Genomic DNA, 230,686 nt, shown 5'->3' on the forward strand with positions numbered 1-230,686 from the left:
GGGTCAACACCCCCGGCGACGGAAACCCGGCTAACAACCAGGCTACACCCGTGACGGCAGGACCCGTAGCGCCCGCACTGGCACCGGATTTGGTGATCACCATCGGCCAGCCTTTCCCGGCCCTCACGGTTGGGGTGACCAGTACGTTGCCCATCTCCGTGAGCAACATCGGTACGGCGGTCACGACAGGGCCTATCATCGTCACGGTGAATGTGCCAGCCAACATTACCGTACCCGCCAGCTTCACCACCGGCAACTTTGGTTGTGTGGTAGCTTCGGGGACGGTGACCTGTACCAGCAATACCCCCATCACGGCGGGTAGCAGTACGACATTAGCCGTACCGCTCACCCCGACAGCGGGAGCAGTGGGCAGCACGCCAACCTTCACCGGCGGGGTGAACACCCCCGGCGACGGAAACCCGGCCAACAACCAGGCTACACCCGTGACGGCAGGACCCGTAGCGCCCGCACCAGTGTCAGCATTATCGCTGAGGGTGAAAGTTTTACTGCAAGGGGCGCTTATCAACTCATCGGCTAGTCCGCTCATGCGTGACGACTTGCGGACGGGGGGCTATTTGCCAATGACAACGCCTTACTCGGCTGCGGTTAGCCCACGCTTTGCTCAAACGGGTGGCGGTGGTGGCGAAACCACAACGGCTACCGTGCTAACGGCCAATGGAGGTACGCCCAACGCCATTGTGGATTGGGTACTGGTTGAACTACGGGATGCTGCCAATTCAGCAAACATAGTCGCCACTCGATCCGCCCTGGTTCAACGCGACGGCGATGTCGTACTGGCATCTGATGGCACATCGCCCCTTTCGTTCAGTTCACTGACCGGCAGCAGTTACTATGTGTCGATTAAACACCGAAACCATCTGGGTGTGATGACGGCAACGGCCATACCACTGAGTAGCACGACAACGCTGGTTGATTTCACCACGCTGTCGGCAGCCGCCACCTACGACAAATCGACGGCAGCTATCAATTATGATGGTCTGGAAATGGTGACGGTTGGTGGGAAGCGAGCCTTGTGGGCAGGTAATGCCAATCATGACAACAAGGTGAAATACGTAGGCGGGCTGGATGATAACACGACGATTCTCAACGACGTAATCAACGCCCAGCCAGGTAATGCCACACCTGCCTACAACTACGACCTTGCGTATGGTTATTTCTACGGCGATGTCGATATGAATGGAAAGGCCAAATACCAGGGAGGGGTTAACGACACGTCGATCATCTTCAGCAATGTGTTAGCGCTCTATTCCTTAAATGTTCAGGGAGGTCAGGTGTATAACTACGACTTATTTATTGAGCAGTTGCCGTAATCTAACGAGCCGACAGAGTGACCTACTCTGTCGGCTTTAACTAAACAAACGCTAAACATTCTTACAAATGAAATTCCTGTCTTCGCTTATTGTATTAGTCGGACTAGCTTTTACTGGCTATTCACAAGGACTGATCGACTTAACATTACGATACAACATCGGTCAGAGCCGATATGAGGTCTATGCACGGCCTACTTTCTCACAAGCTAATTTCAACTGGGGGAGTGCTCAGGTATCGGTGGCCGCTCCTGCATCAATCGCCAACTCGCCATTTGTGGTGACCAGTGTGGCCGGTGGCGGTTGGGATGATGTGTCGCAGGTATATGCCCCTGCAGTTGCCTCGACGCTGGATTTTCACGGTATTGGCTCGCAGGGCAAAAAAATAGACCTGGTGACTAACCAGGAAACGCTGCTGTTTTATTTCACGCTGCCCCAGGGAAATTGCGTACCCGGGTTACGTCTGTATGTGAACGGTAGTGATCCCAATTCGGCGGGTGCCGGTATGCAGGGGGGGGACTTCACCAACGTTGTTTACACCACCAGTACCAACCAACAGCAAACCAATTTGTATCAGGCTAACTACGCAAATACAGGAACTGTCTGTACCGTCTGCAACTTAGTGGCTCCTACGCTGAGTAAGTAATCAAATTTCGAGTGTCCAGAAAATGGGTAAAGACCCACCAAGTGCATGATCCACTTTTTGTTTTCAAATTTCAGATGGCGGTTTATTCTGATCGCGCTTCTGCTCCCGATAACGACCTGGGCAGTTCCAACAGAAGCGGTAAATAAATCCGTATCTACTGGTATGGTATGGGCCAGTGATACCGATGGAGATGGCGTACCGGATACCAGCGATTTGTGTCCGGGGACACCCGCCGGTACGAGCGTGAACGCCTATGGTTGCCCGCTAACGCTGGCCAGCTGCGACTTCACCTCATCCACCATCACCCTCAAATCCAGCGGTGGCAGTGGTAGCGGAACCACCCAGTACGTGCTGGCCGATTCGGTCGGCATCATTGTCCGGGTAAGTTCGACGGCCACTTTTTCGGGCTTGGCGGGTAGCCGTACGTACATGGCACTCTCCATCACTCATGATGGATCGGTGAGCAACCTAAGCGTAGGTCAGCCACTAAGCAGCGTGACAGCGACCTGCTTCGACTGGTCGGATGCGCTGCCCATTCGAGTTTGTGTGAGCTTACCTCCACCTCCACCTCCGCCAGCTACCTGCGACTACAGGATTGGGATGCCGATTACGCTAACCAGCGCAGGCGGTAGCCCATCAACGGGTACCTTAACGCGGTATGTACTTGTTGCCAGTAACGGTGTGATTACACAACTGAGTAGTTTGGCCTCGTTTTCTTCGGTCGGGCTTACGAGTGGACAGTATAGTGCGTATGCCCTGATTTACACAGATGATCAAAGCATTCAGAATCTACAGGTAGGTAAGGCGTTTTCTACCGTAACGGCTCAGTGTCTTGCCGTGTCATCGCCCTTGTTGCTGACACTTTGTGATGCGGTTTGTCCACCGTCTTGCATACCCATTACGGTTCGCCGAATACGCTAATAAAGAAATGACCAGATACCCTATTAACTGTTTTACCATGCGAACGATATTTCTTTTCTGGTCAGGACTTCTGGCCACTACGCTAGCCATTGCACAGCCAGTTCAAGTTACCCATAGTGTATCACAGTTTGCTGTTAACCTGACATATAACAGTGAGCAAAGTCGTTACGAAGTGTATGCCCGGCCTAACTTTAAAAGTAACCGGTTTAACTTGGGGCCTTCCCAAGTATCTATTGTCGTGCCAAAGTCGATTGCCGATCAACCCCTGGCTATCTACAGCGAGACGGCCCGCTGGTCGGATTATTCAACCGTGTTTGCGCCTGCTGCGGCTCCTGAGGAGGACTTTCATGGCATTCACAGCATGGGCAAACTGATCGACTTCGAGGAAAATACCCCTTTTCTGTTGTTTACGTTTTCGCTGCAAGGCGGCTATACGGAAGGCGTTCGACTGTTTGTAAATGGACAGGACCCTACGTCGGACAAGATGGGTATGAAGGGGGGCGATTTTGGTAATATCATTCAGGATTTTACCGGTAAAGACTACTTTATGGGCGCCTTTGATAAAGCTAGCCTGAATCAATTGGCTAGCGCCCCTACAGAACTTAAAGACCCAACAGTGCTCGTGTACCCAAACCCGATTGCTGGCGATGCCTTTACGGTTACGGCCCAGCAGTATAACCCTGGCGAACGGGTACGGCTTCGCTTACTGTCGGCTTCAGGGGTTGAATTCCGGTCAATGGAGGAGGATGTTACCAAACTTATCTCCTACCGGATGCCGGTGCCCAGCCAGGCTGGGGGACTCTTTTATTTATCCGTTGAGCGTATCAGCGAGATGAAGGATATGGCTGGCCCCAAAAAGTTGTACAAGAAACTGGTGATCAGCAAGTAACCAGTAGTCAGGATCGCGGGCGAAGTTGACAAATCAGCTTTGCCCGCGATCCTGTTTTTAGACACCAAAGCCTATTGATAATCTTATCTCTGATATAGATTTTGAGTGTTATTTCCTTTACGCCCCGTAACAACGGCCCGGCCTAAAGGGATAAATCCGCTACCCAAGAAATTAAAATAGGTAGCTAACTAATGAGAGGAACCCTAAAGACAACCACCTATAAGGCCGAACAGGCAGATATCCCGTTTAATTAGCTATAACATATAATCGGTATACTTTTTATAATACCTAGCCCAATTTTTGGTACTGTATTTGTTCCATTCATTAGATAAAAACGGGCCGATTCAATATGGAGTGTCTTTCCTCTATTATAAGAAATAACTGCCGATTGATGCGACTGCTGGTTTGCCTGTTTTCGTTCAGTATCTATACCCTAACCGGTTTTGGACAGGCAGTACCGACGAGCGTACTCGGGAAAACCGGTGATTACTCCTACATGTGGTGGACCAACAAAGCCAAGACCTCGCCACAGAAAGGTTTTGCCATCAAGAGCAACTACTACGCGCTATCGTTTGATTACACGAACCTGACCATCAGTAATTTTCTAATCAATAAAGCACCCACTACGTCAGACGTTAGCCTGCGCGAGGCCCAGAGTCAGAGCTTCCCCACAGTCGACCCGACGGCAGTTACCTATTCGATTCTCCAGAACACAAGCCGCTACAGAGCTATATCGACGTCTAACCAGATGGAGGATTGTCAAGTAGTGGAAAGCGGAAAATACGTTCAGCGCCGATTCATCGAGAAGGTTAATTTTCAACCTGGTGCTCCGGCTCAGGATGTATACAATACCGGTGTCGAGGTGGCCGCCTGGCCAGACCGCTTAACGTTGCTGATGCGCTACACACCCACAGCTGCCGTAACCGCTGGTACGCTGGAGATGACCTGGACCGCCCCCGCTGCCTATCCGACCCTGATCCAGAACGGTGCCGTTCAGGGTTTCAAAGCCGCCGATGGCAGTGGGTTTTTGTTTCTAAAAAGCAGTGCAAGCACATCGTTCTCCGTCAATGCCTCGACACGCACGGTTACGGCTCAGACAGCCGCCGGTACCTGGACGGCTGGCCAGGAAAGAAATGTAGGTATTATTATTTATCCCATTGCGGCTAACATCGACGCCAGACTCCTTGAACTGGCCGCTGTTGAAAGCCAGCCACTGGCCATCACAGCTCAGCAAACCTCACCAACCAGCACGTCCATTGACGTACAGTACGATCAGGATATGGGTGCGTATCATTTCGATCTGCGTAACGACGGAAATACGGCCTATTATTCGGCGTCGAGCAACAACCGAATCGAAAAAGTCGCGTTTTCGATACCCAACACAACCGCTACCGATCGGGTCGTTCGGCTTAATTTCGCTAAGGAGCGCAAATGGAAGAGCGGAGATGCAAAAGGGCCGTATGACGATGTGTTCGGCGTAACCGGATTATCGGCCGTATTGCGGGATAATCAGGGGAATCCGGTGGGGTTACCCGTTCAGTTAACGAAAAACTTCCACCCCGGTCCCGATGCCAACAATGTTCCAAACCACTACTACCGGGGGGTGTGGTATCATGGCTACAGCCAGTTGGTGATTCCGGCCAATACCACCCTGTCGCTCGAATATGTGAGCGTCAATGCACTCTGGGGTACGTTACCCGCAGCGTCGGAATCCCAGGTGAGCCTGGTGGGGTGCTGCTTTAACTTCCTCTGGAATCAACAGGCGATTGGCTCCTGGGGCGAAACCATTACCTATGGTGTTTCTCTGGATACGACCAGCTCGATCATCAATGATTTTCGGCCTTTATACCTGAAGTGGAAAGATGGAGGACTGTATAATCTGGGCGGTAATCACGGGGGGGCGGGCCTACTCAACTACACCCGGTCTGATGGGAAGCGCAGCATGCACACCAACGTGCGAACGCAGTATAAGCGGTACAGCCCCAACCTGACCGAAACCACCTATGCCGGGGTCAGCGACGACGATAAGCTGAATCTGGAATATAGTACAGCTATTTATCGAAGTGAAGACATGACGCGCGGACTGTATAAGGTCCGTATGAAAGTCTTACAAAACACTAAATTCAAAAATTTCTCAATTTTCGAATTAGGTACGTACTGGTATCACGCCACGAAGTCCGCTAAACTGGCCGTGGGCAATACCGATGGCCTGACCGAAGAGTGGAATGCAACCATTAACGGGACCAACGCGGTCATTGGTGCGGCCAGACCCATGACGGGCCGGGTACCCTGGGTGTCGATGCACCAATCTGAAACCAGCGAAGCCCCTTCGGCGCAGTTTTACGATGCCAACCGGGGCTTTGTGATTCGGTCGTGGAAAGCGCAGATCAACTGTCAGCCCGCCATCCCCTATCTGGTCGAGAATTCGGTGGCAGCGGCTAACTTCGCCAACGGGGGTAACAGCTCTAACCTCTACATCACCACGCCACCCGGTGTTACCGAATTTAAAGCCGGTGATTACATTGAGGCCGATATTGAGGTGTTTCTCCTCCCCAAAGTAGCGGCCAATTACTATGGCACAAATCAAAACCTGAAAAATGCACTCGCTACCAAAGCTGATACCTGGCAAATGGTTTACCGCGAAGCCACGGGCAATGACCTGACGGTAACGGCGCAAAAGGGAACGGTTCTCGCCAAGTATCCGATTCGGATTGGGACGACAGCCAATGCCGCTGTTTTTCAGGTAAAAGGAGGAATGGGTTACGTACCCGTTACCTTCAGTGGCGTGTCGGATTACCAGAAAAATACGCTCTATATTCGGCAAAACAACCAGTGGAAGGCGATCAACCAGGCCGTGTATGGCAAGGATTTCTGGCAAACGGATTTCGACCCGGCTACGCAAACCTGGGACCTTACGTTCAACATCAACCTGGACTCACCAAACGACATTCCCCAAACTCTGACCTATGCTTTTGGCGACACGCTCCAGGCTCAGTTTTGTGGTGGAGCTATTCTTTCGTCGGCCATCGACTCGCTGAACCATGCCACCTGTGGGCTGTCGAACGGCAGGGCTATGGCCATTGTGCAGGGAGGGCTGGCACCGTACACCTACGCCTGGACCACCAGCCCGGTGCAAACAACACCGTTGGCGATTGATCTGGCTCCCGGCTCGTATACCGTAACAACGACCGATGCCGCAGGATGCACAACCACCAGTCAGGTAAGCCTTACGCAAACACCAGCCGTAAGCCTTTCGATCACATCCGTTACCTGCGCTCCGGATCTAAAGACCTATTCGATCACGTTTTCGTCAGATGGTACCGTAACGACCAATGTGGGTTCACTTTCGGGAACCACAGTGAGTGCCATACCCGCCGGGCAACTGGTTAGTCTGACTGCCTGTTCGGGGAGTTGCCTGACCGTTGTATCGGCCACAAACGACTGCCCCTGTCCGGTTATAAACCCGCCGGTTAGTGGGGGAGATAAAGCCGTCTGTTTGGGTACGGCCTTGCCCCCGCTGACGGTAACGGTGGGCATTGGCGAGTCGGCCAACTGGTATGATAGCGCGGGAAACTTGATGGCATCGGCAACGACAACATATATGCCCACCACTGAGGGGAGTTATTTTGCTGAAGCCTACAGCATCCTTTCCGGCTGCAAATCGACTACCCGAACGACCGTAACCGTAACGGTTAACGCCCTGCCCACGATCACCATCGACCCGAATCAGATCCGCTGTTCGGACGACGCCCTGACGTACGAACTCGCCTATACTGCCACTGCTAACGCGGTAGTGACGACCACCATAGGCGTTCTGGATACGGCTGCAAGCAAAGTAACCGGCATACCAACCGGCCAGCCGGTACTACTGACGGCTACCCTCAACAGTTGTACGGCAACCGCTACAGCGACTCAAAGCTGTACGGCAACCACGGTATCGGTTACGGTTACGGCGGGCGATTGCCTGTCGGCTACCAATCAGTATACCATTAGCGGAGTGCTATCGGTGACGAGTGCTGTTGCAGGTTCTGCCACCGTTACAGACGGAACGGCTTCTACGACCATTCCGGTTACGGCTGGAATCAGTGCAGTACCTTACTCGCTAAGTGGACTGACCAGCGGTACAGGGCTGCATACGGTGTTGGCCAGTTATGCCAGTCAGTCGGCCATTACTACCTATACCGCCCCCCTTTCGTGTACAGTTGCCGCTCCGATGCTGACGGTGGTGGTCAGTACACCCGTCTGTAATTCGGTCATCGGCACACCGACTGCCAACCAATATACGGCCACGGTCACCGTCTCGCTGAGCAACGTGGTAGCCAGTACCCTGACCATCACCGACAATGGCACCCCCATTAGTAGCCTCAATATCGTAGCGGATCAGGCCACGGCCAGCTTTCTCGTATCCGGGATCAGCAACGCGGCCAGCCACACCGTGGTGGCGATCCTGACGGGCGGGATCTCCGCCAGCATGATCTACACCGCCCCCGTAGCCTGTACGGTTTGCTCGATGAGCATCACGACCAGCACATTACCCAACGGTCAGGTGGGGACGGCCTACAACCAGACCATCAGCACCACGGGCGGCACGGTCCCGCTGACCTTCGCGGTCACGGCAGGCACGTTGCCCCCTGGACTGAGCCTGAATACGACCACGGGTGCTATTGCCAGTACAACAACCAGTGCCACAACCAGCGGCTTCACGGTAAAAGTGACGGATGCACTGGCCTGCACGGTGGCTCAGTCCCTGTCGATTACCATCGCAGCCCCGCCCCCATGCGCACTGACGGCGACAGCGACGCCGATCTCGTGTAACACGGCGACGAGTACCTACGCCGTTACCGGCGTCATCAGTCTAACCACCGCGATAACGGGTACGGCAACCATTACCGATGGCAGCCAGACGACCACGGTAGCAATAGGTAGCGGGGATATTTCGGTTCCCTATACGCTGGCTGGACTACCTATCGATGGGACTAACCATACCCTGAGTGTGAGCCTGCCGGGTTGTGGAACCACATCGACTATCTATACCGCACCGGCGAGCTGTTTGTGTACTTCACCAACTTGTTACCCTACGGTAGTGAGTAAAAATTAGGCTGTTTGTTTATCAAAGTCTTAAAAATTCATATTCTGTAAAAGGCTACAATACTTACTAAGTACGAGCTTTTACTTGCTATCCTACAAGTCCAGAATAAGTTGAGCCTTTATCTACAACGCAATACCGTTGAGTCAGCTGTCTTTCTGTTAGCTCCCCGCGCCGAGCCAATCATTTTCAGCCAATTCCCACAGGTAAAACGTTCAATAAGCAGACTAAATCCGTTAAGTATTCCTCGGCTACCTTATGTTGGCCTGCTATTTGCTAAAGTGGCCTGGATTCTTAGAAGTAAGTAAAGTCCACAGCTATAAGAATAGCCTTCGCCGTTTGTCTACTAATATTTGTTGTTTGTCACTAAATCTTAGTCTCTTTTCGGCATCAGCATAGTATTTGCCCATTAGCTATCTGGCCATCATATGTCATCGCTTGTGCAACCGCTTCCTACGGATCAGAGCGATCAGTCAATCGTTACAACTTAGGGCAGACTATGCGATTAATGTCTAAATACCCTTTACAATTCAGATACGTTTCAGGAGCTGTTCGACCTCTGCTATCAACTTATCTGAGTTCTCCCGAGAGGGAACAGATCTATTTCAGGCACTTACCATCTAGGGATAGCAGGGACCAACACCTGTCTATCCACCAAAAGGCATTTGCATCTCAGATGGTCAGCAATCAGCGGTTGACATTATTCAATTGTTTGATCGGTCTATCTGATGCGGACTATTTACCGCATTTCTTTTTGCCAGACTCACCATGCCAAACGTACTGACCCGATTTTCATATTTCCAACGTGTGCCTTTTACGCAGAAGCCCGCGCAAAGAGCGTTTATTTCAACCATTATGAAGCTACTACTACAAGAGTGCTGGCTGCAGTTTGTCAACCACTTGAGGTGGTTTCTGGCAGCCCTGATACGTGTTATGCCGGTTATGCCGACGGTAAGCAGGCTACCCAGACCTGGTTCCTGCGAAGAGCCCGTTCAGGAGGCTTCCCGGGTTGGGAACCAGAAACGATTTGAGACCAATACGCCTGTTCGGGGACCAACCCATACTGGGTCGGCAAAAGGTCTATTGAACCGATTTGCCGCTTCGACACAGGCGCTTATCTCCTACAAATCAGTTTGTTTACTGACCATACTATTACTTTTTGCTAGTAGTGGTGCCTGGGCGCAGAATGCACCAGATGGGTGTACCAACACCATTATGCTGGTGGCTGAATACAAGCGACCTGTCAACGGAACTCCGGTTCCCGGCGAGATCATGACCATCCAGTTCAACGGGTCCAATCCACCGAACTGTAGTTTGCAAGGTGGTGGCGAAGGGATTGTGGTCGATAGCAGAAGGGGGCGGGCTTATCTGGCTGACATTGCCGCGCAAACTCTTTCCGTTTATGACTATAGACAAGGTAAAATTATTGCCACAATCGGGTTGGCCGGTAGTCCGCTGGACGTAACGATTTCTAATGATGGCAACTCCATCTATGTCAATACGGCCGACGGGACGATTAGTATAATTTCGGCTTCTTCGCTTTCGGTTGTCGGTTCGACCAACAGCCTTGGCTCGTCGGGTAGCCCCTGGGGTATTGCGGTCAACCCCGCTAATGGCGATGTCTATTACACACAAAACTTTTTTCGTAACGACGATCCGGACTTATTACCTTCTGAAACGGGCCATAGCGGCTTATCTCGGACAGATGCAAACTTAGGCGCATCGACGTTCTTGGGTGACAGTCCAACCGGTACTAACTACCGGGGTGCTGTTTTCGGACCGGACGGAAATCTGTACGTTGTGTTGGCGGGTAACCCCCGTAACGGAATTCATGACGCAGTCCTGAAAATGGACGCGAACGGTGGGATTATCAGCACCTTTAATTTACCTGATCGTACGGTGGCTACTGGTCTTGCCAGTAATGAGCCTTACGATATAGCCTTTGGACCGGATGGCAATATCTATGTGACCACGTTTTACGGCGATTGCGTCATACGGGTCGATGCCGGTTCAGGTTCGACCAGTACCTACCTTCCGAACGTACCTGACTCCTTCGGAAAAGGAATTGCCTTCGTTTGTGGCGAAATCGTTTGTCCCAACGCCTGCCCCAGTGTTAATAGTGAACAGGCTTGTGCTGGTACGAGCACCGTGTTAACCGTGCTGGATTGCGTCGGTACGGTAACCTGGAGCGATGGGCCTATTGGTAACACCCGAACCGTGAGCCCCAGTGTGACAACAACCTATACAGGTACCTGTGACCAGTTCAAGAGTGGCTGTTCGGGTAATGTCTCGGCTACAATTACAGTAGTTGGACCATCTATCACGGCGGGTACGCCAGCCTGCGACGCGAGTGGGACTACGTACTCCGTTAATTTTACACCGGGCGGCACTACAAACAGTGTGACCTCGTCGGCGGGTACCGTCAGTGGCAACAGCGTGACAGGTATTCCGGTTGGGACGGATGTAACGTTGACGGCTACCTCTCCCGATGGCTGTCCGGCAAATACGATTACCATTACCTCGCCTAATTGTACAGTACCCTGCACCAACCAACCCACCATCAGTGGGTCGGGTACCTGTGATGCCAGCGGCACCACCTATACCATCAACTTTACGACCGGCGGGGGCGTCTCGACGGTAACGGCCTCGGCGGGTACGGTTAGCGGCAACACCGTGACGGGTATTCCTGTGGGCACCAACGTAACCCTGACGGCCAACCCAAGCAGCGCAGCCTGTACAGCTGCTACGACCACCGTGAATTCCCCCAACTGTACGGTTCCCTGCACCAACCAGCCCACCATCAGTGGGTCGGGTACCTGTGACGCCAGCGGCACCACCTATACCATCAACTTTACGACCGGCGGGGGCGTTTCGACCGTAACAGCCTCGGCGGGTACGGTTAGCGGCAACACCGTGACGGGTATTCCTGTGGGCACCAACGTAACCCTGACGGCTAACCCAAGCAGCGCAGCTTGTACCGCAGCTACCACCACCGTTAGTTCACCCAACTGTAACCCCGCCTGCCTCAACCCACCCTCGATCAGTGGCACCGGGGTCTGTGATGCCAACGGCACCACCTACACCATCAACTTCACCAGTAGCGGGGGTATCTCGACCATAACCGCATCCGCTGGTACGGTTAGCGGCAACACCGTGACGGGTGTTCCGGTGGGCACCAACGTGACCCTGACGGCCAACCCCAGCGATGCAGCCTGTGTGGCGTCTACCAACATTGTCACCTCGCCCAACTGTACGGTTCCCTGCACCAACCAACCCACCATCAGTGGGTCGGGCACCTGTAATGCCAACGGCACCACCTATACCATCAACTTCACGACCGGCGGGGGCGTCTCGACGGTAACAGCCTCGGCGGGTACGGTTAGCGGCAACACCGTGACAGGTATTCCTGTGGGCACCAACGTAACCCTGACGGCCAACCCAAGTAGTGCAGCCTGTACAGCCGCTACGACCACGGTGAATTCTCCTAACTGTACAGTACCCTGCACCAACCAGCCCACCATCAGCGGGTCGGGTACCTGTAATGCCAACGGCACCACCTATACCATCAACTTCACGACCGGCGGGGGCGTCTCGACGGTAACCGCCTCGGCGGGTACGGTTAGCGGCAACACCGTGACGGGTATTCCTGTGGGCACCAACGTAACGCTGACGGCTAACCCTAGCAGCGCAGCCTGTACCGCAGCTACCACTACCATTACCTCGCCTGCCTGTACCTTACCCTGTTCGCTGAGCATTTCGGCGGCCCCTGGCCCTTGCGTTCAGGCTACTAATCTGTATACCGTAACGGGTACCCTAACGCTGACTAATGCTGTCGCCGGAACGGCCACAATTACGGACGGGAGTGTGAATACAAGTGTTATTGTTACGGCCGGAGCCACCTCAGTATCGTACACACTAACAGGATTAACCTCAGGCGTAACCCAGCATACAGTTAGTGTCAGTCTGCCGGGTTGCGGTACGGCCACGAGAACGTATATAGCACCCGACGGGTGTTTATGCCCGTCGCCAAACTGTTATCCAACCACAATCACTAAAAACTAGAATATCTAAACAGTTATACTAATAAGAGCAGCCCGGTATTCTTTCACGAGAGTACCGGGCTGCTCTTATTAGTATAACTGTTTAGATATGGCCTACAGCTATCTACACATTTGGCATCTAAATCTGTCTTATTATACTACCTACACTTTAATCCATGGGACTCCTGAAAGAATCGTCCATATACACAAACCGCTGACTGTTCCCAGAATTTATTTATAGTTTATGTCAACCTGACAGGTTGGTTTCCCTGGACGAACAACTGAGCAAGCGCTGTCACCCTCGTGAATTCAGATCAGACAATGGCTGGTCTTCAGGACATGTACGGCAACATTCTCGTCTATCCGGAGTCGATCTTTTCCGATATTGATGGCAACACGATTCATTGCTTTCTCACACTGGTAAACAAAAATTAACATCAGGGAGTAGGGTTTCCTTTATTATTCATGCCCGGTCTTTACTAGAGATCGGGCTTTTTTTATTTAATGAAACAGGCAGTGCTTATACCGCATGAGTAGATTATAACAATTTTCATTTGCAAGCTAGATACATATCAGCCAAAGTAAGCTTATAGTTTATGTTCGGTATACATCACATGTATACTGTTAATAATATTTCGAATACTAAATACATATTTATTTTACTTTATTAACGTCGTATACCATCTATCAATAACGTTGATTATCCCCTAAAGCCGTTGATTATCCCCATAATCATCTCATTTAATGGATTTAGCATAGCATTTGCTTTAGAAAGTTCACTACACACTTTCGTTAACCAAACCCTTCTAACTATCACAAGTTGCGTTTAAAACCATGCAAAACGTATTATCACAATTTCAGTTTTTGACATCGGATAGGTCTACCGATACTTCATGTATCTACAAATCAGTGGCTCATATCAACTTGCATCGACCTGGTAAACCAGGCATATATAGAGCAACTCTATCGTACCTGATGCTGGCATTTGGCATATCGCTGCTGTTAGTGCCAAACCGATTATTCGGGCAGGTAACAACTACCGGCCTAACCTGTAATTGTGACGAATACATCTATTTAAATGAACCAGGCTCTCGGCAAGTACATAAGTTTAGAGTAGAGAGTAATGGCAACCTAACTGAAATTTTAGTTGGCGGAAACCCCTGGTATCCGGGCAACTACCCATTCAGCGAGTTACCAAGCCCGCATGGCTTGGGAACGGACATCAATGGTCGGCTCTACATTGGTGAAACTGGTGGTGGTGGTACCCACGTTCGGCAATTCACCACCAATGGCATTATTTCTCCTACCAGCACCTTTAACCTGCTTGTTGACGATACAAACCAGAATACGTTCAGTATAGGCAATACATTCTATATCAATGCCGACAATGGCCCAAAGGCTTATGACCTTTGTACCGGGCAATTTATAGGGCAGGTTTGTTTGAACAGTTCGGCGGGGATTCAGGTAACTGGTCAGAACCTCTGGGGGCTGACTTACAATCCCAAAACGGAAATGGTATATGCCAGTTCCCGAAGTAGAGGTTCCGGTGTTCCAGCCGGAAGCGCGGGTAATATATGGGCCTTTAGCCGAGCCCAGCTTGAGGCCGCTCTGGCCAATGGTAGCTGTATCAACCCTATTATTAAGGAAGGGCCTTCGGAAACGATCAATGTGGGCGAGAAATTCATGCCAAACTCAGATGGAGGTGTTTTTGGCGTTGTCAGCGATAATCAAAAAAACATTTATGTAGTAAAAAGCAGCATCGACGGTGGTCCGGTAGCCAACGCCAGAGGCTCTTATATACTGAAATATGATCCCCAGGGTGGATTTATTGCCCAATCGCAACCCAGTAGTGTAACGGGGGCCGGTATTGCAGGAATTGGTATTATCTGGTCGGAGGGTACAAACAAACTGTATATGTCAAACCTGAACAGTGCAGCATCGGAGGACTGTATATCTGCCTTTGATGCCAACACGCTGGCGTATATTGGAACCGTCGTACCAAACCCACCCAACGGCACGGGTGGCTCTAAGGCATTAGCCATTATTAAGGAATGCTGTCCCAGCCCGGCGGTGGTTAACATCGACCAGACCTTCTGCGGCAAAAACCTCAACCAACAGATATTCCTCCAGGAACTCCTAAAATGCGAAGGAATCATTGGCGAAGGAAGCTGGTCGGCCGATCCAGCCAACGTTGGTCTTGCCTATGATGAGTGTTCGAAATCCATCCAACTCACCTCAGCGAACGCCTGCGGTAAGTTTGTCCTTAAAAATGTTGGCGGTACCTGTGGTAATTTCACGATCAACGTAAATGTCAGTAATGTGCTGGTTACGGCTCCGGTTATCACTGGCAATCAAACCGTATGTGCTAATCAGGGAGACCCTACGCTCATAACCATCGCTACCCCGGCTACAGCCAACGGCACAGTAACGTTACAATGGCAAAAAAGCACTACCTCCTGTACCGATGGTTTTACCGATATTACCGGAGCCACCGGTTTCAGCTACGACCCGCCTGCCATTAGCCAAACGACCTATTACCGGATCGTGGCCACCGCCAAAGGTACCTGTAGCTCGGGCACCTGTTCCGATAATAGTAACTGCGTAACGGTTACCGCGTCGATCCCGCCTTCAATTAACTGCTATCCTACCACGGTGACCAAAAATTAAATAGAATACGCGGTGTGTCTGAAATAGCCTGTTCAGCTAGCTTCAGACACACCGCGTATCTATCATCTTTCATAGTTATCCCCTGATACAGTCTGATCAAACCCGCTTAACATTTATCCGGGGCGGCATCACTTTTGTAGGCCTGTTGCGATCGAAGCCTCACAAATCCTTCAAGTTCGGTTTTATTGCTAACTGATACTTGTTTTGATCATAACCGCCGGTAGCCTCTGTGTGAATGGGCAATCAATTACCGGAAGGACAGCTTTACCCTCTCCGATCTGACCACTGGTATAACCTACCGGGTATAATTTACCTTACATAAAAGCCCCGTTAGGACGTCCTTAACGGGGCTTTTATGTTGTAGATAGCCCTTTACGTCTAGTAAAGGCTGGCTATCTGCCTTTGTTCATCGTCGACTTATTTACCAATAAACGTGATGAAGCACCAGACTTGAAAGAAGCATCCAATGGCGATTCAGGCTAGTGATAGGGTCGTTTTTAGGGCGAATATTAATAGGTATGGCCCCTACAGGCACTTGCCAGACATTTCCAAAAGCCAGCCGATTAAGTTGGTTCACTTTTTGTAAACAATATATATTAAATACAATACAGCGTATCCTACTTCTGAGTACAGAGAGTGACAATGTCGTTTATTTCCATATATCTGTTGATTGTCCCCATCCCCCCTTGCTAACTGTGATCTAGCATAGCATTTGCCGAAGAATTCACTGTCGTGTATACACGGTTTTCGGAGTCAGAAAAGACTTTGCCACTTCGCGTCCATACGTATTCATCAGATAGTAAAAATTTCTGGCAGATTATGCTCTCAAAGATTACATCCTATCATCCGTCAGGGTCGCTACAAAAAGGCTACCCCGCCCCTTTGTATTCGCCCTGGTTTCGGCTTTCTCTCAACGAGCAGGTCGGGGGTGGGATGTACTCAATTGGCTACCAAGCAACCAGATGTTCACCTCAAACCCACCAACTAGTCTCTAAGGCGGCCTGCCAGACCATGCAAAACGTCTCACCCAGATTCCCTAGTACAGCCTCGCAACGGCCTTCCCCGGCATCCGCTGCAACAACTTTTAGATCAACCACTATGAAGCAATTACTACAAACTTGCTGGCCGCCAGTATTAAACTACCTGAGGTGGTTTTTGGCGGCTTTGTGTCGCGTCGAGCCTGGTTTGCCGGTATTCCGGAGGCTACGTACTGCGGGAACCTCATCGCCCCGAAAGCAGCGGTATTGGCCTGTGCGACAAAAGTGGGATAAACACACGCAGGAAATCAGGGGACCTGCCCTATTGAATAACGCCAATACACTGAAGCGCAACGTAGTAAGTGCGCTGCTGATCCTGTTGCTGGGCGGGATATATACTGCAAACGCCCAAAATGCGAGTACAATTTGTACCACACCGATAACCTATACGCTGAATACTGGCGAAACCTACACGGCGACGGCACAGGCCGGATTGACCAATTATCAATGGTATAAAAACGGGGCAATAATAGGCGGAGCTACATCTGCCGCCTATACTGTTACCTCAATTGGTACTTATACCTGGACGGCGAAAGATGTCGCTGGCTGTTCCGCAACAGAATGCTGTCCCATCGACTTCATCCAGGCTTCCTGTACGCCACCCACGCCAACCGTTACCGTATCGCAATCGCTGATATGCGCTGGTAGCAGTGCCGTGTTAAACGTAACCGGTTGTACGACCGGGTTCATTACCTGGAGTACCGGCGAAACAAATGCGTTTATCACGGTTAGCCCGGACGCTACAAAACTTTATTCCGTAACCTGCGCCAACCCGCTTGACCCTACTTGTAAAGGGCAGGCGTACCAGTTGGTGACGGTACAGCCCCGACCAAACTTTACCGTATCGAGTGCCGCCATCTGCGCCGGGCAAACGGCCCAGCTTGTGGCATCGGGTTGCGCTGGACTGGTGTCGTGGAATAACGGACAGACGGGCAGTGTACTTCAGGTGATGCCTACTGCCACCACTACCTACCAGGCTACCTGTACAGACCCCGTTTGTACGGTTCCCCAGGCAACAGGAACCGTAACGGTCAACCCGCTACCAACCCTCGATCTGGGAGCGCCCGTATGTACGGCAGACCTGTCGTCGTTCAGTGTTCCCTTCACGAGTACGGGCACCGTAACGGCCAACCTGGGAAATATCTCGGGCGGGCAGATCGTTGGCGTACCAACGGGACAAGTTGTGACGATAACAGCTACCTCAACCGGTTGTATGGTATCGAAAGACGTTCTGAAAGATTGTACGTGTCCGCCCGTCGCGCCACCGGCCGGTCAGAACGTGGTCAAGTGTAACGATCAGTTACCGGCTACACTGGCCGTAACGGCGGCTTCAGGATTACAGGTCAACTGGTACGCGACCCAATCGGGTGGTGTACCACTGGCCAGCAATAGCCTGACATATACGACGCCGATAGCCGGTACGTATTACGCCGAAACGGTTAGTCCGGTTTCGGGCTGTAAGAGTTCTTCCCGGACCGCTATTACGCTGACGGTGGTGAACAAACCGACTGTCGCGATCAACCTGTATAATAAAGACCTACAGCCCGTTACGACACCTAACGTATGTGTAAGCAACCAGCAGCAAATTACGCTGGCCGCTACCCTGGCCGCAGGCAGTTCGGGCTCTTTTACGTATCAATGGAAGTCGACAGACGATCCAGCACTCACGTACCTGAGCTGTAAAACCTGTTCAGCACCTGTGCTGACCGTTCCGGTTACGGAAACACGCAGCAGCCTGACCTACACAGTGACCGTTACGGCCACTGATGGGACTATTCTGTGTTCGACCGATGCGTCGACGACAATCAATCTGAAGCAAACGCCTAAGCTCACCATTACGGTGCCCGTACAGGTTATTTGTGACGGAAGTTGTGCGAACCTGACCGTAACCGCCGATAAGTCTATCCAGTCGGCTTTGTGGACACCTGTTAATTTAACGGGAACCACCATCAAGGTTTGTCCGGCGGGATCACAGCAGGGGTATAAGGATTATATCTATGTCGTGAACGTGACGGATACGGATGGTTGCTCATCGACAGCCACGGCCAAAGTTACGGTAGGACCATCGCTCACGATCAGTGCCGGTAAAGACCAGACATTGTGTGAAACCGGTAAAGCTACCCTGACGGCCTCGGCTAATCTACAGTCCAATGCTGTCGACGGCACGGTAACCATTACCTGGAGCGAGTCGCCAACCAACCCAAATTCAGGGGCAAACCTGGCGAGTACTACGGGCAGTACGGTTAGTACAAACACGCTGGCACCGGGTGTTTATCGGTTTACCGCCACAGTTACCCAGCAGAGCCCCAATGGGGATGCCGCCTGCGTAAAAACCGATGAGGTGCAGGTTACGGTCATTAAAAAGCCCGTGTTCACCATCAACCCAACGGCTAACCGGATTTGTAACAACAGCACGCAAACGGTAACCCTGGCCGCCACACTCGATGCGTCTACCCCAGCAGCCGCTACATTCTCCTGGACATCTACCGATGATCCCGGCCTGGCGTTCCTGAGCTGCTCATCCTGCACCAACCCAACGCTGATGATTCCGCCTTCCTACAACAAGGCGACGATCACCTATACCGCCAAAGCAACAGTAACGGGCGATAACAATATCGAATGTACTTCGACCCAGACGGTAACCATCACCGTTAAGCAGTCGCCAGTATTGACCATCACCCCACCGAAGATTATCTGCGATGGGTCGTCGGTACAACTGACGGTGACCGCCGACAAACCCGTGGCTTCGTATGCATGGACGGGTTCTGCTCTGACGAGTCTGGTCATTTCCAATCCGATCGCGGCTCCGGCCGGTTCGTTGCAGGAAAACAAAGACTATATCTATACGGTAAAAGTGACGGATGCCGATGGTTGTTTCACCGAAGCATCGACCCGCGTTACCGTAACGCCAAGTCTGAATGTATTTGCCGGTAGCGACATCACCATTTGCGAACGCTCGACTACGCCCCTGTCGGCAACGACCAACCTGCAAAGCAACGCGACCAACGGTACGGTAACCGTAACCTGGAGCGAAGCCGCCACCAACCCGGCAACGGGCACCAACCTAGCGTCGACAACCGGCTACTCAGTCAACACCAAAGCCCTGGCACCGGGTGTTTACAAATTCACGGCTACCGCTACCCAGGTAAGCCCCAACGGCATTACGAACTGCGTTAAAACCGACGAAGTTCAGGTAACGGTTACGACGGCGCCGATCCTGGCGATCAAGCCAACCCGCACCGATATCTGTAGCGACAACACCATGACGGTGACGCTGGCCGCAACGCTCGACAATGCCACACCCGCCCCGGCCAGCATCTTCTGGTCGTCGGTGGACGATCCATCGCTGGCTTATCTGAGCTGTACCAACTGCGCCAACCCGGTACTGACCGTGCCCGTTAGCTACAACAGAGCAACGATCACTTACACGGCCACGTCTATTGTCACGACCGACAACAACCAGCAGTGTACGGCTTCGGCTCAGGTGACCATCACCATCAAGAAAGCACCGGTGCTGACCATCACCTCCCCGAAGATTATCTGCGACGGTAGCTCGGTACAGTTGAACGTTGATTCGGACAAGGCGGTTGCCGCTTACGAATGGACCGGCTCGGCCCTGTCGAGCCTGATCATCAAGAGCCCGATTGCCGCACCGGCCGGTTCGCTACAGGAAAACAAAACCAACCTGTATACCGTCAAAGTGACCGACACCGACGGTTGTTTCGCATCGGCGACAACGAGTGTGACGGTAACGCCGAGCATTCGGGTATATGCAGGCGAAGATGTCACCATCTGCCAACAGGCAACAACCCCGCTGTCGGCAACGACCAATCTGCAAACCAGTGCCCTAAACGGTACGATAACGGTTGCCTGGACGGAAGATATCAGCAATACGAACTACGGCAACAACCTGGCCGCTACGGCTGGTTATACTGTCAACACCAGAGCCCTGGCCCCCGGCGTGTACAAGTTCTGGGCAACGGTAACGCAGGTGAGTCCGAACGGGATCACCAGTTGCGTCAATACCGACTGGGTACAGATTACGGTTACTCGCAATCCGGTGCTGACGATTGTGCCCACTCAGCCTAATATCTGTCCGCTGAGTCAGGAAACAATTACCCTGGCGGCTAACCTCAGTGGTTTCACGCCCGCAGCGGCAACGATCTACTGGACATCGAAAGATGATCCAACAGCGAAGTTCCTGAGCTGTTCGGTTTGTGCGAATCCAACCCTGACCGTACCCGCTGGTTATACGGCCAACACAATCAGCTATACCGCAACGGCCATTGTTACAGCCGACAATAACATCCAGTGCCCAACTACGGCTACGGTGACGATTATCGTCAATCCCGTACTGAAAGTGGATGCGATTGCCGATGTAACAGTTTGTAACGAATACATTGCAGTTAAGCAGAGACGCTCGACAACCTTGCGCGAACTGGTAAGCGGCAACCCGGTCAGTATCGCTCAGTATAAGATTGAGCCTATGGTAGGTATCACCAACGTAGTGGTCAATGGAGCCACGTTATCGTTCGATGTGATGCCGTCCAATGAGATCGTTGAATACACTGTAACGCTCAACAGCGCGGAGACCTGCTATGCCAGTACGAAGTTTTTTGGCTACGAAAACCCGCGTCCTATTGTGGAGTTCACAATGGACAGTTATATCTGTCTGGGCAGCAAAGCGCAGGTGCTCTTCAATGGCAACGCGAAGCCAGGTGCTGTATATACCTGGGATTTTGCGGGTGCCAAAGTGATTTACTCGAATGACAGCAAGCCCTACGACGGCATTGCCGAAGGCCCTGGCCCCCATGATATTCAGTGGGACAAGTATCCTGGCTTTGGCAATACGTATGTTGTATCGCTGACGGTCAATGACGGTGGCTGTACCGACACCCGTCGGAAAGATATCCGCATTGAGCGTGGCTATGATGTCGTGTGGAAAACCACAGATGCGTCGGTTTGTAACGGAACCGATGGCAAAATCACGCTGGTATCGGCGCTGGAAAAAATCACGAATCGTGATGTCGCCAATACCCTGGTCTTTACCTGGACCGGACCAAACGGCTTTACCCTGATCGCTGCGGCTCCTCAGGGCGCGAACCTGACCAACCTGGCACCGGGCACGTATCATGTGCGTGTCGACAACAGTATCGGTGGTTGCGCGTACGAGTTTGACCTAGACATCAAGCGCCCCAAAAACCTGGGTCTGAACGCGCTGGTCGGCTACAAAGCAACCTGTGGTCAGAAAGATGGCGGTATCCACACCGAAGTGGTAGGTGGTACCGCTCCGTACACGTTCTTCTATTACGATGCTGCGGGTGCGTTACTGAGTAAACATACCGTTTCGGACACCCTCGATTATGTCTGGGACTTAGGCGAAGGTAAGTATCACGTTAAAGTAGTAGATATCAACCTGTGTAGCACAGAAGGCGATATCGTGCTGGATAACGCAGGCGGACCACGGGTTGAAATTGCCCAGATTACGCCTACCCCTTGTGGCGATAAAACAGGTAAGGTGCAGTTCACCATCTTTGGGGCAGCACCGTTCAGCTACTCGCTGGCCTCAGACAATCCGTATCCGGGCGGTACGATTACGTTGGCGGGTATTCCGGTCACGCTGGAGTTCCTGGAAGCAGGTGACTATGTCCTGACGGTACGCGATGCTAACGGATGTGTGACGGTGAAGCGGTTCACGGTCGGTGCGCTGGCTCCTAACTTCAGTATTGCAGTGACAACAACACCTGGCTCGTGCCCATACAATCCAAATGGCAGCGAGAATCCAAAAACGGGTGCATTCCAGGTAACCAGCCCACTCGGCGCTCAGTATACCTACACATGGTATGGCATTGACGGTAAAGCCTTCACGCCATCGAGCCCCACTTATCCAACCGGATTAGCGACCGGCGTCTATAAGCTGAAAGTTTCCAGCAATACCGCCGGTGGTGGTATTTGCACCGACAGCACGATGCTGATTCTGAATCCGTCCGAAGGCCCGAAACCGGAACTGGTAACGGTGAAAAACCCGACCTGTCCGGATCTCGACAATGGCAGCGTCACCTTCATTGTCAATAAAAATGTAGATACCGGTACCCCGGATAAAAACCGTTTCCCGCTAACGAATATTGGGCCGTATACTTATACGCTGCGTAATACGACCTCGCAGGATGGACTGGTTCGCAGTGGAACGGTTGTCGATAATACGAACCTGACCGTTACAGGCCTGGCAAGAGGCACCTACCTGCTTACCATCACGGACCGGACTCTGTGCGTTGGCTATCAAACCTTCCAGGTGACCGATCCTGATCATTTTGAAGTACTGGTCGACCGGGATAACCTGGTGGTGTGCGATGCCAAAGACGGCAAGGTATGCCTGACCATCAACGGGGCCACCGGTCAGCGTTATACAGTGAGCGTATCGCCAACGGTTATTAATCCGACGCCGTTTACGCGGAATATGACTAATTGCCTGTTCGGTATGGATGCCAACACGAACTATACGGTAACGATCCGCGACTCGCTGAACTGCTACGTTAACTTCCCGGTCAGCCTTACCCAGCCAGCGGTCTGCTATGACTGTGATAAATTCTGCGCGAAAGATGTCGAAGGCTATGATATGAGCTGCGACAGTACCAACACCGGTAAGGCGCGTATCCGGGTAACGGGCGGTAAAGCACCATTCAAATACACCTGGTACAACACCTTGGGTCAGGTTATTTCACAGGTAACATCGGCTGATTCGGTGAATACGCTCGACAAGTTGATTGCAGGTGTGTATTACATATCCGTAGTCGATGCCAACAGTTGTACCATCGGTGGCCCGGATGGCGGGAAGCAGAAGATATCTGTCGCTATCGGCCAGTCGGGTGGACCAACGGTGGTCATCAACAGTACAACACCATCGGCTTGTGGAGCCTCTACGGGTAGCATCCGCTTCTCCGTAACGGGTAACAAACCGTTTACCTACACGCTCACCAGAGTAGGCAGCTCGGTGGAGCTGGCTACAGGCAGCATCATCAACGTACCAAACGCCATTACACTGGGTAACCTGCTGGCAGCTTCGTACGTGTTGAAAGTAAAGGACAGCAAAGGCTGTGTAACGACAACAACGGTCGACATACGGTCAGCAACGTTCCCAATGGCTATTACGTCGACGCTGAAAAAACCAACCTGCGATGGCTCGGTACTCGGCGAAATCACGATCAGCCTGAGCCCACTTCCGGGCCAGACGGCTCCGGGAGGCACACCAACGTATGTATGGTCGGGACCGGACGGCGTGTTCTCGCCACCTATACCGGAAAAGGCAACGATGTTACCAGCGGGTATCTACTACGTAACGGTTAGCTATGGCAATGGCTGCTCCAGTACGCAGGAGATTATTCTCAACAATAGCGATGGTCCAACACTGACGGCCGTACAAACTGGTCTGGTAACGTGTATAGGTACTAATAACGGCGCGGTTACACTGAATGCCAGTGGCAACGGACAGTCGATCATCGGCTATATCGTGAAAGGGGTTGTGTCGAAGCCTTACTCGGCACCGTACCCAACCGCGATCACCAACGAGGTTATTCCGAATCTGGCCGCCGGTGATTACGAAATCGAGGTAATTGGCTTTAACGGTTGCGTATCGAAAGCAACAGTAACGGTGCAAAAACCAGAGGTGCCCATCATCGACATCCAGACAACGGCGGTCAATGATTGTGACATCAACAATGGTACGGCTACGATCAAAGTTGTTAGCGGAGGCAAGGCACCGTTCCAGGTTCGCCTGGTATCACCAACGGCTACAGCATTCAGTGCTGGCCCGGTTACCTACGGTAGTCTGGCTGGTGGTGACTATATCGCCGAAGTGAAAGATGCAAATGGCTGTCTGACGCAGTTCCCATTCACCGTTGCTGACCTGCGCAAGCAGTTATGCTACGGCAGCATTGGTGACTTCGTCTGGAAAGATAAGAATGATAATGGTCGGCAGGATGCCGCTGAACCAGGCGTACCGGGTGTAACGGTCGAACTGTGGAAAGCGGTCAATGGCGCCCCAGCAACAAAAGTTAGCTCTACAACAACCAGTGCAACGGGTAAATATCTGTTCGCAAATCTGCTCAAGGACAGCTACATCGTGAAGTTTGTGCAGGGCACCTGGCCAGACAGTTGTCTGATCAGCCCGAAATACAAACAGGCTGGTGTGCTCGATAGTCTGAACTCTGACGCTGACCCAATCTCAGGGCTTAGCCCGGTGATAAGTCTGGACCCCATCAAAGGTGGTTTGTTGAAAAACAACCCAACCATTGATATGGCCCTGTATATCCCGACCAGTACACTGGGTGATTTTGTCTGGAAAGATAAGAATGACAACGGACGGCAGGATTCGGGTGAGCCAGGGGTGAAAGGCGTGAAAGTGATTCTGTGGTCAGCAACGGCTAGCGGCACGCCCAAAGCGAAACTGGACTCAACCACCACAGATCTGACAGGTAAGTATCTGTTCACTAAACTGAACAAAGGGGATTATCTGGTGCAGTTTGTGCCAGCGAGCCTGCCCGATAGCTGCATGCTCTCCAGGAAGGACAACTGGACGGGTGTTGCCGATGATTTCGATTCGGACGCAAACCCAGTAACGGGTATCACGCAGGTGGTAAGTCTCGATCCTTACAAAACAGGTCTGCTGAAAGATAACCTGACCGTCGATGCGGCCCTGGTGTATGCCAAAGGCTCAATTGGCGACTATGTCTGGAAAGATGCCAACAATAATGGCCTTCAGGATGCGGGTGAAGCCGGTGTGAAGAATGTGGTAATTGAACTTTACAAAGTTGTCCGTGGCATACTGGTTTCACCAGCCTTTGCCACTATGTCGACGGATGTAAATGGTAAGTACCTGTTCCCGAACCTGGATACTGGCGACTATCAGGTGAAGTTTGTGACCAGCACGTTCCCATCCGAATGTAGCCTGAGTCTCAAACCAAACACCGGTAACGACGATACGATCGACAGCGATGCTGATCCAATCTCAGGGCTGAGCCCAATTATCCCGATCAACCCCTATCAGGGTCCGGGCCTATTGCGCGATAACCTGACCGTTGATGCGGGTCTGTATACGCCTAAATTAGGTTCTATTGGTGATTATGTCTGGAAGGACGCCAACGACAATGGCATACAGGATGCCGGCGAAGCGGGTGTAAAAGATGTACAGGTTGAATTGTACAAAGCAGTGAACGGTCAGCCACAGGGCGCGGCCTTGAAGATTGTCTCGACAGACATCAACGGTAAGTACCTGTTCGACCTGTTACCGAAGGGTGATTATCTGGTGAAATTTGTCAGCAGCTCATTCCCTACAGCTTGCGCGATCAGCACCCGACCAAATACGGGCACGGATGATACGAAAGATAGTGACGCCAACCCAATCACGGGTCTGTCTCCAGTAATAACGCTGGATCCTGAACAGGGTGGTCTGCTCCAGAACAACCCAACCATCGACGCGGGTCTGTACAACACGGCCACTGGCTCAATTGGTGACTACGTCTGGAAGGACACCAACGACAACGGTATCCAGGATGCATCGGAAGTTGGTGTCGCCAACGTACAGGTTGAACTCTTCGCTGCCGTCAATGGCCAGCCTCAGGGCGCGGCTCTCAAAGTGGTATCGACCGATGTAAATGGGAAGTACCTCTTCGATAAACTGCCAAAGGGAGATTACCTGGTTCGTTTCATTGGTAGCTCGTTCCCGGCCAACTGTGCCATCAGCACCCGGCCACGGTCAGGCACTGACACCAGCAAGGACAGCGATGCTGACCCAACCACGGGTCTGTCACAAGTCATCAGTCTGGACCCTGTTCAGGGCGGTATTCTGAAAGACAACCTCACCATCGACGCGGGTCTGTACCGGCTCAATTGGTGACTACGTCTGGAAGGACACCAACGACAACGGTATCCAGGATGCGTCGGAAGCGGGTGTCGCCAACGTACAGGTTGAACTCTTCGCTGCCGTCAATGGCCAGCCTCAGGGTAGTGCCTTACGAGTAGTGTCGACCGACGTGAACGGGAAGTACCTCTTCGATAAGTTGTCGAAAGGAACCTATCTGGTTCGTTTCATTGGTAGCTCGTTCCCGGCCAACTGTGCCATCAGCACCCGGCCACGGTCAGGCACTGACACCAGCAAAGACAGCGATGCTGACCCGACCACGGGTCTGTCACAAGTCATCAGTCTGGACCCTGTTCAGGGCGGTATTCTGAAAGACAACCTCACCATCGACGCGGGTCTGTATAACACGGCCACCGGCTCAATTGGTGACTATGTCTGGAAAGATATTAACAACAACGGTTTGCAGGATGCCGGTGAAATCGGCGTGAAGAATGTACTGGTTGAGTTGTATGCAGCGGTGAATGGCCAGCCTCAGGGCAGTACCATACGCACTGTGACGACCGATACGCTTGGACGCTATCTGTTCGATAAGTTGCCTAAAGGTGACTACCTCGTTAAGTTCGTAGCCAGCTCGTTCCCGGCTAACTGTGCCATAAGCACCAAGCCAAATGTGGGCACGGACAATACGAAGGATAGTGATGCCAACCCGGCTACCGGTTTCTCGCAGGTGATTACGCTGGACCCCGTAAAAGGCGGTATTCTCCAGAATAACCCGACGATTGACGCTGGTTTGTACAACCCGCAGGTGCCGCTGGGTACAATTGGGGATTATGTCTGGAAAGATGCCAATGATAACGGTATCCAGGACCTGTCCGAAGTAGGTGTGCAGGGTGTTACCGTCGAACTGTATACGGTATCCTCGACCGGTGCTCTGACGAAGACAGCGTCAACGATTACGGACGTAAATGGTCTGTATCTGTTCACGAACCTGAGCAAGAATACCTATCGGGTACGCTTTGTTCCAAGCTCGCTTCCGGCAAACTGCCTGCTATCCAGCAAGGCTAATGCGGTAGGCGACGATAGCAAAGACAGCGATGCAGACCCAATTACCGGGTATACGGGTGATGTAAATATCGATCCGATCCTCGGAGGAAACTTCCAGGATAACCGCACGGTGGATGCCGGTCTGGTAAACAAGCCAACAGGCTCGATTGGTGACTTCGTCTGGAAAGATGCCAATAACAATGGCATTCAGGATGCGACCGAAGTGGGTGTGAAAGATGTGCAGGTTGAGCTGTACGCTGCGGTAAATGGTCAGCCTTCCGGCTCGGCTATTAAAACCACCACCACGGATGTGAACGGCAATTATCTGTTCGATAAACTTCCGAAAGGAGACTATGTCGTACGTTTTATAACCAGCACCTTACCGGCCAACTGTGCCCTTAGCACCAAGCCACGTTCGGGTACGGATACAACGAAGGATAGTGATGCCAACCCAACGACCGGCTTTACGCCAGTGATTAGCATCGATCCAGATGTACCATCCAAGAAAGACAACCTAACCGTCGACGCGGGTCTGTATACGACCAACAACGGCTCACTGGGTGACTTTGTCTGGAAGGATATAAACAACAACGGCTTGCAGGATACTGGCGAGCCAGGGGTGAAAGATGTGAAAGTTGAACTGTATACGGTTTTGTCGACAGGCAGCGTTTCACTGGTGGCTTCGACAACGACCGATGCTTCGGGTAAATACCTCTTCACTAATTTGACGAACGGTAGCTACCGGGTGAAGGTTATCGCTTCCAGCCTGCCATCTGAATGTGCGATCTCGCCCAAACAGAATGTAGGTTCGGACGATAGCAAAGACAGCGACGTCGACCCAACGACTGGCTTCTCCGATGATGTAGTCATTGATCCAAATGATCCAACCCGGAAAGACATCACCACGGTTGACATCGGCTTGCTGCCTTGCACGGCAGATGCCGGTACCTTACTGGCAAATGCACCGGGTTGTTTGACCGCGGGTAGCTCGCTGACGATCTCGGCAACGATGAACACGGCCCCATCTGTTCCTGCCGGTTACAAAGTGCTGTATGTACTGACGTCCGGTTCGAACCTGGTAATCCGGTCAACGAGTACGCAACCTAAGTTTGTAGTGAATGCAACGGGTCTGTATACGATTCACACGCTGGTTTACACCGACAACGCGGCTAATCCGAATTACCTGGATCTGTCCGCAATTGTACCGGGTACCACCACGGGTGCTGACGTACTGAATCTGATTGCAACCCGCAAACTGTGTGCAGCCCTCGATGCTGCCGGTGCGCCGGTAACGGTTAGCTCCTGCCAGTTAGGGTCTATCGGAAACTACGTCTGGAAAGATGCCAACAACAATGGCTTGCAGGATGCGAGCGAAAAAGGAGTTGGTAACGTAACCGTTCAACTGTTTGCCTCGTCGGCTGGTCAGCCGGTTGGTGCAGCACTGGCAACGACGAAAACAGACTCTCTCGGCTATTACCTCTTCGGAGGCCTGTCGAAAGGTGTTTACCTTGTCAAGTTCGTGTCTAGCTCCTTCCCAGCGGGTTGCGCCTTGAGCCTGAAACCAAACACAGGTACGAACGATGAGATCGACAGTGATGCAGACTTCAACACAGGTCTGACGCAGGAGATCATCATTGATCCGGCTGCGGGTGGTATCCTGAAGGATAACCTGACTGTTGATGCGGGCTTGTACTTCAATTGTTCATCGATGGCTCCGCCAATCAGTGGCAGCAATAAAACGATCTGCCAGGGCGCGCCTATACCAGTACTGACAGTAACGGTTCTGCCGGGTATGACCGCCAACTGGTATGCTACCCCAACGGGTGGTACACTGCTGGCAACGGGAACAAGCTATCAGCCAACGCTAGCCGGAACCTACTATGCAGAAGCCGTCGATCCATCGACGGGTTGTAAGAGTGCAACACGGGCAGCCGTAACGCTGATCGTGAAGGAGCAGCCAGTACTGACGCTGAATGTTAGCAGCACGCTGGTAACCGCCGGTAGCTCTGTAACGCTGACCGCCGTGGGTTGTTCGGAAACGATTCGCTGGTCGACGGGTGCCAACACCATGTCCATCATCGTACAGCCAACCAACGCAACCAATACCTACAGTGCCACTTGTACCGTAGGAGCAAGTTGTTCGGCAACGGCTTCGGTAATTGTTACGACGCAGCCTCCGGTAAGTCTGACTGTCACCTCGGCAACGATCTGCTTAGGTACCAGCGCCACGCTGACAGCCAGTGGGTGTGTGGGTACGGTAAGCTGGAATACGGGAGAAACGGGTACCAACCTGGTGACTCCAATCCTGACTGCCAGTACTACATACACAGCCGTCTGCGCAACAACAACAGGCAGCTCGCTGTCGGCCACCGGTACAGTTACCGTGACGCCCAAACCTGTGGTTAGCCTGCAGGCAAGCAGCACGCTGGTAACGGTTGGTACACCGGTCACCTTGTCCGCTTTAGGTTGCGTAGGTAACCTGACCTGGTCGACGGGTGCCACGAGTGCCAACATCACCGTGACGCCAATGAACGTAACTAATGTCTACTCCGTAACGTGCGCATCGGCCCCAGGCTGTATCGCAACAGCTTCGGTAACCGTAATGACAGAGCAGACTCCGGTTACCATCGTTGTCACCTCTACTACGATCTGCGCCGGTAATACGGGTACGTTGTTCGCCAGTGGCTGTGTCGGTGAGATACGCTGGAACACAGGTGCAACCGGGAGCACGCTGGTAACGCCCGTACTAACTACTACGACCAGCTATACGGCAACGTGTACCACATCGACCGGTAGCACAGCTTCGGCGGTGGGCACGGTAACGGTTCTACCTGTATCGCCGGTAACCATAACGGCTTCCAGCCTGACGGTAACGGCAGCCAGCTCCGTAACGCTAACGGCTACGGGTTGTACGAATGGCAGTCTGAAGTGGTCAGAAGGTGGTCAGACATCGTCTGTGATCATGGTACAGCCTACACAGGCAACCACGCTCTACTCAGTTACCTGCACAGCCGCTTCGGGATGTACCTCGCAAGGTTCGATTACGATCTACCGCATGGATGTGCCCCAGCCTAAGCTGGTACTGGAGAAAACGGTCGACCGTTCGAGAGCGCAGATCGGTGATGTACTTACCTACAAGCTGATCATTCGGAATATCGGTACGGGTGCCGCCAACGACGTTGTCGTTCTGGATTCGCTGGATTCCGGTGTACAGTACATGGCAGGATCTGCTCAGGCATCGTCTGGTAGCTTCGCCACGACTAACTTCGGTGGTCGCTGGACAATTCCTGTGGTAACCGCTGGCAGCAGTGCAACACTGACGCTAAGTGTCCGGGTCATGACTGGTGGTGTGATCTACAACGTCGCCAGCATTCCGGGCGATATTAAGCGGGTATGCACAACCATCCCGATGGAACTGTGTGCTGGCGAACAAATCATGGCGACGGCTCCTGGTGGCCGTACGGACTTGAAATGGTATCGCAACGGCGTACTGGTTGGCAGTGGTGCTCAACTGGTGATTACGGAGCCAGGTATGTACACTGTGCAAACTATAACCGGGACTTGCCCGAACAATCAGTGCTGTCCGCTGGAAATCATTGCCAGTACAAACTGCTGTCCTGCCAAGATCTGTGTTCCATTTGTGGTTAAGCAAACCAAACGGGTCAAACGCATCGGCGACCCCCGCTAGTCTGATTACCCGGTTAGATTGATCTACGGCCCGCAATATGTACGTTGCGGGCCGTATTTTTTTAGTAATGGCCGCTGGCTTATTATTCGCCAACCTAAATAAGTCAGGACATTACCCTTGCTGTTAGAGAAGAACCGATAATGAATAGATGGCGCACAAAATTGGCATCCATAACAGGCCTTACATCTTTTCCGGAGACGAGTTTTTTGATTATCAGCGAATAAGGCGGGGCTGGGTCAACTTTTAAACAGCCGATTTTGTTACCTAACAGCGCAGATGCCATTTCATGTGCTAACTTTGCGGCTTTATTTAGAGGTGTCACGATAGAACCTATTATGTTATCCATCAGTAATTTACATGCCTCGATTGGCGAGAAAGAAATATTAAGAGGCCTCAACCTGGAAATCAACTCCGGTGAGGTTCACGCCATTATGGGTCCCAATGGTGCGGGGAAAAGCACGCTGGCGTCAGTATTAGCAGGTCGTGAGGATTATGATGTAACGAGTGGCAGCGTACTTTTCGATGGAAAAGACCTGTTGGATATGGCTCCTGAAGAACGGGCAGCCGAGGGTATTTTTCTGGCCTTTCAGTATCCAATCGAAATCCCCGGCGTTAGTACGACAAACTTCCTGAAGACAGCGCTGAACGAAATCCGTAAATATCGCGGGCAGGACCCGCTCGATGCGGTGCAGTTCCTGAAGCTGATGAAGGAGAAAATGAAACTCGTCAATATCGACCAGTCGCTACTCAGCCGGTCATTGAACGAAGGCTTCTCCGGCGGGGAGAAAAAACGAAACGAAATTTTTCAGATGGCCATGCTCGAACCGAAACTGGCCATTCTGGACGAAACCGACTCCGGCCTGGACATCGACGCCCTACGTATTGTGGCCGATGGAGTCAATAAACTTCGGTCGCCGGAGCGGGCTACGATTGTCGTAACACACTACCAGCGGTTACTGGATTACATCGTACCCGATTATGTACACGTGCTATACAAAGGCCGTATCGTGAAGTCGGGGCCGAAAGAATTGGCTCTCGAACTGGAAGAAAAAGGATACGACTGGATCAAGGCCGAAGCTGAAGCCATCTGATGTATGATATATTATATATGATGTATGGTATAGTTTATATCATACATCATACATCATACACCGTTATACATCATACCTAAAAAAATGACTCCCTCTTACGCATCATATAACGATTTTAAGGAGCAGTTGCTGGCGTCTTTTCGGGACAACGAAGAGCGCATGAACGGCGAACGAAAATCGCCGTTACACCAGCTTCGCCGGGCAGCCCTGAAACAGTTCGAGCAGTTAGGATTTCCGACAATCCGGCACGAAGAATGGAAGTACTCGAACGTGAATAGTCTGATAAAAGAAGACTTTGCTCTCGATACAACCTCATCGCTAACGGCCGACGATCTGGCTCCGCTGGAAATCCCGAACCTGGAAGGCAACATTCTGTATTTCGTCAACGGTATCTACCATCCCGAACTGTCGCGGATAGTGAGCCCGGCCGAACAAATACAAATTACCAGTTTCGCCGAAGCCATTAAGGCAGATCCTGAGTTTGTCGGAACACATTTTGCTCATTACGCCGATTATCAGGACAGTGCGTTTACGGCGCTCAATACGGCCATGGCCAGTGATGGTGTAGTGGTTCGGGTGCCAAACAATACGACCGTTGAACAGCCAATCATCCTGCGCTTCGTTACGGATGCCCGTGTCAACAACATAACCTCACAACCCCGCAACCTCATTGTTGTTGGCCGGAATGCTGAGGTGATGATGGCCGAATCATACCGTACGCTGGGCGATCGCTCCAGCTTCGTCAACGTCGTAACGGAAATTGTGCTTGACCGCGATGCCCGTATGCAGTACTACAAAGTACTCAACGAAACGGCGAAAGCGTATCATATTGGCACCACCCAGGTTCACCAGTCCGACAACAGCCATTTTTATTCCGCGTCGATTACCCTCAACGGCCATTTCGTTCGGAACAACCTGAATATTGTGCTCAACGGCCAACATGCCGAAGCCTTTATGTACGGTCTCTACATGCCAAACGGTCGCCAGCACGTGGATAACCATACGCTGGTCGACCACGCCATGCCCAACTCGTACAGCAACGAACTGTATAAGGGGATTCTGGACGATAACAGCACGGGCGTATTCAACGGCAAGATCTTTGTTCGGCCCGACGCGCAAAAAACCAATGCCTACCAGTCCTGCAAAAATGTAGTGCTATCGCCGGGCGCGTCCATGAACACCAAACCCCAGCTTGAGATTTATGCCGACGACGTGAAGTGTTCGCACGGAACGACTACCGGCCAGCTGAACGACGAAGCCCTTTTCTACATGCGGTCGCGCGGTATTCCTAAAGACGAAGCCCGGACACTGTTGCTGTACGCCTTCTCGCAGGACGTACTGAGCCAGATCAAAATCAAGCCCATCCGCGAATACCTCGAAGGGGTCGTTCGGGAGAAGCTGACGAAGTAAAAAGGTTAATGTATAATGGTTAATGTATGATGAACAATGGCTGCCCGATGGAACATTATTCATTATACATTAACCATTATACGTTTCTAATCTACACCGAATGGCTCTGCGGCTCCTCACCCTTCTAACCTATCTCCTCACCTACGCTACTACCTACGGGCAGAATGTCCGGTTCATCTTCGAGGGCGATTCGATCACGATGCCGTTCGTTCAGGATAGTTTACGGGGTATTTCGGGGCTGGAGATCATACCGACTACGGGCGAGTGGCATCTGGTGAGTGACCGGGGATGGCATTTTACGTTCACCAACATTCGCAGCATTCGCGATCTGGGCGATGCCTCTCAGTTGACCGCAGCCGAGAAAACACCCTACTGGTTTGAGAATGCCCGGTATGATGCCAAAGGAGGAATGTACTTCTGGACCGATGAGCACGAGCACGTAACCTCTATACAATATGGTAAAGCCATTCGCGATAGTGCCGCTCAGACAGTTTTGAAAATACCCCTCCCCGCCCCAAACAAAGGCCTCGAAGGATTAGCAATTATGCCATCTGGCGCACTCTGGGTGGCTCCAGAAGCGGGCTGGGAAGGTGAAACCAATCTGAATCAGGACACGATTACGTTTTTCCGGTATCAACATCCACTGGATGCCGACCCCGTTGTAGCGCGTTACAAATACCGTATCGACCGTTGTCTATTTGCGCAGGGCGAAGAACGAACGGGCGGCATCTCCGAAATACTGGCCGTCGATGACCAACGATTACTAATACTGGAACGGTGTTATGATAATGTACAGAAACGGGTAACGGCAAACCTCTATCTGGCCACACCCGACGAAACCACCCACATACTGCAGAAAGAGCTGGCGTTTGATTTTAACCGGCAGTTTCCGGGTAGCGTCTGTAATCTGGAAGCGATGGCCTGGGCCGATGAACAGCATCAGACGCTGATTCTCATGGCCGATGATAATTTCCGGGTAAACAAAACGCTGCGCAATCAGGTCATCGTTTTGAAAAGACGGTAGTCTGCGTACGAACCTAACCGCCCTTACTTTACGTTTTATCAATGACCTTTGGGTGAATAGAATGACTATTTATCCTCTTTTCGATACGAACACGACATGCAATCAGCGATAGAAACAACCCTCGATATTCAGCAAATCCGCCGGGATTTCCCCATCCTCGATCAACAGGTGAACGGTCGTCCGCTGGTGTATTTAGATAATGCCGCTACCAATCAGAAACCCACGGCGGTCATTAATGCGCTGACGGACTATTACGAAGGGTATAATGCCAATATTCACCGGGGTATTCACCACCTGGCCGAAAAAGCGACGGCGGCTTTCGAAGCGTCGCGTCGGGCATTTCAGGATTTTTTGAATGCCAAACACTGGCAGGAGATCATCTTCACCTACGGCACCACAGATGGTATCAACCTGGTAGCGCAGACCTACGGACGCCGTTTCCTTAACGAAGGCGACGAGATCATTATCTCGACTATGGAGCACCATTCCAACATTGTGCCCTGGCAGATGCTGTGTGAAGAAAAGGGCTGCATCCTGAAAGTCATTCCTGTAAATGACGAAGGCGAGCTGCTCATTGACGAGTACGAAAAACTCCTGACCGAACGCACCAAATTCGTTTCCTGTGTTCATGTGTCGAACTCGCTGGGCACCATCAATCCCGTCAAAACCATCATCGACAAAGCCCATGCCGTTGGCGCCGTGGTGCTGATCGACGGTGCACAGGCCAGCTCGCACCTTGACCTTGACGTTCAGGCGCTTGACGCTGATTTTTATGTTCTGTCGGCTCACAAGCTATACGGCCCAACGGGCATGGGTGTGCTGTACGGCAAAAAGGAGTTACTGGATTCGATGCCTCCCTACCGGGGTGGTGGCGAAATGATTAAGGAAGTAACGTTTGCTAAAACGACTTATAACGAGATACCCTATAAATTCGAAGCGGGCACGCCCAATATTGCCGATGTAGTTGCCGTCAAAACGGCGCTCGACTATATGGCGGGTCTGGGCAAAGAGAACATTGCGGCCCACGAAAACGATCTGCTTCAATACGCGACCGAGCAGTTAAGCGAGCTGAACGGACTCCGGATCATTGGCCGGGCAAAACACAAAATTGGCGTTGTTTCGTTTGTGCTCGACGGCATTCACCATCAGGATACGGGCGTTATTCTCGACCAGCAGGGCATTGCCGTCCGGACGGGTCACCATTGCACCCAGCCGCTCATGCAGCGCTTTGGCATTGCCGGAACTACGCGGGCGTCGTTTGCGGTTTATAACACCAGAGACGAAATCGACCGGCTTGTTCAGGGCCTTCGACGGGTTCAGAAAATGATGTTATAAGTAGCATGACTATTAACGAAAAGCAGGACGAGATTATCGAGGAATTTGACTTGTTTGACGACCAGCTCGACAAGACGCAATACATCATTGACTTAGGCAAAAAACTGTCCCCTATGCCCGAATCGAAGAAAACCGACGAGAACCGGATTATGGGGTGCCAGTCGAAAGTGTGGGTCGATGCCGAATTAAAAGACAACCGGCTGTATTTTTACGGAGACAGCGAGCCAACGGCCCAGATTTCGAAAGGCCTAGTCGGGCTGCTGATCCGGGTGCTCTCGGGCGAAAAACCAGAGGATATTGCCAATGCCGATTTATACTTTATTCCCCGCGTGGGCATGGGTAACTTAATTACATCCCTGCGCGCCGGTGGATTAGCTTCTATGATCGAACGGATGAAAGCCTTCGGGAAGGGATACTCAACCGGTAACTAGTAGTCAGAAATCAGGTAGGATTTTGCAGCATTTTGACAAACGCTGACCACTTTTGACCACAACATGACCTAAAAAGATGACAGACGAAGAACTTAAAGAACAAGTTGTACTGGCCCTGAAGGGTGTTTATGACCCCGAAATTCCGGTGGATGTGTATGAGCTGGGTCTCATTTACGACATTAAGATATTTCCGGTCAACAACGTGTATATCCTCATGACACTGACCTCGCCTTCGTGCCCCTCGGCCGGGTCGATTCCTGCCGAAATCGAAGAGAAAGTACGGGCCATTGAGGGCGTCAGCGACGTGAGCGTCGAACTCACCTTCGATCCCCCCTACTCCACCGAACTGATGTCGGAAGTAGCTAAACTGGAACTTGGGTTTATGTAAAAAATAGTCGGTAAATATTACCGACTCAACTTATTAACTAACTAACAATTATGTATCCTCCTCATTTGCTTATCCCGATGCGGGAAGACCTGACAAGCGTTGGGTTTGAAGAATTGACCACCGCCGACGACGTGGTGAACGCAGTAGAAAACACCGAAGGCACTATGCTGGTCGTCGTAAACTCGGTTTGCGGCTGTGCAGCCGGTGCGGCTCGCCCAGGTGTGAAAGCGGCTTTGGCGGCTAGTCCCGTTAAGCCTGACAAAATGGTATCGGTATTTGCCGGTGGCGATCTGGAAGCAACCGCTAAGATGCGGGAGTACCTGTTGCCTTATCCTCCATCGTCGCCCGCCATTGGTATTTTCAAAGATGGTGAACTCGTACATTTTATTGAGCGGCACCACATCGAAGGCCGTTCAGCGCAGATGATCGCCCAGCACCTCGAAATGGCGCTGGAAGAGTTCTGCACGCCTGCTAACGCGTAAGTGGTAGTATGTAAACGGGAATGGGTCAAATGCCATATCTTTAAGGTATGGCATTTGACCCATTCCCGTTTACATACACTACGTTACCGCAAAAACTTTTGCCAGTAGTCTGGAAAGAGGCAGCAGGCAAAAGACCAGCATAGCCAGCGGGAACGACGCGAAAGCCGCTACCCAGGCCGCGTTCATGACAATGAGCGACAGCACCCCCGCCCGAACGGCCAGGCCAATATTCCGGCCGACGGGCTCTTTCACGGCTCGCCAGAGGGGCGGGAAAATATAGTAGCCAAATAAAAGCAGAAACGGCAGAGCCGTACCCAACTGTTGCTGCCGTTGCGCCAGAGCGGCCAGGCAGCCAATCACCAGCGCATAAAGGATACCGGCAAACCGGAGTGTCGTCGGACTTCCGCCGTGCACTTCCCCCCGACTGATCATGGTGATGGCCGCAATGTAGGCAATGGGCACCAGACCAACCCACGCCCAGGGCATAACCTGATCGGGAATGATGCTGATACCAAGCAACAGATTCAGGCCCCGACAGAGACCCATGTTTACAGGACCAAGCAGGTTATGATGTTTCCCGAACTTATCATAAACCAGCGAGGCTACGGTAATGGCAATTGCCAGTAGACCCGCCATTTGGTTAACGGCAAACGACGCAGCTATACCAACCACAAACAATACCGTTCCGAGCAGTGCAGCCGTTGATTTAGGGACTACTCCGCTGGGAATGGGCCGCTCGGGCCGCTCGACAGCATCCAGCTCGGCATCGAATACATCGTTAAAAACAACGCCCCCGCCATACAACCCAACTGTTGCCAGACAAAGCCAGCCAACCGGAGCCGGAGCCGGGTCGTAAACGCCAAAATAACCCGCAATAGCCATACCGGCCAGTACATCGGCAACAGACGTAACCAGATTGGCCGGCCGGGTTAGGGAGAGAAGTGCTTTAATCTTACTCATGAAGTGGTGTCGGGCCGTGGTGTCGGGTTTAAGAACCCGATACCAATTGCTGACGCAAGCGTGTCGGGTTTGACCGGGCTGGCGCTCCAGAACCCGACACCACAAACGCTATCGTTCTATTTAATAATCGTCGATTCCTTGTCTACTCGTGGGGCCTGGCCACCGCGCAGAACGGAGCTTCCGTTGTAACGCTGGCTCTGGTCGATACCCATAGGCTGCGTGAGTTCTTCCAGACTCAGTTGGCCACTCTGGGCAAAGGCCGTTACAGCGTTGGTGAACGTCACCAGTTTGATAGCCTCGTCCGAAATACCGCGCTGTTTCATCAGGGCGGCCGTTTTAGGTACAGCCAGGGGGTCGCTGATGCCCCAGTCGGCGGCCGAGTTGATCATGATACGCTCAGGTCCGTACTGCTTTACTACCTCAACCATGCGCTCGTTGCCCATCTTAGTAAACGGATAAATGGTGAAACCTGCCCAGAAACCACGGTCCAGCACTTCGCGCACCGTTTCCTCATTATTATGGTCAACGATCACCATGCTGGGGTCGATGCCGTGCTCGATAGCGATATCCATACTCCGGCTAGTGCCCTGTTTTTTATCGCGGTGGGGCGTGTGAATCTGTACGGGTAACCCGGCTTCCCGAGCCAATTCCAGTTGTGCCCGGTAGTATTTATCCTCGGCGGGCGTCTGATCGTCGAAGCCGATTTCGCCTACCCCAACTACACCCTCTTTATAGATAAATAATGGCAGGATTTCCATAACCTGCTCCGCTAATTCTTCCTGATTTGCCTCCTTGGAGTTCAATCCAATGGTACAATAGTGCCGAATACCAAACTGCGACGCCCGAAATCGCTCCCAGCCTACCAGACTGGCGAAATAATCCCGGAATGAGTCGACGCCCGTGCGGGGCTGTCCTAGCCAGAAAGCCGGTTCGATCAGGGCCACTACGCCCGCGTCGGCCATCGCCTGATAGTCGTCTGTGGTACGGGATGTCATGTGGACGTGCATATCGAAAAACGACATGCCACGAATTGAATCCATAAAATCCATAATAGTTCTACGTTAGAGGCATTAAGTACTCGTTAATTGGGCAGCAAAGTTCTGCAAAAATTACCCCCGTTCTGCACGTTTTTTAGCAACATTTAATTCAATCGGCACAAACTTCACACTACTCTATTCGTTTTATAGATAGTCTTACAACAAATGCAACCATGAATATGAACATGCATCAACAACGTAAAGCAGGAAAGTGGAAACTGGGGGCAGTTTTACTGCTTATAGCGGGTGGCGGATTACTCTCCTGCCGGGAAAATGCCATCAAGGACCTGAGCCCGGCGGATAGCCCGGTTTATATAACGAACTATGACCGCTCGGTCAACTTTGGTCAGTATAAGACGTTCAGCCTTCCAGACTCCGTCATTATTGAGTCGAACGATTCGTACGCTACGTCTCAAACACCTCTTTCTAGCCGGTTTGTGACAAACGTAGCAAATGCCCTGACGGCAAAAGGGTTTCAGCGGGTTAACCGGGGCGACAATGCGGACTTAGGTGTGGCGATCATCCAGGTCAACAACCAGTATACCGGTGTAGCCTCCAATCCGTACTCGTATTATTCGGGCTACTGGGGTGGTTTTGGCGGTTTGGGCGGTTATGGCTATTCGCCCTATTACCCAAGTTACTATACGTATCAGGTAACCGACCAGTACTGGGAAGTTCAGATTGTGGACCTGAAAAACCGGCCAACTGCCGGAACAGGTACCAGCACCGGTCAACCTCAGCTGAACGTCATTTATGACGCTACCATCCGGGGTGCTGATGTTACAGATCAGCAAGCCGTCGACAACGCTATAACGGCCATTTTTAACCAATCGCCTTATTTAAAGGCTTCTGAATAAGATATTATGAAATCGATCATCGCATTTGCGGCCCTCATGGCGTTAACGACAACGACTTGGGCACAGTATAGAAATGACAATTCGGGTAACAACGAGTTCCCGTCGCCCTATCAGGAGTACGTGACGTTCAATATTGCCGCCCGGTACGGCGTTGCTTTCCCGATGGGTGGTACGCAGGGGTATATAGACAAAGTATCGCCGACTAACTTTGCCCTGGAAGGCGAATGGCTGTTTCCAAAGCGGTTCGCCATTGGCATAAAAACCGGTTATCAGTATAACAAGCAGCGACTCGACCGGCAAGTGTACGACTATGGCGACCAGTCTATTTCGGCTGTACAGACCCGAACGCTGTCGGTTATTCCGGCTATGGTGTCGCTTTCTTATTACTTTGCCGATAATGCAGCCGCCCTTCGACCTTATGTGCAGATGGCTGGTGGTGGCGCTTATGTCGATTATACCAATTACTTCGGCACGCTGGCCGACCAGTCGAACGGGTTCAAGGGTGCAATAGCACCCGCCATTGGCGTAAAGTATTACGGCAAACGCGAACAGGGGCTGGGGGCTGAAATTCAGGCGCAGTACCAGAATATCTTCTTCAACTACGATTTATTGAAGAATAGTGCCCCCTCGCTCATGATCTCAGCGGGTATTTCGTACCGGTTTTATTAGTAGACCAAGTATAGACCTACAAGGTTTTTGAAACCGCTTCGACGGCCCGGCTTACAGGTCTGGTTGATCACATTAACTCCTCCATGTGAGCGGGCAAACTACGCCCGGCCGCCCGGCGTTCGGCAGCAAAGTCTGTCAGCGTTTGAGCGAGCCGGGCGTTGTTGCGTTCATTCAGACCGATGATCTGCGTAACGTCTTTATCTGTAAAAAACGCCTTCATAATCAGCTGATTCCAGGCGGGTTCGTCGAAGTAGTCGGCGGGATACGGGTTGTGCAGCATAATGGCCGACTGCACATCGGCGATGTTGTTCCGAATACCTTCCGTCGCCTGAAACTTCCAGGCTTCGGGATGGGCCAATACAGGCAGAGCCGAATACAGGGCAACCAGTTCGTTCAGTTCGCCCGCTTTGAAGAGTTCGCTGATGGTTTTAACGTACGTAGTCTGGTTATCGGCGGGGAGTTGCAGCAGCCACCATACCCGCGCCAGCCGGTCGAGGGTCCAGTCCTGAACGGTGAAGCCGGGCCGTACCCGCAGCAAAGCAAACTGTATATCCGCCGGAACAGCGACGGGTTGTTTCCCCACAAAACGCGGTAAGGCGGTAAAAACCCGGTAAAAGACAGCTACCTGAGGGTTTGACGAAAAGGTATCGGCCTGCTGACGCAGGTAGGTTACGGCTTTTTCAGAATTCGGTTGCTGTTCGATAAGGTAAAACAGCGTCTGGCTCATTGAGAGGATATTCATGACGCAAAAATAGGCCTTCGCAGGATTTTATTGGTGCAAAAGTAAAGAGGAGCAGGAAGTAACTATACTGCCAGCCAGCCGAATTTCGCGCGATTTTACTAGTCCTGAAACGAAACTGCTGGTAGATATACGCTGAAGGTAGCCCCTTCGTCGGGCTGACTTTGGGCCGTAATTACGCCCCCGTGATTCGCAACTACCTTTTCGCAAATGGCCAGACCGATCCCTGTACCCTGAAACTCGCTTTTGCCATGCAGCCGCTGAAACACCTGAAAAATGCGATCCAGGTATTTCTCATTAAATCCGATTCCATTGTCCGTCACATCGATGCGGTAATACGCATCCACCGAGCGGGTGGGCCTTACAGTGGAAGGAAGTTGCGACACGTTTACCAGTTGGGCACTTACCTCAACTACCGGCGGCACGGGCACACCGGTCGAACTCTTCCGGCGGAATTTAAGGGCGTTGGATAGCAAATTCTGAAAGAGCTGAATCAGTTGCGAACGGTCGCCCAATACCGTTGGCAACGGATGGATTCGCATCTCGGCGCTGGTCTCCTGAATCATTACCTCCAGATCCAGGACTACCAGACTGAGCGCTTCGGTCAGTGAAACAATCTCGGTCACTTCCTGGCGAGTGGTGATTCGGGAGAAGCTCAGCAAGTCGCGGATGAGCGTCGACATTCGATTGGCCGCCGTCTGCATCCGTTTCAGATAGTCGATGCCTTCGCCCAGATTGTCGGCATACTGATTTTTCAGGAGATCACCGAACGACTGTATTTTGCGCAACGGTTCCTGCAAATCGTGCGACGCCACATAGGCGAACTGCTGAAGGTTGTCGTTAGACCGCTGCAAATCGTGGATCGACGCCTGTAGCTCCGCCGTGCGTTGCTGAACCTGCTCATCCAGGGCCGTTGATAGCTGTCGGTACCGGTCTTCGCTGATGGCCAGCGCCTTGTTAACCTTTACAAGCTCGGTGATTTCGGTGCATACCTCCAGTACGCCCGTAATGACATTTCCCTCATAATAAGGTGTAAGCAGTATATTGAAATAACCCGTTTCGACCCGGTTGTTCCGGTTAACGGGTATGGCAATGGACCACCCCTGATCGGGAACACCCGTCTGGTACACCGTTAGGCAGCGGTCTATAAACCCCTGACCGTTCAATTCCGGCATTGCGTCGACAAGGGGTTTGCCTAGTATATCTTTTTCCCGCTGAATAAGCTCCAGCATGGCCTGGTTAGCCAGATCGATGATTAAATTACTGCCTTTCATCAGGAGCATGGCTACCGGAGCCTGCTCTACCAGACTTCGCAGACGGATTTCGCCCTGTCGACGGGTCTGGTTCAGGTTAATCTGCGCCCTAATTTTGGTCAGGAGCTCCAAGCTCGAAAACGGTTTTACCAGGTAGTCGTCTGCTCCGGCTTCGAGCCCGTCTATTCGGGCTTCCTGACCGGCTCTGGCCGATAAAAAGATAAGCGGAATAGAAGCCGTAACCGGATTTTGCTTCACCCGGTGCAGCAGTTCTTTCCCATCCATCACCGGCATCATAATATCGCTCAGGATAAGCTGAGGCAGGTCTGTTGCCAATTGCCGAATCGCATCGGCCCCATTCACGGCAGTGCTAACGGTGAAATAAGGGGCCAGCAGCCGGGTCAGGTACGCCCGCATGTCGGCATTGTCGTCGACCACCAGAATCTTCGTTGCCTGATCGAACTCAACCGATTCCGACGACATTATGCCAACGTCTATGGGCAGCATCTCTTCCGAGAGCATCGTCCGGGCTTCCTGCAGGAACGTATCGGTCAACAGGCTCTTCTGATTCTGGTAGCTGCCTTCGATCACCTGATCTTGGGGCAGGTGATCTTTCCGCAGTGGCAGACGTACCGTGAACGTACTCCCCTCGCCTTCCTGACTTGTTACGGTAATTGTGCCGCCATGCAGACGCACCAGTTCATGCACCAGCGAGAGACCAATGCCGCTGCCCTCGTAAGTCCGGCCACCGGCATTGGCAACCCGGTGAAAACGCTCAAACATATGGGGCAACTCTGCCGCCGGAATGCCCACACCGGTGTCTGACACCCGAAGGACAGCGCCATCGGATTCTGCAGTCAGTTGAACCCCAATATGGCCTTTCAGCGTGTACTTAAAGGCATTCGACAGCAGATTGAGCACGACTTTCTCCCACATCTCGGCATCGGCATACACCACAGCGGGTAGCGGCTCACAGTCGACGGTTAATTCCAATCCGGCCCGTTCGATCAGGGAGCGAAAACTGCTGGTAAGATCGACGGTCAGCCCGACCAGATCGACAGGACGAAAGCTGGCTTTTACCCGACCGGCTTCAATACGACTGAAATCGAGCAGGTTATTGACCAGTTTCAGCAACCGCATGGCATTGCGGTGAGTGGCTTCTATGGGTTGTTTATAAGTCGATTCCTGGAGGGCAGTATCCTGCAGCAGCTCTTCCAGCGGGCCGAGCATCAGGGTAAGCGGTGTCCGAAATTCATGGCTGACGTTATTGAAGAAAGCGGTTTTGGCCTGGTCGATAGCGGCTAGTGCTTCGGCTCGTTTCTGCTCTTCCTGATACGCATGCACATTCGAGAAAGCCGTGCTAATAGTATTGGCCAGAAGCGCGTAGAAGTTAAGGTAATCCTGATCGAGTGCCCGACGTGAACTGACACCCGCGAGTAAAAATCCGGTGGGCTGCTCGCGGGTCGACAAAAGAATGGGCAGCCGGACGGCAGTATGGGGCAACTCCGGATAAGGACCGCCCACAAGGGGTCCGACACGCTCGGCCAACCGGTCAATAACCAGCGTTTCCGGCAAATTGGCGAGCCAGTCCGTTTCGGCTACGACCAACTGTTCCAAACCAAGCGGTACCGGTACATCGGCTACCAGACCAGCCGTACTGACGAGCCTGGCATGTTTTCCATCCTCCTCTAGTTCGTAAAGCAGTAAATAAGGCAGATCCAGTTCAAACCCGCTCTGCGCTTCTACTAAACTGACGTAGATATCCTGATTGGTTTTTGCCTGTCCAACGAGGGCAGCCACATCCCGTAGAACCTGGGTACGGCGTGCGCTGAGCATCTTGTCGGTTGTTTCGGTGATGGGGTGGAAAATACCGCCTACACCACCGGACTCATCCCGGATGGGCGCGAAAGAAAACGTCATGAACGCTTCTTCCAGATAGCCATACCGATCCAGAAACATACGCTGGTCTTTAATGTAGGTCCCTTCACCCTGCTGCCCCCGCGTAAAGGCATTCCCAACAACGGGCAGCGCCGTTTCCCAGCAGATACGGAAATTTTGTCCCATCGATTCTGGATGCTTGGCACCACAGATGGGTCGGTAACTGTCATTGTAAAGCTGAATGGTTTCTGGACCCCAGGCAATAAGAATAGGAAACGTTGACGAGAGGCACAAGCTAACCGATGTTCGCAAGCTCTGAGGCCAGGAAGAAATAGGACCAAGGGGTGTATTTGCCCAATCCATCGATCGGATCAAGTGGCCCATCTCTCCACCGCCGGCTAAAAACGGCTCTGACGATTCACGCTCAATCATAGTAATAAGTCAACCATATACACATACAATAAGGGTTACACAAAGTGGTCCGGCCGTCTGGCCTATCTATCAGCGCTGCCCTCTTATTGATTTCTGCCCTATGGTTACGTACGGAATCAGGAAACGGCAGAATAGTTTAGTTTATCTGTACATAATCCTAGCATAGCCCAATTAAAGACAATAAAAGTAACAAATAACGACAGTAGATCAAAAAATCACTTCTCTACCCCAGAGTTGCCGAAGCAGAGAAATCATTGTGTACTTTAGCAACAGATACGATAAGCAGCCTGAATTAAATACAAGAATGTGTAAAGGCCCATTCGCTCACAAGATGTACTTATAAACGTATAAGATCTGTCTACCAATTAGTTTAGCGAAATAAATCGTGTTCGTACAATTAAGGTATAGACGAAGAACGCACAAAACCTATAATTAGCGCAACGTATGGCTTCGGAGAACGACTCGAATACAGACGAAGATCAGACAACATTACAGAACTTTGAGAGCTGGCTGGCACTGTATCGGAGCCGAGTGTATGAAACGTACCTGTCACGAGCCCCTACGGTATCTCAGCCTGAAGACCCTCAGGCCAACAGGCAGGTTAAATCACCTAAACCAACAATTCTTGTTATTGAGGATAATGCAGATGAGTGGTTCCTGATTCGATGGGCATTACTTCAGCACTTTCCCATCACGCAGGTGATCTGGATTTCTGACTCCACCCGGGTGATGCCTTATCTAAACAAATGCGTTCAGCGTGAAATCGACTTACCCCGCTTAATTTTGGTAGACTTATACCTACCTTCTGCACAATCGGGCCTCAGTATTCTGCAAAAAATCAAGCAGCATCCGGTATACGGAGCTATTCCTACAGTTATCATTAGCCGCTCCAATAACCCCGACGATATTGAGAGTGCGCTTACTCATTCCAGCAACTCGTACATTATCAAACCCTTTACGTACGACGAATGGCGGGAGCGCTTTTCCATGCTTCGGACCTACTGGACCGAGTGACCGCTGACGTTACCGGAGGCTCTTGCTTACGCCCGGGCCAGCACAATAAGCACCAGACCTACCACGTATGTGGTACCCATTAGCCAGAGGTAGCGACTGGCCTTAGGAGGGGCATCCTTAAACTCATGCCAGACAAACAGCCCCCAAAGGACAGATACAATCGTAGCACCCTGGCTGAGTCCATACGATACGGCATCGCCCGCCTGCCCGGTGCCCAGTAGCAGCGTGATCATGCCCAGGCCCCAGATTACGCCCCCACCCAGACCAGCCAGGTGTACGTTGAATGGCGTTTGGCGGTACGAAGGCTGACCCTGTTCTTCGGTCTGCAAAAAACGCCGGACCAGATACTCTATCATTGGATTGCTCAGGTTGACGCCCACGGCAAACAGTAACAGACTCGTATAGGGCGTTAACAACCCTGACTCGGGGCTTTCCAGATCGGTAACCAGCGACTCAGCCGTGATGCGGAAGAAAAAACCCGCTACCAATCCACCAGCCAGCGCAATCCAGATGCCACGGTTATTGGCCGATGACGCGCCAGTATCTTCCTTACCCTGTTTGGTTCGGTACGCCAGCGCGCTGAATACCATGGCAACCAGAATGGCGGCTGCACCGGCCACCAGCAGTGGAATGCTTCCTTTGGGCTCAGCCAGGTAATTGATAACAAGTCCGATGGCAAGGGACAAGCCCGTACCCACGGGCATGGCAATAGAAATACCGGCCACGCTGATGCCAACTGTTAGCAGCATGTTGCCGATGTTAAACACCACACCAGCCGCCAGCGCAATCAGCAAACTACTCACTTGTGCTTGCTGTAGATCAGTGACCAGTGAGCGGCCCTGTTCGCCAAAGCTGCCCAGCGTAAACCCGATCAGCAACGATGCCAGGAGAATACCATAGACGTAGTCGCGATAAAACACATATAATGGCGACGATTGGGTAACGTATTTCTGTGCATTGGCCCAGGAACCCCAGCAAAGCATGGTAAACAGACAGAGGCCAATGGCTACCGTTGGGTGGCTGGTGATAAACATAGGCAATAGACTAAGTGACTGAGCCGTGCCTGATCGGGAGCACTCGCTTCTGCATAGACAAGGCAGGACTGCACTTTGTTTAAGCGATGGGCAACCCGACGCGTTACCTCACAGACTGTAGCCGGGCGTTTCTTACAGGCCTATTATGAGCCAAATGCCCCCGTTGATCAACTCAAGCCCCCCGTTACTCAACTGCAACTGGCTTGTGTAAGCTTACGTCTTCAATTTTGATCCATAAAACGGATAAAACAGCCATCCACTACTGTATTCCTCTTTTGGTTGCCTAATGAAAAATGTTACGTTTCTCCTTCTTCTACTTTACATGTCGGGTTGCGGCCCATCGGTATACCATGTTACAAAGCTGCAATCGGATCAGGTGAAAGTCGTCGACAACGATTTCGTCTATAAAAATGACGACCTGAAAGTTCTATATAACCTGTTGGGAGAGGGCGGCCGTATGCGATTTTTACTCTTTAACAAAACCAGTCATCTGCTCTACCTCGACTGGTCGAAATGCTTCCTTAACCGGAACGGCTATACCACCTCGTATAGTACGTGTCGCTGGAAAATGCCCCCAATGCCCTTTACAGCGTGAAGTACTATGTGAGACCAGTAAAGAAGCGAAGCAGGTTCGCTCGTAGTATGCGTTTTTTGGTTGTTCCCAATATATCCCTTTTATCCTTGTTACACTGGTCTACGAGTGCAATTCCGATAGTTTCGCATCCATTTAGTTTAATTCCGCCTAACTTTCACGAATCAATATCCCATCATGAAATTCATAAAACTACCTCTTCTTCTTATTGTCTTCCTCCTGTCTTTTCACTGCCACGCCCAGCTCACTCAAACGCTCCGGGGCCGGGTAGTCGACAACGAATCCAAATACCCGCTCGTGGGCGCAACCATTCAGATAGTTGATCAGTCGTTAGGCAATGTCAGCGACACCGCCGGTGCATACCGCATCCCTAAAGTCCCCGTTGGCCGACGAACGGTGCGCGTTTCGCTCGTGGGGTATAAAGATGTGCTGCTCAACAACATCATTATCGACGCGGGTCGCGAAACCATTCTGGATATCGAACTGGAAGAAAGCGTTCAACTGTTGAGTTCTGTAACGGTTCGGGCGCAGCGCACGGGCGAGGCCCGCAACGACATGGCCGTAGTGTCGGCGCGGCAGTTTACCGTCGATGAAGCCGACCGGTACGCCGGTAGCCGTGGCGAACCCGCCCGTATGGCGTCTAACTTCGCCGGGGTGCAGGGAGCCGACGATTCGCGCAACGACATCGTGATCCGGGGCAACTCCCCGCAGGGCGTACTCTGGCGGCTGGAGGGCGTTAGCATTCCCAACCCCAACCACTTCGCTATTGCCGGAACTTCGGGCGGGCCGGTGAGCATCATCAATAACCGGTATCTGGCCAACTCCGACTTTTTTACGGGCGCTTTCCCCGCCGAATTTGGCAACACGGTGGCCGGGGTATTTGACCTTAAACTCCGTAACGGCAACAACGAGAAACACGAAAGAACGGTACAGTTCGGCTTTTTAGGTACTGAAGCAATGGTCGAAGGCCCCGTATCCCGCAAGGCCGGTAAGGCCATGTCGGGGGCTTCGTACATGGCCTCGTTCCGGTACGCCAATCTTGGTCTTTTCAATAAAATCGGGCTGGACATCGGTACCCAGGCAGTGCCTTCGTATCAGGATGGCTTTTTCCGGCTCAATTTCCCGCTGACGACCCGCACGGGCGCCCCCGCCGGAAGCATTGCGCTTTGGGCACTGGGCGGCACCAGCACGGTCGATATTCTGGTGAGCCAGCAGAAAGCCGACGACCGCAATATTTTCGGGCAGAACGACCGCGACCAGTACTATACCTCGCGCATGGGCGTGGCTGGTTTGACCTACACCCGACCGGTCAGCAAACAGACATTCTGGAAGACGACATTAGCCGTTTCGGGTAATGTGCAGGATGCTAACCATGATTATCTCTTCTTGCGAAAAGATGGTAGCGGTAACCCAATTGTGCAGAACAGCCGGTTTGTGGTCGACTCCCTGCGCCCCATTCTGGACTACCGTTTTAAAGAAGTCCGTTATACGCTCTCGTCTTTTGTCAACCATAAAACCGGCGCTCGAAGTACGCTTAAAGTGGGTCTGAACACTGACGTCTACAATTTCTCGGCCTTCGACAGTGTGCGGACCTTCGAGCTGCCAACCTCCACGCGCTTCACGGGATGGCAAACGCGCTGGGGTGCCAACGAGACTTTTGCACTGCTGCAACCCTACGCCAGTTACCGCACCCGCCTGAGCAGCAATCTTACCCTGACGGCTGGACTAAACGCCCTGTTCCTAACCCTGAATGCCAAAAGTTCGTCGCCCGTTGAGCCCCGCCTAGGCCTGAGTTATGACCTGCCCAACCGCCAGAAACTGAGCGTTGCAGTTGGCCTGCACAGCCAGATGCAACCCACCTACACGTATTTTTACAAAACGCTAAACTTAGCTTCATCGGCCTACCCGGCCCCACTGGTGGAAGAAAACCGGGCGATAGGGCTGACCAAAAGCTGGCATTATGTGGCGAGTTACAACCGCCTGCTGGGCCAGAATATGCGGTTGTTGCTCGAAACCTATTACCAGCGGTTGTTCAATGTGCCCGTTGAGCGGTTAGCATCGTCGTTCTCCATGCTGAACACCGGCGCGGCTTTCTCTCGCATCTTCCCCGGCGCGCTGGTAAACACGGGCGTCGGACAAAACTACGGGGTAGAACTAACGCTGGAGAAGTTTTTCAGTAACAACTACTACTTTATGGTAACGGGTTCGCTGTTTGATGCCCGCTATAAAGGGTCGGACAACGTCTGGCGGAATACCGACTTTAATGGCAAATACGCATTCAACGCCCTGTTCGCCAAAGAGATACCCTTCAAGCGATCCAGCCTGAACGTGGGCGCTAAATTTACTGCTACCGGCGGACGCTGGTATGGTCCCGTCGATGAGGCCGCTTCCCGCCGGAATCAGGAGATCGTCTTTGCCAGTGCTACGCGCAACAGTCTCCAGTTTGCCCCTTACCGCCGGTTCGACATCAAGATCGACTATAAGATCAACCGACAGCGGCTTACGCATACCATCGCTGTCGATTTCGTGAATGTGCTTGGTATTAAAAATCTGCTGTCACTCAGCTATGCGCCCCAACCCGACGGTACCTTTGTGAAGCAGGAGTACCAGCTTGGTTTTCTGCCCGTATTCTATTACCGCGTAAACTTCTGATTAGCCGTTAACCCGTATGATCTTTGATGCGATTGTTGTTGGATTAGGCGCTATGGGCAGTGCAGCCCTCTACCAGCTTGCCAAACAGACCCCTAATGTACTCGGCCTCGATCAGTTTGCACCACCGCACACCCTGGGTTCTACGCACGGCGACACCCGCATTACCCGGCAGGCCATTGGCGAAGGGGCTCACTTTGTACCGCTGGCCCTTCGCTCCTATGACATCTGGCGCGAACTCGAACAGCGGACCGGCGACCAATTATTGACTATTACGGGCGGGCTATTTATTGGGCAGGAACACTCACCCGTTCAGATGCACAATAAGCCCGGCTGGCTTACCACCACCATTCGGGCCGCCGAACAATTTGGTATCACCCATCGGCTGCTGGATCATGCTGCTCTTCGGCGGGAGTTTCCGCAGTTTAGGTACTGCCCCGGCGATATTGGATATTATGAAGAAGAGGCCGGTTATCTGAAGCCGGAGCGATGCATTTCTGTTCAGTTGGAACAGGCCCAGCAGTATGGGGCATCTGTCCGGATCAACGAACGGATGGTCGCTTTTGACGCGACGAAAACGGGCATTACCGTTCGGACGGAGCAGGGCGTTTACCAAACCCGCAAGCTGATTTTAACCACCGGGTCCTGGATTAGGGAGTCGTTGCGCCATACGCCTTATCAGGAGTTGCTTACTGTATACCGGCAGGTGCTGTACTGGTTCGCTATTGAGGGCGACTATACGCAGTATACGCCGGATAAGCTACCTGTATTTATTCTGAGCGAGCGCGACCTGTACGGATTCCCGGCAGTGGGCGGTCCCGCTGGTGGCTTGAAAATTGCCACCGAAACTTACGACCACGCAACTAGTCCGCAGGTTGTAGACCGCACTGTCAGCGAAGCCGAAACACGACGTATGTACGAAGAGCACGTTGCGCCCAACTTCATAGGGGTGGGTCCGGCCTGTGTCAAGTCCGTTGTATGCCTGTATACGATGACCCCAAACGGCGATTTTATCATCGACCAGCATCCGGACCATCCCGACGTACTGCTGGCTTCGGCCTGTTCAGGGCACGGCTTCAAACACTCGGCAGCCGTTGGGCAGATTCTGGCTGAATTAGCCCTTCAGAACAGAACCAGCTTTTCGATAGAGCCTTTTCAGCTAAGCCGTTCGCGCTAGCTGAGCCTTGAATCAGGCCAGCGACAGAATAAGGTCAAGCAGAGGTTCAGGCTGGAGAGGCTTGGTCAGAACGCCGTTCAGCCCATGGGTTTGTATGTGCTGGTCGACGTCTGGATTTGTATCGGCCGTGAGCGCAATGATGGGAATGGTTTCGCCCCGTTCCCGCATGCGCCGGGCCGACTCATAGCCATCCATAACGGGCATCTGTAAGTCCATTAAAACAAGTTTATGCTTGTCGGAATTCAATAGATCCAGAGCATCCTGTCCGTTAGCGGCTACATCAACGCTGCTGCCCCAGCCTTCCAGTAGCCGCCGGGCAAAGAGTACATTAAGTGGATAATCCTCCACCAGCAGGATAAACATACCCTGCAATGGCTTTCCGTTGAGTCGGCCGGTGGCCCGTGGATCAGGCTTTAATGGCTCATTCATCCCGTTCATTTTAAAGTAAACTAACGTTTAGCATTATTGCTGTTACAACAGGTCAACTCAGATAATGTGCTCTTTCAACTTACATCAGTCAGCTACACTATCTTTTTGCAGATTCGATAAAACATGCTGCATCACCGGCAATTCGGCTTCGAGCGCTGCCACATACTGCTTCACCAGCAGATTGATCTGAACGGGGTCGTTGCCCGCAGCCAGACGGGCTTCGAGCGAGTCAATCAACTGGCTGATCTGTGTCAGACCGAAGGTCCGAATGGCTACCTTCTGGGTATGAATCAGACGTCCGATCGTGGCGTTGTCGTCATGGGCCATAGCCTGTTTAATCTGACCGAGTTCAAGGCTGGTCTGACTTAAAAACAGGCTCAATACTTCAGCCGCAAACGCCAGATCGTTATCCACCGAAAGCAATAGCGGCTCAAGTATAAAACCAGTTGCCGGGATAGATTCTGGCTTATCCTGCTCAGCCGGTACAGCCTTCAGGGCCGAGGGAAGGTATTTACGCATAATTCGCTGTAATTCATCAAGTTGAAACGGCTTTGGAATGAAGTCGTTCATACCCGCCTGCAAACACTGCTCACGCTCGCTGGCCAGGGCATGAGCGGTCATGGCAATAATAGGTACGGAACTTTGCAGGGTGGTACGAATATGACGGGTAGTTGTATATCCGTCCATAACGGGCATCTGAATATCCATCAGTATCAGATCGTACTGCGATTTCTTCAACAGGTCGAGAGCCTCCTGTCCGTTCTCTGCAATCTGGATGGAGTAGCCGAAGCGTTTGAGTACCTGCTGAGCCAGTTTCTGGTTTATAAGGTTATCTTCTACCACCAGAATCCGGACATTCTGTGTAGCTGCCAGTTGGGGCTCTACCGACAAATCTACCGTTGGCTCCTGTGGGTTAGCGGCCAGCTTGTAGGGAATTTCCAGCGTAAAACAGGACCCTTTGCCCAGCACGCTCGAAACAGTTACCCAGCCCCCCTGCATCTCCGTCAGTGATTTGACGATACTCAGGCCCAGCCCCGTACCTCCGTAATACCGGGTGGTGAAGTCGTTAGCCTGCCGGAACCGTTCAAAAATATGCGGCAATACCTCCGCTGCCATGCCGATACCCGTATCCAGTACCGAAAAACGTATACGGACCGAATCGGCGGTTTCACCTGCGTTGATAATCTGCGCCGTTACACTGCCCTGTGAAGTGAATTTAACCGCATTACTGAGCAAATTGAGCAGAATCTGGGTCAGTCGGGTAGGGTCGCCCAACACAATGGCTGGCAGCGTTGGATCCGTTTCTACCACCAGCGACAGGTTTTTATCCGTCGCTACCGGCTGAATCATGGTTCGAATCGAATCGGACAGAGCACTGATGCTGAACGGAATAGACTCCAATGGCAGCATACCGGCTTCAATTTTAGCAATATCCAGAATGTCGTTGACAATAGTGAGCAGGTTCTTGCCCGCTGTGCGAATGTAGTGCAGCGATTCTTTCTGTTCTTCATTGAGAGGAGCTGACTCCAGCATTTCCGAGAAGCCCAGAATGGCATTAAGGGGTGTACGAATCTCATGGCTCATGTTCGCCAGAAACTGTTTTTCGGTATAGCGTGCTTCGTTCAGTGCATAGGTAAACCGAAAAGCCAATACCAGCGATTGCAGGAAGAAGAAGCCTATATATCCCACAAACAGTTCTATCTGTAAGGGGGCCGCAAATCCGAAATACTGAACAAGAATCAGGGTAAAAACGGTTAGCAAGAGTCCGGTGCTCATCAGCGAAAACGTTGCCCCCGGCCGCTTCCGGCGAAAGGCCATCCAGTACACATAAATCGCATACCCGATGTAGGTGACCATCAGCCCCAGAAATGGGTCCATCAGGCGGGTAAACAGCATTGGCGGCAGAAACAGCACCGTACCAGCAAAAGCAAAACAGAGCCAGGCCATTACCCTGACGATAGGCGGGTGCGTATCACGGGGGTATAACGACTGTGTGTACTTGACAAAGAGCCCTATTGCCAGGTACAGCGACCCATATTCGAAGCGGATACTGACAAACCAGGGTATCTGTGGAAACAGGGTATGGAGCACATAGGAGTCGGTTCCTATCACCCGATAGCTGTAGGCTAGACAGAACAGGCCATAATAGAGCATGGGCCGATCCATGGAGCTAAACGCAAACAAGCCCAGAAAAAACAAGCCGCTCATCAGGACAAAGCCCGTCAGAAATACAGCCATAGCCTGATCCATTGCCAGGCCGGAGGCCAGTTGCGTCGATTCGCCAAGGGTAATGGCTTTTGTAGTTCCACCTTTGGCATGCTGATAATTGGCCAGTTGCAGAAGAAGCCTGAGGGTATCGCCAGAAGCAGCCAACGGTATTAATTGTGTTGACCAGCGGGGTATTGTTGTAGCGGCCGATGTTGTTGGGTTTCCGTCGTGAGCCAGCTCCCTACTGTTAACAAATAACCGGTAAGCGGTATTTTGATCCGGTAGTTTCAACGAAAGCGGTGCGTGGTTGGCAGGCAGCAAAACGGTGAGGCAGTAAGTAGCAAACCCCTGGCGGGGCAGCGGCTGCTGCTGCCATGTACCGGCAGACCACTGTTGGGGAAAGTCAACGTATTCAGCTGTCGATTCGGGCTGATTGGGTGAGCGAAGCTGGTGCCAGTACCACTTCCATTGCCCCTGCAACGGAATGATCTGCTTCATGAAATCCACTTTTCTTAGATCAAGCGTGCCGCGAAGGGCAACGGGCTGTTCACCGGCTTCGGCAACGAAGTCACCCAAAAACAGCAAAAAGAGGAGAAGGAATAACTGTCTGAAGTTAATTTGATCAATTGGCCATAAACTCCGGATTGTCGAGTAAGCCATTGTAGTTAATAGTTTAATAAGCCGACTGCCATGGTTCCCGGCAGTACACTCAAATTAGTGTCACTAACAGGATTGGCAGACAGCACTGTAAATAATCGATGAGTAGCTAAATAAGGCTTATAAATCGCTCGCCGGGGCAAGCTGTAAACCAAGTATAAAAGTAGCAACTAAAACAGGTCCTTTAATATATTAACGGAACTTTATTTAACCAATGCCCAATTTTATAAAAAACAAAGCAACGAATACATTAAAACAGTATACTAATATATTCTAAAAAAATAATATATACTTATTCTATAGACATTTATGTAACTCACTGAGCACTATACTGACTAACTAGGCAACTCCCATCGCTTGTCTTTATAACTGGTGCTTCGCGAAAGCATTGTCTCTTCAGAAGGGACAATATCAGTATTAAAGCAATCAATTGCAAATCAAAGGCACTCACGGATATATTCTCTTAAAAATTGCTTTTATACAGTTTTTTAACCGTTTGATCAAAGTATACAGGCAGGAGCAAGATCATGAATTATGTTCATCCTCATGATATTAACAGTTAATACGACCAACCTTTTCGTTACCGATTCTATCATAGTATAAAACGACATGATTGCCCACGCCTTAAGTATTCTCATGAATGAGTTGAACAGGCATCTGACGGCCTACGACTCACCCCAACCTTCTGATGCGAGTTCTAATCGGGCTGTGCTGGGCAATCTGGCCGAAGGATTTGCCTCAGGTAACGCAACGAACGGTGTTCCCCGCAATCGGCTTGTTCTATCAGTGGTCAATATTCAGGAGGATAAAACGCTTAAGAATGCGCCAAACTTTGTCCGTAATGATGGTAACCTAAGCGTTAGATATGAAAATCCACCCATATTCCTGAATCTCAAAATACTCATTACCGCTACCCATACCGACTATATAAATGCGATGCTGATGCTGTCGCGCGGGCTTCAGTTTTTTCAGTATCAGCAAACGTTTACGCAGGATAGTGTGGACCCGGTATCGCTGAATCCCCCGCCTGCGCTGACGAATGAACTGGATCAGTTGGTGTCCTTTAAACTGAATGTCGAGTTATACTCACCATCTATGGAAGAAGTCAACCACCTCTGGGGAACGCTGGGTGGTAAGCAATATCCGTTCGCACTTTACATTATCCGAATGCTCGATCTGAAGTTCAAATCCCGGCAACCCGAACGTGGCGTCATTACAGAGATCATTAGTAATTTTTACCACAAAAAACCGGCGGTAAACTAACATGGCAGAGGGCACAACGAGCCGGTACAAGCGCCTTTTTGAGCTGCGAATACTCCACCACTACTGGCTGGATAACGGCTCTATGTTGTTCGACATGCTGGATGATGCCGTGAAAAACCGGCGTTTGCTGACCTACGATGTCCGGCAATTCATCAGCCTTACCCCTACCGAATCCACCCAAAAGATGCTGAAAAAACTGGGCGGTGTCTATCGAACAACGACGCTCGGCTGCGTCATCGCCGTACCCGACGGCACAAAGGTGCCCGCCGATACCCGGTTTGATTTGATCCTGACCGTACAAAGTCCCGCCTTCTTTCAGTATACAGCCCTAACCCTGCCCAGACAAACAATTCGGGAGTATTACAACCGGTCTAACGACAGCTATGATCGGTATAAAACTGGCGTACCCGTTCTGTCGAACCTCACCGGTATTCCCCGGACCATCAACGGGGTCAAGTCCTTATTTCTATCGAAAGAAATCCCTACTCTGGCGGCCAGCGCAAATGCTAACGTGGAATCACTGGCGCGGTCGGGGGCAAAGTTACTGCAGCTAACGAGCAGTCAGCCGGATGCCAACACCCAGCAACTGGCGGCTCAGGCCAACACCCAGCCGGTCTATGTGCATCAGGACGATGTACCACTCATCAATGCCCCCCCGGCCCTGGATGGGTTTCCGCCAACCGGGCTACGCGGAATCCAGTTGGCCGGCGAAATTCCCGATAACGTATATACTCTCGTTAGCATCGCAGCCGAACGGCCCGGCGATGGTGATTTTAGTTGTGTCGCGAATGGAATTCCCAAAGCTATTCCGCCCGTTTTCGAGATCCGGTTCAAAAACCGGTCTACAATCTGGCAATACATCGACAAACGCACGGGCGACCTACTCTCCACGGAGCCGGACCCGCTCCCGCTGACCCTGTTCAGCCCGGACAACAACACCAAACTCAAGCCCTCACCCGATTACGTACAACTTACCGTTGACGCCAACAACCCCGAAAAAATCACGGGACTGTTTTCGAAAATTCTAAAATAACCGTCTCATTCCTAACAAGTAACACACAAACCATGGCAGCATCGTATAACACGCCGGGGGTATATGTCGAGGAAATCCCCAAGTTTCCGCCTTCAATAGCCGCTGTAGAAACCGCCATACCCGCTTTTATAGGGTACACAGAAAAGGCCGAACAGAACGGAGAATCGTTGTTCAATAAGCCAAAACGGATCGAATCCATCGCCGAATACGAAGCCATCTTTGGTACTGGACCTTCTCAGAATGTGACGGTTACGCTGGATACCAACAACCAGTTTTTGAAAGCCGAAACCAACGCAAAACTGTACTTATACGATAGCCTGCGGCTGTTTTATGCCAATGGTGGAGGAAAATGCTACATTATTTCGGCAGGGAAATACCCGGCTAACGTAGCTTCTGCCGATCTGGAAGCGGCCCTGCTGTTGCTGGAGCAGGAAGATGAGCCAACCATTATTCTGTCGCCCGATTCTGTTTCGGATGCAGCCAATGGCCCCTACAAATTCCAGACACAGGCGCTGGCTCAGTGTAATAAACTCAAGGATCGGTTTACCCTCTGCGATCTGACCCGGTCTACGGATACCGATGCCTTTGCCGTGACGGTTGAGGATTTTCGGGATAAAATCGGAATCAATTACCTCAAATACGGCGCGGCTTACGGTCCCTGGATTCAGGCCAACCTACCCCGAACGCTGCTGCGCCGTAATCTTACCCTGAAACGAGCGGTAACGAATAACCCCATAAAGTTGAGCGAGCTGACAACCGACACGGACATTTTGACGCTACTTACCAATCTAAATGATGTCGAGAAGGCAGTGGATACACTGCCTTCTAGTGAACAGGACATTACGAGTTCGGCAGATATATCCCTTGAAAGCTTTAAGACTGCTGCGCTGAATAACTATAAAGCCCTGCCCGACAATGCCAACAAAGCAGATATTGAGACTAAACTGGGAGCTATCACAACCATTACAGTCAAATTGCTTGCCAACATTCAGGATCGTTATACAGCAGCTCCCATAGCGACGGATAGCCTGTTTAAGTTGCGAACCGACATTGACAAATTCCTGGCCAAGTCGACCGCAAAGACCGATCTGACCCTAGTAGCCAAACATCACAAACACCTGAGTGCCCTTCTCCCTGCCACCGATGCGATAAACGTGCTCACCCCCGGGGTTGAGCTAGACAAAGCCGCCAAATTACTGGGTTTCGCCGATGGAGTGGCCTTACTTGCCGCTGCCGACCCCGCTGATGTTGCTGCGGCTTACGCGAGTGCTGATACGGCTAAAAAAAGGGGAACCGTAGCCTTAAATCCGGCTTTAGCAGCCGCCAATGAGGCCATTACGTTTTTCCGTTTTCTGAGCAACACCCAGAAAAACTACGAAAAAACCCTCAACGATGCGCTGATGGCTTCCTTTGGCACGTACAAAGACCTGGTAACCAAAGCCACCGAAGCCTTCAACCTGCTGCCCCCTTCGGGCGCTATTGCGGGCGTTTACGCCACCACCGACCGCGACCGGGGCGTCTGGAAAGCACCCGCCAACGTGAGCCTGAATGCGGTCGTTGGCCCCGGCGTCAAAATTTCGCAGGAACAGCAGGGCGAGTACAACGTGGATGTCAACTCGGGCAAGTCGATCAATATCATCCGCGCATTTACGGGAAAAGGAACGCTGGTTTGGGGTGCCCGCACGCTGGCCGGCAACGACAACGAGTGGCGCTACGTGCCCGTCAGGCGGTTTTTTAACTTCGTAGAGGAGTCCGTAAAAAAAGCCAGTGAGCAGTTTGTGTTCGAGCCTAACGACGCCAACACCTGGGTAAAGGTTCAGGCTATGATCGAGAACTTCCTCAACACGCTCTGGCGGCAGGGCGCTTTGCAGGGCATCAAACCCGAACACGCATTTTACGTAGCGGTGGGCCTGGGCAAAACCATGACCCCGCTCGACATTCTGGAAGGACGCATGATCATTGAGATCGGCATGGCTGCCGTTCGCCCCGCCGAATTCATCATTCTCAAGTTCTCGCACAAAATGGCCGAGTCCTGACGGGTGGCTTTCGTGTCTGCTTCTCATTCAACTTATACGTTCACCTTTTTACTGGCTAAACCAACATGGCACAGGAATATCCATTACCCCGTTTTCACTTTCAGGTCGACTGGGGTGGCGCAAAAATCAGTTTTACCGAAGTTACCGGCCTCGATATGCAGGTGGAGGTCATCGAATACCGGCACAGCGACAGCAAGGATTTCAACAAAATCAAAATGCCGGGGATGCGCAAATTTAACAACCTCACCATGAAACGCGGCAAATTCGAAGGCGACTTCGACTACAACAACTGGCTCGATGAGATCGCCAACGAGCGGGTCAATGGTCGGCGCGACGTGGTAATCCGCTTACTGAACGAAAAGCACGTTCCGGTGGCAGCCTGGTCGGCAACGCGCTGTTTCCCCGTCAAAGTAACGGCCCCGGACCTCAAATCGGATGCTAACGAGATTGCCGTGGAAACCATCGAAATCGCGCATGAAGGGCTCAAACTGATGAAGATATAACGCGCCGGGAGTATGGTCGATTACTATCCGCCCTGGGGGTTCTACTACAAAGTGGAGTTCAGTTCGGTCAAGAATAAGAATGACATCCGGTTTCAGTCCGTGTCGGGCTTATCGGTCGAATACGACATGGAGGAGTTCAAGGAAGGGGGCGAAAACCGATTCACCCACAAGCTCCCCGTCCGGACCAAGTACACCGACCTCGTGCTGAAACGCGGTATGCTCACCGATTCGGACGTGACGCAGTGGTTCACGGCGGCTTTCCGCGACCGCGAGTTCAGCCCGAAAGACATCAGCGTGATTCTGATGAACGAGAAAAGTGAACCGCTGCGTACCTGGAACATCGTTCACGCCATCCCGAAAAAATGGACCGTGTCCGATCTGAACGCCAACGACAACACCATAGTGGTCGAAACGCTCGAACTGATGTACCAGTATTTCACCGTTAAGTAGCCCGTATTTAAACCGCCCCAGCGATGCCTATTGAAATCAGAGAACTCCACATCCGGGTCACGGTCAATGCACCGGCAGGCGGGGGAAGTGCGCCATCGCCGTCGGCTCCCCCAGCGGGCGGGGGCGGCTCTGCGGATAAAGAAGCCCTTGTGGCTGAATGCGTTGAACAGGTTTTACAGATCCTTCGGGAAAAACAGGAACGCTGATGGCTACGGGAAAACTGGAGAAAATGCTCATCCTGGGCTTCAAAGATTCGAAAGAGGCCGAAAACGGCGGCAAAGCCGAAGCGAAGGCAAACGAAGCCTATTTCGAAGCACTCATCAATCCGGAAACCTACACCCTCGACTACAAGCTCAAGTTTTCGGAGTCGGGGCAGGGCCAGGGAACGAGTGGCAAACAGTTGAAATATGAGTATACCGAACCCGAAGAGATCACCTTTGAATTCCTCTTCGACAATACCGGCATTATTGACGATAAACCGCGCGAAAACATCGCCGACGACATCAAGCGGTTTAAAAAGGTCCTTATCGAATACAAGGGCGATTCGCACGAGCCGCGTCATTTTAAGCTGGTCTGGGGCGAAAACTCTATTTTCAAAGGCCGAGTCACGGAGTTGAGCATCACGTACAAGCTGTTCAATCCCGATGGTAGCCCCATCCGGGCGGTGGCCAAAGTGAAGTTCAAAAGCAGCATCGAAGAGCTGAAACGGGCGGCCAAAGAGAACAAAAGCTCACCCGACCTGACGCACATTCGGCTGGTGAAAGCCGGGGATACACTGCCGCTGATGTGCCAGCGGATTTACGGCGACGCCCGCTATTATTTACAGATAGCGGCCCTCAACGGCCTTACCAATTTCCGGCGACTGGTTCCGGGTACGGAGCTTGTGTTTCCGCCCATTGACAAAACGACTAACTGAATCGACACGTGGTCAACAACGCTTCGGCTATTCCAACCCCGGCAACTCCGGATGTGTGCACGGCAAAAGTGCTGGTCGACGGTACCGAACTGCCCGGTACGGTCAACATCAGTTCCATTGTGGTGGTGCGGGATCTGAACCGGATTCCGTGGGCCACGCTGCACATTCAGGATGGCGAGGCTTCGACGGGGAAGTTTGCGGTAGGGAATGAAGCCTATTTCGTTCCGGGGAAAAAAATCGAGATCAAACTCGGCTACCGCTCGCAGGAGTCGACGGTATTTAAAGGGATCGTTATTAAATACAGCATCAAGATTCGGAAGAGCGGCAGTTTTCTGCTGGTCGAATGTCGGCACGAAGCCGTAAAAATGACGTCCGGCCTGAAAAACCGCTATTACGAAGACAAGAAAGACAGCGACATTCTGGAGGAGATCATCGGGCGTTACGGACTCACCAAAGACGTAACGGCTACCCGGCCCACCCTGCGCGAAGTAGTGCAGTACGAAGCTACCGACTGGGATTTTGCTCTCTGCCGGGCCGAGGCCAACGGCCTGCTGGTGATGGTAGAAGACGATAAGCTGAAGATTACCAAACCCAATATGGGCCAAAGCGCCATCCTGAATCTGGCTTTTGGCTCCACTATCCTCGAACTGGACGCCGAAATTGACGCCCGGTTGCAAAGTCCCGGTATCAAAGCCCATAGCTGGAACGCTACCGACCAGGAGGTTATTGAAGCCGAAGCCGCCGAACCCACCACCACCAATACCGGCAACCTCAGCCCGGCAACCTTATCCGAAACACTGAGCGGTGGAGCGCACGAGCTTCGGCATGGCGGCAAACTCTCGACGGCAGAACTACAGGCCTGGGCCGATGGCCGACTCCTCCGCGAGCGGCTGGCCAAAGTGCGGGGCCGCGCCCGCTTTCAGGGATCGGCGGATGTGCTGCCGGGGAAAGTCATCGAACTCGGCGGAATCGGCGACCGGCTACAGGGCAAGGTGCTGGTGGCCGGGGTACGGCATCAGTTTGCAGGCGGCAACTGGGAAACCGACGTGCAGTTTGGCCTCAGCCCGGAACCCTTCGTCCAGGCCTACAACCTGCGCCCGCTGCCCGCTGCGGGGCTGATACCCGCCGTGAGTGGCCTGCAAGTTGGGGTAGTCACGAAGCTGGAAGGCGACCCCGACGGCGAAGACCGCATAAAGGTAAGATTGCCGCTCATCAGCGCGCAGGAAGAAGGCAGTTGGGCGCGCATTGCCACCCTCGATGCGGGCAAAGAACGCGGCACCTACTTCCGCCCGGAAATTGGCGATGAGGTAATCATCGGGTTTCTGCACGACGACCCCCGCCATCCGGTGGTGCTGGGCATGTGCCACAGCAGCAGCAAACCGGCACCCAAACCCCCGTCCGACAACAACCACGAAAAAGGGTACGTATCGCGGGAGAAGATGAAAATGACCTTCGATGATGAGAAGAAGATCATGGCTTTCGAAACGCCGGGCGGCAATAAGATTATCCTCTCGGAAGACGAGAAAGGCATCACCTTCAGCGATCAGAACGGCAACAAGATCATCATGAACGACAAAGGCATTTCCATTGAAAGCAGCAAAGACATGACCATGAAAGTGACCAAAGATATTACCGTCGAAGGCGTGAACATCGACATCAAAGCGCAGTCGGCCCTGAAAGCGCAAGGCACCGGCAGCGCCGAACTGTCGTCCGGAGCCAGCACCACCGTAAAAGGTGGCGGCACCACCGTCATTCAGGGGGGCGTCGTGCAGATCAATTAGTTAGTGGTTATTGAGTTAATCAAAAGGTTACCAAATAATAACCCATTAACCCCTTAGTCATTAACCATTAACCCTTAACCAAGACATGCTTCCAGCCGCACGCGTTAGCGACCTTATTGTCAGTTCTGCCACGGTTGGCGTACCCACGCCCATCATTCCGCCGGGCACCCCGAACGTGTTCATCGGGAAACTGCCGGCCGCCCGTATGGGCGACACCTGCGGAGTCGACGCGATCATCAAAGGATCGGCAACGGTGTTCATTGGCGGATTGCCAGCCGCCCGCATCAGTGATCTGACCGCAGCGGGTGGTGCCATAATGCCCCCCGGTTGCCCAACGGTACTCATTGGCGGGTAAGTAAACGTAACCATTACCAACAGCATAGGGTATGAATCTGACATTTCTTGGGCGCGGCTGGTCCTTTCCACCCACCTTCAACCTGGCAATCAACGGCGTAGAGATGCGGGAGCAGGAAGACGACATCGCGTCCAGCCTGGAAATCCTGCTGACCACCATGCCGGGTGAGCGGGTGATGCTGCCCGACTTCGGCTGCAACATGGCCGAGCTGATTTTCGAGAACCTGGATACGACGACCAAGACCCTGCTGGCCGATAAAATAGAGTCGGCCATCCTGTATTACGAGCCGCGTATCGACCTGGAAAAAGTGACTCTGAACACAGCCCGCGAACTGGAAGGGGTAGTGCTGATCGAGATCACCTACCGGGTGCGGGCCACCAACTCCCGGTTCAACTTTGTATTCCCTTTCTATAAACAGGAGGGCACCGATATCAACCTGACCACCACGCTTAACGTGTTGCCAGACAGCAACTAAGCCATAACCTGTATGGACTGTACCCAGAACATCGACCCGTTAAAACTCGTCCGCGAAGGAACCAGCCGGAAACAGCGCAACAGCCCCGCGCTCGACCCTACCTACGCGCCGGTGAACGAGCGCCCCCCCGCGCACGGAATGGTGTTCGCCCAGGCCTATGCCCAATACCTTAACTACTACAACAGCAACAACGAAATTACCGACAATTGGCAGCCGTTCTTTTCGAAAGACATTTCCGTTCAATTGGCCGTTGCTGCCGTGCAGGACGTGGAGGCTTACAAAATCCGCATTAAAGAAACGCTTGCCTTTTTGAACGACCGTGCCAATCAGGCAAACGTAGCCGGGCTGAAAAACCACCTCGGTTACCTGTTCAGCTACCTGGGTACGCTGGCGCGGCAACTGGACACTCTGGGTAAAACCCTCCCCGCCGGTACGCCACTCAAAACCACGCTGCAAAATCTGATCAAAAATCAGCTGGCACCCGGCTTCGGGCGGTTGATTGCCTATTACAAACCGAACCTGAAAGCGGGGTCGACGGAAGAGCTGGATCCAGCCAAAAACCTCATTGCCGAAGTCAAGCCCGATTTTATCCTGCTGGGAGGCCCAATGCTGGCCTTCAGCACGATCTTCAAGACCGGGCTATCGGCCGACTGGATCACGGACGGGTCTGCCGACTGGAAAACCTACCGGAATGCCATTCCGACCCAAAAATCGGTTTACGGCACGGGAGCCAGCGTCTTCGAGAAAGCTAATCATCTGGCTACCCACGCCCTCTTTACGTCCATTTTCGATCAGTTTCTGAAAGCGTACGCCAGGGTAGTGGCCGATGCCAAAACGGCTCTCGATGCGTCGCTCACCAGCCAGGACAGCCACGATCCGCATTACGCCTTGTTTTTGGCCTTTCTGCGTTTACAGGAGTACGTTAGGCATGAGACAAATACGCTCACCGCCCGCCATCTCGATTTCTACTACCGCGACATTCTCCGGCTGCGCGAACGACCTGCCGAACCTGCTCATGCTCACATTCTACTGGAGCTGGCCAGGCATGTCGATTCGTATCTGCTGAAGGAAGGTGAATTGCTCAAAGCCGGAAAGGATGCGTTAAGTAAAGACGTCTTTTTTGCCAATGACCAGGCGTTTGTGGCCAATGCCGCCCGTGTAGCCGACCTCAAAACCGTGTACCGCCATAACAAACAAGCCGTTACCGGCGAGGGTACCAATGCAGCCAAGCAGGAGGGTCGACTATATGCCGCGCCGATGGCCAACTCAAAAAATGGACTGGGGGCCAAACTTACGTCGGCGGATGGCTCGTGGCATCCGTTTTTCAACAAAACCTACGAAGACGGCAAGCTCATCAGCATTGACATGCCCAAAGCCGAGGTGGGGTTTGCGGTGGCATCTCATTACCTGTATCTGACGGAAGGGTACCGACGCATCACCCTGACCGTTCAGCTAACCCAACCCATTACCACCGATTCGACCGTTATAGTCTATCTGACTACGGAAAAAGGCTGGCACTCCATTAAAACGAAGTTTACCACATCGAATTCAGCGACAGCCAGCCTGTTGATCGCGCTGGAAGCAGACGCACCCGCCATTTTGCCGTATGTCGCCAACCTACACGGGGGCGATTTCCAGACCGGGCACCCTGTCCTGAAAGTGGTGCTCGACCACGCTGCTAATCAGTTATATGAATACAAAAAGCTGGAAGCAGCACAGGTTGAGAGTTGCACGATCTCGGTCTCTGTCGGGCTCGATGGCAACGGCAACATGGACCCGCTTATACCGGGCCTGAAATCACCGGCGGTCAGCACCGATTTTGGCCCGGTCGACATCTCCAAGCCGTTTCAGCCGTTTGGACCAAACCCGAAGGCAGGCTCGGCATTTAGCATCGGCAGCAAAGAGATCTTCCAGAAAGCCAATGCCATTGTCAAACTTAGTTTTACCTGGCGGGGAACGTTTAAGGCCACCCCTTTTTTATCGGCGGCTTACCTCAGTAAAGCCGTCTGGAGCACCTTAACCAGTTCGATCTACGTCAACAGCAGCGCGAATACCCTGACGATTCCACCCGCCGACGCGGCCCCGGTCGACTATGGCCCGAACGATTTTCTGACAACCTCGTCGGTATCGGGTTTCCTGAAAATTTCGGCTAACGGCGATTTTGGCCACGCAACCTGGCAAACGGAGCTGGTTGATTACTTGAATAAACTTATCGCAAAAACGCCGGTTCCTTTACCCACCGTGCCGGAGATCCCCGAAATTACGGCTATCAATCTGGGGTACTCGGCCACATCGCCACCCATTCCGCTGAATTCGACCAGTTCGAAAGACGCGGCCGGTGCTAAATTCTACCACCTGTCGCCTTTCGGTATGGCCGAGCGGCACCCGCAACTAAAGGGTAGCGGGGTTACGACCCTACTACCTCAATTCAGCCATGCCGAAGGGGGCGTTAGCCAGCCGCACGAAGCCGAGTTCTACATCGGCATCAGCGGTCTGCTACCACCCCGGAGCCTGTCGATGCTGATTCAGGTGGCCGACGGTACGGCGGACCCAAACTCGGTAAAAACCAAACTCCACTGGAGTTACCTGCACGATAACAACTGGGTAGACGTCACGAACGAATCCCTCAGCGATTCCACCAACGACTTTACCCGCTCGGGCATCGTCACGCTGTCCATCCCCGCCAACGCGACCGCCACCCATACCATTATGCCCACCGGCCTGCACTGGATTCGGGTAGCGGTGGTCGCTGCCAGTGAGGGAGCCTGTCGCCTGCTGGCGGTGGCAGCTCAGGCCGCACGCGTTACATTTGTCGACCGCGCGAACGACCCGGCGTTTCCGGCCACGGTGCTCCCCGCCGGTACGATCAACAAACTCGACCAGCCCGATTCGGCCGTCAAAAAAGTCGAACAGCCTTTTGAAACGTTTGGCGGGCGCGGGAAAGAAACGTCCGAATCCTTTTATAACCGCATCAGCGAACGGCTGCGGCACAAAGATCGGGGCATCGCGCTCTGGGATTACGAGCGGCTGGTGCTGGAAGCCTTCCCGCAGATTTACAAAGTAAAGTGCCTGAACCACACGCATTATGAGCCGGGCATTTACAAAGAGCTGGCTCCCGGTCACGTTACCCTCGTCGCCATTCCAAATCAGCAATTTCAGAACCAGCGCGACCCGCTCAAGCCGTACACCAGCCTGGGGCTGCTGACCGAGATCGACGCTTTTTTAAAAAACCGGCTTTCGTGTTTTGTTAAGCTGCACGTCAAAAACCCACAGTTCGAAGGCGTCCGGGTCAAGTTTCGGGTACGGTTCTTTGACGGCTACGACGAAACATTCTACATCGGCCGCTTACAGGAAACCATCACCCGCTTTCTGTCGCCCTGGGCGTTTGCCGGGGGCGAAGGGCCTTCGTTCGGTGGCAAAATCTACAAATCGGTACTGATCAATTTCGTGGAAGAACAGCCCTATGTCGATTATGTTACTGATTTTCAACTTTTCCACGACATAAACGGCGTACCGGGAACGGAAGATAAGCAGGAGGTAGAAGGGTCGATAGCTATCTCCATTCTGGTCTCTGTAGCGGCCAAACTCCATACCATTTCTGCCATCAAACCGACGGAGGAAGCGACTTCCGCTGAACAATGTCCCTGCGAAGCATGATTCAGAAACTCGCTCCCATCCCTAAACAGCCCGTGCTGAAAGCCGCCGAAGACTTCTACCGTCTCCGCCGGGAAGGGATTGGCTTTATCGAGCAGATGGGAAGCCACCTCTGGACGGATTACAACATCCACGATCCCGGTATCACCATTCTCGAAGCCCTTTGCTACGCTTTCACCGACCTGGCCTACCGCATTGGCTGGGACATAAAAGACCTGCTGGCGCCTGCTCCCCCGGCGCTGAAACCCCCGAAGCCCCTACTGCCCTACCGGGATCAGGCTTTCTTTACGGCGCGTGATATTCTGACCGTCAACCCCGTTACACCCGACGATTTCCGCCGTCTGCTGATCGACCTCGACCGGGTTCGGAATGCGTGGATTTTCGGCAAAGAGTGCGCCTGCGAACTGCATTATTACGCCTGGTGCGAGGCCGGTCAGCTGATGCTTTCGTACAAAAAACCAACCAATCCGCTGCTGAAACCCATAAAAGTGGACCCCAGGGGATTGTACGAAGTGCTGCTCGAACTGGAAGCCGACCCCGAACTGGGCGACCTCAACGACCGCAAACTTGAAACCACGCAGGTGGTGTTCGATGCCGATAATAAACCGGTTTCTCTCAAACTCGAACTACGTTTTCCGGAACTGGCACTAGCCGACCAATCGGACTATGCCCGCTTTACGGCGTTCAACAGCCAGACGAACGAGTTTGTCAGGAAGATCACCAAGGTCAGGGTGCTCAAAATTTCGCGCACCAAACCCGAAACCGCCTTTATCACAACGGCCCTGCTTCAGCGGTACTGGCGCGATGTCTTTTACGTCTCGTTCGAAATTACGTTCGATACCGGTTCCCCGCTCGTTATTACCAATGCGGCCCTTCGGCCTTACGGCGGCACGGACACTAAAGGTCGGACCATTGTAAAAAAAGAGCCGGGTGACCCCGATGTGGCCGATCAATTTGAGGTAACCAAAATTCTTGAGGAAGCTTCCGTTTTAGGAACCATCCAGCGGTATCGGCAGAAACTGCGAAAAGCTGCCGATACCGTAACAGCCGCCAAAGCAACTCTCCACAACTACCGTAATCTGGATGAAGATTACTGCCGGATCAAGGTAGTCGATGTGGAAGATGTAGCCGTTTGCGCCGACGTAGAAGTGACCCCCGATGCCGATATTGAGCGTATCCAGGCCCAAATCTGGTTCGAGATTGACCGCTATTTCAACCCACCAATTCCCTTTTACAGCTTACAGGAACTCCTCGACGCCGGGCAGCCGGTAGAGACTATTTTCAACGGACCCGCCCTGCAAAATGGGTTTATCAAGGCCGATGAGTTACAGGCGGCTAGTCTGAAAACCGTGCTCCGTACGTCGGATATCATTAACCGGCTGATGGACATTGAGGGCGTTATTGCCGTCAATGAACTCCTGCTATCCAAGTACGATGCCGAAGGAACTATCATAAAAGGAGCTGCGGACCCTGTTCAAACCAATGCAGGCCTGGTCTTTGATCCCAACCAGTTCAGCGCCAAATGGCAGCTCTGGGTGAGTCCCCTGCATCAGCCCCGACTGTATTATAACCAGTCACAGTTTCTGTTCTATAAAAACGGACTGCCCTTCCGGCCCCGCATGGACGAAGCGCTGGACACACTTACCGAGCTTCGGGGAGAGGCCGAACGCCCGAAAATCAACCCCACGCTGGCTACGACTAGTAATGATCTAACTGCCCCGGTGGGCAAATTCCGCAATCCGGAAGACTACCTTCCGGTTCAGTACAGCTTCCCGCTGACGTACGGCATTGGTGCGGAAGGGCTGCCCTCGACGGCCTCGCCCCAGCGCCGGGCGCAGGCTAAACAATTGAAAGCCTACCTGATGGTTTTTGAACAACTGCTGGGCAATACGCTGTCACAGGTGGCCCATGCCGGGGAGTTGTTTTCGCTTCGATCAACCATCGACAAAACATATTTTAGCCGGCTGTTCGAGAAGACAGCTATTGAGGGGTACAAAGACATCGTCAGCGCGGATTTGACAGCCGATGTGTTACAGAAATTGGTCGAGTCGGAGCCCGAATTTGAAGAGCGTCGCAACCGGTTTCTGGATCACCTGCTGGCTCGGTTTGGCGAGCAGTTCAGTGAGTACGCACTTATGCTCACCACGCTGGAAGGGCAACACGTAGCCCAGAAGCGCCTGATCGACGATAAAATCTCGTTCCTGAAAGCCTACCCGACCATCAGCCACGACCGCGGGAAGGCGTTCAATTACCAGAAAATCCAGAATGACCCGGCCAACGCGTCGGGGTTGAAACGCCGGATCAGCCTGTTCCTTGGCTACCCTAACTTAACGTTCTCGATCAACCTCAGCACGTTGGCTCCCTACACGGTTACCAGCTATACACTGGCGGATACACCTTACAAAACGGACGCGACGGACGAAGCCGCAACGGTCTGGCTCAGCGGAAAATTGACTGTCGGCGTGAGCGAGGCCGACGAAGAAACCGCCCGCTTCAAGGCATTTGAGGAGATTGGGGAGATCCTGGAGCAGATGATCCAGCCCGATTCCTACGAGATTGTAGCCGAGCAGGGGAAATTCCGACTCAACGTCAGGGCTGATAATGGCGATCTGCTCGGTACGCACCCTACCTTGTTTAATACCGAAGTCGACGCGCAGGGCATTGTCAACGAATTTCTGAGCTGGAGCAGCAACGAACGGGCACTGGTCGTTGAGCATTTACTGCTGCGGCCCAAGTTTCCGGGCGATGCGCTATACCCCGCCTGCGCCGATGGCGACTGCGGCACCTGTGGCGACGAAGACCCCTACTCCTTCCGATTGACCTACGTGATGCCCGGCTGGACGGCGCCCTTCAGCGAAAACCTCGACATGCGCCGGTTCGCCAACCGCACCATTCAGCAGGAAATTCCCGCTCACCTGCTCGGTAAAATATGCTGGGTGAGCAACGATGGGTTTATCGAAAACCCCTGCGACCCGGTGGTTACCCAACTGGCGGAGTTATTTGAAGAAAAAGGCAAAACCAATGCCGATGTGCGCCCAAATCCGGACGAAGCCTGTGCCTGCGCGCTGGCGGTTTACACCAAATTCAGTCTGGCGTTCAAGAATTGGTACGCTGACAAAATCCTGACGTATTTCCACCCCGACGCCCTGCAAACGGCACTGGACGCGGAGTTTTCGGCCCGGCTAAAGCCCGCCGATATTTCCTGTACCACCGTGTTTGACGCTACCCTGTGGGCTAGTGTGCAGTCCATTATGGTGAGCCATTTTGTGCAAATTGCCTTGTCGGGTTTACAGTTCGAACGCTTCGAAGACGCCTGGCAAGCGTGGCTACTGGCCAATGCCGCCATCGACTGGACGGAGCAGCAGTTGCAGGAACGGGTGGAAGGTATCCTAAGCACGAACATCGAAAAAATCCTGGTTCCGCTGGCTGATCAAAAAGCGAAACTGTGCCAGTGCGCCACGGCCATTCTGACCACCTACGGCATGAATTTCTACAGCTGGATGGAAACCAACGTCAAAGCGGGCGTCGATGTCAAAGCTCTTGATTTTAGCAAGTTCGACCCCGACAAACCCGATCCGCTGACGCCCTGCCCCGGTTTTATCTTTTCAGCCGATACGCTGAAAACAGTAAAAACCTTCCTGTCCGAACGTTACGCGACCTATGTGAATGTCTCGTATCGGCTCCGGGTGGTGGTGAACCTGCTCAGCAAACTCAGGAATACATATCCGGGGGCTACCCTCCACGACTGCGACGATGGCAGTGACCAGAACCCCGTTCGGCTGGGGAGCACCGCCCTCGGCAATTACCCCACCAAAAAGCAATAACCTGTTTCTCTAAATGGCTATAACCGCTATTTGCTATGCAAGCGACTCAAGAAAAATATCCGGTATTTGAAGCGAATCAGGTACTTACCAACGAACACCTGAATCAGCTCTTTATCTATTTAGACGAGCAGGAACGACTCACGCGGGCTAACCTGATTGGCATTGGTATCGTGTGCGGGTTCGACCTTAGCTACGATGAGGTGTCGAAAACCATCCGTCTGTCGAAGGGCTGCGGCATTACCTCGGAGGGGTACCTGATGGTGCAGCAGCAGGATACAGAGCTTGTCTCGTACCGCAAAGTAACCGAGGATCTGGCCTATCCGCTGTTCAAAAACACCAACCCCGTCGACCTCGACCCGGCCCTCAACACCCAGTACGATCTGTGGGAGCTGTTCCCGAAAGACGAGCCCAATGTAGAACCGCTGGAATCGCCCGCCAATTTCCTGAAAGACAAGGCGCTGGTGCTTTTCCTGGAGCTAAAAAACACCAAACTGCGCAATTGCGGCCCAATTAACTGCGACGACAAGGGAGCCGAAGTCAACATCAGCGTACGGCCAATGCTCATTCAGCAGAAGTATCTGATCAAGCTTATTGCAAAGGAGAATCAGCTGAACACCACCGTAACGGCTACCGAGCTGGAAACGGCGTTGCTCGCCCGCCTGAATCTGCCCGACCTGCGGTTGCCCCGGTACGATGTGCCCAACACTAGTCCGGCTACATCACAGGATGTACTGACTGCGTTTCAGGCCATTTTCAAAACGGATAAAGTTGTCACTACTTTCAGCAAGGCACTCGCTGCCGCCTATACGGCCTTCAAGCCGGTGTTGCAGACTATTCCGGACCCATCCGTGGGTTTCAACGCTAAATTCAGCTTTTTAGAGCAGGTACCGGCCAACACGGGGCAAGTGCGCTTCCTGCAATACTATTACGACTTCTTCGACGACCTGATTCGCGGGTACGATGAATTCTGCCTGAAAGGGCTGGAACTCATGTGTGCCTGCTGCCCACCGGAGGGCCTGTTTCCCCGGCATCTGATGGTCGGGCTGTTCTATCCGGCGGCCAATGCGGGCGTTTATCGGCATGGGTTCAAACCCTCGTCGGCGGTGAGCGGCTGCGAAGAACGGGAGGAGGAATTGCGGCTGCTGTTCCGGCGGCTGGCGACCATGATCGAGCGGTTCACCCCTACCCCGCCTTTGCCGGTCCTATCCACCAGTTCGGCTACTGATACCCAGATTCGAATTACCCCCAGCAAACTGTCGGATGCCCCGCTGTCGGAGAAAGCCATTCCGTATTATTACCAGCAAACGGGCACTACGCCCCTGTTCCAGCTCTGGAACCCGGAAAAAACCCGCCGAAACCGGGCCAATCAGAACCTGAGCTACCGCGCTTCGGAATACGTGCCGGTGGCCCCGTCCTTTGTGACCAACCCGCTACGGTACGATCTGGAACCCTATAATTTCCTGCGGATCGAAGGGCATCTGGGCAAAAGTTACCAGTCTGTGCTAACCACGTTGCTGGCCTTGAAAGCGCAATACCGGCTTCCCATCGACGTGATTGCCCTGCGGACGGGGGCTTTCGACGAGACCATGCCCGTTGATCTGACCAAAGAAAAAGCCCGTTTTCAGGATCTGGAAGCCGTTTATGATGCCTTCCGGGAGGAGCTGCTGTCATCACTGGCCGAAGGTGCCCGTACCTTTTACGAGCAGCCGATAAACGGCAAAGATCCCGGCGGAAAGCCCCAGTTACCCCTGCTCAAAAAATACGCGCCTAATTACAGTTGCAAAACAGGTTCGCTGGGGGCGTGGTACGAGAAATACCTGGCGCAGCTGCAAGCCATCCCCTATATTGATGTCGATCAGAACAACATCAATGCCGGTACCATCCTGACGGTGTATTGCGGCCTTTTTATCGGTACGTCTGCCCTGGAAGCTCAATACCAGCCACGCGTTGTATCGATCTATTACCTGTCTAAACTGGCCGAGATTCTGCCCGCGAGTTTAGACCAGCTTAAGTTTGCCGACTTTCAGAACAAATACCAGGACTTGATCGAGCTGGCCCGTTACTTCCGTAACCTGGAAGTCAGCGATGTTCCCAAAAATCTGGAGCAGTTCCTGCCCAAAGAAGACCTGATCGACCAGTTCGACCAGATTCTGTTCACCTGCAAACTCGAACCCATCCGCTCGCTCATCGACGAGTACAAACAGCGGCTGAAAGAGCTGAAACAAAAACAGTTTTTAAGTAATTTTTTACAGAACAACCCCGGCATTCAGCACAAAGCCGGGGTACCGCTGGGCGGAACGTTCATCCTCGTCTACCACGACGACCCCGAACCCGTGATCAGTACGGCTCCGGTAGTGATGGAAGTTTTCCCGCCTGTGTTTACCAATACGTTTCTCAATGTTCAGGAAACGCCCACCTTCGGCGTTCAGGGAACGGCGACATTTAGCCAGGAAGCGAATGAACCGCTGGCCCAGGCGTACAAACGCATCAGTAAGAACCAGGCCTTGACGGATAATGAAGATGTCCGCTTTCTGATGGGTATGCTGTTCGGCATCATCCCGCCCCAATCCACCGGTATTGTGGTAGGTCAGGAAGATCCGGATAAAAAGATTATCGACCAGGCCGTTAACGAACTGGTCGATGGAACGGTTATTGCCGATTTCTACCTGCCTTACCTTTTCAGCGGGGGGGGCACACCGGTGCAGTTTGTGCTTCCCAAAGTAAAGCCTTCGTTTACCTACACCGTAGGTTGTACCAAAGCCAATGACCGGGCGGAGGTTTTGCTGAAACCACAGGGTGGCGTGCCTCCTTATAGCGTCAAGGTTGATGATGAAGGCTACAAACCGCTCGACGGGGTCCTGTTGCTGTCAGTTGGTTCGCGGAAAATCAGCATTCAGGATGCCGAAACGACCGAATCGGAACCGCAGACGATCAAAATCGAAAAGCAGCTCGTTCTCGACGAGCCGACCTATACCTGCCTTGCCGGCGGCAATACCTATACGGCTACGCTGACCATAAAAGGCGGAAAAGCACCGTACAAAGCCGTAAAAGGCACAATCACCAACACCAACCAGTACACCAGCGAGGTGCTGCCCGGCGATGTGGAGACGACGATCAAAATCACGGACAGCCAGGGTTGCGAGGCTACAAGAGTGCTTCTGAAATCCTGCCTGCCGCCAGTCGCCTTTACGGTTGACATTGGCTGTACGACGCTCACCACGACGCCCACCAATAACGTAGCCGTAGCTGTAGCCCCCGTGACGATTAATCCAACGGGGGGCAAAAAGCCGTATCGGGTGCAAATCGACCAGGGGGCTGCCGTGGACGTCAAGAATCCGACCTTGCTGCCCCCTGGCCCACACACGTTGCTCGTTACCGATTCGGTTGGCGAAGCGGCTCCCCCGCAAACGATCAACGTCCCGGCCTTGCTGACCCTGTCTGTGAGCGAAACCGACTACCGTTGCGAGGATGGGAAATACCGGGCCTTTGTGCGTGTTGCCGGTGGCACACCACCTTACTTTTACAAACGAGCTACCGACGAGCTGAAATTTAACGAAACCGTATTCTTTACTGATCCGATCCCAAGTGGTCAGGAAGCCACCGTCGTGGTCAGGGATTCCAACAAATGTGCCTCGGCCAAGCTGATTATAAACCACACGTGCTGTGATTTGCCATGCGATGGGCAATCCCGTCGCGGAACGTACCGGCTGTGGATACAACCGCCCGGCGATTCCACCAGGTATAACGCCTACAATCAGGAAACCCCGATCAAGCTCCGGTTCAACGGCAAGGATTTCGCCTTACCTAAAACGCTGGACCTGCTGAATCTATCGGCCGATGCGCTGAATTCCAAATTTCAGGAAACCCTGGGGGAGGTCATCAAAAACCTGAACACGATTATCGATGATACACTCACAAAAGAGCTTGGCCAATCGGGAAGCAAACGGCTCATGCTAACGTATATGCCAACAGCCGACGATCCGTTCGGAGTACTGATGATCGAGTATTTCGTGTGCGATCGGTTTACGCTTGATTTTAGCTACTCAACCGACATTTCTGAACAGAGATATAGCCTGAACGTTCGCTATACCAACGAAGTAGATCTGGCAAGTGCCCCCTTCGAAGGGGTGATTCTGTTCAATCAGAAAACTCAGAAAAGCGCGCAGATACCCGCTTTCAACTACGTACAACGCAACCAATGCCTTAGAACCAACTTTACCCCCGAATGCAGCGGTCCCAAACCCGTTCTTGAATCCCAAACGGTTGGAAGGCTCACGACAATTCCTCCTGTTATCCTGACTATTAATGTTCCCTCGTTTAATGCCACGTTTGAAGGCAAAGTTGCCAATATGGATCGTAGTGAGATTTTAGGCTGGATTTGGGATTTACCCCTGGCAGAGGAACCCGTCTACGTAGGCCAGAAAGTCATGGACATACCACTGAGAAGCAACAAGTTACCCGTTCGCCTGACCGCCATAACGACCAAAGGCTGTTTCAACATTCTCGATAGCCGAATCAAATAATCATGACCCACATCATCCGGCAACAGTACCTGTACGTCGACCTCAACGGCACCGAATCCGATGGCATGGCCCTCCAGCGCCAGCTCTCGGATGTCTGTCAAAACTGGTTGATTCCCGCCATTGAGCGAGTGCTGGACCGCTGTGCGCCGTCGGATGGGCACCTGATTATTGACCGGCTGGATATTGATGCTGGTGTGCTGAACCTCGACCGGCTGGAACAGGACATAACCCTGCTGGTCGAACAGGCGCTGGAGCAGGCACTTCGGCAACAAACTCCGACGTCCGAACAGGCACCAGCGAAGCCGGTGGGCGCTGTGACCCGAAAAACGAACCAGCAAACGGTTTTTGACGCGTTTATTCATTTTCTAAAAACCGGCACCCTACCCTGGTCCTTCCGGCTCCCGACCGATAAAACGCTGGAACAGGCCCTGCTGGATGCCTGGGAAACCGAACTGGAATCGGCCATGGAGCAGCGTCGGCAAAATCAGGCTCTCCGGTCGATTTTGAGCGCAGTCCCCGTTCGCCAGCGGCTTACCCGGCAGTTTTCGACTGCTTTCCGAACCCGGCTGCTGAGCCGTATAAATCCAGTGGCCGAAGCAACGGTAACGACGCTCTTAAGCGTACTGAATTACGTATATCCCCGGCCCGAATCTGTGGCCCTTTTTGAGCGTGGGCTCTGGGAAACGGCCTTTGCCCATACCGCAACCAATACCGCCATTTCCGGGCGGCAACTCGTTCGGGAAGCCTGGCAGGCCCTGCCCAATCCAATGCCATCATCGGACGAACTGGCGCATGGACTGGAGCAATACTGGCCGGGCGTAACGCAGACCATTCCGGCAGAAAACAAATCGGCGGAACAGGAAACGACCGGACAACCAACCGACCATCCGGCCACTAATCAGGAAACAGACTTACCACAGAGATTGACAGATAACACCAGACTGTCACAGCCGTTCGACACGAACGAGGGCCTCTATATCGACAATGCCGGCCTGATCTTGCTGCATCCTTTTCTGGCGCAGTTTTTCGGGGCACTGGGCGTTGCCGCCGATGGGCAGTTGACGCAACCCGAACGGGCTTTATGCCTCCTGCATTTTCTGGCCACCGGCCAAGCCGTTGCGCCGGAGCATGAACTGCTGTTCCCGAAACTGTTGTGCAACGTACCGTTCGAAACACCCGTTGAGGCCGACGTGACCCTAACACCCAACGAACTGGAGGAAGCCGATGGACTTCTCGAAGCCGTTGTCCATCATTGGGAAGCCTTACGAAATACGTCGCCCGATGCCCTGAGGGGCACTTTTCTGATCCGCCCCGGCAAGCTCACTCTCCGCCCGGATGGCGACTGGTTACTACAGGTCGAGTCGCAGCCGTACGATATTTTACTGGATCAGTTGCCCTGGGGAATAGCGATGGTAAAACTGCCCTGGATGGACCGGCTGCTTCGGGTAGAGTGGCGTTGACTTATCGGCTAAACGTATGATGTACTCATGAAAGCGAGTTCAGACAAATCGACCACCACCACGCCATCGCCTGCTACGCAGACGAGCAGCCAGCCTTTTTTTGCCAAAGCAGGTGGTGGCGATTTTTCTGAGCCCACCCGGCAAACGCCAGCGCCCGCCGTTCAGATGAAACTGACGGTGAATAAACCCGGCGACTCGTTTGAACAGGAAGCCGACAAAACAGCCGATAAAGTAATGCGGATGCCCGCACCCATGTCAGCACCCGCCATCACCGGGAAGGACGAGAAACTTCAACGACAAACCGACGACAAACTACAGAAAAAAGAAGACGATAAGCTTCAGAAAGCCGCCCTTCCCGAAGAGAAAATACAAAAGGCCGAACTGAAGGACGATAAAATCCAGAAGGCACCGGCTCAGGAAGAAAAACTTCAGAAGAAAGAGAGCACACAGGCAGGGAAGACAACCGGCGACGGTACGCCAGCCGTTACCAGCGACACCCAGTCGGCCATTCAGAGCCAAACCTCCGGTGGGCAACCCCTGTCCAACGATGTACGAACGTTTATGGAGCCTCGTTTTGGTGCCGATTTCAGCAACGTCCGTATCCATACCAATGCCGAATCGGCGGGGCTGAGCAACCACCTTAGTGCGCGGGCCTTTACCTACCAGAATCACATTTTTTTCTCCCGCGACCAGTACCAGCCCGGCACCAGCGAGGGCAAACAGTTGCTGGCCCACGAGCTAACCCATACCGTACAACAGGGCCATGCCGTGCAGCGCAGTCCGCAGGTAGCCACAACCGCTACGCCCCCACCCGTACAGCGGCTGGGCATGCAGGATGCGCTGGATTACTTCGCCGATAAAGCGTATAACATTCCCGGATTCAGGATGCTGACTATTGTGCTGGGTTTCAACCCCATCAACAGGCAGTCTACCGACCGGAGCGCAGCCAATATTCTGCGGGCACTGATTGAACTGGTACCGGGTGGTCACCTTATTACACAGGCCCTCGACAACCACGGCGTATTTGCCAAAGCGGGGGCCTGGATCGAGCAGAAGCTGGCTACCCTGGGCGACATCGGCAGTGAGATCATCTCCGGGCTAAGGAGTTTCATCAACTCGCTGAGCTGGTCGGACATTTTTGATCTTGGCGGGGTTTGGGAGCGGGCCAAACGCATCTTCACCGACCCCATCGGGCGGCTCATTTCTTTTGCGGGCAGTGTGGTTTCCGAAATCCTCAAAATGGTTAAAGACGCCATTTTGAAACCGCTGGCGGCTTTGGCGGAGGGAACGCGCGGCTACGACCTGCTCAAAGCCCTGCTCGGCGTAGACCCTATCACGGGCGAAGCTGTTCCGCGCACGGCCGACACCCTCATTGGCGGGTTCATGAAACTGATCGGGCAGGAGGAAATCTGGGAAAACATCAAGAAGGGCAATGCCGTGGCCCGCGCCTGGGCGTGGTTCCAGGGCGCACTGGGCGGCTTGCTGAATTTTGCCCGGACCATTCCCCGCCGAATTATCGACACACTCACGTCCCTTACCTTTCAGGACATCCTTTCCGTGGCCGGGGCATTCACCAAAATTGTCGGCTCGTTTGCCAGCATTGCGGGTGAGTTTTTCAGCTGGGCGCTCAATCAGGTCATCAGTCTGCTGGAAATCCTTTTCTCGGTAGTGGCACCCGGCGTAATGCCTTATATCGCCAAGGCGCGGGCAGCCTTTCAGACGATTCTGAAAAACCCCATTGGCTTCGTCAACAACCTGGTGCGGGCGGGCAAAATGGGCTTCCAACTTTTTGCGAGTAACATTGGCAAGCACCTTAAAACGGCCCTCATCAAATGGATTACCGGGCCACTGGGCGAAGCGGGCGTTTACATTCCCCAATCGTTCAACTTGATCGAGATCGTTAAACTGGTGCTGTCGGTGCTGGGACTGACCTGGCAGAACATCCGGAGCAAGCTGGTCAAGATTATTCCCGAACCCGTGCTGGTGGTGCTCGAAAAAACGGCGGGTGTACTGGTCACCCTCGTAAAAGATGGCCCGGCAGCGGCCTGGGAGCAGATCAAGACCGAGCTGACGGAACTGAAAGACCAGATGATTTCGCAGGTTACGCAGATGATCACCACAGAGGTCGTGAAAGCCGCCGTGGCAAAACTGGTGAGCATGATCAACCCGGCGGGGGCCGTCATTCAGGCGATTCTGGCGATTTACAACACCGTTACGTTCTTCATCCAGAAGATAAACCAGATTGCTGCCGTGGTGGCATCGTTCATCGACTCCATTTCGGCCATAGCGTCCGGTCAGGTAGAGGGGGCGGCCAAGAAAGTAGAAGACACCATGGCCAGCACGCTCACCGTCATCATCGCCTTTCTGGCCAAGTTCGCCGGCCTGGGGAATATTCCGGAGAAGCTGGTTGGGATTGTGAAGAAGATCCGGCAGCCAATCGACAAAGGGCTGGATAAGATCGTGGCCTGGCTGGGCAATATGCTGAAAAAGCTGGGGGGAGCTTTGTCCTCTTTCTTTTCACCGCAATCCTTTAAAGTAGAAGACGAAGATCACAAGCTCTACCCTGATAATTCTGGTGAACCAATGGTTGCCAGCTCAAATCCAAAACGACTTGAGGCAGCCTTAAAAGAGTTGGGAGCCGATCCGGGATTAGCCAAAGATTTAGGAAAAGCCAACAAAAAACTGAAAGACGCTACCAATCCGACTCAGAAAGCCGCGGCAGAGAAAGAAGTGAATGGTTTAGTATCCAAAGCGGTGGCTTTGCTTGTCCAGCTCAAGTATGGAAAGGGGACAAAGGAGACAATGGAGAAAACAAGCGTAAGTTTTACGCCACCGGCTAAAAGCAATCCCACTTCCATTGCCGAGTTTAAGCGGCAAATTGGCATGCAGCACCAGGAGCTGAACAAGACAGAAGTAGGAAAATGGCAACAGAACCGAGCTCGGTTTATAGGGTTTGGTAGAGACAAAAAATCAGACACGAAAGAAACCCGGTCAGAGTCAGTCATAGACCTACTGAAGGTAGAAGGAGATAAAGCTATTGCCGAACTGCAAAACCTGAAGATTATTTCAGCCAGGGATGCCCAACGCTTAAAAACGGCGATCACGGTAAAGAATGAGAAGCAGATGAAAAACATCGTCAGTAGAATCATGGGACTTTACAGCAGTAATAAATTGGCCGTACTTCATACAGTAGACCAGGTAGCGGGCGGAAGCGCCGACATTTACGGCGACGAGAAAAGCATTTTTGGCCAAAGCGATATCAACTCTTCGATAGGCTCACAATGGGCGCAAAAAATTGACGTAGTAGATAAGGCAGCGAAGAATGTTAAACCAACTGCGTTAGTCAATGTTGACTTAACTCCAAGATAACTGAACGCTGATAACGACTAGTTTTTACACAATATATGGTCAACTACGACGAATTTTTAGAAGAGCACATTCCCAAAAGGCAATTTGGTTACTTTTCCGATTCGGAACTTCAGGGAATGACAGAGAAGCTACCGGATGAAATCGTTCAATTTCTGACCAGCGAAGGTATATGCTCTTACAGTAATAATTTTTTGTGGACAACCAGCCCTGGTCATTTTAATGGCGTACTGGCACAGTGGGGCCTCAACGAATCAACGTGTATTCCATTTTTGCGAACTGCTTTTGGCGCCTTTATCTACTATAATCGTCGCAATAAAAAAATCTATCTACTCGACCCTCTATTAGGGCGAATGATGGATTTAGCGGAAGACCTTGACGATTTACTGAATATGATGTTAATGCTCGATACAATTTTGGAAAACGGCTTTTTCATCAACCAGTTTAAACATCTTAGCGTTGATGTGCAGACGTTACAACCGGATGAAATCGTGGCCTTGTTTCCTGCTCTACCACTGGGAGGAAGCTTCGAAACGTCAAAAGAGGAGGTAGTAAAAATGAAGGAGCATCTGATTTTACTCGCTCAACTTTCTGGTGGCAAAGCCCGGCGAGTGTAGGCTCTCGCCCATTTTTATGACAGATATGACCAACGCCGATAACCTCACTACTGCTCTGGCTTACCTTCGGGCCGTAATCGTAAGCCGACTGAAGGTGCATTCGGGCCAGGTCGAGACCGAGGACGTTAGCGGTACGGCTTATTATAAGGACGACTCGCCCTTTTCGGCGTTTATCGACCAGCACCAGCCGGGCTTCGACGAATACATTCTGCTGCTGCTGGCACTGGCTCCGCATGTTCATCCCCATTTTTTCAATCACATCATTGCCGAACACTACCCCGAAGGTGGCGACCTGCCCGAGTTTGGGGGCGTAAAGGGCCAGAATCACCGGGGAATTTTACCTACCGGCGAAACGGCCCAGTTTATTCTGGCGGGTAGCGACCTTGCCAAACGGCTTGCCATCCAGCGGCTGCTGAGCAACGATCCCAACTTTGTCTGGAAACAGCTGCTTCGGGTCGACAGCGTACCGGCAGGCGAACCGTTTATGAGTGGCCAACTGCTCCTCGACGCTGATGTTGTTGAACTGCTGACCACCGGCATCAGCAGTCGGCCGCAGTTCAGTATGGAGTTTCCGGCCGAGTACATCGAAACCGATATGGACTGGAACGACCTGGTGCTGCACCCAACCACGCTGCGGCAGATTCAGGAAATTGGACACTGGATTACTCATACCGATACCGTACAACATACGTGGGGTATGAAAAAGAAAATCAAGCCCGGCTACCGCGCCCTGTTCTATGGCCCGCCCGGCACCGGCAAAACCCTGACGGTTACACTGCTTGGAAAGCAAACGGGTAAGGAGGTCTTTCGGATCGACCTGTCGCGGGTGGTGTCCAAGTACATTGGCGAGACCGAGAAAAACCTGTCGCGGCTGTTTGATAAGGCGGAGCACAAAAACTGGATTCTATTCTTCGACGAGGCCGATGCCCTGTTTGGCAAACGAACCGACATCCGCGATGCCCACGACAAATACGCCAATCAGGAGGTGGCTTACCTACTCCAGCGTATCGAAAGTTATAACGGCCTGGTTATTTTGGCCACCAACCAGCGGGGCAACATCGACGATGCCTTTATCCGGCGTTTTCAAACCATTGTCTACTTCCCCATTCCCCGCACCGAAGAGCGGCAGGCCATCTGGGAGCGAACGTTCCCGGCTCAGATGCCGATTGCCGATGATATCGACTGGCACCAGGTAGCCAGCCGGTACGAACTCACCGGGGCCAGTATCATAAACGTGGCCCACTACTGCGCCATTGAATTGTTGGCCGATCAATCTCCCAAGCTTAGCCGAAAGCAACTGGAACACGCCATCATGCGGGAGTACGCCAAAGAAGGCAAAGTCATATAGCCTCACATCAACGTGCACAACCGCTGCACGAAAAAATTTTGTTTATTTTTTATTGAACCGATTTCTTTTATCGAACGGCCCAAAAGGTACCGTTCAACTCGGTTATTGTATTTATTGAAGGAATAATTAAACAAGCTGGCTCTTACACAGCCATTACATCATCGTTTTTGCTTCGGTAAATTATTCAATATCAATACGTTAATACGCAAGGAGGGACAGCAGCCCAAATAACATATTTTTTTCATATGTAATTTATCAAATATATATCAAAACTCTAGACTTAGGCTTCTATAGCGTCATACAATAAGAATAACGCGAACATGATGTTAATCATCCGTTTAATAAATTTTAGTCTTAGTTTATAAAATGTAAAATTCATTTATTTAACCCGAGTTTACTATCTAATATGATCTAATATGAAATTTTTACCTTTCCAAAATTGTGTACCTACACTAGCGTCATGCGCACTTTCCACCTTATTACTTACCGGATGTGCTACAAATTCTGAGTCAATAAGACCCGAACCAGTATCTATCGGCTCGTCAGCTAATGCTCGTAAAGCGGCTGTAGCCACTGTCGATAATACAGTCTCTGTAACGAGTATATGCGGGTACGATTACACAGCCGCTACTGAATCAAGTCTGACAGCTGCCGGCTGGAGAAAAACCTTCGAAGACAACTTTAATGTAAGCCCCACTAATCCGGCGAATACAAACTGGAATGTATGGGTTGGAGGGTCTTTCAATACGGAGTTACAGATGTACACAGCTAGCCCCACCAACCTGACTGTTACCCAGGACCCCGATAATGCAGCCAACAGCATGTTACTTATTAAAGCGGTAAAGGAACAGGTAACAGGTCCTAAATACCGTCAGGATGTCGATGCAACCCCTAAAAACTTCGACTTTACATCGGCCCGCATTGAGTCGAAACCCATGTTTACGCCTAATGGCCCGAATGGTCAGGTACGGATGGTAGCGCGCATAAAGCTGCCGAGTGGCTATGGTATGTGGCCTGCTTTCTGGTCCTATGGCGACAACTGGCCGACTAACGGGGAGATCGACATTCTCGAAGCACGCGGCAATGAGCCTAACAAATACCAGACAAACTATTTGTACGGCACTCAAAGTGACCAGAATCTGGCCGGAAACGTGGGCACCTTCCTGACGACGTCAACCAGCCTGACAGACTGCTGGCACGTTTATGAACTTATCTGGACCAGAAAGGCACTTACATTCATGCTCGATGGCCAGGTGATTGACACCAAAACCGGAGGTTACGTGTCTAATCTTGTTGGAAAGCTCGAAAAACTTACGTTAAATCAGGCTGTAGGTGGCGACTTCTTTTATGCGCCAACAGCCAGCCAGATTCCCCTCAACGCTGGTGAAGGCATTATGCAAGTGGATTGGGTAAGAGTATACGTTAAGTAAGCCATCTAAGAACTGATGCTGGCAGGTAAATCCATATCTGGTATCTGTTTTATGCGATAAACTGCCTGTCAATCCTAATACTTCATATGGTGCTTATTTGTTGGGAGCCCTACGTTCATCTACACTACGGCTCCCAACAAATAAGCACTATATGAAGTCAATATTTTTTCATATTTTATACTATACCATCTAATAAATACAGCTTAATTTATATTCATTCTTTACTAGACATAAACAATTTATTTTAGCGTTAGCTAATCTTTTTATATTAATTTTGCAGAACGTACAAAACGCTACACATAGCTTTTCGTATAAGCTAATACCTGACCTATTTTAGTAACCGGAATACAGATATTTCCTTTAGCCAATCTATATAAATAGCATAACAACGTCAACGTTAACTGGTTTGTTGCCTGAGCTAAAAGGCAGCATTCGACTTGAAAAATAGAACAGCGGTCCATTACCTGGCTCTCGCAGTTTTCCTCTTTTCTTCTCTGTCTAATTTTAGCTGGTATTCCAGCATTTTATTAATTTATTTTATTTACTGCGCCGTAACGAACAGTTAAACTAGTATGGAACGAAATAACCAGATCGATTTTTTTAGAGGGTTTTTATTGATATTAATAACGATTAACCACTTCGTATCAGAAACTAATATTATTATTCGTCTCACCAGAGAATCAATTGGTTGGGTAGAGGGCGCATCCGGATTTGTGTATCTGTCCGGGTTTACGGTTGGGCTGGTGTATACGAACAAATTTATTAAAAAAGGAGGAAACGAAATCCGCAGCGCGGCCATAAAGCGGTCGTGGCTTATTTACAAATTTCACATCGGTGTTTTTTTTGTTACTCTACTAGCTGTACTGACACTGGGTTTTGTGCGTGCTCACTGGGCGCCCTATTACGGTACCATGCTGGCAAACCCCATTGCAGCGTCTATACTAGCACTATTTTTTCTCTACCAGCCACAAAACATGGATATCTTACCCATGTATGCTGTGTTTTTACTGTTTGTGCCCTGGATTATTGTTCATCTGCAAAAGCATCCTAAAGGTTATTTTGTCGTACTGCTGATATCATCGATTGTTTACCTAATCGGAACGTTTGAACTGCTCTTAATTAACCATTACCGATATAGCTGGAGCAGATGGGTTGATCCGGGCTATTTTAACATGCTTTCCTGGCAGATTATATTTGTTGTAGGGATTATTTTAGGAAACCTGGCGTACAAGAAAAAACTGGGTGATCTACTCGATAAACCCTACATTGTATGGGCTGCGCTAGTTGTTGCAGTTTCCCTTTTTCTGATTAAAAATTTAGTGGCGCTTCACCTGATCGAAATTACAGATTATGATATAAACTTCTGGAGCGCAAAAAAATATCTCCGTCCACTGCGGTTAATTAACGTTGCCGCTGTCTTTATTTTGATTCGCTGGCTGATGGTAAAAAAACCTACCTGGTTTCAATATAAGCCCGTCGCTTATCTTGGCAAAAACTCGCTGGAAGTTTTTGCCTTCCATATTATTCTGGTTTTACTTTTTTCGTCGTTCAACGCTCATCTTACCAGTCTCAGCGCGTACCGTGTGTTTGGTAGTTATTATTTTTATCCGTTGGAAACTTTATTGACCTGTACCGTAGTGGCTGCGCTTTATCTGGCACCTACTTTATGGAATATCACGACACGTTACTATCAGGCAGTAAAAACAATGGCTTCTAAACAAATGAATAAGCTAATCCAGCCTAGGCATACGGAAGTGTAATGGTAAACGTAGTACCTGCTCCTTCTTTACTCGTTACACCGATCTGACCTTGCATCAGGCTTATGTACTCCTGACAAATGGCCAGTCCAAGACCGCTCCCCTGGTAATTAGCAGCATTGCTAGCCCTGAAAAATTTATCAAATAAGTGAGGCAGGTCTTTTTTGGGTATACCAATGCCCTGATCGCTCACGGCAATTTTCACATCCGTCTGCTCATAAGTAATCGTCAGGCTTACGCTTTTCGTGGAGAACTTGATGGCATTCATCAGTAAATTGGTCAGGATATGGTTCATCAACTTTTTATCCACCAGTAGTGCTACGTCCTTTCCGATGACCTGAAAATCGATCTGCCGCTTATCTTTGGAATCGGCAGAGGTAGAAACAACCAGAAATTTACAGAGTGCCGCCAGATCGGTGCTGGCTAACTGAACGTCTATTTTTCCCTGTTCTATTTTGCTCAGCGTCAGTGTATCGCCAATCAACTCATTCAGCGAAGCTACTTTTGTAAGAATGGCCGTGAGGTGTTTGTTAATGATTGGCAATACCGGCCTTATATCTTCCCGGGCCATGTAATGCTTTACCAGTTCGGTGCTGGAACTGATGGCCATCAGGGGCGTCCTGAACTCATGAGAGGCCGTTGTAATAAACTGCGATTTAAGCGTATTTAAGGTTCGTTCGTTTTGCAGTGAAGTTTTCAGAATTTGTTCTTTTTCAATGGCTGTCGTAATATCAGTGGCAACACCAATACGACGGATAAGCACACCGGCCTCGTTGGTAACCCCAAACACCCTGGCGTTTAACCAGCGAAGGCTGCCATCCCGGTGTCGCGCCCGGAAGGTCAGTTCGCTACCTGAAACAGAGTCCTGGAATATCGTTTGAATAAGACTTCGATCTTCTTCGACAATGCGTGGTAGAAATAACGAAGACTTCCGATAAATTTCCGGAGAGGACACACCGGTAAACTTCTCAAAAGCTGGATTTACATACAGAAACCGGGGCTTCTTACTGTCGAGTATACAAAAGACTTCATCGACGTTTTCGGCAATCTCACGAAAACGCTGTTCGCTTTCCTGAATCGCTTCTTCAGCCATTTTTCGCTCCGTGATATCCGTCAATGTTCCGCTTATGCCCATCCGCATATGAACGTCATTCAGTAATACCTGGGCATTTACGTCGACCCAGCGATAGCCGCCCCCTTTACGGATGTAGCGAATGGTATGCCTAACGCCCATTCGCTGGCCGGCCTTGATCTCTTCATACATCTGCCGGGTTTCGGCATAGTCTTCGGGTAGAATCGAATCCAGGAAATACCCTCCCAGCGATTCTTCGACCGAAAAGCCAGTAACGACCTCCCAGGCGGGGTTCAGGTAAACCCATTTTCCTTCGGCATCGGTTTGAAAGACAACTGTATCCAGGTGATCCACGAGCGAACGATACCGTTGTTCACTGGCCCGGAGGTTTTCTTCGTCCAGCTTCCGGCGCGTCACGTCCCAGGCGACACCAATGAGCCTGATCGCCTTCCCTGAAGAATCGCGGACAATACGTCCATTGGTTTCCAGATACCGCACCGCACCGTTTGGGCAAACGATCCGGTATACATTAGTAACCGTGTCTTCTTTCCCAACGTGTTCCGCCTGAGCTTTTGCCATCAGAGCAGGCAAATCGTCGGGATGAACGAACGATAAAAAGTCGGCAAAGGTTAATGGACGCACGGGCAACGATAACCCGTGCAACTCCCAAAGACGCTCATCCCAAATTACTTGTCCGTTGATCAAGTCATTTTCCCAGATACCCTGCCCGGCCGCCTTAGTGGCTAACTGAAGCCGTTCGTGGAGCTGGTAGAGCTGATCTTCGGCAGCCTGCCGGTCTGTAATATCCCGAGCCGAGCCATACACCAATCCATCAACCCCAAGGGCACTCCACTCAACAATCCGATACGTGCCGTCTTTACAACGCCACTTGTTAATACGATTACGAACCGGCTGCTGCTGACTCTTTTTCAGTACTTCTGTGGACACCTTTGCCTGTTCGGTGGGATGAATCAGCTGCAGAAAGGGAATCGTTCTCAACTCACCGGCCGAATAGCCCATCACGTCCTGAAACGCGCGGTTAACCTCCAGCAGAAAACCCTTACGGTCGGCAATACAGTGCATATCCAGCGCACCGGCAAAAAACGTATCCAGTATCTGATTTTTCTGGCGCAACTTGGCTTCGGCCAGTTTCAGGGCCGAGATATCTGTAGCGATACCCATGTATCCCAGAACCGAGCCGTCCTCGTTCTTCAACTGGCTAACCGTCAGCAGAACCGGTGCCAGACGACCGTTTCGGGTTGCCAGCAAACATTCCTGCTGTACATAGCCGCATTCTTCCTCTGTCGGCTGGGCAAAAAAGTTGTACACTTCCTCAGAATCATACGGGCAAAATGTAATCACTGGCAACGAACTGTGGGTACTTTCAGACTTCAGGCGGGCAACCTTACCAATAAGCTCACTGGCCGAAAGACCCAGTAGCGTTTCTGTGGCCTGATTGACCGTTTGCACAATACCATCGGAATTGGTCGAAATAATGGCCTGCCCTGCATGCTTGAGAATGGCATTTTGCAGTGTAGACAGCTGCCGGACCTGTTTGGTGCGCTCGGCCATACCTATTTCAAGCTGGCTGTTCTTTTTACTCAGCAGGGCTTTAGCCTCCATCAGGGGCGAAATATCCATGACGGTAAACAGTACGTTTTCACCTACCCGAATGATCGCAAACTCACCCCATAAAGAAAGACCATCGTGCTGCACCTGCTTTTGGTAGTGCAATGACTGGCCGGTTTGCGCTACATTGGCCAATCGATCGAATAGGCCGGCGCTGGTAGCTGAAGGGTGTAACGCTTTAAATCGCTGACCGGCCAGCTGAATGGTGCTATAGCCGATAAGAGCCGCATGGGCTGGATTAGTCCATAAGTAGCTAAAATCTGTTAGGCATCCGCTTTGCCAGATAGGCCGTAGAAGGGCCAGTCCAACGGGTGTATTCGAGACAATGGCTTCTAATAACTGGTTGGTAGCATCCAGCGAAGAGTCCTGTTTCGATAAACTGCAAGAACCGGCCTGGGCAAAATAATCGGTACGCTGCTCAGTGGTCTGCCCAGCGGACACAAGCTCGGATTCAGCACCAACCGACATAGCATCGGCCGGGAGATCAGCCAGCAGTTCAACCAGGTATCCGCCATCCATCGGCGTAATGAGCAGTTGACCCACTTTATCGGTTGCCGGTTGATAAGTAAGTCGACAAACGGTACCCTGTTCCAGCAACGACCACAGCCGATCGAGCACAGCCCCGGCCGAGGGGGCGATCCAGTCGGATAAGCAGGTTCCTGCCAGGTAATCGGATGGTGTTGCCGGTGCGGCCATCCGACGCTGTAAATCAACCAGTTTGCCATGTTCATTGTATACGGGCGCAAAGAAGAACAAGTTACGCGGAGCAGACGTGGGGGCAAGGCCGGTTATGTGTACAGTCTGAAAAGGAAGGTTCATAAAAAAGTAAAGTCAGCTCAACCAGCCGTTAACACTGTTTTTCACTCATTTATCCCAGTGCCAACCGAAACTGCTTAGTACTTAGCCGCCATCAGGATTTTAAGTAGGCTATACCACGTCAGCTAAAAAAAGGCCGCTCGCCCGTAGCGAATCAACGCTGGCAGTAGACATTACTGGCTTGATTGATCGGGATGTAAATGCAGGAAATCAGCAGCCGGTTGTTTATTGCTGAGCTCTGGAAACAAACCGCTTTGCTTTCTCCGGGACCCTATGAATCGAATATACCTGAGTATTATATATTACATTAATTTCGAGAACTTCCGACCCGATTAGTTAAGTAAAATCAATATTATTAAATCTGTAGTTAAATAAATTAAACCAAATATAATTCAAAGTAAATTTATACGTTTACCAAACCGGACTTTTTTTAAGCGTTGCGCTGTCTTTTTCGTAGTGTTACGTAGCGTAGCGGGCGTCCTGGAATCAGGGACGCTTTTTCCGATCAGTTTCCAGTAGGCCACGAACATACTCAACCTCTGTTTCGATATCCGTACACAGTTCTGCCAGTTCACCCGAGTCGGTACGCCAGGTATGTTCCAGTTCTCCGGCCAGTTCTGCCAGACGAAGCAGGTTAACAGTCAGGGCAGTTCCTTTCAGTTGGTGGGCCAATGCTTTCAGCTTTGATAGAACACCCTCCTGGCGAGTAGCCTTGAAGCGGGCCGGGAAAGCGCTCAGATATTCCAGAGTTCCCTCAATCAGGATGTCGACCAGCAACTGGTCCTGTTTCATTCGGGCTAGCAACCCTACCTGATCGAAATGCCCTTGTACGGGCAGGTCAGCCTCTTCTTTGGGCCTAGATACATCGCCCTGCTGGCCCAGCCACTTATCGATAATGGTGTTCAGGGCATCGGGAATAATGGGTTTACTCAGGTAGTCGTCCAGCCCAGCCATCAAACATTTTTCCCTTTCTCCGCGCACAGTGCCCGCCGTCAGCGCAATAACTGGGGTTCGTTTTCCGCTTTCAAGCCGCCGGATAGCCCGTGTGGCTTCGTAGCCATTTACAATAGGCATCTGAATGTCCATCAGAACCAGATCAGGGTTTACTGCCTGAAACTCGTCGATGGCCTGCTGCCCGTCTATAACTTCCACAATCCGAACGTTTGGCAACCGTTGCTTAAGCAAGGTCTTTGCCAGAAGCATATTAACCTGATTATCCTCAACCAGCAAAATGGTTACGGACTCCAGCTCCACGGCAGGCGAAAGCCTTAACGGCGTCGACGTACCTGCGGGTTGTGCGTCGGGCCGGTGTTTGAGGTGCGACAAGGCTTCGAACAGCTGGTCGGCGGTGACGGGTTTAACCAATCGCCGGTCTACCGCTAACTCCCGGGAAACATTCATTACTTTTTCGTCTTCCGACGAACTGTGCAGGAGAATGATCGGCAACTCGCTGGCCGTTAGGTTCAGGTCGTGCCGAATCAGCCGGATGGTGGCCAGCCCATCGATAAGCGGCATATGGTAATCCATAATCACGGCATCATATTTCTCGCCCCCCTTCAGCCGCTCCAGTGCCTCCAGACCACTGGCAGCCTGCTCCACCTGAATACCCACCAAGTCGAGCATGGCCAGCAGGATCTGCCGGTTGGTGGTGTTATCATCTACGATGAGTACGCGCTGGATCAAGTTCAGCCTTGTCCACTGGCTCACTTCGCCGGGAAGTGACTTAAACTCAATGTTGAAGAAAAATGTACTGCCTTTGCCTAATTCACTCGTTAGCTGAAGCCGACTGCCCATAAGTCCCAGCAATTTATTGGATATGGCCAGCCCCAGTCCGGTTCCGCCAAACCGCCGGGTAGTTGAGGAGTCTTCCTGAGAAAAGGCTTCGAAAATCTTCTCCTGATTCCGTTCGGCAATGCCGATACCGGTATCCCGCACAGCAAACCGAAGGCTGGTCAAGCCATCTGCGGATTGGTCATGAATACGCTCTATTCTCAACTCAATTTCACCCTGCTGCGTAAATTTCACGGCATTACTCAGCAGGTTGACCAAAATTTGGCGGAGTCGAATCTGATCGGCCCAGACAAACCGCGCTACGGAAGGGTCGATATTGAGCAACATCTCCAGCTTCTTCTGATGAGCGGGTAATTTTATCATATCGGCTACCTGACGGCCAATGGCCAGCAGATCGGTTTGCTCAATAACGAGTTCCAGCTTACCGGCTTCAATTTTGGAGAAGTCGAGAATATCGTTGATAATATCGAGCAAACTGGTAGCCGACTGATTAACCAGCGATAGGTAATGATGTTGCGTTTCGTCCGTTTTCGTTTTCAGGAGCAGGTCGGTAAACCCGATAACACCGTTGAGGGGCGTTCGAATTTCGTGACTCATAGTCGACAGAAAATCGGACTTGGCCACTGTAGCCTGTTCGGCCAGTTCTTTGGCCTGCCGAAGCTCATTTTCAATCATTTTCCGGCGTTCGATCTGCCGTTTTAGAAACTCGACCAACTCAAGCAGGTTATCAGGATTAAAATCCGCCATTCCTTCTTCGTTGGGCATGTCCAGGGTACGGATTGCATCGATCAGTTTCTCAATCGATTGTTTACGCTGCCCTATTTCGGCTTTCAGTTGAGAGGTAAGTTCGGCATAAGCCTTTTCATTCATAAATGATGAATGCTCAAACAATTCCTTATCCCGCTCAAAATTGTAATACGACTCGTTTACCGCCCGTACAAACAGGTCGAGCTGTGTATTCGATAAGCTGTTTTCGGGTAAATATTTTTTAATCTGCCTGGCCAGTATTTTGTGCAGCGGTTTCTCATTCATCACTTATTGCTCCGAAAAGGCGGTAATGGTCATTGTTTGGTTATGGAGTTCGCACCGGGCACCGGGTGCAGTAGGGGCAATTTCGCCGTACGAATAAAATCCGCTGAGCACGGTGGCCTCGCCAAATACATCCCGAACGGCCTCCACTTCTTCATCGGTGCGCTGCCCCAGCACCAGCTTTCGCCCCACGCAACTCACCAGAATGACCAGTTCGGGTGTTGGTGCAAGTGCTGACATAGCCGTATGGGCAGCCGTAGCAGCCGCTTCAATGATGCGGTCGAGGTTAGCCGTCATAAAGCGCACCAGGCTTTTTTCGGGCATGTCCCCGGCGAAGGTCATGCTACGGGCGGCTTCATCAATAGACAGGATTGTGCGCACCAGTGGCGGTGAGTCGGCCGTGGTGCGCATAGATAGCGGGAAGAATAAAGCTGCCGAAGGTAAGCCCTCAGCGTATTTACCCAGATAATCCTGATACAGATCGAGTGCCAGGGTGTCGCCAATCTGAAACAGTACATTGTATTCTGAACGCGTCACCTCCCGTTCGGGTCCGTAGACATCCCACCCACCCATAGAACTGGTACCCACGCAAAGACTATCGCCGTAAAAGCCAATGCCCACAATTTTACCGGTTGCTGGCGGCTCATTAAGCCCGACAAGCGTAGATGCGAACCGTGTTGCATCGCCTGCCAGCCCGCCAGTAATCGGAACAACGCGGTGTAGGGAGTCATTCAGCGCATCGATCAGCTTACTGCCATTTACCCAGCTACCATCCGATACAATAAACAACGCGGCCAGCGCTGGATCGTCCAGTGCCTCAGCGATTTTCTGACCGGCCCGGTAACTTTCCTGGTAATTCTCGATGTCGATCTGTACCGTCCGGACCGTGGTTTTATCGAAAGTAATGGCTGTAGCGACAATGGTATTATCGGCCACATGATCGCTGAAGATTTCGCCAGCTGTAGAGTTAATCACAATAGCGGCAGCTGGGTATCGGTCCCGAAGCTGCCCATAAACGTCGGTATTGCTGAGTAGGATACGCTCCCCAAAAGCCAAGACCAGCTGTGACGCAGACGCCTTAAAGCCGTCAGCTTCTGAGAGTGTTTTCCAACTCGTACCTGTGAATAGTTCTTGTTTTATTTTCATACCAGGAGAAGAATACCAATATAGTAGGACGGGCTATTTATTGACCTCTTCCCACTGACGCCAAAAAGTTAGTAAAATAAGCAAAACAAGTATATAAAAAAACTAGTATTGGAAATTAATTGTGCCTAATTAATCCACATTAGGTACTTATTAGTTTCATAACACGCTTAGTGTTTATGAATTGGTAGGGTAATCGTGAAGGTTGTTCCTACTCCTTCGGTACTGACAATGTCAATGCTACCTCTCTGTAAAGTAATGTATTCCAGGCAGATAGACAGACCTAAACCAGTCCCTTTGATATGAGATGCATTGCTCGCTCTAAAAAATTTACCGAAAAGATGTGGTACATCTTTGCGTGGAATGCCAATGCCCTGATCGATCACCGAAATAAGAAAAGACTCCTGCTCAAACCGGATTTGTACTTTTGGGCTGGTGGCAGAAAATTTAAAGGCATTGGATAATAAATTCGATAATACATGGGCCATCAGTTTCTTATTGACGCTCACCGGAACCGGAGAGCCAGTTACGTCCAGCCCCACTTGTCGCTTATCCTCCCGATTGCTGAAGTTAAATGCAATCAACTCCTCCGTGAGGGCTACAACATCAGTCGGCTCTATCTGAATCAGTGTTTTCCCTTCTTCCAGCTTACTCAGGGTCAACGTATCCGCTATCAAGTCCGTCAGGGCCATGACCTGCTTCGAAATCGAGTGGACGTGCCTGTTAATCAATGTGTTTTCTGCGAGCTGGTCTTCCAGACCGGCATAATACTTTATTAACTCGACGCTTGAGATAATGGAGGCTAAAGGGGTGCGAAACTCGTGAGAAGCTGTTGTAATAAATTGTGTTTTAAGCGCATTCAAAGCCCGTTCTTTAGCCAGCGACTCCTCCAGAATCTGCTCTTTTTCAATGGCGGTTGTCACATCTGTGGCTACCCCCAGCCGACGCACGGGCACCCCATCCTCATCGGTCAGTAAAAATATTCGTGCATTGATCCAGCGAAGGCTACCATCGGGATGAATAATCCTGAACAGAAAAGTAGATTTTGGTTCATTACTCATAAAAGCCGCCACTACTGCCGCGCGGTCTTCTTCTATAATACTCTTGGCAAAAATCAGCGGATCTTCGTACAGGGCCTCTACGGTAAGGCCGCTATATAGTTCAAATACCGGGTTCATGTAGAGGAATACCGGCGAGTTTATATCCCGAATCCAGAACATCTCGTCGACATTTTCGGCGATTTCGCGGAACCTCCGTTCACTTTCAATCAGGGCTTCCTCGGCCTGCTTGCGATCGGTGATATCAGTTAATGTACCCGTAACACCCGTTATTTCCAGTTGCTGATTACGGCTTATCTGGCCAAAGACCTCCATCCATCGATAGCCCCCATCTTTGTGAATGTAACGAATTACCTGTTTGACCACCTCCCTATTACTTTCTACAATGTGATCAAACTGGGAAGTGATTTTGGGCTGATCGTCAGCAACAATAAAGTCAAGAAAAAAGCGACCGAGCGACTCCTCAATGGAGAAACCGGTTATGACCTCCCAGGCTGGATTAAGATACGTCCACAACCCGGCGGCATCGGCTTGGAAGACAACTGCACTCAGATGGTCGACCAGCGACCGGTAGCGTTGTTCACTAACCCGGAGGGCATGGTCAGCCTTCCGTTTAGCGGTACGATCCCGGAGTACGCCAATCATTCGATCACTTAGCCCACTTTCGTTCTGGAGGACCAGCCCGTCAGCCTTCATGTAGCGTATAGACCCATCAATTGGGGAGATGATCCGAAACTCGATCTCGAAAGGCTGCTGTTTCTGAATAATGGCTTGTACCTTATCCATAAAAAACGCCAGATCGCCGGGGTGCACCAGCGGCTCCACATCGCTCATTCGGGCCAGGGCTGTACGCTTGGGAATACCCACCAGCGTATAAAAATTCTCGTCAAGAATCAGCTCATTGGTTAGCAGATTCCATTCCCATATGCCCAGTTTACCGGCTTTTGTGGCTAGCTGGCTGCGTTGGCTGGCCTGCATCAGAGCCTCTTCAACGGTTTTCCGGTAAGATATATCCGTATTGATGTCTACGTAGCCCACCAATTCGCTTTGCTCATCGTAAAGCCCGGTCACCGTCGACAGAACCGGAATAACACGTCCATCTTTTGTCAGGAAGGTATTTTCAAGGCGTAAAAAATTATGTCTGGCTACATAATTGGCTACTACCTCTTCGCCCTGCTCGGTAGCGTCACCCAATTCAAGCTTTAGCTGGTCAAGCTGTTGCTGGTGCAGCACCGGCTCCCGTAGCGAACCGGTCGTGCGCTGGCCTACCAACTCATCCGCCCGGTAGCCGGTCATGGCTTCCAATGCCGGGTTTACCAGTTGAATAATACCTTTGGTATCTGTGGCAGCCACTCCTAAGCCAACGTATTTCAGGATAGCCCCCTGTAACGCCGACAGTTGCCGGACTTCGGCCGTGCGCTGGGCTACCCGTTGCTCCAGTTCCAGATTGGCAGTCCGTAGTTCTTCTTCAACCTGTTTTATCCGGGTAATATCATTGACGCTGAACAGGATATCATCACCAACCCGAACCAGCGAAAAATCTCCCCAGAATGCCCCCAGGACCAATTCATCCATCATCTGAAAACGTTGAGCCTCGCCAGTAAGCACCACGTCGACCATTTTGGCAAATATGCCATTCAGCAAAAATTGAGGAAACAGCGTGAGCAGCGACCCGGTCAGCAGCGTATCTAAATCTAACCCGGTTATACTAACGCTCTGTGGGTTACTGATAAGGGCGCGAAAGTCAACAATAACTCCCTCCTGCCAAACGGGCTGCAACAGGCATAAACTGGTCGGGCTGGTATCGATGATCGTCTGCAATAACTGGTTGTTTTCAGCTAGTGTGACAGACTGTTTGTTCGTGTCCTGCCAGAGAAACAGGCGGGCGAGTGGGTGGACCGGGGGCTGGTCTGCTGGCTTATGGTATTCGTTCACATCCAGAAAACTCATCACGACCTGATCGGCAAGCCGGGTCAGGCTGACCTGTAACCAGCGTTTCTTCTCAGGGTAGTAGTAGTGGCCCTTCCGGGGCTCTCCGGTTTGCAAAACGGTTAACTGCTTATTCAGTAAATCAGCCTGCGGTATCCAGGGAACGAACGGATCAATGACTTCCCCGATCAGTTCATCAGGGGAGTTACCCAGCAGTTGAGCCAGTGTTTTGTTAACCCGCTGGCAATGAAACGTTGTGATTTGATCCAACTCCTGGTAAATGGGCTTCAGGAAAGCGACTCCCTGCTCAGACGTCTCAAACCAAAGCTCTAAAAAACTTTCCATGTATACGTACATCCTGACCTTATTGGCCACGCCGTGCATTAATAAAATACCTCCTTGCGAACGTTAACTTAGTTAAGCGCCTAACAACCAATCTGTCGGGCTCCTTTACGCATGAGGTGAGTACGGAGACGATGAGTTTAGTTTGTCGTTCTGCGGTGTTGAGTAAGGACCAATGGCCACGGACGAACTGATGCAAACTTGACCAGGCCAATGCTGAAAAGCGCCTTCTGGCAGTAAGTTCATAGCCCGAAAATGATAAAGCTGATAAAACTACTAAAATGAATTATCATTCATGTAACAATTCTACCAAAAAGTATATTATTTGTATTATAATTAATTTTAAGTAAACTAATAGTTATTTTTATATTATTTACAGTAGCATAGACATACTAAAATAACAGTTTACAGAAACTTATTTGAATCTTTATTCTTTCATCAACCGAAAAGCAGTTTAGGGGCGATTTAGCAACAGTAGTCAGTAGAAGTTAACGGCCAGCATTGCGGTAGGTGATGGCGGGCATAACGGGTGTAAGCGACTGTCCGTCAGCAACGACCAGTGGGTAAATAAAGTAGTTCAACGGCTGGACCTGCCCAGGGTACAGGATCAGATCACGACCCAGACTAAATTCAATTCGGTTTTCATCATGAGCCCCGAAGAAATAGGCACGCCGAGCGGGATTCTTGGCTGCTTCCGACGCATCGATGGGTACCCAGCCCAGGTCTTTACTATAAAATTCAGCCCAGCAGTGGTAACCGCTCACCTGACCGGCGGGACGGTCGGTGGGTAAGGAAAACCCGATGGCGAAGCGGGCAGGTATACCCAACGCCCGGCAGTAGCCGATAAAGATGGCGTGAAAATCGGTGCAGTTTCCCCGGCGGGTATCGCAGGCGTAATAAATATCTCCCCGCCCCCAGCCCGTACCGGTTTTATCGTATTTGACAGTGGCAATAACGTGATTGTATACGGCTCTTGCGCGCTGGAGGTCCGTTTTTGCCCCCGCCGAATCGACAACAGCCCTGGCCCACCGTTTAATCGATCCATCGATGGGTACCAGCCGGTCGGGCTGTAGCCAGCGTTTCATATATGGATCAATGGGACGTTTTGCTTCGGCATTACCCGTTGGCTGCTGCGGCTGAATGTGCTCTCTTCGGGTAGCCGTAAACTGCATCTCTACCGCAAACTCTTTTCCCGGCGGCTTTTGCAAATGCAAATGCATCATCCGGTTGCCGTACTGAGCCGTGTCGAACTGATAGGGATATGGCGAGGCAACAGTCAAGTCCGAAATTTGCTGAAATGCGCTGCTGTGGGGAACAGGTATCCAGATGTCGACTTGCCGGGTTCCGGCGGGTAGCTCGCCGATCACCGCCTTGTAGCTGAAGTGAACCGTGCGCGTACGTGGGGGTGCCGTGCTGGCAGCCATCAAAGCCAGAACCAGCAGCCCGCCCATTGCCTGCCAGAGAAGGGACAAAGGCCGCTGCCAGCCTCGTCGTATAAGATCAGTCGTGCTACGCATTCACAGAGTATAAACCATCACACTCCACGCTGGTTCCCGTAGTCTCCCATTTGTCGGCTTTTACTGTAGATCAAATCAATAATAATATCAGAACCAACCACTACTTTATCGATGCAGTAGGGCTATCTATCAAACGCGCTGCGGGGACATGCCCCGTTTAATGTCATGCCCCCGCAGCACCCTAACCCGCCTGAACGTTATTGTTTTATCAATTTACGGCTCACTACACCCGTTTTGGAACGGATGGTAAGGATATAAATACCCGGCAGGAAGTCATGTAGATTGACCATTACGGCCTCCAGACTCTCTTTGCGCTCGTGCAGCAGCGACCGGCCCATTATATCCATAATATCAACGGTGAAGGGGAGCGTATGGTTGGGCTCCAGTTCAATCCGAATCACACCCGACGACGGGTTCGGAAAGAAACGCCATCCCCGCCCCTGTTCCGTTAACGGCAGGCTCTCCGCGGCCACTTTCGCCCCGGCCGTGTTCGTTACCGTGAACGTAATCCGTAACGGGTTACCGGCGGTTCCAGCCCCATTAGGACCGGTATAAGGGGTTCCGTTCAACGTATAGTTGCCTACGGCGGGTGTCCACGGGTTAAAATCGCCGTTATTATCGCCAAATAAGGCATAGGGCGCTGTCGTTTCCCAAGCGGCCTGATTCTGGGTTCCGCTCAGGGCCATCAGTACGCTGCCTACCGTTGTGGGACTAGTGTTGGAAGCTGGGCAGATTGATCACATCATTATTTGCCAGTACGCGTATAACCTGATCATTATCGGCATTTATAAGCGAAAAACTAGTTACTGCCTGCTGACTACCGCTTACTCCTGAACCCGATAACGGCACCGAAAGGGTTCCTACAGCCCCGGAATGGGCAATGACCAAACTGCCATTTTTACTGCCGGTAGACGACGGCTTGAAGTCGACCTTCACATCCACACTTTGACCAACCGGAAGAATGAACGGCAGCGTGATGGGTGACTGGAAGGTAAAGTTGGTACTGCCCGACAAGCTGATTCCCGTTACCAGTATCGCCTGATTACCACCCGAATTGGTCAGTTTGATCAACGAACTTTGGGTTGAGCTAACGGCCACCTGCCCGAAGGCACCGGACGTAGGCGATACGAGCTGGCTCTGGGCCAGTTGAGTACCGGTGGGGGTTGTTGGCGCCGACTTATAGTAGACCTCCTGAGAGCTAAGTTCATAATTCCCCCCCTGCGAACCGGAACCAACTACAATATAGATTGCCTGGTTATTGAGAATTGCCTGTGTACCGTGCCTGCCCTGCTGTAAGTTGGCCAGCCGAAGCCAGCTTTTCGTCATTGGCGAAAAAGCCTCCGTTTCATTATGGGCGGTTGCCTGACTGCTTTCGCCCCCAATAACCACCACATTACCGTCCAGTGCAACCGTTGTCGTACCGGCCCGCTGCGTCGGAATGGGGTTTGTTGACGTAGACCACTGGCCCGTTGCAAAGTCGTAAATGTCCACTTCGGGCACCGTCAGCATGAACGTCTGACCTGTATTTTGCGAACTCCGCCGACCACCGGCCGCGTAAAGTTTATTACCAATGACAACCGCCTGAAAGTGATCCCGGGCGTGCGGAGCATTGAAGAAAGGTCCCAGCATTCGGGTTCTGACCGTAAACGGACCTGTGCTGCGACTTACGTTCACGCCAAACTGAAATGCATTTTCCTGATTGTTCAGAGCATTGTACGGATCGCCCTACGAAACACTCACGACTGATAAGGCACCTACGGCTCCGCCTGCTACCAGATTCTGCTCATCAAACAGATCCTGGTAATTAAACCCGTTCTGTTTGAGCAGCATCAGCCCTTTAAAGCCCAGCCCAAACAGCCCTCGGCCAGGATCATTATTAAATAGTTCATAGGTGATTGGCAGGTTGGTCGTCTTTCCATTGGCCGCATCCAGCGGAAAATGATCGTTGGTATCCGCAATGCCGTCATTATCATCATCGGCATCATTGAAGTCAGACTGTCCATCGCCGTCCGAATCCTTAGGCTTGCTTGCCTGCGAACAGGGATTACTACCATTGTCGATTTCATCGGCATTACTAAAGCCATCGCCATCGTTATCCACGGTAGCACTGTAGACCGCATCACAAGTCGTGCCCTCTTCGGGCTCGAACACATAAATAGAGTTTCCACCATAGCAAGCAGCCCATATTGTACCGGGAAAAATAGCGTTATCACCCTGAACGGTCAGGTCTATAGGCTCCGCACCAAAGTTTGAAGCGATGGGCAAATCTTCATTCAACCGTTTGTTTCCCTGCGTACTGATAACCGCCGTACCAGCATCATCGAGCGTGATTTTATGGATGGTACCGTCGAAGGAAGCGACCAGTAAGTGTCCTTTCATCGTTCCCCTGAATCCGGAAGCGGTATACTCGACAATGCCGTTGGTAGAGCTTTGAAATGTCAGTACCGCGTTATCGGTTTCGCCGGGGTTCTGGTAATCGCCCTCAATGGGGTGGGCTTTTGTAAGTGGCAGCGGGGGCCAGTCGGCAGGTAATGGGTTAGCCCCCGTCTTACCGGTACGCCATACGCCTACCCCACCCGAATGGGTGTATAGACCTGCACCGGATGGATTGGCCCGCGTTGGATTGGGGTGACCTCCGTAAAAACTACCGGGAACGTAGCTACTCAAATCACCTACATAATGAAGATTATCAAGATTATTGACCATGTTATCGTACAGAGTACCGCTCGTTGAACCGGGCTCACCCTGTATGTAGTTGTTAGTAGCCGTACCAACCTCTTCATTCGCTGGCAGCATATGTAAGCCTATAGAGTAAACTTTATTTTATACTATCCGGTACCACTTATATCCTTTCCGCGACAATACGTGACTTTTATGGTCGGTTGATGTCCTGGTAAGATGAATTTAGCGACCAGTTCCCCCTATTGCCACAGGCTGGTTCACAAGCCTTGAAACCAACCTTTGAGCTTGCAACAGGATTTACGCTCGCGTAAACTGAACGATTTGCCAGGAAGGAGACGTTGGCAACACCAACCGATGCCGACAACCATTACCAGAAATTATCCTGTCACTTAGTCTGTTTTTTATACCAGACGCTGAATTAGATTAAAACAAGATTAAATCGAACCTTCGGCGCTACCAAACAGGAGGATATGCCGGTTGGCGCAAAACCAACCGGACCCAGAAGACTTTCTCTAATTACGCGGCTTGTTGCATGATTTGGCGTAGATGGGCAACCGACACCTGCGTGAAATCACCGATGGCCAGTTCGGCAGCGCCTAACTCATCAGCCGTGTGGGTGGTTGTTAGCACAATTACTTTCATTCCTGCCTCGTGAGCGGCCTGAACACCGGCCTGGGAGTCTTCAAAAACGAGGCAGTCTGCCGGTTGGGCCATCACTCGTTCGGCCGCCCGGCGAAATACGGTTGGATCTGGCTTACCAACCTCAACGTCCTGCTCTGAAATGATTGTGGTAAAGAATTGTTCAATAGGCAAATGATCGAACACGAACCGGACGTTCATCATGGGCGCTGAGGTAGCCAGAACCATCAAGAATCCGGCTTCACGAACGCTGTTCAGAAATGGGATCAACCCGTCGATAGCCTTGATCTGCGGCCCGTATATATCCTGAAAAAGGGTTTCCTTTTCCTTCGTGAGTTCCTGAATGCGTTCAGTGTCTGTGTCGGCGCCGAAAAAGTGCTTGATAACATCGGGGTTCATTCGCCCTGATATATAGTTGATAAAATCAGCATCAGTCAGTTCGATACCGTGTCGCTTGAGAAATTCGGTGTAAGCTTGCTTATGAGCCGGGTTACTGTCAATCAGTGTTCCGTCCATATCGAAAATCAATACGGGTGTATTTGGTTTGTTTTCCATTGTCGTGTATCGGGCAGATTGCCCGTCTACACGCAACAGAGGAATTCGGCGTTAGTTATAAATAGATAGAGAATGGTCCCCTACCTACGCTTATTTCCGGGTGGTCAGGATCACATCGCCGGCTGGATACTCGATCTCCGGGTTATCTTCGGCCGTTACAAAAACTTCGTTCGGCTTATCGACCACAGTTGCGGTCAGTTCTCCTTTCAGTGCTTTCCCACGGGGAGCGAGCTGGCCCAGCTTTTTCACGGAGTTACCATCCGCTTCCATCCACACCAGATACGTTTCCTTGGCAGGCGAGAGCTTTTTCGACTCTGCCAGATTAGATACATTTACCGTCACTTTGTAATTATTGTTTTTGTCTTTCTTCACGTTTATCGTTCCGGTAGCGGCCGGGGCAATCGTGGAATTAACAAAATTCATTTTCGGTGTACAGCCAACCAGAACGGCAAAGGCAAAGAGAGTTATCGCTACAGAGTTGATCGTTTTCATTCGTTGAAGTTTTTTAGTCACTGAATTAACCCCTGGTTTTGCCCAGATGTTTACGTTCTCCAGCCAGTTTTACTTCACGACAACGCACATTTACGCTCGTTTGTGAGCAAGTTGGTGCAGGAAGTAGTCGAGTTTAGCCGCAGGCCGTTCCCGAAAAACCAACTGTCTCCCCCGCTGGCCCACAGGTATTTTTTGTTGACAGAGAGTCCCATCAACCACCGGACTCTCCGCCTATGCGTTCATCCCGACTACAGCAACTGACGCAGTCCCTGCCGCCGGTTTATTTTTCGTTCATCATGGCAACGGGTATTGTGTCCATCGGAGCGCACGTGGCAGGTCTGGAAACGATCAGTATCCCCTTATTTTGGTTGAACAAGGCAGTGTATGTTTACCTGATGATTCTTCTGGCCGGGCGATTGCTTTTCTTCTTCCCGGCCCTCCTTACTGAGTTAACATCGCATGACAAAGGGCCCGGTTTCTTTACAATCGTGGCTGGTTCCGCTGTGCTGGGCGTTCAATATAAACTACTGGAACAGAACAATGAGCGGGCAATGATGCTCTTGGTTTTTGCGGTGGTAGTTTGGGTGCTGGTCGTGTATACGTTTTTCGTTGGCACGATCGTCGAATCCGAAAAACCGACGTTGGAGAAAGGACTCAACGGCACCTGGCTGCTACTGGTTGTTTCGACACAGTCGCTGGCGGTGCTGGGTACGCTGCTAACGCCCCACCTCCCCTATTCAGCTGCTGTCGGTTTGCTTAGCACGGTATGCGCGTTCTTGCTGGGGTTTCTTTTTTACTTCATTTTCGTCACGCTTATTCTGTACCGGTTACTGTTCATGCCAGAAAAGGCCGAAAACTTTACCCCGCCTTATTGGATCGACATGGGGGCCGTTGCCATTACAACACTGGCAGGAGCTACCCTGACCGAAACCATCAAAACGACAGTCGGCACCGGACTAGTCGATATGCTGCCCTTCATCAAAGGCATCAGTATCCTTGCCTGGGCCACGGCTACCTGGTGGATCCCGTTGATTATCCTGCTCGAAATATGGCAGCATGGGGTCAAAAGAGTACCGCTTACCTACAGCCCACCTTACTGGAGCCTCGTTTTTCCACTGGGCATGTACACGGTCTGTACCTGGCGATTATCGGAAGCCCTGCGCCTGCCCTTTTTGCGTCCCGCGGCACACGCCTGTTTATACGTGGCGCTTATTGCCTGGGCCCTCACGTTTTTAGGCCTATGTATACAGACAGCCCGGTCGCTCAGCCAGCAACCGGGCTAGACGGCATTTCACCACTTGTTCTGGCTGCTGTTTCTTGTACGAATCGGCACATTACTCAGCCACGATCAGCGTTTGAGGGGCGGCTTGCTTAATGCGGGTCATCAGCCAGGTTATCTGTCGTTTTGTGGTTTTGTCGAACTCCTCGCAACGGGATTCCAGCTCCTGATGGCGCAGGCCACGGGCCGCCTGCAACAGCACCACCCAGCATAACTCTACTTCGCTGGCCAACAGGTATAAATCGTGCAGATCGCGCAGCAATGCCAAGCCCCCCGAACGCGGCTCCTTGAAGAGTGTCTGCGACAATCGGTCCGGCTCATCGTTTTTGGTAGCCGCATACCGGTCAACCAGCGGCTGCAGATCCGTTACGTGCTGCTGCGACCAACCACTCAGGGTTTGGCACACCTGGTAAATGTCCGGCTCATCGCCATGATGGTCGGCCACCTGTGCAAACGCATTCGCCAACTGCTGTTCACTGCTCTGAACAAGACCGATGTAATTTCCTACATGCATGACGCCTACTTGTTTAAAGTGTTGGTACCCGTTTCTGGGAACAGTCCGGCCTGATCGGCAACCAGCTCACGTTCGTCGGCCGCACTGGCTTTTCGGATGCGAACGGCTGCGTACTTGAAGTGGGGCTGCTTGCTCACAGGGTCCCACTCGGTCAGCGTTAGTTCGTTGGCGGCCCGGCTTCGTTTGGGGTCATCCCAGTAGCCATAGTGGAATGGAATAAACACCAGTCCCTGCTCAATATCGCCAATGCGGGCGGGTTCGATCACTCGACCCCGGCGCGACTCCACCTCAATCAGATCACCCTCTGCAATGCCATACCGGTCGGCATCTTCACGGGCAATCTGAACAAACGAATCGGGCGCGGCCTCGTCTAGCGCTCTGGAGCGGGACGTTTTGGTACGGGTGTGAAAGTGGTACACCAGTCGGCCCGTTGTTAGCCAAAGGGGGTAGTCCTGATCGGGTTCTTCGTGAGGTGGTTCATAGTCGATGGCCCGTATAAAGGCTTTCCCTTTGGGGTCGTTGGCTTTGTATTCCTCGGGAGTAACGGCTCCGCCGGTCGTCATGTCGAAGCCGTATGCCTCACAGTCATCGGCACTGGTGTGAAAAACGCCATCGGTATACAGATGAGATGTACCATCGGGGTGCTCGTCGTTGCAAGGCCACTGAATCCCGCCCCGACGTAGTTTTTCGTACGACATACCGGTATAATCGCAGGGCCGACCACGCGTGCATTCTTTCCAGGCAGCAAAAGCCCCCTCGGCGGTATCCCACTTGATGAGTGGAGCACCATCTTTATCCCGAAAATCCATTCGTCGTGAATAATCCACAAAAATTTCCAGATCAGACTTTGCTTCACCCGGTGGTTCAATAGCCTTTTGCGTCAGGTGAACAGTACGGTCAACGTTGGTCATACAGCCCGTTTTTTCCCCCCAGATAGCGGCTGGCAAAACTACATCGGCATAGCGGGCGGTTTCAGTCATAAACGCATCCTGCACCACAATAAACAAGTCTTCTTTCTGCAAAATCCGGCGAATACGGGCCAGTTCGGGCATAGACACCGCCGGATTAGTGGCACTGATCCACATAAACTTAATGGAGCCCTGTTCGGCATACCGCCAGATCTGCATGGCGTGCGTTGGGGGCGACCAATGCGGAATCTTGCGGACATCCACGTTCCAGAGCCGAGCCAACTGATTCATGTGTTCTGGATTACCCGAGTTCCGAAAACCGGGCATATCGCCGTCGGCGCCCGTTTCGCGGGTGTTCTGGGCCGTTGGCTGTCCGTTCATCTGATAAATGCCGCAGCCCGGCCGACCAATCAGCCCGCGAATCAGGTGGATATTGTTCACCTGAACGGCCGCTGCCGTCGCTTGCATAGATTGATACACGCCCTGCAAGGCACTGCTCACCAGCGTTTTTGTTGACCCCAGCAACCGAGCGGCCTCCCGCATCTGATCAGCAGAGACACCGGTCAGGGCTTCAACCCGTTCCGGTGTCCAGGACGACACCATTTTTTTTAACTCATCGAAACCAATAGTATGGGCGTCGATGTAGGTCTGATCGATTTGTCCGGCTTCAATGAGCAAATGCAGCAGGCCGTTCAGCACCGGCACGTTGGTACCCACGCGGGGTGCTAAGTGAATATGAGCTTTCTCGGCCGTAAATGTCCTGCGCGGGTCAATAACGATAAGCTTGGGTGGATTGGGTCCGGCCAGCCGATCCAGAATCCGCATCCAGAGCACGGTATGCTGCGAGGCTATATTATGGCCAACGTGCAGGATGGTATCAGTCGTATCGAGGTCGATATAGGAACCGGGCTGCCCGTCGGAGCCGAACGACTGCTTGAGGGCAGCCGCTGCCGTGGCCGTACACAAACGGGTATTACCATCCATGTGGGGTGTACTCAGGCCCGCCTTCCCAAGTACGGCCAGCGTGTAGTATTCTTCCAGAAACAACTGCCCGGACGTATAAAAGCCCATTGCCAGACTGGTATGCTGCTGAATAATAGCCTTCGACCGCTCCACAATCAGGCTCATGGCCTCGTCCCAGCTTGCTTCTTCCAACACGCCATTCCGACGGATAAGCGGTTTCGTTAACCGGTCGGGGCTGTGGTTTGCCTCCCAGCCGTGTAGCCCTTTGGGCCCCAGCCGCCCGTGGTTGATGGGGTCCCGGTCCAGACCGCGAACGCCCACGATACAACCGTCTTTGACGCCGATTTCCAGGCCGCATCCGTTTGAGCAAAGGACGCAGGCCGACTGAACCCAGTGATCGGGTTCGGCGGTAGTCCGGCGGTCGACCCGAACGGGCCAGTCGCCAAAATGCGGGGTACGCTCACCCCAGATATCCGTAATGCTGTCGCGGGTCTGTTCCATAAACAGGTTATTGGCAAGTCACTCATGCCCGGTCTGGTGGAGGCTGACGCCGGTCTCGACAAGGCTTTGAGTGTAACCTCAATTGTATCGACAGGTTTGCCGGTAGCGGACAGGCTGGTAGCTTATTAGGGAACGGTACGGGTAAACACGGAGTGGCCGTTATGCAGGCAACGAATCCGGCAGAAAGCATCTTTCCCCGAAAAACGATCAATTGTTGGCCTGCTGTCCTGAATGGGCTTAACTTGTGGACATGAAACACATCATCTTAGGGATTTCGGCCTGGATTTTCACCTTGAGTTGTGGCTTTTCGCAATCAGCCACGCAACCAGCATCAACGACTTTACCCCGTATTGCCATAGCGGGTCTGGGTATCGAATCCAGTACCTTTTCGCCGGCTAAAACTACCGAAGAGGCCTTCCATGCCCGATACGGCCCGGAGGTCTTCAACGCGTACCCGTTCATGATGCCCGTATCGCCCCTGCGTAAGCAGGCGATGTGGCTCCCTACCATCGTCGGAAAATCATTGCCGGGTGGGGCCGTTACCCGCGAGGCTTATGAGTCGCTGGTCAACAAAACCCTTGATTCGCTCAAAAAATACGGCCCCTACGATGGCCTGTACTTCGACATCCACGGGGCCATGAGCGTGGTAGGTCTGGACGATCCCGAAGGTGATTTCCTAGCCCGTATCCGGAAAGTTATCGGCTATAAAACGCTGGTTTCTACCTCTATGGACCTGCACGGCAATGTATCCTGGCGACTGGCGCAGAACTCTGACCTGATCACTTGCTACCGGATGGCCCCGCACGAAGATGCCATGCAGACCAAAGAGCGGGCCGTTGTTAACCTGCTCGACCGGCTTAAAAGTGGCAAAGGCAAACCAGCTTATAAAGCCTGGATTCCGGTTCCGATTCTGCTGCCCGGCGAAAAAACGAGCACGCGCATTGAGCCCGGTAAGAGCCTCTACAAACAGGTGGAGCCCCTTGCCGACCACCGGGAGGGCATTGTCGATGCTGCTATATGGATTGGCTACGCCTGGGCCGATGAACCGCGTAACCATGCGGTGGTAATGGTTACCGGCGATGACAAAGCCAAAGTGACCGAAACCGCCGAGAAGCTCGCCCTCGATTTCTGGAACGTCCGGAATCAGTTCGACTTCGTAGCGCCAACCGGCACACTGGAAAAAAGCCTGTCGGATGCATTTGCCAGTAAGAAGCACCCCTTTTTCATCAGCGATACAGGCGACAACCCAACGGCCGGTGGCGCGGGCGATGTGACCTGGACACTTACGCAGCTGCTGGCCCGGCCGGAGTTTAAAAAGGCGGATGGCCCATCGCTGATCTACGCATCCATTCCCGACCCAGAACTGGTCAAAAAAGCCATGGCCGCTGGCGTAGGCGGGCAGGTCGACGGTGTGGCCGGTGCGCGGGTCGACTCCCGCTTTGCGCCCCCCGTCAGACTCAAAGGCACGGTCGAATCGATTGTAAAAGGCGACAAAGATGCTGAAGTAGAAGTGGTGGTGAAAGTGGGCAGCGTGCACGTGATCGTCACGCAGAAACGTAAGCCTTATCACAAGGAAATCGACTTCACTCGGCTGGGCCTCAAACCCCGTGAAGCCGATATTGTGGTGGTGAAAATCGGCTACCTCGAACCCGAGCTTTACGCCATGCAGCAAGGCTGGATTATGGCGCTCACTCCGGGGGGCGTCAATCAGGATCTGGCCCGACTACCCTTCAAGCGTATTAAGCGGCCAATTTTCCCCTTCGACAAAGATATGGCCACCCCAAATCTGTCGGCGCAGATGGTGCCGCTGTCGGGCGAGAAGTAGTGTTTTACCACCCCTTAAAACCAATCCCCTCCCAGCGCGTTAAGAAGACAGGTATAGTAAACCCGTTTTCTTATGTCGATACCTGGAATCAATAGCCTGACGCACGAAATCCCGCCGGAACTGGCCCGGTTTCGCACGAACAAAACGATACCGTCGATCCTCGAACACAGTGTTCTGACAGCCCTCTCCTTCTACCCGGAACTGGTCGAAACGTCCATCCAGTTCGTGTTCAAGCAGTCGATAAAATCATCGGTGATGCAGGCACAGCCCGTGTTCAGCACTATACTGGCCAGCCGAAAATCCAGAGCGTACCGCATCAACATCAGTTCAACATTCAAGCTGACGCACACGGCAATTCCGATTCATCAACTTCCCGAGGCTATTATGATTGGCTGGATCGGTCATGAGTTGGGACACATTATGGACTATGAGAGCCGCACCAACCTGGATATGGTCAGGTTTGGGTTGGGTTATGTCTTTTCAGCCGGTTACGTAAAAAAAGTAGAGCGCATTGCCGATGCCCACGCCGTTCGGCACGGATTGGGCAAATACCTCATTGAAACCAAGCGGTTTATTCTCGACCACGCCGAACTTCCGCAGAGTTACAAAGACAAAATTGCGCGGTTGTATGTATCGCCCGAAGAGATAACGGAGCAGGTGAAACGGCTGGAAGAAGAGAAGCTCGACTGGCAGCGGAAAGCACTGTGATGGCAGAAGTCCAAACCACTAACTTCCCCGTAATTTACGTTATCCAGATGGCGTAAGCGGCTCCGTTCGATGAAACGGGGCTTCACCAGATGTTTATCCCGATTTGTTGTATAGGACGTAAACTGACTGAATTTTACCGAAACGCCCGACAAGGACAGCGTTACGACTGAAACTGTCATGTTAACGGCTACCAGCACCACTTTTTTCGCGGCTTCGTCTTTATAGGCCGAAAGCGTATAGCTACCGGCCTGAGTCACCGGATCGGTGTGGTTGTCGAGTTACACATCGATTCGCTTCATACCTGGCCGAACGAATCGGGCGTAATTGCCGAATGCCCACAACTGCTTGGAGTCGACCACCAGTCCTGACCGACGGGCATTGTTCGGGTCGGTAAACTGTCCGTTTGGGCCATTAATGTCCACCAATCTATCGCTATAGTTGTACGGATTGATGGCCAGCCACCATTGCCAGGATGCCACATTAGCCACCGTCAGGTCGTTATGGATCACTTTGGTTACGTATAATCCCTAGTCGATGCTCGTATTACGCGGATAGCCGTTGTATTTACCGCAAATATCACCCAGGATACCAAACTCGGGTTGCCAGAGCGTCAGCAGGCCCACCTGCCGGGCAGCGCCCAGTGCTTTCTGGCGCGTATGAACTAGGTTGGCATCATCGCAGGTGGTGAAATAATTGTGGTAGGACATGACCGGTGCCACGTTGCCCGCACTTGCTGCCGCCCGGTATCGATTCGTACTGTCTGCGTGGTTAACGGCAGTTCTTTCCCATTTAGTCGAGCCCTGAGCCGGGCTTCGTCGGTGGTACCGGGAAGCTGTATATTTCCAAAACATCAGAAGCACTAAAACGAACTAATGGGTACATTAACCTGGCTGAGGATTAAAGTGAGAAATCACCAGCCGCTTCGGGCTGGTAAATTATGTGGTTGATTCGGACGTCTACAGAACCAAATGGGGTAGACAGGCTAGCCACGGTTCCCCGCTGATAGCCCAAGAGGGCGGTAGCTAAGGGAGCGAAAATGGAGATTCGGTTATGTGCACCATTAGCCTCTTCGGGATATACCAGGCAAATGTCCAGGTGCTTGCCCAGGTCGATGTACTCCAGGCTTACCACCGAATTCATGGTGACCACATCCGCTGGCATTTGGACCGGGTCAAGCAGGGTTGCTCCTTCCACTCCCCGCAACAGTTTCATGAGCTGCGCAGGGGATATTCGGGCATTGACTTTAGCCTGCTCAATGCGTTTTTTTAAGCGCTGATAGTCCAGCTTACTAATGATTCGATTCTTCATAATTCGTTGTTTTTGATGATAAATACGACAAATAAATTCCTAAAGAGATGCTTTGCTCAACCCTGAAGCTGCGGAAAAGCAATCCATTAGTTGAGGTGAAATGGCTGGACTGGCTGGCGTATTAACCGCGCGTTGTGAATAAGGGCCAGAATCACCAGACCCACCAGGAGTGAAACGGCCGTTAAGAGGGTTACATTCAGCGATCCGCCTGCGGCCATCCGATGCGCATCCTTCAGCGATTTTTGGCCCGTTTCGGCTTGAATCTGAACCAGTTCATGGAGTGCCTGAACACTGTGTTTAAAAACGAGTGCCCCGGGTCCGTAAAATACCTGACGGGCTTGGGACGGCTGTTCAGCGATTAACAAGGCCTGTATAGACTTCTCAAGGCCTTGGCCCTGCTTCCATTTCTTGTTGAATGCCTTCAACCAGCGCGTCTCACTGGTAGTCAGTTTCGTTTTTTCGAATTGACTGATCCGCTCGTTTATTCGCTGGTCGTAATGCTTTAGCTGTTCAGCCAAAGCAGCGGGTGAAACGGGCCGTTCATTAGTGAATTGATCTTCTATCAGAAGTCGTTTGGCGTAGATACTTTCGTTAATGTGAACCAATTCGATGGCAGGCTGCAAACGGTCAGCGTAGAGGGTGACCACCGCTCGTTCCATGTCCTGTACGTCATTTTTCAGGCTGGTCGCCGTATACAAAATGACCAGCATCAGGCTGAGCAACAGCCCGGCCGCTTTGAGTTTTTGTTGGAGGACGAAAGACCATTTCATGTTATTCAGGAAAAATTTACGCTCGGCTCATAGCTTACTGACGGCCAGCAATGCGTTTACAGGGTGTTGGCATTGAGCACGTTTTTATCCTGACACGAGCGCGGCTTCGGCCCGATGCCAGGGCTTTTGCCGCCGACACCAACGCAGCAATTGGATACGTTCTCCAACTGACAGGTAGGTAAGTAACTTGCGAAGTTCTTTGCGGAAAAGTGACTTATCAAAGCTTACTTTTTCCAGGACGCACTGACTATACTCAAACCAGGACATATTGATAGTAGGTTAAGGGTTAAACATAGCCGTTGTCGGCATCGATAACGGGTTGGCACCAAGGTCATAGCAGGCAGGCTGCGTTTTAAGAAGTTGTTGTCGCCGGTTCACCTCCGCCCACAAACAGCTCAGTAACACCCCGCCAAAAAAGAGCAGATAAATTACTGGCAACCAGTGATCGATGGGTATCTTCTCCTTCAACGGAACAATAGGATGCGTTTCCATACTTGTTGCGGATTAGTAGTGAACAGATAAGGGGCGGGCAAAATGGCTGATCATCCCTGCCGTCGGTTGTACGTCGGCCAATTCTGACTTAGGTGGGTCTATTTCGATTAGATACCCAGCCACTCGGTCGGGTAATCGCTGCGCTGCCTGAGCGGTGCTCCTGCTTTATGACCTTGCTGAAACCAAGCGTATGTATAGTTGAAGACGATCCCAAAGCCAGCCAGCAGACTAACTATAAGTATCTTATTGGCGTGGGGAACTCGTCGTATGAGTCTTTCCATGGCATGGGCATTTGGTTTCCTTAATTTCCTGCTGTAAATTTACAGTTGTAAAAATACAAATGCAAGTTTATGACCTATATTAGTGCACAACCGGAACTATCGACTACCTGGGAGGACATCTGTTTTCCTGTAGAGCCGCTGTTGCTCAGCGATCTGTTGCCGGACTACGACATTATAGCCACCGACCGTCAGAAACTGATTGTGGGCCAATTAGCAGGGGGGCGTAAAACCCTGTTTGGCATTCAGAGTGCCGACTACACCATTATTCCCAACCGGGCCATTCAGGAGGTCGTCGACGAACTGATCCCAGATTATCAGCTCCTGATTAAACATACTAACACGGGCGAGTTTAGCATCAGTATTATTCTGCCTGCATCGCTGTCGGTAGGAACTGAGCAACTGCAACGTAGTCTGACTATTACCAACAGTTATAACGGAAAAACGCCCTTCAGTATTCAGGGGCAATCGCTGACGGCTCTGCTGGACCCCTCTACCCATCTGGGTAGTAGTGTATACCGCAACGTTTGCCAGAATGGGCTGCTGGGCTGGGCGGACTCCTTTGCCGATCTGGATACCTATCAGACCTGGCTAGGCCACTGGGCAAAAGGGTCTCAAAAAACACCGGCTGCCAAAACGCCGTTGCCCCATTCGTCTCGGCCACAGCGGTCTACGCCGGATATTCGTAAACTCCATCAAAGTGCGCTAACCATTCCGCTGTTTCAGCAGCAATTGCATGAGTTGCTTCTCGATCACCTGACAACCGGCGTTACGCTAACAGCGGCCGTCTATGACCATTTTCAGCAGACGGACATGGCGGGTAATCATGAGAACGTACTTCGAAAATTGCCCGTACCGGTTCAGTTGATCAAACAGGCCCGTGAGCGTCTTCGGTTGGAACAACGGCTGTTAAACTCCACCCCATCCTGCTGGCTTATCTACAACGCCGTCAATTACGCCCTGTTTACGGCCCGCAGCAGCCTGACACTCAACGACCGATATCGCCTGGATGAGCGCGTGTTTCATCACTTGGCCGCTCAGGCGTATGCCTGAAATACCACACCAACCAGCTATAAACGCGTCTTCAAAGGAATTTATAAACTCAACCACTATGTATTCACCCGATGTAGCTATGGGATTAGGCAGTATCGTTTATGCCCTTTGTAAACTGGACGGTCAGCTTCATCAAGAAGAGACAAAGCTGGCCTGTGACCTGCTGGCTGAGGGCCCCTACAGTGATCTGGCCATCTGCGCGATGTTCCTACGGGACAATGTGGGCGAACCTACCGAGGAGGCTACCGCATTTGGCCTGCGCCGAATGGCCGACAAGCGGGTTAACGTCAGCCAGGAAACTAAGAAACGATTCATCCGTATCCTGTTGCGCGTGGCACGGGCACACGAGGGCATCTCACGGGAAGAAAGGGCCTTTATTCGGCAGTTCTGGCAGGAATTGCAACGAATGTAACAAGAAACGTCTATCCATCCCGGTGCGGGATAGACGTCGGGCTTAAATCAATACCGTAATTCATCTATTATTACCTCAATTTGCCTTATGGATGGTCTCAATCACCTGATCCCCTTATTTACCCTGATAGTGCTGGAAACCATTCTCGGCATCGACAACATAATATTTATTTCTATTCTGGCCGGTAAACTGCCCCTCGCCAAACGAAATCGATTTCGGTACTGGGGCCTTGGCCTGGCAATGTTCCTGCGACTGGGCCTGTTAACCCTGCTGGCTTGGATCATGCAACTAAATACCCCCCTGTTTACCGTGGTCGGCATCGGCATTAGCGGGAAAGACCTGATTTTACTGGCCGGGGGCTTGTTTCTGATTTACAAAAGCACTGCAGAAATCTATCATTACGCTGAATTGGGCGATAATGCCCATGCCCCCGATACGACCAAACATTCGTTCCGCGACCTGTTGATTCAGGTATTGATTCTTGACCTGGTTTTTTCACTGGATTCCATCATCACGGCCGTGGGCATGGTCAATCAGCTTTGGGTAATGTATACAGCAGTTGTCGTATCGGTGGGCATTATGCTGCTGGCGGCTAAACCTATCAGTGAATTCATCACCAAACACCCGTCGTTCAAGATTCTGGCTCTGTGTTTTTTGCTCATCATTGGTATGTCCTTAGTGGCCGAAGGGCTGCACGTCGAGATACCCAAAGGGTACATTTATTTTGCTATGGCATTCGCCTTTCTGGTTGATCTAATCCAGATGAAGACGGTAACCAAAGCCGGTACCAAGCGAGTTAACTAAAAAACGGGGCTTTCTTATTGACGGAATAATTTAAATAGCACAAGGCTTATCTGTATAACGGGTTGACAACCGGCTAATCCACCTTACTCCATGGCACCTTCTCCTGACTCTTATTCGCCGGTACGCTCCATCCTGCTGGTGATTGCTTTACTGGGTTTAATTTTGACCAGCATCTTTCTGAGCCGTCGCAGTGTGCATGGTATACAGCAGGCATCTGCATCCATCTATAAAGATCGTCTGGTACCAACCGGTATGCTGGTCAATCTGACAGCCGCCGTTTACCGCAAACGACTGTTGCTGGAAACCTACGCGCTGGCCACCGATAAACCAAATAAGGGTCTGATTACCTCAACGCTTGATGGATTCAACCGACGGACAGACTCCTTACTGACCGAGTTTGAACGAACCAAACTAACGGAAAAGGAAGCCGAGCGGCTCCGGTTATTCAGGCAACGGCTGACCGTTTATAATCGGTTGGAAGGCGAGCTAACGACCAATTTAGTCGATTCGCCAGCGGCCCGGCAGGCTCTCTTTGCCGGTAGTGGCAGTACAGCTTTTGGCCAGGTGGTCCAAACGCTTGATGAACTGGCTGCTCTGCAACTTACCGTTGGTGAGGAACTACTGAATGAATCGAGAGGGCAAACGAACTACATTTACGTCCTGACGGCGTTACAAATAGGTCTGGTACTGATGATTGGATTGAGCCTGTTCTGGCACCGTTTTCAATAGGGATGAATACCCGCTATTAAGCAACGGGTAATTTACCCGGCAGCAATCAGTGCTTTAGGGACTTCAGCTACCTGACTCCAGTTCAGGTCGGCTCTGACTTTGTCTCAGTCAGAGCCGACCATGCAATCGGGCACACCAAAATCCTGCTGAGTAGAAGCAGCCTATCAAAAACCGGGTCTGGTCCCTTTTTCGAGTTCTTCAGACTCGAAGCTGCTACCATGCTGCTGATCAACTGGCTAGCATACGGCTATGGGATTGACCAATAGACTTGTGAAAGTATTAACCTTTGCTCCGATTTATCAACGAATCAATTGCCTCGATAGGTCGAATAACCGTAGGCCGACAGCGTAATGGGCACGTGATAGTGACTGGTGCCCTTCAGCTCGAACACCACTTCGATGAACGGATAAAAGCTCTCCATTTTGTTCTTTCTGAAATAAGGGGCCACCAGATAGGTTAGCCGGTAAATACCCGGATTTGAGGCACTGGCAGGCAGGAAATCGGCGATACGCCCGTTCTTGTCGGTAACTTTTTCATCGACCAGCAACCAAGCTTTAGTCTGGGCATTCATCTTCTCCAGCTTAATGGATACGCCACTCGCAGGCATCCCTTTGGAAACATCCAGAATGTGGCTTGATAGCTGATAGGTTGTTTGCTGACTGAAGGAAAACGTAACGGTGACTATCGCGATTAAGATTGCAAAAAGGGTCTTATTTATCTGTTTCATTTACACGGGTTTACCAAACGACAGGCTGTTTAGCAAATTTGTTTGAACCACTACTTTCAGCGGATAAGAGAGGACGGTAATGATTTTTGGGGATGGTCTTGCTACAGTGCTACCGTACAAGGCATTAATTTCGTTGAAGAGTCGGAATTTTAGGATGTATTTAACCCATGCGTAATGTTTGCTGAATACTTTATAGCAGAAGTACAAACACAGACAGTGAAAACGCTCACTGGTCTACCGATTCATTGAGCAATTTCGGCGATTAAAGAGTAAAGACACGCAATTGTATTTATTTAAAAATGAACAATTGGTGCGTTATCCGTCTTGTTTAATCGATTGTCCTCTTCATTGCTTTATTTCAGATACTGCATCGAAAGCCTAAATTTTTAAAATAAACGGTTGATTATCAATAAGCCGGTAGATAAGATTATAAAATTCACGGTCCATCGTTGTGATTGCTTAGCGTATAAATCTGACCTTTGGGATCAAGAAGACCTATTGAATTACTATAACAAGACGTTTATCTTTAAGGCTATTCGTATATTATTAGATTAATTTAATTTCTATTAATGAGTCACAAGGACACTATATATCTTTTATAGTAAACTATATATGTTTAGATTCGGCGTAATAAATTAATCATTACTAATATGTTCATTAAAAAATCATCTTAATCAAATAATGCAGACTAAACTTGACCTTTACCATAGGGCAGTGCCTTTAGCCCAATTGGGTATCTGGGAAAGAAATCTGGTAACAGGTAAACTTTATTGGAATGATATCGTGAGAGACATTTACGAAGTTGATGTCGATCTTATGCCATCGGCTGAAGGTGAGTCAATGTTTTATCTCGATAGTGCCGCTGTCCAACAATTATTAAATGAAGTTTTTGAGTCTCGCACGCCTAAAACAGGGAAGTTTCGACTTCGTGCAACAAGCGGGACTGTCAAATGGGTACGGCTGAAAGCAAATGTTCATATCGAAGAAGGCGTATGTGTGGCTTTATATGGCACAATAGAAGATATTACTGAAGAGGTCATCATGCTCAACACACTCCTTGAAAGAGAACAGCGTTTTGAGCAGGCTTTCGATTTTGCCCCAATCGGTATGGCCATGGTTTCCCTGGAAGGGAACTGGCTCAAGGTTAATGATAGCCTATGTCAACTATTGGAGTACTCTGAAAATGAGCTTCTGAAATTCACCTTTCAAGATCTTACTCACCCAGATGACCTCGATTCTGACCTTCAACAAATGTATCGATTACTGGCAGGCAAGATTCGTAGATATAGTATAGAAAAACGATACATCCGTAAAAATGGCCAACTTATCTGGGCTCTTCTACATGTGTCGCTAGTACGTGATCACCAGAATACCCCTCTATATTTTATTTCTCAGGTTAAGGATATATCCGAACGAAAGAAACATTTGGAAGTAGTACAAAGGGAAAGGCTACGGCTGGATAATATCATCCGGAGTACTGGTGTCGGGACCTGGGAATGGGACGTGCGCAGTAATCAAGTCATTTATGACGCCAGATCATTAGCTATCTTAGGGTATAGCTCAGATGAATTAGGAAATAGCCAAATGACCACCTGGTATGGTTTGATTCACCCTGAAGATCGGCAAGCCAATGAACTACTGCTTCAGCAATGCCTGCAACAGAAAGTCGATTTTTATGCATCAGAATGCCGTATGCTTCATAAAGATGAGCGGTGGATCTGGATAGAAATCAGAGGAAAAATAATTGAATGGACGGAGGAGAATCAGCCGCTGCTTATGTTGGGAACATACCTGGATATTCATGAGCGCAAAAGCCTGGAAGAAGAACAGAGAAAAATGCTGGAAATTGTCAGTGAACAAAACAGCCGTCTGTTAAACTTCACTCATATTGTTTCTCATAACCTCCGTTCTCATGCCGGTAATATTCAAATGCTGGCGGATATACTCACTCATGAGCAAGATGAACAAGGGCGAAAGGAATATACGACTATGCTCCTTACCAACACAGTTAACCTACAGGAAACACTTGTGCATCTTAATGAGGTCATTAAAGTACAAGGATCTGATCTAAAAAATAAGAAACCATTAAAGCTGCTCAATGAAATAGAAAATACTCTGACGGTGTTATCCGAGTCGATACGACATGCTCAAGCCCAGTTGTATATCGAGGTAAGTAAGCAGATAGAGGTTCGATATGATCCGGCTTACCTGGAGAGTATTTTATTAAATCTCATCAGTAACTGCATCAAGTACCGGCACCCTGACCGACTACTGATAATCAATATAACGGCCTTCTATAGCGAAGGATCTGTCCTATTAAAAGTGACGGATAATGGGTTAGGGATTGATCTGAAGATGCATGGCCACAAGCTCTTTGGTATGTATAAGACGTTTCATGGAAATACGGACGCACGGGGTGTGGGCTTATTTCTGACTAAAAGCCATGTAGAAGCTATGAACGGCCGAATTTCTGTAGAAAGCACTGTAAACGTGGGAACAACGTTTACGATAACAATCAAATCATAACAAATGAAAACAATAGATATTGCCTGTGTAATTGATGATGATAAAATTTACACTCTTTTACTTTCCCAACAGATGAAAGTAATCAATTTCTGTGAGACCTTATTGACTTTCCATACAGGGAAAGAAGCTTTGGATTATCTGAAACCGATCATGGCATCGCCGGAATTACTACCGGAGGTGATTCTACTGGACTTGAATATGCCAGTTATGGATGGTTGGCAGTTTCTGGATGAGTTTGTACAAACTAAGCCTGCCAAGAAAATAACGATCTATATAGTAAGTTCTTCAATTGATGTGGCAGACCATATTAAAGCGGCAGCCTATAAAGAAGTTTCTCATTTCTATGTAAAGCCTATTACCAGAGAAAACCTAACGGATATCTTAGAGGTACTTTAATGGAAATTAATGGCCTAACTGCGTTGAATCAGGTAGATTCGTAAATGGTATAACAGGGTTTGTCTGCAAGCAGTGTGGTCAAACTCATTGTCAAAGACTTCCATGAAAGGCTAAAATTTGTGTTTCGCACCTCAAGTTTCGCCCTTCTTCGGAAGTCTTTTACAGTATCCTGCCTGAACAGCTTCAATAAGCTAATCGTCTTCGTAACCCCCGTCTAACCGAAAGATGCTTTTCGCGAAGGGTAATTTCCTGAGCACTAACTTGGTAAGCGGAAAACACATCGGCATAATCCACAATACAGACCGTCAGCGGATCGGCTGATACGACGGCCAGCATGTCGACCGAGTTGTGGTTCATCAGCTCAATGGCAGCTTTCAGTGTGCTTTCAGTTGAAATGTATGGATACGAGTGATCCGCCAAAACGGTACTCAGCCGGGTTGTCTGATCCGAATAGGCGATCAGCGTTGATAAACGAACGATGCCACGAACCTGCTGATGCCGGTCGATCACCACAAAACGCTGGCTTTGGGTCGCTGTCTGCCGAATGGTTTGATAGACCTCACTAAGCGTGCTGTCTTCGGCCAGAAAACTAGTACAGGGCTAAGCCACCTGGCCAACAGTCCATTTCTCCAGCCAGTCGGGTTCGTACGAGTTGGGGGTTTTGGTGCCCCGCCGGGCTATTTTCTCAGTCATTATGGTATTCTCCATAAAGAGCAACGATATACTATACGAGCCAACGCAGGCAGCCAGCAGGGGCAGCAGACTATTGGCCTGTAGAGTTGTTTCGAGAGCAAAAACAATGGAGGTCAGCACCGCCCGGCTGGCTCCGGCAAATAATGCCGACATGCCGACCAGAACGGCTAGAGACAGGTTGATATCCAGACCAGGAAACACCAGATGTAAAGTATGAGCGGCCAGCGCCCCCAGAGCCCCGCCAATCGTCAGCAAGGGAGCAAGCGTACCGCCAGAGGTGCCGCTGCCCAAGGCAATAGACCAGGAAAGCAGTTTATACAAACACAAGGGCAGTATAACCGCTACCGGCATGGCCCCCGTCAGCAAATTGGTGATGTTGTCATAACCTACCCCCAGCGTTCTGGGCGATATATAGCCGATAAACCCCACTACTAACCCGCCCAGAGCGGGCCACCACATCCAGTGAATGGGCAATTTTTCGAAGCCGTCCTCGATCAGATAAACCAGTTTGGTAATCGCCACCGACAAGCCTCCGATAACCAGTCCAATAGCACTGTAAGCCAGCAGGGCCATCGTACTGGCTTTAGGTATCGTACCCATGAGGGCAAAAACGGGTGCGCTGCCAAACAGCAGGTGATGACCGGCAGCCCCCGTAATGCAGGCCAGTGCTACCGGAATAATAGAACGGGCGGAGAATTCGAACAGGAGTAATTCAATAGCCAGGAAAATAGCGGCAAGGGGAGTACCGAAAATGGTGGCCATACCCGCCGTCGCGCCAGCCGCCAGCAACGTTTTCCGCTCCGCATCGCTGATCGTGAGTAGCTGACCTAATGTAGAGCCCAAGGCTCCGCCAGTGGCAATAATAGGCCCCTCGGCTCCAAAAGGTCCACCCGTACCAATCGAGATGGCTGCTGAAAGCGGTTTTAAAAAGGCGATGCTGGGGTTGATCCGACTTTTATTGACTAAAATCTGTTCCATAGCTTCGGGTATTCCATGCCCCCGGATAGCCCTGGAACCATAAAAGGCCATTAAGCCTACCAGCAGCCCACCCACGGCTGGTACGCCAATGACCCACATTCCCAAGGCCGAATCGGCCGGACTCCGTTCGGCCAGCGACCACTGAGCAAAGAAAGCTAGATTGGTTACTAGATTAATGAGATAGACCAGCCCTCTGGCAACCAGAGCTATGCCAGCCGCCAGACCAACAGCTAGTATAGCCATCCAGAGAATCCGTTTGTTTGCTCCCTTTCGGAACTGCTTTAGCCATTTACTACCGAGGCTGTGCGGTAAGGAGGTCGAAATAGGGATAAAGTCAGAGACAGGTCGTGGTCCATGCATAGCTAATCATATACTTATTATGATACATATCAATACTAATTGCAAGTTATAAAATTTAGTTGCCTATTTTTGTGATATAAATCATATTTTAATTACGATTTTTCTATTTATGCTTTTAAAAAGGCCGTACCGGATTGCTCGCTACGTTATTTACAGACAGACCCTGATCGATCCCGTTGATCATTTCTGGACGTTTCTGGGGTCATTTATTGCCATCGCTTCCTTTGGTCTTTTGAACCAGTCTCAACTGACCGACCCGGATCGGGTGTTTCTGATTGGCTCGTTCGGAGCCAGCTGCGTGTTGATCTTTGGCGCAACGCACAGCCCGCTTGCCCAGCCCCGCAATCTGGTTGGAGGGCATTTGCTGGCCGCTGTAATTGGGGTGAGCACCTACAAGCTGCTGAACGGCCAGCTCTGGTTAGCATCAGCGCTGGCGGTGTCCCTTTCGATAGTGGTTATGCAACTAACCAAAACGATGCATCCACCCGCGGGCGCAACGGCCCTTATTGCTAACATTGGCTCAGAAAAAATAAAATCGCTGGGTTTTCAGTATATATTGACCCCTGTGTTGACGGGTGTACTGATTTTATTGGTACTGGCCCTGTTGATTAACAATATTCCCCGTCATCGGTCTTACCCAAGTCAGCCCATTCGTTGGAGAAGCCATCGGGGCCATTGGCCTAAGCCGCTAAAGAAATCAAGCCAACAGACCAACTCCCAAAAACGAGTTCGAAGCCATTAATGAAACCTAAACCAACGTCCTGCGATTTAAGCTGTTGCCTGCTCTGCAAAAGCAGCCAGAAAGAATGGCTCTCTTTGATTGGAACGAATCGACAGATGCTGTCCTTCAAGAAAAAGGACGTGATTTTTTCAGAGGGTAGTCCCGTCGCCGGGGTTTATTTTGTGTATTCGGGCACGGTAAAAATTCATAAAGCCTGGGGCTCTAACAAAGAATTAGTGCTGAACTTCGCCCGAAAGGGGGATATGATTGGTTACCGGGCGTTGGGCAACGACCAGATTCTACCCATTACGGCTACGGCTTTAGATGAAGTAACCATCTGCTTTATGACCTTACCGTTCTTTGAACTCTTTATCCAGTCGAACCAACCGCTTACCTACGCGCTGATGAAATTCTACGCCAATGCGTTGCAGGAGGCCGAAAAACGGATGCGTAATCTGGCCCTGATGGATGTAAAAGGGCGGGTTGCCGAAACGCTGCTGATGCTACAGAGCAAATTTGGCCAGGATGAAGAGGGTCGGATCAATATAGCACTGACGAGGCAGGATATGGCAGCCTACGCCGGTACCACCTACGAAACCTTTATTCGTATGCTTCATGAATTAACGACTGCGGGGCTGATTCAACCGGTTGATAAGCGACTGATTATCCTGGACGAGGCCCAATTATCGACTCTATTAAATACCTGATTTGTGGTTAAAACTAACGTTCAGAAACACGATCACTTTCAATCGGTACGCCGGGCGCTATGTTTACTATCTGTCAATTGGAATCAGTTGCCAAGACAATACACGGTCGACCGTTTGCTTGAAGCCTTCCTGGAATGCTCCGCCCCGGCCCCATTTCTACGCCAAAGCAGGCGGGTATTTTAGCGTCCGGGGGATTGCATCCGGGGTAACGACACCGTGATCGTTGTCCCACAGCCCAGCTGCGAATTGACCGTAAGGGTACCCCCATGAAGTTGGATAATTCGAGCGGTAAGCGACAGGCCGATACCGTTCCCCTTAATAGCGCGGGCGTTGGCAGCCCGATAAAAGGGCTGCATAATGTAATCTAGTTCGTCGGCGGCAATCCCTATACCCTGATCTGAAATGGCGACCTGGACCAATGTGTCAAATACAACCACCTTGAGATGGACTTGATGACTGTCCGAAAATTTACACCCATTGTCGATCAGGTTGATAAAGGCCGTTTTCAATAACGATGAATCTCCATTCAGCATCACGTCAGGCAAAGCCTCATTCGATCCATCATTCGATTCGTCCGTTGACGCGGTAGATTCACCCAACGTAATACGGTAAGTGGGCTGTTTGCGGATCACCAGCCCTACGGCCTCGTACAGTACCTCATCGAGGGCGATCACGTCTCCACCTGGGCCAGCCTGGCGATTATCCAACTGCGTCAGTTCGAGTAACCCGTTTGAGAGTGAATTGAGCCGACGGATGTCTTCCTGCATCGAGGTCAATAACTGTTCATATTCCAGAGCCGGGCGGGGCTTCATCAGGGCAACCTCGATTTGGTTGGTTAGCACCGATAAGGGCGTTCGTAATTCATGCGAAGCATTGGCAATAAAGCTGCGCTGTAATTCAAAGGCCGATAGCCGGTCGAGCAGCAGATTAAATGTATGTGCCAGCTGCGCCAGTTCGTCGGTATGGCTCGGCGTAGTCAGCCGAACATCTATGTTTGATGGTGTTATCTGATTGATCTGCCGAATCATACCGGTGATGGGTCTAACTGAACGACTGGCAAATAAACGGCTTAGCACGACCACAAGTAGCACCGCTATGCCAAGCATAAACCCCATAACGGCAACGGCCTCTTTCATCCTGCGAATGCCATAATCGTCAATGGCGTAGCTGATCACCTTGAGCCGTTGCCCCGGCTGCTCCACCAGCAGCCCCAGCCCCACCCGTCGGCCATTGCTAAAACGTACCTCTCGTTCTGAATCGATCTGGTTCAGTAAATGGGCGTCAATGGAGATGGGTGAATTGGTGCCGGTTCGGTTGTCTAATTCACCACTATCGTACAACAGGCGATTTTGGCTGTCGAATATGGCAACCCGCCGATCCGAATAAGCAGTTTGTGTTTTTCGATCGATCTGCCGAAGCAGCGGCTCCCGAATGACGCGTTTCTCCACCAGAAGCTGGGCCATCGTAATGCCCCGGTTGCGGAGTTTGATCAGAAAGTCGTCCTGCTTCGACCGATCAACATAAAGATAGATCGTGACCAGCAACAGGAGCAACACCGGCAGCACCACGGCGATGAATGTGAGCGAAAGTCGGGTTCGAATCTTCATGGACGCATTAAGCTTACTGGCCCACGTTGAGTATATACCCGATACCTTTCCGCGTGTGAATTAGCTTCACCGGGAAGTCCCGGTCTATTTTTTTACGCAGCGAGTTGATATACACATCAATAAGGTTGGTGCCGGAATCAACGGGAATATCCCATACGTGTTCGGCAATTTGCTGACGACTGATAACCACGCCGGGATGACGTAAAAAATAAGCCAGCAAGGTTAGTTCGCGGGGAGCCAGATTAATGGGTTGACCGGCCCGGCTTACCCGCCTTTCGGCGATGTTCAATACCAGATCGGCAATGGTCAGCAGGTTGGTGATCTCATCTTCTCCAACTGGTGCAGCCCGCTTTTGCCACACCCGAATGCGGGCCAGCAACTCCCCGAACTCAAACGGTTTAACGACGTAGTCACAGGCTCCCACGTCGAAGCCTGCCAGCTTATCATCAAGCGACCCCAGAGCCGTCAGCATAATGACAGGAATCTGAGGATAATGGCTACGCATCTCGCGACACAGGGTAAGGCCATCCACATCCGGCAGGCCAATATCGAGCAGCATCAGCGTCACGTCGCCCAGTGCCAGCATCCGCCGGGCAGCAGCTCCATCCAGCGCCACCGAAGCCGCAAAGCCACATTCTTCCAGACCACGCCTGAGGGAAAGGGCCAGCTTAATCTCATCCTCAACAATCAGAATACGCATAGTATAGCTACCCTCCCTCGCCCGGCAACGAGTCTGTTTCATCCGGGCAAACGGCTTTAGGATTATTTAATGCATCCCATCAGATGTCTTCATCTACAACATAGGCCTGCACCGTATCATTGCGGTGGTCTCCAATAAAGCGGGGCCTTAACTTAGTTTACTACTTACTCGACCTGCCTTATGGAAACACAATCTCCTTCCTCGCATGGTTCCATCACTGCTTCGGTAAGAGCGCCGTTGGTGACGGGTGGCAAAACGTACGCCGATGTCACCGAAGACATTTGTCGACAGGTTGAAGCCTGGCCTACCCGGGAATGGAAAATCGGGTTCGGTATATCCCTCACGGTACTTCTCTACGGCATTGCCTGTGTGTTATGGACCTGGTGGGAAGGCCTGGGGGTGTGGGGGCTGAACAAAACCATTGGCTGGGCCTGGGATATCACCAATTTCGTCTGGTGGGTGGGTATAGGACACGCTGGTACGCTGATTTCGGCAGTGCTGCTGCTGTTTCGTCAGAAATGGCGGACCTCCGTAAACAGATCCGCCGAAGCCATGACGATCTTCGCCGTTATCTGTGCCGCCATGTTTATCATGCTGCATATGGGGCGGCCCTGGCTAGCCTATTGGGCCTTACCGCTTCCCAATACGTTTGGGTCACTCTGGGTTAACTTCAAGTCGCCTTTAGTCTGGGATGTATTTGCAATCAGTACCTATTTCACCGTATCCCTGGTGTTTTGGTACATGGGACTGGTGCCAGATTTGGCCACCATCCGCGATCGGGCTCGAAACCGCATATCACGATACATCTACGGTACGCTGGCGTTGGGCTGGAACGGCTCGGCCAAAACCTGGGCGCGGTATGAATATGTGAGTCTAATTCTGGCTGGGGTTGCTACCCCCCTGGTGTTGTCCGTACATTCAATCGTCAGCATGGACTTTGCCACCTCGCTCATTCCTGGCTGGCATACGACCATCTTCCCTCCGTATTTCGTGGCCGGGGCTATTTTTTCGGGCTTCGCGATGGTGCAGAATCTGATGCTGGTCACGCGGGTAGTCTTTCACTTGGAAGATTACATCACCGTGGAGCACATCGATTCAATGAACCAGATCATTGTACTTACCGGCTCTATTGTGGGCGTAGCTTACATCACTGAATTGTTTATTGCCTGGTATTCGGTCAATGAATTCGAACGGTTCGCATTTCTCAACCGGGCCATGGGACCCTACTGGTGGGCCTATGCCACCATGATGACCTGCAATGTCATTACGCCCCAGTTGTTCTGGTCCCGTACGATTCGGCGTAGTGTCGTTTGGTCATTTGTGCTAGCTGTGGTGGTTAACATCGGCATGTGGTTTGAGCGGTTCGTTATTATCGTTACCTCGCTCCACCGCGACTACCTGCCTTCCAGCTGGGCTATGTTTCACCCTACCCTATTCGATATCAGCGATTTCCTGTTCACAATGGGGTTATTTTTTACCCTATTCCTCCTATTCGCCAAGTTTCTGCCCGTCGTCAATATGGCCGAAGTAAAAGCCATTCTGAGATCTTCTTCGGAGAAGGTGCCCCAACCCGTATCCGGGCGTTCGCAGCAGGAAGAGGCCCTTGACTCACCGACCAGGGCATCCCCACCAGCGTAAACAGCCAAACGCCCGACGGTGCGTTACTACATGCACCAGTTTAGCTAGTTCAGGCAACAAACTTCTTTCTTATGGCTGATATCACCAACCGCGCCGACCTCGAACGGCTGATCGACGCCTTTTATAATCGGGTTTTCTTCGATGAAGAAATCGGACTAATCGTTACGTTGGCGGCTCGGGTGTCGCCGGCTACTCACTTTCAGCAAATTGTGGATCTGTGGGCGCAGTTGCTTTTCAACCCAGTTGCGCTCCCCTCAGAGCTGATTCAACGTCACGTTGAGAAAAACCTAACACCCTTGCTGGAATCAACTTACTTCAGGCGGTGGCAAACCTTATTCTGTTCGACAGTCGATGAGTTATTTGCGGGCCCCGTCTCCGAACGGGCTAAAGCACTTGCCTTACAAATTGAGTTGCGGCCGTCGGTGCCGGGCCCACTTACCCAGACCATAGGGATCAACGGCTATTTTACGTATTAGTACACCCTTACCCAACTTCGCTCAATTAAACCTCGGTACATATTTAGAATAAGACAGCCATCGGTCTGTACAGCTTTCGTTTCAGTAAACCCTATTTTGCCAGTTACTATCTTTAGCGCTTGAAACGTTGTCTTAGACTTTTCTTTGTCCGCTGTTTGATGGTTCACTCGCTCATTCACTACATACAGGAACGCTCCACCATACCACTTTCTGAAACCGATATCAGCCTGATTGAGGAAGCATTTATCCCAAAAAGATTAAGAAAGAGACAATTCCTGCTACAGGAAGGCGAAGTCTGTAAACACATCGCCTTCATCGTAAAGGGAGCTACGCGGCAATATACGGTCGACGAAAAAGGGTATGAGCACGTGCTTAATTTATGCATCGAAAACTGGTGGACATCTGACCGGGAGAGCTTTCATAAAGAAACACCGTCTATTTACAATATAGATGCCTGGGAAGAAACCGAGTTGCTCTTATTACCAAAGGCAAATGGCTATTACGAACGAGTTAATACCATTCCTGCCTTCAACGAAATGCGGATAAAGCTTGATGATAATCAGCACATGGCTGTTCAAAAACGCCTGAATATGGCTCAAAACTATACGGCCGATTACCGCTATGAAGAATTGACTAAGCTATACCCTGAATTCTTACAGCGTTTTCCTCAGCATATTATCGCATCCTACTTAGGTATTACCAAAGAAACACTGAGCCGTATTCGCCATCAATACGTAAAAAAAGCAAGCTGATTACGTACAAATCAACGTATGCCCGGGTAGGATGAAGACTGGATTTGGATATGCTTTATGTGGCAATAAATCTGCCTTTATTCGGCATCCATGAACACGAACAGATGGGCTACTTTCTCATCGTCTACCACAAAAAAATCCATACCGGTCAGAACATTCGGCTGGGGGCCGGTTCGTATTTCCCAGTATAGTCGAGCCCCATGTTGGGTGCTTTCCATAGGTTTTATTATGGTGAAGTTAAAGTTGGCATCACCCGCAAACAGCTTGTCAATAAAGTCAGAAACGGCTGCTCTATCGTTCAGAATAAAATCCTTGTCGTACATCTTTATATCGTCGGCATAGATGGTTTGCATCAGTGCATCACGCGTTGTACGGTCCTTCTCGTTCCAGATAGCTAGGTGGGTTTGCTGGAGTTTAGTTAATGATTGGTTATCCATATGGAATCTTGCTCGTAAGTTTCTCAACACCTTATGAAGCTGTTTGAGTAGGCGCTTTAGGTCGAGTAGCCGCGCTTTGCGGCCAGAGCGATTCACTCAAACAGCTTCTTATGTCTTGCTTCTCAAAAGTAAGCGTTGCCGTTGAAGCGACACGTTGATATATATCAATAATGAGCTTGTATCACGCAGTTTGTTCTCCGTCGACGTTCAGCGTATGACTGGTGATGTACTGCGCATTTCTTCATTCCTGTTTTTGAAACGGTTAAGCCTCTAGAGCCGCTTTGATCACCGCAGCCGCCTGCAACAGGGCCGTTTGCTAGGCTTCGACCTCATCCCGCAATACATCGTTTTCGGCGGTTTGTAGCAGCGCTGGTGGCAAGTCTTTCAGCTCGTCAGTAGTAGCCTGTAAGGGCGATGCATAAATCTCGTTACGCTTACTGCTGTTGGGCAGGTAGTTACCCCAAAACCACTTCATCATGTTTTTGGTGAGGAGCCGACCTTTCGCAAACAAATTGTACGCGTTGGGGGTATCCCTGCTGCTTCAACCTACTACCAGCTACTCCTTTTATAGATCCGTCAATGACCCGCTGTTCGAGTATCGTCATTCGAACTACAGCATTGGCGTACAAACACAGCTTATCTGGCATTTCTAACGGACTTGTTCGGATCAGGGATGATTCGGACAGGTTTACTGTAACATAAGCTCTGAAGCTGATTAACCCCGTCACCGATCCGTTTTTGGCTGAAGTCGATAACGATTATTGAAGCCGAACTGGTAGGCCAACCCTATATTGATACCTAAGCTGTTAGCCCCGCCAATGGCTTCAACAGTCCGGACGGCAGGCGGATAGAATGTCTCCTGACTCGCTGTTACACGGACGGTGTTCGTGGGGCTAATGAGCCGCCTGGCCTCCACACTGGTGCTGAAATGAGCCGAAAACTGGTACTGAACAGAGAGGTTTACCTCAGCCGAAACGAATGATTTCTTTGACTCATACAGGCTTCTGGTTCTGGCGAGGACGATTCTATTCCCATCAGGGTCGACGGTACTTTCTTCTGAGCTACTCGTGGGTGCCAATTTCAGTTTATCCAGATCAACATTGTAGGCAACACCGGCTCCAACTCGTAAAGATAACTCCCGGGTTGGCTGCCAGAAACGATACCGAAACAAAAGGGGGATATGGTAAAAATCGGTGCTTATCGTGCGCGTTGTATGCCCATAGGCATTTGGGCCATCCAGTAAATACCTAAAGCCGACGGCTGGCCTGATGCCCGACAAACCAGTTTCCAGTTCAAACGATTTCCACCTGTACCCCAGCCGAATACCAATACCCCGCTTACGGGCTAAGTCGCCTTTGGGCGAACTAAACCCATTACCCACTACCGTAATTAAACTTTGATACTGCTCAAAAACAGGCTTGATATAAAACGACCGAACCGTTTTGTATATGCCTTTTTGGGCCAGTAGACTATCCGTTATCTCCCGGTCGGAGGTTTGTGCGAAGCTGTTCGTGTTGCTCAGCACAACAATACCCAGCAACAAGCGCAGTAAACTAGTTTTTATCATCAGTAATCTGTTTACAAAGACAGACCCGGAAGCTGGTCAATCAGTTGGTCTACTGCTTCGTTTCTGCGGCTTTGGCGCTAGGCAAGGCTTTGTATGTATTGCTCAAACTCCAGGAAATCTTCTTCCTTCATCACGCGGGGAATCTTAGCCTGGCCGCCCAGTTTTTTGAACTCCTCGCTCCAGCGGTAGAACTTCTCAACCGGTATCACTTCCGCTTCGACGCCCTTCAGCGATTTGCTCCGGGCCACTTTGTAGTTTTTGTTATTATCGCACAGCTCGCTGTCCAGTGCAGCGGCCATTTCGGCACCGTCGACCTCCTTATTGGCGCCGATGTACCATTTGTTGATGTGCTCCCCCTCTTTCCGAATGGCCGACACGACAAACTCCTTGATTTCCATATCAAAGCGTTTCTGCATGGTCTGCATCGCCTTGTTCATCTGATGCACCGACAACTGTTCGCCCACGACATTCAGAAAATGCTTCGTTCGGCCGGTAATTTTTATCTCGGCTCGCTGCCTGTCGGTAAGCATAACGGTGTCGCCGATCATGTACCGCCAGGTGCCCGAAACGGTCGATATCAGCAGTACATAATCGACATTTTCCTCCGCCTGTTCCAGCGAAAGAATGGTGGCGCCGGGCTTTACGCGCCCATCCTCATCCACGTTTTCGTCCACAAACGGGACAAACTCGAAGAAAATGCCATTGTCGACGATCAGCGCCATCGACGAGGTGCCGGGGCGTTTTTGCGTGGCCAGGTACCCTTCCGAGGTTAGGTAGGTATCGATATAAGTGAGCGGTCGGGCCAGTAACGTTTCGAGGCTTTTGCGATACGGTTCAAAAGCCACACCACCCGAGGTATAAACGTGCAGATTGGGCCATATGTCGTGAATGGTGCTGAGCCGGTTGTACCGAACCACCTCTTTCAGCATCATTTCAATCCAGGACGGAATCCCGCTCAGGCTGCCGATGTCCCAGGTGGGCGCTTCTTTAGCGATCTGGTGTACTTTTTCGTCCCAATCAGTGAGAGAAGCAATCTCGATACCCGGTTTATAATAGCCTCTGAACCAGGCCGGGATATTGGCCGCGCTGATACCGCTGATTTCCCCCTCCTCATGGTCGTCTTTTTCGATCAGGTTGATGCTGCTGCCCAGCATAAGGATCTGCTTCTGGAAAAAATCAGACGGGAGGTCGAAGTTTTTTAGGCTCATGACCTGCTGAATACCCGATTTACGGATCGCGTCGATCATGTCGTCCGTTACCGGAATGGCCTTGCTGGTGCTGGTGGTTCCACTGCTGAGTGCAAAATAGCGCTGCCCGCCGGGCCAGGTCACATTCTGGTGTCCTTCGAGCAGGTAGTGCCACCAGTCGGTATGCAGTTTATCGTAATCATGGACGGGAACCTCCTGCTGAAAAGCGGCAACGATGTCGTCGCTGCGGAGCAGTTCGGTGAAGTTGTGTTTCTTGCCAAATGCCGTTAGCCGGGCTTTTGTCAACAGGTTTTGCAGTACCTCCCGCTGGGCTTTTGCCGGATCGGGTTCCGACGTTACAAACCCATATACATCAATCGCTTTTTTGATCAATTCCCCAATAACTGCCATATGTACCCTTTATCGAATAGTCTCTGTTCTTACTAAACCTGTTCGAATGGGCTTTGTTGGTACAGAAAGAACATTCTTCTTCAACAACATCTTGACTGATTACCTGTCTATACCGGCAGGGTGGAATAATCAATTTCGTTGAGTTATGCCTAAATCAATCGAAGGGACATTATTTTATACAATTCGGGAAGCGGCTCAGGAGCTGCACATTACGGTTGGGCGCTTGAAAAGTTATATCGATCAAAGCCGATTAACCAGCGAACGGATTGGCCGAACGGAGGTAATCCGGGAACATATCCTGCGTGCGTATCAGGCCCGGCGACAATAAGGCCGTGCTTTTGGGAGGAGAGTAAGGTTCTCTCTGTGGTGTCGGGTTCTCAAACTTGACACCACGATTTGAAGCCAAGAATCCCGTTTTAGGTGAAGTCTGGTTTAAGAACCAGACTTCACCTAAAACGGGATTCTCATATAGTTAGCATTCGGGATGACTCCCGTTGTCAAAACTCTTTTTCGCCGAAATCATTTCCCGGCAGTTTTGCCCGTTTACTGAGTTGCCGGAATGAATAGCTTAAGTTAATCAGGAAAATGTCTTTCTCCTGAATGTAATTCGTCGTGGTGTAGAAGTCCTTCCCGTAGGTGGTAATCCGCTGCTCGTTGGTGGGCAGGAAGCCCAGACCGATGTTTTGCCATTGCGCCATAATGGTCAGGCGATTGCCCATCAAACTCTTCTTCAGCGACATATTGGGTATCAGAAACCGGGAATCTTCGCCTTGGGCGGTGATGCGCCGGGAGAGGTAGTTGATGTTGGCCTGCCAGACCAGCGTCGGATTGAGCTGCACCGTCGAATTGGCATTGACCGAATATACCCAAGCCGCCCGGTCAAATATAACTTCATTCTGGAAAAGCTGCCCCTGTTGCGTGAATCGGTAGACTGTTCCGCCCACGTAGAGCTTCCAGCTTTTGGTCAGCTTCAGGTCGGTGGCTAACTCGACACCCAGACGCTGGGTCAAGCCCGCATTGGTAAAAATGCGACTTAGGATGGTATCGGCAAACACCCGGTTGACCCGGTTGATGGTGTTCTATACGCCCTGATAATAGACCGTCGCCAGCAGCGTACTCCGGCCAACATCTTTGCTTACGCCCAATTCAGCCAAATTAACAAACTCGGGCAACAGATTCGGGTCGCCCTGTTCGAGGGTTTCGGAGTGTTCGCGTTCGGGCAGGGGATTGAGGGCAAAATTGCTGTTGCGTTGCACCCGCCGACTGAATCCGGCACGCAGGGCCAGTCCTCCTTTGGGTTTGTAGAGCATGTTGAACGACGGGAACAGGTTGTTCAACGTCAGTGTATACGTCTGATTTGCGGGCATCGACAGCACCTCCCGAACGGCGTATTCATAGCGCAGACCCAGCGTATATTCCAGTTTTTTTGCCACCGCACCATATTGTGTATACCAGCTGTGGATGCGGTTGGTAATGGCGGTACGGCCGGTAAAGGTCGGAACCACTAGCAACGGCAACCCATTTCCATCCTGCTGCCGATACCGGTAATCGCCCGTGTCTTCCTGGTAGCGGTATTGATAACCGCCTTCCAGCTTTCCGCCTAAAAAGGGTATGCTGCCATCGACGTTGGCCCGGAAGTTTTGAATAGGCCGGTTGGTAGTCGAGTACGAATACTGGAGCGTATCGCGGTAATTGTTTCGGTTGACGTTGCGGTTACTGGTGAAGCCGTCGATCAGGTCATACTCGTAGAGGGCACCCACACTCAGCGCGGCTTTACTGGCAAAGGTGTGTGCATAATCAAGGTTGCCGGTGTAGAACCGCCCCCCCTTGCGCACCAGATTACTATTGAAATAAGCACGCTGGTTGTAGGCTAGGCCCGTTAGTAAATTGGTCGTGCTGTTGGTATAGGCAATATCGGCCAGCCGATCTTCGGTACGCTGGCTCTGGTATAGTCCCAGCGTCAAGGTCGTGTTTTTAGTGGGGACAAAAGCAACAGCGATGCGATTGGTAAAGGTATAGCGGTCGAAACTCCGCTCGCCGGTGGAAGGGAAGCGGGTAAAGCGATTACCGATGGTGGTGTTCACATCGCCCTCGCGTCGTCCGGCAATGTCGTTGCGGATATAGGCCGAACTCAACGTCACATCCCAACGCGCCGAGCGGTAGTTGAGCGTCATATCCGGGCTATAGCGAACGGGGTTGTAGGTATTCCCGAACGCGTTCGTGCTGGGCAGACCAATCAGGACGTTCACCTGCGCCGACCAGCCGGTATCGACACCTTTCTTGGTCACAATGGCAATAATACCCGCTTTGCCATCGGGGTCATAGCGGGCATTGGGTGTGGTAATGACTTCTATCGACTCGATGCTGTTAGCAGGCATCTGGTTGAGCAACGTACCCAGATTGGCCTGAACGGGCTTGCCATTCAGCAGCACCAGAAAGCCATTGGCACCCCGCAGACTCACATCGCCTTCTGCGTTGATGCTAAGGCCAGGCAGATTGCGCAGAATATCGGTAGCCGTGCCGCCGGCAGCGGATTGAAACTGAGCCGCCCGGTAGGTCTGGCGGTCGGCCTGCATGGCTACATCGGTTCGCTGTCCGGCAATGCGGACTTCATTGAGTAACCGGGAATCGCCTTCCAGCAGCAACGTGCCCAGATCGAGGGGCTTATTTCGGACAACCGTGATCGGCACCGAAACCGGTTTATAGCCAACAAAAAAAGTACGCAGTGTATAGACTCCGGCTTTCGCTTCCGCAATCCGAAACTGGCCGGAGGAATCGGTTATGGCACCACCAACAGCCACCGAATCGGGCTGGCGATAGAGCGCCACACTTACAAACGGAACCGGCTGACTGGTGACTTTATCCAGAATTCGCCCGCTCACGAGGGTTTGCGCGTTCACGGATACCAGACAGATCAGGGTCACCGTCAGAAGCAGTAAAGTTTTTCGTAACATGTAGCTTTCCAGCATTTCCGTCGTACTGTTCGACAGGATACAACTCTATCAAGAGGACGTTTTACAGGATGGTATACTGTGTAAGCGGCCAAAAAGTTGGAAGTAATGTTTCTGAGGGTCAAATTTAGCCTATTCCGGAAAAGTGGCACAGCTGATTACCGTTCACACATACCCTCAAGATTACAGGGTTGTCGGTTGTCCGTATGGTAAATGCCAACCCGGCACACTCCTTATATCTTCCCGATCATCCGGTCGAAAACCGCTCGTTGGGCTTTCATCTGCGCCACTTTATCGGCCGGATTGGTGTGGCATTCGAGGAGTACCCAGCCTTTATAGTCCATAGCCACCAGGTTATTAAGCAAATCCTGATAGGGGTAATCGATCCGGTCGAGTTCGCGGACGTGGCAGGTTGCACCGAAGCGATCTTTTACCAGGTCGAAGTTGGCCTGAAAACCCTTGCCGTTCAAATCCTGCGGGTTACAGTTCCAGCATATAGTGGCGTTGGGATGGGTGGCCACGTCCATAATTCGTTTGGTCATGGGCAATTCCTGCGTTTCGTCGCCGTGAACTTCCAGCCGGATCTGCTGCCCGAAGTCGGCTGCGTACCGGGCGAGTTCGTTGAGGGATTCGCCAATCTGGTTCACCGTTTTGTCGACGGGCACTTCTTTGTGCAGGGCATTAGGCTTCACTTTTACGCCTGTTCCGCCCACGTCGGCACTGAGCCGGACGAACTCCTTGGCCCGCTCGATGGAGGTTTTCAGTTTATCGGGATCGACAAAATCGAATTGCTGATTGGTGCCCAGCCCAACGAGCTTCACCGGACTGTCGGCGAATCGTTTTTTCACGTCCCGGCGTTGTGCCGAGTTAAGTTCAGGCATGACGTTGTGTGCATGTTCGACGCGTAGTTCAACGCCCAGAATATTGGTATCCGCACAGTTTTTAATCAGTGTTGGCAAATCCCAGTCTTTACCCCACAAGTAGGTAACGAAGCCCAGCTTAACCGCCGATTTGGCCCGCACCGGTTCGACGGCAAAAGCCGGACCTGTCAGCAGAGAAGCGCCCGCCAGCAAAGAAACTTGGTTGAGAAACGTTTTTCTGTCGATTGTAGCCATGACTTGAGGAGCGGTTTATTCACCTTTCAGGTAAAGTTTATTCGACTCCATTGCTACTTGTTGGTGTGTTGAACCGGATAGTGTCCTTTAGATTTATTCATACTCACACTGACATTGGGCATAGTCTGTGACTATGCCCAACACCTACACAACACTTACCGTGGGCTGTTAAACCACAGAGGCACAAAGCACACAGAGTTCGCTAAATGAAGCTCTCTGTGTACTTTGTGCCTCTGTGGTTAACCTTATTTGAACTTGTCAAAGCTGACTAGTCCACTTCTTCACGTCTCCACAAACCTACGGTAACAATACCCGGTCAATTTTGTGAATAACGCCGTTGGTTGCGGTGATATCCCGATTTTGAACACCCGTCGTATTCTGCAATACGGTAGATACCTGACCACCATTACCCGGACTCAGTAACGTCAAGGCGTTACCGCTTCCCACGGTAGCCGTTACACTGCCGGTACCGAAGGTAGTGATAGGTCCGCTTACAATTGTGGGCGAGAACGCACGACCGGGGTTAACAACCACGTGATTCGTCAAAATAGCTGTCAGGGCAGCCACCGGAGCTGCATTAATGGCAGCAACCGTATTGTATGGCGTTGCACGGAAAGCCGCATTGGTTGGCGCGAAAACGGTCAATGGCGTTGCACCCGACAGAGCCGTCACCACAGCGGCACCGCCACGGGCTACGGCTGCACCAAGCAAACTCAGAGATGTATCGGCCTGAGCTACCTGAAGCACGTTACCGGTTGGGGGCATAAGCACCCGGTCGATAGCATGAACAACACCGTTGGTTGCCTGTACATCGGCCGTAATGACCCGCGCACCATTTACAGAAACACCCGTTCCGCTGGTAGAAGTCGCCTTACTGACATACGTTGTACCGTTTACACTCAACGACGTAGGCAAAGCCGTTTGCCCAGCGGGAATAGCCGACGCCGGGTAAGAACCACCCACAACGTGGTACAACAAGATCCGGCGTAATGTGGTGTCCGGTGCCGCACTCACGGCCGCAGCATCGGCAAAACCGGCCGCCCGGAACGCATCATCCGTTGGGGCAAAAACGGTGAAGGGACCTGTCCCCGATAAGGTAGTGGTCAGACCAGCCTTCACAACAGCCGCTTCGAGAAATGTAAACTGGTCACTGGCAACGACCAGATCGGTGATGGTCGATGAACCGGGGGTGGGTGTTGTATTTGGGTTATCATCGTCATTACAAGATGTAAGTGTCAATGAAAAACCAACCAGAAGAGAGGCTAAGATACCAGACGTTTTACGGCTGAACTGAATTGATTTGAGATTCATAAATAGTCGAGTTTTAAGAAATAATTGGTTTATCGTTAGAGATTAAAAACACGTTAAAAACAAGACTTTGTCTAATTTTATTGTTTTTAAAAAGCGTAAAAAATACCAACCTTATTGTAAGGGACGGCTCCAGTCACTAGTTAGCGGGATCAGGCAGGGTTATTAACCGTGGTGTCGAATCTGAGGACTATATCCTATACTCAACAACCCTGCCTGACGGATAAAGTGCACTATCTTACTCATTTACAGAGACATAACAGCGGACAGAAGGAGCTGTTTTATGCCACGCGCTTTATCACTTTATCGGGTGTGATGGGGAGATCACGGATGCGCTGGCCGGTGGCGTTGTAAACGGCATTGGCTACGGCCGCAGCAAAGCCGATCAGGGCAATCTCACCCATGCCTTTGGCTCCCATCGGGTTAATGTATGGGTCGGGTTTGTCGATAAAAATCGTGTCGATGTGGGGCACATCGGCGCTCACGGGTACGTGGTAGTCGGCCAGGTTATTATTAACCAGGCGGCCGAATCGATGATCCAGTACGGCTTCTTCGGTCAGGGCCATACCAATACCGCCCGTAACCCCGCCAATCATTTGACTGGCCGCCGTTTTCGGGCTGACAATCCGCCCCGAATCAGCTACACTAACGGCGTTACTCACCCGCACCACACCCGTAACCGGATTGACGCGTACTTCGGCAAAGTGAACCGAAAACGAATACATTGAATAGGTCTCCTGCTCGGGTCCTCCCTTCGAATCCAGCGCTCTGTCCAGTGTTGGCAGATTATTGGCTTTCAGCACGTCGCCAACAGGCAGCTTCTTTTTGCGATCGCCTTTGAGTTGAATCATACCGTCTTCAAACACAAGGTCCTCCGCTTTACTTCCCATAAACGGCGAGTTGCCTTGTGCAATAGCCAGCGCAGCCAATGACGTTTTCAGCGCAGTGCAGGTGTCATACACGGCCGAACCCACCGTGGAGGTGATGGTTGAACCACCCTGTGTGGGGGCTTTAGGCAGGGTTGTATCCCCCATTTCGAATTTGATCCGGCCGACCGGAATCCCAAGCACGTCGTGGGCGATGGAAACCATGGCCGTCCCCGTCCCCGGCCCAATGTCTGTGACGGCACTCTGTATCACCAGCGACCCATCCTGATTCAGAATGACTTTGGCCGAAGCTTGCCCCCGACTGGCATTGAACGTACCGGAACTCATGCCGTAACCAATCAGCCATTCGCCGTCGCGAAGAGCACCCGGCTCATTTTTTCGTTTCGACCAGCCAATTTTATCTGCTCCCAACTGGTAAGCTTCTTTGAGGTGTTTGCTCGAAAAAGGCCGGTTTTTCTCCGGGTCCGTTTCAGCATAATTACGCAGCCGAAACTCAATAGGGTCGAGGTTCAGTTTAGCGGCCATTTCGTCCATGGCCGATTCCAGCGCAAATGCACCCGTAGCCTCACCGGGACCCCGCATCCAGATGGGCACACCGCGGTCGAGCGGTACAATCCGGTAGGTGGTACTGACGTTCGGGCAGTCGTAGATGAACTTTGTCATGCCCACCGTCGATTCCGTAAAGTCCTCGTAACTGGCCGTTTCGGCGGTGGCTTCATGCACGATACCAACCAGCTTACCCGCTTTGTCCGCGCCCATGGAAATGGTTTGCGTCGTATACGGCCGGTGGCCCACCATCGTAAACATTTGATCGCGGGAAACGACCAGTTTTACAGGTTTGCGCAGTTTTTTGGCGGCTGCCACCACGGCAATTTCCTGCGGCCAGGTTTTAAGACCCATGCCAAAGCCGCCCCCCATAAATTCGGTGTGTACATGCACGTTCTTTTCATCCAGCTTAAATGCCTTAGCCACCGCTTTCTGGGTCATTTGTACCCCTTGCGTTTTAGCGTAGATCATCACCTGATCGTCGGCGGTCCAGTTTACCAGGATACCGTGCAGTTCCATGGGGTTGTGCACTTCAATGGGCAGCGTGTAGCTGGCTTCCAGCACCACCGGGGCCGTTTTGTACGTATCTGGATTGCCCCGCTTGTAATCGGCATTTCGTTCGCCCTGGGGCATTACCCCTTTAGCCTTATGTTTCTCCAGATCGGTCTGGTGCGGCTGTTTGCTATAAGTTGTTTTAACCAGCGTAGCGGCATACTGCGCCCGTTCCAGCGTATCGGCAATGACCATCGCGATGGGCTGACCAGCAAACAGGATCTTTTTATCAGTCAGCATCTGGTACGTTTCGCCACCCGACGGTTTCTTGGCATTATTGCCCTCGGGCGTGTTCAATCCCGGAATTTTGGGCAGGTTCAGGTTCGTAAATACCGCCAGCACACCGGGGGCACCTTCCGCCTTTTTGGTCTCCATGCTGGCAATGCTCCCTCTGGCAATGGTACTGGTGACCAGTACGCAGTAGGTTGTTCCCGGAATCTCGAACTCAGCGAAGTACTTCGCCCCACCCGTCACTTTCAATCGGCCATCAACCCGGTTAATGGCCGGACTTTTTTCGTCGTTCTTCATCAGTTTGGGGTCAGGCATTTTTAGCAGCCGTCTTTAGGGCGTCGATTAGTGTATTGGGAGCCATCGTCAGTTTGAAATCATTCTCACCGTAGCCTTTGGCCCCTTTCATGGCAACGTCTGCCGCCTGGCGGAACGTAGCCTCCGTAGCGGGTTTACCTCTCAGAAACTGCTCTACCTCGGTCAGCCGCCAGGGTTTGTGCGAGACGCCCCCCATTGCCAGCCGGGCCTCCTGGATCGTATTTCCTTTCAGGTTTAGAGCCGCCCCGACCGATACCAGCGCGAAGGCGTACGACGCCCGGTCACGCACTTTCAGGTAATGTGAATGATCGGCAAACGGGTTGTTCGGTAAATCGACAGCCATGATCAGTTCGCCTTTCTGAAGTGTATTGTCTTTTTCGGGTGCATCGCCGGGAAGCCGGTGAAAGTCGATAAACGGAATCCGACGTTCGCCTTTCGAACCCGACACCAGCACCGTAGCGTCCAGGGCTACGAGCGCAATGCACATGTCGCTGGGGTGTACGGCAATGCACTTCGACGAACGGTCTGATGATTCTGTTCCAAAAATGGCATGCATCCGATTGTAACCGCCGATAGCTCCGCAGCCGCTGCCCGGTTCGCGTTTGTTGCAGGGCATGGCCGTATCGTAAAAGTAGCCGCAGCGGGTGCGCTGCATCATGTTGCCACCCACGGTTGCCATGTTGCGCAACTGGGGCGAGGCCCCGGCGTTCAGCGCCATCGATAGCAGTGGGAAACTTTTCCTGACCAACTCGTGCTCCGCAACGGCAGTGTTCTTCGCCAGCGCACCAATGCGAAGACCGGTGGCGGTTTTCTCGATGGTGTTGAGGGGCAGTTTGTTGATGTCGACCAGTTTCTCGGGCGACATCACGTTTCGTTTCATCAAGTCGATGAGGTTGGTGCCTCCCGCCAGAAACAGGCTGTTGTTTTCTTTCGTCACAGCCGCTACGGCCGCTTTGGGGGTCGTGACCCGTACGTACTGAAACTGGTTCATACTTTCTGGCCTCCCTTTTTTACGTCCATAATGGCATCGACGATATTCGAGTATGCACCACAGCGGCAGATGTTACCGCTCATATATTCCCGAATCTCATCGGGGTTATCGGCATGTCCTTCGCGAATACAGGCCACCGCCGACATAATCTGGCCGGGTGTACAATAGCCGCACTGAAAGCCGTCGTGTTTTATAAACGCTTCCTGCATGGGGTGCAACGGCCCATCGGGTCCGGCCGGAGCCAGCCCTTCAATAGTGGTCACCTTGCAGCCTTCGGTGGTCATGGCCAGCGTCAGGCAGGCATTGACCCGCTGGCCGTCTACGTGTACGGTACAGGCTCCACACTGACCGAGGTCACAGCCTTTTTTGGTTCCGGTAAGGTTGAGTTGCTCGCGCAGCAAGTCGAGAAGCGTTACACGGGGTTCTATTTTAAGCCGTTGCAGCGTTCCATTAATTTCAACCTGGAGGGGCATCTGCTCGAAGGCAGTTGCAATCTTTTCGTGCAGGCCTGTATCCACCGCCTTCATAGCGGAGGGGGGCGTCATCGCAAAAGCGCCCAGCGCAGCGGATTGCTTTAGAAATCCCCGGCGCGATGACCCTGAGTTTTCTGCCTGCTCCTCGTTGTTATCCTGATTCGTCATCGTATGCGTTGAGTTGTTTGTCGAGTCGTGTGTTGAGTGTATTCGCTTAAATTCCGGCCACCGGATGGGGCTGGTACGCTTCTTCCAACTGCCGGATTTCGTCGTCCGACAGCGTCACGGTAAGGGCGCCAACGGCATCTTCCAGATGTCCGGGTTTGCTGGCTCCAATAATGGGGGCCGTAATAACCGGTTTGGAAAACAACCAGGCCAATGCAATCTGGGTGGCTGGGATACCCCTCTCGTCACCCATCCTCGTTACCAGATCAGCAATGGCGAAGTCGTCGTCGCGGGTGTACAACGATTTGCCGAACGCATCTGTTTTGGCGCGTTCTGTCTCATTGCGTTCTTTCGTCCGTTTGCCTGTCAGCAGTCCCCGCGCCAGTGGCGACCAGGGAATGACGGCAATGTTCTGATTCCGGCAAAAGGGTAGCATCTCGCGCTCTTCTTCGCGATAAACCAGATTGTATTGCGGCTGCATAGATACAAAGCGGGTCCAGCCGTTGAGGTCGGCTGTGTATTGCGCCTGGGCAAACTGCCAGGCATACATGGACGAAGCCCCAATGTAGCGGGCTTTCCCGGCTTTCACCACATCGTGCAGGGCTTCCATCGTTTCTTCGATGGGCGTGTTTTCGTCCCAGCGGTGAATCTGGTAGAGATCGACGTAGTCTGTACCGAGTCGTTTAAGACTGGCGTCGATAGCGCTCATGATGTGTTTCCGCGAAAGCCCTCTGTCGTTGGGACCGGGGCCCATCGGGTTGAACACCTTCGTAGCTAATACCACCTCATCGCGGGAAGCAAAATCGCGCAGGGCACGACCCACTACCTCCTCGCTGGCACCGGTGGAGTAAACGTCGGCTGTATCGAAGAAATTGATACCCAGGTCGAGGGCTTTCTGAATAAAGGGGCGGCTCTTTTCTTCGTCAAGTGCCCAGGGCCAGCGGTCTGTTGGCCGACCATAGGTCATGCATCCCAAGCAAAGTTTAGAGACCATAAGGCCGGTGTTTCCAAATCGAACGTATTCCATACTTATTTAGTAGACTGTATCCAAAAAGGTAACCGGCTAGGGCAGGCATAGTTTATTCTTTAGCCGGATTCGTGACGCTTTTTTATACCCGTCTATTTTGTTAACCTTGCGGCTTATCAAGCCCAATCCCTACTTGTTCATGGAAATGTCCACAAACACAAATCAATCCTCGCCTTCACAGGTCTATTCATCCATAACTGATGCCGAGACATTACAAAAAGGGACTGAAATACTGGGGGGCCTGGAAGGCGTTCAGGGCATTGAGCCAAAAGGCGAACTACCCGGTCAGAAAATTCCCTATTTTATTCGCAGTGGTGATGGCGAACGATATCTGGTGGGTAGCCTGGTCGTGAACCTGACGGCACGCGGTGTCGACACCGGCGATTTGTACGAATGGACCGTTATAACGGGCGGCAAAGGTGCAGCTATGCCTTCTCATGTCCATCAGACTACGCATGAAGCCCTTTTCGTCATCGACGGGGAAGTTGAGTTGTGGCTGGATGGACAGACTTATCGCTTGGGGAAAGGTGATTTTGCCAGCATTCCGCCATCCGTCTCCCATGCTTTTCGGACAAACTCCCACCGTACGCAACTAATTTCGATCAGCAGCGGCCCTCAACTGAGCGCGATGTACAAAGCGATTGGAACGCCCTACGCAGGCTATGTTCAGCCCGGCGATGCCATCACTGAACCGGATACCGAACGTTTAAAAGCGGCTGAGCAGGTGGCTGATGTGCTTTTTGACGGCAAATCACTCAACGGGCAGACGTTCGAGCCAGTTACGAATACCATTGTCCCAACTACCGCGGTGCCCTATGTGCTGGCCGCTGGCGAAGGCGACCGCTACACCCTGGGCGATCAGTTATTCAGTATCATGAGTGATAACGCCAGCACCAACGGCAAGCTGCTGGTTGTCATGACCGAAGGCCCCGCCGGGGATATGATCGGCAAACACTACCATCGGGAGCATACCGAAATGTTCTGCTGCGTCGATGGTATGATGAGCATGTGGCTAAACAAATCCCTGCTCGATATTTATCCGGGCGATTACGTGGCTGTTCCTGCCGGGGCTATCCACGCGTATCAGCTCCGGCGCAACTACACCCGTTTCGTGGGTATGCTGACACCGGGCATCTTCGAGGATTTTTTCCGGTCGGCGCATCCCTATCAGGACCACGTCTATCCACAGATACCATCCGGCGGACCCAATTTCGCCAAAGTCAGCCAGCTCGATCTGGTGCTGCTCGAACGCCCCGGCCCACCGAAGCACTGAGTTTATGTGGTGTCGGGTCTGAGAACCCGACACCACATAAATTAATTAATCAATTCGGCACAAACAGGACCGCATCAGCCACGACAATTCCGTCGGCATCTTTTGTCGATACCTCAACAAAGCTTTTCTTTCCCGGCAACAGATTATATGACCCGAGCGATACCCACTCGCCCGATGTCTGCCCCTCCACCCGAATGTCGCCCTCCCGAATGGTGATGGGCTTTGTCTGATTGCCATCCGACACCAGCAAGTTCGTTTTACTGGAAGCACCGGTCAGTTTAGGGATGTATATGTACGCGTGGTAGATACCCGCTTTGGTCACCGCCGGGCTGAACCGTACCGTCTTCACCGCCGACCCGCTGCCCGACGTGGTAAAATAGCTGGGGCCATACGCACCTTTCGGGTTGTCATCCCGCGTCCACTCGCCGGTGCGGGCTGTTTGAATCGGGTCGTCGTTGTCAACCAAAATTTCGGGCGTACTGCCATCGGCTAACGGGTTGGCTTTTAGCTGGCGCTGTAGTTTCTTCACATCAATTCCCTGTACCGATGTTTTTCCATCTATAGCCATGCTCGCGGCCACCGCCGACGATTGCGCCAGCACCATAAAGACCGGTTCCATACGGATAGAGCCATAGGCGATGTGGCTCGCCGACAGGCAAACCGGCACCAGCAGGTTCGTGCATTCGGCAGCTTTGGGCGTCAGGCAGCGGTACGAAATCGGGTAAGGCGGAAAACCACCCACTTGTACGTCGCCTTCGTTCTTGACCATTTTTACACCATTTTTCTCAACCACTAGCCGTTGGCAGTTGTGCGAATCCATCGTATAAGCAGCCATGCCCACGCCATCCGGCACCACCTCGCGACCCTGACAATTAGCCTGGGTCATGACGTGCGCCCCCACCATGCGCCGGGCTTCGCGAACGTACATCTGCGTCGACCAGTTGCCCGAGTCGGTGTATTCATCTTTCGGATAACCAAATTTGAGCATCTCGGTCTGGATGTCTTTGCGCATCCGTGGGTCATGTCCGATAAAATACAGCAGCCCTTTATTGTACAGCTCATGCTCGCGCTGAATAGCCGCCCGACGGGCATAACCGGCTTCGGGAAAGTCGTAGTTCAGGCCAATCATATCAGTCGAAAACGGGCCGTTGTTGTTTATATCCGTTTTCTGATTCGGCATCCGGTCGGGTTTGAGGATGGTGCTGAACGCCAGTTTGGGATTTTTTTCAATGGCTCGCAACAGTAGCTCGTAGCGGGTTGAATCGTAGCCTTCGGGCCGGGTGATGGGAATGCTGTTGGCCGGATCGCTGCTCAGGCAAATGCGGAAGTTATAGGCCTGTACATCTTTATTACCCGTTCCCGCAGGCAGTACTTTCGCCGTACTGATACCCCACAGCAAACCGCTCTCCGGCTTACCGGGTATTTTATACGGGTCCACGCCATCGACAAACTGGTGCTTGTCCAGCAGTTGAAAACCGTTGTAGGTTTCGCCATAGGTCTTGTTATCTTCGCGACCCACGGTGTAGCTGACACCCGCTTTGGCCAGCAAATCGCCTTCGTAGGTACAATCCAGAAAGACTTTGGCGTTAACGGTTCGGGTGGCAGTCCCCGCCAATGAAGACTCCAGGGTAATGCTCTGGATGGCGTTGCCCTGCTTCTTTACGGACTGAAGCCGATGTTCGTAAAGGACGCTGACATCTCCTCGTTTGATATATGATTTAAATAGGTCTTCTGCCACATGAGGTTCAAAAATCCATTGCTCGAACGTCCCGTAATGCTTGCCAATCTGTCGATAGTAATCGCGGGCAATGCCGGAAATGGCGTACTTGTTGCCGATGTCGGTGTAGCCCAACCCGCCGGTCGTGAGTCCGCCCAGGTGACGCCCCGGCTCGATCAGGATAACGGATTTCCCCTGTTGACGGGCGGTATAAGCCGCGATTACCCCCGCCGACGAGCCGCCATACACGCAGATATCGACCGTAACAGGCGCGGTCTGTGCGACTAGCTTACCTGCCAGGAAACACACTAAAAAAAGTAAACGAACTGAATTAGGCATAAGTAATTAGCAGGTTATAGCTTGTTAGTACCCCGGATTCTGGTCCAGTTTGGGGTTTACATCGCGCTCGGTCTGGGGAATCGGGAACAGGTAATGGTATTCGGCCACGGGAATGGTTGGGTTTTGTGCTTTCAGGGCGCTCACCAGCCGTTTGGTACGAACGAGGTCATACCACCGATGGCCTTCAAACGCCAGTTCCAGCCGACGTTCCAGCAGCACACTATCCCGAAACTGCGCCTGACTCAGGTTAGCGGTCAGGTTGGGCAGCCCCGCCCGGCTGCGAATCCGGTTTACCGTGGCGTAGGCATCGGCATTATTGGCGGTCTGCTCATTGAGGGCTTCGGCATACATAAGCAGCACATCGGCATAGCGCACAATGGGGTAATTATTACCGCCATCGCCATTGCCGGTAGCCGTTGGGTCCAGGTATTTGTAAACGTAGCAGGGGAACAGCACACTGGCCGGTGCCGCCGGGCTGCTGGTAGCACTGTAGAGCCTCAGCGTCACGTTCCGGCGTTTGTCGTCGGCGCGGTAAGCCCGGTACAGATTTTCGGTGGCGGGGTCATCGCCAAATCCGGCCACGCCGTTTACGCGGTCGAAGTTGGGGCGCATATATCCTTGCATCCAGCTTCCTTCGCCGAAACCACCACTCAAGGCCTGCATCTCAAAAACCCCTTCTTTCCCGTTCTTATTGGCAATCAGAAACGCATCGGCGAAGTTGGCCCAAAGGTCATAAACGCCCAGGTCAATAACTTCTTTGGCTTTTGCCGCTGCCTTCGGCCAGTCCTGCCGGGTCAGGTACACTTTCGCCAGAAAGGCTTTGGCAGCACCTTTGGTGGCCCGGCCACGATCCGCGACCGAGTAGGTTGCAGGCAGCACGGCTTCGGCATCGGTGAAGTCCTGAACGACGAGCTTATATACGTCGTCGGCCGATGCCCGCGCCACGGTCAGGTCATTGAGCGAAGTTGTTTCAACGGTAATGATCGGCACCCCGCCAAACAGTCTCACAAGGGTAAAGTAATAAAAGCCCCGCATGAATTTGGCTTCGGCAATGTAGCGGGCTTTCAGGTCATTGTCCATCGGAATACCGGGCACCCGGGCAATTACGGCGTTGGCTCGGTTGATGGCTGAATACACCGTCGACCAGATGGCCTGAAAGGTATTGGTAGCGGGCGTAAACGTGTATTTATCGAGGTCGTTCTTGGGCTGGTTGGCGGTCGAGCGGCCATTGCCCCACTCGGCATCGTCGGTAGCCTGATCCTGCAAGATCCACATCACCTGCGCATACAGGTTGGTGCTGTTTAACGGATCGTAAACTGCGCTGACAGCCGCTTTGGCATCGTCGGCATTTTTGTAAAAATTGGCCGGGGTAAAACTGGATTCGGGCTTCTGATCCAGCACATCGCAGGACGTTAACACCCCAATCAGGCAAAGAATGAATATGTTTTTTTTCATGGCTCAAAGATTATTAGGAGATGTAGGCTACATCATTAAAATCCTACGTTAAGGCCGAACAGGATAGTTTTAGCCGATGGATAGCTGGCATAATCGAAGCCCTGGCTGCGGCTGTCCTGCCCAAACCGGTTTACCTCCGGGTCGTAGCCCGAGTAGCTGGTCCAGGTCAGGTAGTTCTGCGCCGTCACGTACACCCGCAGCGACTGGATTTTCAGCGTTTTGAGCGCCGACGCAGGCAGGTTATAAGCCAGTTGAATATTCTTCAGCCGGAGATAAGACCCATCCTCAATCTGTCGGGTAGACACGCGGTTGGCCGGACGGGTGGTTGAGGCCCGCGGTATGTCGGTATTGGTGTTGGTGGGTGTCCAACGGTTCAGCATGTCGCGGTCCTGGTTGGTCGTGGCGTTGAGGTATTCGAGTTCATACCGATTGGCATTCAGGATATTATTTCCGTATACCCCTTGCAGAAAAGCCGTCAGTTCAATGCCTTTGTAGGAAAAAGTGTTACTCAGCCCGCCCAGGAACTTGGGTTGCGCCCGACCGATAATGGTGCGGTCGTTATCGTCAATTTTCTTATCGCCGTTGATGTCGAGGTACTTGCGGTCGCCGGGTTTGCGGGCCTGCGGGTCGGTGAGGGCGGCCAGTTCATCGGTGCTTTGGTAAAGGCCGTTCGTGACATAGCCGAAGAATGACCCCAGCGGCTCCCCTACCCGGATAATCCCCGAATTCAGTCCCTGTCCGATGTTAGCAACGCTACCGGCAAAAATCTGCGGAGCCCCGCCGATATCGAGCACCTTGTTCCGATTGAGGGCGAAGTTCAGATCGGTGCTCCACTTGAAAGCCCCGTCTAGGTTACGTGAAGAAATGCTGAGTTCAAACCCTTTGTTCTCCACTTTGCCAAGGTTTTTAAAGGCGCTTGAGAAGCCGGATGTACTGGGCACCGTCACGTTGAGCAGCAGGTCTTTGGTTCGTTTCAGGTACAGATCGGCCGTCAGGGTGATGCGGTTGTTGAGCAAACCGACGTCGACGCCCATATCGGCCTGGGTTGTCGTTTCCCACGACAGGTCGGGGTTGGCAATCTGATTGGGGCCTAAGCCCGTCGACACAGTGTTGCCGAACACGTAGTTTTGGGTGCCCAGCAGTGAGTAGGCCGGGTAATTGCCTACCCCATCCTGGTTACCCGTTGCGCCGTACGTAACCCGGAATTTAAGGTCGTTGATCACCCGATTATTTTTCAGGAATGCTTCTTCCGATACCCGCCAGGCCAAAGCTGCCGAGGGAAAATAACCGTACTGTTTGTTGGCCCCGAACCGCGACGAACCATCGCTCCGGAATGAGGCCGTGAGCAGGTATTTGTCTTTATAGCCGTAGTTGATCCGGGCCAGATAGGACTGTAATCCCCAGGTGCCAATGCTCGACGAGGGCGTGAGCGGCACCGAACCGGAACCCAGGTTGCTCGACCCGAGGTTATCGTTCACGAAGTTACGGGCCTGAGCCTGCGTATTTTCCGTACGATTTGCCTGTTGGGTATAGCCAAGCAATGCCGTTACGTTATGCACCGTATTGAACGTACGGGTGTAGGTCAGCAGGTTTTCGTTGAGCCAGGTCACTGACTGCCCGTTGAAGATCGAAGCGGCTCCCCCCTGCGCCAGCCCGCTGGACACCGAGCGGGGCAGGTACGAATCCTGCTTCTGCAATACCCCGTCTATACCCAGCAACACGCGTAGACTGAGTCCGTCAATAATCTGGTAGTCGCCGAATACATTGCCGAAGATGCGATACGCCGTGTTCCGGTTTTTATTGTCGCGGGCCAGTGCTACGGGGTTATCGGCGGTGAAGGCCAGCGCCGGGCTGGTCAGCAGATACGAGCCATCAGGATTGGTGACAGGCAGAATGGGCGGAAATTGCAGGGCCGCAATGGTCACTAAACCCGCGCTGCCCAAGTCCCCATCCGTACGCGCCTGATTGGTGACCGTACGATTGATCGTCAGGCTATTGCCGATCTTTATTTTGTTGGTCAGCTTGCGGTCCAGATTGATGCGAAAGGAATACCGGTCGAAATCGGAGTTGACGATGATGCCGCCCTGTTTAAAATACCCCCCGGCAATGGCGTACTGCGTTTTCTCGTCGCCACCGCTCATCGACAGCTGGTAGTTGGCAATGGGAGCCTGCCGGAAAATCTCGTCCTGCCAGTCGGTTCCTTCGCCAAAAGCGTTGACCTGCTCCTGGGTATACACCGCCGGCCGACCTTCGTTGGTGTTGGCATCGTTCACCAGTTGGGCATACTCCCGGCCATTGAGAACGGGGTATTTCCGGCGAACCGTCTGGATGCCGTAATAGGTATCCAGATTGATGGTCGATTTGCCGGCCTTCCCCCGTTTGGTTGTGATGATCACCACGCCATTCGAGCCGCGCGATCCATAAATAGCCGTCGACGAGGCATCTTTCAGGACCGAGATCGACTCGATATCGCTAGGGTTTAGCGTACTCAGCACGTTAAAACTCGACCCGCTGCTGGCCCCGTCGTTCTTGAAGGGAATCCCGTCGATGACGTACAGCGGCTCGTTATCGCCCTGGATGGAGTTGCCACCCCGAATCCGGATACTTGTCGTGCCACCCGGTGCGCCCGAGTTCTGAGTGATCTGCACCCCGGCGGCCCGGCCCTGCAAAGCCTGATCGAGGGAGGTAACAGCCACCTTCCGGATTTCGTCGACGGGTACGGTCGATACGGCGCCCGTCAGGTCGCTTTTCTTTACCTGCCCGTAGCCCACGACTACCACTTCGTTGAGTGCTTTGGTATCGGGCAGCAACTGCACATTAATAATTGTCTGGTTCCGAACAGCCCGCTCCTGGCTGACGTAGCCGACAAAGCTGAACACCAGCGTAACGGCCGATGCATCTGTTGGGATGCTTAGCTGGTAGCGCCCCTGGGCATCGGTCGTTGTGCCGCGCGAAGACCCTTTCACAACCACACTTACGCCCGGCAGGTCCTCTCCGGTTTCGCCCGTTACGCGCCCGGTTATCCGGACATCGGTCTGCAGTGCTTCCATCGGCTGCACCGTCGCCAGATTGGCAAGACCGGCCAGTGAAACAGAACCTGTTCCGGCGGTCGTCATAGGAATTGGCGCAGGCAGGTTAATAATTGCGCGGCTGCTGTTTTTAGGCGGCAAAATCAGATACGCCCCCGACCGCAGTTTCTTGAACCTAAGTCCGTATGGTTTCAGAAGCAAATCGAGGTTTGTTTCGAGCCGGGCATTGAAGTTGAGCGGTTCGAGCGGGCTCAGGTGCCGCGAGATAACCGATTCTTCGAACAGAATATCGACTCCATAATGCTCTTTTAGCTGCAATAGCGTTTGCTTAAGCGGCTGGCTGGTACCGATACCAGTGGTGTTCTTACCGGGTTGTTTACTATCGGTATGCTGCGGAGGGCGGGCAAACGCCAGAGTTTGAGCGACAGTATGCCCATAGCCCACGCTAATCAACCAGCCGGTTGTCAGGAGGAGCGGTAACGATTTCTTCATTGATTGAGCTGGGTTTCAAAAGGAGTTGAAAAAATGATAGACTGATCGCGGTGGCTAACCCGCAGGTTAAGCAGTTCGGCCAGGGCGTCGGCCAGTTCGTCCGACGAACCGGCGCGGATGGTACCCGTCAGGGTTCGTCGGGCGAGTGCGGGGTCTGAAAGCTGCACCGTTACGCCAAATACGGTCTGCATTTGAGAAGCCACTTCCCGTAGCGGAGTATCGTTAAAGCTAAACAGGCGGTATCGCCAGTGGGCAAACCGGGTGGTGTCGGCGCGGGCCTGTAACTGCAATGCTCCTTTATCGTCGAGCGTTACCCGGTCGCCGGGCTTCATCAGCAGATTCTGGGGTGGCTGATTGGCGGTAGCGTAGTGCAGGTTGACCTTACCCCGTTTCAGGACCACCTCAGCCAGGGTGGCCCGGCTGCGCACGGAGAATTCGGTCCCGAGCACTTCCACCGCCAGCCCGTTGGCGGCCTGCACCACAAAGGGCTGGTTGTTGGCCAGGTGCCGAATGTTGAAGACGGCATCGCCCGTTAGCACGACATCGCGGGAAAGCCAGCCATAGCCAACACGCGGCACCCGCAGCGATGAGTTGCTGTTAAGGGCAACCGTTGAGCCATCGGGCAAACTCACCGAACGGAGCTGGTGCGCTCCCGTCGTGATGGTGTTATACAGTATAGGCTCTCCGGCGAACCAGCCCCCAGCCAGCAGCAACAACGAAACCGAAGCAGCAACCAGCCAGCTACCCTGTTGCCAGAGCGTTCGTGGCTCAGCCGGTAGCTGACGCAACCGGAATGTCTGCTGCGGTACGGGCGAATCGAGTCGCTGGCGGAACTGGTCGAGATGATAGGGTACATCGGGGGCATATTGCGGGAAACTTCGCTCCCATTCGTCGAGCCACTGGAAATACGTTTCCCGGTTCCCGGCATCGGCCAGCCATTCACCAATTACTTTCTGCTGAACAGACGTGGCCTGCCCGGCAAAGTAGGTAAATAACAGTTCTTTAGTTGGTTTCATGATGAGGTCGTCTATCGTTGAGCGTTAGGAGAAAATCGTCAGCAGAAGCAGCCCCCAGCTAATCAGCTTCTGTTGCCGGAGAAACTGCCGAACGGTGGAAATGGCCCGCAGCAGGTGATTTTCAACGGTTTTGGGCGACAGGCTCATCTCGGCGGCAATTTCTTTGTAGGATTTCCCCTCGAATCGGCTCAACAGAAAAACCCGCTGCCGTTGGGGCGATAGCTGCTGAACGGCCTGCTCCAGCGCCCGGTACAGTTCATCCTGCTGCAACAGACGGTCGGGCTGGGTAGCATCGAGATCGGCCGGGTCCAGGTCCTCGGGCAGTGTCTCCTGCCGGTTCAGCTCCCAGCGCAGGCAATTGTAGGCCCGGTTTCGTACGGCCTGGTAGAGATAGGCCCGGTACGATCCCCTAACCTGCTTGTAAAGTTCTTTCTGGTAGAAGGTATAGAAGAGATCGGCTACTACGTCTTCGGCGGCTTGCCGGTCGTACATGAACCGAATAGCATGGCTGCAAAGGGGCGCAAAATATTGCCGGAAGAGCAGTTCACAACCTAGTTTAGGGTCATCGGCAAAGGCGTTGCGAATGAACAACTCGCTGTCAGCCGTCAGAGCGGGTGAAGCTTCGGTATCGCTCCGCAGCAAAGGCAATGACCCGGACGGTGCCGGGCCCGGTACATGCCGGAATGGAAACGCGTTAGCTGACATTAAATCGAAGGGTCTAGTAGACAGAAGACAAGCTCACGCCAAAAATCCCCCAATCGATTGTCATTTTTTATTTAGAAAATGCAAAATATGAGCTTATCCTCGGCAGCATCCTGCTGCCGGGTCGTCCGATTAGCTTAAGCCAACTAATTATTGCGGGTCTTTTCTTAGCCTAATAGCTCGACAGCAGGATGCTGTCTGATACAATACCTCTGGCCGACTTCGACTCTAGTAGATGTACAGATTCTGCGGAATTTCGGGGGCACTCAGGTGCTGCCGAACCCAATGCAGGAACGCGTCGCGGTTCGCTTCCGTCAGCGTCCGAAGCTGAACCGCTCCGTAAAGCTTTTGAACGCCCACATCCGCTTTAGCATATATGTCGCAGTTGGCTACCAGCGGGCATTCGCTGATCACCTGCCTGATGGCGGCTGGGTATACATTGACTCCGGCTATCGATACACTGTCATCTAACCGGCCCAGCACCCGTATCTCGGTAGCCGACACCCACTCCAGCCAGTCGGGGACGGGAAAGGATGCACCCGTATCGGTCCGGCACATTCTGACGGGCTCCTCCGGCAACCGGGTTACATAGGGAAACAACGTAAATGGCGCTTCGGACCGGTGCCGGTACCCAAGTCCACCGGTTTCGGATGAGCCGTAGATTTCCGTTAGGGACACGCTGGCGCTGATGAGCTGGTCGAACAGGCCCGGCGACATGGGCGCGGCTGATGATACCCCCCGACACGGCTGCGATTTTCCGGCCAGCAGAGACTGGTAGGCAAACTCCCAGGTAAAGGGGGTGCCTACCAACAGCGTATTGGCCGTTATGGCTGTTGCCGGGACATCCGCCAGCAAACACAAAGGAACGTCCCAGAGCGCCGGAAGCAGGACGGTGTAGATAAACCCGTAAATATGATTGGCCGGTACCAGGCTGATCACCCTGTCGGGGCGCGGTAACAACGTTGTCAGAAAGCGGGCTTCGTGCAGTAGCGACGCCATCGAATGCCGGACGGTCCGGGCGGCTCCGCTGGTACCTGACGTTCGAAACGTCAGGTAATCGTCTACTTGTGAGCGGGCTCGCAGAATACAGTTCACCCAGTGGTCGAGGGTGGTTCCAGCCAGCAGGTAGTTCTCAACGGAAGTGTCAAAAACGCCGAAGAACTCGTTGAGGTAAGCAGCCAGCTCCATGCGGCTGATGGAGTCGAGCCCTACATCCCGATACAGGTCCAGCTCTGCCGAAACAGCCGATGGCAAACCGGCATGGGGGTTTTGCAAAATCCGGCCCGCCGTATCGAGAATGATTCGCCGGACGTTAGCGGATGTCCAGATCATGCCTTACGATTAACCAGAAAATACTGATAACGGCTCTCCGGCGACTTGAGCAGCCTCAGACGGACCTTAGTTGGTGCCGTTACGTAGGATAGAATATAGTCCAGCTCTTCGTCGAGCGTTGGCTGGCCATATTTGGCGGCAACCATCTGATTGTTGGCGCAGGGGGCAATCTGAGTAAAATAGTACTTGCCCACAGCGTACTCTTTTGAGATACCTGTAATGTGGGATTCCGATTTACAGTACGCAACGACTAGCCCATCACGGCTCATACGAACCACCCCAAAAGGAGCGTCTTCAAGCTGCTCATCAGTCTGCTTTTCCAGCCAGTCGATGAGGTTTAAATCGGAAAAATGTACTGTCTGATTCATGGGTTGGCTATAAATTCAACTAATACCTGGTTAATCTTCAGCGAGATGAGTGATTTTGGAGCACAGGCAGGTAAACCGTGAAGGTAGCCCCTTCTCCGGGGCGGCTGGTAGCTGTCAGGGTGCCCTGATGATTTTCGACTACCTTCTGACAGATTGCCAGGCCGATTCCGGTACCTTCATACACCCCCCTACCATGCAATCGCTGAAAGACCTCAAAAATGCGGTCCAGGTACTTTTCGTCGAACCCAATACCATTGTCGTTTATATCGATCCGGTAATACTGCGGGCCATTCCCGTTCTTTTCGCCAACGATCCTTGTCAGCCTGAGCGTGGCGGGTAAATCCCTTCTTTTCACCGGCTGACCAGTAATCTGCACCTTTGGCGAGCTACCGGGCAACCGGTACTTAATGGCATTTGATAGCAGGTTCTGGAACAGCTGACGCAGTTGCCCTTTATCGCCATGAACTACCGGCAACTCGTCCAGTTCGATGGCCGCGTTCGATTCCTGTATAGGTATGGTCAGGTCATCGAGGATTTGGGTCACTAAATCGGTCAGTGGCACAGGGCCGGTCTCAACCAGTTGGGTTGACAGCCGTGAATACGTCAGCAAATGCCGAATTAGTTCAGACATCCGCTGGGCCGATCCCTGCATTCGGTTAATCATATCCAGCCCAGTCAAATCAAGCACATGTCCATAACTGCTGGTCAGTACATCGCCAAAAGACCGAATTTTCCGCAACGGTTCCTGCAGGTCGTGGCTGGCAACATAAGCAAATTTCTGGAGGTTCTCATTACTCCGGCGCAGTTCATAGTTCGTTAGTTCCAGCGCCTGCTGCTGCTGTTTAAGGTCGGTAACATCCAGGAAAGTAAACAGTACCTGATTACCGTGACGAATCAGGGATGACTGAAACCAGCCCTGGATAACATCGCTAAAATAAGGTAACAGCCATTCTTTACGCTGCCCGGTCTCGGCCACTTCTACCAATTCGGCAAACAGTTCATTAGCCGATTCGCTGGAAAAGAGCGACTTCACCCGATGACCGATCAGTTCCGCATTCGAACGGCCGGTAAGTTGTCTTTGCTTTTCATTAACCAGTACAAGCGTAAAATCGATGATCTTTCCCGGCTTCCCATCCGTTGTCTCTTCCCGTATGGGTTCATACAGAACAATGCCCGTTGGTTGAGCGTCGATAACGAGTTTCATCAGGTCGGCCTGCTGTCGTTGAACGAGCTGCGCCTGATGGGCTTCCGTTACATCCATGTACGTCATCAGCACCTTATCCGTCGAACGACCATCGCCTATGCGTATAAACTGCGCGTCGAACCATCCGCCGGCAGTCTCCCGGTAATAGGTAAAAACCATACGCTGTGTGCGGCCCGTTTCAATGGTTTCGCGAAGGGCCATCTCCAGTTCTGTACCTCGAAAACGGGGAAATAGCGTTAGCAAATCCTGTCCGATCAGGGCTTCGGCCGGGTAGCCTGTTACGTAGGTGTTCATGAGGTTTGTCATGCGGTATCGAAAATCGATCACCTTACGTTCGGGCGTATTGTCGCGAACGGCTTCCCAGAGAACCAAACCCGCCGGGGTATTATCGCTGATTGACTTCAGCAGTTGCGCCTGATCCTGAAGCTGCTGTTCGGCCCGTTTCTGGAGGCTTTTATCCTGAATGGTCAGGATAACACCATCTTCGCGTTTCACGGCCGATATATCGCACCAGTCAGTCCTTTTCCCGTAATTAAACTCAGTTTCTGTGCGAAACGGCTGGCCGGTGATAACGACTTCAGCATAGTGATCGAGCAGATGCCGGAATTGGGGGAACAGTTCCAGCATCGTGCGGCCAAGCAGTTGATTGTCGGCACGACCAATTCTCTTCCGATGGGTGTCATTCTGCAATACGTACCGAAAGTCAACAATTCGACCGGTTGGATCACGTATAGCCTCCAGGACAATAATTGAATTCTGCGAACCGTTGAGCACCGAGTTGAGTAACTCAGCCTGGCGGTGATGCCCCAGTTGTGCCCGTTTCATGCCAGTAACTTCGGTCATCGCCAGAATCAGCTGTTCGTCCTGAGGGGCCATCGACACCCGGTACCAGCCAGCATGTCTGCCCAGCGTAAACGGTAGCTCAAACTCCTGAACGATGCCTCCTTCAACGCCCGTTATACAGCGGCTAAGCAAACCCGACGCATTGGCGTCCAGGAAAACATCTGTCAGTTTTTTCCCAACTACCTTTATCGCCGACTGTCCCAGAATTTCCTCCAGCAGGGAATTAATCAGGCTAATCCGAAAATCGGGCGGGCGGTTATCCGGATCTTCTTCGGAGCGGATAACATCCAGTACGGCAATTCCCACCGGCACACCTTCCAGCACCCGCTTCAACAACTGAGCCTGTTGCCGGATTGCCTCTTTAGGTTTTCTTATATCAGTACTGTCAACATACGTAACCATAACCCCCTTGGGTACGCGAACGATTTTTACGTCCCGCCAGAGATCGTATTCGGGATAGTAATTCTCTTTCTCAACGGGTAGCCCGGTTTTGTAGACTTTTACGTAATCGTTAAAAAGACCATTGATTTTCGTAGCCGGGTAGATCTCCCACAAAGTATGCCCCAGGAGTTCTTCGCGTTTGTACCCTCCCAGGCGTACACCCGCATCGTTGATCACGGCAAACTGGAAATCGACAACTTCACCCTGTTCGTCGTGTATAGCCTCGAAGACCGTAATACCGTTTACAGATGCATTGAAGGCCTGTTGCAGCACGCTGCTCAATCGGCTGGCTTCTGCATCGGCTTTGCTTTGCGTAATGTCATGGTAGGACACCACAACACTGTTCTCTTCCAGCCGCACGGCCGATATATCGTACCAGACAGGTAATGACTCCCCTGGCTGTTCAAACTTAAATTCAAAACGAGACGGTTGCCCTGTCTCGATCACCTGCCGGTATTGATGCTCCAGATTCGTTTCTGCCCACTGCGGATGCAGGTGGTACCAATTGCGTCTGCATACGGGCGGTTCAGGTTAGATTCGGCAACTGCGTTCGACAACATCAACTGCAAGCCTGTCAGCCTTCCGGCATCATCACGAACGCCTTTGTAGACCAGAACACCATTCTGTGATGCCTGCAAAACGCTTTGCACCAAAGCCGGGGAAGAGTGGTTTGTGACCGACATAACTTTTCAGACTAGCTGTTATAAATGTTGGATAGACTATCGATAGATATATCCATCTATCAGGCCGGTTAAGGTATATACTGACTCTGGGTTAACCAGAAGTCGATTGCCCGGCGCATCATTTCGCTCACCTGATGATAGCTCTCGGGCTTTATTAAATAAGCATTGGCTCCCAGGTCGTATGCCCGACGCATATCTTTAGGGTTATCGGAGGTGCTGTACACGACTAACGGCAGGTAACAGGTGCGGCTGGTAGCCCGAACCTGCTGAATAACCTCAAAGCCATTATGCCCCGGCAATTTAAGGTCTATCAGTACTAAATGAGGCAAAGGCGTACTTTGCCCCTGATAATTTCCCTGCTGAAGTAAGTAATCAATCGCTTCACTACCACTGCTTAAGATTAAAAAACCAGGCGGGTGCTCCATGCGGCTGATAAGTCGCCTGAAGATATCAGCTTCGTCGGGGTTGTCTTCAATGTAAAGAATATCAAGCATAAAAGTCAGGAAATGCGTCTGGGAAAAGATACATAAAAGGTTGTTGTCTGGTAAGGAACACTCTCAAACCAGACCTTGCCCTGGTGACGGCTCAGGATACGTTTAACGATGGCCAGTCCTACGCCATAGCCTTCGTAGCTTGCCGCCGAGTCGAGTCGCTGAAAAAGTTCAAATACTTTGCCCGCCTGTTTCATGTCAATGCCAATCCCATTATCCGTTACGGCGTAAATGACTTCCTGGTTGCTTTGCATACCTCTCACCGATATACGGGCCTCGGGCACCGGGCGGGTGTATTTGATGGCGTTGGAAAGGAGGTTACTGAACACCTGATTCACCATGGTCTGGTCGCCCTCCAGATCGGGTGTTTCGCCGATCTGGAGGGTAATGGTACGAGCGGTTTCGCCCATCAGCAGCTCTTCGCGCAGTTGTTGGAGCATCTCGCTTATCGGCAACAATCGCCGGGTCAATCCCGAGCTGCCTACCTGCGAATACTGCAGAATGTTGCGAATGAGCATACTCATCCGGTCACTGGCTTTCGTAATCCTGTCGAAGATGCCTCTGGCGGTCTCATCCATCTGATGGCCGTAATCTTCCTGGTAAATCTCAGTGTATCGCTTGATCGACGACAGGGGTGACCGCAAATCATGCGAAACCGTGTAGCTGAAGGCTTCCAGTTCTTCATTGGCCAGCCGCAACTGTTCGTTCAGCGAACGAATCTGGTTGGCTTTACCCGCTACGATCTGCAAAAGATCTTCGCGGAGTTTCAGGGCCAGCGCTACCTCCACCTGTTGCCAGGGCAGGGATTTATTCCGGACGGTCTGGGTCCATTTATCAAAGCTTTTACGCGGACTAAGTCGCACATCACCGGTGTTCGTTCGCTCGACCGGCTTATCGGGATTCCCCCCCCAGGAAACCTGCTGTATCTGCTCGGGCTTAAACCAAAGCAGGTACTCATTCATCTGCCGCGACAGAACGACCATTAAAACCCCGGCGGCTTTGTCACGAAACCCTTCTGCCGGTGCATATAGATTAGGCAGTTGGTTGGTCTGGAATACACTTTCGGAGGTTGTATTCTTGAGCCAGTCGATCAGGGTTAGTATGTCGTCCGGTGCCGGGGTATCGCCCAGCAGATGCAGTTCTTCTTCGAATAGCAGAGCCGCGCCGGTGGCTTCATTCAGATCCAGGGCGGTAATGGGATGTTTGGTTAGCCCCTGTACAACATCCCAATCGGCCGTCATCTGTTGATGGAGAGCCTGTTCATTGTCGTGCAGCCGTCCCGAAACCTCAGCGTCTTCATCGTCTTTACGGATTTCCAGTACCGTCGATAGTAGTTGGCTCACGAGTTTAATTGACTGCCGGGCGGGGTAGTCGATGAACCGGGGACCACTGTAATGGTGACAGGCAATAAGGCCCCATAACTCAGAACGGTAGAGTAAGGAAATGCTCATACTCGCTCCAACGCCCATATTCGACAGATACTCGATGTGTACTGGTGAAACGGCGCGTAAGTTCGCATGTGTCAGGTCGAGCGGACGGTCATACTGCGCAACATTGACCGGCAAGATGGGTACCCGGGGCTCGTTAACATCGGCAACACCCCGAACCAGGTTAATTTTATAAAGCTCCCGCGCCTGCCGGGGAATGTCGGAAGCCGGATAGTGCAGCCCCAGAAACGGCACAAGATGTTCCTCGCGCGCTTCAGCAACTACCTCACCGTGCCAGTCCTCGCCGAATCGATAGATCATTACCCGGTCAAAACCCGTAATCTGTTTTATCTGCTGAGCCGTCTTTTCCAGCAGTTGAGCGAGGGTCTTACTCCGCTGGATATCGCTCATAGCCTGCGCAAGCAGCGTGTGCAGGGGTTTCGACAAGCCGCCATAAAGCTGGCTCGTCGGCTCCAGTTCTACAATCAGGGCTCCGTCGTGGCGGTGAACGATAGCCAGCCAATCGCGTCCGTGAAGTTTGAGGGGGTACGGATTAAAGGCCTCCGGTGTCCCGCTGCGCATAGCGATTACGAGCATGTCGTGAAGCAGACTGCCCGACAGATCGCCTAGCTGAAGGTTCACTAAAGGCTGACCAATAAGACTGTTTACAGGTTGCCCAGCCAGTCCTTCTATGTTTTCGCTAACCTGCCAAATGGTGAACGCAACTGGATCAATGGCTATCAAAAAACCATATGACTGAATAAAGCCAGGCCATTGGATAGGCTCCTTTTCACAGTTGGTCAGATCAGGTGTTACTTTCATAGTATACAGTTTGGGCGCTAGCGCTACAGGTCGGCATAGACGTTTCCAGTAATACCGGTGGTTAGTGCTAACAAACGTTTATTTAGCTCACACCTCAGTAATTACCTAAACAACACCACGCAAAATTACTCATATCAAAGCAGATTATTAAATGTATATACCTAAGTTCATAAACTTCTTACAGAGAACTGTAAATGATTATATCTTTTTGTCAACAACAAATTACCCAAACATACAGAACGTATAATCTTTGATTAGGAATATGAAGCGGCACAGCCCTGGACCCAGGAAGTTGTTTGAGTGAATCGCTTTGGCCACAAAGCGATTCACTCAAACAACTTCCTATTTTTTCGCCTTTGGATGGGCCTGATCGTATGTTTTCTTTAGCTGGTCGAGGCTGGTGTGGGTATAAATCTGAGTAGCCGCCAGGCTGCTGTGTCCGAGCAGATCTTTAATGGCGTTCAGATCGGCCCCCCGGTTGAGCAGATGGGTAGCAAAGGTATGCCGTAGCACGTGCGGGCTCTTGGTGCCAAGGGTAGTGACCAGTGTTAAATGGCGTTTTACGATGCGCTGGATGAGTACCGGATACGCAGCCACACCCTTGTCGCTGACGATTAAGTGAACAGCATCGGCCTGGCCCGAGAACTCTTTTTCTTTGAGGAGACTGTATTGCTGAATCAGCTCGAACAGCGGCTGGTTTAAGGGTACAATACGGTGTTTGTTCCGCTTGCCGAGTACGATAATGGTTTTCTCGTAAAGATTAACATCGGTGGTTTTCAGGCCAGTCAGTTCGCTCAGACGAATGCCGGTTCCGTAGAGGAGTTCCAGCACCAGTTTATCCCGGATCCCCTCAAAAGTGTCTGGGAACTCGATGTCGTCGAGCAGCATTTCCATCGGCTTTTCTTCGACATATTGCGGCAGTCGCTTGCTGGCTTTCAAGGCCTGAATCTTCGACATGGGGTCGAAGTCAATCACTTTGCGACGCAGTAGAAACCCAAAGAAATTCCGGAGCGTTGCTATTTTCCGGTTTACGGACGATTTATCCATGCCGCTCTCCACCAAACTCACAATCCAGGAGCGCACATGCCGGAAGTCGGCCCGTTCGGGTTGGTCGACGTTGCACTCGGTAAGCAGAAAGGTGCAGAATTGCTCCAGGTCATTGGCGTAGGCCGTCAGGGTATGATGGCTCAGCCGTTTTTCGTAGCGTATGTGAGCGAGGAAATCTTGACCAGGATTTATTTGATTCATTTGATTCCAATGATTTTGGCTTACCAAATTTAATCATCTTACGTTAGAACCTGGCTTTATTTACTTTGCCTGATGCTCCCGACGTTGCTGCCAAAGCAAGCCACGACAATCGACTGAATCCTGCAAACACAAGCTCTACACCTAAATCGACAGCACGAATAAGATAAATCAGGCAGATCAAAAAAATCTAGGTTAAGAATCCTGGTCAAAAAAAAGCAGCAAACATCTCTGTCTGCTGCTCTTATTCGTGTTTTATCTGGTGATTCGGCATCGTTGACTGCGCAATCAACGATTCATCCACGACCAACTTCACACCACCAGCGTAGCTGATGACCGAACAATTCTATTGCTCGGTATGGTTGCCGTACATCCGCTCTTTGTAAGCGGCTTTGATGATTTCTGTGCGACGCTTTACCGACGGTTTCTGGAAAGCCGTCCGCGACCGCAACTGCCGCAACACGCCCGTCTTCTCGAATTTCTTCTTGAAGCGTTTCAGGGCCTTGTCAATCGACTCGTTGTCTTTTACGTTAATGATAAGCATGTTCTAATTTTTCTGTTTTAGCTAAAACCGGACGGCAAAGGTAATAGTTTTGCATCTATGAAGCAAGCCATTATCGACTTAGGTACCAATACATTTCATCTTCTCATTGCCGAAAAAACCGATACCGGCTATACAACGCTGTTTCGCGAAAGTCGGCCCGCCAAGATTGGGCAGGCCGGTATCAATCAGGGCATCATCACCGAGGAAGGTATCGAACGGGCCCTGGGCGTACTCACGTATTTCCGGCAGGTGCTCGATTACCATGCTGTAGCGTTCGACCAGATCATAGCCACGGGTACCAGCGCCATTCGGGTGGCTAGAAATCAGCAGAACTTCATCGATCGGGTTCGGGACGCAACGGGCATCCCGATTCAGGTGATCTCCGGTGAGCAGGAGGCCGAATACATTTATAAAGGCGTTCGGGCCGCCGGGGCGCTGGACGAAGCCACCTCGCTGGTGATGGACATTGGCGGGGGCAGCGTCGAATTTATCCTGGGCAATCAATCGCGTATCTTCTGGAAACAGAGCTTCGAGATTGGCGGACAGCGGCTCCGCGAACGGTTTATGTCTACCGACCCTATCAACCCGGGCAGCATCCGGCGGCTTCACGATTATTTTCAGGAACAGTTAGTACCACTGGCCAATGCCATTCACCAGTACGAGCCAACGGTGCTGGTTGGCTCATCGGGGTCCTTCGACACACTGGTCGATATGTGGTGCATGCACGAACAGGGGCACCTGCCCGACCCGCAGCAGGCCGCGTTCACACTGCCCGTTGGCGAATTTTACCGGGCTTACGAGTTACTGATTACCCGTAATCACGCCGAGCGCATGAAGATTCCCGGCATGATCGAGCTGCGCGTCGACATGATCGTGGTGGCCGTCTGCCTGATCGACTTTGTCCTCAAAACCTACGGTATTTCGCAAATCCGCACATCGACCTATTCACTCAAAGAAGGGGTGCTTGCATCTCTGTAGTACCGAGCCAGTGTAATATCGAGCGACCGTCCCGGTCGCTCGATATTAGAGAATACGACTATCGTTTATCCCACCAGAGCGGTTCCGAGAGCGCTACTTCTGTGGGTACATTGATCCCATTCTTTGTTGTTTCGCCGTTCGGGTAGGCTACCCGGCGGATGTACGTTGGCAGAGCAGCATTGACCGGCAGTTTGAAGCCTTTGTATTGGTAATCGTACCGACGGGCATCATTCCAGGCTTCGGGATTCAGGTACATGGCCACGTATTTTTCCTTGAAGATGAGGTCGCGGGTGAGGGCGTCGGCACCCACGCTGACCACTGGATTTGCGACGTACGCATCCCGGGCCGCAGTGGCTACGCCGAACTTGTCCATATTGGCCCGGATACCGGCCAGATAAGCGGCATAGGCGCGGGCCTTGTCACCAACTGCCAAAGCTGCTTCAGCTTCCACGAACTTCATTTCCGCGAAGGTTACAATCAACACCGGCGACGCATCGCCGGTGAGGGGCGAATTGAGCGAGATGTACGACTCGTCTTTTGTCGTGTTGTTGCCGCCTACATTACCCTGGCCGTTTATGGTTCCTTTATAATCGTTGTTAACGGTTTTATCCGTGATCTTCTCAATTCGCGGGTCGAAAACCCCGTATGTCGTGCCGTTCAGCTGATTCACCAGCTGCGTCGACAGCCAGCCGTCGAGTACCAAAGCGGCATTATTTCGGGCCACCTGCGCCCAGGGATTCCGCAGCAGGAACGACGACATCTGGGCATCATCGGCGTTGGCCGTGTACGATTTCGCTGTCGCGTCGAGCACATCGGCAGGCTTGTAAGCACTTGTTTTAGAGACTTTGTTCAGCATCCTCGCCTTGAGGGCGTAGGCCGTTTTTGTCCAGGCAGCCGTGCTTCCTTTGTGGATCAGGTCGTTGGCAGCACTAAGTTTTACCTTCGAATCGGTTTTGGCCAGTTCCGTAATGGCTTCGTTCAGCAGATTCAGCGCCGTGGTATACAGCGTTTCGGCGGTGTCGTATTTCGGCGTCAGGGTCGTTCCGGTGAAGGCATCGGAAAAAGGCGCGCTGCCAAACGTGTCGGCGATCAGCGTGAGGTGATACGACAGCATAACATCGGCCGCCCCAACGTATTCCGACGCACCCTGTTCCTGCGCTTTCCGCTTCATGTCGTACAGATCAGCCATACCAAAATAAACGGGGTCCCAGGTTCCGGTATAGTCTGTAATCTGGTACGTATCCGTCGATCCACCAGCGCCCGGACTCGCCAGATACTGCACAAAATACGACGTAATGTTACCGACCCGCTGCGAGTTAAGGGCCGTTTTCTGGGTGGTTGTCGAGAGAAACGCACTCAGTGGCGGATTGTCGATCAGCGTCGGATTCTGATTCAATTCAAAATAATCCTTGCACCCGCCGAGGCTCCAGATAAGAAGCAGAGCCAGCAGCGAACGCATATAGTTCGGAGAGAATTTCATAGTAGCTTGAAAAGAAAGTGATACTTAAAAACCAACGTTGAGAGTAAACAGGAAGCTTCGCACGGCGGGATAAGTGAAGCCAGTGAAGCCATCTACGTTACTGCCGCTGTTGGTCGAGCTGGTTTCAGGATCATAGCCCGTGTATTTAGTCCACAGCCACAGGTTGTTGCCCGTTACCCCCAGGCGGGCATTTTTCACGAACGATTTCTTCAGCAGCGTGGTGGGCAGACTGTACGAAAACCCAACCGAGCGAAGCCGAACCCAGGAGGCATCTTCGATAAAGTTTTCCGATACGCCCCGGTGAATGTTCCGGTAAAAACCATTGCCATAATCGACGCCATCCGGTCCCTTACCCTGACCCAGCCAAACAGCTTTGGTGTTGGGCGTGCCATCGGCCAGCACACCCTCAAAGACCTTCGTATCGTTGCGGTCTTCGGTGTATTTGGCAATGCCGAAGGCCGAGAAGAAGTTGCTCAACTGGTTGTAACGATACTGTCCAACGCGGGCATCAAACAAAGCAGTCAGGGAGAAATCACCGTACCGGAGAGTGTTGGTGATCCCGCCAATCCATTTGGGCTGCGAGTTGCCCAGCAGTTTCTGCGCCGTGTTGATAACCGGAAACCCATTGGCTCCAATCACAACAGGACGGCTCCGGTCGAGTTCGACGGTTTCCTCTGTCGGGTTGGCGTAATACCGTTTGTAGCTCCGTCCGTAGAGGTTTCCATAAGCATAGCCCGGCACCAATTTCATCGTGACCGTCGAGCTGGAATAGCCGAACTGTGAGGCATAGTTGATTTCGGTAAGCCCCTCTCGAATGCTCAGGATTTTATTGCGGTTGGCCGAGAAATTGAGATTTACATCCCAGTTGAATTTGCCCGTCCGGATGGGCGTAGCGCGCAGAATCAGTTCAATACCCCGGTTACGCATGGAGCCGGAGTTGATGGCAGCATTTACGTAGCCCGTGGACGAGGTCACGTCGACGCGAATGATCTGGTCTTTACTGATGGAGTTGTAATACGTAAAGTCCAGCCCGAAGCGGTTGTTGAGAAAGTTCATTTCAAGACCACCTTCAAAAGTATCGGTGAATTCCGGGCGCAGGCTTGGGTCGCCAAGCAGTGCCCCCCGCGTGAATCCCGTTGTGCCGGAGGGCAGTTGGGTGTAGGACGAATAGCCCGTAACGGTCGAGTACGGAGCGGCATCTTTACCGATCTTGGCGTACGATGCCCGCAGCTTGCCCAGACTGATGAATTGAGGAAGTTGAAACTGCTGCGAGAACAGATAGCCAAGGCTTACCGAGGGGTAAAAGAACGAATTATTGGGGGCCATGAGCGAGGAGGTAATGTCATTCCGGCCCGTCAGCGTCAGGAACAGGTAGTCCTTATAATCCATGGTCAGCTCCCCGAAAATACCCATCAGGCGGTAGTCTTCGGCACTTTGTGTAGGAACTATCGTTTTGGCATTTCTGAGGTCGAAGTAGTTGTAGACGGTCAACTCCGTCCCCTCGGCCCCGAAACCACGAATCCGGCGGTCGTATAAATCGTGCCCCACGCGTAGGGTCGCGTTTATATCGGAACCAAACTTGGTGTTGGCGCTGGCCGCAAACGTGGAGGTAATGGCGCGAAAGTTCGTGTTATACTGGTACACAAAGCCGAGGCCATTGTCTTCATAAATTCGTTCGTTGGCAATGCCCGATGGACCGGGGGCTGTCCGTTTACGATCTTCGGAATAGGTATCCAGCCCAGCGCGGTAGTTCAGCGTCAGCCACGACAGGGGGGTGTAGGTGAAGTTTAACCCGCCTACCAGACGATTCACATTATCCCGCAGTTTGTTGGTCATGGCACCGTAGATAGGGTTACCATTTCCGTATGTCTTGTACGAACCGTCGGCATTGAGGTAATCCCGAACGTCGTAACGGGGCGACCAGTAGCTGAGGCTTTCGTTGTAGCGATCGGCGTTGTAGCGGTCGCCACCCGAGTTAATGAAATTCAGGTTGGCGCTGGTGCTGAACTTGTCGCTGAACTTCACGTTGGTGTTCAGGCGAACCGACAGTTTGTTGTAGTTGGTGAACGGAATAACGCCATCCTGCGTCACATGCCCGATGGACGACAGATAAGTAATCTTGTCGCTCCCACCCGAAAAAGACAGGTTGTTCTGGAACTGTTTGCCGGTATAAAACGCATCCCGAAAGTGATTGTACAGCTTCTGCGGGTGCGTCGGGTCGATCTTGATGGCCTCCGCTACAGTTGGCCCCCAGGAAGGAAAAAAGTCCTGCGGGTTATACACGCCCGAATAGCCGATGGTGTATTTATCCTGCACCTCGGGGTATTTGTTCACATTCTCGAACCCATATGTACCGCTGTAATTAGCCCGTAACGCACCTGCTCTACCGGACTTGGTGGTGATAACGACCACACCATTGGCACCCCGTAACCCATACAAAGCCGTAGCCGCCCCGCCCTTCAGGATGTTAATGGTTTCCACATCGTCGGGGTTAATATCAGCAGCCCGGTTCGACGCCCCCCGAAACTCGGCCCCTGAATTGGTGGTTCCGGTCGATGTGCTGTTGTCGAATAGCACACCGTCGACAACGAACAGCGGCTGGTTGTCGCGGCTGGCGTCGATGGAGTTGATACCCCGGATCAGAATCCGTGCCCCCTGCCCTGGTGCCCCGCCAGTGCTGGAAATCGTTACCCCGGCCACTTTGCCCTGTAGGGCGTTGACCAGATTGGTCTGTCGGTTCTGAACGATTTGCTCGGCATTAACACTCTGTGTAGCATATCCCAAGGCTTTTTTATCGCGGCTGATACCCAAGGCCGTCACCACCACCTCGTTAAGCATTTTATTGTCCGTCTTCAATGCCAGACTGATGCTGGTGCGGCTCCCTACGGCTACCTCCTGGCTTTCGTACCCAATGTAGCTGAATACCAGAACTGAACTTCCGGGAGTGGCCCGGATAGTATACTGTCCGTTTTCGTTGGTCAGCGTACCAACCGTTGTGCCCTTTACGGACACGTTTACGCCCGGCAGTGCGGTGCCATCTCCATCGGTGGTAACGATACCGCTTATTTCGATCTGCTGCGCTATCACAAGCGACGAGCAAAACAAAAGGAACATCACTAAACACATTCGTATCAGTTTTTCCATAGTTGAGTAAGTATTAAGATCATGTTAAAAAAGAGATAAAGGACAAAGTTATCATTTAGTTAAAATTTTGCAAACGCCATGTTAAAGCAAATTTTATTTGCCTAACATACAATTAAGTTACTTACAAGAATAGCGTCTCAGGATCAGAGAGTATAGCTGTCCACTTAGGGAAAGTGGTATCAGGTAGGTTTCGTGTACAAGCAACAGGCATGGGTAAGTTTAGCCGGGCGGTTGCTTTTTACCTCTACACCTGTTCTTTGCATCATCCTCCGTCTTACGCCTTTTTTAGAAAATGAAAGCTGAAACCAATGACCGCTCGTCATACAGCAATTTGATTTATACGGCCCTGATCATTGTGGCGGTAACTACAGCACTTATTTTTCCGGGACCCTTCACCAGCATCGGCGACTTCCCTCTGAAAAAACTGATTGTTCCCCTCCTGCAAATCATCATGCTGGGCATGGGCACCACCATGTCGATCAAGGATTTTGAAGGCGTCATCAAGCAACCCAAAGCTGTTTTCATTGGCGTCACCTGCCATTTTATGATCATGCCCCTGCTGGGTTATACGCTGGCCAACGTGTTCAAATTTCCGCCCGAAATAGCGGCCGGTGTGGTACTGATCGGTTGTTCGCCGAGTGGACTTGCCTCCAACGTCATGTGCTTCATCGCTAAAGCCAATGTGCCGCTGTCCATCACGGTAACGACCCTGTCGACGCTGCTGGCCCCCTTCCTGATGCCCGCGCTGATGACGCTGCTGGCGGGTCAGTTCATTGAAATATCCTTCTGGAAAATGATGGTTGAGATTATGGAGATCGTCATTTTACCCGTGCTGGTTGGGCTGGCGCTGAACCGGATTTTCCATAAGTCGGCCGTGATGCTCAACCGCGTTATGCCGCTTATTTCCATGGGTGGTATCGTTCTGATCGTGGCCATCATCACAGCCGCCGGACGCGATAGCCTGCTGACGGTGGGCTGGACACTGGCGCTGTGCGTGCTGATTCACAACCTGACGGGCTTTACGTTGGGCTACTGGAGTGCCCGGCTGTTCGGTCTGGACGAACAGAGTGCCCGCACCGTAGCCATTGAAGTAGGCTTACAGAATGGCGGGTTAGCCTCTGGCATTGCCGTTCAGATGGGCAAAGTGGCCACGGTGGGCCTCGCTCCTGCCCTCTTCGGCCCCATCATGAACACGACCGGTTCACTGCTGGCCACCTACTGGAGCCAGAACCCACCCAAAGATGTGGCGCTCAGCGAAACATCACCCATTCAGTCGGTGTCGTCGCAGGACGTTTAATGCATATCCCTAAAAATTAAGTCCGCAGGATGTATGCGGACTTAATTTTTAACACCTTAAGTTGTATATGCAACTTCATCTTCTATATTTACCCCATGAACCCACAACAAGCTCCTGAACCGGCTAAATCCACTGATAATTACTGCATTGCAGGGCGGTTGCGGATGCTGGCGCGGGTGGTTACGGGACATTACAACGAGGCTTTCGCGGCCGAAGGGGTCACGTTTGCCCAGGCGGGGCTGCTGATGCACATGTTCGCTCAACCGGGTATTCGGCAGGCGGAATTATCAAAACGACTACAGATCGAGAAATCGGCCATGAGCCGCGATGTTCAGCTTCTGCAAAAGAAAGGCTGGCTCACGGATAACCTGCGAAACGGCCTTTTCCTGACCGAAGATGGCAGGCTACTTGCCAAGCGATGCCATAAAATCTGGAGAGTACTCAACGAACAGGTCTATAACGAGTTGGGAACCGATGCCATCGACGGCCTGAGCGTGTTTTCTAACCACGTACTACTAAAATTTTTACCAAATCAATAACTGTACTACCGCATCGGCGGCCCTTTACGTACTTCACCCACTACACTATTTACAATTACTACACCCATGACAACACAACTCCTTACCCAGCTTTGGCAATTCAATCAGGCATCAGCTTCCGGCCCGGTTCGTAAACTAACACCCGACAACTACCGCCACCGACTAACTCCCGAAACGGCTTCGGCCGGGTTCATGGCCCTGCATACCGCCGAGGTCATGCACCGATTTGCCTACATGCTCTTTGGTCGGGAGGTAACAATTCCGCTGCAAGCCGTGGGCGGTGTTTCGGACGACGGACGAGTGCTTGACCTGGCCGTGGTTCAGCAATTTTATGACGATAGCTTCGCGATGATTGCCGACCAGATTCAACAAATGAGCGATGAGCAATGGGCCGACATTGTGCCATCGCCCTTTGGCGAGGTGTCGAAGATGCAACTGCTTACCTTTCTCATGCACCACAATTCCTACCATGCCGGGCAAATAGCTCAGGCAACCAAAAAAGGGCAGATTTTTCCCATAACAGGCTACTAATCTGGCAACAAACCGTATAGTCAGTACCTTCCATGAAACCTGCTTCTCTGCAAACTAACCGGACCGAGTCGTTTAAAACCTGGCGCTTTCGTCAGTTTATGAACTGGTACCCGATGTATTTCGGCACGGGCGGCAAAATTCTGTTCTGGTCGGGCGATTCGCGGGAGGTTCATCTGCGGCTACGCCGAAACCTGTGGACGTACAACTACGTAGGCACTATCTTCGGCGGCAGTATGTTCGCTGCCGCCGATCCCTTTTACATGCTCATGCTGTTACGCATTTTAGGAAAGTCGTATGTGGTCTGGGACAAAACGGGTAGCATCCGGTTTCGGAAACCCGGCCGCCAGACACTCTACGCCCGCTTTAACATCACCGACGAACAACTCGACACGATCAGGCGGGCGGTAGCGGAAAACGGGCAAACCGAGCAGACATTTACGCTGGACTGGGTAGACGCCGAAGGCGTTGTTCACGCCCAGATCGAGCGACTTTGCTACATTGCCGATAAGCAGCATTACGAGCAGCGGAAAAACGACCGCCAGAAATCACGATTTCACCGATAAGCCATTATGCTTCAGGAACACCACCTGCCCGTCCGGCGAACCGCCCGGTATTATACAGTAGGAAAGCTCACGGAGCAGACTAAACGCATCTGGTTCTGTTTGCACGGCTTCGGGCAGTTGGCACAGTATTTCGGTCGGAAATTCAGCGACCTGGACGACGGGCAAACATTGATTGTAGTGCCGGAAGGCCTATCCCGTATGTATCTGGATACCAGCTACCAGCGAATTGGCGCTTCGTGGATGAGCCGCGAAGACCGCGACCACGAAATCAGCGATTATGTAAGCTACCTGAACGACCTCTACGACCTCATCCTGAATGGTCATGAATCTGGCAAAGCTGGTTTACACATTACTTTTTTTGGTTTTTCGCAGGGTGCCGCTACTGCCTGCCGATGGCTGAACAACGGGCACGCTCACGCCGACCGGCTCATTCTGTGGGCAGGCTACTTCCCGCAGGGTTTAGCCGATATGATCGATTCGGCAAAATTCAGCCATACCGACATGCACTACGTATACGGGCGGCAGGACGAATACATTCGGGAACTAGCCGATGTAAATGGATACATCAACCGGCTCAAAGCCGATGCTCCCACGCTTCAGATCACGGCTTTTGACGGTACGCACCGGGTGGAACCGGCCGTGTTGATGGCGCTTGTCTTGCCCGAATAGGTGACGCCTACACCAAGCCAACTAACATCTTACCAACTGTCAAGGCCATATACATTTTCCGATGGATACTCAGCCGTTTCTATAAGGTAATCCCGAATGAAGGTTTGCTGAGCAGGATCAATTACCCGATGCAGAAAATTGTCGATGGCGATAAAGTCTATTCGTTCAGAGGATTGGCTAATTATACGGTGGCATGTGTAAGACTCCCCCTAAACAACCAAATCCGGGAAGCAAAGTCAGCTGCTGCTTGACTCTCCTCCCCGGATTTTCATAAACGGCTGACGGTTTACTCGCTCAGGCCAAACCGCTGGTTGATCATCGCAAAGAAATCTTCATTGCTCATGCTCTTCCAGGCCCCGTACGTGGCCTGTGCATCCTGCCCGGCTACGTAGCGAATCTGGTCGGTATTGTCGGTAGCGGCCTGGTAGATCACCTCGGCGATCTGTTCAGCGGTTGAGTAATTGGACGAGTTCTTACCAAATGCCGCGAATACCTTCTCCAGACTGGCGTCGTACACACTGGGCCCATCTACGGTCCGTTTCAGCGAACGGGTGGCAAAATCAGTAATGACTCCGCCCGGTGCCACAATCTTGACCCGAATGCCAAACGGACGCAGTTCATAATTCAGCGATTCGGACAGACCATCCAAACCGAACTTGGTGGCGTGGTAGATGGAGTTGAACGGCAGGCCAACCAGTCCGCCAATTGAGGTCACGTTGATAATGGTACCACCGCCCGCTTCCCGGAAATTGGGCAGCAGCGCCTTGATCGTCCGCATCACCCCGAATACATTGGTGTTGAACTGGTCCATGATCTTCTCTTCAGAAGCCGTTTCCAATGGGCCAGCCAGACCATAGCCCGCATTATTCAACAATACGTCGATCTGCTGCCAGTCGGCGAGTGCCTGCTCCACCGCCTGGCTAACGCTCTCGGGCCGGGTAACATCCAGCGCATAGACTTTAATGGACGGATGCTGCACCAGTTCGGTTTCCTGTTGCGGGTTACGCATGGTGGCGGCAACGTTCCAGCCGTGGTTGGCAAACAGAATAGCCGTAGCCCGCCCAATTCCTGACGATGCGCCTGTGATAAAGATAGTCTTAGCCATGTAGTTGAATGTTTTTAAGCCTATAAGATCTTTATGACCCTATAGGTTTAAAGAAACTATTACTTCCGATGAATCGTCGTAGCAGCGGCTTGCGCCGAAGCCAGGATAGTCATATCGGCAATGGTGACGTTGGCCGGAGCCGTTACAGCGTACACAATCGTATCAGCAATATCGTCGGCGGTGAGGGGCGAAAACCCTTCGTATACTTTAGCCGCCCGTTCGGAATCGCCTTTAAAGCGCACCACCGAGAACTCCGTTTCAACGGCACCGGGCGCAATGTTCGTCACTTTAATACCATGCTGGGTGAGGTCCAGCCGCATACCCGTGCTGATGGCCTCCACGGCGGCTTTGCTGGCGCAGTACACAGCCCCATTGGCATAAGTTTGCTTGCCCGCTATTGAACTCAGGTTGACAATGTGGCCCCGCTGGCGTTCTACCATTCCCGGCGTTACGGCCTTCGACACATACAGTAACCCCTGCACATTTCCGTCGATCATCAGATCCCAGTCGGCAACATCGCCATCCTGAATGGGCGACATCCCAAAGGCGTTTCCGGCATTGTTCACCAGAATATCAATGGCCTTCCACTCATCTGGCAGGCTGCTGATGGCGTCACTGACTTCGGTCCAGTCGCGCACATCGAAACTGAGGGTAGTCACAGCCGTCTGTGCACCAAGCTGTTCTTCCAGTTCGGCCAGACGTTCCTGCCGACGACCGCAAAGGATGAGACGATATTCCAGATCGGCAAATGCTTTAGCCGTAGCACGGCCAATGCCAGAGGTTGCGCCGGTAATGAGAGCAATACGAGACATATGAAAGCTGTAAAAAGATGATTCCGCAAAGATAAACGGGTACGGATGGTTTACGGCCACAGCAGGCAATTCTGTAACCGTAAAAAGGTCAATAATTTACCAAATCAACCGAATTAACCAAACTCATGAAATCTCCTGATAAATGAATGTAAAGTGCGGGACTTTTTTAGGCAATGCTGGTGTTTTTTGGGTAATTTTGAGTTTTTACATCATAATGAGATGAGTCATTTGCAGCAGTCTTTCACGGTTAAATTCGTCTACAACGTCTTCTTTACCGGAAAACTTTTTGATAGTACCAATCCATTACTCGCCGATTTTTTTACTCAACAGGCCACCGGTGATTTAAAGAAAAAACTCTTGTTCGTCGTTGATTCAGGCGTCATCGACTCACATCCTGATTTGTCCGCAAAGATAAAATCTTATTTTTCTCACCATACCAACCTTGTCGAGCTTGTCCCTGATTTTCTGCTTATTCCGGGGGGCGAAGCAGCCAAGAATGACCCTGACCTGGTCGAAAAAATTGTAGCCGCTGTTGATACATATGGTATTGACCGCCACTCGTATGTAGCCGCTATCGGGGGCGGCTCCGTTCTCGATTTGGTGGGCTATGCAGCCGCCATCTCGCACCGGGGTATTCGCCATATCCGTATTCCAACCACCGTTCTTTCGCAGAACGATTCGGGCGTGGGGGTGAAAAATGGCGTTAACTACAAGGCCAAAAAGAATTTCCTCGGCACGTTTGTTCCACCCGTAGCGGTCTTCAACGACAGCGAATTTCTTCAAACGCTCGACGACCGCGACTGGCGGGCGGGCATTTCGGAAGCCATCAAAGTTGCGCTCATCAAAGACAGGGCATTCTTCGAGTGGATCGAGACGAACGCCGAAGCCCTGGCGGCCCGCGATATGACGGTTATGAGTTACCTCATTCACCGCTGCGCCGACATGCACCTTCAGCACATTGCCGGGGGCGACCCGTTTGAGATGGGTTCGTCTAGACCGCTGGACTTTGGTCACTGGAGCGCGCACAAGCTGGAGCAGCTTACTAACTTCGAGCTACGCCATGGCGAAGCCGTTGCCATTGGCATTGCCCTCGACAGCCTGTATTCGCAGCAACTCGGCTGGCTCACCGAAGTCGACACCAACCGTATTCTGGCTACGCTCCGTACCCTGGGCTTCTCCCTCTATCAGCCCATGCTCGATGCCGATAACAGCGCGGGCGTCCTGAAAGGGCTGTCGGAGTTCCGGGAGCACCTGGGGGGACAACTGACCATCATGCTGCTAAAAGGTCTCGGTTATGGCGTTGAAGTGCATGAGATGGATGCCGACCGAATTCGGCAGGCGATTGCCACCCTGCGCGAGCACGAATTATCAACCACAGTTTAGTCTTATCGTTAACCGGGGCGGCCTGTTCTAAAAACGGGCCGCTTTCTGTTACTACTGTTTTATGAAAACGCTTCTCGGACACCTGGGTTACTGTACCAATATTCATGCGGGCGAAACCTGGACAGACCACTTTGCTGCCCTGCAACAAGCCATACCGGCGCTGAAACAGCGGCTTTCGCCCGATGCGCCCTTTGGCATTGGATTACGGCTGTCTAACGCAGCCAGTGAAGAGCTGGAAATTCCCGAAAATCTAATCGCCTTTCAGCACTGGCTGGCCGAAAACGAGTGTTACGTTTTCACCATGAACGGCTTCCCCTTCGGTGGCTTTCACGATACCGCCGTTAAAGATCAGGTGCATACGCCCGACTGGACTACCGAAGCAAGGGTCGAGTACACCAAACGGCTGTTCCGGATTTTATCGGTGCTGCTGCCGGTCGATGAGCTGGGCAACGGCATACAGGGGGGCGTATCTACCTCACCCCTCTCCTACCGGCACTGGTTTGAATGGGATCAACCGGCGGCCCGTGATTATATCTACTCTCAGACGACTCAGAATGTCCTCGAAGTAGTAGCAGACCTGATTCGGTTACGCCGACAGACCGACCGGCTCATGCACCTCGACCTGGAGCCCGAACCGGACGGCGTTATCGAAACATCCGACGAGTTTATCAGCTGGTTTACGGATTATCTGCTCCCCATGGGCATCGACCAGTTCAGCACCGAATTTGGACTGACCGACGAAGAAGCCGAAGCCACCATTTGCGAACACGTTCGGTTATGCTACGACGTGTGCCATTTTGCAGTAGGCTACGAACGGGCCGCTGATGTGCTGGACAAACTCAGAAGTTATGGTCTGCGCGTCGGTAAAATTCAGATCAGTGCCGCTTTAAAAGCTGAATTTCCGGCTGATCCGGCGGGACGGCAAGCGGTTCGGCAGGCGTTTGAGCAATTTAATGAACCTACGTACCTGCATCAGGTGGTAGCCCGAACAACATCCGGCACCTTGCTCCGCTACCCGGACTTACCCGAAGCGCTGGCCGCGCTGGACGACACTCATGCCGAATGGCGGGCACATTTCCACGTTCCGCTGTTCGTATCGGACTATGGCGTGTTGCAGTCTACGCAGGATGACATTCGGGAGGTACTTCAGTTACAGGCCGAACGACGCTTTACCAACCAGATGGAAGTAGAAACCTACACCTGGGGGGTGCTGCCGGACGAATTGAAAAAAGAGCTGATTGATTCGATTGAACGAGAAATGAAGTGGGTGTCTAAATCAATGGATAATGAAGAATGATGAGCTAGTAGTACCATTATCCACTCTTCATTATCCACTATTCATTATTCATCATTATGAAAAAGACCGTAGTACTCGACGTTGTTGGCCTGTCGTATTCGCTCATTGGCGAGCACACGCCTTTTCTGAAACAGTGGTTTGCCGGTAAACACCAGGCCACTATAGATCCCATGCTGCCCGCCCTAACGACGTCGGCGCAGTCAACCTACGTTACCGGCAAATGGCCCAGCGAAACGGGTATTGTTGGCAATGGCTGGTACGACCGTACCGATTCGGAAGTAAAATTCTGGAAACAGTCCAACAAGCTCGTGGCGGGCGAAAAGATTTGGGAGCGGGCCAAGAAAATTGACCCCAGCTTTACTGTCTCCAAAATGTTCTGGTGGTACAACATGTACTCCTCCGCCGACTACTCGGCTACGCCCCGGCCGCAGTATCCGTCAGACGGCATGAAGCTTCCTGACTGCTATACCCATCCCGGTGACCTCCGCGACCGGCTCCAGCAAGAACTCGGTACTTTTCCGCTGTTTCAGTTCTGGGGACCGGCCACTACCATCAAAAGCAGCCGCTGGATTGCCGATGCGTCCATGCTGGTGGACAAATGGCACAACCCAACCCTGACGCTGATTTACCTGCCTCACCTGGATTACTGCCTTCAGAAGTTTGGACAGGATTTCTCGAAAATAGGCAACGACCTCCGCGAAATCGACGATGTTTGCCGCGACCTGATTCAGTATTACGAAAAGCAGGGTGCCGAGATCATCGTGCTGTCGGAATACGGTATTACGAACGTAAGCAAGCCCATTCACATCAACCGGATTCTGCGCGAAGCCGGTATGATTCGTTACCGCGAAGAGCGTGGACTGGAGATGTTCGACGCCGGAGCATCTCCCGCCTTTGCCACCCCCGATCACCAGATTGCCCACGTGTACATCAACGACCCGAGCGTCTTTGAGCAAGTGCGGACACTGCTGGAGCAAACGCCGGGCATTGAGCTGGTTTTGGACAAAGACCAACAGAAAGATTACCACATTGACCACGAACGCTCCGGCGATCTCGTCGTCGTGGCCGATGCCGATAGCTGGTTTACCTACTATTACTGGCTCGACGATGCCCGCGCCCCGGACTATGCCCGCCTAGTGGCTATTCACCAGAAACCCGGTTACGACCCCGCGGAGATGTTTATGGACCAGACTAATCCGCTTATTAAACTCAAGGCTGGGTATAAGCTGGGCCGTAAACTGCTTGGCTTCCGATACCTGATGAACGTTATTTCGCTGGATGCTACCCTCGTGAAAGGATCGCACGGACGGATCGATACCCCCCGCGAATACCACCCGGTTTACGTAAGTAGCCAGAACGTGGGCGAATCCATGACCGCCACGGACGTTTACGACCGGATATGGGACACGATAGCCACCGAAATCACCGAAAAACAGACACGGTAAGTTATTGGTTATTTGGACGAAAGGACGTAAATTAACTCTATGAAAGCCCTCGTCGCCCTCCTTCTGTTAGCGTCAGCCTGCACCAGCCATCGGCCGGCCGCCATCAATGCGCCAGCCGATGGCGCGGAGTACTACCAGCCTAACCAACCGGTATCGGTGAGTACGCCCCGGCTTTACCCCGACCCGCAGGGTGGGCTTGGTCACTCACAGGACCCGGATATCAGGGTAACAGACATCCGGCTGACGGCCAGCTATACGGTCCTGTACATGACCTTTGGTAAAGACCCCAACGACCGCAATAATAATTACTACGGCACCAGCAGCATCTCCTTCAATCCAAAGGCCGTTCTGGCATCGGCCGATGGCAAGAAAACGTACGCCCTGGTTAAAACGGAAGGTATACCTATGTCGCCGGAAACCCGCGACATCAAGAATGACGAAAAAATACCATTCGTACTGTATTTCGAGCGGTTAGACAAGGGGGTTGAATCCTTCGATCTTTTCGAATGCAAGAGCGATAACCTAAACTCCTGTTTTAACGTAGCGGGAATGACCATTCAGAATCCGGCAAGTCCGGAAGCCAAGCAGAATTAGACGGTGTAAAGGTCTATTTCGTGCCTAAATCGATCTGAAACATACCTTCACTAAAATTATTTGCATTTTCTGCCAGCGTTTTCTACCAATTAGTCGTCCAGGCTAGTAGTGGGTTTTCTCACGTTACCCTTCTTAAACCTGACAACTTTTCTGGCTGCATGAAAACGATTCTTTCTGTCCTGTATGCCCTGCTGGGCTCTATACTCATTGGCTGGTTTACGGGTGGTTGTACCCGCCAGGAACAGACGCCTACCGCTCAGGGCACTTGCCGAATTCAGCAGTACAGGGCAACAACAACATCTACAAGCCTTAACTCAACCAGGCAAACCAATTACCAATATGATCCGCAGGGTAATTTAACAAACGTAGTTACCACACTCGATCAGCGACCCGCCACCGGAACCGCTGGCACGCAAACCGGCACAACGACGGTTGCGTATAGCTACGATGCAGCCGGTTATTTAACAGCCTCAACTTCGCAGCAGAAGACAACAGATATTCTTTCCGGTAATAAAACGAACATAGCAACCGTGTCAATAGCCTCTAGTTATTCGTATACGAACGGGCGCTTGGCAACCGCTGTCACCAAAAATATTGGTGCTTATGGCGTAACTACAAACACGACAGAATCTTATGAATATGATGCATCCGGCGGGTTAACCAAAAAAACGTCGCTCAGCACCTATACCTATGACCCGGCAATCACGAAAGAAATTCCAGCAAACCCAACCGGCCCTCTATGTATCTGGACGTACACAAAGAACAGGCTGGTCGACTATGTTGAGCGATCCGGAACAGCCGAGTATCGGCCACTTACCATCGTAAATGGTCTCGTGACAGGTTATAGCACCGCGGGCAACTACAAAACGGTCTGGGAATATGACAGCCAGAACCGCCAGACAAAAGCAGCAGATTATGTGGGCGATACACTCACGGTTATGACGACCCAAACCTGGAGCGACGCCAAACCATCCATTGCTTCTCTGCCCGTATTCAAGGGTTTTCCGGTAACGGTTCCTGCGTCTGAATTTGGCCAGACAGGCGTATTATCGACCTCTACTAATTCGTACTGGAATAGCGTCAGCAAAACGATAGAAACGTTCGTTACCCGAAGCTCGGTTAGTCAGACCAACAGCCAGGGGTTAGTAACAACTACAGTTATTACAGCCAAACACCCGAACCCGGCTGCGGTTTCACAGGATTACACGACCGCCGAAACCTATACCTATTCAAATTGCCAGTAATTCATACTCAACTGCTCTCTTTTCTTGGCTGACACTTCATTAGCCGATATTCTTAAGGGTTGCCGACGGGGTCGGGAGGTAGCCATGCAGGCGTTTTATGAACGTTTTTATAGCTATGCCCTCTCGGTTGCACTGGCCTATGCCAGCGACCGGGAAGACGCTCTTGAACTGGTCAACGACAGCTTCCTGAAAGCCTTTGGAAGCATAGACACCCTAAAAAATGAAGAATCCGTACTCCCCTGGTTGCGAAAAATTGTGGTTAACACCGCCATTGACTATTACCGTAAGCGCCGAAAGCGGGCGTTCGATGTGTCAACTGACGTTGTTGAACATAGCCTGGAGGAACCGTATCTGAACGACGACGCTATTTTTGCGCAGTTGTCGGCGGAACACATCATCACCGTGCTCCACCAACTACCCACCCCTTACCGGCTGGTCTTCAGTCTATACGTGCTGGATGGATTCGTCCACCAGGAAATTGCGGAACAACTGGGCATAGCAGAAAGTACCTCGCGGGCACACTTAACCGAAGCTAACCGTCGATTACGCCGGGCACTGGCCTCTCAAACCACCATCAACCATGAACGAACCGGACGATAAACAGCTGCACGACTGGGTACGCCGGTCGCTTGATGCCTACCGCCCCGATGAGAAACCAGCGGGCTGGGCGCAGGTACAGCGTGGTATCCGGCGTCGACGCTGGTGGCGTCGAGGTATTGTCATTGGCTGTGCAGGACTAGTGGTGTGCTTTTTGAGTTGGGTGGTTTACCGGACGGCAATGCTGCCATTCAACCGGACCATAACCGTTAGCAGACCTGCCGCGTCCGTTACGACGGAGCCATCCAATCATCGGGAACGACCCGTTTCCCTATTGTCGAGGGATGAACCAGATAAACGTAAGCAAAGAAGTAACAGCGTCCATTCTGCCAACCGCCCGGTTTTTCAAGGGCCGCGTTGGTTACAAGCACCGGCTCAATTAATGTCTATAAAGGCGTTTGGCCCACTGCCTGTCGGGCTAAACAATTCAATTCATCACCGGCGGGTTGCGCTAAGTCCCGAGGAAACAGCGATTACCCGGCAAGTGCTAACGGGAAAATTTGGCTTTGATTCAACGTCTTACCGAACCCTCGACCGCAATGTCCGTAACTGGCCGGATGCCGTGATCGTGTGCGATCTTACTACGAGCATGTACCCGTATACGACCCAGCTGATCGCCTGGTTTACTAAAAACGAAAGCCATCCCGCTCTAAAGGGAATGCTGTTTTTTACCGACTGCGACAGCCTCGGTCGGCAAACCTATCCAGGCGGCCCCGCCGGACAGATGTACATTGGCCGTGAGACCGCAACAGCTCGTGTATTGCCAATTATGCTGGAGGCTGCCCGCAACACGGTGTACAACACCGATGATGCAGAAAACACGATCGAAGCACTTCTGGCGGCTCAGAAAGAGTTCCCCGAAGCCCGGCACCTGATTCTGATAGCCGATAATTTGAGTGGCGTTAAAGATATGAATTTACTGAAGTCCGTTAAAAAACCTGTACATGTTATCCTGTGCGGCACCACCGGTGGCGATACGACTCAGGCGTTTCAACCAGCCTATTATACCATTGCCAACCAGACAAACGGAAGTTTGCATACCTTGGAGGACGACCTCGACCCATCCCTTCTTTCTAATGCCACAACCCTCCGGGTAGGAACGCATTACTATCGGTACCGATTGCGCAGAAACCAGTTCAAACTTACCCCCTATCATCACAGGCCCAGACGTTTCCTAGGATTTTTGTGGTTATAATCTGACAGATTCTGTGGGATGAATAAAGTAAGCAGCGATCATTTTTTTGTTCTCCTGTACACAGAATAAGGAAAACAGACGTTACCAAAGAAGTGTCATTACTTTGTTTTTGTCTGAATATGTTTTCTTCCTCTTCGTTTAATCATTGTTTCCGCGTTCTTTTGTTTTTCATTGCCAGCTTATCTTTAAGTTTCTTCGCGCTGGCTCAAACCAATCTCAAATACCGATTACTCACCGGTTATCTACTAAACAGCAACGCCACCCTTACTAAAGGGAAACCCACTCTTTTCGTCTTCGAGCAGGACGATACGTTCAAGCAGGTGTTTCAGCAAGCAGCACCTACAGGCAAACGCAAAGCCGACGCCCCCAATTTTGATCGGGAAATGGCCATTGGAATCGCCCTGGCTCCTACAAAAACACCCCCGAAACTTTCGATTAGCCGCGTATTTGTACAAGACTCAACGCTTACCGTGCGGTACATTCGTATGGTAGATACCACCGTTACCAAATCTCCCTTACAATCGCCTGCTCAGCCTCTGCTGTTGCTTAGCATCCCGAAGCAAACCGTGCTGAAAACCCGGCTCGTTGAAAACGGTAAAGTTATTCAAACCATAAAGAAGCGCGATACAAACTAGACACACTTACCTTCGTACAAGTATCCAATTAATAAATATCCTGTTTTTGCGCGGGTAAAAGCCAGACTATTTATAGACGTTAGACGTCTATAAATAGTCTGGCTTTTACCCTATTCAATTACTTGAGTAAACGGCATTACCTATTGATTGGTAGCGTACTGCCTTTACCTAAATAACGCTAACTAACTGCCTCTCAAGTTATAAGAACACCCGATAAGTAACTTTATAACTATTTATTAACATATATAAAGTTATTGATTAATTAAAAAATAGCTTTAATTTTGACATGTCAATGCGCATGAGCCGCGACAATATCTATCCACATCTGTTTTTTTCACCTTCCCTCTTTTTAATCATACTACGCCTACCCGGCAGCTGTTTCCCAGACGGGTTGGCGGCTAACCCTATTACGGGGTTAGTTTGTGCGCATCCAGCACCAGCTTAGTTATCAACTCGCAGGAACCGCTGCGGGTCAACGCCCCGGTTAAAAATTAATTAAAGCAAGACAAAGGTATTCTTATCCTGTTTTATACAGTACAATTCACTGTACACGAACAGATACCTTTTTATGGAAACCCAATCCTCAACACCTGCCAGCAAAGGCCTTTTAGAGCGTTTTTCTTCAGCTGTCGCGCGAGCCACGGGCAGCTCGGCAGCTTTCCTGCTGGCCCTAGCCACAGTCATCATCTGGGCTTTGAGCGGGCCTATTTTCGGTTATTCAGAAGACTGGCAATTGGTTATCAACACCGGCACAACCATTATTACCTTTTTGATGGTGTTTCTAATTCAGAAAGCGCAAAATAAGGAGTCGATGTCGGTTCAATTGAAACTCAATGAACTCATAGCTGCGACCAAAGGAGCCAGTAACCGGCTGGTGTCGGTCGAGAACCTGACTGAGGAAGAGTTGGCCGTCTTGCAGCAGCACTACCAGACGATGGCCGAAATCACCAAAAAAGCGTCGGACCTTCGCCAGTCTCATTCGGTTGAAGAAGCCATTAAAGATGCGTCTGAAAAGCTGGAGGATGAGTCAGGCACGGGCCATACCTTGTAAACCAAACGCGGCTTTGTCCGTTTCGTGGAGGCAACTTAACAATTTCTTAACATTGCCTCTGTCATGAACACGATGCTATGGATACTGGCCAATGTCACTAGTTCCCTTTCTGACTGGCTTGGCGATTTGGGCCATGAAGATAAAAGTCTAACTCAGTCACATCCCGTACGCTTACGGACTGGCTACCCGGTAATTACCCGACTAATTGCTGTAGAGCCAGGGCATTTCGTACGGCGTTGCCTCCACCATCGTTGTTGAAATAAACGAACACATCTTTTCCCATCCCCGCCCACTCCCTAATTCGGCTGGCCCACCAATGCAGATCGGTATCGGAATAGGAGCCGCCGTACAAATACTCGGTATCGGGGCCATGCATACGCACGTATACAAACGGGGCCGTAACGCGCAGGATACAGGGCAACCTGGCACCGCTCATAATGCAATACGCAACCTGATGCTGTTCAAGGAGAGAAAAAACGACTTCGTTGTTCCAGCTTGGATGCCGAAACTCCACGGTGGTATGTAGCCAGGGCGGTATCTGATCCAGAAAATACGCTAACCGGTCGTAGTCATACGCCTGCTGAGGAGCCAGTTGCACCAGCAGAACGGCCCGCTTCTGCTTTAGCTCATGCCAGCAGGTTTTGATGCGCTCCATCCAAACTTCAGGCTGATACAGCTTTTTGGCGTGGGTCAGTCCTCGGGGTGCTTTTACCGTCAGCAGAAAGCCGTCGGGCAAGCGCTGCTCCCAACCAGTGAACGTCGTTTGTTTGGGCCAGCGGTAAAAACTGCTGTTGAGTTCAACCGTCTGGAATTTTTGCACGTAATAATCCAGCCGTTTGGCCACGGGGGTTGGGTTCGGGTACAATACGCCCTGCCAATGGTCATAACTCCAGCCCGATGTACCAATATAGACGCCCATAACTACTCTTTTTTATTATCCGACGACGCTACTTCTGTAATGGTATACGCGATGGCACTCTTTGTTGGCGTTGCACCCAAATGGGACCACTCGCTATACTGACGGGTGAAAGCGGCCCCATAATAGAACATTAGGGCGCCATAAAACACGAAGAGCAATACCAGAATAATTGCCCCCGACCGTCCGTACATAGGCCCTACCGAACTCGTTATCAGCAGCTTATCAAGGACCCACTCCCCAAACTTGAACAACAGGCTTGTAAAGAACGCCCCCGGCCAGACAACCCGCCAGGGTATGTTCACATCGGGCAGAAATTTGAACAGTATGGCGAACCAGACCATCCGGATCAGAATAGAAACAAATTGGTGGCCCAGGGTCATTATTTCCCGATAGTACACCAGCGAGGAAAGCGACAGACTGCTGCTCACCTGACTCATCAACTGCTCCAGTGCCAGCGATATACTGAACAGTAGGCCAGAACCCAGAATGATTGCCAGGGCAATCAGCTTATCGCCGAGGACCCGATACGCCTGACGCCCGGTTTTGCGCTTTACGTTCCAGAGCTGATTGAGTGAGTTTTTGACGATGGTGAATAAGGTGGTCGACGCGACCAGCAGCAGCAAAAGACTAAGGGCCGTCAGGGCTATATCAGGCTTGGGCAGTTGCAGCCGTTCCGAAATATCTTCCAGTTGATTGGCACTTCTGGACCCGAAAAGGTCGGCCAGTTCATCGAATAACTGTCCGCTGATGCGCTGGTAATGGTCGTTGAACAGACCGCTCAAAACCCGGCTAAGAATAATGACGATAGGCGGCAACCCGAAGAAGGAAAAGAAAGCCGTGGCCCCTGCCATACGAATGGGGTCATTTGTCTGTAGGTTGATGAACGCTTGCCTGAGAAGCCGGAAAACAGGCGCTACCTTTTTCAATGGCGTAACGGTTGGGTGCAGGAAGATAACCGTCCGGGTAGCAATAGAGTTATAAAGGCGCGGGCATTCGCCCGCGCCAGCCCCGTATGCTTACTTGGCTCCCTTTACCTTCATCTGTAGGGTATAAATCGATTCCGATGCGGTAATAAAAAGCATATCGTGGTTTTTACCGCCAAAGCAGACATTACCAACCCAGCCTGATGGCACCGGAATGTTCGTGATTTTTACCCGGTCCGGCCCGTAGATCGTTACGCCTTTCCCCGTTATATACAGGTTTCCTTTGTTGTCCAGCGTCATGCCATCAGACCCCTGACTTACGTATAACTCACGGTTTATCAGCGCTCCGTCCGCCTGTATATCGTATCGATACGTTTTGTTGTCCCGGATATCGGCAACGAACAGATGCTTGCCATCGGGCGTACCAATAATACCGTTTGGCTGTTTTAAATCGCCGTCAACGACCCTTGCTTCCTTCATGCCCTTGGGTAAGTAATATACTTTCTGCCCGTCGATTTCCGGCTTTTTACGCTCCCAGTAATCGCGCTGGTAGTAGGGGTCCGTGAAATAGATACCGCCTTTTGAATCGAGCCACAGATCATTAGGGCCATTGAGTTTATGCCCCTGAAAATCAGTGAACAGGACGGTAACTTTCTTATCGGGGCTTATGGACCATATCTCGTTTTTTTCGTCGGCACAGGTAATCAGATTACCCTTTTTATCGAAGTACATGCCATTTGAACGCCCCGTCTTGTCCATAAACAGCGACAACTGCCCGTCAACATCGTATTTCCAGATTTTGTCATTGGGCTGGTCCGTAAAATAGACCGCGCCTTTTTTATCGGCGGCAGGTCCTTCGGTAAACTTAAACTGACTGGATATCTTTTGAAGCGTTGCGTTTGGCGCAATAAGCGTTTCAGAATCGGTCTGTGTCATGGTACTGGATTGGCTAAACAGATTCCCCGACATAGCCAGAGAAAGTCCCATTATAAAGCCGGACCGGATGTAATTGTTCATGTGAGAGCGTAACTGCTAGGTAAATGTCCTTTTTATAATCAGTAAGTGGATACAGGCCGAAAACTAACCCTGAGCCCCGCTTATTTAACGTGAATTCGCGCTCATTCGGATTAGTCAGGGCCGGATTTGGCCAGGCTCCCCGGTTGGTACTACAACTGTTTTAGGCTACTTACCACCGATCAGGCTTGCTCCAGTGCCTGCAGGTTTGTTTCCAGCTTCCTGATCAGGGCCGCGCATTGCCGATTCGTACTAAATTTCTGAAGCCTTCCGCTGAATAGCGCGATCAGGATAGTCGAACCGATAATGATGGTGAGCGCGACGGGGTTATGAACAAGATCCGAAACGGTACGCCCTTTATAAATCAGTATGCCCAACAGGCTCCCCAGAAAAACGAACGGGGCGAACAGAGCCACAAAATTAGCCTCGAACCGATTGATCGACTGAACCAGTGCGAGCGACGCCCGAATGGCATCGGGCGTTTGCATGGATAAATCCGGCAGTCTGAACCGTGCGAATTTTACCTGCAAAAATCCGGTCAGTATCAGGCAGTAGGCCCAGATCAGGCCAATGGATAGCAGATACGCCGGATCATTGGGCTTCAGCAAGCCAAACAGGGGTGTTACAACAGTAAACACCAGCATGAGCCCGTACGACCGTCGATAAGAGTTCAGCAGACGGGTAATGTCGCTTTTCGATTGTCTTTTGAGTTCGGCCAGCAGATCGGCTTTCGCATACGAAAACTCCGACGCTTGCCAGTCCATGGCATTCCAGCGGTCTGTCAGATCCATAGCTTGTTAATTTTCTGTCGGATTCGATGCAGTTTGATTCGCACATTACCGGAGCTTATGCCCATTGTTTCCGCAATTTCGTCGTTTGTGTAGCCGTCCATACTCATGACCAACAGCGTTCTGTCCAGCGTGTTGAACTGCTGGAGCATGTACCGAAGTTGGTCGTCGGACTCAAACGTAGTCGGGCTACCTTCAAAGGTCTCGTCTAGTTCGACCGACGACTGTCTTTGCCGGTTGTTGAGCCGGGTCAGAGAGACATTCAAGCCAACTCGGTAGAGCCAGGTCGAAAACTTGGCCTCTCCCCGAAAAGCCGGGTACGACCGCCACGCCTGAAGTAAAATTTCCTGGTGCAGGTCGTGCCGGTCTTCGGTCTGATCAGCATATAGAAACACCAGTTTATTGAGTAACGCCTGGTGTTTCTGTATCTGTTCGATAAATTCGTCCTGGAGCGTCAACGCAGATTTCGTTTGCGCAATTGGTTGGCAATGGCTTTTCTTTTTTTCTCGTAGTCGTCGAGTGCGGGAATCATACCGGCCGAAGTAGCCATCAGAAAGTACTGCTCTACTACGAACGCCATCATCACAACCAGCAGCATCAGGCAGATAACGACGACCAGCATCTGCCGGGTTTTGCTTCGCCGAATATAGAGTTGCTCATCGGTCAGCGCTTCGATAGGCAATTGGGCATATGGGCAGAAAGCCCTTGACGATTTATTCAGCAACGTTTGCATAATCCATCTGTTTTTTGTCCATTAGTACGGCAAACAGTCCGTTTGTTACAAGGGCGCAAAAAAAAAGATGGATCGGCATCCGGATGTTGCCAACAGGCCTTAAAGCTAAGAAACTGCTTATAAATCTGTTTTTTCCGGGAGTTCGCCCAGCATCCGCAACAGGTGTAGAATGGTCAGATCGCGTTGCCGGATCACGTTGGCAGCATCCCGTACCTGCCAGTCGTAGAACCCCTGTCCGACGGTCATACCCGTTTGGCCAGCCGCCAGTCGGTTTCGCAGCGAATCGGCCGGTATGGCGTTCGCGGCCAGATCGGGCAGTAGATAGGTCTGCACCCGGTTCACCAGATCAAGTCCAACCAGATCCATGTTTTCCATTGGGCCGAGTGCGGGTAGCCGTAGCGCGAAGGTATACTTGACAATGGCGTCAATGTCGGCGGGCGAACAGGCTCCGGCGTCGACCAGCGCAAGGGCTTCCCGCCAAAGGGCGTGCATAAGCCTATTGCCGATGAAACCGGGAATGTCCGGGCAGCGAACGGGCCGTTTGCCCAAAACGTCGAGCCAGGCGCAGGCTTGTTCTACCTTTTGCGCGGGCGTGTTTTCTCCGGCAATAACTTCCACAATCGGAATAAGGTAAGGCGGGTTCCAGAAGTGTGCCCCAACCAGCACCTTTTCCAGCCCGCTTCGACGGGCCATTTCGGTAATGGATAACCCACTCGTGGCCGACAGTACCAGCTTATCCTGATCAACGCAGGCAGTCAGGCGGCTCAGCAAGGCCACCTTTTCGTCCATATCTTCAATAATACACTCCAGCAGTACATCACTTTCGGTCTCTACCCGGCTCAGGTCGGTAACGATCTGAACAGAGCCAGCAGGCTGCGTTGGTTTGCCCATGTGCTCCTCGCAGAAGGCCGACAGTTTATCCAGTTCGGCCACTATTGTGGCCTGTTTATGGGCAGAGCGTGTCCAGAGCAGCACCTGATGCCCCGCCCGGGCCGCTAACACTGCGGATGCCGCTCCAATTTGCCCACTGCCCAGAATGCCGGTTGTAAGACGCGGTGATGTAGTAGAATCGATCATACTTGTGTAGGGTTACCGGATCGGCGTATCTCTGGAATCGGCGTAGGCTTTACTGTAGTCGAGTTTGGTTACCTGACCGGCCACGTAGCGAATACCCTGGAAGATGTGTTTGATAAACGTTTCATCACTTAGGTAATCGGTTTTGGCGTGGCCGAGGGTAGTACACCAGGTGTAGCCCCCGTCGAAATTGTAGTACCAGGCCGACGGGTACAACTGTGTGTAAGTACCCCCGAACATTTTCACCTTTTCGGGTTCGTCATTGTTCAGCGTGGTCAGATCGTTCGCCATGATCACGGTTGGTCCCGGCGACATCTCTTTGGTAAAATAGAACTCATCCTCCCGCTGCCACTGTTTCGGCAAACCCTGCATGGATGGATTTTTCGTATCGATTACTTCCACGGTAAACTTCTGGAACTTGGGGTGCCAGGCGAAGCTGCCGCCAATCATGCGTTTGAACCAGGCCCAGTTACGCTCAGTACCCATCACGGAATGGATACCCACAAAACCGCCCCCCGCTTCGATGTACCGCCGGAACGCCAATCGCTGGTCGTCGGTGTCGAACACGTCGTTGTTGGTACTGGGGAACAGCAGCAGGGTGTACTTTCTCAGGTTGTCTTCGGTAAAGACGGCTGGCTGGTCGGACACATCCACCGAGAAGCCATGCTGCTGGCCCAGCTTCTGGATGCAGGCAACGGCGTTCGGAATATTGTCGTGGACGTAGCCTTTGCCGTTTTTGGTGTAGACCAGTACCTTCACTTTTTTCCAGTTAACAGATTGGCTGTGGCTGGTAGTGGCGAAAAATACCAGCAAAAAGCAGAACGATAGAATTGTACTGATTCGATTCATCTGAGAGCTTAGTTGATAAATCTATAAGCACTCTCCCCGCTTTATCTACGCGTATTCACCAGCTCCTGACTGACAGGAAGCCGAAAATAGAAAGCAGCTCCGTCCGTTACGGTGGTATCAAGTCCAATCTGGCCGTTCATGCTCTGAATAAATTCGCTCGATATGGCCAGACCAAGACCGGTACCACCGGTTGTTTTTTCCTCTGTTCCCGATCCCTTAGGCTGAAGTCCCGGCGCTTTGAAGTAGCGGTCGAACACCCGGCTCTGGTGCTCGGGCCGGATACCGGCCCCGTAGTTGCGCACCCGAAATTCGATGAATGCATTGGCTTTTCGCGCCACAACCTCAATAACGCTATCGTCGGGGCTGTGCCGGATGGCGTTTGAGAGAAAGTTGACCAGTACCCAGGACGCTTTGTCGGGGTCGGCCAGCACGGTCGGCAAGTTTTGGGGAGCGGTCAAAGCCAGCGATATGTGTTTGTTTTCAGCCGCTACGCGCAGGGCATTAGTGGCATAGGTAACAATATCGGCGGGAGCAACGGGCTGTATGTTCAGTTGAATTTGCCCCGACTCCACCTGGGCCATATTGAGCAGTTCGCCCGTCAGGTTGAGCAATCGGTTTATATCGTCGCCAATGCTCGCCACCAGCGATTTCTGTTCGTCGTTCAGTTGCCCGATCCGGCTATCTTCCAGTAGTTTGAGACTCATTTTGCTGCTCGACAAAGGTGTTTTCAACTCGTGCGAGATGGTGGCAATGAAGTTGGTTTTCGCCAGGTCCAGTTCTTTGTAAGGTGTAATATTCTCTAAGACCATCACATAACCCGCCAGTTGCGGCTGCTCCTCGCCCGTGGGTGTCACCTCTACAATGTGCGTACGCCGATTAAAATAACTCTCTTTGCCTTCCCCGTTCAGGCCAGCATCGTAAATCTTCAAAAAGCCGTTGCGTTCCTGCCCGGCTGGATTTGCGGTCATGATATCCTGAATCAGGGTTCGCATGAGGTCATTCGACGCGGCTATATCGGGGGCGTACTGGCCCAGCAGTTGCGATTCGTTAACGCCCAGCAACCGGCAGGCGACCGGGTTGGCAAACAGAATACGTTTGTTCTCGTCCATACCCACAATGCCTTCGCTCATGATACGGATAAGGGTGTCTATGCGTCGCTTTTCGAAGAGTACCCGCGCCAGATTGGAGTGTTCGTACTCGTCCAGCTTTTGCGCCATCGAGTTAAAAGAGCGGGCCAATTCGCCAAACTCATCGTTGGAGTCGATGTGCAGTCGTTCTTCAAAATTCCGTTTGGCAATCTGCCGGATACCCCGCGTCAGCTCCCGAACGGGATTGGCTACATAACCAGGGAAATTAATGATGAAGGAAAACAAAATAAGGAAGCAGCCTGTCCCCACAGAAAGCAGCCATAGCAAGGCATCTTTGGCCGTTTGTTTAGCTACGTCATTCTTCCGGATAATGGCCTGCCGGTTCAGATCTTCGAGCGCAAAGAGGTGCTGACGGATACGCGCCACGATAACCGGGTTAGTATCGCCGTTTCGTAACCGGTTGAACTCCCGGCGGAGGTCCGTTGTCGTTTGCTGCTCCCCCACCTCAGTTATATTGGCTTCCTGTTTTTTCAGGTTTTGGTCAAATTCCGGAATACCGTCGGGGTCAGACGTGTCTCGCTGACGCTCGGCTGGATCAGGATCAGCGATCGTGGCCAAGGCTTTCTGCATGTTGCTGGCATATTCGAGCGAGATGTAGTTGTCTTTCAGGATCGCACGCGAATCGTTGGCCAGTTCGTTGAGGTAATAAGCACCGAGGCCACCCAGCGCAAGGATAATGGCGAACAGAAAGACCAGGGCGGCTGCTATTTTGCTTTTAATGCTCATGGCTAGGAGAGGATAATCAGGTCTGTATCCGACCCCGACAGTTTGGTTAGGAGCTGATTGAACGCATTGGTTCGCAAAATAATCTGAATCAGCGTCAGATGCGGCTTCCCGATGCAAACTGTGGTGACGTTCCGTTTTTCCACTTCAGCCATAATGCTGTTCACAATATTACTATCCTTCACCTGAATCACCTCCGCGCCAAGTTCAGTGGCTAGTTTCAGGTTGTTAATCAGGTGCCGTTGCAGATCCAGTTTAATTCGGTCGGAGTTTTCTGCTGGTGTCTGCACATAGAGCACGAACCAGCGCGAGTTGTAATAAGCCGCCAGACGAGCCGTTTTGCGGATAACCCGCCGGGCAATATCGTGGTTGGAACTGATAGCGGCCAGAAATCGCTCGGGCTTCGCCTTCACACTGGTTGGCACCGATGTTTCGATCTTTCGCTCAACGGCGGTTGCCACTTCGCGCAGAGCCAGTTCGCGCAGCTGCAAAATCCGCTCTACCTGAAAGAAGTTGTTCAGGGCAGTTCCTACTTTCGCTTTATCATAAATCTTCCCGTCTTTGAGCCGCGTAATCAGTTCATCGGCGGTGAGGTCGATGTTCACCACCTCGTCGGCCATTTGCAGGATCCGGTCCGGCACGCGCTCGGTCACGTCTATACCCGTGATGTTGCGAACCGACGTATAAAGGCTCTCAATATGCTGAATATTGACGGCGCTGATTACATTGATACCGGCATCGAGAATCTCAACGACATCCTGCCAGCGTTTTTCGTTTTTTGAACCGGGGATGTTAGTATGCGCTAACTCATCAACGATCACCAGTTCGGGGTGCAGGTTGAGAATGGCCTGTAAATCCATCTCGTCCAGTTCGCGCCCTTTATAAAACAAGCGTCGTCGGGGAACAAGGGGGAGCCCTGCCACCAGTGCCTGGGTTTCGGTCCGGTTATGCGTTTCGATAAACCCTATTTTCACATCGATACCGGCCCGCAGCAGGGCATGGGCCTCCTGGAGCATCCGATATGATTTACCGACGCCCGCACTCATCCCAATATACACCTTGAATTTCCCCCGCCGGGACTGGCGGAGGAGATTCAGAAAATGCTCGGCGTTCTGGTTCATGTTTGTCTGGGCCAAGTTCTGGCTTGGCCCATGCATATCGTTCCAAGGCCAAGCCAGAGCTTGGCCCAGACGTTAAAAACTCACCGCCAGACTCGTTGTCAGCGATGTATTCGTCTTACTCAAACTTGACTTCGCTTCGAAGATAGCATCCTGACTGTCACATACTTTCCCTTCAACCCTAAACAACGCATTTGGCAGAATGAAGTAATCGACGTTGAGTGAATACCCCCATGTTTTGAAGCCGTTAGGCATTCCGGTAGTGATGATAACGCCGTTCTTATCGTCGTAATACTCAACCCGTCCCGCCAGTTTTACGGCATCACTCAGCGAGTACCGGACAATAGCCACCGGCGAATACCACAGATAATTCCCCGACCCAACCCGACGACCATCGGCACCCACCGGTTTCCGATCCGACCCAATGTCGAAGCCGAGAATGGCACTGACCTTCTTGTTCGGGTTGATGATGGCGTAGAAATTATTGAAGAAGCGCGTTTGCTTCAGCGAGTCGGGCCGGTCGCTGCCCATGAACGTACTCCAGTTCAGAACAAGATTAGCGTTTGGTTTGTACTGCACCTGCGTACTGAGCGACGGCCCCGAATAACCCGGCAGTCTGGCAATCCGCTGCCAGCCATTCAGCATCGAACCCAGCAAGGTCCATTTGCCATTGGCCGTATTGTAGGTCAGCTTGGCCCCCGACAGGTAATAGGGCGAATTTTCGGCCAATATGCTTCGTGTTAGGGTCCAACAGTCTTTGGATATGGCGCTTTCAAACCCGATGTGCGACGTAAAAATACCCGCATCGAGCCACAGGTCTTTTGTTTTACTCAGCTTCACGCCCGCATTGGCTTCAAAGATATTTCGGAGCAAGGGCTGCTCGGCGGCATAGTTGTATTGAGCGTAGGTACCCACCTCAATCGCCAGATTCGCCCGGATGCGCTCGCTGGTGTACGCTCCTTTCAGAAACGCCAGATTCACGTTCACTTCCCGGTTTCGCTTGTGATTGTATAGAAAGCCCGGCCGTTCCTGATTCGTTTTCGGCGCGGTAAAATCGTGCGAATAATACGCTTCGACGTAGCCGGCAAAAGTGATTCCTGCTTGTGCAGATGATACTGTACTGACAGTAGAATCAGCCGCCGTTTGCGCCAGCGCAGGCAGCGTAAACGCAGACCATGCCGTCGTTAAAAAAAGGTATGCTTTACTTTTCATGGTTGTTTTGTTGTACTCATTTGCCTGGTACCGAACAGTTGGAAGCTGTTCGGTACAATCAATCATTCACTTTATGGCGTCCAGTGCCACGTTTAGTTTTAACACATTCACCGTCGATGGCCCAAACAAGCCTATCAATGGCCCTCTGGTGTATTCGTCAACCAATTGATTCAATCGTTCAGTACTGATGCCCCGAATTTTAGCAATTCGGGCAACCTGTACTCTAGTGGCTGCGGGCGACAGGTCAGGGTCTAGACCCGAACCGGACGCCGTGACCAGCTCAGTCGGGATATCGATTTTGTTAATGCCCGGATTATGCACCAGGAAGGTGTCGATCCGCGCTTGAACCGTCTTCAGATAATCGGGGTTCGACGGTCCTTTGTTCGACCCGCCTGACCCATCAGCCTTGTACTCAACGGCCGACGGGCGACTGTTGAAATACCGGTCTTCGGCAAATTTCTGCCCAACCAGTGCATAGCCTACGACTTTCCCGTTAACGGTAACGGTTTCGCCTTTGCCCTGACCCGGTGCCAGTCTGGCAACCCCGGCAATAACGAGCGGGTAAACGATGGAGAGGATAACCAGCAGAACGAGCGTAAGCCGAATGCCTGGTGAGATATAATTTTTCATTGTAGTACCGGGCAGGATGCCCGGCTGTTTATGATAAAAGTTTGTTTACGTTGATGACTATACCGGGCGGTCCCGCCCGGCGCTACACAAATAACCCCACCACCAGATCAATCAACTTGATCCCGATAAACGGAGCCACAATTCCGCCCAGACCGTAGATGAACAGGTTACGGCGGAGTAGGGCCGATGCGCCAATGGGTTTGTACTCGACCCCGCGAAGGGCCAGCGGAATCAGCATTGGAATGATGATCGCGTTGAAAAGTACCGCCGATAGAATCGCCGATTCAGCGCTGTGCAGTCGCATGATATTGATTGCCTGCAGGGCTGGAATAGAGACTACAAAAAGGGCCGGAACAATGGCGAAGTATTTGGCCACGTCGTTGGCAATCGAAAACGTCGTCAGGGTACCGCGTGTGATGAGCAGTTGCTTCCCAATTTCAACCACCTCGATCAGCTTGGTCGGATCATTATCCAGGTCGACCATGTTCCCGGCTTCTTTAGCGGCCTGAGTGCCGGAGTTCATCGCCACACCCACGTCGGCCTGGGCCAGAGCGGGGGCGTCGTTGGTCCCATCGCCCATCATCGCCACTAGTTTGCCACCCGTTTGCTCGTGGCGGATGTAGTTCATTTTGTCTTCCGGCTTGGCTTCGGCGATGTAATCATCGACACCGGCTTTTTCGGCAATAAACTTGGCCGTCAGTGGGTTGTCGCCGGTTACCATGACCGTTTTTACGCCCATTTTTCGCAACCGGTCGAAGCGTTCGGAGATGCCGGGTTTAATAATATCCTGCAATTCGACAACGCCCCGCACCTGCTCGTTTTCGATCACCACGAGTGGTGTACCACCGTTACCAGCTATTTCCTTCGCCTGATTTTCCGTTTCGATTGGGAACAGATTACCCGCTTTTGTGACAATGTTCCGAATAGAATCCGTCGCACCTTTCCGTATCCGCACCGGGGAACCATTCACTCCGGCAGGCATATCGATTCCCGATGAGCGCGTTTCGGCCGTGAACTTTACAAAATGAATAATTGACAATGGATAATGAAGCGTGCTCTGGCTATCCCCCATTTGAAAATGAAATTGATCATTAGTCATCGACCATTGTACATTATTCATTTTTTTCGCCAGCTCAACAATAGACTTACCTTCAGGGGTTTCGTCAGCCAGTGAACTCAGGGCCGATGCCCGAATCATATCAACTTCGGAGACCCCCGGTGCGGGGTAAAAATGGGTCGCTTTCCGGTTGCCAATGGTAATCGTTCCGGTTTTATCCAGGAGCAGCGTGTCGATGTCGCCCGCCGTTTCAACCGCCCGCCCCGATTTGGCAATGACATTGGCACGTAACGCCCGGTCCATGCCTGCAATGCCGATGGCCGACAGCAGCCCGCCGATGGTTGTGGGAATCAGGCAGACGAACAACGAGATCAGGGCGGCTATGGTAATGGGCGTATTGGCGTAATCGGCAAAGGGTTTCAGGGCGACACAGACAATGATGAAGATCAGCGTGAAACCCGCCAGCAGAATCGTCAGGGCAATTTCGTTGGGGGTTTTCTGCCGGGTGGCCCCTTCTACCAGCGCAATCATTTTATCGAGAAACGACTCCCCCGGCTGGGTGGTTACCTGCACCTTTATACGGTCCGACAGCACTTTCGTACCACCCGTTACGGATGATTTGTCACCACCGGCTTCCCGAATGACCGGGGCCGATTCGCCCGTAATGGCCGACTCGTCAATGGTTGCCAGCCCTTCGATGATTTCGCCATCGGAGGGAATAATGTCGCCCGGTTCGCAGAGGAACACATCGCCTTTGACGAGTTGCGCCGAGGAAATAACCTGCACCGAATCGTCGGTGGTGTGGCTCTCCGACCGTTCATTGGTATACATGTTCCCTACAGAGCGAATCACTTTAGCGGGTGTTTCCTGCCGTGTCTTTCGGAGCGATTCGGCCTGGGCTTTGCCCCGCGCTTCGGCAATGGCCTCGGCGAAGTTGGCGAACAGGATGGTCAGTAACAGGATGAGGGTGATAGACCCATTATAGCCTAATGACCCCTGGGTCGTGTCGCCAGTGATGGCGATGTAGGCCGTAACCAGCACCATCACAACAGTGCCGATTTCGACGGTAAACATGACCGGGTTCTTGATCAGAACAGCCGGGTTAAGTTTGACAAACGACTCCCGAATAGCCGTGCCCACAAGCTCACGCTGGAACAATGAAGGGGATGATTTTTGCGTTGCCATAATTATAGTGTCAGAACCGGGATTTTAATATGATTTAATAGATTTCCAGGATTAGCGCAGACCGCCATGTTCAGTCCTGAAAATCGGCTTGTTCAGCTCATTTAACCTTACTGAGGAGCCTTTGGAAACTGAAGCTGTTCGCGGTATTACTTACTACTAAAAAAGTCCTCACCTTCATCACCTGTCAGTTGTCCCAATCCGCTATTTCAGACTAAAGTATTCGGCTAGTGGGCCGAGGGCCAGAGCGGGGAAGAACGACAGGGCCGTGATGATCAGAATCACCGCGAAGGTCATCAGCCCAAACGTGCCCGTATCGATTGGCAGCGTACCCGATGACTCAGGAACGTACTTCTTCTGCGCCAGCAAACCGGCAATGGCTACCGGGCCAATGATTGGGATGAAGCGACCCAGAATCAGGACAATACCGGTAGCGTAGTTCCAGAAAAAATTGTTATCGCCCAGTCCCTCAAAACCCGATCCGTTGTTGGCGTTGGCCGAGGTGAACTCGTATAATATCTCCGAGAAACCGTGATTACCGGGGTTGTTGAGCCAGGCCGACGGCTTCACCGCCCAGGCGGCATCGGGATATTTGACGAAGAACCAGACCGCCAGCGCCGTGCCGCCCTTGACCAGAAACGTACTCAGCAGGGCTACAATCGAAGCAATTTTGATCTCCCGCGCTTCGACCTTCCGCCCGAACAGCTCCGGCGTTCGCCCAACCATAAGGCCCGAAATAAAGACGGCAATGATCAGGTAGTAATAGTAGTTCAGGAAGCCTACGCCACAGCCGCCGTAGAAGGCGTTGGTCATCATGCCCAGCAGTTCCATCGTACCTGATAAGGCCATCGACGAATCGTGCATGGAGTTGACCGAACCCGTCGAGATGATTGTCGTGACAATGCTCCAGTAAGCCGATGCCAGCGGGCCAAACCGAACCTCTTTGCCTTCCATCGCGCCGGTTGGCTGGCTCACGCCCAGTTGCGCAATGGCCGGATTACCGTGCACTTCGGTAACCAGTGTTGGGATGAGCAGACAGAGCATACCAAGGGTCATGACGCCATACACCACCCACGTAAACCGCCGACGGTTGATCAGAAAACCCAGCGCGAACAGCATGGCGATTGGTAGCAGCACCTGCGCCACCATCTCGACCATGTTGGTGAAGTAGTTTGGATTCTCCAGCGGGTGCGCCGAGTTGACACCAAACCAGCCACCGCCATTGGTACCGATGTGTTTGATGGCGATCATGCCAGCCGCTGGTCCGCGCGAAACATTAACGGTATCGCCCTGCATGGTTACGACCGAATCTTTCCCGTCAAAACTAGCGGGAGTGCCGTTGAAGACCAGGATCAGAGCCACGACGAACGAAAGGGGCAATAGAATCCGGGTGATCGCCTTCACGAAGAAGACATAAAAGTTACCCACCGTATCGACAACCTTCGGTAAAAACGAACGGACGATCAGCAACAGCGATGCTATGCCCGTGGCCGCCGAAACAAACATCAGGAAAGTAATGCCCCCCAGTTGCGTCAGATACGTTAGCCCCGATTCGCCCGAATAGTGTTGCAAATCGCAGTTGACCATAAAACTGATGGCCGTGTTGAACGCCAGATCGGGAGTCATGGACGGGTTCCCATCGGGATTGAGCGGCAGCCCCCCCTGCAACAGCAGCAGGGTAAACGAAAACGCCAGCCAGACCGCGTTGATAGTGAGCAGGGCGGTTAGATTCTTTTTCCAGCTCATCTCGCGGGTAGGGTCGATACCGCCGACGCGATAGATGAACCGCTCCAGCGGCCCGTTGGCCGACTCCGGTTTAAAGACGTTGGCAATGTACTTGCCCAGCGGTATAGCCAGCAGGACGGTCAGCCCATACATGACAATAACGCCGATTAATTCAGTTGACATATTTCGATTGAGTTACTCCCGCTGGTGCGAGCTATTCAGGTTAAAATTTTTCTGGTTTGATGAGTACATACAGCATGTACACGAATACCAGCAGGGCGATGATGAACAAGCTAGTGAGCATGTTAAAGAGTGTTTAAATCCGTTCGAACCATTCGATGGTTTTGTAGAAGAAAATGAAGCAGCCGATGGCCGATACAACGAGAAGCAGCAGAGTACTCATGGAAGTTGGGGTAATGTGTTAATCAGTCGATACCCCCATGCCAAGAAGTGGTCCAGAAAAATGAAAAAAGCTTATTTATCTTGGTATCCTGTTGATTATTAGTTAATTATCTTTATTTGTGAACGAAGGGTAAACACAAAAAAAAAGCCGACCCTTCCAAAATGGAAGGGTCGGCTTTTCAATTTGGTACGGTCAACTACGACTTATCCTGTATAAGGTTCCTCTTTCGGCTTTATTCGTGTTAGTCGCAGATTGGCAGGCCGCGCCAGTACGATGGGCACATCTTCAACAACCACATTGCTGGTGTCCAGCCCGTAAGCCGCCTGGGGGGGTAACGAGATGTTCTTGATGAGGAAATAGATATTCATGATCAGTTTATCGCTGATAGACAGGGCGTTTTCATAGGAAAGAAATGTCCGAAAAAGCACAAACCGGAAATCACCCGGAACGCGGTGGGTGTTCAGCGACCTGTACCGGGTTTCGAGGGTTATTTCCTTATTTTTCACCATATCTTCCACCACCATCCTGAAGAGTAAGTTGATGCGTGGCTGTACCCGGAAGCCGAGGTAGAACGTAATGAAATAAACATCTTCTTCGGCCAGGGTTTCTACTTTGTACCGCATCACATACGGCTCATCCTCGACGCAGATGTGCAGAAGCCAGTAAATGTCGGCTCGCTTGGGCGCACGGTTCAGAATGGAATAGAGCGTTTCGGCTTCGATCTTTCGGGTATCTTCGGCTGTGGTTAGGTACACCAGATGAGTCGCGTATTTCGGAATCGACTCGTCGATGCTGAGTTGTTTCAGCAAGTGCAGGTTGTCGGGCAGAGAGTCGTAACGAATCGACTCCGCTTTGATAGCTTCGCCCCTATACCAGAAAAACATCAGCGCCATCAGCAGCAGGCCCAGCGTAATGGATATCCAGCCGCCCTCCTCGAATTTGACCAGATTGGCAATCAGGAAGGTAGATTCTACCGTGAGAAAGACGCCCGTAATTAGCACGATCAATATTGGATTGACTCGTTTGACGCGCAGGAACATGCTCATCAGCACCGTACTCATGAGCATGGTGAGCGTAACGGCCAATCCAAAGGCAGCTTCCATGTTTTTCGATTCGCGGAAGTGCAGCACGATCAGAATACACCCGACCATCAGGCCCCAGTTGACATAAGGAACGTACAACTGACCGCGTTCAGAAGATGGGTAAACGACGCGCTGGCGGGGCCAGAAGTTAAGTCGCATGGCTTCGCCAACCAGTGTAAACGCCCCGCTGATGAGTGCCTGACTGGCAATAATCGTGGCCACCGTAGCCAGCCCGATGCTGAAGACGGTTAACCAGGCCGGAACGATGGAGTAAAAGGGACTGGTTTCGCTGAGTTGCTGACCGAGGTGCTGCATGAGCCAGGCCGACTGACCCGCGTAGGATAACAGTAGCATGAACTTAACATAGCCCCAGCTCACCCGGATGTTACCCCGACCGCAGTGCCCCATGTCGGAGTAGAGTGCTTCGGCCCCGGTGGTACATAAGAACACACCACCCAGCAACCAGAAACCGCCCGGATATACCGTTAGCAGCCGCATGGCCCAGGCCGGGTTTAATGCCCGCAGCACTCCCAGATGCCCAAAAAGTGCCCAGAACCCAATGGCACCAATGAACGAAAACCAGACCAGCATAATGGGTCCGAACAGCTTACCCAGAAACTGCGTACCAAATTGCTGGCTCACAAAAAGGGCAATCAGAATGCCAATAACGATGGGAACCGTATCGAGGTGTGGGTAAAAAATGAGTAGCCCCTCAATGGCCGATGAAACCGAAATAGGCGGTGTAATCAGCCCGTCGGCCAGTAGAAAAGACCCGCCGATAATGGCCGGATATTTCAGCCAGCCGCCCGTAAACCGCCGGACAAGAGTGTATAGGGAGAAAATACCACCCTCGCCTTTGTTATCCGCCCGAAGCGTGATAACGACATATTTAATAGTCGTTTGAAGCGTTAGTGTCCAGATCACACAGGACAGCGTACCCAGCACCAGCGTTTCGGTTAGCTCTTTGCCGCGCATAACGGCCGCCAGTGTGTAGAGGGGTGATGTACCAATATCGCCGAAGACAATGCCAATGGCCACCAACAAGCCTTGTGGGGATACTTTATTTAACGACGAATGGGATGAAGACATGAACTAAGGATAGACGAATCGTTGACAGAACTCCTTAATGCGCCACTAGTTTACCTTTATTTACATTATATTTCCATTAAACTACATGACCTCACCGCTACAACAGGATTCCGCCAATCTTGCCGCCCTGCTCGAACGAGCCAAGGCCGAAAGTCTGGCTCATCTGACCGCCCTCAGTACACTACCCACAACGGGAACCTATACCACCAATTCGGTCCGAAACCAGTTGGCGGAACAGGGAATGGGAACCCTGAATGCTTTCGATGAATTTAATGACCGACTGCGCAACGTGATTGTAGCCTCATCCGGACCGCGTTACTGGGGGTATGTCATTGGCGGCACTACTCCGGCTTCTATCGTGGGCGACTGGCTGGCTACGGCTTTCGATCAGTGCAGTTTCGCCACCGCGGGACAGGGTGACATTTCGGCTAACATTGAAGTTGAAACGATTCAGTTACTGCGGCAGCTATTCAACCTCCCCGACACCTTTCTTGGTGGTTTTGTTTCGGGAGCTACGATGTCGAATTTCACCTGCCTGAGCGTGGCCCGGCAATGGGCAGGGAAGCAACTGGGTGTTGATATTGCCAACGACGGCATGGTGCCAGGTATCACGGTGCTGTCGGCTGAGCCGCACGCGTCGGCGGTGAAGTCGCTGGCCATGCTGGGTATTGGTCGAAACAACGTTGTCCGAATCAAGTACCTCGACGGTAACCGGGAAGCGATGGACGTGGGCGATCTGGAAGCGAAACTACAGGCGCTCGACGGAAAACCGGCTATCCTGATCTCCAGCGCAGGAACGGTCAACACCGTCGATTTTGACGACATGACAGCCATCGCCGAACTGAAAAAGAAATACTCGTTCTGGTGGCATGTGGATGGCGCTTTTGGCGGCTTTGCCGCCTGCTCTCCGGCCTATCAGCAGTTGCTGGCCGGATGGGAACAGGCCGACAGTCTCACCATCGACTGCCACAAATGGTTGAATGTGCCCTACGACAGCGCCATATTTTTAATGCAGACGAAGCATCGGCAGCTTCATATCGAAACGCTGCAACCGCTCAACAGCCCTTACCTCGGCGACCTGCTGACGAACGTGAATTACCAGACGCTGGTGCCCGAAAGCTCCCGGCGACTGCGGGCGTTACCCGCCTGGTTCAGCCTGATGGCCTACGGCAAAGAAGGCTATCAAACCTTGGTGGAAACCAATATCCGGCTGGCCCAGACCTTTGGCAAAATGCTCGCCGACAGTGCTTATTTTGAGTTACTGGCCCCCGTCCGGCTGAATACGGTCTGTTTTACACTGACTAATGCCGAGCCTGAACGAGTGAACTCATTCCTGAAAACCCTGAACGAAACAGGGCTGGTTTTCATGACGCCCACCGTGTATAAAGGTAAGGCCGGTATCCGTGCGGCTTTCGTTAACTGGCGGACGAGGGAGGATGATTTGAAGTTGGTATTTGAGAAGATGACTTCTATTTATAAGCAGACCTATGAAACCCCTAAATCCCCTGAAGGGGACTTTGTCTAACAAGGAATGAAATCCCCTTCAGGAGATTTAGGGGTAATGAAATATCACTCCACTTATTCCACTCACTCCCCAATCCCCGCTTCCCCCAGTTTTCGGTACAACGTTGTCAAACCAATTCCCAGCAGCCGGGCGGTTTCGGTTTTGTTGCCATTAGTTTGATGAAGCACCCGGCGGATGTGCTGTTGCTCCACGGTGGCCAGGTCGAGTGCTGTGGCGTCGGTGGGGAACGAGCCTGTCTGCATGTCGTAGGGCAGCAACTCGGGGGTGAGTTCGAGGGTTCCGTTGCGGGTGTCGGCCAGGATAACGGCCCGCTCGATGACGTTCTTCAACTCCCGGATGTTGCCCTTCCAGCGATGGGCCGTCAACTTCTGCACAAAGGCCGGACTCAGCCGAACGTCGCGCTTGCCTACTTTGGCAGCTTCCTGCTGTGCAAACTGATTGGCAAGGTCGGTAATATCATCGCGCCGGTCGCGGAGGGCGGGTAGTTCGATCTGGAAGACCGATAGCCGGTAGTAGAGATCGAGCCGAAACCGGCCCGCGCCGGCTTCCTGCTCCAGACTCCGGTTGGTAGCGGCAACGACTCGAACATCCGTTTTGGTTGGTTTGGTATCGCCCACCCGCAGGAACTCGTGGGTTTCGAGCACGCGCAGGAGTTTCGCTTGTAGGTCGAGGGGCATTTCGCCGATTTCATCCAAGAAAATAGTGCCTTTGTTGGCTTCGGCGAAGAGCCCTTTCTGGTCGCGGCTGGCCCCGGTAAAGGCCCCGCTCCGATGCCCGAACAGTTCACTTTCCAGAATGTCTTTTCCCAAGGCCCCGCAGTTAATGGCTACAAACGGCCCCGTCCGGCGAGGGCTGGCCTGGTGAATGGCCTGAGCAAATACTTCTTTACCCGTACCCGTTTCGCCCGTGAGCAGAACGGTCGTATCCGTCACGGCGACTTTACGCGCCAGGTCAACGGCCTGCTGAAGGGGTCGGGAACGGCCAATGATCCGGTCGAAACCGTACCGCTGACTAACCTGCTCTTCAAGCTGTTTGATACGAAATTGCAGGTTCGCTTTCTCCACCGCCCGACTCACCAGCGGAATGATCCGGTCGTTATCGTCGCCCTTGGTGATGTAATCGAACGCCCCGTTTTTAATGGCCGTTACCCCATCCGAAATGGTTCCATAGGCCGTCAGCACAATGATTTCTGTGGCAGGGTATAGTTCCTTGATCTGGGCAGACAGTTCGATACCGTTTTTATCGGGCAGCTTCACATCGCTGATGACAAGTTGCACCTCTTCCCGTTCGAGGATTTTCAGACCGGCGCGGGCGTTTTCGGCTTCCAGAATGGTGTAGCCTTCGAGTTGCAGAATCCGGGCGAGAAGCTGACGAAGCCGGGATTCATCGTCAATAAGTAAAATGGTAGCCAAGGGGTATGAAGATTTCAGAGGACTAACAACGACAGGTATGGTAAAAATTCAGAGAAACGTATCTACGGGCCGGGCCGCGTTCGGCTTCAACCCGTGTTTTATATGCATACAATTCAATTACATACAAATACGGGCTGAAGCCGAACGCGGCCCGGCCCGTAGGTACGATTACCAAAATGGCTTACATTTGAGTCAGTGCATGTGTTAACAGCTCTATAAACAGCCTTACCCGGCCAGCGATCTAATCTACGTTGCTATGCCTTTTTTTACCAAACATCACCTGGCTGCTCTGCTCAGTTTTTTCTGGGTCAACGGCCTTGCTCAACAGCCCATTTCCATAAGCTCACCAAACCGGCTCATTACCGTGACGGCCCAAAATACGCCGACGGGTGAGGTGACGTATCAGGTTCGGTACAAAGGCAAGTCCGTTATTGAGCCGTCGGGGTTGGGCTTTGTGCTGAGCAAGCCCAAGGTGTCCTTGAACCGCTTCACGATTACCCGCGTCGATTCGTCGCAGACGGACGAAACCTGGAAACCGGTTTGGGGCGAAGTGAGCCAGGTTCGCAATCACTACCACGAACTTATTCTCAACCTTCAGGATAAATCCGGGTCGGGCATTGGCCTGCGGGTGCGCTTCCGGGTGTTCGACGATGGCGTTGGTTTTCGCTACGAATTCCCGCAGCAGCCTAAGCTGACTCATTTTGTGGTCGATGATGAGAAAACCCAGTTCAAGCTAGCCGCCGACCATCAGACGTTCTGGATGCCGGGCGATTATGACTCGAACGAATATTTCTACAACAAGACCAAACTGACCGAGGTCGACGCGATTGCGGCTGCGGATAAGGAAAAAGACATAGCCCTGAAGTCTATTATCGGGCCGAATGCTGTGCAGACGCCCCTGCTGTTCAAGACCAACGACGGCCTGTATGTGAGCCTCTACGAAGCGGCTTTGCTCAATTACCCGGTCATGCACCTGCAACTGGACAAGAAAAGCCTAACGCTTACGGCGCAGCTAACGCCCGATGCGGTGGGCAACAAAGCCTACCTACAAACCCCGGCGAAAACACCCTGGCGCACGCTGATTATCAGCGATAAAGCCACCGACCTGCTGGCCTCCAAACTCATTCTGAACCTGAACGAGCCCTCTACCATTGCCGACCCATCGTGGATAAAGCCGCAGAAATTTGTGGGGATGTGGTGGGAGATGCACATTGGAAAAGCGAACTGGGCCAAGGCCGAAGGTAAACACGGCGCCAACACGCAGAACGTAAAGAAGTACATCGACTTTGCCGCCAAATATGGTTTCAACGGGGTGCTGGTCGAAGGCTGGAACGAGGGCTGGGAAGACTGGTTCGGCAATTGGAAGGAGGATGTATTCGACTTCGTGACGCCCTATCCCGATTATAACATCGACTCGCTGACGACCTACGCCCAGCAGAAAGGCGTCCGGCTGATCATGCACCACGAAACCTCCGGCTCGGTAACGAACTACGAACGCCGGATGGATGCCGCCTTTCAGTACATGGTGAAAGAGGGCATCAACACCGTGAAGACCGGGTACGTGGGCCGGATCATTCCGCGTGGCGAACACCACGACAGCCAGTGGATGGTAAACCATTACCAGCGGGTGGCGCAGAAAGCGGCTCAGTACAAGATCATGGTCGACTCGCACGAGTCGGCGCACCCGACGGGCCTCCACCGAACCTACCCGAACTGGATGGCGAGTGAAGCCGCCCGGGGCAGCGAATTCAACAACGCGCCCACGCTGGGCATCACGCCCGAACACACGACCATTCTGCCGTTTACGCGGATGCTGGGTGGCCCAATGGATTTCACGCCCGGCCTGTTCCGCTTCAAGCTAAACCAGTTCGACAGCACGCGCACGACGGTGGTACGGACGACGCTGGCCAAACAACTGGCGCTGTACATCACGCTCTACAGCCCGCTGCAAATGGCCGCCGACCTACCCGAAAACTACGAGAAACACCTGGACGCTTTCCAGTTTATCCGCGATGTGCCGGTCGATTGGGACGATACCAAAGTGCTGGCCGCCGAACCCGCCGATTATGTCATGATTGCTCGCAAAGAAAAGGGAGCGCCCAACTGGTACGTAGGGGCCATCACCGACGAGAACAGCCGCGACCTGCTGCTGGACCTGTCGTTTCTGGAGCCCGGCAAAACCTACGAAGCCATCGTCTACCGCGACGCCCCCACCGCCGACTGGGCCACCAACCCGGAAGCGTACGTCATCGAGAAGAAGCCCGTTACAGCTAAGACGAAATTGACGTTTCATTTAGCAAAAGGGGGCGGATGTGCTGTGCAGATTGTTAGTCGGTAAAATTAGTACATTTGGAAGTGCCCTAGCTAGTAGAACGAAATACACTTTTACTGCGAAAATTTATGATTCCTAATTAAGATAAATACAGCATGTAAGTCAAAACTTGTATCTTAAAAATACGCAAGTAAAATCTTATGAACCGAAAGAGCTTGTTAAATCAACTTGAATTAGCTTATGCTCCATTGACAGCATATGAATTCGCAACCATTAAGGATGACCTTCTTGTTGAAAAAGCGCTTGAAAAAGCAAGCCTTTATCTAATTGCTCAAAGACCAGTTATCACTTTCGAAAATGTAATTCCTGATACGACCGCATATCAATTAAACTTTGAAATTCATCAAAGAGGCAATTCAAATATATTGAGATGCCAACTACCATTTGATCAAGAACTTTTTGATTTAATGAAAGACAATGTTGTTGATGTAGCGTTTAACTATCTTGATAGAGATATTAAACAAGAAAAACCACCATTTGGAAATATACATGGGTTCTCACTAGTTAGGCATACGCTAAAAGGAAAAGAATTTATTATTTGGTTCTCACCAGAAAAACTTCTCCAAAATTGGTGGAAGGGACTTATTACTTGTAAAGTTCAAGGTGATTGGAAATCACTTACCAATTACATTGTACATTATGTAGGTAAAGCAACTAAGCAAAGTATATTAAAAAGATTAACTGGACATTCAACGTTTCAAGACATCCTATCTTTGGAAGCACCAGTCACTAAAAAACAATTACCAGCAAATGAAATTGTAATACTTCCTTTTGAGTTTCGAGATAACTTGCAAATCCAATCATTTGGAAAGAATGGAAATTTAAAAGACATGGTTGAATCTTTACAGGAAAAAAATTATCCAGACCAAGAAAAAATATTTCTTGATGCTGAAAAAGCTTTAATTAAAGCCATGCAACCATCTTACAACAAGGAACTATTCAATAATTACCCTGTTAGTAAAGACGGACTATATAGTGAAAATTATGACGCCATTTCATACACATTCATTGACCCAATTGTATTAACATACACCGAAGGTGAAATACGGGGTGGATCAACTTACATTGGCGGGGACGCTATTTTAATTCTCAATAACAAAGAATTCAAACTCGTTAAGCATCAATAAAACTACATAAAACTTTGCCTCCCTAATACATAGAAGCATACAGAATTGCCATCAGCTCTTTGTTGGCTGTTTCGCTTCAGTTCCGTGATTACTGAACATCAACTAGTTCGAAAAGGCAAACTGTTGTCTCAAAATAAACAGACTTTAAAAGTGGAAGACATATACAAACAAATTGTTTCGGATAAAAAGCTTAATGAGAAGTTTAGATTACTAACGCAAAGTAAGCTTTTTGACCCGGCGAGAAATATAATTGAAAATATCGTCAGACTTATGACAGATAAAGATGGCAATTTTGTTCAGCAATTTCAATCTGATGGATTTGATGCAAGGCTATGGGAAATTTACTTATTTGTTCTTTTTAAAGAAATCGGATTTTCCCAAAGCGATAAATATGATAGACCAGATTTTCATTTAATAAAAGGAGATATTGAAATTTTTGTTGAAGCTAGCTTATCAGCCAAGAAAGAAGACGACGTTTTTAGTAAGGAATTTATAGATTCATCTAAAGCAAAAAATGATTTAATAGCTCAGCAAAGGTTAATTGACTATTATATAATTAGAATGGGTAGTGTTTTGTTTTCAAAGCTTAATAAAGAATATTGGAAATTAGATTGGGTAAAAGGAAAGCCTTTGGTTATTGCCATTACTCCTGCACATAACTATTTAGCTTCTTTCTTGCCAGATGCCAAATTAATTGAATACTTATATGGTATTAAACAAAAAGTAAATATTACAAAAGAAGGTGTGGAAAACCTTGGCGCAGAAGTTATAACTGAATTTAAATCAGAGAACAAAGTTATACCAGCTAACTTTTTTGGGCAGAAATTAGCGGAAAATATTAGTGGTGTCTTATTTACTAACAATTCTGATTTGCATAAATTTAACAGAATGGCATATCAATCTGCACTAAGTAAAGAAGAGCTAATAATAGTTAGAGCAGGGGCAAAGTATAATCCTGAGTTAGGAGAGGAAGCTACAGAATTTACATATCAAGTTAAACCTAATCAAGGTATAGAAAATTGGTGCGAAAGCGTAACTTTATTTCACAATCCAAATGCTCTCCACAAAATTAACAAGGGAACTTTCGAATATATTCGACAAGTTTGGCTAGAACCCGACAATACATTCAATGGAATTATGCCAAACGAATTTGTTTTCCATTCAGTAACAGGAGCAATGAAAGTAGAGTAAAAATATACAGATGCTGACAAGCTATAGCCCCAAGCTGAGCTGTTTCTATTAGAGATTTGTGTAGGGTTAAAATTTTATTCTTCGACTTACTCCTTGTGATGATAACCTGTCTTTGCTAATACCCATAATTTTATCAGCAATCTCACAGATTCAATTCGAATATGCAAGAAATCCTTCCCAACTTTATATGTCCGGAGCCCTAGAAAAACCAAAGTATCAGACTGCCCTTTCAAAAAGAAAAGGCAGTCTGATACTTTTATTAGAATGAAGAAATACCAAATCCCTACTTCTTAAAATTCACGACCTGCGCCTGTTTCTGTGCCCGGATGGCCAGTTCCATGGCCAGGAAGCAATGCTCCTGCGGCATAGCGGTTTCGGTGCGATTGATGACGTCGTTGACGAGTTGCTCGCCGTAGGGCAGTTGTACGTTGCTACAGTCGATATAACGCGACTCTTTATTGTCGGTGATAATCAGGTGATTGCCACCGTCGCGCCCGGCGGGGTCGACGTTCTTGCGTAGTTCCATGAAGCCCTCAGTGCCCAGAATGGTCAGTCGGCCGTCGCCCCAGCTTTTGAGTCCGTCGGGGGTGAACCAGTCAACGCGAATGTAGCCCATACCGCCGTCGCCCCGGAGCATCACATCGCCGAAATCTTCAAACTTCGGGTATTGCGGGAAATGGACATTACCCACCTGCGCAGCTACGATATCCGCTTTCTTGGAGCCCGTGAAGAACAGGAACTGGTCGAACTGGTGCGAGGCAATGTCGCAGATGATGCCGCCAAATTTCTTTTTGTCCCAGAACCAGTCGGGGCGGGTTTTGGGGCTCATGCGGTGCGGCCCCAGACCGATGGTCTGAATCACGTTGCCGATCGCCCCCGCTTTGACCAGTTCACCCGCTTTCACGGTGGCCCGGTTTTCGAGCCGTTCGCTGTACATGATCGAGTAAATCCGCTTCGTCTCTTTCTGCACTTTGCGCACCTCGGCGAGTTGTTCGAGGGTGGTAATACCGGGTTTGTCGGTCATAAAATCCTTGCCGGACTTCATCACCCGAACGCCCAGCGGTGCCCGTTCTTCGGGGATGCCGGAGGTCAGCACCAGCTGAATGGATTTATCGTCCAGAATCTCGTTCTCCGACTTCACCTGCTTGGCCTGTGAGAATCGCTTGGCAAAAGGAGCCGCCAACTCAGGCTCTTTGGCATAGAACGAAACGAACTCGCCCCCGCCCCGCATCACCGCTTCGACCTGGCTATTGATGTGCCCGTGGTTGATGCCGATCACGGCAAAGCGAATCCGCGAAGCCGCGACCGGCATCCGGTCGCTGCCCAGCGAACCGGTACGCAGAATAGCCGGTGCGCCAATGGTTTCAATGGGTAAAGATGGCAATACGACCAGACCAGCGGCTGTAGCAATAGTTTCCTTAATAAAGTTGCGCCGATTTGCGCCTTGTGATGAGTCCATGACAATTATTTTTTCTTCGCCAGCTCCAGCGCCTGCGTGGTTGTGTAGTATTTGGCAATCATGTTAGGGACTTCCCAGGCGGGCATTTTACCTGCTTTCAGGTAGTCGATGTATTTCTGTGCCACCCGGCCGAAGTGGGCTTCGTGCCCTTCCTTGTATTTTTCGGGAATGACAACCTCCCAGCCGGAGGCTATTTTCTTCACCTCCACACCGGGGAACTCCTGCTGGATTTTGGGCAGAACCGTTTTCAGGGCACCGGCTATGTCTTTGCTCCCGGCAACGGGTTCGATGTAGAGCGTTGGTTTGTACTTCTGCTCGGCTCCCTGCCGGATAATCAGGTTGGCGTTTGTGCCGCGCATAATGGAGTAATGCGTGTCGCCCGCGCCTTCGGGGGCCTTGTAGGCCCAGGTGACGGATACTTTGGCATGCACACCGCGTAGCGTGTAGTTGATCTCGCCGTTGCTGTACACGCGCAGGATACTGTCTTTGACCACGTCTTTTTTGAGGTAGTCCGGAAACGCATTCTGTTTGGTGATGGCTTTGAACTGGCTTAGGCTCATGTCGGTGGTCCAGCGCCGGGCCGACGTCAGGCTGATGTCTTTCTGGTAGTCGATTGTCTGCTCGGGGAAGCACTCCCACTGCACAAGATCCACCAGGTGCGTGGTTACGTCCACAATGCCTTCGCCCTGCTGTTCTACATCCATGAACCAGGCCGGACGTGTCAGAATGCTGCCCGATACGTTCTTATAAAAATGGTGAACGCTTTCTTTGGTCACGGCGGGTTTGTCGGGCGTACCTTTTTCGAGCGTGCCGAACACCTCGGACTGGAGCGAGAACGCCCGCTGCAGCATGGTCGAGATTTCGTATCGTTCGGTCATGATGTCGTACAGCAGCACCTTGTTTTTTTCGGCGGTGGCAAACGACTCTTTGAGCTTGTCGAAGTTCGATGCGCTGATCACCATTGGTTTATCGGCCAGCACGTTGAAGCCCGCCCCAATGGTTTTCTGGATGTAATCGGTCTTTAGCCGGTTGTTGCCCGCCATCACAACCACATCCCCAGCCGTGGCGACGGACCGTTTATCAGCCAGCATTTTATCCAGAAAGTCAGCGCCTTTATAGACGTCTTCCTTCCAGTGCGTCGGATTCTCGGCGCGGGTGTTGTATCCCTCGATCTTATCGAGGTGCAGTTGCAGGTCGGGCGAATCGGGCGCGTACACATGCACGGTCGAGTCGACACCTTCGTACATGGTTTTCTGGACCAGGGCCGCGTGAAAATGGCCGGGGTCCAGGGTAATCAATCGAAAATCAGCCATACTTTTCTCACTTTTCTCGGACGACTGACAGGCAGTAACTAAAGCAGCCAGCAACAGGCTACCAACGGCGGGTATTAACTTCATTGAAGTTGGTTTAAGCTTGAAAATGAATACAAACCTATAAGGTCTCGAAGACCTTATAGGTTTAAACGATTACTTCGCCGAGGCCACCATCTTAATGGCATACGGTGCCCGCTGGGGGCGCGACAGGAGCTTGTTGGCTTCGGGATCGTTTTTGAACTGCTCTTTTTTGGGGTCCCAGTAGAGTTTGCGGTTCAGCTTCATGGCCGCGTGGTGCAGCAAACAGGCCGAACACGAGCGGTGGCCCACTTCGGCGGGGGCAATCGGCTCTTTGCGGCTTACGATGCTCTCCAGCCAGTTGCCGTGGTGCTCTTTGCTGACGGGCAGATGGATTTCGTTTGGGCCAATAACCGACGTCAGAATTTTCGGGTCGCTGGCGTCGAGCTTTTTGGCAGCATTCTGCTTGGCAATCGGGTCGCTGGCCGTTACGGCGGCATCACCCCGCGATACAAAGATCCAGCCCTCCGTTCCTTCAAACCGCACGCCGTTGGCGATCTCGTTCGTCACGATCATGTGGACACCATTTGCGTACATGGCTTCGGTGCGGAAGATGCCGTGAACATCCCACAACCCGTGTTTTGGAAAATCGGCTTTTCCCCAAATTTCGACCGGGCCGGTGTATTCGGTATTCATGGCCCAGTGCGCCGAATCGACGTGGTGAGCGCCCCAGCCGGTAATCATCCCGGCCCCGAACTGCTCACAGCGGAGCCAGCCCGGCCGGTCGAAGTCGGCTTGCGGATGCACCCGTTTCTCGGTGTAATACACTTCGGGCGTAGTGCCCAGCCACATGTCGTAGTTGAGGTTTTTGGGTACGGGCATCTGCGGTTCTTCGTCGCCCGATGGGTCGCCGGGGAGACCAACGTACACCGTTTTCAGCTTACCGATCCGGCCATTACGCACCAGTTCGGCGGCATAGCGAAACTGTTCTGATGAGCGTTGCTGACTACCCACTTGCACAATCTGCCCCGATTTCTTCACGGCATCGGCCATCATGCGTCCTTCGGCAATGGTGAGTGATGCCGGTTTCTGCATGTATACGTCCTTTTTGGCGCGAACGGCATCAATCACGATGGGCGCGTGCCAGTGATCGGGGGTGCTGACCAGCACAGCGTCGATGTCTTTATTCAGCAGCAATTCGCGATAGTCGGTATAGACCCGAACGCCGTCGTAATCCTTGCCCGTTTTCTTGGCATAAACGCCGTTAACGAGCTGTTTGGCGGATTCAGCGCGATTGCTGTCGAGGTCGCAAACGGCCATGATCAGCGCGTTATCATATTGCCAGACGCCGGGCATATCATGCCCGCGCGAAATGCGGCCGGTACCAATGGCCCCTATATTAATTCGGTTGCTGGGGGCATTTTTACCGAATACAGAAGCCGGGACAATGGTTGGAAAACCACTGATAACGGCCGTAGAAGCCAGGGTTCCTTTAGCCGTCAAATCGAGAAACTTTCTCCGGGTGACGAGCGATTTTTTATCGGATGCCATAAGCAGCAGGGTTCAGAGTCTTTATATGATATAGTAAGAATAAGGCAGCTGATTTTTACTACTACTCGGAAGGCCATATCACAACAACCCGGCATACGTATGATCAGGTGCAATGTTACATCTTCCTACCCCTTCCGTCTTACGGCTGTATAAACGCAACTTGTGTATCAATCGCTGATGGATATCCATCACCCACCGTAACATATGCCACAACGCTGTCTTTTGTTCCTCTTTCTGACTGGGCTCTGCTCCTCCTGCATGTTTGGTTCCTACCCATCCGGTTATCCGTCGCAGGGTGGTCAGCAGTTACCAGACGACACCTATCCTAACTCGGGTAACCAGCCCGGTAACGGTCGCGCGGCCGACCCTGGCGTAACGGTCAACAGCATTCGGCTAACACGGGATTACACCATTCTGAATTTGACGTTTACGAATAAAAATCAACCGAGAGTAGACAAAAATGGGGAGCCAGCTGATCGGGAGTTCGTCGAGTTTGACCCATCGGGCCAGCTAGTGGCGGCTAACGGTGCCCGTAAGTTTGGTTTTCTGAAAGTAGAAGGCATTCCGGTTAAATCAGAACGCCCTAACCGGGACAGATTCGGACAACCTCTGCCGAGCGGACTCATCACACGCCCCGGCGACCAGGTTACGTTTACGCTCTATTTCGAGCGATTAGACAAAGGGCTGGAAAATTTCGACCTGTTCGAATGCAACGATTATGACCAGATCGTTTGCTGGAATATCTACAACCTGCGCGTTAGCAATCCCGCCGACGTAGTTGTCTATGCGCCACCCACTACGCCAGCCCCGGCACCCACACCTGTTCCCAAACTGCCTAAAAAGCAGACCCCACTACCGCAGCCATCCGGCGAATCGGGCGGTGAAATGGAGATTCCAAAGAAAGAAACGCCCAAACCCGCTCCAGCTCCTGTACCCACGCTGGTGGCCGTATCGGGCATTGTCAGCGATGCCAAAAATAAACGGCCCGTTACGGCAACCATCGACTATCAACTATCGGCCAGCAAACAGGCCATCGACTCGGTGCAGAGTTTTGCCTCAACGGGTGCCTACCGGATGAGCCTCAACAAAGGGCAGGTATACACCTACATCGCATCGGCGCGTGGGTATCAGTCGGCCAGTGGTGTACTGGATTTAAGCAAAGTGGCCGGTGGTCAAAAGCTGACGCGCGACATTGCGCTGACGCCCCTGGCGGTAGGAGACAAGGTCACGCTCAAGAATATTTATTTCGAGATGTCGAAGTCCGACCTGCTGTCGGCCTCCTTTGCCGAATTGAACAAACTGGTCTCCATGATGCAGGACAACCCGAAGATGACCATCCGGCTCGAAGGACATACCGACATTATTGGCGACCATGACAAGAACCTGCAACTCTCCCGCGACCGGGTCATTGCCTGCCAGCGGTACCTGGTTCAGCAGGGCATTGATGTAGATCGCATTCAGACCATCGGCTACGGTGATACGCGCCCTATTCTGACCAAAGGCACCGATGAAGAACGGAAAGTGAACCGCCGGGTCGAATTTGTCATTCTGGCGATCTGATGGCCGCGCAACCCGACAATCCACCAACTTGACCAGGATTGAACTATTTGGTATTTTTAGCCGTATTTCGACAAAAGCTAACTCTTCTACCATGACAGTCGCCGAAGAATTAATACAGGAAGGACGCGAACTGGAGCGTCAGCAGAACAAGATCAAGTTCATCACCGCTATGCTGAAGTTGAACCACGATGCCGTTGCAATTGCCTCGGCGACCGAACTGCCGCTGGACGAAGTAAAGGCTATTATTGGCGAAATTAACCGCTCCAATACCCCATAAGGTTTGCACTGGGTTATCCATATCCCTGAAGCGAACCACGGTGGTTCGCTTTTTTGTTGACTATCAACAGCGCTTTGCCCTAGGGAAGTAGCCAGCCTATGCCATCTATTTCCCTATCTTTGCACTTATTTTTTAACCGCCCAATTGGCATCGGTTGTCAAATACGGACCAATTGGCGCGTATGATCCTCTCAGACGTGACCTATCAGCAATATGAGTCCCTCGATTATGCGCAGATCGCAGCCGAGGTTTTAACGTACTGGAACCAGAATGAGGTTTTCGAACAGTCGGTTTCCATCCGCGAAGGGAAGCCCAGCTTCACCTTTTATGAAGGCCCACCTTCGGCTAATGGCGCTCCGGGTATTCACCACGTGATGGCTCGGACGATCAAGGATATTTTCTGCCGTTACAAAACGCTCAAAGGCTTTCAGGTCGAGCGGAAAGGCGGCTGGGATACGCACGGCCTTCCCATTGAACTACAGGTTGAAAAAGAGCTGGGCATCACCAAAGATGATATCGGCAAACCCGAATCGGAAGGTGGTATCAGCGTGGAGGAATACAACCGTAAATGCCGCGAAACGGTTATGCGGTTTACTGACCAGTGGAACGACCTGACCCAGAAAATGGGCTATTGGGTTGATCTCGAAAACCCGTATGTCACCTACAAAAACGAATACATCGAGTCGGTCTGGTCGCTGCTGAAAAAGCTATATGACCAGAACCTGCTCTACAAAGGATACACTATCCAGCCCTATTCGCCCAAGGCCGGTACGGGGCTAAGTTCGCATGAACTGAACATGCCCGGCACCTACAAGGATGTTCGGGACACGACCATTGTCGCGCAGTTCAAGGTGAAACCCAGCGGTAAGTCGGGCTTCCTGTTCTTCGACTCGGCCGATGCCGACATCTACATCCTGGCCTGGACGACCACGCCCTGGACGCTGCCAGCCAACTCGGCCCTGACCGTTGGCGCCAACATCGACTACGTAATGGTAAAAACGTTCAACCCCTACACGCACATTCCGGTACATGTGGTGATGGCCAAAAATCTGGTTGGCCGTTGGTTGAACGAGAAAGCACAGGTCGATTCCGTCAACAGTCCAGCCTTCGACGCTTATTTACCGAATGACAAAGTGATTCCCTGGGCACTGGTTTCCGAGTTTAAAGGCCAGCATCTGGAAGGCATCGAATACGAACAGCTGATGCCGTATGTACAACCCGACAAACCGGCCTTTAAAGTTATCCTGGGCGATTTCGTAACAACGGAAGACGGTACAGGTATCGTGCATACGTCGCCAACCTTTGGTGCCGACGACTTCCGGGTCGCGCAGGCAGCGGGCATCCCGGCGATCATGGTGAAGGATGAAACCGGCAAGGATGTCCCCATTGTGGATAAACACGGTCTTTTCGTGAAAGAGATCGGTGAGTTTGCCGGGCGGTATGTCAAGGAAGAATACTATTCGGATGAGGAGCGCGAAGACCCGGAGTTCAAACCGACCGACGTGCTCATCGCCATCAAGCTAAAGGAAGAAAACAAAGCCTTCCGGGTTGAGAAGTACGAACACCCCTACCCGCACTGCTGGCGCACCGACAAACCGATCCTGTACTACCCGCTCGATAGCTGGTTTATCCGGACGACGGCAAAAAAAGACCGGCTCGTTGAGCTGAACAAGACAATCAACTGGCAGCCCGAGAGCACTGGCACGGGTCGTTTCGGCAACTGGCTCGAAAACCTCGTCGACTGGAACCTCAGCCGCAGCCGTTTCTGGGGCACTCCCCTACCCATCTGGCGTAGCGAGTCAGGCGAAGAAGTGTGCGTGGGATCGGTAGCTGAGCTGGTTGAAAAGAGCAAAAGTGCGAATGAGCGAATGAGTGAATGGGTTCAGGAAGGCAAAATCGAATACCAGGCCTACATTGACAAAAACCAGGCGTTCCTGGCGGCTCATGCAGACGGTTCATACGATTTGCACCGCCCTTATTCCGACGAAATCTATTTCGTTTCAGACAGCGGCCAGGTGATGCAGCGTGAATCCGACCTGATCGACGTTTGGTTCGATTCGGGCGCGATGCCGTATGCCCAGTGGCATTATCCGTTCGAGAACGAAGATGTGTTCAAAAAAGCGTTCCCGGCTGATTTTATCTCCGAAGGTGTCGACCAGACGCGGGGCTGGTTCTTTACGCTTCACGCCATTGCCGGTATGCTGTTCGATTCAGTAGCGTTCAAAAACGTGGTATCAACGGGGTTGGTGCTGGACAAGAACGGCAACAAAATGTCGAAGCGGCTCGGCAACGCGGTGAATCCGTTCGAGACGCTGGACAAGTACGGGGCCGATGCGACGCGCTGGTACATGATCACCAACGCCGAACCTTGGGACAACCTGAAATTCAATACCGACGGCATCGGCGAGGTGCAACGGAAACTGTTCGGCACGCTGTCGAACACCTATAACTTCTTTGCCCTTTATGCCAACCTGGACCACTTCACGTTTAGCGGACGCACCGTGCCCGTGGCCGAACGTCCGGAACTCGACCGCTGGATTCTGTCCAAGCTGCAATCGCTGATTCTGGAAGTCGAGCAGCAATTCGACAGCTACAACCCAACCAAAGCCGGACGGGCGGTTCAGGATTTCGTGAATGATCAACTGTCTAACTGGTACGTTCGGTTATCACGTCGACGCTTCTGGACAGGGGCCGCGCCCGACGGCGAACTGACCACCGATAAACGGGCGGCTTACGAAACCCTGCACGAATGTTTATCGACGGTCGCCCAGCTGATGTCGCCCATTGCGCCGTTCTACGCCGACTGGCTATACCGGAATCTGAACGAAGGCGCGGTTTCCGTTCACCTGACCGATTTCTCCGTTGGTGACCACGTCCTGATCGATGCCGAGCTGGAACGGTCGATGGAGTTGGCTCAGCAGGTTTCGTCGCTGGTTCACTCACTGCGCAAAGGGCATAAGCTGAAAGTGCGTCAGCCGTTGAGCCGTGTGCTGGTACCCGTTCTGAACACCGACACCCGCCGTCAGATTGAGCACGTCACGCCGATCATCATGTCGGAGGTGAACGTAAAGGCAGTTGAGTTTGTCGACGATGCCAGCGGCATTCTCAAGAAGAAAGTGAAGCCGAATTTCAAGGCGCTGGGTCCGAAATTCGGCAAGCAGATGAAAGACGTAGCCGCTGGTATAACGGCTATGAGCGCAGAGGAACTGAAGGGTCTGGAACAAACCGGCGAATTTGTTATCCCATCGCTCAACCAGTCCATCACCCTGGCCGATGTCGAAATACTGACGGAAGATATTCCGGGTTGGCTGGTGGCCAGTGAAGACGGCATCACCGTGGCGCTGGACGTAACCCTGAGCGACGAACTGCGTGGCGAAGGCATTGCCCGCGACTTTGTAAACCGGATTCAGAACCTGCGTAAAGACCGCGATTTCTCGGTAACCGATAAAATCCGGATTACACTGGAAAACAACCACGACCTGCTCGCCAAAGCGGTTGAAAGCAACAGTGATTACATTCGGCAGGAAGTGCAGGCCGTTTCGCTCGATCTGGTCAGTGATCTGAACGGATCGCCCGCAGTTGCCGAAATTGAGATGGACGAATTTCAGTTACGTGTTCTTGTCGATAAAGCATAATTCGATCATTACACTAATCTGACCTATTAAAAAGTCATCCCATAACCGGGGTGACTTTTTGCTTTTCGACTACGTTCGCGAACTAACGAATACCAAAGACCAATAGTTAACGCAAGTTCTTTTACAACGGCACGAATGTTGTACACAGGCATGTATCAGTTTTCATAAAATCGATACATTAAACGCCTAATACTTTGGTCGATTATCTACGCACTACATTACACTCATTCATCAATAATTATCAGGCTGTTATGTGGCGGCTGCGTGAGTGTTCGCTCAATGATGAGCAATTGGGGATTGCCGTTGGCTTAAGCGGGAACGCCATCCGGAACCGACGTTCTAAACCCGATCTATGGAAGCTATCGGATGTTGAACGGCTGGCCAACCACTTTGCGTTGCCCGTAACCGCCTGCGTTCAATTGAATCAGGTACTTCTCGACTTACCCAATACCTTAAAAAGCCTTCCGCCCGAGGAGCGAAGACGGGTTGAACGTCAACTACTTTTTAAGCTAAGTCAGTTAGAATCGTATAACCAGAGCGATTGGCCGGTACGGTATTTACTTCGGATGCATCAGGCATTGATCAATAACAAATAGTTACTCACTTACATTCAGGTTAACGTTCTGATCTTAGGATGTTACTCGCGCCAAATGTACCTTTACGGTAGATTTAGTGACCACTGTAACGATGAACGTACGTTTTTACTTACCCATAAGTGTCCTTTTAGTTATTAGTCAATTTGCGGCCGCTCAAGCCCCTAAACTCGTCCGGGGGCCCTATCTGCAGGTTGTCACCCCAACGTCGGTCGTCGTTCGCTGGCGTACCGATCAGCCAACAACGGGCCGGGTCTGGTTTGGCATATCGGCAAGCTCATTGACAGAGACCATCCGCGAATCGCAGCCAGCCCTTGAGCACAGCCTGACCCTCACGGGCCTGCAATCTGCCACCCGGTATGCCTATGCCGTTGGCTTCGATGATACCCAACTAACAAATGGACCGGATTATTACGTAAAAACGGCGCTACCCGCCGGCGATACCAGACCTGTACGCTTATGGGCATTAGGCGATTTCGGCAACGGTTCGGAAAACCAGCGAAACGTCTATCAGGCTTATCAGAAGGCTACCGCCAACCGCCCAGCCGACCTTTGGCTCTGGCTCGGCGATAACGCCTACTCATTCGGCTTTGAGGATGAATTTCAGCAGTATGTATTTTCCGTTTATCCACAAACGTTACGCAACACACCACTTTTTATAACGCCCGGCAATCACGATTACGCTGATAGCGAAACCAACTTCAACGTTGCTTATTACAAGCTGTTTTCTTTCCCGGAAAAAGGCGAATCGGGTGGCGTTCCCTCCGATTCTAAGTCCTACTATTCGGCCGATTATGGCAATGTTCACCTCGTTTCGCTCGACTCGCAGGGCCGACCGGATGGACAGTACCGGTTATATGATACTACCTCTTCTCAGGTACAGTGGTTAAAACGTGACCTGGCGGCCAATAAACTTCCGTGGACAATCGTCATTTTCCACCATCCCCCTTACAGCAAAGGCGGTCATAACTCCGATACGCAGCTGTCTATGAAACTACTCCGGGAAAATTTGACCCCAATTCTGGAACGATACGGTGTAGACCTGGTCCTTAACGGGCATAGCCATGGCTACGAACGAACTTACCGGATTAAAGGCCTTCGGGGTTTGGCCAATACGTTCGACAAAGCAGATCATATCGCCGAGACGACAACGGGACGGTATGATGGCTCGCCCAACTCCTGCCCTATTCTCACCAAAGGCCAGGGTACCGTTTATATTGTTAATGGCTCTGGTGGTCAAGTTGGCGGGCAATCTCCCGGCTTTCCGCACCCGGCCACCGTATATAACAACACAACACTCGGAGGCTCGATGCTGCTGGACGTAACCGACAATCGGCTGGACGCTCAACTGGTCATGGCTGACGGCTCCGTGCAGGACAAGTTCACCATCATGAAAAATGTGAACAAAACACCCTCCTTAACGGCCGAATACGGCGACACGCTTCAGCTGACAGCTTCCTGGATGGGCAACTACCGATGGCCGGACGGCAAGACCAGTCGAAGCATCCGGTATGTGGCCGACCAGTCGGGTACAATTCCGATCGCCGTCACCGATGATCGCCAGTGCCTGACCGACCAATTTACCATCTCCGTACAGCAGCCGCCAAAATTGACAACCAAAATAGCGACCCCGGCTACTTTTTGCGCCGGAAGTCCTGTTGCGTTCATCACTACGCTTGAAAACACGACCAAAGCTGGTAGCTGGCAATATGATGTGTTATTATCCGATGCTTCGGGAAACTTCACACCCGAACAGATCATTGGGTCAGGTACGTTAAGTGCCCTGAAAGCCACCCTGCCCATTGGCCTACTGCCCGGAACAGGGTATAAGTTGCGGATAAGACCGCGTGGCATTCCCTATGTTCAACTTGTTGCGAGCGATGTTTTCGCGGTAAAACCTGCCCCAACAGCGACCTTAACCGGCTCCACAACCGCGTTACAGGGACAATCGGTTTCACTAACAATCAACTTCACTGGTGATGGCCCCTGGCGGGGTAGCCTGTCGGACGGTACGACGTTTATAGGAGAGGTTAACCCGATGATTGTGACGCGTCAACCCGAGAAAACTACGCAGTATACAGTGACGCGTGTTGAGAATAGCTGTGGGGTAGGCACCGCATCGGGAGAGGCTACAATAACTATACTTCTCCCAACGGCTGAACAACCGTTTGCAGGTGGCCAGTTGAACGTTTATCCTAATCCGGCTCATGAACTGGTCTTCGTTGAACTGGAAACAACGCAAAAGAAAGATGTGAGCCTGACGCTGTTTAATGCACAGGGGCACTCTGTATTTCAAAAGCAGTTTGGGCGGGTTACGTCAATTTCTGAATCCATTCAACTACCCGCTGCGACGGGCGTGTACCTGCTCACCATTCAGGCTGGGCAAAGTAAGGTAATTAGGAAAATAGTGAAGCAGTAGCCGTGTAATCGCGAACGCTGGCGCGGGCATTCGCCCGTGCCAGCAACTCTTTATAGAACCTGGCCGAGCCCGAATAGAATAACGAACAGCAGCGTGGTAAGGGCCAGCTGACCCAACCGGGCGTTTAGCTCAACGGGGCGGTTGTGCGTGGCAACGGCGCGGCCATTCAGGAAAAATAACGGAAAAGCTAATACGTACAGGTATCCCAGCGCCGAAGCATCCGTAAAAAAGGAATAGATAAGCGCGCAGACCATACCGGCAATAAGTAACCCCCAGTGATAACGAATGGCGAGTGGCAGACCAAGCCGCGCCGGAATGGACCGCTTACCCGTCATGGTATCGGTTTCGATATCGCGAATGTTGTTGATGTTCAGTACACCGGTGGCAAACAGGCCAACACTGGTAGCAGGAAGCAGTAACAGCGGGCTAAATGACAGGGTATATAAAAAATACGTGCCTAGTACCCCCACCCAACCAAAGAAAATGAGCACGGCAATGTCGCCGAAACCAGCGTAACCGTATGGGCGTTTGCCATTGGTATACCCAATAGCCGCGGCAATGCTGAGCAATCCCAGCACGAAGAAAAACCAAAAGATCCTGGGTTCTACCGAATAAAAGGCAACAGACAGCAACCCGATTCCACACACTAGGGAGAGAACGGACATCAGGATTATGCCCCGGAGCATGGCCTCTTTAGTAATATCGCCGGTAGCAACAGCCCGGCGGGGGCCTACCCGCAACTCGGTATCTTTGCCCGAAACGGCATCGCCATAATCATTGGCAAAGTTGGATAGTATTTGCAGGAAAATCGTTGTCAGCGCAGCCAGTACAGCTATTTTCCAGTCGAAATGCTGGTTGGCGAAAGCCAGAAAACTGCCAAGAATAATACTGGCCAGGGCCAGCGGTAACGTACGCGGCCGGGCAGCCGCAATCCAGCTCTTCATCATTTTGAAAAGCGAAAGAGCGAACGAGTGAAAAAGCGAAAAGCAGTATGTGGCTTTTCGCTTTTTCACTCGTTCGCTCTTTCGCTATTAAATACCTACTGCTTTTTTAAACTCTTCATCAGTTGGCTTCACTTTCGATGCGAAGAAATTCGTCAGTTCGCCTTTTTCGTTGATAACGTATTTGCAAAAGTTCCAGGTTGGTACCTTATCGTTCCAGCCGTTCATCGACTTGTCGGTCAGCCACTTGTATAAAGGAGCCTGGTCATCGCCCAGTACCGATACTTTCTCGAACATGGGGAAGGTTACACCGTAGTTCTTCTGGCAGAAGGTAGCGATTTCTTCGCTGCTGCCGGGCTCCTGGCTGCCAAAGTTATTGGCAGGAAAGCCAAGCACGACAATCTTATTACCGTGTTCTTTGTAAAACTTCTCCCAGTCGGCGTACTGTGGGGTGAAACCACACTTCGAAGCGACGTTCAGGATAACAACCTTCTTGCCTTTGTAGGCTTTCAGGGCTACGGGCTTACCATCGAGTGAGTTTACAGTGAAATCATACAGACTTTTAGCGGGAGCAACCGCATTGGCAGGGGCTGCAATGGCTTCACTTTTGTTACTGAAGATGCCTTTGACGAGTGTTGAAAGTGACATAAAACTGGTGAGGGTCGCAATCACTACGACGCCGATTAAAGTAAAAACTAAATTCTTTTTCATGGTTAGTTTTTCGTTTTGGTAGAATTTGGCAATAGTTATTTAAAAGTACTGAATTAGAACCGACTAACTACATTTTCGATGGCACTTCTATGCCCAATAAACCCATTGCCTTACGAATAGTTTCACCAACCAGTTTCGATAAAACAAGGCGGCTGTGCAGCTTTACCGAATCCGTTTCTTTCAGAATGGACAGCTTATCATAGAACTGATTGAATGTCTTCGCCAGATCGTATGCGTACTGAGCAATGTAAGACGGTGCATAAGCTGCTCCGGCTTCGGCAATCCGCTGTGGATATTGGCTCAGCATCAAGATTAGCTGCTGCTCAACGTCGTCTAACCCAGTGGCCATCACGGTACCGTCCAGCGTTACACCCGTTTCGGCAGCTTTTCGCAGGATGGACTGAATCCTGGCATGAACGTACTGAATATAAGGTCCCGTGTTTCCGTGCAAATCAACCGATTCGGCGGGGTTGAACTGCATCCGTTTCTGTGGGTCGACTTTCAGTAGGTAGTATTTCAGCGCTCCTAAGCCAAGCATCTGAAACAACGCTTTTTTCTCCTCGTCGCTGAACTCATCAAGCTTACCTTTAGCCGCTTCATCGGCCGCGTTCGATGCGGCATCCGTTGTCTCCTGAATCAAATCGTCCGCATCGACAACGGTACCCTCGCGGGATTTCATCTTGCCCGTTGGCAAGTCGACCATACCGTACGAGAGGTGATACAACCCATTGGCATAGGGACGACCTAACCGCCGAAGAATAGCGAACAGCACATTGAAATGGTAATCCTGCTCATTACCCACCACCCAGATCTGGCGGTCGCTGCCAAAATCCTGAAATTTCAGATCTGTAGTACCAAGGTCCTGAGTTATATAAACGGATGTACCATCGCCCCGCAACACGAGTTTCTGGTCCAGCCCCTCTTCCGTCAGGTCAATCCAGACGGAGCCATCATCTTTACGATAAAAGACACCCTTCTGGATTCCCTCTTCAACAATTTCTTTGCCGAGCAGATAGGTGTTTGATTCGTAGTAAGTCTTGTCGAAGCTGACGCCAATGCTTTTGTAGGTAACGTCAAAACCGGCATATACCCAGTTGTTCAGTTGTTTCCAGAGCGCAACCGTTTCGAGGTCGCCCTGTTCCCAAAGGCGAAGCATATGCTGTACTTCCTGCATGAGTGGCGCGGTCTTTTCGGCTACTTCTTTGGTAGTCCCCTGCGCCACCATCTCCTCGACCTGCACTTTGTACGCTTTGTCGAAGAGAACGTAGTATTTACCGATCAGGTGGTCGCCTTTGAGACCCGACGTTTCCGGCGTTTCCCATTGGCCCGACGCATCGCTGCCAAACATCCGGTAAGCCAGCATGGATTTACAGATGTGTACGCCCCGGTCGTTGACAATACATGTTTTGACAACATCGTAGCCATTGGCTACCAGAATACGGCTCACCGAATCGCCCAGGAAGTTATTTCGCAAATGCCCCAAGTGCAGCGGCTTGTTGGTGTTGGGCGACGAAAACTCAACCATCACCGACTGGCCTTTCGACGGCAGTGTACCGAACGAGGCATCGGTGGCCATATCGTTCAATACCTCAACCCAGGCCGAATCGGCCAGGCTAATGTTCAAATAACCCTGTACGACGTTGAATTTGCTAACAACCGGGCTGTTTTCGACCAGCCAGTTGCCGATTGCCTGACCAATTTGGGCAGGTGCCTGACGAAGGAATTTGGTGTAAGGGAACGTAACGAAGGTGTACTGTCCTTCAAATTCTTTTTTGGTGGGCGAAAGCTGCACCTCACCGGCATTGCCCGGATAGAGTTCGGCAATTGCCCGTGTAATATCGGCTTGTACGATTGACTGAGTATCCATTATCCGCAAAAGTACGAAATGTAACGTAAGTAGCGTGGCTGGAAAGACGCGTAGCCACACACCAGTTGTCAAATAATAACAGTCACGCTACTACCGGTTTCCATCGCTGTAGCGCACCGTCTGCGCTGCATCAGGGCGTCAGCACTGTTGTACCTTCGGCAACAGTCTTGATTTTTTCCTTTGTAAAAAATACCGGGAAATAGCTGTTCTCGGCCCAGATCGGGAATAAATCGCCGTAATGCGGACTCTCGGGATTGCCGGACTGGCCGGGTGTGTTGATGCCCAGCGTTTTGTCCCAGTCCTCGGTATCCACCAAAATCCGGAAGGAGGCACCATGCGTCTGGTTGAGGTCGTTGCCCGTAGCATTCACCGTTTCGGCATAACCACCGCGTGACACGGGACCGAAGTTTATTTTTTGCCGCATGGCCTTATCGACCAGATTACTCATCGGGTGTGTGATGGTAATGTGTTTGTTTTTGCGCTGCCCGTACGACCAGTCGTCCATATCGGCCCCCAGTCGTTTGGTCAACTCTGCTACGGCCCGGTCCAAACAGGTCAGCAGCAAACTATCGCGGCCGGAGGTTGGCACGAGTAAGGCATCGTAAACCCGCTTGGTAGGCAAAGTTTTAAAATACGGCTGGGCTACTTCAGGTACTTTTTCCTGATAAACAGCCTGCTTCAACTGGCCCTCCCAGGCTACATAAATAGACGCTGCAACAGAATTGGGCGTCAGTTTGTAGTCCCACCGGCGGAGGTAACTAAGCGCCTGTTCGGTACGGTCGTTGAGCGACGCCAGATTTTGCAATAACGGCACCAGTGTTCGGGCCGGAATGGATAGATAATCGGCCTGCAACGCCATAAAATCGACCATCGTTTTCCGGGTTCCGTCGTTTAGGACTTCTTCAATACGATGCGCCCGCGAGGGGCTTGCCCAGGTCCAGCCAAGAGCATCCCGGTGCGGGTAGTTGGTGGCGGTCAGGTTATTGTTGGCCGTAGCCACGTAGCCTTCGGGTGGGTTAAGTTTATTCGGCAACTGGTCGATGGGCAGAAAACCACTCCACTCGAACCGGCCGTCTCCCGGTACGGGTACCAGTCCTGTAAAGTTTTTCCGAATGGGAGCCAGCCCCACCGACTGCCAACCGATGGTGCCGGTTTTATCGGCCCAGATCATGTTTTCGCCCGGCACCCGACTGTACAGACACGCTTTCCGAAACTCCATCCAGTTGCGGGCCTGATTCATACGTAAGCTGGCCAGATACGGCGCAGAACCGATCTCCAGCCCACCCGACCGAATGGCATAGGCTTTGTGATGTTTCGCATCCTCAAACACTACCGGCCCGTGAAGGGTGTACTTGAGTATGGTAGTTACCGGCTTTCCGCCCTTTACGGGAATCGTTTCCGTAAAGGTTTTCATTGTTAACCAGCGATAGGTTGTCCCTTTGCCTTTATATCGGTACTGGTTTGGATTAGCGGGATTGGTTTCGTAGACGTATAAATCTTCGTTATCCGTCTCAAAAATGGTCAAGCCCCACGCGCCGTAGTCGTTATGCCCGATCGACACGCCTGGTAGCGTTGGCTCTCCGGCCCCAACCACATTCCAGCCCGGCGTGGATGCGCCCAGCGTGGATGCGCCCGGCGCATTGAGATGAACCCAGTAGCGCAGCGAAGGCGTTGACTGTGCCCGGTGCGGGTCATTGGCCAACATTGGATAGCCGCTGGCCGATTTATCACCCGAAATAACCCAGTTATTGGAGCCAACGTATTGTTTATCGGCCTCGAAACCTCGGTTTAGGCTGGCTTCATCCTCGTCGGCCTTTGTCGACTGCCCTCTGAATTTAAGCGGCAGACGGAACGCTTCGTAGAGTTCCAGAATTGGCTGAAATAGTTCGTCGCCGTTTACATGAAGCGTCAGATCGGGTGCTGGAGACGTCGTGGTTGGCAAGGTCGATTGTGGGTGAAACCATTGCAGTTCGCGGAGTTTATCGGCACCAATCAAGTTGACCAGCCGCCCGTAGTTTAGCTCCTCCCGAACGTTATACATCAGTCCTTGATGGCGGCTGATAACGACTTCGGGCGTCCAGAAACCGGGTTTCGTATCGAGCACCCGAAACTCGAACGGTAGCTTTTCGGGCGTTTTCAGAATTTCGGTAACGTAAGCATTGATACCTGCCACAAACGCCTTTACAATCTGCGGCCCGTGCGGGTGATAATGCAGGAGTTCTTTATCAATGTCAGCGGGGGTCGCATTGGGCTTGTACCGAAACAGGCGGGTGCCGATGTCCCGCTTTATTTCCTGCGGGCCGAGCAGTTCGGCCACGGTTCCGGTAGCCTGCCGACGCCAGATTTCCAGTTGAAACAGCCGGTCCTGAGCCGCCGAATAGCCCTGGGCAAAGAACAGGTCGTGTTCATTTTTGGCATAGATATGATTGACACCCCACCGGTCACGAATAATTTCAACGGGCTGCCGTAGGCCAGCCGTGCGTATCGTTTGACTGGATTGAGCCCGGCAATAAGCTGATGAAATGATAATAAGGAAAAGAAGTAGTTGACGCATACCCTTGCTTAATTTGTGAGTAAGATAGCCAACAATCGCCATTTGCAACGCGCTGAGGGAATTTTACGATGGTAACACAACTACGTAATCAGGCAGAGTAGGGTACATTTTATTGACCACAGAGTCCCTACAACGGCGGACTCTGTGGTTAAATTTCCTTATGTACTTATTTTGTCGTATCAATGCATAAAAAAAAGTCGAAAACGTAATGAAAAACAGCTATTCTGCATTCGCTATCAGCTTTCTGGTGACGTTGACAGGCTGCTCGAACGTGTACATACAGTCCAATGTAAACCGGGAGGATAAGACGGACTTTACTCGCATTCTGGTGGTGTCGAACTTAACCCGTGCCAACCCTACTTATCTGGCCTCGTTTCAAACGGCCTTTCCGCAAGGCTATCAGGTGTGCAGTGTATCGAACAGCCCGCTTTCATTCGATAGTCCGCAGGAGGCTATCCAAAAGCAGCAGCAAACTTGCCATAGTGAAGTGATGCTCACTATTGATTTCAGTCGGAATTATTTATCAGGATATGGAAAATACATTTCGTCGAACGATGAGCTATTGCTGCAATTGATCAACATTTCTAACGGAAAGCCCTTTTGGAAAGCGGTGGTCACGACAAGCGGAAGTAACGAAGTGCCAGCCAATAAGGTAGTTAACCAGCTTATTGAAGACGGGATCATTAAAGGAACCCTCCCTGGTCAGAAATACTACCGTTCCGATTATTAACAGGTCGGTATATGACTGGCGATGGGCCGTTTCGTTTCAGAAGCCGGGCTCCTACAGCAAACATGAATCGTCCCGAAGCGTAGCTAGATCGCTATACTTCGGGACGATTCATGTTTGTCGACTAGTTATACCCTACTTCACGCTGCTCAGGTACGTCTTGTTTCCGTTCTTGTTGATATAATACTTACCTCCTCGCGGGCCGGTCATTACTTTTTCTCCGTTCGGGCCTTTCTGCGATGGATCGACCGGCGCTTTGTAATCAGCGGGTGTCGCCTTTTCTTCCTTCATTTTCGGCATGGATGCGTTTGCCGACTTACTCATTTTATCGTCTTTCAAGCCAGCATTATCAGCTTTCTTAACCGCCTTGTCTGGTGTAGCAGCCGCGGCAGTAGCACCATCAGTTGCTGCTTTCTTGGCAGCTTTAGCAGCCCTTGCAGCAGCCATTCGGTCATTTACGGCCGCTTGTTTTGCCGCATCCGTTGCTGCGCTTACATCGGCTTTAGCTTCCTTAGCCTCTTTCTTCCCTTCCTTGGCTGCGTCTTTTGCGGCTTTGGTTTCCGCTTTGGCAGCTGCTTTCGCCGACGCGTCAGCTTCGCTCATTTCTTTTTTTGCCTTGCTTTTTCCTGGTTTGCTGTCCTGAGCAACACCATTCATAGCCATAAGCATGCTTAAAGACAAGCATAGAGTTAATAGCTTCGTTTTCATCGTGATTAAATGGGTTTGTACGTGTATAAAACCTTTTGCGCCTTTTAGACGGGGCGATTCTCATAAAATCACATCTCCCGCCGTGAAAACGACCTATTTTTTTCTTAAATTTGATATAGCCTTAGTAAGCTGTTAGTCAGGGTCTATATACTTATCCTGTAAAATAATTTGGCCAGCTAGGCTCACTTATCCTGCTCACCAGTAGAGAAATGACCGTTTCAACAGCCCATACCCAGCAGCCCGCCGACTACCTCAAACGCTATTACGGTTACGACCGCTTCCGGCCCATGCAGGAAGCCATCATCCAGTCGATTCTGAGTGGTCGTGACACGGTAGTGCTGATGCCTACGGGAGGTGGTAAGTCGGTCTGTTTCCAGATTCCGGCCCTGATGCTACCGGGTCTGACGGTTGTGGTTTCACCCCTGATCGCCCTCATGAAAGACCAGGTGGGTGCGTTGCATATGAACGGTATTCAGGCCGCTTTTTATAACAGCACCCAAACCAGCCGGGAACAGCGCGAAATCGAAAACGACTGCATTAGCGGCAAGCTCAAACTTCTTTATGTTTCGCCCGAGAAACTGCTCAGCGAATCGTTTTTTCAATTCCTGAGCCTGACTAATCTGTCTCTTTTTGCTATTGATGAAGCGCACTGTATCTCCTCCTGGGGGCACGATTTCCGGCCGGAATACACCCAACTGCACGTCCTGAAAGAGCAGTTCCCAACAGTGCCGACCATTGCCCTGACGGCAACCGCCGACAAACTCACCCGGCAGGATATTGCCACCCGGCTCGGCATGAACGACCCGGCTATTTTTGTGGACTCCTTTAACCGCAAAAACCTGAGCTTGCAGGTTTTGCCCGGGCAAAACCGCATCCAGCAGATTATCCGGCTGCTTCAGCAAAAACCCGACACCTCGGGCATTATTTACTGCCTCAGTCGTAAATCGACCGAATCTTTGGCGGCCAAGTTGCAGGAAAAAGGGTTCAGTGCGGCTTTTTACCACGCCAAAATGGACCCCGACGACCGCTCCAAAACCCAGGAAGCCTTCCTGCGCGACGATGTTCGGATTATATGCGCCACCATTGCCTTCGGGATGGGGATCGACAAATCGAACGTGCGGTGGGTTATCCATTACAACATGCCCAAGAACATCGAAAGCTTTTATCAGGAAATCGGGCGGGCCGGTCGGGATGGCGCGGCTGCCCAAACCGTCCTGTTTTACAGCTTTGCCGATGTAGCAACCTATAAAGACATGCTGGCCGAAAACAACCCGGCCAACCTCGGCTTGCAACTGGCGAAGCTGGAACGAATGCAGCAGTACGCCGATGCCCATACCTGCCGCCGACAAATTCTGCTGTCTTACTTCTCGGAAGAACTGCCCGATCCCTGTGGCAACTGCGACGTTTGCCGCGACCCGCGCGTTACTTTCGATGGCACCGTTCTAGCCCAGAAAGCCCTTTCGGCCATCATCCGCACGGGCGAACGGGTTCCTATGAACCTGCTGATCGACATCCTGCGCGGCTCCCGCAGCCAACAGGTGCTGCAAGGCGGGTACGACCAGATAAAAACCTACGGGGCAGGCCGCGATATTCGGTTCGAAGACTGGCGAAGCTACATCCACCAGCTCATCAATATCGGCGTTATCGAGATTGCCTACGAACAGCATTACGCCCTTCGGCGCGGTATCCTGGCCGATCAGGTGTTGTATAAAGGACGGAAAATTGACCTCGTCCGTCCCGACGATGCGCCAAAACCAGTGGTTGAGAAAACGAGGGCGAAGACCGAAACCCAGCGCGACGATCTCTTCGAACGGCTTCGGGTACTGCGCAAGCAACTCGCCGACGAACAGAACGTTCCGGCTTACGTTATTTTTACGGATACTACGCTCGAAGACATGGCCCGGCAACGCCCCACCACCCCCGACGCTCTGCGTAATGTGAGTGGTGTTGGCGAGCGGAAATTGCAACTCTTCGGCAAGCGCTTTCTGGAGGAGATTGTCGGGCATGTACGTGGCCGGGTAGACGCCGGTGAAAAGCCTAAAGGATCGACCCAGCTCATTACCCTCGATTTGTATAATGATGGCCTCTCCATCGAAGAGATTGCCACCCGCCGACAACTCACAACGGGGTCTGTGGCGGGGCATTTGGTTCAGTTAGCGAAGGCTGGATACGATATTGATTTAGTCTCGCTTATCGACCCTTTTGAACGGCGCGAAATAGAGAAGGCAATTGGGGTTGTGGGTATGGAAGAAGGCCGTTTAAAGCCCGTATTCGACTATTTGGAAGGTCGATACGATTATGGCAAATTAACGCTGGTTGCCGGGCTTTTATAGAAATAAAATCCTGTTTTTGGCGAGACCGTTGGATAATTCTTAGACGATTATTTGGCAAGTAGCCGAAAATCAGTTAAGTTCGTATAGAAAACCAGATCAGACCCGCTACTCAGGTACGGGTTTTCTTGTCTGTATGTGCCACAACAACTAATGCAATTTTGATAAAAAAGGTAAGTTTTTCACTACTCATGGCCGCTTTCAAACCGGGCGTCGCTACGTTGGGAATCGCTATGTCGGGCGTTGTTACGCCAGCCCTTGCGCTCTCCAACTTCGGGGCCGACACGAGCCGGTCACTGTTGTCATCAGGTGGGCTGAATAACCCCGAACTACTCGTCGTAGACTCGACAAAGCGCGTATTTCCAATCTACTTTTGCGGAGAAGAGGTTCCGGTCGATGAACCCCGCGTATCGCGCCGGTGGTTGCAAACCCTTCGCCTGTACGGTGCCCAGCAAGACTTTCTGATGGACCTTCGGTCGCGGGCATCTACGTTTTTCCCTATCATCGACCCTATTCTTCGTAAGTATAAAATCCCCCGCGATTTCCGGTTTATGCCCCTGGCCGAAAGTGCGCTCGACAATAGCAGCGTATCCTATAAAGGGGCATCGGGCTATTGGCAGCTTATGCCGGGAACGGCCCGCGAACTGGGGTTAACGGTAAATAGTACGGTGGATGAACGCTATAACCTGCAAAAAGCGACAGTTGCCGTTTGTCGGCATCTCCACCAGTTGTATCGGGAGTTAGGCTCCTGGACGCTGGTTGCAGCCGCTTATAACGGAGGAATCACCCACGTCCGAAATAAAATGGAGCAACAGGGCCAGTCTAACTACTTCCGGCTCCGGCTGCATCGGGAAACGAGCCACTACCTGTTTAGAATTCTGGCGTTTAAAGAACTACTCAGTAACCCGCGACAGTATGCTTTGCTGGTTAGCGGAGCAACCATTGCCGAACTTGTCAAACCATTACCGAGCTGGCATAAGCCACTTGCCTTGCCGAAGAAAGTAAAAGACGCGCCAACAATCGAACTGGTCGATGAGGAGTTCATGAACACCTGGGGCCCGCGCCCTAATACGGCGCTAACGCAGGCTCCATCCGATACACAACAGTTTATTGCCCAGGCCGTTGCTGCAAAGAGTCTGCCAAACACCGATCTTGAACAACAGGGAAAGCACTTACCCATAAAAAAGTTAATGATGGGCCTGATGGTGCTCCGGTTCCGCCGACCACGTTTCCTGGACAGGAAGAAAGGTGAGGGCATCCGTCCTTTACATTTCTGGGACTGGTTGTAGCCAGCACTACGTTTATTGAATGGAAGCCGCTCTACGAAGCGGCTTTTTTCATATCGAATACCTTAACCCGTTCGCT

The 230,686-nt window shown here is 51.7% G+C and carries 167 protein-coding genes and 2 pseudogenes; 85 read left to right on the plus strand and 84 right to left on the minus strand.

Annotated elements, in window-relative coordinates; all coding sequences use genetic code 11:
* The 17 genes from NT073_RS29230 to NT073_RS29310 form a co-directional block, all read left to right on the plus strand.
* The coding region (locus NT073_RS29230) for a hypothetical protein (RefSeq protein ID WP_297381180.1) at positions 1-1,331 on the plus strand (1,331 nt) is incomplete at its 5' end.
* Between the two features lie 67 nt (positions 1,332-1,398).
* Positions 1,399-1,974 carry a hypothetical protein gene (locus NT073_RS29235; RefSeq protein ID WP_297381183.1) on the plus strand — a complete coding sequence of 192 codons (576 nt, stop codon included), beginning with the start codon at positions 1,399-1,401 and terminating at the stop codon, positions 1,972-1,974.
* Positions 1,975-2,019: 45 nt separating this feature from the next.
* Positions 2,020-2,895: a hypothetical protein gene (locus NT073_RS29240; protein WP_297381185.1), complete on the plus strand. Its 876-nt coding sequence runs from the start codon at positions 2,020-2,022 to the stop codon at positions 2,893-2,895.
* A 37-nt stretch (positions 2,896-2,932) separates the two neighbouring features.
* Positions 2,933-3,784 (plus strand): hypothetical protein, encoded by an 852-nt coding sequence (locus NT073_RS29245; RefSeq protein WP_297381188.1) that lies wholly within the window; start codon positions 2,933-2,935, stop codon positions 3,782-3,784.
* 391 nt (positions 3,785-4,175) lie between these two features.
* Positions 4,176-8,882 carry a putative Ig domain-containing protein gene (locus NT073_RS29250; RefSeq protein ID WP_297381190.1) on the plus strand — a complete coding sequence of 1,569 codons (4,707 nt, stop codon included), beginning with the start codon at positions 4,176-4,178 and terminating at the stop codon, positions 8,880-8,882.
* Between the two features lie 843 nt (positions 8,883-9,725).
* Positions 9,726-12,932, plus strand: a complete 3,207-nt coding sequence (locus NT073_RS29255) for a hypothetical protein (protein WP_297381193.1) — start codon at positions 9,726-9,728, stop codon at positions 12,930-12,932.
* A 281-nt stretch (positions 12,933-13,213) separates the two neighbouring features.
* Entirely contained in the window at positions 13,214-13,345 is a 132-nt protein-coding gene (locus tag NT073_RS29260) for a hypothetical protein (protein WP_297381196.1), read from the plus strand.
* 540 nt (positions 13,346-13,885) lie between these two features.
* Positions 13,886-15,577 (plus strand): hypothetical protein, encoded by a 1,692-nt coding sequence (locus NT073_RS29265; RefSeq protein WP_297381200.1) that lies wholly within the window; start codon positions 13,886-13,888, stop codon positions 15,575-15,577.
* 1,098 nt (positions 15,578-16,675) lie between these two features.
* Positions 16,676-26,506: an SdrD B-like domain-containing protein gene (locus NT073_RS29270; RefSeq protein ID WP_297381203.1), complete on the plus strand. Its 9,831-nt coding sequence runs from the start codon at positions 16,676-16,678 to the stop codon at positions 26,504-26,506.
* Between the two features lie 31 nt (positions 26,507-26,537).
* On the plus strand, positions 26,538-31,202 hold the full coding sequence (locus NT073_RS29275; RefSeq protein ID WP_297382146.1) for an SdrD B-like domain-containing protein: 4,665 nt from the start codon (positions 26,538-26,540) through the stop codon (positions 31,200-31,202).
* A gap of 335 nt (positions 31,203-31,537) precedes the next feature.
* Positions 31,538-32,293, plus strand: coding sequence for a Fe-S cluster assembly ATPase SufC (sufC, locus tag NT073_RS29280; protein ID WP_297381207.1), 756 nt, complete (start codon positions 31,538-31,540; stop codon positions 32,291-32,293).
* 84 nt (positions 32,294-32,377) lie between these two features.
* Entirely contained in the window at positions 32,378-33,703 is a 1,326-nt protein-coding gene (sufD, locus tag NT073_RS29285) for a Fe-S cluster assembly protein SufD (RefSeq protein WP_297381210.1), read from the plus strand.
* Between the two features lie 100 nt (positions 33,704-33,803).
* Positions 33,804-34,727: an esterase-like activity of phytase family protein gene (locus tag NT073_RS29290; RefSeq protein WP_297381213.1), complete on the plus strand. Its 924-nt coding sequence runs from the start codon at positions 33,804-33,806 to the stop codon at positions 34,725-34,727.
* Between the two features lie 96 nt (positions 34,728-34,823).
* Positions 34,824-36,062: a cysteine desulfurase gene (locus NT073_RS29295; protein WP_297381216.1), complete on the plus strand. Its 1,239-nt coding sequence runs from the start codon at positions 34,824-34,826 to the stop codon at positions 36,060-36,062.
* Positions 36,063-36,067: 5 nt separating this feature from the next.
* The gene (locus NT073_RS29300; RefSeq protein ID WP_297381219.1) at positions 36,068-36,493 is read left to right on the plus strand and encodes a SufE family protein; all 426 of its coding nucleotides are present in this window, start codon (positions 36,068-36,070) and stop codon (positions 36,491-36,493) included.
* A 76-nt stretch (positions 36,494-36,569) separates the two neighbouring features.
* Positions 36,570-36,881 (plus strand): DUF59 domain-containing protein, encoded by a 312-nt coding sequence (locus NT073_RS29305; RefSeq protein ID WP_111344449.1) that lies wholly within the window; start codon positions 36,570-36,572, stop codon positions 36,879-36,881.
* Between the two features lie 50 nt (positions 36,882-36,931).
* A complete protein-coding gene (locus tag NT073_RS29310; protein WP_297381226.1) occupies positions 36,932-37,363 on the plus strand; it encodes a BrxA/BrxB family bacilliredoxin in 432 nt (143 codons plus the stop codon).
* Positions 37,364-37,441: 78 nt separating this feature from the next.
* Here the strand turns inward: NT073_RS29310 and eboC are convergent, their stop codons facing one another.
* Together eboC and NT073_RS29320 are read right to left on the minus strand one after the other, a co-directional pair.
* Positions 37,442-38,323, minus strand: a complete 882-nt coding sequence (eboC, locus tag NT073_RS29315) for a UbiA-like protein EboC (RefSeq protein WP_297381229.1) — start codon at positions 38,321-38,323, stop codon at positions 37,442-37,444.
* A 116-nt stretch (positions 38,324-38,439) separates the two neighbouring features.
* Positions 38,440-39,372 carry a TatD family hydrolase gene (locus NT073_RS29320; protein WP_297381232.1) on the minus strand — a complete coding sequence of 311 codons (933 nt, stop codon included), beginning with the start codon at positions 39,370-39,372 and terminating at the stop codon, positions 38,440-38,442.
* A 173-nt stretch (positions 39,373-39,545) separates the two neighbouring features.
* On the opposite strand from NT073_RS29320, the gene NT073_RS29325 reads away from it, so the two are divergent.
* Positions 39,546-40,217: a DUF4136 domain-containing protein gene (locus tag NT073_RS29325; protein ID WP_297381235.1), complete on the plus strand. Its 672-nt coding sequence runs from the start codon at positions 39,546-39,548 to the stop codon at positions 40,215-40,217.
* Positions 40,218-40,223: 6 nt separating this feature from the next.
* Positions 40,224-40,886 (plus strand): hypothetical protein, encoded by a 663-nt coding sequence (locus NT073_RS29330; protein WP_297381238.1) that lies wholly within the window; start codon positions 40,224-40,226, stop codon positions 40,884-40,886.
* Positions 40,887-40,953: 67 nt separating this feature from the next.
* On the opposite strand, the gene NT073_RS29335 is transcribed toward NT073_RS29330, so the two are convergent.
* Both NT073_RS29335 and NT073_RS29340 read right to left on the minus strand, forming a co-directional pair.
* On the minus strand, positions 40,954-41,628 hold the full coding sequence (locus tag NT073_RS29335; RefSeq protein ID WP_297381241.1) for an EboA domain-containing protein: 675 nt from the start codon (positions 41,626-41,628) through the stop codon (positions 40,954-40,956).
* A 98-nt stretch (positions 41,629-41,726) separates the two neighbouring features.
* A complete protein-coding gene (locus NT073_RS29340) occupies positions 41,727-45,188 on the minus strand; it encodes an ATP-binding protein (protein WP_297381243.1) in 3,462 nt (1,153 codons plus the stop codon).
* A 444-nt stretch (positions 45,189-45,632) separates the two neighbouring features.
* On the opposite strand from NT073_RS29340, the gene NT073_RS29345 reads away from it, so the two are divergent.
* Positions 45,633-46,202: a response regulator gene (locus NT073_RS29345; RefSeq protein ID WP_297381245.1), complete on the plus strand. Its 570-nt coding sequence runs from the start codon at positions 45,633-45,635 to the stop codon at positions 46,200-46,202.
* 26 nt (positions 46,203-46,228) lie between these two features.
* Here the strand turns inward: NT073_RS29345 and NT073_RS29350 are convergent, their stop codons facing one another.
* Complete coding sequence (locus NT073_RS29350; protein WP_297381248.1) at positions 46,229-47,236, minus strand: GRP family sugar transporter; 1,008 nt, start codon at positions 47,234-47,236, stop codon at positions 46,229-46,231.
* Positions 47,237-47,522: 286 nt separating this feature from the next.
* On the opposite strand from NT073_RS29350, the gene NT073_RS29355 reads away from it, so the two are divergent.
* From NT073_RS29355 to solA, 3 genes are all read left to right on the plus strand, one after another.
* Positions 47,523-47,831 carry a hypothetical protein gene (locus NT073_RS29355; protein WP_297381250.1) on the plus strand — a complete coding sequence of 103 codons (309 nt, stop codon included), beginning with the start codon at positions 47,523-47,525 and terminating at the stop codon, positions 47,829-47,831.
* 174 nt (positions 47,832-48,005) lie between these two features.
* Complete coding sequence (locus tag NT073_RS29360; protein WP_297381252.1) at positions 48,006-50,480, plus strand: TonB-dependent receptor; 2,475 nt, start codon at positions 48,006-48,008, stop codon at positions 50,478-50,480.
* A 16-nt stretch (positions 50,481-50,496) separates the two neighbouring features.
* Entirely contained in the window at positions 50,497-51,654 is a 1,158-nt protein-coding gene (solA, locus tag NT073_RS29365; RefSeq protein ID WP_297381254.1) for an N-methyl-L-tryptophan oxidase, read from the plus strand.
* 12 nt (positions 51,655-51,666) lie between these two features.
* On the opposite strand, the gene NT073_RS29370 is transcribed toward solA, so the two are convergent.
* Together NT073_RS29370 and NT073_RS29375 are read right to left on the minus strand one after the other, a co-directional pair.
* The gene (locus tag NT073_RS29370) at positions 51,667-52,083 is read right to left on the minus strand and encodes a response regulator (protein WP_297381257.1); all 417 of its coding nucleotides are present in this window, start codon (positions 52,081-52,083) and stop codon (positions 51,667-51,669) included.
* Between the two features lie 84 nt (positions 52,084-52,167).
* Entirely contained in the window at positions 52,168-54,951 is a 2,784-nt protein-coding gene (locus NT073_RS29375) for a response regulator (protein ID WP_297381261.1), read from the minus strand.
* 606 nt (positions 54,952-55,557) lie between these two features.
* On the opposite strand from NT073_RS29375, the gene NT073_RS29380 reads away from it, so the two are divergent.
* The 19 genes from NT073_RS29380 to opgC all read left to right on the plus strand — a co-directional run bounded on the left by NT073_RS29380 (position 55,558) and on the right by opgC (position 85,742).
* A complete protein-coding gene (locus NT073_RS29380) occupies positions 55,558-56,211 on the plus strand; it encodes a DUF4255 domain-containing protein (RefSeq protein WP_297381264.1) in 654 nt (217 codons plus the stop codon).
* A gap of 1 nt (position 56,212) precedes the next feature.
* Entirely contained in the window at positions 56,213-57,244 is a 1,032-nt protein-coding gene (locus NT073_RS29385; RefSeq protein WP_297381266.1) for a hypothetical protein, read from the plus strand.
* A gap of 32 nt (positions 57,245-57,276) precedes the next feature.
* On the plus strand, positions 57,277-59,280 hold the full coding sequence (locus tag NT073_RS29390) for a phage tail sheath C-terminal domain-containing protein (protein ID WP_297381269.1): 2,004 nt from the start codon (positions 57,277-57,279) through the stop codon (positions 59,278-59,280).
* Positions 59,281-59,345: 65 nt separating this feature from the next.
* Positions 59,346-59,783, plus strand: a complete 438-nt coding sequence (locus tag NT073_RS29395) for a phage tail protein (protein WP_297381272.1) — start codon at positions 59,346-59,348, stop codon at positions 59,781-59,783.
* Between the two features lie 12 nt (positions 59,784-59,795).
* Positions 59,796-60,233: a phage tail protein gene (locus NT073_RS29400; protein ID WP_297381274.1), complete on the plus strand. Its 438-nt coding sequence runs from the start codon at positions 59,796-59,798 to the stop codon at positions 60,231-60,233.
* A gap of 23 nt (positions 60,234-60,256) precedes the next feature.
* Entirely contained in the window at positions 60,257-60,439 is a 183-nt protein-coding gene (locus tag NT073_RS29405; RefSeq protein ID WP_297381277.1) for a DUF5908 family protein, read from the plus strand.
* The gene (locus NT073_RS29410; protein WP_297381280.1) at positions 60,439-61,149 is read left to right on the plus strand and encodes a LysM peptidoglycan-binding domain-containing protein; all 711 of its coding nucleotides are present in this window, start codon (positions 60,439-60,441) and stop codon (positions 61,147-61,149) included. The genes NT073_RS29405 and NT073_RS29410 overlap by 1 nt, the downstream gene beginning before the upstream one ends.
* Positions 61,150-61,157: 8 nt before the next feature.
* Positions 61,158-62,930 carry a type VI secretion system tip protein VgrG gene (gene vgrG, locus NT073_RS29415; protein ID WP_297381283.1) on the plus strand — a complete coding sequence of 591 codons (1,773 nt, stop codon included), beginning with the start codon at positions 61,158-61,160 and terminating at the stop codon, positions 62,928-62,930.
* Between the two features lie 85 nt (positions 62,931-63,015).
* The gene (locus tag NT073_RS29420) at positions 63,016-63,285 is read left to right on the plus strand and encodes a PAAR domain-containing protein (protein WP_297381285.1); all 270 of its coding nucleotides are present in this window, start codon (positions 63,016-63,018) and stop codon (positions 63,283-63,285) included.
* Between the two features lie 31 nt (positions 63,286-63,316).
* Complete coding sequence (locus NT073_RS29425; RefSeq protein WP_297381288.1) at positions 63,317-63,760, plus strand: GPW/gp25 family protein; 444 nt, start codon at positions 63,317-63,319, stop codon at positions 63,758-63,760.
* 12 nt (positions 63,761-63,772) lie between these two features.
* Positions 63,773-67,417: a baseplate J/gp47 family protein gene (locus tag NT073_RS29430; RefSeq protein WP_297381291.1), complete on the plus strand. Its 3,645-nt coding sequence runs from the start codon at positions 63,773-63,775 to the stop codon at positions 67,415-67,417.
* The gene (locus NT073_RS29435; protein ID WP_297381294.1) at positions 67,399-71,238 is read left to right on the plus strand and encodes a hypothetical protein; all 3,840 of its coding nucleotides are present in this window, start codon (positions 67,399-67,401) and stop codon (positions 71,236-71,238) included. Before NT073_RS29430 ends, NT073_RS29435 begins: the two co-directional genes overlap by 19 nt.
* Before the next feature lie 35 nt (positions 71,239-71,273).
* Positions 71,274-75,761 carry a hypothetical protein gene (locus NT073_RS29440; RefSeq protein WP_297381297.1) on the plus strand — a complete coding sequence of 1,496 codons (4,488 nt, stop codon included), beginning with the start codon at positions 71,274-71,276 and terminating at the stop codon, positions 75,759-75,761.
* Positions 75,762-75,763: 2 nt separating this feature from the next.
* Entirely contained in the window at positions 75,764-77,221 is a 1,458-nt protein-coding gene (locus NT073_RS29445; protein WP_297381300.1) for a contractile injection system tape measure protein, read from the plus strand.
* Positions 77,222-77,248: 27 nt separating this feature from the next.
* The gene (locus NT073_RS29450) at positions 77,249-80,590 is read left to right on the plus strand and encodes a DUF4157 domain-containing protein (RefSeq protein ID WP_297381302.1); all 3,342 of its coding nucleotides are present in this window, start codon (positions 77,249-77,251) and stop codon (positions 80,588-80,590) included.
* A gap of 35 nt (positions 80,591-80,625) precedes the next feature.
* The gene (locus tag NT073_RS29455; RefSeq protein ID WP_297381305.1) at positions 80,626-81,204 is read left to right on the plus strand and encodes a GAD-like domain-containing protein; all 579 of its coding nucleotides are present in this window, start codon (positions 80,626-80,628) and stop codon (positions 81,202-81,204) included.
* A gap of 16 nt (positions 81,205-81,220) precedes the next feature.
* The gene (locus tag NT073_RS29460; protein WP_297381308.1) at positions 81,221-82,552 is read left to right on the plus strand and encodes an ATP-binding protein; all 1,332 of its coding nucleotides are present in this window, start codon (positions 81,221-81,223) and stop codon (positions 82,550-82,552) included.
* Positions 82,553-83,310: 758 nt separating this feature from the next.
* A complete protein-coding gene (locus NT073_RS29465) occupies positions 83,311-83,982 on the plus strand; it encodes a glycoside hydrolase family 16 protein (protein ID WP_297381311.1) in 672 nt (223 codons plus the stop codon).
* A 572-nt stretch (positions 83,983-84,554) separates the two neighbouring features.
* Positions 84,555-85,742, plus strand: coding sequence for an OpgC domain-containing protein (gene opgC, locus NT073_RS29470; protein ID WP_297381314.1), 1,188 nt, complete (start codon positions 84,555-84,557; stop codon positions 85,740-85,742).
* On the opposite strand, the gene NT073_RS29475 is transcribed toward opgC, so the two are convergent.
* The 11 genes from NT073_RS29475 to NT073_RS29525 form a co-directional block, all read right to left on the minus strand.
* Positions 85,723-89,259: a PAS domain S-box protein gene (locus tag NT073_RS29475; RefSeq protein WP_297381317.1), complete on the minus strand. Its 3,537-nt coding sequence runs from the start codon at positions 89,257-89,259 to the stop codon at positions 85,723-85,725. The two genes, opgC and NT073_RS29475, sit on opposite strands and share 20 nt — an antisense overlap.
* A 483-nt stretch (positions 89,260-89,742) precedes the next feature.
* Positions 89,743-92,079 (minus strand): response regulator, encoded by a 2,337-nt coding sequence (locus tag NT073_RS29480; protein ID WP_297381319.1) that lies wholly within the window; start codon positions 92,077-92,079, stop codon positions 89,743-89,745.
* Positions 92,080-92,082: 3 nt separating this feature from the next.
* Positions 92,083-93,222 (minus strand): FIST N-terminal domain-containing protein, encoded by a 1,140-nt coding sequence (locus NT073_RS29485; protein WP_297381322.1) that lies wholly within the window; start codon positions 93,220-93,222, stop codon positions 92,083-92,085.
* A gap of 167 nt (positions 93,223-93,389) precedes the next feature.
* Positions 93,390-96,551 carry a PAS domain S-box protein gene (locus tag NT073_RS29490; RefSeq protein ID WP_297381325.1) on the minus strand — a complete coding sequence of 1,054 codons (3,162 nt, stop codon included), beginning with the start codon at positions 96,549-96,551 and terminating at the stop codon, positions 93,390-93,392.
* A 105-nt stretch (positions 96,552-96,656) separates the two neighbouring features.
* Positions 96,657-96,794, minus strand: coding sequence for a hypothetical protein (locus NT073_RS29495; protein ID WP_297381328.1), 138 nt, complete (start codon positions 96,792-96,794; stop codon positions 96,657-96,659).
* Between the two features lie 242 nt (positions 96,795-97,036).
* Positions 97,037-98,065, minus strand: a complete 1,029-nt coding sequence (locus NT073_RS29500) for a transglutaminase-like domain-containing protein (protein ID WP_297381331.1) — start codon at positions 98,063-98,065, stop codon at positions 97,037-97,039.
* A gap of 197 nt (positions 98,066-98,262) precedes the next feature.
* Positions 98,263-98,751: a T9SS type A sorting domain-containing protein gene (locus NT073_RS29505; protein WP_297381333.1), complete on the minus strand. Its 489-nt coding sequence runs from the start codon at positions 98,749-98,751 to the stop codon at positions 98,263-98,265.
* A 25-nt stretch (positions 98,752-98,776) separates the two neighbouring features.
* Entirely contained in the window at positions 98,777-99,694 is a 918-nt protein-coding gene (locus NT073_RS29510; protein ID WP_297381335.1) for a kelch repeat-containing protein, read from the minus strand.
* A gap of 96 nt (positions 99,695-99,790) precedes the next feature.
* On the minus strand, positions 99,791-100,861 hold the full coding sequence (locus tag NT073_RS29515) for a hypothetical protein (protein ID WP_297381337.1): 1,071 nt from the start codon (positions 100,859-100,861) through the stop codon (positions 99,791-99,793).
* A gap of 402 nt (positions 100,862-101,263) precedes the next feature.
* Positions 101,264-101,941, minus strand: coding sequence for an HAD family phosphatase (locus tag NT073_RS29520; RefSeq protein WP_297381338.1), 678 nt, complete (start codon positions 101,939-101,941; stop codon positions 101,264-101,266).
* A 90-nt stretch (positions 101,942-102,031) separates the two neighbouring features.
* Positions 102,032-102,433 (minus strand): hypothetical protein, encoded by a 402-nt coding sequence (locus NT073_RS29525; protein WP_297381341.1) that lies wholly within the window; start codon positions 102,431-102,433, stop codon positions 102,032-102,034.
* 233 nt (positions 102,434-102,666) lie between these two features.
* Here NT073_RS29525 and NT073_RS29530 point away from each other — a divergent pair, with 233 nt between their 5' ends.
* Positions 102,667-103,716 (plus strand): tellurite resistance/C4-dicarboxylate transporter family protein, encoded by a 1,050-nt coding sequence (locus NT073_RS29530; protein ID WP_297381344.1) that lies wholly within the window; start codon positions 102,667-102,669, stop codon positions 103,714-103,716.
* Between the two features lie 51 nt (positions 103,717-103,767).
* Here NT073_RS29530 and NT073_RS29535 read toward each other — a convergent pair whose 3' ends face one another.
* Positions 103,768-104,226: a molybdopterin oxidoreductase gene (locus tag NT073_RS29535; protein ID WP_297381346.1), complete on the minus strand. Its 459-nt coding sequence runs from the start codon at positions 104,224-104,226 to the stop codon at positions 103,768-103,770.
* A gap of 5 nt (positions 104,227-104,231) precedes the next feature.
* Entirely contained in the window at positions 104,232-106,598 is a 2,367-nt protein-coding gene (locus tag NT073_RS29540) for a nitrate reductase (RefSeq protein ID WP_297381349.1), read from the minus strand.
* 250 nt (positions 106,599-106,848) lie between these two features.
* On the opposite strand from NT073_RS29540, the gene NT073_RS29545 reads away from it, so the two are divergent.
* Positions 106,849-108,423, plus strand: a complete 1,575-nt coding sequence (locus tag NT073_RS29545) for a M81 family metallopeptidase (RefSeq protein WP_297381352.1) — start codon at positions 106,849-106,851, stop codon at positions 108,421-108,423.
* Between the two features lie 72 nt (positions 108,424-108,495).
* On the plus strand, positions 108,496-109,131 hold the full coding sequence (locus NT073_RS29550; RefSeq protein WP_297381355.1) for a hypothetical protein: 636 nt from the start codon (positions 108,496-108,498) through the stop codon (positions 109,129-109,131).
* Positions 109,132-109,409: 278 nt separating this feature from the next.
* Here the strand turns inward: NT073_RS29550 and NT073_RS29555 are convergent.
* The 6 genes and pseudogenes from NT073_RS29555 to NT073_RS29580 form a co-directional block, all read right to left on the minus strand.
* A pseudogene (locus NT073_RS29555) lies at positions 109,410-109,982 on the minus strand (glycoside hydrolase).
* Between the two features lie 46 nt (positions 109,983-110,028).
* Positions 110,029-110,439 carry a GreA/GreB family elongation factor gene (locus tag NT073_RS29560; protein WP_297381358.1) on the minus strand — a complete coding sequence of 137 codons (411 nt, stop codon included), beginning with the start codon at positions 110,437-110,439 and terminating at the stop codon, positions 110,029-110,031.
* Positions 110,440-110,525: 86 nt separating this feature from the next.
* Complete coding sequence (locus tag NT073_RS29565) at positions 110,526-111,209, minus strand: MCP four helix bundle domain-containing protein (protein ID WP_297381360.1); 684 nt, start codon at positions 111,207-111,209, stop codon at positions 110,526-110,528.
* Positions 111,210-111,293: 84 nt separating this feature from the next.
* Positions 111,294-111,476 carry a hypothetical protein gene (locus NT073_RS29570; protein ID WP_297381363.1) on the minus strand — a complete coding sequence of 61 codons (183 nt, stop codon included), beginning with the start codon at positions 111,474-111,476 and terminating at the stop codon, positions 111,294-111,296.
* Between the two features lie 12 nt (positions 111,477-111,488).
* Complete coding sequence (locus NT073_RS29575) at positions 111,489-111,701, minus strand: hypothetical protein (RefSeq protein ID WP_297381367.1); 213 nt, start codon at positions 111,699-111,701, stop codon at positions 111,489-111,491.
* 107 nt (positions 111,702-111,808) lie between these two features.
* Positions 111,809-111,982, minus strand: coding sequence for a hypothetical protein (locus NT073_RS29580; protein WP_297381369.1), 174 nt, complete (start codon positions 111,980-111,982; stop codon positions 111,809-111,811).
* A 69-nt stretch (positions 111,983-112,051) separates the two neighbouring features.
* Between NT073_RS29580 and NT073_RS29585 the strand changes: the two genes are divergently transcribed.
* The 4 genes from NT073_RS29585 (at position 112,052) to NT073_RS29600 (ending at position 114,977) form a co-directional block, all read left to right on the plus strand.
* Positions 112,052-113,032: a hypothetical protein gene (locus tag NT073_RS29585; RefSeq protein ID WP_297381371.1), complete on the plus strand. Its 981-nt coding sequence runs from the start codon at positions 112,052-112,054 to the stop codon at positions 113,030-113,032.
* A gap of 58 nt (positions 113,033-113,090) precedes the next feature.
* A complete protein-coding gene (locus NT073_RS29590) occupies positions 113,091-113,444 on the plus strand; it encodes a TerB family tellurite resistance protein (protein ID WP_297381374.1) in 354 nt (117 codons plus the stop codon).
* Positions 113,445-113,531: 87 nt separating this feature from the next.
* A complete protein-coding gene (locus NT073_RS29595; RefSeq protein ID WP_297381376.1) occupies positions 113,532-114,248 on the plus strand; it encodes a TerC family protein in 717 nt (238 codons plus the stop codon).
* A 90-nt stretch (positions 114,249-114,338) separates the two neighbouring features.
* Positions 114,339-114,977 (plus strand): MCP four helix bundle domain-containing protein, encoded by a 639-nt coding sequence (locus NT073_RS29600; protein ID WP_297381379.1) that lies wholly within the window; start codon positions 114,339-114,341, stop codon positions 114,975-114,977.
* Positions 114,978-115,284: 307 nt separating this feature from the next.
* Here NT073_RS29600 and uraH read toward each other — a convergent pair whose 3' ends face one another.
* A complete protein-coding gene (gene uraH, locus NT073_RS29605; protein ID WP_297381382.1) occupies positions 115,285-115,704 on the minus strand; it encodes a hydroxyisourate hydrolase in 420 nt (139 codons plus the stop codon).
* Positions 115,705-116,385: 681 nt separating this feature from the next.
* Here uraH and NT073_RS29610 point away from each other — a divergent pair.
* Positions 116,386-118,230 carry a sensor histidine kinase gene (locus NT073_RS29610; protein ID WP_297381385.1) on the plus strand — a complete coding sequence of 615 codons (1,845 nt, stop codon included), beginning with the start codon at positions 116,386-116,388 and terminating at the stop codon, positions 118,228-118,230.
* A 3-nt stretch (positions 118,231-118,233) separates the two neighbouring features.
* Positions 118,234-118,626 carry a response regulator gene (locus NT073_RS29615; RefSeq protein ID WP_297381388.1) on the plus strand — a complete coding sequence of 131 codons (393 nt, stop codon included), beginning with the start codon at positions 118,234-118,236 and terminating at the stop codon, positions 118,624-118,626.
* Between the two features lie 183 nt (positions 118,627-118,809).
* Here the strand turns inward: NT073_RS29615 and NT073_RS29620 are convergent, their stop codons facing one another.
* Both NT073_RS29620 and NT073_RS29625 read right to left on the minus strand, forming a co-directional pair.
* Complete coding sequence (locus tag NT073_RS29620; RefSeq protein WP_297382148.1) at positions 118,810-119,211, minus strand: CBS domain-containing protein; 402 nt, start codon at positions 119,209-119,211, stop codon at positions 118,810-118,812.
* A 15-nt stretch (positions 119,212-119,226) separates the two neighbouring features.
* Positions 119,227-120,657, minus strand: coding sequence for a chloride channel protein (locus NT073_RS29625; protein ID WP_297381391.1), 1,431 nt, complete (start codon positions 120,655-120,657; stop codon positions 119,227-119,229).
* 109 nt (positions 120,658-120,766) lie between these two features.
* Between NT073_RS29625 and NT073_RS29630 the strand changes: the two genes are divergently transcribed.
* Together NT073_RS29630 and NT073_RS29635 are read left to right on the plus strand one after the other, a co-directional pair.
* Complete coding sequence (locus NT073_RS29630) at positions 120,767-121,399, plus strand: HPP family protein (protein WP_297381394.1); 633 nt, start codon at positions 120,767-120,769, stop codon at positions 121,397-121,399.
* Positions 121,399-122,085, plus strand: a complete 687-nt coding sequence (locus tag NT073_RS29635; RefSeq protein WP_297381396.1) for a Crp/Fnr family transcriptional regulator — start codon at positions 121,399-121,401, stop codon at positions 122,083-122,085. The genes NT073_RS29630 and NT073_RS29635 overlap by 1 nt, the downstream gene beginning before the upstream one ends.
* A 179-nt stretch (positions 122,086-122,264) precedes the next feature.
* On the opposite strand, the gene NT073_RS29640 is transcribed toward NT073_RS29635, so the two are convergent.
* Positions 122,265-123,692: a HAMP domain-containing sensor histidine kinase gene (locus NT073_RS29640; RefSeq protein WP_297381398.1), complete on the minus strand. Its 1,428-nt coding sequence runs from the start codon at positions 123,690-123,692 to the stop codon at positions 122,265-122,267.
* Between the two features lie 13 nt (positions 123,693-123,705).
* The gene (locus tag NT073_RS29645; RefSeq protein WP_297381401.1) at positions 123,706-124,434 is read right to left on the minus strand and encodes a response regulator transcription factor; all 729 of its coding nucleotides are present in this window, start codon (positions 124,432-124,434) and stop codon (positions 123,706-123,708) included.
* 138 nt (positions 124,435-124,572) lie between these two features.
* Between NT073_RS29645 and nrfD the strand changes: the two genes are divergently transcribed.
* The 3 genes from nrfD (at position 124,573) to NT073_RS29660 (ending at position 127,258) form a co-directional block, all read left to right on the plus strand.
* A complete protein-coding gene (gene nrfD, locus NT073_RS29650; RefSeq protein ID WP_297381404.1) occupies positions 124,573-126,030 on the plus strand; it encodes an NrfD/PsrC family molybdoenzyme membrane anchor subunit in 1,458 nt (485 codons plus the stop codon).
* Between the two features lie 71 nt (positions 126,031-126,101).
* Positions 126,102-126,506 (plus strand): group III truncated hemoglobin, encoded by a 405-nt coding sequence (locus NT073_RS29655; RefSeq protein WP_297381406.1) that lies wholly within the window; start codon positions 126,102-126,104, stop codon positions 126,504-126,506.
* Between the two features lie 158 nt (positions 126,507-126,664).
* Positions 126,665-127,258, plus strand: coding sequence for a Crp/Fnr family transcriptional regulator (locus NT073_RS29660; RefSeq protein ID WP_297381408.1), 594 nt, complete (start codon positions 126,665-126,667; stop codon positions 127,256-127,258).
* 77 nt (positions 127,259-127,335) lie between these two features.
* On the opposite strand, the gene NT073_RS29665 is transcribed toward NT073_RS29660, so the two are convergent.
* The 4 genes from NT073_RS29665 to NT073_RS29680 all read right to left on the minus strand — a co-directional run bounded on the left by NT073_RS29665 (position 127,336) and on the right by NT073_RS29680 (position 130,860).
* Positions 127,336-127,695, minus strand: a complete 360-nt coding sequence (locus NT073_RS29665; RefSeq protein WP_297381411.1) for a nuclear transport factor 2 family protein — start codon at positions 127,693-127,695, stop codon at positions 127,336-127,338.
* 316 nt (positions 127,696-128,011) lie between these two features.
* Positions 128,012-128,206: an alpha/beta hydrolase fold domain-containing protein gene (locus NT073_RS29670; RefSeq protein WP_297381414.1), complete on the minus strand. Its 195-nt coding sequence runs from the start codon at positions 128,204-128,206 to the stop codon at positions 128,012-128,014.
* A gap of 213 nt (positions 128,207-128,419) precedes the next feature.
* Positions 128,420-129,262: an outer membrane beta-barrel protein gene (locus tag NT073_RS29675; protein ID WP_297381418.1), complete on the minus strand. Its 843-nt coding sequence runs from the start codon at positions 129,260-129,262 to the stop codon at positions 128,420-128,422.
* A 77-nt stretch (positions 129,263-129,339) separates the two neighbouring features.
* Positions 129,340-130,860 carry a GH3 auxin-responsive promoter family protein gene (locus tag NT073_RS29680; RefSeq protein WP_297381420.1) on the minus strand — a complete coding sequence of 507 codons (1,521 nt, stop codon included), beginning with the start codon at positions 130,858-130,860 and terminating at the stop codon, positions 129,340-129,342.
* 145 nt (positions 130,861-131,005) lie between these two features.
* Between NT073_RS29680 and NT073_RS29685 the strand changes: the two genes are divergently transcribed.
* The gene (locus NT073_RS29685) at positions 131,006-131,188 is read left to right on the plus strand and encodes a DNA-binding protein (RefSeq protein ID WP_012924741.1); all 183 of its coding nucleotides are present in this window, start codon (positions 131,006-131,008) and stop codon (positions 131,186-131,188) included.
* Positions 131,189-131,357: 169 nt separating this feature from the next.
* On the opposite strand, the pseudogene NT073_RS29690 reads toward NT073_RS29685, so the two are convergent.
* The 7 genes and pseudogenes from NT073_RS29690 to NT073_RS29720 all read right to left on the minus strand — a co-directional run bounded on the left by NT073_RS29690 (position 131,358) and on the right by NT073_RS29720 (position 141,421).
* A pseudogene (locus NT073_RS29690) lies at positions 131,358-133,829 on the minus strand (TonB-dependent receptor).
* Positions 133,830-134,044: 215 nt separating this feature from the next.
* Positions 134,045-134,926, minus strand: a complete 882-nt coding sequence (locus NT073_RS29695; RefSeq protein ID WP_297381423.1) for a TIM barrel protein — start codon at positions 134,924-134,926, stop codon at positions 134,045-134,047.
* Between the two features lie 297 nt (positions 134,927-135,223).
* The gene (locus NT073_RS29700; RefSeq protein ID WP_297381425.1) at positions 135,224-136,237 is read right to left on the minus strand and encodes a fasciclin domain-containing protein; all 1,014 of its coding nucleotides are present in this window, start codon (positions 136,235-136,237) and stop codon (positions 135,224-135,226) included.
* A 278-nt stretch (positions 136,238-136,515) separates the two neighbouring features.
* Positions 136,516-138,747 (minus strand): xanthine dehydrogenase family protein molybdopterin-binding subunit, encoded by a 2,232-nt coding sequence (locus NT073_RS29705; RefSeq protein WP_297381427.1) that lies wholly within the window; start codon positions 138,745-138,747, stop codon positions 136,516-136,518.
* Between the two features lie 10 nt (positions 138,748-138,757).
* The gene (locus NT073_RS29710) at positions 138,758-139,756 is read right to left on the minus strand and encodes a xanthine dehydrogenase family protein subunit M (RefSeq protein ID WP_297381429.1); all 999 of its coding nucleotides are present in this window, start codon (positions 139,754-139,756) and stop codon (positions 138,758-138,760) included.
* Positions 139,753-140,397, minus strand: coding sequence for a 2Fe-2S iron-sulfur cluster-binding protein (locus tag NT073_RS29715; RefSeq protein WP_297381431.1), 645 nt, complete (start codon positions 140,395-140,397; stop codon positions 139,753-139,755). Before NT073_RS29715 ends, NT073_RS29710 begins: the two co-directional genes overlap by 4 nt.
* A 46-nt stretch (positions 140,398-140,443) precedes the next feature.
* Entirely contained in the window at positions 140,444-141,421 is a 978-nt protein-coding gene (locus NT073_RS29720) for an aldo/keto reductase (RefSeq protein WP_297381435.1), read from the minus strand.
* Positions 141,422-141,560: 139 nt separating this feature from the next.
* Between NT073_RS29720 and NT073_RS29725 the strand changes: the two genes are divergently transcribed.
* Entirely contained in the window at positions 141,561-142,694 is a 1,134-nt protein-coding gene (locus NT073_RS29725; RefSeq protein WP_297381437.1) for a quercetin 2,3-dioxygenase, read from the plus strand.
* Positions 142,695-142,743: 49 nt separating this feature from the next.
* Here NT073_RS29725 and NT073_RS29730 read toward each other — a convergent pair whose 3' ends face one another.
* From NT073_RS29730 to rpsU, 13 genes are all read right to left on the minus strand, one after another.
* Positions 142,744-144,750, minus strand: a complete 2,007-nt coding sequence (locus NT073_RS29730) for an FAD-dependent oxidoreductase (RefSeq protein ID WP_297381440.1) — start codon at positions 144,748-144,750, stop codon at positions 142,744-142,746.
* Positions 144,751-144,774: 24 nt separating this feature from the next.
* Positions 144,775-146,205, minus strand: a complete 1,431-nt coding sequence (locus tag NT073_RS29735; RefSeq protein WP_297381443.1) for a RagB/SusD family nutrient uptake outer membrane protein — start codon at positions 146,203-146,205, stop codon at positions 144,775-144,777.
* Positions 146,206-146,240: 35 nt separating this feature from the next.
* Positions 146,241-149,726: a TonB-dependent receptor gene (locus tag NT073_RS29740; RefSeq protein WP_297381446.1), complete on the minus strand. Its 3,486-nt coding sequence runs from the start codon at positions 149,724-149,726 to the stop codon at positions 146,241-146,243.
* Positions 149,723-150,742, minus strand: a complete 1,020-nt coding sequence (locus NT073_RS29745; protein WP_297381449.1) for a FecR domain-containing protein — start codon at positions 150,740-150,742, stop codon at positions 149,723-149,725. The genes NT073_RS29740 and NT073_RS29745 overlap by 4 nt, the downstream gene beginning before the upstream one ends.
* A 24-nt stretch (positions 150,743-150,766) precedes the next feature.
* Positions 150,767-151,447, minus strand: coding sequence for an RNA polymerase sigma-70 factor (locus NT073_RS29750; protein WP_297381452.1), 681 nt, complete (start codon positions 151,445-151,447; stop codon positions 150,767-150,769).
* Positions 151,448-151,672: 225 nt separating this feature from the next.
* The gene (locus NT073_RS29755) at positions 151,673-152,776 is read right to left on the minus strand and encodes an AMP-binding protein (RefSeq protein WP_297381455.1); all 1,104 of its coding nucleotides are present in this window, start codon (positions 152,774-152,776) and stop codon (positions 151,673-151,675) included.
* Positions 152,773-153,144: a photoactive yellow protein gene (locus NT073_RS29760; protein ID WP_297381458.1), complete on the minus strand. Its 372-nt coding sequence runs from the start codon at positions 153,142-153,144 to the stop codon at positions 152,773-152,775. Before NT073_RS29760 ends, NT073_RS29755 begins: the two co-directional genes overlap by 4 nt.
* A 37-nt stretch (positions 153,145-153,181) precedes the next feature.
* Positions 153,182-156,079, minus strand: a complete 2,898-nt coding sequence (locus tag NT073_RS29765; RefSeq protein WP_297381461.1) for a PAS domain-containing protein — start codon at positions 156,077-156,079, stop codon at positions 153,182-153,184.
* Positions 156,076-156,315: a hypothetical protein gene (locus NT073_RS29770; protein ID WP_297381463.1), complete on the minus strand. Its 240-nt coding sequence runs from the start codon at positions 156,313-156,315 to the stop codon at positions 156,076-156,078. Before NT073_RS29770 ends, NT073_RS29765 begins: the two co-directional genes overlap by 4 nt.
* A 68-nt stretch (positions 156,316-156,383) precedes the next feature.
* Complete coding sequence (locus NT073_RS29775; RefSeq protein WP_297381466.1) at positions 156,384-156,809, minus strand: response regulator; 426 nt, start codon at positions 156,807-156,809, stop codon at positions 156,384-156,386.
* A 5-nt stretch (positions 156,810-156,814) separates the two neighbouring features.
* On the minus strand, positions 156,815-159,055 hold the full coding sequence (locus tag NT073_RS29780; protein WP_297381468.1) for an ATP-binding protein: 2,241 nt from the start codon (positions 159,053-159,055) through the stop codon (positions 156,815-156,817).
* A gap of 342 nt (positions 159,056-159,397) precedes the next feature.
* Positions 159,398-160,294, minus strand: a complete 897-nt coding sequence (locus tag NT073_RS29785; RefSeq protein ID WP_297382150.1) for a tyrosine-type recombinase/integrase — start codon at positions 160,292-160,294, stop codon at positions 159,398-159,400.
* Positions 160,295-160,646: 352 nt separating this feature from the next.
* Entirely contained in the window at positions 160,647-160,844 is a 198-nt protein-coding gene (gene rpsU / locus NT073_RS29790) for a 30S ribosomal protein S21 (RefSeq protein WP_012924721.1), read from the minus strand.
* A 57-nt stretch (positions 160,845-160,901) separates the two neighbouring features.
* Between rpsU and NT073_RS29795 the strand changes: the two genes are divergently transcribed.
* The gene (locus tag NT073_RS29795) at positions 160,902-161,822 is read left to right on the plus strand and encodes a phosphatase (RefSeq protein ID WP_297381470.1); all 921 of its coding nucleotides are present in this window, start codon (positions 160,902-160,904) and stop codon (positions 161,820-161,822) included.
* Between the two features lie 58 nt (positions 161,823-161,880).
* Here the strand turns inward: NT073_RS29795 and NT073_RS29800 are convergent, their stop codons facing one another.
* Both NT073_RS29800 and NT073_RS29805 read right to left on the minus strand, forming a co-directional pair.
* Positions 161,881-163,302 carry a SusD/RagB family nutrient-binding outer membrane lipoprotein gene (locus NT073_RS29800; RefSeq protein ID WP_297381473.1) on the minus strand — a complete coding sequence of 474 codons (1,422 nt, stop codon included), beginning with the start codon at positions 163,300-163,302 and terminating at the stop codon, positions 161,881-161,883.
* A gap of 24 nt (positions 163,303-163,326) precedes the next feature.
* Positions 163,327-166,446, minus strand: coding sequence for a SusC/RagA family TonB-linked outer membrane protein (locus tag NT073_RS29805; RefSeq protein ID WP_297381475.1), 3,120 nt, complete (start codon positions 166,444-166,446; stop codon positions 163,327-163,329).
* 292 nt (positions 166,447-166,738) lie between these two features.
* On the opposite strand from NT073_RS29805, the gene NT073_RS29810 reads away from it, so the two are divergent.
* The 5 genes from NT073_RS29810 to NT073_RS29830 all read left to right on the plus strand — a co-directional run bounded on the left by NT073_RS29810 (position 166,739) and on the right by NT073_RS29830 (position 170,045).
* Complete coding sequence (locus NT073_RS29810; RefSeq protein ID WP_297381477.1) at positions 166,739-167,743, plus strand: bile acid:sodium symporter family protein; 1,005 nt, start codon at positions 166,739-166,741, stop codon at positions 167,741-167,743.
* A gap of 95 nt (positions 167,744-167,838) precedes the next feature.
* Positions 167,839-168,282 carry a MarR family transcriptional regulator gene (locus NT073_RS29815; RefSeq protein WP_297381479.1) on the plus strand — a complete coding sequence of 148 codons (444 nt, stop codon included), beginning with the start codon at positions 167,839-167,841 and terminating at the stop codon, positions 168,280-168,282.
* Positions 168,283-168,348: 66 nt separating this feature from the next.
* Positions 168,349-168,813, plus strand: a complete 465-nt coding sequence (locus NT073_RS29820) for a DinB family protein (protein WP_297381481.1) — start codon at positions 168,349-168,351, stop codon at positions 168,811-168,813.
* Positions 168,814-168,845: 32 nt separating this feature from the next.
* Entirely contained in the window at positions 168,846-169,376 is a 531-nt protein-coding gene (locus NT073_RS29825; protein WP_297381484.1) for a DUF4442 domain-containing protein, read from the plus strand.
* Between the two features lie 6 nt (positions 169,377-169,382).
* Positions 169,383-170,045 carry a phospholipase gene (locus NT073_RS29830; RefSeq protein ID WP_297381485.1) on the plus strand — a complete coding sequence of 221 codons (663 nt, stop codon included), beginning with the start codon at positions 169,383-169,385 and terminating at the stop codon, positions 170,043-170,045.
* A gap of 286 nt (positions 170,046-170,331) precedes the next feature.
* Here NT073_RS29830 and NT073_RS29835 read toward each other — a convergent pair whose 3' ends face one another.
* Together NT073_RS29835 and NT073_RS29840 are read right to left on the minus strand one after the other, a co-directional pair.
* Complete coding sequence (locus NT073_RS29835) at positions 170,332-171,150, minus strand: SDR family oxidoreductase (protein ID WP_297381487.1); 819 nt, start codon at positions 171,148-171,150, stop codon at positions 170,332-170,334.
* Between the two features lie 59 nt (positions 171,151-171,209).
* Entirely contained in the window at positions 171,210-171,962 is a 753-nt protein-coding gene (locus NT073_RS29840) for an SDR family NAD(P)-dependent oxidoreductase (protein ID WP_297381489.1), read from the minus strand.
* Between the two features lie 219 nt (positions 171,963-172,181).
* Between NT073_RS29840 and NT073_RS29845 the strand changes: the two genes are divergently transcribed.
* The 9 genes from NT073_RS29845 to NT073_RS29885 all read left to right on the plus strand — a co-directional run bounded on the left by NT073_RS29845 (position 172,182) and on the right by NT073_RS29885 (position 181,403).
* The gene (locus NT073_RS29845) at positions 172,182-173,345 is read left to right on the plus strand and encodes a 3-dehydroquinate synthase (RefSeq protein ID WP_297381492.1); all 1,164 of its coding nucleotides are present in this window, start codon (positions 172,182-172,184) and stop codon (positions 173,343-173,345) included.
* A gap of 61 nt (positions 173,346-173,406) precedes the next feature.
* The gene (gene eboE, locus NT073_RS29850) at positions 173,407-174,642 is read left to right on the plus strand and encodes a metabolite traffic protein EboE (RefSeq protein WP_297381496.1); all 1,236 of its coding nucleotides are present in this window, start codon (positions 173,407-173,409) and stop codon (positions 174,640-174,642) included.
* A gap of 56 nt (positions 174,643-174,698) precedes the next feature.
* Complete coding sequence (locus tag NT073_RS29855; protein WP_297381498.1) at positions 174,699-176,087, plus strand: nucleotide pyrophosphatase/phosphodiesterase family protein; 1,389 nt, start codon at positions 174,699-174,701, stop codon at positions 176,085-176,087.
* A gap of 39 nt (positions 176,088-176,126) precedes the next feature.
* On the plus strand, positions 176,127-176,681 hold the full coding sequence (locus tag NT073_RS29860) for a hypothetical protein (protein ID WP_297381500.1): 555 nt from the start codon (positions 176,127-176,129) through the stop codon (positions 176,679-176,681).
* Positions 176,682-176,839: 158 nt separating this feature from the next.
* Positions 176,840-177,925: a hypothetical protein gene (locus NT073_RS29865; RefSeq protein WP_297381502.1), complete on the plus strand. Its 1,086-nt coding sequence runs from the start codon at positions 176,840-176,842 to the stop codon at positions 177,923-177,925.
* A gap of 24 nt (positions 177,926-177,949) precedes the next feature.
* Complete coding sequence (locus tag NT073_RS29870; protein WP_297381505.1) at positions 177,950-178,525, plus strand: RNA polymerase sigma factor; 576 nt, start codon at positions 177,950-177,952, stop codon at positions 178,523-178,525.
* Complete coding sequence (locus NT073_RS29875; RefSeq protein ID WP_297381507.1) at positions 178,506-179,717, plus strand: hypothetical protein; 1,212 nt, start codon at positions 178,506-178,508, stop codon at positions 179,715-179,717. The genes NT073_RS29870 and NT073_RS29875 overlap by 20 nt, the downstream gene beginning before the upstream one ends.
* A gap of 119 nt (positions 179,718-179,836) precedes the next feature.
* Positions 179,837-180,352: a hypothetical protein gene (locus tag NT073_RS29880; protein ID WP_297381510.1), complete on the plus strand. Its 516-nt coding sequence runs from the start codon at positions 179,837-179,839 to the stop codon at positions 180,350-180,352.
* 568 nt (positions 180,353-180,920) lie between these two features.
* Entirely contained in the window at positions 180,921-181,403 is a 483-nt protein-coding gene (locus tag NT073_RS29885) for a low affinity iron permease family protein (RefSeq protein ID WP_297381513.1), read from the plus strand.
* Positions 181,404-181,596: 193 nt separating this feature from the next.
* On the opposite strand, the gene NT073_RS29890 is transcribed toward NT073_RS29885, so the two are convergent.
* The 16 genes from NT073_RS29890 to NT073_RS29965 all read right to left on the minus strand — a co-directional run bounded on the left by NT073_RS29890 (position 181,597) and on the right by NT073_RS29965 (position 199,072).
* On the minus strand, positions 181,597-182,322 hold the full coding sequence (locus tag NT073_RS29890) for a DUF72 domain-containing protein (protein ID WP_297381516.1): 726 nt from the start codon (positions 182,320-182,322) through the stop codon (positions 181,597-181,599).
* 2 nt (positions 182,323-182,324) lie between these two features.
* A complete protein-coding gene (locus tag NT073_RS29895; RefSeq protein WP_297381517.1) occupies positions 182,325-183,248 on the minus strand; it encodes a YihY/virulence factor BrkB family protein in 924 nt (307 codons plus the stop codon).
* Between the two features lie 90 nt (positions 183,249-183,338).
* Positions 183,339-184,262 carry an SMP-30/gluconolactonase/LRE family protein gene (locus NT073_RS29900; RefSeq protein WP_297381520.1) on the minus strand — a complete coding sequence of 308 codons (924 nt, stop codon included), beginning with the start codon at positions 184,260-184,262 and terminating at the stop codon, positions 183,339-183,341.
* 179 nt (positions 184,263-184,441) lie between these two features.
* Positions 184,442-185,050: a hypothetical protein gene (locus tag NT073_RS29905; protein ID WP_297381522.1), complete on the minus strand. Its 609-nt coding sequence runs from the start codon at positions 185,048-185,050 to the stop codon at positions 184,442-184,444.
* On the minus strand, positions 185,041-185,505 hold the full coding sequence (locus NT073_RS29910) for a sigma-70 family RNA polymerase sigma factor (protein WP_297381525.1): 465 nt from the start codon (positions 185,503-185,505) through the stop codon (positions 185,041-185,043). The genes NT073_RS29905 and NT073_RS29910 overlap by 10 nt, the downstream gene beginning before the upstream one ends.
* Positions 185,502-185,780: a hypothetical protein gene (locus NT073_RS29915; protein WP_297381527.1), complete on the minus strand. Its 279-nt coding sequence runs from the start codon at positions 185,778-185,780 to the stop codon at positions 185,502-185,504. Before NT073_RS29915 ends, NT073_RS29910 begins: the two co-directional genes overlap by 4 nt.
* 117 nt (positions 185,781-185,897) lie before the next feature.
* On the minus strand, positions 185,898-186,857 hold the full coding sequence (locus tag NT073_RS29920; RefSeq protein ID WP_297381528.1) for a 3-hydroxyacyl-CoA dehydrogenase NAD-binding domain-containing protein: 960 nt from the start codon (positions 186,855-186,857) through the stop codon (positions 185,898-185,900).
* Positions 186,858-186,869: 12 nt separating this feature from the next.
* Positions 186,870-187,703, minus strand: coding sequence for a ThuA domain-containing protein (locus NT073_RS29925; RefSeq protein WP_297381531.1), 834 nt, complete (start codon positions 187,701-187,703; stop codon positions 186,870-186,872).
* A 41-nt stretch (positions 187,704-187,744) separates the two neighbouring features.
* The gene (locus tag NT073_RS29930; protein WP_297381532.1) at positions 187,745-189,577 is read right to left on the minus strand and encodes an ATP-binding protein; all 1,833 of its coding nucleotides are present in this window, start codon (positions 189,575-189,577) and stop codon (positions 187,745-187,747) included.
* Positions 189,578-189,579: 2 nt separating this feature from the next.
* On the minus strand, positions 189,580-190,695 hold the full coding sequence (locus NT073_RS29935; RefSeq protein WP_297381533.1) for a sensor protein KdpD: 1,116 nt from the start codon (positions 190,693-190,695) through the stop codon (positions 189,580-189,582).
* A 72-nt stretch (positions 190,696-190,767) separates the two neighbouring features.
* Complete coding sequence (locus NT073_RS29940; RefSeq protein WP_297381534.1) at positions 190,768-191,904, minus strand: porin; 1,137 nt, start codon at positions 191,902-191,904, stop codon at positions 190,768-190,770.
* Between the two features lie 66 nt (positions 191,905-191,970).
* Positions 191,971-192,534, minus strand: coding sequence for a K(+)-transporting ATPase subunit C (locus NT073_RS29945; RefSeq protein WP_297381535.1), 564 nt, complete (start codon positions 192,532-192,534; stop codon positions 191,971-191,973).
* Between the two features lie 82 nt (positions 192,535-192,616).
* On the minus strand, positions 192,617-194,776 hold the full coding sequence (gene kdpB, locus NT073_RS29950; protein WP_297381537.1) for a potassium-transporting ATPase subunit KdpB: 2,160 nt from the start codon (positions 194,774-194,776) through the stop codon (positions 192,617-192,619).
* A gap of 201 nt (positions 194,777-194,977) precedes the next feature.
* Positions 194,978-196,681 carry a potassium-transporting ATPase subunit KdpA gene (gene kdpA, locus NT073_RS29955; protein WP_297381539.1) on the minus strand — a complete coding sequence of 568 codons (1,704 nt, stop codon included), beginning with the start codon at positions 196,679-196,681 and terminating at the stop codon, positions 194,978-194,980.
* 40 nt (positions 196,682-196,721) lie between these two features.
* The gene (locus NT073_RS29960) at positions 196,722-196,802 is read right to left on the minus strand and encodes a potassium-transporting ATPase subunit F (RefSeq protein WP_297382152.1); all 81 of its coding nucleotides are present in this window, start codon (positions 196,800-196,802) and stop codon (positions 196,722-196,724) included.
* A 302-nt stretch (positions 196,803-197,104) separates the two neighbouring features.
* Entirely contained in the window at positions 197,105-199,072 is a 1,968-nt protein-coding gene (locus NT073_RS29965; RefSeq protein WP_297381541.1) for a KUP/HAK/KT family potassium transporter, read from the minus strand.
* Positions 199,073-199,157: 85 nt separating this feature from the next.
* On the opposite strand from NT073_RS29965, the gene NT073_RS29970 reads away from it, so the two are divergent.
* On the plus strand, positions 199,158-200,597 hold the full coding sequence (locus NT073_RS29970; protein WP_297381543.1) for a pyridoxal-dependent decarboxylase: 1,440 nt from the start codon (positions 199,158-199,160) through the stop codon (positions 200,595-200,597).
* A 62-nt stretch (positions 200,598-200,659) separates the two neighbouring features.
* Here the strand turns inward: NT073_RS29970 and NT073_RS29975 are convergent, their stop codons facing one another.
* Positions 200,660-202,009, minus strand: a complete 1,350-nt coding sequence (locus tag NT073_RS29975) for a sigma-54 dependent transcriptional regulator (protein ID WP_297381545.1) — start codon at positions 202,007-202,009, stop codon at positions 200,660-200,662.
* 256 nt (positions 202,010-202,265) lie between these two features.
* On the opposite strand from NT073_RS29975, the gene NT073_RS29980 reads away from it, so the two are divergent.
* The 3 genes from NT073_RS29980 (at position 202,266) to NT073_RS29990 (ending at position 206,659) form a co-directional block, all read left to right on the plus strand.
* On the plus strand, positions 202,266-204,347 hold the full coding sequence (locus tag NT073_RS29980) for a glycoside hydrolase family 97 protein (protein WP_297381547.1): 2,082 nt from the start codon (positions 202,266-202,268) through the stop codon (positions 204,345-204,347).
* Between the two features lie 134 nt (positions 204,348-204,481).
* Complete coding sequence (locus NT073_RS29985) at positions 204,482-205,468, plus strand: hypothetical protein (RefSeq protein WP_297381549.1); 987 nt, start codon at positions 204,482-204,484, stop codon at positions 205,466-205,468.
* A gap of 84 nt (positions 205,469-205,552) precedes the next feature.
* Positions 205,553-206,659 (plus strand): hypothetical protein, encoded by a 1,107-nt coding sequence (locus NT073_RS29990; RefSeq protein ID WP_297381551.1) that lies wholly within the window; start codon positions 205,553-205,555, stop codon positions 206,657-206,659.
* Between the two features lie 283 nt (positions 206,660-206,942).
* Here NT073_RS29990 and NT073_RS29995 read toward each other — a convergent pair whose 3' ends face one another.
* The 3 genes from NT073_RS29995 to NT073_RS30005 all read right to left on the minus strand — a co-directional run bounded on the left by NT073_RS29995 (position 206,943) and on the right by NT073_RS30005 (position 211,000).
* Complete coding sequence (locus NT073_RS29995; protein WP_297381553.1) at positions 206,943-208,118, minus strand: Gfo/Idh/MocA family oxidoreductase; 1,176 nt, start codon at positions 208,116-208,118, stop codon at positions 206,943-206,945.
* Between the two features lie 5 nt (positions 208,119-208,123).
* The gene (locus tag NT073_RS30000; RefSeq protein WP_297381555.1) at positions 208,124-209,515 is read right to left on the minus strand and encodes a putative oxidoreductase C-terminal domain-containing protein; all 1,392 of its coding nucleotides are present in this window, start codon (positions 209,513-209,515) and stop codon (positions 208,124-208,126) included.
* A gap of 69 nt (positions 209,516-209,584) precedes the next feature.
* Positions 209,585-211,000, minus strand: coding sequence for a Gfo/Idh/MocA family oxidoreductase (locus tag NT073_RS30005; RefSeq protein WP_297381557.1), 1,416 nt, complete (start codon positions 210,998-211,000; stop codon positions 209,585-209,587).
* 204 nt (positions 211,001-211,204) lie between these two features.
* Between NT073_RS30005 and NT073_RS30010 the strand changes: the two genes are divergently transcribed.
* The 5 genes from NT073_RS30010 to NT073_RS30030 all read left to right on the plus strand — a co-directional run bounded on the left by NT073_RS30010 (position 211,205) and on the right by NT073_RS30030 (position 219,483).
* A complete protein-coding gene (locus tag NT073_RS30010; protein WP_297381559.1) occupies positions 211,205-212,560 on the plus strand; it encodes an OmpA family protein in 1,356 nt (451 codons plus the stop codon).
* A gap of 91 nt (positions 212,561-212,651) precedes the next feature.
* Positions 212,652-212,837: a hypothetical protein gene (locus tag NT073_RS30015; protein ID WP_297381561.1), complete on the plus strand. Its 186-nt coding sequence runs from the start codon at positions 212,652-212,654 to the stop codon at positions 212,835-212,837.
* A 181-nt stretch (positions 212,838-213,018) separates the two neighbouring features.
* The gene (ileS, locus tag NT073_RS30020) at positions 213,019-216,471 is read left to right on the plus strand and encodes an isoleucine--tRNA ligase (RefSeq protein ID WP_297381563.1); all 3,453 of its coding nucleotides are present in this window, start codon (positions 213,019-213,021) and stop codon (positions 216,469-216,471) included.
* Between the two features lie 194 nt (positions 216,472-216,665).
* Positions 216,666-217,067: a hypothetical protein gene (locus NT073_RS30025; protein ID WP_297381564.1), complete on the plus strand. Its 402-nt coding sequence runs from the start codon at positions 216,666-216,668 to the stop codon at positions 217,065-217,067.
* Between the two features lie 91 nt (positions 217,068-217,158).
* Positions 217,159-219,483 (plus strand): metallophosphoesterase, encoded by a 2,325-nt coding sequence (locus NT073_RS30030; RefSeq protein WP_297381565.1) that lies wholly within the window; start codon positions 217,159-217,161, stop codon positions 219,481-219,483.
* Between the two features lie 50 nt (positions 219,484-219,533).
* On the opposite strand, the gene NT073_RS30035 is transcribed toward NT073_RS30030, so the two are convergent.
* The 4 genes from NT073_RS30035 to NT073_RS30050 form a co-directional block, all read right to left on the minus strand.
* Positions 219,534-220,427, minus strand: a complete 894-nt coding sequence (locus NT073_RS30035; RefSeq protein WP_297382154.1) for a 1,4-dihydroxy-2-naphthoate polyprenyltransferase — start codon at positions 220,425-220,427, stop codon at positions 219,534-219,536.
* Positions 220,428-220,514: 87 nt separating this feature from the next.
* Positions 220,515-221,135: a glutathione peroxidase gene (locus NT073_RS30040; protein ID WP_297381566.1), complete on the minus strand. Its 621-nt coding sequence runs from the start codon at positions 221,133-221,135 to the stop codon at positions 220,515-220,517.
* Between the two features lie 67 nt (positions 221,136-221,202).
* Positions 221,203-223,002 (minus strand): arginine--tRNA ligase, encoded by a 1,800-nt coding sequence (argS, locus tag NT073_RS30045; protein WP_297381568.1) that lies wholly within the window; start codon positions 223,000-223,002, stop codon positions 221,203-221,205.
* A 130-nt stretch (positions 223,003-223,132) separates the two neighbouring features.
* The gene (locus tag NT073_RS30050) at positions 223,133-225,556 is read right to left on the minus strand and encodes a penicillin acylase family protein (RefSeq protein ID WP_297381570.1); all 2,424 of its coding nucleotides are present in this window, start codon (positions 225,554-225,556) and stop codon (positions 223,133-223,135) included.
* A gap of 208 nt (positions 225,557-225,764) precedes the next feature.
* Between NT073_RS30050 and NT073_RS30055 the strand changes: the two genes are divergently transcribed.
* Positions 225,765-226,286, plus strand: coding sequence for a hypothetical protein (locus NT073_RS30055; RefSeq protein WP_297381573.1), 522 nt, complete (start codon positions 225,765-225,767; stop codon positions 226,284-226,286).
* A gap of 132 nt (positions 226,287-226,418) precedes the next feature.
* Here the strand turns inward: NT073_RS30055 and NT073_RS30060 are convergent, their stop codons facing one another.
* Positions 226,419-226,991, minus strand: coding sequence for a hypothetical protein (locus NT073_RS30060; protein WP_297381574.1), 573 nt, complete (start codon positions 226,989-226,991; stop codon positions 226,419-226,421).
* A 209-nt stretch (positions 226,992-227,200) separates the two neighbouring features.
* Between NT073_RS30060 and recQ the strand changes: the two genes are divergently transcribed.
* Positions 227,201-229,324: a DNA helicase RecQ gene (recQ, locus tag NT073_RS30065; protein WP_297381576.1), complete on the plus strand. Its 2,124-nt coding sequence runs from the start codon at positions 227,201-227,203 to the stop codon at positions 229,322-229,324.
* Positions 229,325-229,512: 188 nt separating this feature from the next.
* The gene (locus tag NT073_RS30070; RefSeq protein ID WP_297381578.1) at positions 229,513-230,610 is read left to right on the plus strand and encodes a lytic transglycosylase domain-containing protein; all 1,098 of its coding nucleotides are present in this window, start codon (positions 229,513-229,515) and stop codon (positions 230,608-230,610) included.
* The last annotated feature ends 76 nt before the right edge of the window (positions 230,611-230,686 follow it).

It is taken from the genome of Spirosoma sp., from assembly GCF_026391055.1.
GTDB lineage: Bacteria > Bacteroidota > Bacteroidia > Cytophagales > Spirosomataceae > Spirosoma.

Excerpts from the sequence above, each read along its gene's own strand:
- NT073_RS29925 (WP_297381531.1), bottom strand. The coding sequence starts at position 187,703 with ATGAATCGAATCAGTACAATTCTATCGTTCTGCTTTTTGCTGGTATTT.
- NT073_RS29635 (WP_297381396.1), top strand. The coding sequence starts at position 121,399 with ATGAAACCTAAACCAACGTCCTGCGATTTAAGCTGTTGCCTGCTCTGC.
- argS (WP_297381568.1), bottom strand. The coding sequence starts at position 223,002 with ATGGATACTCAGTCAATCGTACAAGCCGATATTACACGGGCAATTGCC.
- rpsU (WP_012924721.1), bottom strand. The coding sequence starts at position 160,844 with ATGCTTATCATTAACGTAAAAGACAACGAGTCGATTGACAAGGCCCTG.
- NT073_RS29525 (WP_297381341.1), bottom strand. The coding sequence starts at position 102,433 with ATGAAAACGATCAACTCTGTAGCGATAACTCTCTTTGCCTTTGCCGTT.
- NT073_RS30035 (WP_297382154.1), bottom strand. The coding sequence starts at position 220,427 with ATGAAGAGCTGGATTGCGGCTGCCCGGCCGCGTACGTTACCGCTGGCC.
- NT073_RS29540 (WP_297381349.1), bottom strand. The coding sequence starts at position 106,598 with ATGGAACAGACCCGCGACAGCATTACGGATATCTGGGGTGAGCGTACC.
- NT073_RS29350 (WP_297381248.1), bottom strand. The coding sequence starts at position 47,236 with ATGTTTATCACCAGCCACCCAACGGTAGCCATTGGCCTCTGTCTGTTT.
- NT073_RS29290 (WP_297381213.1), top strand. The coding sequence starts at position 33,804 with ATGGCTCTGCGGCTCCTCACCCTTCTAACCTATCTCCTCACCTACGCT.
- NT073_RS30000 (WP_297381555.1), bottom strand. The coding sequence starts at position 209,515 with ATGAAGTTAATACCCGCCGTTGGTAGCCTGTTGCTGGCTGCTTTAGTT.
- NT073_RS29985 (WP_297381549.1), top strand. The coding sequence starts at position 204,482 with ATGAACCGAAAGAGCTTGTTAAATCAACTTGAATTAGCTTATGCTCCA.
- NT073_RS29295 (WP_297381216.1), top strand. The coding sequence starts at position 34,824 with ATGCAATCAGCGATAGAAACAACCCTCGATATTCAGCAAATCCGCCGG.
- NT073_RS29825 (WP_297381484.1), top strand. The coding sequence starts at position 168,846 with ATGAAACCTGCTTCTCTGCAAACTAACCGGACCGAGTCGTTTAAAACC.
- NT073_RS29405 (WP_297381277.1), top strand. The coding sequence starts at position 60,257 with ATGCCTATTGAAATCAGAGAACTCCACATCCGGGTCACGGTCAATGCA.
- NT073_RS29520 (WP_297381338.1), bottom strand. The coding sequence starts at position 101,941 with ATGGAAAACAAACCAAATACACCCGTATTGATTTTCGATATGGACGGA.
- NT073_RS29740 (WP_297381446.1), bottom strand. The coding sequence starts at position 149,726 with ATGAAGAAATCGTTACCGCTCCTCCTGACAACCGGCTGGTTGATTAGC.
- NT073_RS29435 (WP_297381294.1), top strand. The coding sequence starts at position 67,399 with ATGTCCCTGCGAAGCATGATTCAGAAACTCGCTCCCATCCCTAAACAG.
- NT073_RS29760 (WP_297381458.1), bottom strand. The coding sequence starts at position 153,144 with ATGAATCAGACAGTACATTTTTCCGATTTAAACCTCATCGACTGGCTG.
- NT073_RS29360 (WP_297381252.1), top strand. The coding sequence starts at position 48,006 with ATGAAATTCATAAAACTACCTCTTCTTCTTATTGTCTTCCTCCTGTCT.
- NT073_RS29565 (WP_297381360.1), bottom strand. The coding sequence starts at position 111,209 with ATGAAATGGTCTTTCGTCCTCCAACAAAAACTCAAAGCGGCCGGGCTG.
- NT073_RS29310 (WP_297381226.1), top strand. The coding sequence starts at position 36,932 with ATGTATCCTCCTCATTTGCTTATCCCGATGCGGGAAGACCTGACAAGC.
- NT073_RS29395 (WP_297381272.1), top strand. The coding sequence starts at position 59,346 with ATGGCACAGGAATATCCATTACCCCGTTTTCACTTTCAGGTCGACTGG.
- NT073_RS29420 (WP_297381285.1), top strand. The coding sequence starts at position 63,016 with ATGCTTCCAGCCGCACGCGTTAGCGACCTTATTGTCAGTTCTGCCACG.
- NT073_RS29820 (WP_297381481.1), top strand. The coding sequence starts at position 168,349 with ATGACAACACAACTCCTTACCCAGCTTTGGCAATTCAATCAGGCATCA.
- NT073_RS29875 (WP_297381507.1), top strand. The coding sequence starts at position 178,506 with ATGAACGAACCGGACGATAAACAGCTGCACGACTGGGTACGCCGGTCG.
- NT073_RS29700 (WP_297381425.1), bottom strand. The coding sequence starts at position 136,237 with ATGAATCTCAAATCAATTCAGTTCAGCCGTAAAACGTCTGGTATCTTA.
- NT073_RS29675 (WP_297381418.1), bottom strand. The coding sequence starts at position 129,262 with ATGATAAAAACTAGTTTACTGCGCTTGTTGCTGGGTATTGTTGTGCTG.
- eboC (WP_297381229.1), bottom strand. The coding sequence starts at position 38,323 with ATGAGTAAGATTAAAGCACTTCTCTCCCTAACCCGGCCGGCCAATCTG.
- NT073_RS29865 (WP_297381502.1), top strand. The coding sequence starts at position 176,840 with ATGAAAACGATTCTTTCTGTCCTGTATGCCCTGCTGGGCTCTATACTC.
- NT073_RS29995 (WP_297381553.1), bottom strand. The coding sequence starts at position 208,118 with ATGGACTCATCACAAGGCGCAAATCGGCGCAACTTTATTAAGGAAACT.
- NT073_RS29900 (WP_297381520.1), bottom strand. The coding sequence starts at position 184,262 with ATGAACAATTACATCCGGTCCGGCTTTATAATGGGACTTTCTCTGGCT.
- NT073_RS30010 (WP_297381559.1), top strand. The coding sequence starts at position 211,205 with ATGCCACAACGCTGTCTTTTGTTCCTCTTTCTGACTGGGCTCTGCTCC.
- NT073_RS29905 (WP_297381522.1), bottom strand. The coding sequence starts at position 185,050 with ATGGATCTGACAGACCGCTGGAATGCCATGGACTGGCAAGCGTCGGAG.
- NT073_RS29465 (WP_297381311.1), top strand. The coding sequence starts at position 83,311 with ATGTACACAGCTAGCCCCACCAACCTGACTGTTACCCAGGACCCCGAT.
- NT073_RS29560 (WP_297381358.1), bottom strand. The coding sequence starts at position 110,439 with ATGAAGAATCGAATCATTAGTAAGCTGGACTATCAGCGCTTAAAAAAA.
- NT073_RS29780 (WP_297381468.1), bottom strand. The coding sequence starts at position 159,055 with ATGAAAGTAACACCTGATCTGACCAACTGTGAAAAGGAGCCTATCCAA.
- NT073_RS29725 (WP_297381437.1), top strand. The coding sequence starts at position 141,561 with ATGGAAATGTCCACAAACACAAATCAATCCTCGCCTTCACAGGTCTAT.
- NT073_RS29475 (WP_297381317.1), bottom strand. The coding sequence starts at position 89,259 with ATGAACCTTCCTTTTCAGACTGTACACATAACCGGCCTTGCCCCCACG.
- NT073_RS29775 (WP_297381466.1), bottom strand. The coding sequence starts at position 156,809 with ATGCTTGATATTCTTTACATTGAAGACAACCCCGACGAAGCTGATATC.
- NT073_RS29800 (WP_297381473.1), bottom strand. The coding sequence starts at position 163,302 with ATGAAATTCTCTCCGAACTATATGCGTTCGCTGCTGGCTCTGCTTCTT.
- NT073_RS29840 (WP_297381489.1), bottom strand. The coding sequence starts at position 171,962 with ATGTCTCGTATTGCTCTCATTACCGGCGCAACCTCTGGCATTGGCCGT.
- NT073_RS29730 (WP_297381440.1), bottom strand. The coding sequence starts at position 144,750 with ATGCCTAATTCAGTTCGTTTACTTTTTTTAGTGTGTTTCCTGGCAGGT.
- NT073_RS29965 (WP_297381541.1), bottom strand. The coding sequence starts at position 199,072 with ATGTCTTCATCCCATTCGTCGTTAAATAAAGTATCCCCACAAGGCTTG.
- NT073_RS29515 (WP_297381337.1), bottom strand. The coding sequence starts at position 100,861 with ATGCTGCCAGCGAATGAAGAGGTTGGTACGGCTACTAACAACTACATA.
- NT073_RS29745 (WP_297381449.1), bottom strand. The coding sequence starts at position 150,742 with ATGAAACCAACTAAAGAACTGTTATTTACCTACTTTGCCGGGCAGGCC.
- NT073_RS29640 (WP_297381398.1), bottom strand. The coding sequence starts at position 123,692 with ATGAAGATTCGAACCCGACTTTCGCTCACATTCATCGCCGTGGTGCTG.
- NT073_RS29830 (WP_297381485.1), top strand. The coding sequence starts at position 169,383 with ATGCTTCAGGAACACCACCTGCCCGTCCGGCGAACCGCCCGGTATTAT.
- eboE (WP_297381496.1), top strand. The coding sequence starts at position 173,407 with ATGAAAACGCTTCTCGGACACCTGGGTTACTGTACCAATATTCATGCG.
- NT073_RS29660 (WP_297381408.1), top strand. The coding sequence starts at position 126,665 with ATGGTTCACTCGCTCATTCACTACATACAGGAACGCTCCACCATACCA.
- NT073_RS29810 (WP_297381477.1), top strand. The coding sequence starts at position 166,739 with ATGAAAGCTGAAACCAATGACCGCTCGTCATACAGCAATTTGATTTAT.
- NT073_RS29450 (WP_297381302.1), top strand. The coding sequence starts at position 77,249 with ATGAAAGCGAGTTCAGACAAATCGACCACCACCACGCCATCGCCTGCT.
- NT073_RS29610 (WP_297381385.1), top strand. The coding sequence starts at position 116,386 with ATGCAGACTAAACTTGACCTTTACCATAGGGCAGTGCCTTTAGCCCAA.
- NT073_RS29570 (WP_297381363.1), bottom strand. The coding sequence starts at position 111,476 with ATGTCCTGGTTTGAGTATAGTCAGTGCGTCCTGGAAAAAGTAAGCTTT.
- NT073_RS29795 (WP_297381470.1), top strand. The coding sequence starts at position 160,902 with ATGAAGCAAGCCATTATCGACTTAGGTACCAATACATTTCATCTTCTC.
- NT073_RS29715 (WP_297381431.1), bottom strand. The coding sequence starts at position 140,397 with ATGACGAATCAGGATAACAACGAGGAGCAGGCAGAAAACTCAGGGTCA.
- NT073_RS29355 (WP_297381250.1), top strand. The coding sequence starts at position 47,523 with ATGAAAAATGTTACGTTTCTCCTTCTTCTACTTTACATGTCGGGTTGC.
- kdpA (WP_297381539.1), bottom strand. The coding sequence starts at position 196,681 with ATGTCAACTGAATTAATCGGCGTTATTGTCATGTATGGGCTGACCGTC.
- NT073_RS29370 (WP_297381257.1), bottom strand. The coding sequence starts at position 52,083 with ATGAATGAGCCATTAAAGCCTGATCCACGGGCCACCGGCCGACTCAAC.
- NT073_RS29545 (WP_297381352.1), top strand. The coding sequence starts at position 106,849 with ATGAAACACATCATCTTAGGGATTTCGGCCTGGATTTTCACCTTGAGT.
- NT073_RS29920 (WP_297381528.1), bottom strand. The coding sequence starts at position 186,857 with ATGATCGATTCTACTACATCACCGCGTCTTACAACCGGCATTCTGGGC.
- NT073_RS29300 (WP_297381219.1), top strand. The coding sequence starts at position 36,068 with ATGACTATTAACGAAAAGCAGGACGAGATTATCGAGGAATTTGACTTG.
- NT073_RS29885 (WP_297381513.1), top strand. The coding sequence starts at position 180,921 with ATGGAAACCCAATCCTCAACACCTGCCAGCAAAGGCCTTTTAGAGCGT.
- NT073_RS30040 (WP_297381566.1), bottom strand. The coding sequence starts at position 221,135 with ATGAAAAAGAATTTAGTTTTTACTTTAATCGGCGTCGTAGTGATTGCG.
- NT073_RS29250 (WP_297381190.1), top strand. The coding sequence starts at position 4,176 with ATGCGACTGCTGGTTTGCCTGTTTTCGTTCAGTATCTATACCCTAACC.
- NT073_RS29335 (WP_297381241.1), bottom strand. The coding sequence starts at position 41,628 with ATGAATATCCTCTCAATGAGCCAGACGCTGTTTTACCTTATCGAACAG.
- NT073_RS29305 (WP_111344449.1), top strand. The coding sequence starts at position 36,570 with ATGACAGACGAAGAACTTAAAGAACAAGTTGTACTGGCCCTGAAGGGT.
- NT073_RS30050 (WP_297381570.1), bottom strand. The coding sequence starts at position 225,556 with ATGCGTCAACTACTTCTTTTCCTTATTATCATTTCATCAGCTTATTGC.
- NT073_RS29550 (WP_297381355.1), top strand. The coding sequence starts at position 108,496 with ATGTCGATACCTGGAATCAATAGCCTGACGCACGAAATCCCGCCGGAA.
- NT073_RS29805 (WP_297381475.1), bottom strand. The coding sequence starts at position 166,446 with ATGGAAAAACTGATACGAATGTGTTTAGTGATGTTCCTTTTGTTTTGC.
- NT073_RS29535 (WP_297381346.1), bottom strand. The coding sequence starts at position 104,226 with ATGCATGTAGGAAATTACATCGGTCTTGTTCAGAGCAGTGAACAGCAG.
- NT073_RS29325 (WP_297381235.1), top strand. The coding sequence starts at position 39,546 with ATGCATCAACAACGTAAAGCAGGAAAGTGGAAACTGGGGGCAGTTTTA.
- NT073_RS29255 (WP_297381193.1), top strand. The coding sequence starts at position 9,726 with ATGAAGCTACTACTACAAGAGTGCTGGCTGCAGTTTGTCAACCACTTG.
- ileS (WP_297381563.1), top strand. The coding sequence starts at position 213,019 with ATGATCCTCTCAGACGTGACCTATCAGCAATATGAGTCCCTCGATTAT.
- NT073_RS29590 (WP_297381374.1), top strand. The coding sequence starts at position 113,091 with ATGTATTCACCCGATGTAGCTATGGGATTAGGCAGTATCGTTTATGCC.
- NT073_RS29595 (WP_297381376.1), top strand. The coding sequence starts at position 113,532 with ATGGATGGTCTCAATCACCTGATCCCCTTATTTACCCTGATAGTGCTG.
- NT073_RS29845 (WP_297381492.1), top strand. The coding sequence starts at position 172,182 with ATGAGTCATTTGCAGCAGTCTTTCACGGTTAAATTCGTCTACAACGTC.
- NT073_RS29855 (WP_297381498.1), top strand. The coding sequence starts at position 174,699 with ATGAAAAAGACCGTAGTACTCGACGTTGTTGGCCTGTCGTATTCGCTC.
- NT073_RS29720 (WP_297381435.1), bottom strand. The coding sequence starts at position 141,421 with ATGGAATACGTTCGATTTGGAAACACCGGCCTTATGGTCTCTAAACTT.
- NT073_RS29705 (WP_297381427.1), bottom strand. The coding sequence starts at position 138,747 with ATGAAGAACGACGAAAAAAGTCCGGCCATTAACCGGGTTGATGGCCGA.
- NT073_RS29625 (WP_297381391.1), bottom strand. The coding sequence starts at position 120,657 with ATGCATGGACCACGACCTGTCTCTGACTTTATCCCTATTTCGACCTCC.
- NT073_RS29460 (WP_297381308.1), top strand. The coding sequence starts at position 81,221 with ATGACAGATATGACCAACGCCGATAACCTCACTACTGCTCTGGCTTAC.
- NT073_RS29860 (WP_297381500.1), top strand. The coding sequence starts at position 176,127 with ATGAAAGCCCTCGTCGCCCTCCTTCTGTTAGCGTCAGCCTGCACCAGC.
- NT073_RS29340 (WP_297381243.1), bottom strand. The coding sequence starts at position 45,188 with ATGATTGAGCGTGAATCGTCAGAGCCGTTTTTAGCCGGCGGTGGAGAG.
- NT073_RS29445 (WP_297381300.1), top strand. The coding sequence starts at position 75,764 with ATGACCCACATCATCCGGCAACAGTACCTGTACGTCGACCTCAACGGC.
- NT073_RS29935 (WP_297381533.1), bottom strand. The coding sequence starts at position 190,695 with ATGAACCAGAACGCCGAGCATTTTCTGAATCTCCTCCGCCAGTCCCGG.
- NT073_RS29235 (WP_297381183.1), top strand. The coding sequence starts at position 1,399 with ATGAAATTCCTGTCTTCGCTTATTGTATTAGTCGGACTAGCTTTTACT.
- NT073_RS29680 (WP_297381420.1), bottom strand. The coding sequence starts at position 130,860 with ATGGCAGTTATTGGGGAATTGATCAAAAAAGCGATTGATGTATATGGG.
- NT073_RS29400 (WP_297381274.1), top strand. The coding sequence starts at position 59,796 with ATGGTCGATTACTATCCGCCCTGGGGGTTCTACTACAAAGTGGAGTTC.
- NT073_RS29575 (WP_297381367.1), bottom strand. The coding sequence starts at position 111,701 with ATGGAAACGCATCCTATTGTTCCGTTGAAGGAGAAGATACCCATCGAT.
- NT073_RS29385 (WP_297381266.1), top strand. The coding sequence starts at position 56,213 with ATGGCAGAGGGCACAACGAGCCGGTACAAGCGCCTTTTTGAGCTGCGA.
- NT073_RS30055 (WP_297381573.1), top strand. The coding sequence starts at position 225,765 with ATGAAAAACAGCTATTCTGCATTCGCTATCAGCTTTCTGGTGACGTTG.
- NT073_RS29710 (WP_297381429.1), bottom strand. The coding sequence starts at position 139,756 with ATGAACCAGTTTCAGTACGTACGGGTCACGACCCCCAAAGCGGCCGTA.
- NT073_RS29880 (WP_297381510.1), top strand. The coding sequence starts at position 179,837 with ATGTTTTCTTCCTCTTCGTTTAATCATTGTTTCCGCGTTCTTTTGTTT.
- NT073_RS29890 (WP_297381516.1), bottom strand. The coding sequence starts at position 182,322 with ATGGGCGTCTATATTGGTACATCGGGCTGGAGTTATGACCATTGGCAG.
- NT073_RS29380 (WP_297381264.1), top strand. The coding sequence starts at position 55,558 with ATGATTGCCCACGCCTTAAGTATTCTCATGAATGAGTTGAACAGGCAT.
- sufD (WP_297381210.1), top strand. The coding sequence starts at position 32,378 with ATGACTCCCTCTTACGCATCATATAACGATTTTAAGGAGCAGTTGCTG.
- NT073_RS29270 (WP_297381203.1), top strand. The coding sequence starts at position 16,676 with ATGAAGCAATTACTACAAACTTGCTGGCCGCCAGTATTAAACTACCTG.
- NT073_RS29960 (WP_297382152.1), bottom strand. The coding sequence starts at position 196,802 with ATGCTCACTAGCTTGTTCATCATCGCCCTGCTGGTATTCGTGTACATG.
- NT073_RS29835 (WP_297381487.1), bottom strand. The coding sequence starts at position 171,150 with ATGGCTAAGACTATCTTTATCACAGGCGCATCGTCAGGAATTGGGCGG.
- NT073_RS29495 (WP_297381328.1), bottom strand. The coding sequence starts at position 96,794 with ATGAACTTACTGCCAGAAGGCGCTTTTCAGCATTGGCCTGGTCAAGTT.
- solA (WP_297381254.1), top strand. The coding sequence starts at position 50,497 with ATGATCTTTGATGCGATTGTTGTTGGATTAGGCGCTATGGGCAGTGCA.
- NT073_RS29480 (WP_297381319.1), bottom strand. The coding sequence starts at position 92,079 with ATGAATGAGAAACCGCTGCACAAAATACTGGCCAGGCAGATTAAAAAA.
- NT073_RS29500 (WP_297381331.1), bottom strand. The coding sequence starts at position 98,065 with ATGCGTAGCACGACTGATCTTATACGACGAGGCTGGCAGCGGCCTTTG.
- NT073_RS29770 (WP_297381463.1), bottom strand. The coding sequence starts at position 156,315 with ATGTCGGTCACAAACCACTCTTCCCCGGCTTTGGTGCAAAGCGTTTTG.
- NT073_RS29945 (WP_297381535.1), bottom strand. The coding sequence starts at position 192,534 with ATGAAAAATTATATCTCACCAGGCATTCGGCTTACGCTCGTTCTGCTG.
- NT073_RS29490 (WP_297381325.1), bottom strand. The coding sequence starts at position 96,551 with ATGGAAAGTTTTTTAGAGCTTTGGTTTGAGACGTCTGAGCAGGGAGTC.
- NT073_RS29390 (WP_297381269.1), top strand. The coding sequence starts at position 57,277 with ATGGCAGCATCGTATAACACGCCGGGGGTATATGTCGAGGAAATCCCC.
- NT073_RS30030 (WP_297381565.1), top strand. The coding sequence starts at position 217,159 with ATGAACGTACGTTTTTACTTACCCATAAGTGTCCTTTTAGTTATTAGT.
- nrfD (WP_297381404.1), top strand. The coding sequence starts at position 124,573 with ATGGAAACACAATCTCCTTCCTCGCATGGTTCCATCACTGCTTCGGTA.
- NT073_RS29645 (WP_297381401.1), bottom strand. The coding sequence starts at position 124,434 with ATGAAACAGACTCGTTGCCGGGCGAGGGAGGGTAGCTATACTATGCGT.
- NT073_RS29750 (WP_297381452.1), bottom strand. The coding sequence starts at position 151,447 with ATGTCAGCTAACGCGTTTCCATTCCGGCATGTACCGGGCCCGGCACCG.
- recQ (WP_297381576.1), top strand. The coding sequence starts at position 227,201 with ATGACCGTTTCAACAGCCCATACCCAGCAGCCCGCCGACTACCTCAAA.
- NT073_RS29425 (WP_297381288.1), top strand. The coding sequence starts at position 63,317 with ATGAATCTGACATTTCTTGGGCGCGGCTGGTCCTTTCCACCCACCTTC.
- NT073_RS29245 (WP_297381188.1), top strand. The coding sequence starts at position 2,933 with ATGCGAACGATATTTCTTTTCTGGTCAGGACTTCTGGCCACTACGCTA.
- NT073_RS29345 (WP_297381245.1), top strand. The coding sequence starts at position 45,633 with ATGGCTTCGGAGAACGACTCGAATACAGACGAAGATCAGACAACATTA.
- NT073_RS29915 (WP_297381527.1), bottom strand. The coding sequence starts at position 185,780 with ATGCAAACGTTGCTGAATAAATCGTCAAGGGCTTTCTGCCCATATGCC.
- NT073_RS29630 (WP_297381394.1), top strand. The coding sequence starts at position 120,767 with ATGCTTTTAAAAAGGCCGTACCGGATTGCTCGCTACGTTATTTACAGA.
- NT073_RS29735 (WP_297381443.1), bottom strand. The coding sequence starts at position 146,205 with ATGAAAAAAAACATATTCATTCTTTGCCTGATTGGGGTGTTAACGTCC.
- NT073_RS29320 (WP_297381232.1), bottom strand. The coding sequence starts at position 39,372 with ATGGATTTTATGGATTCAATTCGTGGCATGTCGTTTTTCGATATGCAC.
- NT073_RS30015 (WP_297381561.1), top strand. The coding sequence starts at position 212,652 with ATGACAGTCGCCGAAGAATTAATACAGGAAGGACGCGAACTGGAGCGT.
- NT073_RS29815 (WP_297381479.1), top strand. The coding sequence starts at position 167,839 with ATGAACCCACAACAAGCTCCTGAACCGGCTAAATCCACTGATAATTAC.
- NT073_RS29580 (WP_297381369.1), bottom strand. The coding sequence starts at position 111,982 with ATGGAAAGACTCATACGACGAGTTCCCCACGCCAATAAGATACTTATA.
- NT073_RS29510 (WP_297381335.1), bottom strand. The coding sequence starts at position 99,694 with ATGCTGGGACCTTTCTTCAATGCTCCGCACGCCCGGGATCACTTTCAG.
- NT073_RS29430 (WP_297381291.1), top strand. The coding sequence starts at position 63,773 with ATGGACTGTACCCAGAACATCGACCCGTTAAAACTCGTCCGCGAAGGA.
- NT073_RS29695 (WP_297381423.1), bottom strand. The coding sequence starts at position 134,926 with ATGGCTACAATCGACAGAAAAACGTTTCTCAACCAAGTTTCTTTGCTG.
- uraH (WP_297381382.1), bottom strand. The coding sequence starts at position 115,704 with ATGAAACAGATAAATAAGACCCTTTTTGCAATCTTAATCGCGATAGTC.
- NT073_RS29530 (WP_297381344.1), top strand. The coding sequence starts at position 102,667 with ATGCGTTCATCCCGACTACAGCAACTGACGCAGTCCCTGCCGCCGGTT.
- NT073_RS29980 (WP_297381547.1), top strand. The coding sequence starts at position 202,266 with ATGCCTTTTTTTACCAAACATCACCTGGCTGCTCTGCTCAGTTTTTTC.
- NT073_RS29485 (WP_297381322.1), bottom strand. The coding sequence starts at position 93,222 with ATGAAAATAAAACAAGAACTATTCACAGGTACGAGTTGGAAAACACTC.
- NT073_RS29265 (WP_297381200.1), top strand. The coding sequence starts at position 13,886 with ATGCTGGCATTTGGCATATCGCTGCTGTTAGTGCCAAACCGATTATTC.
- NT073_RS29940 (WP_297381534.1), bottom strand. The coding sequence starts at position 191,904 with ATGAAAAGTAAAGCATACCTTTTTTTAACGACGGCATGGTCTGCGTTT.
- NT073_RS30070 (WP_297381578.1), top strand. The coding sequence starts at position 229,513 with ATGGCCGCTTTCAAACCGGGCGTCGCTACGTTGGGAATCGCTATGTCG.
- NT073_RS29615 (WP_297381388.1), top strand. The coding sequence starts at position 118,234 with ATGAAAACAATAGATATTGCCTGTGTAATTGATGATGATAAAATTTAC.
- NT073_RS29585 (WP_297381371.1), top strand. The coding sequence starts at position 112,052 with ATGACCTATATTAGTGCACAACCGGAACTATCGACTACCTGGGAGGAC.
- opgC (WP_297381314.1), top strand. The coding sequence starts at position 84,555 with ATGGAACGAAATAACCAGATCGATTTTTTTAGAGGGTTTTTATTGATA.
- NT073_RS29930 (WP_297381532.1), bottom strand. The coding sequence starts at position 189,577 with ATGAGCATTAAAAGCAAAATAGCAGCCGCCCTGGTCTTTCTGTTCGCC.
- NT073_RS29685 (WP_012924741.1), top strand. The coding sequence starts at position 131,006 with ATGCCTAAATCAATCGAAGGGACATTATTTTATACAATTCGGGAAGCG.
- NT073_RS29410 (WP_297381280.1), top strand. The coding sequence starts at position 60,439 with ATGGCTACGGGAAAACTGGAGAAAATGCTCATCCTGGGCTTCAAAGAT.
- NT073_RS29440 (WP_297381297.1), top strand. The coding sequence starts at position 71,274 with ATGCAAGCGACTCAAGAAAAATATCCGGTATTTGAAGCGAATCAGGTA.
- sufC (WP_297381207.1), top strand. The coding sequence starts at position 31,538 with ATGTTATCCATCAGTAATTTACATGCCTCGATTGGCGAGAAAGAAATA.
- NT073_RS29755 (WP_297381455.1), bottom strand. The coding sequence starts at position 152,776 with ATGATCTGGACATCCGCTAACGTCCGGCGAATCATTCTCGATACGGCG.
- NT073_RS29375 (WP_297381261.1), bottom strand. The coding sequence starts at position 54,951 with ATGGCTTACTCGACAATCCGGAGTTTATGGCCAATTGATCAAATTAAC.
- NT073_RS30060 (WP_297381574.1), bottom strand. The coding sequence starts at position 226,991 with ATGAAAACGAAGCTATTAACTCTATGCTTGTCTTTAAGCATGCTTATG.
- NT073_RS29455 (WP_297381305.1), top strand. The coding sequence starts at position 80,626 with ATGGTCAACTACGACGAATTTTTAGAAGAGCACATTCCCAAAAGGCAA.
- NT073_RS29505 (WP_297381333.1), bottom strand. The coding sequence starts at position 98,751 with ATGGCCCTGAGCGGAACCCAGAATCAGGCCGCTTGGGAAACGACAGCG.
- NT073_RS29240 (WP_297381185.1), top strand. The coding sequence starts at position 2,020 with ATGATCCACTTTTTGTTTTCAAATTTCAGATGGCGGTTTATTCTGATC.
- NT073_RS30005 (WP_297381557.1), bottom strand. The coding sequence starts at position 211,000 with ATGGCATCCGATAAAAAATCGCTCGTCACCCGGAGAAAGTTTCTCGAT.
- NT073_RS29970 (WP_297381543.1), top strand. The coding sequence starts at position 199,158 with ATGACCTCACCGCTACAACAGGATTCCGCCAATCTTGCCGCCCTGCTC.
- NT073_RS29655 (WP_297381406.1), top strand. The coding sequence starts at position 126,102 with ATGGCTGATATCACCAACCGCGCCGACCTCGAACGGCTGATCGACGCC.
- NT073_RS29330 (WP_297381238.1), top strand. The coding sequence starts at position 40,224 with ATGAAATCGATCATCGCATTTGCGGCCCTCATGGCGTTAACGACAACG.
- NT073_RS29665 (WP_297381411.1), bottom strand. The coding sequence starts at position 127,695 with ATGGATAACCAATCATTAACTAAACTCCAGCAAACCCACCTAGCTATC.
- NT073_RS29600 (WP_297381379.1), top strand. The coding sequence starts at position 114,339 with ATGGCACCTTCTCCTGACTCTTATTCGCCGGTACGCTCCATCCTGCTG.
- kdpB (WP_297381537.1), bottom strand. The coding sequence starts at position 194,776 with ATGGCAACGCAAAAATCATCCCCTTCATTGTTCCAGCGTGAGCTTGTG.